Below are 174,849 nucleotides of genomic sequence, written 5' to 3' on the forward strand. Positions count from 1 at the left end.
ATACCAAGCGGACAGGTCGAGCTTGTGTAGAGGTATTGTGGGAAGGATGGTTTAGGTTACAAACCATCCTTGAGGGTTACGAATTGGCCATGTCTCTCAATCACGAAGACTTGTGATCAAGAGACAGCACTAAGGCGCCTTTTAATTACAGTCGTTAGGACAATTACTGCGCTAATTGATTTTCGAGTTTACGCAGCGCAATTTTTACTTTGCGGGTATTTTCTGGCCCCATGCGGATCAGCAGTTTTTGCGCGCTGGGCAGAGCCTCTAAATTAGGGTCAACAAATTGATAGTTAACGCTAATAGAGTTAAGTTCTATGGGCTCTTCAATAATGGGGGCCGCGAGTAACATTTTAATCGCCTGCAGCATTCTGTCATTGAATTTAGCGTTACTGTAACCTAGTTCCGCAAAGGCCTCTTCGAATAATGGCGTCAGTTGCTTGTAGGTATTCATTAAGCTCTGCTCATCCATGTTGGCTATCACGGTCGCATAGGCATCATATCTATGGTAACTGTCTGGATTTAAATAGACCTTGTTGGTGATTTCCGACACTGTGAAGAGTTTTTCAGGCCCCTTGATAGGGCTTACCTTACGGGTCAATTCGCCCTGGGCTAAGTTATCCACGAACACCACGAATTGACGGGCGAGATCCTGAGTGATCAAGGATGAGCCGACAACATTGTTGTTGATAATGGCGAGTGCTTTTTGGTGAATAAATTCGTCACTCTCCGCCAGCGCGGGGATAGGCTCAACCACAACGGCGGGTTCGGTCTCGGTGGCCGGACTATCTGTGGTTTCCGTTGCGGTTTGAGGCGTCTCGGGTAGATCGGTTGTGGTTGTTGGCTCGGGTGTGCTTTCGAGCGTCATGGGCTCGGATGAGGGAGCCTCTGGCAGCACAATAGGTGCGTTAGGGATCAATTTAGGCGAGTCTGAATCACCGCTATAGTAATAATATCCTCCGGCGGAAAGTAGCACGACGAGCACTATCGCAAAAAGCGCGAAGCGATTGCTGCTAGAGGAAGTCTCTTGAGGTGTTATTCTATCATCTTGATTAACTTGCATTTTACATCCTTCGCTTGAGCGTCAAGGTAACGTGGTGAATACATGCAGCTAACATTAAAGTGCAAGGACGGACTTGTTTGAAGGCCGTTGGTTCATTTTGCAAGTTTCCATGCGCTTGTCTATAGCGCCTAGCTGAACATATCGCATTTATTTTGTGTTTTTAGGTAGATACTCTCTTAGGTCTGTTACATCTAGCACCTAAGCCTGTACATACTGTTGCCTGTGCCCTAGCCAGCGATGAATGATGGCGTCTACTCGCTCAGGAGCTTGCAACATCACATGGTTCGCCAGTTTTTGAATGTGGGGAATTAGGGCTTGATCCCGCACTAGGTCGGCAATTTTTAGTTCGGCCAGCCCAGTTTGTTTTGTGCCGAGCACTTCACCCGGGCCGCGAATTTCTAAGTCTTTTTGGGCAATCACAAAGCCATCGTTGCTCTGTCTGAGCACATTGAGCCTTTGGCTGGCAGTGTGGCTTAAGGGCGCCTTGTAGAGTAACACACAATGGCTCGCTATGGCGCCGCGACCGACCCGTCCACGCAGCTGATGCAGCTGCGCTAGCCCCAACCGTTCGGGGTTTTCGATGATCATTAGGCTGGCATTGGGTACATCGACGCCGACTTCAATCACGGTTGTTGCCACCAGCAAATGAATCACCCCAGCCTTAAAATCGGCCATGATTTGCTGTTTCTCGGCGCTTTTTAATCTGCCATGCACTAGGCCGATATTGAGCTCGGGCAGGGCGAGGCGCAGCTCTTCGGCTGTATCTTCGGCGGCTTGGCATTCGAGCACTTCGGATTCTTCAATTAGAGTACACACCCAATAGGCCTGACGTTTATCTGTCATGACACTGCTGCGGACGCGGTCTAACACGTCATTTCGCCGTTGATCGGGGATGGCTACTGTGGTCACAGGGGTTCGCCCCGGCGGCAGTTCATCGATAATGGACGTGTCGAGATCCGCATAGGCAGTCATCGCTAAGGTGCGTGGAATGGGTGTTGCCGTCATGATCAACTGATGGGGATGAAAGCCCTGACTCACGCCCTTTTCCCGCAGGCCTAAGCGTTGATGCACGCCGAATCTGTGCTGCTCATCGATGATAATTAACGCGAGTTTATTAAACACTACATGCTGCTGGAATATGGCATGGGTGCCAATTACCATCTGGGCCGCGCCCGATTCAATATCCTCGAGGGATTGGCTTCTCGCCTTGCCCTTGAGTTTCCCCGCAAGCCAGCCGACCTTTAGCCCTAGGGGCTCAAACCAAGCGGCAAAGTTGGCCGCATGTTGCTCGGCCAATAATTCAGTCGGTGCCATCATGGCAACTTGATAACCGTTTTCAATCGCTTGCAGCGCGGCCATCGCCGCGACTAAGGTTTTACCTGAGCCTACATCCCCCTGCACTAAGCGCATCATAGGATGGGGTTTTTCTAAATCTTTACCTATATCGACCACGACCCTTTGCTGTGCCCCCGTGGGCTTAAAGGGCAAAGCGGCGAGGAAGGGATTAAGTAACTGCCCGGTGGCGGGCATAGTGACTGCGGCGTCTAAATTACTGCGCTGCCTTAGGCGCAACATACTCAAATTGTGGGCGAGTAATTCTTCCTGCACGAGGCGCTGCTGGGCGGGGTGTTGGCCTAACTCTAAATCGAACTGAGAGATCCCCGCAGGAGGACGATGCAGCGTCTGCAGCGCTTGTTTAAGGCTGATATTGTTAGGTTGCAACTGGGGTGGCAGTAGCTCAGTTAGGCCGCCTTCTTCCAGTAACACTAAGGCTTGTTCCGTCAGCTTTATCCAGCTCACCTGCTTTAAGCCCTCTGTGGTGGGATAAATTGGCGTTAGGGTATCGCTTAGGTGAATATCCTCGCCGGGATACACGACTTTATATTCTGGATGCACTATTTCGGCTTGATGGCTACCACGGCGGACTTCGCCGTAGGCACGGATCATCAAGCCATTTTGCATGGCATTACGCTGGGCGACGGAAAAGTTAAAGAAGCGCAGGCTTAAACTGCCGGTGTCGTCGCGCACATTGCAGACCAACATGCGTTTACGGCCTTGGATGATTTGTGTCGATTGAATTTCGGCTTCTATCGTGCCGTAACTCCCCGGGCTTAGGGCGGCAATGGGATAGATTTGGGTTCTGTCTTCGTAGCGCAGGGGAAGGTGAAACAGCAGATCTTGTACTGTTGTGATACCAAGCTTGGCCAGTTTCTCTGCGACCCGTTTAGCGACGCCTTTGAGGTCGGTGATCGGAACAAGATCCAATTGCTGCAAGTTGTTAGCACTCAATCACTGTGAATTTATACATATACTAACAGAGTATATGCGTAAGGCAATCTTGGGGTGGGCTTTACGCTTGGCGGCCCGTTTCATAAATATTCTGCCCATAAAGTTCACTTTGTATCATTTTGTGGTTTAATCGAAATATCTGTTGCCATTGGGGGCATTTAGGCAACGATGCGGTAACAGGATTGTGAATCGATAATAATAAAGTGATCTCGAATGAAGGATAACGTTTGGGGGAACACGGTCGAGGAGAACTCGCCTATGCGTTTATGGACATTATGCAGTCTCTTGATATGTGGGCTTTTTTTTAGCATTCCTGCGATGGCTAAACTCGATGTCGTATTCTTTAATCCCGGTGCTGCAGAGGACAGTTTTTGGGGCGATGTCGATAGGTTAATGTCAGTCGCATCGACCAAGCTGGATATGAATCTCGAGATTATTCATTCGGATCGTAATCACTTCAAAATGATCACTCAGTTAGCTGAATTATTAAGTGATTCAGCTTCTCTTCCCCATTACGTGATCTTGGTAAATGAAAAGCAATCGGCACTTAAAATGCTGCAGATGCTTTATCCGTATCCTATTCATGTGCAATTAATTTTAAATGATATCTCCGTTGGTGAGCGTGATATCTTGCTGCAGGATCCCCACTGGCAGGAATACCTATTACCCGCCATTATTCCCGATAATTATGCGATTGGTTCGGCAACCGCTAAATCTTTGATGGCCGATTTAAAGGATAAAGAGGCTAAGGTTTTATTAATTTCGGGCGATAAATCGACGCCAGCATCTGTGCTTCGTACCCAAGGTGCCCATGATTATTTCTTTATCCAAGCGAATGCGACGGTCGTGCAAACGGTCTATGGTCAATGGAGTGAGGATATTGCCTATGGTCAGGCGTTGACATTGCTTGGCCGCTATCCCGATCTCAATATGATTTGGACCGCCAGTGATCGCATGGCGATAGGTGTACTAAAAGCATTGAAAGAAAAAGGACTTAAGTCGGGTCAAGAGGTATTCGTCAGTACGATTAACACTTCGCCTGACATTTTACATCTCCGCCGTGAACAGGCGGTAAGCGTGCTCGGTGGTGGGCATTTTTTAGCGGGAGCCTTAGGCTTAGTACAATTGCAGCACTATCAACGGACGCGAAAATATGTGCCCTATGAAGGGATCGCGTTATTCGATGTGCTCAGGCCAGATTCGGCTTTTTATCAGATGCTAGTTGCTAGGGATTGGCCCGCCATTTTTCAGGCTGAAATTTTGGATAAATTGCCGCCACAATAATACCTAATAGGTCTCAATGAAACATAAGAATCATTCCATTAGTCACCGAATGACACTCACCATTATCGGTGTGAGTTCATTTTTTGCGGTGTTAACTATGCTGGTGCAACTGATATGGAATTATCAGGACAGCATCGACAATGCGACGGCGGATATCCGGGAGTATTCTGAGTCTATTCTCCCTAGCATTGCCAAATCACTCTGGGATGTTGACCGTAGCTTACTCTCCGATTTGCTATCGGGCTTAGGTATGATGCCCATGGTATCGAGCGTGAATTTGGAGAGTATTGACGGAGTTGCGATGCAACTGGGGAGATCTGTCCGTGACAGTGATGGGAGTCAGATGCTGTTTCACTATACGATTGAATATCAAGATCAGCAAATTGGAACCCTCACCGTCGGTTTAGATACGAATGAGCTGTACTACGAACTGTGGCAACAGTTGATCATTATCGTCCTAGGCAATGGACTTAAAACCCTGCTGATGATTTATCTTATCCTCACTCTCGTACGTTTACTGGTTACGAGCCGTTTGTCCGCATTGGAACGTTTTGCCAATCAAATCAATCTTCATTCCCTTAAAAAGCTGTCGGTTCCCGAGGCGATTGTGGCAAACCCCGATGAGATTGGCCATGTTGCCCTGTCGCTGCAGGCCATGTACCAAAGGATCCGCAACGATTTAGCCCTAAATAAGCGGCAGCAGAGGGCGTTACAGCAACAGCAACATCAACTGGAACGTCTGGTCGAGGAGCGCACTCAAGAACTCAATTGGCAGTCGCGGGGGAACCAATTACTGGCTGAAATTTCATTGCAATTTCTCAATATGGATATGCTCAGGCTGGATGAAGGCTTGGCCGAGGTCAGCCAGAAAATCGGTGGATTATTCGATGTCCAGAGGGTGAGTATTATCGAATTTACTCAGGGGCAGGCCCAGTATCGCAGTCTGTGGGCGAGTGAGCCTAATGCCGAGCAAATTAAAGGTATTTCCGTTGAGAATGTCACTCTACTGGAACAAAAATTTGCAGCGGAATCTATCCTAGTGATTGAGGATATTGAATTTTTAAAAGCTCAATCGCCGAAGGAATATGGCGTTATGCATTCGGTGGGCATATGCGCTATTGCGGCGTTTGCGATTAAAAATGCCGGTCACTTGCAGGGATTATTGTCGCTATCGACTGTGAATCGCCCGTTAAATTGGAGCGCGCAGAAGAACGCCATGTTGACGCAATTTGCCGCCGCATTAAACGAATTACTGCTACGTGCAGAAAAAGAGCGGCAAATGTTGGGCTTGCAGCAAGCCTTAGTCTCAGTCAATGCGCAGTTGCAGGTCATGGCCGAAACGGACGAATTGACGGGATTAACCAATAGACGCCCCTTTACCCAGACCCTAGAAGCCGTATTGCAGGGCAAAGTGCCCGCCGGATTGTTAATGCTGGATATCGATTATTTTAAGCGTTACAACGATACCTATGGCCATCTTGAGGGAGATTCAGTGCTAAAGCGGGTGGCCGAGGCGTTAATGCACAGCGGCATATTACCGCAGGGGGCTTTACTCGCAAGAATTGGTGGCGAAGAGTTTGCTATCGTGCTCGAGCGAGTCACGCCGGGTCAATTAGGGGCGATTGCGAACCAATTATGTTACCAAGTTGCGGAGTTAAATATTCCCCATAGCGGCTCGCCTATGGCCAAAGTGACCACTAGCATTGGCGGGGTTTATCTAGCGCTCGATACCCTATCTGGACTGAAAATGGCGGATGTACTTCGCCGGGCCGATATGTGTCTTTACCAGGCGAAGGACAAAGGGCGTAACACTGTGGTGGTCGAGATAAACCCATGGGGCTAAGTCGCTTTTAATGAGCGGGCGTTAGCGGGTTTATTTCTGATTTTTGCCTGCTATAATTGCCGCCCTTTATTTCCAATCTTTAGGTTTGAGCGTGTCAAAACGTGGTAAAAATACGGCAAATGCGGTGTCGATTTTTAATATCGATGATTTGTCTACCTGGCAAAAGTACCGTAAAGGTCTGTGTGACACTTGCCATGCCACTTGTTGCACCTTGCCCGTCGAAGTCACTGTGACTGATTTAGTCCGCATGGCATTAGTGGATGAGTTTGAGGCCGAAGGCGATCTAAAAGCCATTGCTAAGCGCCTACAAAAAGCCCGCTTAATCGATAATTTTAATCATAAAACTGCCATTTTTACCCTAGCACGTATGGCGAATGATGATTGCCTGTATTTGGACAGCAACACCCGCCGTTGTACTATTTACCATCAACGCCCCGAGACTTGCCGCAATCATCCTCAAATTGGCCCTAAGCCAAATTTTTGCCCCTATCGCCCGCGGGCGTGAGCTGTTGAGTGCTCAGGTTTGCCTATTCTCTGTAAGACGCTGATGTAGTAATTCTTTTATAATTATCTATTTGTAGATTCTGATAAAATCATTAACGGGTGAGTTTTCAGCCGCTTCGCCACAAATATGTCACTTAAATGATGGACGCTCGTCGGCATGACAAGCGGGTGGCGAGAGCAGAGTCACGCATAACTGAGTGATTAGCAGATATACTAGACATATATTTTCTATCGTCTTGAATTCAACTGACACGCGAGCCCTAAAACGCGGGTTGGTCCTAGTTAGTCCAGTGTTAAACAAAAGGTGTTACATGAGTCTCTTTGATAACGTGATGATTATATTGTGCTTAATCGGCGCGAGTTGTTTTTTCTCTATGTCAGAAATTTCCCTAGCCGCCTCGCGAAAAATTCGTCTACGTCAGTTGGCCGATGAGGGGGACACTAGAGCAGAAAAAGTGCTGCATTTGCAGGCCCATCCGGGGAGCTTTTTTACTGTGGTTCAAATTGGCTTGAATGCCGTCGCCATTATGGGCGGTATTGTGGGTGAATCGGCTTTTCGTCCCTATTTCTATCAATTCTTAACCCCTTGGATAAGCGATCCTTGGTTGACCCAAGTCAGCTTTTTATTGTCATTTGTGTTAGTGACCAGCGCCTTTATTCTGGTGGCCGATTTGATGCCAAAGCGTATTGCCATGGCCATGCCTGAGCCCGTCGCTCTAGCGGTGGTTGGCCCCATGAGCATCTGCATTACGCTGCTGCGGCCTTTAGTGTGGTTTTTTAATGGTATGGCGAGTGGCATTTTTAAACTGCTGCAAATTCCGACCGCCCGTAATGATGAAATCACCTCCGACGATATTTATGCCGTGATGAACGCCGGAGCCGAAGCCGGGGTGCTGGATAAGGGTGAGCAACAAATGATGGAAAATGTGTTTGAAATGCAAACCGTTTCAGTCACATCCGCCATGACGGCCCGCGAGAGTCTAGTGTACTTTTTACTGCAGGACAGTGAAGAAGATATTAAACGTAAGATCGCTGAAGATCCCCACACTAAATTTTTAGTCTGTGATGGTCAGTTGGATATGATCAAAGGGTTTGTGGATGCGAAAGAACTGCTGATCCGCGTGATCAATGGCGAGAACATCACGCTAAAAGACAGCAGCTTAGTGCATACCTCACTGATCATTCCCGATACCTTAAGCCTGTCAGAGGCGATGGAATACTTCAAAAATAGCCGCGCCGACTTTGCCGTGGTGATGAATGAATACGCCCTAGTAGTGGGGATTGTGACCACCAACGATTTACAGCGCGCTGTGATGGGTGCTTGGTCATTGCATGAGAGTGAAGAGCAGATCATCGCCCGTGATAGCAACTCTTGGTTAGTCGACGGGGTGACGCCTATTACCGACGTGATGCGCGCCTTCGGCATCGAGGAGTTCCCGCACAATCAGAACTATGAAACCATCGCCGGTTTTATGATGTATATGCTGCGTAAAATCCCTAAGCGTACCGATTTCGTCAACTATGCTGGCTACAAGTTTGAGGTGGTCGATATCGATTCGTACAAGGTCGATCAGCTACTGGTTACTCGTATCGATGCTAGCGACAAATTGATGTCACCAGATACCTAAATCACTTCTAAGAAAGCGCTCAGTATTGGGTCATCCAGCCGTTTTACCTTGCAGCAGCAGCCGAGTTCAAAGGGCGGTATCGCAACGGGAGAGGCGAGTAACTGGATACGATCCCGCACTGGGCTGTTATTGATCACTACTTCTGGGCTGATGCTCACGCCGCAGCCTAACGCCACCATAGAGGCAATCGCTTCTTGCCCCGAGACTTGGGCGTAAATATTAGGGCTGATGCCCATTTGTTTGAACCAGTTATCGGCGCGGCGACGTCCGGGGCCGTGGTCGGGAATGATAAAGGGCACGTTCGACCAATCTATGGGCGTTTGGCTAACTTGCTGCTGCACCGCGCAGCGGATAGTCGGCGCGATAATCGACAACGGCACATCATCGATTTTGGCAAAGTGTAAACTGCTGGGGAAGGGATCGGGCAGGGCGGCGATGGCAATATCGGCGCGATTCTGTTGTATCTCGACTAGCGCGTTAGCCGCATCTCCCGTGGTTAAGGCAATCTCGACGAAGGGATGTTCTTGGCGAAATAAATCCAATAAATGGGGCAAATGGCTGTAGGCGGCAGTGACCGAGCAATACAGATTCAACCGACCGCGCAGCACATCTTGCTTAAGGTCGATACTGTGCCTGAGCGTGCTCCAATGGTGCAAAGTCTGCTCGGCAAACAGCTTAAATTCACGCCCGGCATGGGTTAAGGTCACGCTGCGATTATCCCGCTCTAACAGCTTAGCGTTCACTTCATCTTCTAATCTTTGCAGGGCTCGGCTTAGGGTCGATGGGCTCACATGCATCTGCTCCGCGGTCTTGGCGAAGTGCAAACTGTCACATAAGTGCAGGTACAATTTGAGGGTACGAATATCCATGTGCTTATCCTGTTTAGGCTCGGCTACTTAGGTTGTAAAGGGGAGATGCATCCCATTTGCCACCGATAACACGTTGCAATAAATGCAATATTAAGTTTCGAATATATCATTTTAAGCAACGATAAGCATGGGGTATAGTGATTTCAATCACAACCATTCCTTAACATAGCGTTTAGTTTGGTTGAGTCCCCCATTCCTGACTTAAAGGTGGTATCTCAGATGGCTAACTATTTTAACTCTCTGAATTTACGTCAACAATTAGCACAGCTTGGCCAATGTCGTTTTATGGATCGCTCTGAATTTACCGACGGCTGCAATTACATTAAAGATTGGAATATTGTTATTTTAGGTTGTGGCGCCCAGGGTCTTAACCAAGGCTTGAATATGCGTGACTCGGGGCTGAATATTTCCTATGCCCTGCGCCCTGAAGCGATTGAACAGAAACGTGCCTCATGGCAGAAAGCGACCGATAACGGTTTCCGTGTCGGTACCTTTGAAGAATTAATTCCCTCGGCGGATCTGGTGCTTAACCTGACGCCGGATAAACAGCATTCAAACGTGGTTAATGCGGTTATGCCGCTGATGAAGCAAGGTTCTACTTTGTCTTATTCCCACGGCTTCAACATTGTTGAAGAGGGCATGCAAGTTCGTCCCGATATTACCGTTATCATGGTTGCGCCTAAGTGCCCAGGCACTGAAGTACGTGAAGAATACAAACGTGGTTTTGGTGTACCTACCCTTATTGCGGTTCACCCAGAAAACGATCCAAAGGGTGACGGCTTAGAGATTGCTAAAGCCTACGCCAGCGCAACCGGTGGTGACAGAGCGGGCGTGTTACTGTCGTCCTTTATCGCCGAAGTGAAGTCAGATCTGATGGGCGAGCAGACCATTCTGTGCGGTATGTTGCAGACGGGCGCCATCTTAGGTTACGAGAAAATGATCGCCGATGGCGTTGAGCCAGGCTACGCGGCCAAGCTTATCCAGCAAGGTTGGGAAACAGTCACCGAAGCGCTGAAACACGGCGGCATCACTAATATGATGGACCGTTTGTCTAACCCCGCCAAGATTAAAGCCTTTGAAATTGCAGAAGATTTAAAAGAAATCCTCCAGCCATTATTTGAAAAGCACATGGATGACATCATCAGCGGCGAATTCTCTCGCACTATGATGCAAGACTGGGCGAACGATGATGCGAACCTGCTGCGTTGGAGAGCCGAAACTGGTGAAACAGGTTTCGAAAATGCGCCCGTATCGAGCGAGCATATCGACGAACAAACCTATTTCGACAAAGGTATTTTCCTTGTCGCTATGATCAAGGCGGGTGTGGAACTGGCGTTCGATACCATGGTGTCTGCGGGTATTGTGGAAGAGTCGGCTTATTACGAGTCACTGCATGAAACTCCACTTATCGCCAACACTATTGCCCGTAAGCGTTTGTACGAAATGAACGTGGTGATTTCAGATACCGCCGAATACGGTTGCTACCTGTTCAATCACGCCGCCGTACCTATGCTGCGCGACTACGTTAATGCCATGTCACCTGAGTATTTAGGTGCGGGCCTGAAGGACAGTTCTAACAGCGTCGATAACTTGCAATTAATCGCGATTAACGATGCGATTCGCCACACCGCAGTGGAGTATGTTGGTGCCGAGCTTCGTGGTTATATGACTGATATGAAAAGTATTGTTTGAGTTAAGTTGACCAAATAAATGCTGGTATAAAATGCCAAGACACTAAGGATTAGGTGCTTGGCATTGTTGAAAATTTTACCTGCTTAGTGGGCTGTCGAGCGGGCAAAAACGACATGAGTTAGTCGGCAATGGTGCTAACTAACGCTCGTTTGATGGGGTTTTACCTTGTTGTTTTGCATTGTCTCGGCAGGGAAGCTGAATTTTTTTTGACAAAAAATCTTTTTTATTGTGTTTGGCTGTCGCTTTATGGTAAAGCTAATAGCTCGCAACGGGCAGAGCCCAGCGACTTATTATTTAAGCGATACCCATATTTCAGAAAACACCGATTAGGAACCCATATTGATGTTTAACCAAGCTGCCAAGCTCATTCTCGTGATTATTACCGTCGTGATTATTAAATCACAGCGGGGGCGGCGCATGGCGAACTGATAGACCTAAAAGGTTAAAAGTTTCGAAAGAACCCCCCGCTCCGAAAGGACCGGGGGGTTCTTCGTTTCAGGGCCTAAGTTTTAAAACCTAAGTTTTTTAGACCAGTTTCGAAAGAGTAAAAATAGTCGATTTTCGGCAATTCAGGACTAACGTAGCGAGAGAGAATATGGAACCAGGGCAGATGATCAGAGGCGCAGACGCGGTAATCAAAGTGTTAGCAGCACATGGCGTTACCACAGTATTCGGTTACCCAGGTGGTGCTATTATGCCTATCTACGATGCCCTCTATGGTAGTCCTGTTGAACATCTGCTCAGCCGTCACGAACAAGGCGCCGCCTTTGCCGCCGTAGGATACGCCAGAGCCAGCGGTAAAACCGGCGTGTGCTTTGCGACTTCTGGCCCTGGCGCGACGAATCTGATCACCTCCTTAGCCGACGCGCTGCTAGATTCTGTGCCTATGGTGGCCATCACAGGCCAAGTCTCCACCGCCGTTATCGGCACCGATGCCTTCCAAGAAATCGATGTGCTGGGTATGTCGCTAAGCTGTACCAAGCACAGTTTTATGGTGACAAATATCAACGACCTGATCCCAACCCTGTATCAAGCTTTTGAGATCGCCGCATCCGGTCGTCCTGGCCCTGTGCTGGTCGATATCCCGAAGGATATCCAACTCGCTCACCTTGAATACCGTACGCCTTTGCTAGCCGTCACCAATGAACCCCAAGCCGAGATGAGTGATATCGACGCCGCCCGTGTGCTGCTGGGTGAAGCGAGACAACCTATGTTGTATGTCGGCGGCGGTGTAGGCATGGCGGGCGCGGTCGATCAACTGCGTGAGTTTATCAAAGTAACGGGTATACCTTCGGTCGCGACCTTGAAAGGGCTGGGTAGTATCGCCCACGGCACCCCCGGTTACTTAGGTATGTTAGGTATGCATGGTGGCAAGGCGGCTAACTTAGCGGTACAGGATTGCGATTTGTTGATCGTGGTGGGTGCCCGTTTCGACGACAGAGTCACCGGCCGTTTAGCGAGCTTTGCCGACAAGGCCAAAGTGATCCATTTAGATATCGACGCCGCCGAACTGGGCAAGTTACGTATGCCTGAGGTGGCGATCGCCGGTGACTTACGTCAAATCCTGCCCGCCTTAGCTATGCCGATAAACATCACACCTTGGCAGGCCGAGGTGGAGCATTTATCCCGTAAGCATCAATGGGATTATCAACACCCCGGCCGTTTGATTTACGCCCCTGCGCTGCTGCGCCGTTTAGCCAATAAATTACCCGAAGACAATGTTGTTTGTTGTGATGTGGGCCAGCACCAAATGTGGGTCGCCCAGCATATGTGGTTTCGCCGCCCTGAAGATCATCTGTCCAGCGCGGGCTTAGGCACTATGGGCTTTGGTTTGCCCGCCGCCATTGGTGCGCAAGTGGCTCGTCCCGATGCGACTGTGGTGACTGTGTCTGGCGATGGTTCTTTTATGATGAATGTGCAGGAACTGACCACCATCAAGCGCCGCAAGCTGCCAGTGAAGATAGTGCTTATCGACAATCAAAAGCTTGGCATGGTGAAGCAGTGGCAGCAGCTATTTTTTGAAGAGCGCTACAGCGAAACGGATTTATCCGATAACCCAGATTTTGTGCAATTGGCCTCCGCCTTCGATATCCCCGGCCGCACGATTTTTTCTTCCGACGAAGTGGAAGAAGCCTTAACCGAAATGTTAGCGGCTAAGGGCCCGTATTTGTTACACGTTGCAATCGACGATGCTTTTAACGTTTGGCCACTGGTGCCCCCCGGCGCATCAAACAGCGATATGATGGACGAAATGGAGAAATAAACATGATCCACTCTCTGGAATTAACGGTTCAACAACGCCCCGAAGTGCTTGAGCGTGTCCTGCGCGTGACTCGCCACCGTGGTTTTACTATTACCCAAATGCAGATGCGCATGAATGACGATGCGAGCCTGTCGCTGGATATGGAGGTTGATAGCGAACGTGCCATCGAGCTCTTAAGTAATCAGTTGAATAAGCTGATTGATGTGACTCAATGTAAGGTATTGTTACCACTGAGCTTACAACAAACGGCGAATGCGTAAGCCTGCGCCATATGAATTAAGAATACGATTTTCGATTTGAGATAAAGGATACAGTCAATGCCAAAGTTACGTTCAGCTACCAGTACCGAAGGCCGCAATATGGCGGGTGCCCGTGCGTTATGGCGCGCCACAGGGGTGAAAGATAATGATTTTGGTAAGCCAATTATCGCCATTGCTAACTCCTTTACTCAGTTTGTACCGGGCCATGTGCACTTAAAAGACATGGGCTCACTGGTGGCGAGCGCCATCGAAGAAGCGGGCGGTATCGCCAAAGAATTCAATACGATCGCCGTCGATGACGGTATCGCCATGGGCCACGGCGGCATGCTTTATAGTCTGCCATCGCGTGAACTTATCGCCGACAGTGTCGAGTATATGGTTAACGCCCACTGCGCCGATGCATTAGTGTGTATCTCCAACTGCGACAAGATCACCCCCGGCATGTTGATGGCGGCGCTGCGCCTCAATATTCCCGTGGTGTTTGTCTCGGGTGGACCGATGGAAGCGGGTAAAACTAAGCTGTCGGATAAGCTCATCAAACTCGACTTAGTCGATGCTATGGTGGCGGGCGCCGACTCGAACGTGAGCGATGAAGACAGTGCCAAAATCGAGCGTAGCGCGTGCCCAACCTGCGGCTCTTGCTCTGGCATGTTTACCGCCAATTCAATGAATTGTTTAACTGAAGCCTTAGGTTTGTCGCTGCCGGGTAACGGCTCTATGCTGGCAACCCACAGCGACCGCCGCGAGCTGTTTTTAGAAGCGGGTCGCCGCGTGATGGCGCTGGCAAAACGTTATTATTATCAATATGATGAATCGGCATTGCCGCGTAATATCGCTAACTTCAAAGCCTTCGAAAATGCCATGACCTTAGATATCGCCATGGGCGGTTCATCTAATACCGTATTGCACTTATTGGCCGCCGCGCAGGAGGCCGATGTTGATTTTACCATGGCGGATATCGACCGTATGTCGCGCCTAGTGCCGCATCTTTGTAAGGTTGCGCCATCGACGCCTAAATATCATATGGAAGACGTGCACCGTGCGGGCGGCGTGATGGGGATTTTAGGCGAACTCGACAGAGCAGGATTACTGCATACCGATGTGTTCCATGTGGCGGCCGATGAAGGTGGCAATTTAAAGTCTGTGTTGGCGAAATACGATGTGATGCAGACCCAAGATGAAAAAGTAAAACACTTCTTTATGGCGGGGCCTGCGGGCATCCCGACCACCAAAGCCTTTAGCCAAGATTGTCGCTGGCCATCACTGGATAACGACAGACAAGAAGGTTGTATCCGTAGCCGCGAGTTTGCCTTTAGCCAAGAAGGTGGGCTTGCCGTATTGTCGGGTAATGTGGCCGAAAACGGCTGCATCGTTAAAACCGCTGGCGTGGATGAATCGAATCTGACCTTTGTTGGCTCGGCGCGCGTCTATGAAAGCCAAGATGATGCCGTGGCGGGCATTTTAGGCGGTGAAGTGGTGGCGGGTGATGTGGTGGTTATCCGCTACGAAGGCCCGAAAGGTGGCCCGGGTATGCAAGAAATGTTGTACCCAACCAGTTACTTAAAATCACGCGGTTTAGGCAAGGCCTGCGCGCTGATCACCGACGGTCGTTTCTCCGGTGGCACTTCAGGTTTATCGATTGGCCACGTTTCACCCGAAGCGGCGGCGGGCGGCACTATTGCCTTGATTGAAAATGGCGATCGCATCGAGATTGATATCCCCAAGCGCAGTATCAAGCTGGCGATAAGCGATGCTGAACTCAATGCTCGCCGCGAGGCCATGTTAGCGCGTGGCCCAATGGCGTGGAAACCTATAGGTCGCGAGCGTTATGTGTCACTCGCGCTTAAGGCCTACGCCATGCTCGCCACCAGTGCCGACAAGGGCGCGGTGCGCGATCGCAGTAAATTGGAGGACTAATATGTTGCCACTTGCCTCTATGTCTACAGCATCGCAAGCTCGGACCGATTTAGCCCATTTTCAGTTGGCACAAAGCTATCTGCAAAAAATCCTGTTGTCATCCGTGTATGACATAGCGAAAGTGACGCCGCTTTCCAGCATGAACAAGTTATCGGCGCGTTTAGGTTGTCAGGTATTTTTGAAGCGCGAAGATATGCAGCCAGTGCATTCCTTCAAGTTACGTGGTGCTTATAACCGTATCGCCCAGCTGACGAAAGAAGAATGCCAGCGCGGCGTGGTGTGCGCTTCGGCAGGCAATCATGCTCAGGGTGTAGCTATGTCGGCGGCGAGTCGCGGTGTGGATGCTGTGATTGTGATGCCCGAGACAACGCCCGATATTAAAGTCGATGCGGTGCGCCGTTTAGGGGGCAATGTGGTATTGCACGGCCAAGCTTTTGATCAAGCCAATGGCTTTGCGATGGCTATGGCTAAAGATGAGGGCCGAGTCTATATCGCGCCCTTTGATGATGAAGCTGTGATCGCAGGCCAAGGCACTATCGCCCAAGAGATGTTGCAGCAGCAGCGCGATCTTGAAGTGGTATTTGTACCCGTGGGCGGTGGCGGGCTCATTGCAGGTATTGCTGCCTATTACAAGGCGGTGATGCCGCAGGTGAAGATTGTCGGCGTCGAGCCAGAAGATGCCGCCTGTTTAAAGGCGGCGATGGAAGCGGGCGAGCCGGTGACGCTGGCGCAAGTCGGTTTATTTGCCGACGGTGTGGCGGTGAAGCGTATCGGCACTGAACCATTTCGAGTCGCCAAGCTGTATGTCGATGAAGTAGTGACTGTCACCTCGGATGAAATCTGCGCTGCGGTGAAGGATATCTTCGAAGACACCCGTGCGATCGCCGAACCGGCTGGGGCTTTATCCTTGGCTGGGCTTAAAAAATATGTCAGCGCCAATGCCAGTGGCGATAGCGGTAGAGGTGAGAAAGTCGCGGCGATTTTAAGTGGTGCGAATGTGAATTTTCACAGTCTGCGTTATGTGTCGGAGCGCTGCGAACTCGGCGAGCAAAAAGAAGCGGTACTGGCGGTGAAAGTCCCGGAACGTCCAGGAAGTTTCTTGCGCTTCTGTGAGTTACTCGATAAGCGGGTGATGACAGAGTTTAATTATCGTTTCAGCAGTCGCGATATGGCCGTGGTATTTGCTGGCATTCGCTTAAGCCGAGGCCAAGGTGAGCTAGAACAAATCATCGCCACCTTAGAGGCCAATGGCTTTGAGGTGCAGGATTTATCCGGCGATGAAACCGCGAAATTGCATGTGCGTTACATGGTCGGTGGTCATCCACCCGAGCCCTTAGAGGAGCGTTTATTTAGCTTCGAGTTCCCCGAACATCCCGGTGCGCTGCTGAAGTTTTTAACGACCTTGCAGAGTAAATGGAATATCAGTCTGTTCCATTACCGTAACCACGGCGCAGCCTTTGGTCGAGTGCTGGCGGGATTTGAAGTGCCCGCTGCGGATGCCCTGCCGTTCCAACAGTTTTTAACTGAGTTGGGTTTTGTCTATCAAGAGGAAACCCAAAGCCCTGCCTATCAGCTGTTTTTAAATGCGGGTAACGGCAACAAAGTCTTATAGCGTTAGTGATGAAGAACATAGCTTAGATCGGCGCGATGACATTTTAAGCTCAAGTTAGATCAAAGTTAGGCTAAAGGAGGGGCGCACATGCGCCCTTTTTTGTGGTAGTTTTGTAGACTTAATACTCTAGCCGCCGATTAATACGTCACTGTTAAGTTACTGACTTAACCCGCTAACGATTAACAGGCAGTTTCTGAAAACAGCACGGCTAATGAATAACAAATTAATATCCAGACCTCGACCTGCACGCATTAAGGAGACATGATGTTACCAGCACCGCGTTTTACCGCTTTTAATCCTCCTCGCCGTATTTTAATGGGCCCAGGCCCGTCGGATGTCTATCCCGAAGTGCTTGCGGCGCAGTCCAGACCTACGGTTGGCCACTTAGATCCGCTGTTTGTCGGCATGATGGATGAGCTTAAGAGCCTGATCCAATACGCCTTCCAAACTAAAAACGAAATGACCATGGCGGTATCAGCGCCGGGCAGTGCGGGCATGGAAACCTGTTTCGTGAACTTAGTCGAGCCGGGTGAGAAGGTGATTGTCTGTCGTAACGGTGTGTTTGGTGAGCGTATGCGCCAAAACGTCGAGCGCATGGGCGCCATTGCAGTGCTGGTGGACAATGAGTGGGGCACGCCCGTCGACCCAGCCGCGGTTGAAGCGGCGCTTAAGGCCAACCCCGATGCCAAGTTTTTAGCCTTTGTGCACGCTGAAACCTCTACTGGCGCGTTGTCCGATGCTAAAACCTTGTGCGCATTAGCCAAACAACACGGCTGCTTATCGATTGTCGATGCGGTGACTTCCCTTGGCGGCGTCGAGTTAAGAGTCGATGAATGGGGCATAGATGCCATTTATTCCGGCAGTCAAAAGTGCCTCTCCTGTGTACCGGGTTTATCGCCTGTGTCTTTCTCGCCTGCTGCCGTCGAAAAACTCAAGAATCGCAAGACACCAGTGCAAAGCTGGTTCCTCGATCAAAGTCTAGTGATGGCCTATTGGACCAGCGCGGGCGGCAAACGCAGTTACCATCACACAGCGCCAGTGAATGCACTTTATGCTCTGCACGAATCCCTGCGTTTATTAGCCGAAGAAGGCTTAGAGAATGCATGGCAACGCCATCACGACATGCACTTAGTGCTGCGCGCAGGGCTAGAAAAGTTAGGGCTAAATTTTGTGGTTGCCGAAGATTCGCGTCTGCCACAACTTAACGCAGTTTACATCCCCGCAGGTGTGGATGATGCCGCTGTGCGGACTCGTTTGCTCAAAGATTACAATCTCGAAATCGGCGCAGGCCTTGGCGCCCTTGCGGGTAAAGCATGGCGCATCGGCCTAATGGGCTTCGGTGCCCGCCGCGAGAATGTCGCCTTATGCCTCAAGGCATTAGAAGAGGTCTTAAGCTAAGTGACTGTACCATCATCCCCGCACAGCATTTGAGTGGGGATCCAGCTTTGGGTGACTGAAGTTTGATTAAGCATCGTCATCCCCGCAGTGTTTCTGAGCGGGGATCCAGCTTTTGGGTAACTAAAGTTTGATTAAGCACTGTCATTCCAGTGACACGCCATGAACTCATCCCTGAGGGCTCGACGGCGGCATCCATGCCGCCAACGGTCACTTCCATTACAGTGCTTAATCCCGTTAAACCCTTGGTATGTCTGATAGTCTGTTATTTACAGATAGGGCATTTCAAGAGTTTAACAATGGGTGTCTCGTTAAAGTGGCTATAAATTTGCGGCCTTACGGCCGAGGTGAATCAAGGTCGTGGGGCTTCACCCCACACCCGACCAAGGAGGACTGCTCGTCCTATCCTCCTTGGATGCTCCAAGACGCCCTTGGGCATTTAGCGTCCTTATGCTATTGCGTCAGACGCTCGTCCCTGATTCGACTGACGCTATCTCGGCATCCATGCCTCGCTCACGCAAAGAACGTAAATGCCCTGCGGCAACTCCGAGGGGAGGTGTATTCCTTCGGCTCGGGAGTTATTGGTCAATTGTTATGACATAAAATGTGCTTGTCCGATCTTTTCGACAGTCACTTCCTCGGCAGTGCTTAATCCAGTTAAGCCTGTGGTATGCATTATTATTTGCCTAGTTTTAGGATGTTTTTAGCCGTGAATCCCACAATACTTTCGAGCAAGAATTTAGCTTTTGGAACCGAATTTTGACTATTCCTAGAATCTAACAGTGCTTATTAAATTTATATTGTGCTAAAAATATTTTATGGTCTCAGAATAAAGTGAAAAATCACCATTTTAAAATTCACAGATAGACCCATGATAGACAAGGTGATAACATTTCTGTCCATTTAGTTTATAAGGATATTAGTATAATGAACAAAGCCTTATCGCTTATTTTTGTCATGTGTGCTTCCCTAACAACCGCTTGTGCAACTGTCAATAAGAAAGAAGTCGTCACTACTGCACAACCTGCAGCAGCAATAAGCGCGACACAAACGGAGGCGGCCTTAAATACCAAGTTATTAAAACGCAAAGTTGCTATTGGCCGATTCACCAATGAGACCACGTACGGTCAAGGCTTTTTCATTGATGAAGACAATAATCGTATCGGTAAGCAAGCAATGGATATTTTGTCTTCGAAACTATTTCAAACGGGCAAGTTCATTATGCTCGAAAGAGCCGATCTTGGAAAAATTGAAAAAGAGCTTGCGATGGGAGGGAACTCAACACTTAAAAATGCAGCAGATTATCTGATCGTAGGTTCTATTACCGAGTTTGGCCGTAAAGAAGTTAGCGATGTAGGTGTTTTTTCAAGAGTAAAAAAACAAGAAGCAAATGCTAAAGTGAACATCCGCATTGTCGATGTTGCAACGGGTCTGATCATCTACTCTGAAGAAGGTAAAGGTATCGCCTATTCAGAAGCGGGCTCTGTGATGGGCGTGGGTGATAGGGCAGGCTATGATAGCTCGCTGAACGATAAAGTGTTAGATGTTGCCATCACCAATCTTGCCTCAAATATCATTGAAAACATGTTAGATAAACCTTGGCAGTCGTACATTTTATCTTATGAAGAAGGTAGCTTAATTATCTCTGGTGGAAGTTCGCAAAACATCACACCTGGTACCATATTTGAGATCATCAAAGAAGGTAAAAAAGTCAAAAACCCACAAACAGGTATGCTCATTACATTACCAGGCAAAGCAATTGGGACTATTGAAGTGACAGCCTCATTTGGTAATACACCAGAGTCAGAAGTGTCTTTTGGTACGATAGTCAGTGGCAATCTTGATCAATATATAAAATCTCAAGATTACACGGGCTTATTTATTCAAGAAATGAAATAAGGAACCGTGATGAATTTAATTAAATTGCTTATCGTCAGTACAGCCTTATTTGTTGTATCTGGATGCGGGTATAACAGCGGCGTAAAATCAGAAGCTGCTGCGTCATATTTATATTTTACTGGCACGGCTGAGGGTGTTGATGTCTCTATTGATAATGTGCATGCATTCACGGTTACTAAAACGGGCATTGCAAACCAATACCGTATTTTACCAGGTAAACATCTTATTGTGATCACACGAGATAGTCAGGTCATCGTTAAACGTGAGCTTTTACTTGGCGACGGTCATGAAAAAGAAATTTATGTTCCTTAACAATACGGAAATAGCTTTGATGGAAATGAAATTAGTCAGTTTACTTGGATTTGTGATTTTATTAAGTGGTTGCTCAGCAACCCAAAAACCAATGTACGAATATGGTAATTATTCGGAAAATTTTTATGCATTAAAACGTGATGCGGGTGATGAAAACGCTTTGAAATGGAAATCATCATTAGAAAATATTATTACTAAATCAGGTGAGAAATCACTACGTGTACCACCAGGAGTATATGCCAACTTAGGCTTTATTCACCTAAAAGCAAACGATAATAATAAAGCAGTTGAGTACTTTGAGCTTGAGAAAAAGCTCTACCCAGAAGCTGAAGTATTTATGAATAACCTGATAAAAAAAGCTAACGCTCAAGGATAAGTGCAATGTCTCTGTTTAATCTATTTAAACCAGTTTTAGTGATCGTTTTTGCTTCTACATTGCTGACGGCCTGCGTTTCACCAACTTATGTGACAAAAGGCACTGAGTTTCCTGGAATGTACACTGAAAAACCAAAATCATTATTGATCATGCCACCAATCAATTTGAGCACAGCTGCTGACGCAAAGGATTACTACTCAACCACAGTTGAAATGCCAGTTGCTTTTCATGGTTACTATACATTTCCATATGAGCTGACCGCCGCTGTATTAAAAGAGCAAGGGGTTTATGACAGTGAATTAGTTTATGATATCCCATTGAATAAATTTCAAGAGTACTTTGGTGCTGATGCTGTGCTCTTTACAAAGATTGTTAAATGGGACACATCTTATACCGTAGTTGCCTCTAATTTGACGGTATCAATTGAAGCTGAAATCAAGTCAACGAAGACTTCAGAAGTCTTATGGAACTACACAGGTACGGTTGTGGTCGACTTGTCTGGTAATTCAGGTAGCGGCGGGTTAGTTGGTCTATTGGCTAATGCAATTGTAACTGCCATTAATACTGCATCGGCTGATTATACGACTTATGCTAAGCAAGCAAATGCTCGTTTTATTTATAGTGTGCCAGTTGGGCCTTACCACCCACAATATTTAAAAGATCAAGATATTAAAATTATTCAGCAAAAAACTAAGTAATATATGTAATAGGCCTTAACCCTCGTTAAGGCCTGTTTTCAATATGAAACAAGCCATCTTAAGATGTAACTCTTAAACACATTTACTCATTAACTCAAAAAGACTGGACAATCAGCCCCCGCTTTTTCATGGTTGACATATAATGTCATCCCGCTATGATGCCAGTACCTCTGGTTATACAAAGATCCTATAAATGAAAAAGTTATTTATTATGCTGGCGATGATTTTTGCGGTTAGCTTAGTTACTAGCCCAGTCGTTGAAGCGAAAAAGTTTGGCGGTAGTAAATCTATTGGCAAGAGTCAGCAAACTGCGCAGGCGCAACCTGCGGCAACCAATACTGCGACCACTGCACCTACTACTGCGGGAGCTGCGGGTAAAAAAGGCATGATGGGCGGTATGTTAGGTGGCTTGTTAGCAGGCGGCCTCTTGGCGGCGCTATTTATGGGCGAAGGCTTTGAAAATATTCAAATTATGGATATTTTGATTATGGCGTTAGTCGCATTTGTACTGTTTAAGATTATTCGTACGGTGATGGCCTCAAAAGCGGGCGCGCAGCCAAGACCTGCCTACGCGGGAGCTGACCAGTCAAATCCTAATTTCCAGCGCCAACAAGCTGAACAAACAGGTTTTGCAACCAATGGTAACAGTGGCGGCAATGGTTTTGCTCAGGCGGCAAGCGATGTACCCTTTAATTTACCTACGGGTTTTGATTTACCCGGCTTTTTGGAAGGTGCTCGTAGTCATTACAAAACCCTGCAACTGGCGTGGAATGAAAACGATCTGAACAAAATCCAAGAGTATGTTTCCATTGAACTATTCAATGAACTCAGCAACCAGCGCCGCGAATTAGTGGGCGATCAACACACAGAAGTGATGTTCTTAGATGCTGAACTGGTCCGCGCCACGCACAATGCTAATCTTGCGGAAGTGAGTGTTAAATTTAGTGGCCGCTACCGTGATACGGTTGAAGGCGTAGAAGAAGACATTAAGGAAGTCTGGCATTTAGAGCGTAATTTAACGCAAGCCAACTCTCCGTGGTTAATCGTCGGTATTCAGCAGTAATCCGTTCGTTTTATCAAAGTAGTCCGTTTTCAAAGCAGCCTTAGCCATTTAAGGCTGCTCTCTTCAAACTTCTATTTTTATTCCCTTAGTCCCACCGCCACATTTAGTTTTATTACTAAATAACAAAGACATATCAGCTTTTTTGCTTGGGCAACCACCCTGACTATATCCGCTGTTGAACGGTTTTGACTGGTGGTGGCAGGAGGGTATTAGCAGAATCAACCGCTCTGGAACTCCTGCTATTTACCGCTATAGTTATGATACTCATCGAAGTGGGATAGTGTATGCGCTTGAGATTGCTGTTAATCAGTTTGCTCATCCTACCGAGCTATGCGGTATCGGTATCTTTAACTATTGGTAGCGCCTTAAATCGTCCACCCTATATTCTCGAAGATACTCGTTCTGGGCTCGAAATTGATATCATCAAGGCCGCATTTAGGGAAATGGGGATGTCAGTGAACTTTAAGTTCTATTCCCGTAAGCGCCAGCTTTTATATTTCAATCAAGAACGTGTCGATGCTGTGATGACCATGAGCCAGCTTAATGGTGTCAGAGGCTATTGGTCGGAGAGTTATATTGAATACGATAATGTGGCTATCAGTTTAGCGAGCCGGCAGTTAAAGATTAACTCAATTGCACAGCTGCAAAACTACAGCATAATCGCCTTTGAAAATGCCCGTCTATTGCTTGGCCCCGAGTTTGCGGCAGTGGCAGCAAAGGCCCGTTACAGTGAAGTGGACAATCAACTAAGCCAAAATAACACGTTGTATTTAGGGCGTATTGATACTGTAGTAGCCGATCGTTATGTGTTCACAGCGCTTAATCAGTTGGTTGAGCAGAATGTCGCTCCCCAGCAACCCGTGAGTTACCACTTGGTTTTTCCGCCAACTCCCTATCGAATGGTCTTTCATAACTCAGTGGCGAGGGACATTTTTAATCAGGGGTTGGCTAAAATTAAGGCCAATGGCGTTTACGAGGCGTTAGTGGCGCAATATTTAGGTCGTGCTGTAGCAAAACCTAAACCTTTACCATCTATTTAACGGATACTCAACGGACAATTGGGCCAAGCTGATGCTAAGGAGTATTAGCGCCGTGGCTCCTGTTCTGCCCTTAGTGTTAATGGATAAAACTTACCGACCAAGAGTATGCTAGAGCCGCTGATAATGGCCGCCAAAAAAGTAGAAAAAAGCACATCCTGTGGCCAATGCATCCCCAACAACATCCGGCTCAGTCCCATCAATATCCCCCAACCTAATAGCACTGTGGTGAATAGGGGGAGGCCCGCCAACAGCAAGTAGTAGCTTGCGGTAAGCACCAGCGTCACCGCAAAAATGGTGTGACCAGAGGGGAAGGAGTAGCCAATCTCATCTTCCCAGTGCTGATGGATAAGCGAGTCCAATTTTATCTGAGGGGCGGATATCTTCAATTTGTCCAATGCGTTGGATATTGCCTGTGAACGGGCCTGTTTATCGAGCTGATAAAATGTATCGAGGGAGAAGTTATCTTCCCTCGCCTTAGGCATCTGTTGCTCGGCTAAAAAAACCAGATTAGGTCTGGGTTCCTTAAAATAGGCCTTAAGCGAATGATTCAGGCTCAAACTCATGACTTGGCTGAGACTTACCGCCATAAATAAACTGATAAAAAACGTTTTAGGTAGAGATCGATAGGCAATAGCCAACACACACAAAACGGTAGCAACCCCATAGGGCGCAGTGCCGGTGAAAGTGATCCAATAGAGGGCTTTGGCTAAGGACGATTGCAGATCGATCAAGGGAAATAGTTGATTTTGTGTCACTAATAGTAGGGTTGGAATGGATGCAAGTAACAACCAAACTAGGGACAAACGTCTAAAAAGCAGAGTATTAAGAGTCAAAATTGGGCCTCTTTATAAAACACCATAGGCTACAACGGGAGATTGGCTTTGCCAATAAAAAAATCCCGACAGCCAAAGTGGTCGCTGTCGGGGGTCTTCAAGGGTGGAACCGTTGGGCGTTATTGCGCCGTGTTCTTAGGTTGATGCCTTGTGACAAACATCAAAATCAGCAGGACCACTAACAGTAATCCTGTGCCCATCAGCAGGGCGTAATCTTCCAGTTGCAGTATCGAGTACAGCACGGCATATAAACTCACCAGCATAATGCCCACTATCGCACCGCGCTTCATGCTTGCTGTGGCGCTGCCGACATAGGCGGAAACCGACAGCACAGGAATACAGGCGGCAATTAAATAGGCATGTAGGAAGGCGAGATGCTCTGAAAGCGACAGCAGTAGCAAATAAAACAGGGCCATGGCGCTGCCAACCAACATATATTGGATAGTGCTGAGGCTGGTTTTTTGGCCGAGTTCAAAAATGAACAACATGATAAAAGTCAGCACTATAAATAGCAGACCGTATTTTACCGAACGCTCAATCTTGCCGTAGTGGGTCACGGGCTCAAATAGAATCGCATTGGCCGAGACTTCGGTCAGGGTCGATTGATTACTCTTAATAAACTCTTGCGGATAGTTACGGGTTAAGTGACTGATATTCCAGCTGGCAGTAAATCCATTGGCGGTGATTTCTCGCTCTGCTGGGAGCAAGCCTTTAAAACTCGGGTGAGGCCAGTCCGCATGAATATTGAGCAGAGTCTGTTCGCCCAGCGGCAAGGCACTAATCGACTGTGAGCCGCGCAGCGTCATGGCAAAATCCACACTAAAGTCACTCGCTTCGCCGACCTGTACGCCTTGGTTGAAGCCCTTCTCTAGGCCGCCAGTAGTGCCTAAACCTGTGCCCGACATCAGCGAGCCTGAGAGTTTGACTGTATCGCCGGTTATTTCAAGTTTATCTACTTTATCAATAGCTTGATTCGACGATACCCCAAACACTAAGCGTGCATTTGTATTATCAAAGGCAATCAGGTTGGGGATCTCATAATTATTTAAACTGAAATCGGCCTTACCTTGCAGCGCGGCGTTATAGACTAAGGATTGATAAATGCCACGGGTGCGAAAATCATGTTTAAGGTCTAGGTCGAGCTTAAGTTTTTTAGGTAGGATCACCAACTCATCCTGATAGGTACGCTTCACTTGGTGGCGGGTTTTACCGTCGTTGCTGACTTCCTCCTGCATCACAAAATAGCTATAGGGAATGACTAGCACAGGCCCTGAGAGGGTTTGCTGTTCGCCCCATGAGTGGCCAATTTCATCGACTACGCTGTGGTAAAGCGCCTCACGATCTGAGGTCATATCCATAATGATCCCTAATGGGATCAAAGCGATAATTGATAATATGCCTATGGTTAAGGCTTTTAATAATGTGGTGTTTTTCGGGGTTACTTTATTGGGGGATGACTGTGCCTGTGGCGATTCCATGTCTATTCCTGCTTCTCGATTGAATTTTTTAAGGAGTGCGCGCCCGACTAAATAGGCGGCAGCACCGAATAATGCCAAAGTGAATAGGGCGACAACGCCCAGGATAATATCGAACATATGATTTCATTCCCTATGAAATACGTTATTAGTGCTTAGAATGCGATTGAATACCTTAGCAAGTGCGGGTATTAAAACAGATTTACTCACGGAAGTTGCGGGCAAGTTGCTGATCAATAGTGGCAAAATTATGGCAACGGCCGTGAAGCCTGCCCTAACGACCTAATGGCATTAGGCCGAACCTGTTTGCTTGCCAAACTTGGGGTGTTTTGCCTCATAGTCATCTTCCTTGTGAATATGTTTGAGCAGTGCTTCGAAGCTCTGCTTAAGCGCTTCAAGCTCATCGGAATAGACTATGGCATGGTGGGAAAACCAGTGGTGTTTTTCACGCTCACGGTTACTGTAATCGGGCCAAATACGCAGCTCATACTCATCACCTATGACGACAATGACATAGGCGATGGCGCCATTGCTAAAGATAATGCATTGGGGCAGGTACACTCGCTCTTCGCCTTTAAATAACTCATACCAGATCGCTTCACTGCGCCAGCTCACAATGGGGAGCGGCGCCTCAATAGAACAACCGATAGATTGATGGCGGTTATAGAGTACTGTCTTAATATCCGCCATAGAGAAGGGCTGGAGATCGCCATTTTTAGCGGCAAGTGAATACAAAATATTCATTAAAAATGCCAGCTTAGTGCCATTGCCTGTTTTACATCCACATAGTTGTGCTTGGCGGTAGTAGATATTCATCATCGATCCTTAATGAGGGGCTGTGCTTCAATTGGCTCAATGTCGAGGCAATAAACCCCATGGAGAGCAAACCAATAGCCCGTAGGGGGCAAATGCCTTATGTTATCTAAATCTGGCGTTGACTGAGTAGGTTAACGCATACTTTTTAGTAAGTGCAAGTCTGATAAATTGTAAATAGTGCTGATTTTCAATACATTAGTCAGGAGTGACGTTTTGTATCAGGTTAGTTGGAGCATCAATGTCTAGTCCCTTTTCCCCCCGCGAATGGTTACAGTTAAATATGCAGCAGCAAGGATTGCTGCATATTGAGGCATCTGTTCCTGCGCTGATCTCACGCCTAAGTTATGTGCAAATTGACTCTATCAATGTGGTCGAGCGGGCGCATCACCATGTGCTGCATAGCCGAATGCCACAATACCAGAGCAGTATGCTAGATACCGCCTTGGCCCGGGGGGAGATCTTCGAGTATTGGTCCCATGCTGCGGCTTACCTGCCGATGGCCGATTATCGTTTCAGTTTGCAACGTAAACAGCAACTGCAAAATGGCGGTAAGCATTGGTTTGAACCCGATGATAAAGTGATGCAGGAAGTACGGGCGAGAATCCTCACAGAAGGGCCGCTCAAGGCCAGTGATTTTGAGCATACCGAAGGGAAAAATGGTGCATGGTGGGATTGGAAACCCGCGAAAAAAGCGCTGGAACAACTCTTTATGCGCGGCGAGTTGATGGTGGTGCGGCGGGAAAAATTCCAAAAACTGTATGATCTTACGGAGCGAGTGCTACCAAAGGGCATCAATATTGAGGTGCCTACGGAGATTGAATTTGCCCGCCATTTGATTGCTCGTTACCTCGATGCCCACGCCTTTGGCTCCGCGGCACAAATCGCTTATCTACGTAAAGGGATTAAAGCCAATGTGAACGCGCAATTAGCCGCGATGCAGTCCGAAGGTGAGTTGGCGAGCTTTAAGGCCGAGGGGCAGTGGTATTTTTATCGCCCAGAGTTACAGTTAACCTCTGCTATACCTAATCAGGTCTGGTTACTGAATCCCTTCGATAATTTATTGATCCAACGGCAAAGATTAAAGCAATGGTTTGATTTTGATTACCAAATCGAAGTTTATGTGCCCGCCGAAAAACGCCAATATGGTTATTATTCCCTCGCCATTTTGTGGCGAGATCGCTTTGTTGGCCGAGTTGATGTTAAAGCCGAACGCCAAACGGGCCTATTGCTATTACAGCAATTGACCTTAGAAGAGGGCGTGATGGTGAATGGCTTAGATGAGGATTTCTGTGCGGCATTTGATATCGCAGTCAGTGAATATGCTCGTTTCAATGGCTGTGACCGCTGGAAGTTGGTTAAAGCTAATCATAAAGGTCTTAAGCAAAAGTATGCTCGCCAACAAAAGCTTTAACTATTTGTCTCTTTAGCTGGAGCATCTATAAAGCGAAAGCAGACATAGAGTAAGACGAGATACAGCAGCGGCAATGCGGCGATAACGAGGGAAGAAGTGTTCATGTTAGCGCGGGCGATGCGATAACAGGGAATATACACGGCAGGATAAGCTAGGCTTCCCCATAGAAAGCACTGATTCATCAATCGATAGATAAAAGCGGGTTTGATGCTCGATTGGCTGCCTAGCCCCATCAAGCTGGCGAGAAGCACACCGGGATAAGTGAGTAGCGGCAGGCCGCCAAGGAGCAATAGCCCCCAAAGAAGATAGTCCTGATAGTCTGTACTGATTGCGATATCCATTGCCGCTTTATTCCCTAAACTGGTCGACGCTAAAGCATTAAGTTTGTTTATGCTCTGGTTGCTGCGGCGGCGTGACTGCCTGCCCTTGTTGCATCTTAAGCCAAAAGCTTTGCTGACATAGATTGCTAAAGGATTTTTGCTGCGGCGAAATCGCAATATGAGCTGTTACAACCCGATAGCTGAGCCAATAATCTTCACAAACCATGTCTGACTCATAAGCTTGTTTATCTTGCTCGCTTAGCTTGCTAATCACAACCTCGTTATCGAAGTGGTAAAGCGTTATGGACTCACAAATTTCCACATTATCATCGTGATAGGTTTGCTGCTCGTTTGATTGGCTTACCACGGAGACAGGGCTGGGATAGCCTTCAATGGCAAGGATATAGCTAGCGAGTGACTGCATCGAAAACTCGGCATATTAGATTTAAGATGTGATTGAGGCTAAGCGAATGATGTTATTTAAAACAAAAAGCACAGCCATCGCTTGCTGTGCTTTAAGAAAAAACACTCCACCATTTTGGTTAACGTGCAATTAATCTGCGGCGTTAAGCTTTTTCTCTAACTCATTGACTTGAGCTTGCAGCGCTTCTAATTTTTCACGGGTTTTCAGTAACACATGCTGCTGCACATCAAACTCTTCACGGGAAACCATATCTAACTTGAGCAATTGATTTTGCAATACTTGCTTGCTGCGCTCTTCAAATTCACCGGCAAATTGTTTCAGTCCGCTTGGCAAACTGTCGCTGAGTTGTTTTGCCATTTCTTCGATTTTCTTTGGATTGATCATGATCTTGTCCGCCTCTTTACTGAATGGGTCGATTGTAACCCAGTGGGCTTAGTTTCAAAAGTAAAGCTGTGCCCTTAACCGCGACGCCCAGAGGACGTAGGGGTTAAGGGCGATAGGATTAATGACCGACAGCTGCGGTTGCATTATCTTCATCAAACACAAGTAAAGGCTCATGTTTTTCTGCAAGATAGGTATATATCACCGGTAGAACAAACAGGGTGAAAACCGTTCCTATGGATAGGCCTGCGACAATGACTATACCAATATTAAAGCGGGCAACGGCGCCAGCGCCCGAGGCAAATAGCAGGGGGAGTAGGCCTGCAATCATCGCGGCTGTGGTCATTAAAATCGGGCGTAAACGTATAGTTGCCGCCAGTTTAATAGCTTCAAGCTTGCTTAAACCTCGGTGCAATTGCTCCTCCTTCGCCACTTCACACATCAAAATCCCGTGTTTAGTGATAAGGCCGACTAAGGTGATAAGTCCCACTTGGGTGTAGATATTGATTTTGGCTAAACCAAACACATGGGTCCAGCCGAGCACGATAAGTGCACCGCTGATCGCCAGTGGCACAGACACTAAGATCACTAGGGGATCTTTAAGACTCTCAAACTGGCTGGCCAATACGAGGAAAATAATGGCGATGGCCAGTAAGAACGTCGCATAAAGCGCCGAGCCTTCGGTCACAAATTGGCGAGCTTCACCGAGGAAGTCGTAGCGATAACCCTTAGGTAGCTCGTTGTCACCAATGTTCTGCAAGAAACTGATCGCATCACCAATAGCAACCCCTGGCGAGGCGACGGCGCCAACCGTAAGTGCATTCATTTGGTTAAAGTGCGGCAATGAGCGTGGCTCAGATACCATTTCAATTTCGACTAAGCTCGACAGTGGGATCGAGCGGCCATCGGCAGCTTTAACATAGTAATTTGCCAAGGATTCAGGATTGGCGCGTAAATGCCGTTCAACTTGCGGGATAACCTCGTAGGAACGGCCATCCAAGTTAATGCGATTCACATAGCCATCGCTCATCATAGTCGAGAGGGTTATTCCTATATCTTGCATAGTGACGCCATAGGTGCCCGCTAGGTCGCGCTTTATGTGCAGTTTCATGGTGCCAGAATCGAACTTTAAGTTGATTTCCGAGTACACAAACAGCGGACTCTTTTGGACCTTGTCCAACACACTCGTACCTATCTGGAACAGACTGGCGAAGGAGTTAGAGGTCGTGATCACAAACTGGATTGGCAAGCCGCTAGAGGCGCCCGGCAGTTCAGGCATTTGGAACGTCGTGACGGCCATCCCAGGGATATGTTTGACTTCCTTAGCAAAAAACTCCTGCATCTGTTTTTGACTTTTATCCCGCTCGCTCCAAGGTACTAAGGGCGCAATCCCGAAGGCTTGGCTAGAACTCGGTACGCCGACGAAGGCAAGCGATGCGGCAGATTCAGGCTGGGCCTTAATGATATCCGTCACTAGACTCATATTGGCCTGAATGTAATCTAAGTTAGCCGTTGAGGGAGCCGTGCCCATCATCATGACGACGCCTTTATCTTCGTTGGGGGCAAGTTCTGACGGGATAAACTTAAACAGCACAGGCAGTGAAGCGAACACGATAATCGCAAAGGCGACTATTACTGGGCGATGCGCCATAACGGCATCGAGCATACTCGCGTAGCGGCGGGTTAAATTGTCGAGGAAGGTTTCCACCCCGAGTTCGAAGCGATTGGGTGCAGTATGGGGTTTAAGGATTTTTGCGCACATCATAGGGGAGAGGGTTAGTGCGACAATCCCCGAGATAAATACTGCTCCGGCGAGGGTTAAGGCGAATTCCTTAAAGAGTGAGCCTGTGATCCCCCCCATAAGGGCAATCGGTGCATAAACGGCTGCTAAGGTAATGGTCATTGAGATGACTGGGACGGCGATTTCACGGGTACCAATAATGGCGGCCCTAAAGGGGGATTCGCCGAGTTTGATATGTCTGTCGACGTTTTCGACCACCACAATCGCATCGTCAACCACCAGACCGATGGCGAGCACCATGGCGAGCAAAGTCATCAGGTTTAAGGTAAAGCCAAACAGTTGCATAATGATGGCTACCCCAATTAGCGACAATGGAATAGTCACTATGGGGATGATCACCGCCCGCAGCGAGCCAAGGAATAAAGTGATTACTACAATCACAATAATCGCCGCTTCACCTATGGTTTTTACTACTTCTTTGATGGATTCATCAATGGCTAATGAAGAGTCATACAGGATGCGCGACTCTATGGATGGAGGTAAATTGCGTTCGATTTCAGGCAATAGGGCGCGAGTGTCCGCTGCCACTGTGAGTGGGTTGGCTGTTGGAGTCACATCGAGCCCTATCACTACCGCTTCTTTACCATTGGCTAAGGCGCGGTAGATATCATGGCTTTTTTCAAGGCTGACATCGGCAATATCCCCTAGGCGAACCACTAATCCATCTTTGCTGCTAATGACTAAGCGTTTTAACTCTTCAATCGTTGCCACTTGAGTATCGGCGGTGCCATTAAACAGGGTATAGACGCTATTGGTTTGGCCAACGGCGGATTGATAGTTGTTTGCCTGTAGTACCTGCATTACATCTGTGGATGATAGATTAAACGCCCCCATGCGTGCTGGGTCGAGCCAGATGCGCATAGCATATTTTATCCCGCCATAGAGGTTTACCTTGGCGACACCATCTATGGTAAATAGCTGGGGTTTTACCACCCGCTCTAGGTAGTCTGTGAGTTGGCTAGAGTTGATTTGATCGCTAAAAAACGAGATATAGAGCACTGAGGTTTGTGAACCCGTTGACATCTCGACGCTGGGATCTTCCGCCTCCTTAGGCAATTGGGACCGCACCGAATTGACCTTAGCGAGAATATCCGCCAAGGCGCCGTTAGGATCGGTATTGAGCTTCATGTAGACGGAGATCTTTGAACTACCAAGGAAACTATCCGAGGTCATAAAGTCGACGTTATCCGCCTGTGCCAGTGCTTGCTCCAGCGGTTGGGTGATAAAACCTTGAATAAGGTTGGCATCCGCACCGTAGTAGCTGGTGGTAACAGTGATGACCGTATTGGTCATTTTAGGGTATTCACGCACCTGCATGCTGTTAAGGGCGTTAAAACCTAATAACAGCAATAGGAAGCTGATGGAGGCGGCAAGGACTGGCCGCCTAATAAAAATGTCAGTAAAACGCATTGTTTAGCTCCTATTACAATTTAGGCATAGTGGCTGAGGGCGAGAGGGCTTTATCCTCAACGACTGTAACCTTGCTGTTGTTGCTTAGGCGAATTTGACCTGAAGTCACAATACGATCGCCAGCCTTGATATCGCCGCTGACCAAGGCATTGTTGCCGTTACGTTCTAGTACTGTCAGGTTAAGCTGTTTCACTCGCTCAACTTTTTTACCTTCTTCCTCTAAGGGTTCAATAACATAAATAGAGTTGCCATAGAGGGTAAAATTGATTGCCGTTTGTGGCAGTACGAATTGGTTTTCGAGTTCAGGTAATAAAATCGACACACGGGCAAACATACCGCTGCGCAGTTTGGCGTTGTCGTTAGGAATGCGTGCTTGTACTTGAATGAGGCCGCTCTGGTAAAAAACCGCTGGCTCAATGGCGGCAATTTCACCTTCAAAGGGTTGTTCGGGATATGAATCAACGTAAACGTGAATTTTCTGCCCTACGGCAATGCGCGGTAGCTGAGTTTGGGGGATGGTAAAACGGATCTTCATAGTGCTGATATCTTCGAGGCGTACTATGTCGGTGCCGGGTTGCAGATATTCACCTAGGTTGATATTACGGATCCCCACTAAACCGCTGAAGGGCGCGGTGATTTCTCGGCGCTCGATGGTGGCTTTTAGGCTTTCGATATCGGCCTGCAGTGCGAGGTATTTTGATTCGCTATTGTCTAAATCCTGTTTAGAAACCGATTTTTGCCCATAGAGTTTTGAGAGACGTTTAAAATCGGCTTCTGCGGCGGGGAGTTGCACCATCTTACTCTTAAGATTGGCTCTTTCTACTTTCGCATCTAGTTCGGCCAGCATTTGTCCCTTTTCGACGCGGCTACCGTTTTCGAAACTGATGCTGGTGACTCGCCCTGCTAATTCGTTGGCGATCGTTACCCCTTGATGGGGCTCAACAAATCCAATGGCATCTATGGTGGGTTGCCACTTCTGAGCGTTTAGGGTCATAGCCGTCACCGGAAACTCCGCTTCGGGCATATTGGCGATGGCCTCGGCAATCTTACCTTTCACCATCAAGTTAAAACCGATCACTGAGCCAAACGCGAGCACAGCAATGACGAGCATACTTAGGATCCATTTTTTCATGGCACTAAAAATTCCCAGAGTTAGTTTGAGGGGACGTTGAAATCGCCCTAAGGCAAAGCTCACAGGCTTTTTGTATTTCAAGTTCGTTAAAATCTATATGACCACGCCGTAGACGTTTACCTATGGCTACGGCGGGTTCAAAGGCGATAGAAAACAAGATCCCATCGCTCAATGGTTGAATAATCCCTTGGCTTTTTGCAGTTTCAAATAGTTGATGAAGTTGCTTAAAGGTTTCATTTTCAAATGCTTGATGCTCAGGCGCATCCACACCTGGCAGGTGGGAATACTGTGCAAAACTAAGGTTGGCATGTGAATGCTCACGGCCAAGTTTAATAATGTTGTACCAGAGGCGCTTAAAACGTTCCTCAAAGGAGCCTTGCTCAATATCAACTAGGAGTTCATTGGCTATGAGCTGTAATACGTTTTTGCGTAACTCGATGATCAAATCATCTTTATCTTTGAAATAACGATAAATGGTGCCCGCAGCAACGCCGGCATCGAGTGCCAGTTTTTGCATAGACAGGTTATGTAACCCCTCAGTGGCGATGATTTTTTCCGCCGCACGGAGTATTAAGTCGCGTTTATTATCCATTCGATTTACCATTTTTACAGTGAATGAATGTTCATTCATTTTTGGGGATTCTAATAGCTAAGCAGCCACTTGGCAATCCCAGTGAATAAAAAATAGCCCATTTTAGCCCACAGTGATTTTTATCTAAGGTGAATTGCTGATTGGCCTGCAAAATACTTAAGTGCGGCTGACTATGGCAGAACATTTAGCAGAGTAAGCCGAGTAAGCGGAGTGAGGAGAGCCGTTAGCTATACTGAATATGCAGTATTCCAGTAGCTTGGGTATAGTTGCCCCTATGCTCAATCAAGGGGATTTGTTAGCCTTAAAAGCGTCGATTCTGCTATGATCTCCGGCCCCTCTGCTACTTGTTTGGATATAACGCAAAGATGAAACTCAATCCCGCCCAAAACGATGCTGTTCATTACGTTTCTGGCCCTTGCCTAGTGTTGGCTGGGGCGGGCAGTGGTAAAACCCGCGTTATTATCAATAAAATCGCTTACTTAGTTGAAAAGTGTGGCTATAAGGCACGCAATATCGCGGCAGTAACTTTTACCAACAAAGCCGCCCGTGAAATGAAGGAGCGGGTGGCGCAATCCATGGGACGTAAGGAAGCTAGGGGGCTGTGGATTTCGACCTTTCACACTTTAGGGCTCGAGATCATTAAACGCGAACATAAGGTCTTAGGCTTAAAGCCGGGGTTTTCGCTGTTTGATGATCAGGATACCTTGGCATTGCTCAAAGAGTTAACCCAAGACGAGCTAGACGAAGATAAAGATTTGCTCAAGGCTTTAGCGGGGGCGATTTCGAATTGGAAGGGGGGCTTAATCATCCCCGAACAGGCTCGCCAAATCGCTAAGGATGAACAACAGCACTTATTTGCGAGCTTGTATCAGCGTTATGCCCAACATATGAAGGCCTATAACGCATTGGATTTTGATGATTTGATCCTTTTGCCTACGCTGCTACTCAGACACCACGAAGAGGTGAGGACTCGTTGGCAAACCAAAATCCAATATTTGCTGGTGGACGAATATCAAGATACCAATACCAGCCAATATGAAATGGTGAAATTGCTGGTGGGTGAGCGGGCTCGTTTTACCGTGGTGGGGGATGATGATCAATCCATCTATTCGTGGCGTGGTGCTAAACCGCAAAACTTAGTCTTATTAGGGAAAGATTTCCCTAAGCTTAAGTTGATCAAGCTGGAGCAAAATTACCGTTCTAGCCAACGGATCCTGCGTGCTGCCAACATTCTTATCGCTAATAATCCCCATGTTTACGATAAAGCGTTATTTAGTGAACTTGCCTATGGTGAGCCGCTGCGGGTGCTATTTGCCGCCAATGAGGAACAGGAAGCCGAGCGCGTGGTTGCCGAGATAGTGCGGCATAAGTTTGTTGGGCGAACTCAATTTGGTGATTATGCGATCCTGTATCGAGGCAATCATCAGTCACGTTTACTCGAGCGCGCATTGATGACAAACCGTATTCCCTACAAGCTCAGTGGCGGCACGTCATTTTTTGCCCGAGCAGAGATTAAGGACATCATGGGGTATTTGCGGTTAGTGGTGAATCCCGATGACGATAATGCGTTCTTGCGCATCGTTAACTTACCTAAGCGTGGCATTGGTCCATCGACACTTGAGCGTTTAGGTAATTTTGCCAATGAAAAACATATCTCTATGTTTGCCGCTATCTTTGAGCCTGAACTGAATCATCATTTGCCGCCAGCGGCTATGTCATCCTTGTATCAATTTGGCCGCTTTATAGTGGAAACCGGCGATCATGCGCAGCGTGGCGAAGGCGTTGAAGCGGTCAAGCAGCTTATCCGCAAAATCAATTACGAAGACTATCTATACGAAACCAGTACCAGTGCTAAGGCCGCCGAAATGCGGATGAAAAATATCTCAGAACTGTATCGCTGGGTGACTGAGATGCTTGCCGGTGATGAGCTGGATGAGCCTATGACCTTACCCGAAGTCGTCAATCGGCTTACGCTGCGGGATATGATGGAACGTAATAGTGAGGATGAAGGCGGCGATCAGGTGCAGTTAATGACCTTGCACGCCTCAAAGGGGCTGGAGTTCCCCTATGTGTTTATGGTCGGTGTTGAGGAGCGAATTTTACCCCATCAAACTAGCATAGATGAGGATAACGTCGATGAAGAGCGCCGTTTAGCCTATGTGGGGATTACCCGCGCCCAACGGGAACTCTGGTTTACCCTATGCCGCGAAAGGCGTCAGTTTGGTGAAACCATGCGCTGTGAGCCAAGCCGTTTCCTGTTGGAGTTACCGCAGGATGATGTCGTCTGGGAAAACCGTAAACCCCAGCAAACGGAACAGGAACGTATCCAAACCGGGCGAAGTCATATTTCTAACTTGAGGGATATGTTTAAGAAATAAAGGCTTAGCTAAATTTTTATTATCCAATAATAGAATTAAGCGCAGACCTGCTGCGGACTTTCCAGTAGCGTAAAAGTGTCGGTTAAGGCACCGCCTTGGCCAAATTGGTAACCAAGTGAGCTAAATATTTGTATGTGCTCTTGGTTTGCGAGTCCGCCGGCAAAAATGAGCAGATCTAAGGTAGAAGCGGTCTTTTGATAAGCAGATATCAGTTTAATATGCTGCTCATCCTGCAGTTGTTTGGCGATATTTGTGTCGAGCTTTAGGGCCTTTATTGGTAAAAATAACAAACTATTCAATGAACTATGGCCACTGCCATAGTGACTTATCCCTAGGTTAACGCCAAGCTTTTGTAGCACAGCAAAGCCATTAATATGATTTTCAGTCTCTTGAACTAAGGACTTTTCATTAAAGAATAACCATAAGCGGTTCAGGTTGAGTCGAGTTTGTTTTAGGGTGTTTTTGAGACTACGCAAAACATGCTTATGTTTAAGATGTTGACTCGATAGCATTAAATGCAGATCGAGCTGGTCGCCATGGCACCTTAATAACTCAATATAGGTGCTGTCTAAAGCGGTAATAGTGTATTTATCTAATTCAACCATAAGGTTGGCCTGCTCTGCCAACACACTGAGTTGCTCCTGCTGTATGGTTCCCCGTTGGGGATGTTCCCAAAACAAGCGACATTCTAGTGCGTAGGTTTGCTGGGTCTGTAGATCCACTATAGGGGAATAACTCAGTTGTAATTCATGGGCTTGTAGTGCCAGTCTAAAGTCATTTTCAAATGCGGCATCTTGTATGGCTTGCTCTGACGAACTGTCGTCAAAAATCACATAGCAGCCCTTACCATTCGCTTTAGCCTGATACATGGCGGTATCGGCATTACGTAGCATTGACTCGCTCGTATCAAGCCTATGATTGCCGCTCATGGTTATGCCGATACTGGCGCCAGAATTAAATTCGAGCGAGCCTGAGTGGTAGGGTTGGGAGATTTTTTGGATCACTCGCTCGGAGACATCTTTTGCATCATCAATGCTGTTGACGCAATCGAGTAGAATGACGAACTCATCACCACCGAGTCTGGCTAAGGTATCATTACTTCGAATACAGGATCTGAGGCGGCTTGCGGTTTCAATTAAAAATCTGTCACCTTCGATATGGCCTAAGGTATCGTTAATTTGCTTAAAACGGTCGAGATCGATAAAGAGTAAGGCAAATTGTTCTAGGCTGTGGCGGCGGACATGTTTGATTGCTTGATTTAAACGCTCCATAAACATGGCGCGATTGGGAAGGCCTGTCAGTGCGTCGTGCTTGGCATCATGGACTAATTTTGCTTCCATATTGCGACGTTGGCGGATTTCTTTTTCAAGATCTTTATTTAATTCGGCTAAGGCCCTTGTGCGGGCAATCACTTTCTCTTCGAGTTCTTCGTAGCTGCGTTGTAGTGACTCGGCTGAGAGTTTTTTCTCAATTGCGGTACCAATATGCTGTGACACAAAGGTCAATAGCTCTAAGTCTTTGATCTGATAATTTTGTGTCATGCTAAAGCTATAAATAGTCAAGGCACCACGCACTTGGTCATGGATAAAGAGGGGAATGCCTATCCATTGGTGCATTGTCTGGGTGTGGTTTAACGAGGGCGCTTTAGCATAAATTTCACCAGAGGCGATAAGGGCATTGATATCGTTTTGATCCAGTAGCAGTGGACGTTTGTGCTTAAGCACATATTCGGTGAGTCCATCCTGCAGTGGACGAGTGCCTGGATGCCCATTACCCAGTTGGGATACGTAAAAAGGAAAGGTTAAGTGGGTTTCTTCCTCATTAAGCAAGGCGATATAACAGTTATTCGCCGGAATTAAATGGCGGATAACATTGTGCAGCTGAGCGTAAAAATCGGGATTATCTGCGCTTGAGTTGGCAAGTTCTGCTATCTCAAACAGTGACTTTTGCAGCCGTTCAGCCCTACGTCTTTCATAGACTTCTTGTTTCAGTTTATCGTAGGCTTGGCTGAGCTCTTTGGTGCGTTGCTGTATGGCTTGTTCTAACTGTTCCTGGTGTTTAAGCCTTTCCATAACCCCTGAGATATGGTGACAAATAAAAGTCATTAGCTCGACTTCAATATCGCCATAATGGACATTGGTATCGTAGGTTTGCACCACAAGTACACCCGTAACATTATCTTCATGTCTAATGGGGACACCTAACCACAAATGACAAGGGGAACCTAAATTCACAATTTGTCCCGCGGCGACGAGTTCATTAACCTTAGTATTGTCGCACAGGAGTGCTTTGCCTGTTCTAAATACGTAACCCGTTAGCCCTTGTTGTAGTAAAGTGGACAGTGATTGTTCGGGGTAGAGTTGGGCTGGATGGGCATCTTTTTCATCGGCAAAGAAGGGGACTGTTAACCCACCAGTTGCGACATCGAGCGTAGCAATAAAGAAGTTATCGGCAGAGAGCAGCTGTTTGAGATGTTGATGTACACCCAGATAGAATTCTTCTAATGAGGAGACTTGTGTCGCAATATTTGATAATTCGAGTAAGGCGTTTTGGATGATTTCGGCACGCTTATACTTATGCGCCAGATATTTTAAGCGAATAAGCCGTTTTTCTAAGCGTTCAATCTCTTTAGTGCGAGGTTGCGCGGTTTCATCTTCATCCCTAAACATGATACTCACAGGTCAGATCTATCTATGTTGTTGCCAAACATTATAATTAACATGAAATACTGTAACTTCCAAGTCATATTTAACGGGGATTTACGCTGGAAAAGCATGCTAATGTATCAAAACTTGAGCAGTCAGTAAAAAAAGTGCAAAACAGCTATAGACTCAAGGGCTATTTGTCCATACTATATGCGGCGCTAACCAAGGCGAGCGCCCATAGCTCAGCTGGATAGAGCGCACCCCTCCGGAGGGTGAGGCCGAAGGTTCGAATCCTTTTGGGCGCACCACTTCCGTAGAACGTTGTGAGCTTTATGGTTGGTGAAGTAAGTGAAAATCAGTGGTGATTGTAGCTCAGTTGGTAGAGTCCCGGATTGTGATTCCGGTTGTCGTGGGTTCGAGCCCCATCAGTCACCCCATTTCATTTATTCTAATAGAAAGATTTATATTTTCGGTGATTAGCGCAGTCCGATAGCGCATCCGGTTTTTGGATAAGAGCGGACCAGAGGGTTTGACCCTTAGAAAACAGTTTAATATTCGGTGATTAGCGCAGTCCGGTAGCGCATCTGGTTTGGGACCAGAGGGTCAGAGGTTCGAATCCTCTATCACCGACCAAATTCTTCGCATGACTAGCGTGCTTGATTTTACGAGCAAATAGTTAACAGTTTAATATTCGGTGATTAGCGCAGTCCGGTAGCGCATCTGGTTTGGGACCAGAGGGTCAGAGGTTCGAATCCTCTATCACCGACCAAATAGTAAAAAAGCCTCAGCATTCAGTGTTGGGGCTTTTTTGCATCTGGCCTTTTATGCTTTACCAATTAGCACTAGTTGTTGAACGTGTGCGCTGGGTGAAAACCAAAGTATAGCGCTAATAGAAAAGCTCCCGAAGGAGCTCTACTATTGGTTCGATTGACGGTTTTAATCTAGATTTTCAGGTGGAGCAATAAAGCCTTGATAAGCATCGGTTCTTAATTCATTAAAGCGTTCAAGCTGTGCTTTCTCCTGAATGCCTGTCACTATGACCTGAATATCTAACCCCTTGGCAACATTGATGATTGCTCGGCATAATTCGCCATTGTGCTGTGCTTCATCGTAATAGGAGAAAGACTGATCTAGCTTCACATAGCTTGGTCTCAGCTCTTGAAGATAGGACATAGAGCCGAATTGACGGCCAAAGTGGTCGATACCAAATTTAGCCCCATTATCGCGAATAATTTTGCACAACAATAAACAGGAATCTAGATCGCTGTAGACGCCCGCTTCTGGAATTTCGAAACAAATGCGTTCAATATTTGGGGCTGTGCGTAGGAAATGATTCAGCCATTCATGGAATTGAAGATCACTAATACTCTGATGCGTTAAGTTGATTGCCACGGGCTCGTAACTACGTTCGAGTAGTTTTTGCTCGTAGACGGTTTCAATAAGGCATTTGTCGAGCAGTGCACCGAGTGACAATAGTTCTATATAGGGCATAAACTGCCCAGCGTGGGCTAGCTTATCTCCAAGTTCTAATTGGCAATATAACTCGCGTTGCGCTATGCCATTGCCATCGCAAAATTGAATGGGTTGCCATCTAAACTTAAACTTCTTATTGCTGATAGCATGGCTTAGGTTGTCTCGCCATTGCTCGCGAGTAAACAGCTGTTGTTCAGTCGTTTCAAACCAATGGAAAGTTTTGTTCTCCTTGAGGGCCTTTTGCAGTGCATTATCTGCCTGCGCCAGAATGTCGGAGACGTTCATTTGTCCAATTCGTTCGGCTACACCGATGGCAAAGCTTTCATTTGGCTTGCAGCCTGCCTTTGATATTTCTTGATTGATGGTGCGGATTAAGGTTTGAAGATATTTACTTATCTGCTCATGCTCTACCTCTGTCACAAGGAAAGCAAATTCAAAGGCTGCAATACGTGCGATGACCGAAGGCGTGATTTCATTTAGTTGCTGTTGGAATTTTTCGGCCAGAATACGAATGGTTTCATCCCTTACTTGATAACCATATTTGCTATGGACTTCCTCAAGCCAATCGAGCTTAGCAAGAAAGAGTGCCCCGCTACTAGGTTCGCTTAACCAGCCGTTGAGTCTACTCACCACATATTGGCGGTTTGGTAAGCCAGACGCGGGGTCTACCAAGTTTTTCTTCCGTAGCGCGCCTACTTCTTCATCCAAGGATTGGAAGACCTGCTTGAGTTGGGCTGACATGCTATTAAAGGCAGTGACAAGGTCCTTTAACTCTGTGGTTTTGGGGAGGGGCATATCAGGGCCAAATTGGCGATTAGCTATATTTTTAGCGTGGTCCGATAAGTCGTGTAAAGGTTTTAGGATCCAAGTTAACCCGAGTCTGGCGGTAAAAATGGCGACTAAGAACAATAGTGAGAAGGCGATAATGGTATTAGACATAATCCGCCATAACTCATGGTAGCCAAATCCCGGGTGCGCCGTAATTTCAAGCTGTGCCAGTTGCAGCCAGCCAGAGGTAATAGTGCTTTGTTTTTTGATTGTTTTAAAGAGGTTTAGATTGAGAAACCATTGGGGAACATCTTCAATTTTAAGGGGATTATTCCACTCTTGCTGTTTACCGTCGACCATCCATGTCAATTTGACATTTTGGTAATAACCGCCTTCAAAAATCACGTTCACTAAGGTTTCTGCTGCCACCGTATCCCCTGCCTCAAGGGCTGGGGTGAGCATAAGACCAAGCGAAGTGCTGACGTTGTTTAGATCTGACTCCATTTGCTTGGTTAAAAAGCTTTGAGTTTCAGTGAATTGCACATAGCCAAGGCTTGCAACCACGAGCAAGAAAAGGCTAAAAAGCAGCGAATAAATCTGTCTAAACAGTGTCATCTTTGATGCTACTCCAGTTTCAATTTGGGTTGCCTGAGTCGGTCAACCCCTAACCTATGATTAAGGTCATTCCATTTTTCGAGTCGTGTTGACGAGCCGGCTAAAACGCCTCGTCCTTGTTCTTTGTTAAGCCATAACTGTTTACCGTTGAAGCTGTACACAGGTAATAAATCTCTGCGCTGAGTCGCTGGTTTTATCGCATGATCGAGATTATCGAGGACGAGGGGAATTGATGAGGGGGTCTCATAATAGGCTAATACCATATGATACTGATTCACACTGGTTGCTTTAACCATAGTAATGCGCATCTTATCTTCAGACACCCCTAATTGAAGCAGCGTAAAGTATTTCGCTATCGAAAAATCTTCGCAGTCCCCACCATTCACACCAATAAACTCCATCGGTGTGGCCCAGTAATTCGACTCGCCCCATAATTTAATGTCATCAACAAAACGGAACAAATTAAAGAAATTATTTACTTTCAATAATTTGTCCTGCTCACTCATTGTGACAGATTCCGATAATACCTTGAACCAAGCCCTTGCACGCATACCCGCGCGTTCACCGTAACGCTTTTCCAGTGTGGAGGTGATTCTGGCTTCATCAAGGGTTTGAGTTGGTGCGGCATAGAGGCAGCAGATGCCTAATGCCGACGCTATTAGACTTAAGCGGCAGACTCGCAAAAATGATGCTTTATAACCAAGTCTGCCGTTCATAGCCTATTCTGCTAACCCTTATTTTGTAGGTTCATCTTTTGTTGGTTCATCGACGGAATAAATCGTCCATTTCATATCGGCCATAGTGTCATCACCCGTGACTTCTGCTACAACGCGGCGGTTGCGGGTCTCGGCTTCGGGCGTGTGCTCTAAAACAAGAGGACGGCTAGGACCATAACCAATAGCGGTTAGTCTACTTCTATCAATGCCAAAACGTTCCGCAAGTACTGCGGTAACCGCATCGGCGCGTTCCTGTGATAACACCGCATTACGCTCATCTGTTCCAGTGCGACTAGTGTGACCTTCGATGGTCACTTTAGTCGTTGGATACTGACGCAAGAAGACCGCGATTTCCTCAATCTGAGGATAATACTCGGGTGCAATAAAGGCTGAGTCATTAGGGAATAAAATATTTATTTCCTTGCGCTCATTAATCGCCTTAATGTTGCCGCAGCCATAGTTATCTATGCCTGCGCCTTTTGCCGTGTCGTTACAGCGCTCACGTGCTTCGATGACACCATCTCCATCTTTATCCGATAGATCATTGACTTGAGTTGTTGTCATTTCCTCAATATTAACTGTATCTCGTACCGAACAGCCAGCTAAAAGAGCGATACTGATGAATAGGATTGTGGTTTTCATTGGTTGGCGCCTCCTTCATAGTTACGCTCTCCACGCCACGCTTCAGGACGAGTGACTTTAAGAGAGTCGAGTAAACGTCCAGTGGAGTTGAGTACGCGGTATTTTGCGGTAATCTCATCGTATTCAGCCTGTAGGTAGTCTTTACGGGCTTCGAAGAGTTCATTTTCAGTATCAAGCAAGTCGAGTAAGCTGCGTTGGCCTAGGTTGAACTGTTGTGCATAAGCCGATTGGGTGTCTTTTGCTGCGATGACATGGTCACGAATATATTGCTTTTGTGGAGCAAGCATTTCAAACGCGTTCCAAGCAAGGTTTACGCCTTCAACCACTTCACGTTGTGCACGTTGGTTTATTTCTTTGGCTTCACCGAGTTTGTAGGCCGTTTCTTTTTCGCGGGCAAGGTCTTTACCGCCTGCGAATAAGTTGTATCTCACTCGTACCATGGCCACGATATCGTTGCTATAACCACCTACATCTTGGCTAGGTATAACACTGACACCATCTTCGCCGCCGATATCGTTATTCCAATTACCATTCAGTTCTAATGAAACTTGAGGATAGTAGTTAGCTTGCACCGATGAACGCTCATTTTCTGCTGCACGAATATCATTGGCCGCAGACTTAAGGATCGGGTGATTTTCCTGGGCGACAACTAAACCAGAACTGAGATCCTTAGGTAGCATATCGGCATCGGGAACGGGTTGAATTAAATCAACGGGCTCTACTTCAACCACGCGGATGAATTGGGCTTTCGCGTCGAGGAAATTATTGCGAGCCGAAATCACATTGGCATTTGCACGAGCAAGACGACCGGAAATTTGAGACAAATCTGCGGTCGAACCTAGGCCTGAATCAGTACGTTGTTTGATTTGCTCATAAATTTCTTTATGGCTGTTTAGGTTCTTCTCCGCCAGTTTTAGCACTTCTTCGGTGCGTAGGTAGTTAAGGTAAACCTTACTGACATCGAGGGCCATATCCTCAGCCGCGGCAAGCAAAGCCCACTGGTCTGCGCTGGCTTCAAAGCTATAACGATCAACTTCACTGCTGGTGTAAAAACCATCGAATAGCATTTGCTTTAAGCTAACGCCAAATTCTCCGCGGTTTAGCTCTGCCACACCGTTACTATCGACATCGCCTACATTTTTACGTCTACGTGTTGATACGCTGTCAGTTTGTTCATAACCATAACCGCCAGTTATATCGACAGTAGGCATGTAGCCTGCAATCGCTTGATTAACTTGTTCTTCTCTGGCCTTGAAGCGGTTAAACGCAACACGTAGATCCGGATTGGTATCGAGTGTATGCGCGACCGCTTGTTCTAGCGTCTGGCTCTGAGCTGATAACGGTAATAGGATTAATGACAGCACTATGGCAATCTTTGAACATTGAAATTGTCGTCTTACTGAAGTATTCATTGCAAACCTCCCGGTTTATAACAGGCTTAACGCTCTCTGAGCGCAGTATCCTTAGCCCTTAAAATTGGATTTAAAATGTACTCAAGAATGGATCTTTGCCCCGTGATGACATCAACCGTGGTTAACATCCCTGGGATAATTGGCATCTGCGTGCCATCGTCTTTGATTAAACTCGATTCTTCTGTTCTAACCCTAATAAGATAGAAGCTATTGCCTTCTTCATCCTGCGAAGTATCAGCGCTGATATGTTCTACCGTCCCCTTAAGACCACCGTAGCGGGTAAAATCGTAGGCGGTGACTTTAACTACCGCCGGTAAACCTGGGTGTAAAAATGCGATGTCCTTCGGCAGGATCTTAGTTTCTATAAGCAACTGATCCTCGGAAGGAACGATTTCAATAATATCGACTCCAGGTTGTACAACACCACCTAATGTATTGATATGTGTCGTTTTAATAGTGCCATTTACAGGAGACGTGATAATGGCTTTGCTCACTTTGTCCTGTGCGCCAACTTGGGCCTCATTCATACGCGATAGCCGCGTTTGAGTTTCGTTTAGTTGCGCTCTCAGGTCTGCCGCATACACAAATACGGCCTCACGACGTTTTAAGATGGCTTCATCTAATGCTGCTTTCAATTTTGGCCTGAGTAATCGTAACGAATTAAGCTCACCTTGGGCGTCGTTAACCGCCCGTTCTAATTTTAGCAGCTCAACTTCGGGAACAATGCCTTTTTTTGCTAAGGGGCGTGTGAGTTCCAACTCGCGGGAAATCAACTGCATACTCGTTGTTAGTGTCGTTGTCTTAGAGGCAAGATCATCGATTTCTTGTTGGCGTTGCTGAATTTGCCGTACGAGAATTTCGAGTTGGTTACTGAGATTGTCTAAGCGACCGTTATATTCTTCTTGCTGCCGTTTAACGAGCGCAGGCTCGGCGGCGACTATGTTCTCCGGGAAAATCAACGCTTCTTTGGTAATTTTGACCTGTTCTCGCCAATCCGAAGTCATATCTGAAATCAGTATGCTATCGAGTTCTGCCCGCATACGAATGGCATTGGTTTTCAAACCAAACACTTCTTGTTCTTGTTGGGCATAATCGGAGCGGAAGCGAGTGTCATCAATGCGTACTAAGGGCTGCCCTTTAGTGACGATTTCACCTTCTTGCACATACAGCTCTTGCATGATGCCGCCATCTAAACTTTGGATGACTTGCACCTGTGAGGAAGGGATCACTTTGCCTGAACCTGTAGTGACCTTATCTAATTGGGCTAAACCAGCCCAAAACAAGAAACAAACCACCATGGCAGCCAGAGCCCAAATGATTAATCTATGGCCACTGGGCGCATCGGTCATCATGGCGCCATAGACATCATCGACCATATCAAGATCGGTTGTCGTTAGGTGTTTACTCATTTTTTAACGCCTCCATTAACGAGGCCAAAATTGAGTTTTTCTAATACTTCAGACTTGGGACCATCGGCCACAACATGACCGCGTTCGAGCACGATAATACGGTCAACCAGTTGTAATAGATGCATTTTGTGTGTGATGAGTATTAAGGTTCTATCTTTACTCACATTTTGCATAGAACGAATAAACTGTTGTTCTGCACGAGCATCTAAGCTTGCTGTGGGTTCATCCATTAACAGCACTGGTGGGTCATTGAGTGTTGCTCTGGCGAGCGCCACAGTTTGCCTTTGTCCCCGGCTAAGTGACATCCCGCCTTCACCAACTTGTTGATCTAGGCCTTCAGCCTCAAGATGGGTGAATTGACTAACCCCTGAGAGTTGCACTGCACGTATTAATTGATGCTCTGTGACTTGGCGAGTGCCGAAGAGGATATTATCCCTAATAGTGCCATGGAATAGGGTGACATCTTGGGGTAAATAACCAAAGTTACGGCGTAAATCACTGGGGTGGATCTGAGCTGAATCAACCCCATCATAACGTAGGCTTCCGGTAGTCGGTTGGAACAGTCCGACTAAAAGTTTGGCGAGGGTGCTCTTGCCTGAACCATTGCGGCCGATAATGGCGATGCGTTCACCGGGATTGATCGTCAGCGACATTGGATGTAATACCGGTTTTTCTGAACCAGGATAACTAAAGCCAACATTATCGGCGTTAATCTTACCTAATAGCCTTAATTTGCTAACTAAATGGCCTTTATTTTCAAATTCATCCTCTTGCATCATTAACTCATTAAGTTGACGCAATGCACTGGCGGTATGATTGGCTCTGGTCATAAGGCCCGCTAATTGCGCCATAGGGGCAATAGCACGACTCGACAGCATTACCGCAGCGATGATCCCGCCCATTGATATCACATTATCGGCAACGCGATAAACACCCAAAATCACCACGCAGACGACAGTAAATTGGACGATAAAGTTGGCTAGGTTTGATACTGAATTAGAGAGTTTTTTCGATCTTAATTGCCAGTTTGCACTGTGCCCTATCATCTGTTGCCAGCTTCTTTGAACTATCCCTTCAGCGCCATTTGCCTTAATGGACTCGAGTGCAGAGAGGCTTTCAATTAAATGTCCGTGCTTAAGGCTTGAAAATTTATTGCCTTCTTCAATTGCGGCTTTCAATTTAGGCTGAGTGTAGAGTGTAAAACCGATAATGATTAGGCCGCCAATTACAGGAATTGCAGCCAGATCGCCCGCAACGATATAAATAATAATAATGAAGAAAAGTGCAAAGGGCAGATCGACTAAAGTGGTTATTGTTGCCGAGGTTAAGATCTCTCGAATATTGTCAAATTCACCAAGCTGCTTTGCCATACCGCCAATACTGGGGGAGCGCTTTTCCAATGGAATGCCTATGGCTTTCGCAAAGAGTTGAGATGAAACGATGATATCTACTTTTTTTCCAGCAACATCAATGAGGTAACTCCTTAATTGCCGCATTACAAGATCAAATAAATAGGCAATAGATGCCCCAATAGCCAAAACCCAGAGGGATTCAAAGGCGAGGTTGGGAACCACTTTGTCATACACATTCATGATAAAAAGCGGTGAAACTAAGGCGAATATATTGACTAATATGGATGCAATTAAAGCATCACGATAAATAGGTGCAGAATCTCTTAGTGTTTGGAGGAGCCAGTGAGTTTTGTTATCGTGTAAGTAAACATCAAAACCCATATCGCCACGGTATTCTTGTTTAACTAAGAATAAATATCCGACATATAAGGCTTCAAGGGACTCAATATTCAGAATTTCTTCACCGCCAGTTTCGGGCAGTTGAATTACAGCGCGATCAGATTCAAGGCTAAATTCACGTAATATACAGGCTTTTTTATCTTTTAATAATAAAATGCATGGAAGCAGTATCGGTGATATTTCATTCAATCCCTTACGAGATAATTTTGCGGCTAAACCCGCACGCGACGCAGCTTGTGGAACCAGATCTGGGGTTAATACCGCGCCAGACAAAGGCAAGCCTGCCGCAAGCGAATCGCTTGAGCACGGGTTACCAAAATGCTCAGTGAGGAGCACTAAACAATCTAGCAATGGATCGACTATCACTCGCTGAGAAGCGGAAATAGTCCACTGCTCAATTTTTTCTGACGCAGTAGCTGGCACCGAGTTATCTATCCTTTGAATTCCATTTGATTATCAGAAGTATGGTCCAAGATGGCCTATATTTCTATAGGCCATTTGAACTGATTTATTAAGGAATCATGGTGCCATTGTTATTATTGGGATCTAGAGGTTGAGTCAGTCCCTGCGGTGCATCTGGCGTCACAGGTGCAGCATCTATAATCAGAGGACCGTTACCATTAGAGCCTAATAAACCATTGATTATGCCTGCATTATCGATAGCACCATATTGACTGTAGAGATCAACCCCATCGAGAACGATATGTTGATCAAAGACTCCATCTTTATTAGCGTCGATATCAATCACGGTTGAACCATTGTCTAAGCTAAAGTTGAGATAGTTTTCCAAAGTATTAGCAGTTTCGCCTTGGAGTAAATCACTCAGATCTAACTTATCTTGGTTGGCATTAAAGTCCACTATATGGTCGGTGCCGTTATCTGCATCTGCATATCTCCAGACGAACTTATCTGCACCGGTATCACCTCGCAATACATCATCACCGAGACCGCCGATCAGAGTGTCATTGCCTGCGCCGCCACGAAGGGCATCGTTGTGGCTGCCTCCATCAATATAATCATCTCCAGTGTGTCCATAGAGGATATCGGAGCCGGATTGACCATAAATGCGGTCATTACCACTACCGCCGTTGACGACATCTGCTTTTTCTGAGGCAACATCGTTGGCTAACAATAAACCGTCGTTATCAACAATCTTATTTGAGCCTGTTAAGGTACCCGTCATAATATGATGATTTAAAAGGTCATTAACCGACAACTCCAAGTCATCATCGGAACCATAATTGCTTGTGCCAGTTTTGCCTGCATAGATCACATCGTTACCTCTACCGGTTTCAATATGATCGTTACCGTCACCGCCACTGACAACTTGTGCGTCACTAGCGCTATAACTCTGCTTATTTGCTCCTGACGTGATAACTTCGTCACCGTTATTATTGCTGATGATGCCATTCTGACCACCACCAAAAGTCACATTCAATTTATTATGGTTAGATGCTCGTTCACCCCCGCTAATCACCATAGTGTCATTTAAGCTAGATCCTTGAGTTGTAAGTGCATTGGCGTCAGCAATATTGATACCGTCAGCATTTACCGGATTGACATTGATCTTTAAGGTTGCGCTTGAAGTATCTCCATCGCCATCCTGGATGGTGTAAGTAAAGGTCTCTACCGCCCCTGATGCAGGAAGCAGGTTAGCACTTGCCGTCAATTGATAGTGATAGGTTCCATCAGCATTAAGCACTAGCGTGCCATAGACACCACTGATGGTTGAGCCTACGTGACCTAACACGCCAGTACCAGTGTGATCACCACTAGCTACGCCGACAATTTCAAGTTCATTATCGGCACCAACTGTGTCATTAGTCAGTACATTACCATCGGAATGAGGCAGAGTGTAACCATCGCCTGCAACCATGCGAACGACGAGTTGATAGCTGGTTGCTGCATCCTCATTCGTATAAATCGAACTAACAATGTTGCCATTATTGTCTTTAAATCCAACAACTTGCATTGTGTAGGCTTGACCTTCGTAGTTGAAAGTCACATTCGTGTGACCAACTGTCACTATATCCCTTGGGTCGGAGCCGTCATTGGATGTTTCATTATGGCTAAAATTCAATGTTAAGGTTACAGGGGTGACTACACCGTAAGCATCTGTAACATTGAATGTTATTTCCATTGTTGCGGCTGTGATAGAGGAGCCTGAATCAATAGGGTAGTTATAGTGTGTGAAAGTTCCTAATACTATATCTTGGTTTAACGCTAATGTGCCATTCAGCCCTGCATCGTTGTCCATAAATCCATAGCCAGATTGACGTCCAGAGTAACTTGCGGGATCTCCCCAACGAACTTGATCGTGAGCTGAATCGTTATCTTCGCCTCCTGAATTAGTATTACCATCGAAGGTATTAACATCTTCACCACCAGTGGTGCTGATCCAAGTCGCTAGAATTCCTGAGAAGCTAAACGAATCGACCATTACATCCAACTGTGCGGTATCATTTTGGGCAATGTCCACGTCATCGGCGACTGTGACTGTGACTGTGGAATGTGCTGTATGACCAGCACCATCAACTGCCACTACTTGAATCCCATTAACGGTTAAGCTGTTGGCATTTACACTATGGGGGAGATTGGTTAGCAATTCGGCTGTAACTGTAACATCACCTTCTTCTCCCGCATTGATACGATCCCAATCTAAGGTTAAGCGAAGTGCTTCTCTACCATAGACAGTACCGATTAATTGGCCGACATTATTGAGTGCCCAATGGATTTGAGCGTTAATACCTACGACTGAAATATTGGTTAAGTTACCAAATTGGAAGCTTTCAATTGAGTTGCTACCAGATTTAAAGCTCAGAGTTTGTACTGTCGTATCATTGCCATCAGTTGGTAATACGTCTTCGTACAAAAACACTTGGGCGTTAGGTGTATTGGCAATAGGTTGTGCAGCTGGGTCAATGGTGACAGTAAAGTGACCATTTCCAGTTGAATCACCAAATTGCACAGGATCACCATCCTTGTCGGTGGCGTCATAAGAAAACTCAATATCGATAGGCTCTTCAGTCACTATAGTGTTGGCTGAAACGTCTATAACTTGGAAATCACTACCACTTTGATAACTAATAGTGATTGAAGTGATGTTGGAGCCATTCTGAGCAAAGGCTTCGAATTCTAAAGTTCCATTGATTTGGATCAACTGACCACCATTGGTTGAACCATCGGCGTATGTAATTAATACATAAGCTGTAGATACACTATTATGGGAACCATTTGAGCCTGTACCTAGATTTATCGTTGCAGCACTTGTGCCTGTAGAACCATAAGCAAAATTAATTGATTCACCAGTAGATATTGATGGATCGCCCACACCAATACCAAAACTGTTCGAGTTTACTTTATGGTTGCCACTACCACTGCCAGTTATGGTGATGAGCGTATCTTCGGCGCTAGCATTACCATGGGTATCAAGCGTTCCATCAGTTAACACGTAATAGGAGTCGCTTGCGCCCGCTTGTATTCCAACAAAGGATGCCGTGGTAGACTTATCTAGTTGTATTTCCTTCAACAATTCAAGTTGATAATCATAGTTACCATTAATATCCGTAACAGCTGTTAAGGTAAACACCTCCTCGCCAGGATTGAAAATACCGTCGTTATTAATGTCTGCCCATGCAGTTAACGTATTACCTGACATTGATGTGTGCAGTGGCATGCCATCAAATAATAGGCCCGTAGTGACAATATTAAATTCGATTTCACCTAGTCCGTCTGCACCAGGAGCAAATAAATCGCCACTAACTATTCCGCTGCCGTTAAGCATGTGTTGGATGAGATCTTCATCGACTTGATCAACTGGAGAATCATCTTCAATTTTTATCTCAAAGCTACCATTGGTTATTTGGTTTCCATCATCAACAGAAATGCCAATTTCAATGGGTAGCTCATTTTCCCCTGTAGCATTGGGGTGATCAATAGGCCCTAGTAGTGTTACTTCATATCCCCAAGCACCAGATGAATTACCGATAGGTGGAGTTAGGGTTATTGTGATGACAGGAACGTTTGTACCTACAACGTAGCCAGTAAGTGTATTACCAATCCAAGACCAAGCAATATCTTCACCGCCCGAAGTCAGGCCTGCTGGGCCAGAAAGCGAAACAGTTAGAGAGTCATTATCAACGTCAGTGATATTGATTTCGCCAGTCATTGAACTCAAATTGGTGGTGTCACTATTTCCAACAGTATCTTGGATACCACCAGTTAGACCTTCTTCAGATACAGCAGTATTATCAGCCGAAATAATCAAAGGCGCATCGTTCACTGGGGTGACGGTGATGGTCAGGGTGGAAGTATCGGTCGCGCCAGAGCCGTCGGTGAGCACATAGGTGACCACAGGGACGAGACCAAAGTAGTTGGCCACAGGAGTAAAGGTGTACACGCCATCGCTGTTGAGGCTGAAGGTACCAATACCGGCGATGTTAATGTCAGTGCCATCGGCAGGATAGACGGTCGCATCCCCGGCAATGGTGAAGCTGACCACACTTAAGGGGCCGTCAACACTGCTGCCATCAATCACGTTACCGGTCACTTCGGGGCTGTCTTCAACAATGCTGCGCTCTTCGTTGTTGTCAGTGAAGTTATCGTTCACTGGGGTGACATCGAGGGTCAGGGTCGAAGTGTCATTGCTGCCAGAGCCATCGGTCAAGAGGTAGGTAATGACGGGCACAGGGCCAAAGTAGTTGGCCACAGGGGTAAAGGTGTACACGCCATCGCTGTTGAGGCTGAAGGTACCAATACCGGCGATGTTAATGTCAGTGCCATCGGCAGGATAGACGGTCGCATCCCCGGCAATGGTGAAGCTGACCACACTTAAGGGGCCGTCAACACTGCTGCCATCAATCACGTTACCGGTCACTTCGGGGCTGTCTTCAACAATGCTGCGCTCTTCGTTGTTGTCAGTGAAGTTATCACCCACGGGGGTGACTTCAATCGTTAACGTTGCGGTTGATCCTGTGTTGGTCGTGTAGGTGATGACTGGGACTTGGCCATTCCAGTTTTCATTAGGGGTGAAGGTGTAAGAACCATCTGCATTAAGAATTAAGCTGCCGCCTTCGAGTTCAACTGTGGTGCCAGCGGTAAAGGTATTGCCGTTCACGGTGAAGCTGACAACAGAAAGATCGCTGTCGATATCGCTGTCATTGTCGAGCACATTGCCGGTGGCAACGGTATCTTCTGCCACGGTATTGGTGTCGTTCACCAATACAGACGGATCATCAACAGGGGTGATGTTAATGGTTAACGTTGCGGTTGAACCTGTGTTTGTCGTGTAGGTGATGACCGGGACTTGGCCATTCCAGTTTTCATTAGGGGTGAAGGTGTAAGAACCATCGGCATTGAGGACAAGAATACCGCCGTCTAAGGTTACTTGAGTGCCCGCGGCAAAGGAAGTGCCATCGATCTCAAAGCTTACCACCGTCAGAAGAGAATCGATATCGCTGTCGTTAGTAAGCACATTACCTGTGGCAACGGAGTCTTCCGCGACAGTGTTTGTATCATTAACTAATAGAGAAGGCGAGTCAGTTGCTATTGTTTGTTCTGGCGTCGGTGTAGCGGCATCCGCCAATGGTTGACCTGCGGTTGAATAACCCGCAGTGGCGAGTGCTTCTGAACCATCACGGGCCAGTGACACGTAACCGGAGTTACCATCACTGCCTGGGGCATTACCGGCTGCGGTCTCGGGCAAGTTCTGGGTTGGATCTTCACCAGATGCTATAAGATCTTGTAATGCTTGGATTTCATCTAAGGCTGCTTCACTGGCCGTGTTGGGGGCGGCTGCGGCTGTTGCGTTCGGGGCTACCTCATTAGATAGCTTAGTGCCATCATCGAAGGTGATCTCGTATGTCGCGTTTTCCCCAATATGGAGAACTGCACCTTTCGGGAGTAGTTCGCCATCCTTAGCGGGTTGATTTGTACCATTAACTTCGACGCTGATTTGCCCTTTAACAAGCTTGAGCATACCGTTTTTTGATGTAATGACCGATCCCATAATAAGCTCCCAACAGCTCAACTGTGTTAATCCGAAGACGCACAAAAACAACAAAAATGTTGAATTGTGATACAAGTGGTGAAATTTTAGCTGGTGAAGCGTGGTAAGTCAATTTTTTGACGCAGCTGTATGGCTTGCTATGACTGGATTTTATGGGGTGCAGTACGTAAAACTGACATTTTTGTGAGGGCTAACTAGATGTAGTGCCTTAATAAATAAAACTAACTCTATTTAGTGTATATCAACTCTATATGGAAACATGTTTATAACAAAATAATCTTGGAGCCTAGATAAAAACTTTAGTGAAAGGTAAAAAATTGTGGGTGAGGAGCCCTCCACACAGGATGAGTCAATCGTTTACGAGTGATGTTATGGCGAAACGCCGTAATCTGCTTATGCAAACCACGGCGTCTATATTGGCTGATTGTATAATTGGGCTGATTGTATAGAGCTACACATTAACCGCTTGGCGATAACTTTGATTAGCGTGACCTTGTTCGCCTAGTTGCTCTTGAATACGAGCTAGTGCTAACCAAGAGGCTTTTGTGGGCTCGAGCCGACACACATTTTGCCAGCAGGTTTTGGCTTCTTTCATATCTCGCGTTTGCTGATATAGCTTGGCGAGACACATCTGGTAGTCAGCATTATTCTCGTGGGTCACTTCATGTTTCAGTAACTGTTTGCGAATTTCAATATCTTGGGCAGTTACTATCTCGGGGATGACTTGTAAAAGTGCTGACTCGGGGGACGTTCGTAACTTCTTAGAGAGCAGTTTCAGCGCTTGATCTTTGCGATTAAAACGGCACAACCCTATGGCATAAATCGCCAGATACTCAGACTGATTGCGTTCGCTACGCGATAACCATTGCCAGCACTGTTCTAAGGCTTCTTCACCTTTGATAGCAGCGGCTTTGAGTAAGGCACTGTTTGTTGCTAATTCGAGTTCATTTAACTGGTTATCATTGAGGATTTGGCGCTTCTTTAAAATAGGCAACAATAGCTTAAGTGCATCCCAATCCTCTTGGGCTCGATATAACTCTAAGGCGAGTTTGAGCACCGGAGCCTTGCTCTTACTTGTCGGGGCTAATTTATCCAACTCGGTACGTGCTAGGGCTAATTCCCCTTGTTTTAAGAGGTATCGAGTGCGGGTCGTTGCGACAGCATTTGCGGCAAGGGGTTGCGTAGCTGCCCGGTCAAGATATTGATCACGCTCGGCTATTTTATTTTGATACTGGGCAGCGCGGGCCGCCGCCAGTAAGTTAACGGCGGGGAGTTCGCCGTTATCTGCGCCCTTTATCATAGCGCGTTCTGCTGCCGGCCAATCTTCTTCAGCCAGAGCGAGCGCACCCATTAAGGTATGCTTTTTGGCTGAGCGGCGGCGCCAATGGTAAGGGATAAAACGGCTGCGCAGCATCAGATTAATGGCAGTAATCACGAGCCATTCGATCACTTGAAACACGGCATAAAATACAATTAAGGCTATGATCCCAAAGACTAAACTGGTCTCTATCTGATAATCTCCCGCCGCAATATACACATAACCTGTATTGCCAACCAGCCAAGGGCTGATACAGAGCCCTATTAGCACAATCCCTAAGAAAATTAATATCTTGATCATAGTGGCGCATCCTCTGATGAGGTCAGCTCACCATAACTTGTCAGCTGTAATAGCAGAGGTTTTGCGGCAAAGGATTTCAGGGTAATGGGGTCGAGCACAACTGTGGCTAGTTTATCGATTTCGGCGATGGCTTCGACCGTTTTATGGTCCTGGGTATCGAAGTAGGTTTGGATCCATTTGCGTGCCATCATCAATGATTGGTGATAGGCCGCTCTGTCATAGCGATATAACGCAAGTTGGGATTGCAGCAGTTTATGACGAATATTTTCCACCAAATACCATTGCTGTTCCGGTGCGAGCAATGCGGGCGCATCGGCGGTTCTGTGGCGTATGGTGATAAAATCTTGGGTTAACGCTTTCCACGTCTTGCCTAAGTTGCTCTGCCAGTCATTCAAATCGCCTGTAATGTTTGTTTCTTCAGGGGCATCGGCTTCAGCATCGGCACGATTAAGCGGCAATTTATCGAGTTGTTCAATCAGAGCGTCGAGGGCCAATACACTGCCATCAATATCCGTGGTTTTAATGCTGGCCGTGGCAGCAATATCTTTCGCTAACGCCTTACGAATAGGCAACAAAGCGGGATTGTTCATCGCGGCGATGGTTTCATCCGCGGACTTTAATAGATCGGTGGCGGTACGGGGATCTTTTTCTAACCAAAGTTTACGGCCCGCCATATTCACCAGATATTCGGCTTCTGAGGCCATCCAATGGGTTGGGCTGCGCTGGGCGAGTTTATTGAGCCTATCTTGTAGCTGATGTTGGTCTTCGGCCAGTTTTGCTAATTCTTGATATGTTTTGGCATCGTTCAGTTGTTGCTGTTCAAGCTGGCCAATACGTTGATTTGGCTGCAATAGTGCTTGTTGTAATTGATCCTGCAGGGCAATATTTTTCGCATCCTGAACGAGCAGTTGCTGTTGTAGCTGTTGGTACAGTACAAAACCGCCGCCAAGGGTGCAAACGGTTAAACCGAGCGCTAATAACACCCCAAAGCGAATCGCCCACGAGCTTCTATTGGCGGCTGACGTTGGGCTCGATGCGGTTGATTGTGTGGCTTTAGCTGTTTTGGGTTCGGTAGATGACGCTGGAGTTGTGGGCGTGTCATCGGTCGTTTCCGGTGACACAATAATAGCGGTAGCCTCTGATTCTGGGCTCTTTGCGTCGTGCTTGTTGTTATCCATTTAACAGTCCTTGAAAACATGCTACTGCCGAAATTCGAGTAAAATCGGGCTAAATAGCGCTTAGAGTTTAAGGGCGTTTAGCACGGCTTTGCTGTTGGCGGCATTGGCATTGGTGACTTGGGTTATACCAAAGGCGTGAGCTTGAGCTTCTACTCGGTTACTTGGGACTATGATATGACATGAGCGCAGCCATGCAAATAACTCTTTTGGCACTAGATTAATCAGGTTATCCAGCACTTCACCACTGGTCACCACAATAGTGTCTATCCCAAAGGCTTGCCATTGTTGTACTAAGTGTTGTCCATCGAGCGGTGGGCAGGCCCGTTGATACACTTCCCAATAGCGTACATCTGCACCGCGCTCTGTCAGTTGTTCGGCAAGCGCTTCGCGGCCACCGACGCCACGTATGATGGTAATCTGCTTAGCGTTAATATCTTGCAGTGGCGCGAGTGTGAGTAGCCCTTCGGTCTGCTGGCAATCATCTGGGGCTTCGAGGGCCGAAATGCCGAGCTGAGTTAATGCTTCCCAAGTTGCATGCCCAACGGCGAAGTATTGAATTTGTGGCCAGCCTTTGATGGGAGAATTCGCGGCTGTTAAGGCGTTATCAGCAAAAGTCACCGCATTGGCGCTGATGCAGATAATCATATCGGCCTGCGCCAAGGGATGCGGAGTATTTGGTGCGATAGGGGGCGTAGCTTCGACACACAACAGAGGTGTGACCCAATGGCTAATGCCTCGCTCATTCAAGGCATCGACCATGGACTGATTGCGCCCCTCGGGGCGCGTCAGTAAGACTTTCATTGACTTAGGCTTTAGCGTAAACAGCGTCGAGAATGCCTTTTGCACCTTTGCTCAGTAACTCTTCGGCAAGGGCAACACCTAATTGCGTGGCTTCGATCTTAGGACCTGTGATCACGCCTTCGATGATTTCACTGCCATCGGGGTTACCGACTAGGCCGCGTAACGTCATCTCATCACCATGGATTTCAGCAAAGGCGCCAATGGGTACTTGGCAGCCGCCTTCGAGGCGCGTGTTCATTGCACGCTCGGCAATAACACGGTAGCGCGTTTCTAAATGTTCTAATGGTGCCAGTAGCGCTTTAACGCGTTCATCGTTAGTGCGACATTCGATACCGACAGCGCCTTGGCCGTTGGCGGGTAAGGATTCTTCGGCCGAAATAAAGCTGGCGATACGCTCAGATAATTTCAGGCGGATTAAGCCGGCAGCGGCAAGAATAATGGCATCGTATTCGCCGTTATCAAGCTTAGCTAAACGTGTGCCTACGTTGCCGCGTAGATCTTTAATAATGAGGTCGGGGCGTGATGCGCGCAGCTGACATTGACGGCGTAGGCTCGAGGTGCCCACGGTTGCGCCTAATGGTAATTCGCTGATCGATTTATATAAATTCGACACAAAGGCATCACGGGGATCTTCACGTTCGCAGATCACCTCAAGACCTAAGCCTTCGGGGAAATCCACTGGCACGTCTTTCATGGAGTGCACTGCGATATCGGCTTGGTCTTCTAGCATGGCGACTTCAAGCTCTTTGACGAATAAACCTTTACCGCCTACTTTTGCTAGCGGCGTATCTAAAATCACGTCGCCCTTAGTGCTCATTGGCAGCAACTCCACCACAATACCGGGGTGAATGCGTTCTAATTCGGCTTTAACAAATTCAGCTTGCCACATGGCCAGCGGACTCTTGCGGGTTGCGATACGTATGCGGTTCTCAGACATGCCTAGTTTCCATCAAAGATCTTAGTTGCGCCAATGCTAACATTGGCTATTCGTGAATGTAAGGAAGTGATATCGATTCTTTGAAGTTGGCTGTGTTATAAATAGCCATAAAGTGTGACGCGGTTCACGTTTGGTTGCTTGAGTTTGCAAAAGTGTTAACATGAGCACACTTCTCATAAGTATTTAAGCGTTGTGTTCTAGGATGGATCAGCAAGGCCTATTTCCTGATATTGCAGAAAGACTTAATAAGGTTCGCATCGCGCGAGCTTTGGCTTTGCTGTCGCCGTTACAAAAGCATTTATTCCATTTAATTCCCTTTCTGATCCACCAGAACAGCGTTCAGTATCCTGGGTATCATTCTCCCAATACTCCCTGTGGTATTAAGGAATATTCAGCGGGTGTGCTTGAGTCGCAGGCCTGTGATGTTGTTAAGCTGCCATTTCTGTCTAGAGAGCCTGATGTGTGTGCCTTCGAAGGCGTTTATGCCATGGGAAGTACCGCCAGCTTTGGCCAGAATACTAAGAGCGATGTTGATGTGTGGCTGGTATATAGTGCCGATTTGTGCGATAGGGATTTAGCCTTAATTCGTACTAAAGCCAATAGATTAACCGCATGGTTTGCCGAATATCAGTTTGAGGTTAACTTCTATTTAGTGCATTCGCAGCAGTTTAGTGGCGGCCAGGGGCGTAATGGATGCCAATCTTCCATGGCCCACGAGCACAGTGGTAGTGCGCAGCATTGGCTGTTGCTGGAGGAGTTTTACCGTAGTCAAATTCGCTTGGCGGGTAAAGCTGTTGCTTGGTGGCCAGATGCTAAATTAAATCCTGATCTCTTGTATCTGGGGAATGTGCATGAATTACCCGCAAGTGAGTATTTTGGCGCCTCGTTATGGCTGCTCTACAAAGGCCTTGATAAGCCACACAAGGCCTTGATTAAAGTATTGTTACTCGAGGCCTATGCCAGTGAATACCCCCATTCGCAATTGCTCTGCGATCGCCTATGGCAAAAAACGCTCGCCGGGGACTTTTCAACCGCAAATGATGCCTATTACTCCATCTATGAAGTCATTGAGGCCTACCTGTTAAAGCAAAATGATACTCGTCGGCTCGAGATTGCGCGTCGCTGCTTTTATTTAAAATGCGGGGTATTTTTAAGTCGGCCAGATCAGGGCAAAGATTGGCGCTATGCCAAATTACAAAAGCTAGTGCAGGATTGGCAATGGCCCGAGAGTTTGATCCGCACCTTAGACGACTGTGAACATTGGCATAGCGGCCAACTCAATTGGTTTAACGATCAATTGAATGAGTTGTTATTGGCGAGCTACCAAACGCTATTGCGATTTGCATCGACCCACGAGCTAAATGAGGGATTGCGTGTCGAAGAGTTGGGGATGCTCACCCGCAAACTGCACACCTATTTTACCCAAGATGAAGATCAAATCTCTAAGCTGAATTTACTCTGGAGTCGTTCCGTTGCCGAATCGGAACTGACTATGGTCTCAAGCAGCCGTGAGAATCAATATTACCTGTACAGACAAGCGCCAAAGCCACAAAACCTATTGGGCGAATCTGCCATATGCAAAGGTAAAACACCTTCGGCATTAATGATTTGGGCTTGCTTAAATGGTGTTTCCACCCCGGATACTAAATGGTATGAGTTAGGACGGGGCAAGGTGCAGTCGAAACGCCTTACCGAGGCCTCTAAGCGACTATTGAATTTTATCGACCATGATTGGCGAGTGTCCAAGCGAGACCTATGCCAACCTTGGCATTTCAGAAAGCTGATCTTTGTGCTAAACCTAGACAATGATCCCACCACCCAATGGCAAGGGCAGGAAATGACGGTCGATATGATGAACGCGAACGTATTTTCCCTTGGGCGTAAGAAGGAGAATATGCTCGGCGCCATAGATGCGATATGCCTAAATAGTTGGGGTGAGTGGCAATGTCATCGCTTTGAAGGTGAAACCGCGGTATTACAAGCCTTAGCCTTTGTTACGCCAGGATTAAGGCGTGCGACTTTGCCCGTCGATATGGATGTGATCAGCTGCTCACAAAAATTACGTCCTCAACTTAAATTAGCGGTAAAAAATCTGCTTATGCAAACGATGCGTTTATGTCAGCAGGCGCAGCAATCGAGCACTTTAGTACAGCCGCTGCAGATAAGTCACACCCGTTATGGCATTTTCTTCAATCCATTGGGGATGGCGTATCAAGATTTAAGCGATGCAAAATCTTTCTATCAACAGTTATCCCGTAGCCATTTAGTACAACTGCCACGGCCAGAGCTGGGGGATGATCCTTTTTCGAGTATGCCTAAAGTGGTGCAGAATTATGCGGCTAAGGGGTCTATCCAATATTTTCTACGTCAAAGGGTGGATAACTTAGATGTGTTTATTCTCGATGAGGAAAATCACCTGAGCCACTATGTACAGGCGGGATCGAACATGGCCGAGCTAGTGAATAAAGTCAGCCATCACTATGTGTTTGGGGAACATTATGCTTCTAATGCGCGATTTAATATTCCGCAGTTTTTCCATCTGGTACGGGTGGCGGGCGAGTTAACTGTGACGCCCTTCGGTATCGATGTTGCCGATCAAGATCTTGAGTTTTAATAATATTTATTGTGAATAACGGTTCTTGAACGCTCTTATAACGCTTGATAACAACGGATGATAACAAGGAATGTTGATATAAATAGGGAAGCTAAGGCTTCCCTATTTATTTTGCGTTGCAAGGACTAGAAGCTAAGTAGAATACCGCCCTGACGCTGGATAGACTCTTGCACGAATGGCATAAACTCTCCGCCGTTGCGTCCATCTAACCATTTCCCATCGACAAAACCAAAGTGATATCCACCAAAACGGGTGGCAACCCAGATCTCATGCAAAGGTTCTTGCTTGTTGATCACTATCTTAGAGCCATCCACAAATTCTAATTGCAGTACGTTGCCGCTAGCATCGATGTCGACGTCGGCATCTTGCTCATCAATCGCGGTTTCAATGGCATTCTCTATGGCTTGGAACATGTCATCGGCGAGCTGGTGAAATTCTTTATCTGTCATGGCCATGCATTTCTGTCCTTTGCTTTCGTCAAGATGGGTGCGATTATAAGGCCATTAGTCACCAGATGCACAGATGTTGAGAAAAATGAGACTGTTTTTATTGTTAATGCTTGGTAGCCTATTCATTACGGCATGCGGCCAAAAAGGGCCACTGTATAAATCACCTTCCGTTGAGGCGAGTCAAGCGACCAAAGCTGAAGTGTCTAAGACAGTGCCTGAGGCTGAAAAGATCAACTCTGAAATTAAAGCCATCGAAGCGGAAAAAACACAATAATCACCGCTCATTAGAATAATCAACACGACAATAAAGCGCAGTAAGGAACCGGACATTGGATCACTTTCTCTACCACAATAATACCCTGCATGCTGAAGGCTGTAGAGTGAACGATTTGGCCCAGACCTATGGCACGCCACTGTATGTCTATTCCCGTGCGACGCTTGAGCGCCATTGGCATGCCTTCGACAATGCCGTTGCAGATCACCCCCATTTGATTTGTTATGCGGTTAAAGCCAATTCGAATTTGGCCGTACTTAATGTGCTAGCCCGCTTAGGCAGTGGGTTTGATATCGTTTCCGGTGGTGAGTTAGCGCGAGTGATTGAAGCGGGTGGCTCCTCCGATAAAGTGGTGTTCTCGGGCGTGGGAAAAACCGTTGCCGAGATGGAACAGGCGCTTAATCTGGGTATTTACTGTTTTAACGTCGAATCGAGTGCTGAGCTTGAGCAGTTAAATTTGGTTGCCGGCCGTTTAGGTAAAGTGGCGCCAGTGTCACTGCGAGTTAATCCCGATGTAGATGCGGGAACCCACCCCTATATTTCGACCGGTCTTAAAGAAAACAAATTCGGTATTGCTATGGATGAGGCTGAAACCGTCTTCGCCCGAGCCCATGCGCTACCGCATTTACAGGTGAAGGGGGTCGATTGCCATATCGGCTCGCAACTGACTGAAATTCAACCTTTCCTCGATGCCATGGATAGGATGTTAGCCCTGATCGACCGCTTAGCCGAGCAGGGCATAGTGATTGAGCATTTCGATGTTGGTGGTGGTTTAGGTGTGACCTATGATGCTGAAACGCCGCCGCACCCCGATGTGTATGCCGCCGCTCTGCTTGCGCGTTTAGGTGATCGTAAGCTCAAGCTCATCTTCGAACCTGGCCGTGCGATTGCCGCCAACGCGGGGATTTTTGTCACAGAGGTGCTCTATCTTAAAGAGAACAGCGACAAGCGTTTTGCGATTGTCGATGGCGCGATGAACGACTTAATCCGCCCTGCACTCTACAGCGCATGGCAAAATATTATTCCCGTTAATCCAAGGGATGAGCAAACCTATGCCTTTGATATTGTTGGGCCAGTGTGTGAGACTGGTGACTTCCTCGGCAAAGACCGCCAGTTAGCGGTAGCGGCGGGGGATTTACTGGCGGTACGCTCGAGTGGTGCCTACGGTTTTGCGATGGCGTCGAACTACAATACCCGTCCTCGGGCCGCCGAAGTGATGGTCGATGGCGACAAGGCTTATCTAGTGCGTGAGCGAGAAAAACTGTCTCAGCTCTGGCAAGGTGAGCAACTCCTGCCGTAAACTAGAAAAATTATATTGATTCAGGCGCTTGGTTTCATATGTTATGGGCGGCGCCTCGGCTTAAAGGATAAGTATCTTGATCCAATTCACTAAGATGCACGGACTGGGCAACGATTTTATGGTGGTCGATGGGATCACGCAGAACGTGTTCTTTTCGCCTGAGCAGATCCGCCGTTTAGCCGATCGTAACTTTGGTATCGGTTTTGACCAGTTGCTCTTGGTCGAACCGCCCTATGATCCCGATTTAGATTTTCACTATCGCATCTTCAATGCTGATGGCGGGGAAGTGGAAAATTGCGGTAATGGTGCCCGTTGTTTCGCCCGTTTTGTACGTAATAAGGGGCTGACAAACAAGAATAAAATTCGGGTTAGTACCTCATCGGGTAAAATGACGCTGCGTTTGGAACGTGATGGCACTGTAACCGTCAATATGGGCGTGCCCATTCTCGAACCCAGCCAAATCCCCTTTAAAGCTAAAAAAGCGGAAAAGACCTATTTGCTGCAAACCCCCCAACAAACTTTTTTATGTGGCGCGGCTTCCATGGGCAACCCTCACTGTGTGCTCGATGTGGAAGATGTTGCCAATGCTAACGTTGCCGAAATTGGCGCTCTGCTGACCAAACATGAGCGTTTTCCGCGCGGAGTGAATGTCGGGTTTATGCAAGTGGTGAACTCTGGCCATATCAAGCTGAGGGTGTATGAGCGCGGTGCGGCCGAAACCTTAGCCTGTGGTACGGGCGCCTGTGCCGCCGTGGTTGTCGGGCAAGTTCAAGGGAAACTGGATCAACAAGTGCAAGTGGATTTACCCGGTGGTACCTTAACCATCAATTGGGAGGGCGAGGGTAAACCCCTGTGGATGACGGGGCCCGCGCAGCATGTTTACGACGGACAAATTCAGTTATGACAGAGCCCCTTATGCCACGGACAGATGCGCCCTTCGATGAACTCATCATTCGCGAGTATCTGCTCGATAATCCTGACTTTTTTAATCGTTATCCCGAGCTGTTGTTAGCGATGCGTTTGCCCCATCTGGAACGTGGCGCTATTTCTCTGGTTGAGAGGCGACAGGAGTTGTTGCGCCAGCGAGTGGGTCAGCTCGAGGAAGAAATCACTCATCTGTTGGCAATGGCGGCGCGTAACGAAAAAATTTATCTGTTTAACTCTGAGCTTTCTTTTAAGTTGCTCAATTGTGCCGATCTGGTGTCGCTTAAAGAGGTTTTAGCCGACAGTTTGAAGGATCAGTTCCATTTTACCCATGTGCGCCTTATTAGTGTGCTCGATGTCGACCTTGATATGAAAGCGATTTGGGAGCAACGCTTGCGTAAAGGTCACTATTTTGGCCGCGTGACACAACAGGAAGCTAAACGCTTATTTGGCGCAGAAGTGGGCTCAGTTGCCTTAGTCAAGTTAGCCGAAGAGATCCCCGTCATCTTTGCCATCGCCAGCCAAGATGCGACCCATTTTCACCCCGATATGGATAACATGCTACTGGAACAGTTACGGCGTTTGCTGGCGCATATGTTAGCTAAGCTTTGATTATTATCGAGTTAATACTCAATTCCCACCGATTAAGGAGCCCGATATGAGTGCACCAGCGAGCGATATATCGGATCCTAAGGTGGCGGATCCCTGTGCCAACTACCTGCAATCCTTTGAGCGTTATTTACATTCAGAGCGGCAGTTATCCGATCATACAGTGCGCAATTATCTCTACGAGTTACATCGCGCCAATGTATTGCTGCCGGATGGCATTGATCTGCTCAATGTGACGCGGGAACACTGGCAACAAGTGCTCGCCAAGTTGCACCGCAAGGGGTTAAGCCCGCGCTCTCTCTCATTGTGTTTATCCGCGATTAAGCAATGGGGCGAATTTCTGCTGCGCGAAGGTGTGATAGCCCTTAATCCCGCCAAAGGCTTAAGTGCGCCTAAACAGGCTAAACCGCTGCCGAAGAATATCGATATTGATTCCCTAAGCCATTTGCTGGAAATTGAAGGCACAGATCCCTTGAGTCTGCGTGATAAAGCCATCATGGAGCTGTTTTATTCCAGTGGCCTGCGTTTGGCTGAGCTTGCGGCACTCGATTTAACCAGTGTGCATTATGAGTTAAGGGAAGTGCGGGTATTAGGTAAAGGCAATAAAGAGCGAATTGTGCCAGTCGGCAGTTATGCCATTAAGGCGTTGGAAGCTTGGCTCACCTGTCGAAGGCAAATCCCCTGTGAAGATAACGCCCTGTTTGTGACCGAAAAGGGTCGGCGTTTATCCCATCGTAGTATTCAGGCGCGGATGACAAAATGGGGCCAAGAACAGGCATTGTCGGTGCGAGTGCATCCCCATAAACTACGCCACTCCTTTGCCACTCACATGTTAGAAGCGAGCGCCGATTTGCGGGCGGTACAGGAATTATTGGGTCATGCAAACCTTGCGACCACGCAAATTTATACCAGTTTAGATTTCCAACACTTAGCTAAGGTGTATGATAGCGCCCATCCTAGAGCGAAAAAAACACAGGATAAATAATGCGTTGTTACCTTAGACCCCAAAATATCCACGCGATCAGTTTCGATCTCGACGATACCTTGTACAACAACCAACCCTATATTTTGAATGCAGAAGCCGAGTTAACTCAGTTTTTGCATCGTTCCTTTCCCCTCACCGCGGCATGGCAATCCCAGGATTGGCGGCGGTTAAAACTGCTGCTTTTACAGCAAATGCCCGAATTAGCCCATGATACAACGGCGGCAAGGATAGCGACGTTACGCCAAGGATTACTGCAACTGGGTTATAGTGCGGCTGAGGCCGAGCGCGGCGCGGCAGAAGGGTTAGCGTGTTTTTACTTTCATCGTAGCCATTTTCAGGTATCAAGCGAAGTGCTCTCGTTACTTAGGCACTTGTCGCAGCGTTTTAGACTGGTCGGCATTACCAATGGCAATGTGGACGCCGAGCGTATTGGCCTCGGTGATGCGTTCGAGTTTGTTCTGCACCCAGGAAACGGTGTGCGCATGAAGCCTGCTAAGGATATGTTTGACCTCGCCTGTGTTCGCTTAGGCATTCGGCCGGAACAACTGTTGCACGTTGGCGATAGTCTGAATGCCGATGTGCGGGGGGCGCGTTTAGCTGGCTGTCAGTCGGTGTGGCTGAATCCCAGTTTTGGTCAACTTGAGTCATTACCAATAGCGGCACTTTTGCCCCATATGGAGATCGCCGCCCTAGGCTCGCTTAGCGATATTTTATGATCTTAAGCGATGGCGTTGTTGGCGAGGGTTTTACTTAGCATCACACTTTTGCCTATCTAAGGGTGATAAAGATCAACGTTTAGCATCATGATATGCAGTAGAGTCTTAGATGGTATTCCTATGACTCTCAATTGCTTATCAAGGATCTCACAATGGTGCGCTTAAGCTTATTTGCTCTACTCTCCCTCCTGTTTATCGCGCCGGCTTCGGCCCATGAGATCCATTCTGGCGGTGGTTTTATGTCTGGCTTTAACCATCCAGTGTTAGGGTTTGACCATCTGCTCGCCATGCTAAGTGTGGGGATGCTCAGTACCCAACTCGGTGGCCGTGCTATCTGGACAGTTCCCTTAGCATTTGTCGCCTTTATGTTGGTGGGTGGTATCTTAGGGTTGTACGCTATTCCCGTGCCCTTTGTCGAAATTGGCATCGCTTTATCTGTGTTGTTACTCGGGCTTGCCATCGCCTTTGACCGCCAGCTTCCCCTATTATTTGCTATGGCATTTGTTGGGGTGTTTGCCATATTCCACGGCCATGCCCACGGTGCCGAAATGCCCGAATTAGCGAGCCCTGTATTGTATGCGCTGGGATTTTTATGCGGGACAGCGGTTATCCATTTAGGCGGGGTCATGATTGGCCTTGGGATGCAGCGCTTAACCGGTCAGCGGAAGTTAATGCGCATTTCTGGTGCGGCAATCGCCACAGTGGGCGGTTATTTGTTAGCGGGATTTTAACAGTAAAAGGTTAGCGCGCCTTGAGCTGTTTATTGCAGTAACGGGCGCGGCGCAGTAATTGACTCACTTGTCGACGGCTTGCATGCATGTCGGCATCCCCTAATCGAAAGTAAGTCCCAGTGTAGACATCATTACCAATAAAGATGGGTTTTAGGTGCTCGGGTGCGAGTGGAACATGGATCCTGATCAGCTTTTTATTCATTATTTGAATCAGTTGCACATCTGAAATCGCCAGAATATTGTGGCTAATCCGGCTTGGGTCGTCGAGTATTTCCCAAAACTCTTGCAGTACGGGTAGGGGATTGGGAATGCCTTCGATGGTGAAATGCCCGCGTATTTCCCGTACACCGAGAATGATTTCGCCGCCTAAGGTATTGGCAAATGAGCTGTAGGTAGCCCAAATATCCTCGGGTAATTGACCTTGACCATCACGACCACCCGCTAGCTTAAATTCCACCTGAGCCGATTCATGTAGATCGGCAATATCATCGAGTGCAAAGGATTGAAATGTCATGGCTGCATATCCGTCAGTGACACATGACTTTTTGTAGCATGCAAAAGCAGCAAAGGCCAGACTTGGCCTTTGCTTTATACTAAAGCAACCTCAAGCGATGAGTTTGTGCATCTTGAGGTTGATATCTATGACAAGATAAGCACTTAGCCCTAGGCGAGATGGAGCGCTTTAGGGAAGAGGATGTTGTTCTCTAGATGAATATGTCTATGCAGATCTGCTTCAAATTCCGCTAGGGTGGCATAACAGACGCGCCATGTGGTGCAAGCATATTCTGGCGGGGTAAAATCATTGGTTAATTCATGCAGTTTTTGCAGGATCTGTCCCGCTTCCTCATGCTCATGCTGCATAGCATTTATCGGATTACCTATATGGCCAAAACAACCTTCAATCTGTTCACCTTGGGAGAGTGCGCGGATCGCCGGGAATAGGATTTTTTCTTCCTTCATTAGGTGCGGCATTAGCTCTTCGATTAAGGCTCTAACCCAACCAGCGAAGGGAATAATTTCGGCATAGTGCTCACCGTGTGCACGTACCATTTTTTCTGAGTATTCAATCAGTAATGGTGCTTTTGCCCGTACGTATTGGTGATGGGTAGTTTCGATATAATCAATCAGTTGCCCCAAAGGTAATTGATTTAACTCATCTTCTCTACTGCCAACGAGTCCGGCCTCTTCTAGTGCAGCGACGACCTTATCGGGATCGACTTCGGCGCGCTCGCAGGCAACGGATAGCGGTTTGCCGCCACCACAACAAAAATCAATTCCAAATTGGCTAAATATATGGGCACGGCGAAAATCTTCGGCGACGAGTTCTCCCACTTTCCTATCTAACCATTGTGGTAATACCGATGACTCTTCCTGCAAGCTTAGCTCTGATGACAAATTGGCAGACGACATAGCAACACTCCAAAGCAGACAACAAATTTACATTCATATTATTTGCATCTTTAAAATGGATCAACTAATCCCGACTAAAATAGTCGGGTTTTGTAGCCAAAGTCACAATTCATTGGATGAAATATCCCTAAGGGAGTAGAACGCATGGGAATTATCAAAGGATGTAAAAAACTAGCAATGCTGGTATTAGGACGCTGTCATTGTGGCGCGCGATTAAGCACGCCACCATGAAAATAGGATGAGGGCTTAGTGTATTCTTTTTTGGATATTGTGCTGCAACACAGCCAACATACATGCACCTGATAAGCCAATCATTAGCGCGCCATTGACGGCTTCTAACGGGCCAAGCATCTTCCATTGCGCACTCATGACCACATCGCCATAGCCTAATGTGGCGAAGTTAACCCCCGAGTGATAAATGGCATCCCTTAGTGTTTCAAACTCACCGAGCAGTAAGAATAAGGCACCCCAAACAACGATTTGTGCGAAATTGCCCAGCATAACTATCATGATAATGCCAAATAGACTCAGTGCGCCCGCGGTTAGGGTATCGCTATTAGAAAAGTGTTTGCTGTAAAAGCGAATGCACCAGATGGAGGCTAGGGATTGCAGTAACATGTTTATCAAAATGACGGGCAAACCGACCAACATAATTGTCAGCATTTTATTCTCCTATATTAGATTCTGGTGCCGGCCGACCAGCGGGCCACCAATGTTCAAGCATGATGACGCATAGCCAGCCGTAGCCTGCGACCATTAAATAGAGGCCAGTGCGTATCGCGCCGGCTAACCAAACATCTTTACCTGTAGCGCTTTCGGCAATTGCTGGGCCAAACAGAATCAGGGCAGTGATCCAAGCATTGCTCCAAAAGGAGGGCGGGAAACGTCCTGGAACGAGTTGGACTAAGCGCCTCGTCAACCAAAGTGTCATTAGGCAGAGCATCAATACCAACATCAATAATGACGGCCAGATACTCAGCCCCATCCAGAGCGCAAAGGCGAGTAAGGCGCCCATTAAGGTTGATAGCACCAGCTCCTTACCCACATGCTTAGCGTCGAGTGAGGTACTTTGTTGTGCCAGCATCACGGTTTTCATCACAGCCGGAATATAAAATGTCGGATTACCCAGTGCGAGTAGCCATATGGGGAGCACTATGATTACCGCTCGCAGCGCCAGTCTTTTGGGGTGCTCGGGTGGCAAAGTGGCTTGCTGAGTTTTGACTGCCACAGTGTTTGGGGGAAATAGAGCGTGGGCTATCCCATTGACTAAGGTTCCAATGATGATCCCTACGGCCATCATCTGGGCAATTGAAATGGCCAATGCCTGCTCAATAAGGCCCGCGACCGGTATAACAGTGATCGCCATAATGAGCAGCATGGCTATCGCCCCCACGCCAGCGATCGATTTTTGCATCAAGAGGTACAGAAGTAGCATGACCAAGAGCACGCCTGCCAGAGCATAATGTTCCAGCAGGGGCACTAACAGGACTCCGCCAACCATCATACCCAGCAGGAGCGTAGCGCCGACCAAGCCTTGCTTCAAACTCAATGCAGCGCCCGGGCGACATAGGACTATCCAAGCCATAATGCAGCCAAGGTGGGGCATAGGCAGAGCTAATCCGTAGCAAATCAGCACGCTAATCGCGACACCTGCACTAATTCTAATTACCGCACTGTCGGCGTTATGCATATGGCATCTCAATAGAGGAATGAGAAGAGGCTCATCAGACGGATATACAAGGCACCGATCAAATTCATCAAGCCATCCTCATTGGTATAAACCAGCACATCGGCTTGGCCACCGACACGCAGCCCCGCTGCGGGAGGAGGATCATCGGCACTAAAGGCTATTTTAACGGGGAAACGCTGGGCCTGGCGCAACCAATCTCGGTTGTTATCTACCGTTGGCAATGAACCTGCCTGCTGGTTTTTGCCATCATCTATACCATAACCAATGCTGCGAACTTCCCCTTGGAATAGCTGACCCGGTAAGCTATCGAGTAAGATACTGACCTTGTCGCCAATTTTGATATTTCCGAGGTTATTTTCAGTCATGTCCGCCGAGATCCAAACATCATGGATGGCGACCAGTGTCATGGCCGGTGCGCCAGCACTCATAAACTGACCAGCATCTGTGTTGAGATCGGTAATGAGGCCGCGACTTGGTGCTAGAACTCGGGTATTGAGTCTATCCAACTCAGCCTTGTTCACGGCCGAGCGGGCGCTGAGAAGTTGGGAGTTATTCTCGCCTGTGAGCCCCGCAGACTCTATGGCTCGGCGCACGTCGGCTTCGGCCGCGGTGACTTGGCTTTTAGCTGTTTCCCGTGTCGCTTGGGCGATTTCAAGGCGGCGTACTGATATTGCCCCCGGATCTTCACGGTAGAGGCGTTCCTGGCGTTCGGCGTCTTTGGCTGCATTATCATAGGCGGCTCGCATCGCTTGTAGCGCGGCCTCGGCAGCCCTCACTCCTTCGCTGCTCGCTTTGACACCACTGAGTACAGTTTCATAATCAGAGCGCGCCTTAGCCAGTGCTATGTCATAGGGCTCAGGATCGATTTCGAATAGCGGCTCACCAATGTCAACATCTTGATTATCATTGACATACACTTTTAGGATCTGCCCCGACACTTCGGAGGCGATAGGCACGACGAAGGCTTGCACCCGCGCTTGGGAGCTATAAGGCGTTAGCCTATCCGCAATCAGATACCAAGTAAGTAGAAGAACGATGAGCCCCAGTAATCCAAATGTCGCGCGGCGGCTGGTTTGACCGGGAGAAGACGTGCTATCAGTCATTAAGGATCACCTTTTGAGTATTGGGTTGGGGCTGACTATCTGGTTGGGGCTGAGTCGCATCGAGTAGTGGCGCCCATTCAGAACGGGCTCGAAGTTGAGTTTCGACTTCAGGGGTAACTAAGGCGCGCTGGCGGCCTTGTTCCCAACCGCCACCTAACGCTTTGTAAAGCAAGATAAGATTACGGATTTGGGCCCCACGACTGTTTACCAAACGTTCCTGTTGGTTAAATAGCGCACGTTGGGAGTCGAGTACCCGCTGAAAATCGGCCATCCCTTCACGGTATTGGGTATTGGCTATTTCGAGGGAGCGGCGTGCCGCTTCGCCCGTTTGGGTCAATAACAGGATCTCACTCTGGTCGTTGGCATAGGCGATGGCGGCATCGTCAACCTCCCGAGCCGCTTTAAATACAGTGTCACGGTAACGTTCGTGTAATTGCTGGAAGCGGGCGTCCTGGATCAGGATTTGGTTGGTCAAGGTGCCTCTATCCAGTAAGTTCCAGCTGATAGAGGGGCCTGCAGCCCAGGAAAATGTCTCGTTACCCACTCCTGTGGCATTGATGCCTAGGGTGCCTAACAGTGTTATTGATGGATAAAGCTCACTTTCGGCAATACCAATAAGCCCCGATTGGGCGGCCAGTTGCCGTTCGGCGACTCGAACATCCGGGCGACGGCGTAATAGGTCAGCGGGCATTTCGGCGACCAGTGCGAGCTTACCCTGTGGAATATGGCCGGTATTTGACTCCATTTCTGCTAGCGGCCCCGGCGCCCTTGCCAGTAAAGTGCTCAGGGCGTTCTGGCTTTGGCGTAGGTTGGTTTCGAGCTGTGGAATACCTGAGAGGGTGCCCAGATATTGAGTCTTGGCCTGCTGTACGTCTAGCTCTGCACTGTTGCCACTTTGGAATAGCCGCTCAGTAATTTCCAAACTGCGCTTTTGAATTCGCGCATTCTCTTGGGCTATCTGGAGTCTGGCCTCTACGGTGCGAATGTTCACATAATATTGGGCAACTTGCGCGATCATCAATACCTGAACATCATCGTATTGAGCGAGGCTGGCAAAGTAGTTAGCGTCAGCGGATTCAATACCGCGTTGGAATTTGCCCCAAAAATCTAGCTCCCACCCCAGATTAAAGGCGGCACCATAGCTGCTACCCGATGCACTATGGCCATTTTGTGTTTGTCCTGCCCTTAGCCACTCACCAGTTGCCTGCGTGACCTGTGGGCCAAGCAAGCTTTCGGCGATGCCAAGTTGTGCTTGCGCCTCGAGGATACGCAGACCAGCAATGCGCACATCTGGATTTTTGACTAAGGACTCTTCGACTAAAGCACTTAATACCGGATCGTCTAAGCGAGCCCACCATCGGTGATAATCAGCGGCATGGGCCTCATTTTTAAAGAGACTCTGGCTCACATTCTGCCAACTCTGTATTTCTTTGACCTCAGGCCTTTGATAGTCGGGGCCGAGCACGCTGCAACTGCTGAGCAGCACACAGGCCCCACCGAGCAGAGTCCGAGTAAAAGGGTTATTGATGATCATTAGGCTCGCTCGTCTCCGCCAGACCGTCGTCAACCCAGGCCATGAAAATGCGGTAGCCGATAGAAAGCAGGGTTGCCCCAATAAACATACCAAGAATACCGCTAGCCGCCATGCCCCCTAAAGCACCGATCAATACTACTGGCATTGGTGCATCGACACCGCGACCAAGGAGTAATGGCTTAAGGACGTTATCAGCCATACCCGCCACAATCAGCAAAACAGTGAAGACGATATTAAGGGCAGTGCCGTGATCGCCCGTCATCCACATATAGGCGATAGCGGGGATAGTGACGAGAATCACGGGGATTTGCGCTATGCCTAAAATCAGCGCGATGATAAAGAAAATGCCGACCGCAGGAATACCCGCGAAGGTCATTATAATGCCGACTAACAGGGCTTGAATAAAGGCAACACCGATAACACCTAAGGCCACGGCGCGGATGGTCGCTGTGCACAGTGCGGTGAGTTTTAAACCACGCTCTGAGCCAATAATTCGGGTAGCAATGCGGTCGGCACTATTTGCACCTGCGCGGCCATAGGCCATGATGATCCCCGCTACGATAAAGGAAAAAATGCTCATCAGTAAGCTACCGCTCATACTGGCCAGTGTACCTATGACTTTTTTAGTTGCATCCCCTAGCTGTGGTTGCAGGCTTTTGATTAAAGATGGTAAATCGGTGGAGGCTTTTAACCATACTGCGTTGAGCTTCTCACCTACCAGAGGAATAGTGGCTATATTGGCCGACGGTGGGGGGATCTCTAGGGTATTGTTATTGACGCGCTCAATCAGATTGCTAATGCTGTCCCCCATGGAGCTAACCATGGCTATGGTCGGCACGACCAATAAGAGTAAACCGAGCAACACTAGTAAGGTCGCGGTTTTGCCCTGTTTATCATTAAGGCGTTTGGCGAAACGTTGGTGTAAAGGATAGAGAGTAACGGCTAAAATTAACGCCCAGAGCATTAGGTTCATAAAGGGCGAAAACACGGTAAAGCAGAATGAGGCAAGCCCCAAGATCAGACTAAACTTAATAAACATATCCAAAAATTTGGCGACGATTCGTTTTTCAACTGCGATTAATTCATTGTTTTCCATTTCGGTGTTGCCTCAATGAGTGATGAACACATTACTAACAAAAATCCCTTGTATGACTAAATCAGCAGACAGCGAGTCGAGCAGTAACTAAATCAAAAATAGATAAGATGTTTAACCGCATCACCTTGTTATTTAGTTAATTGGCCGGAATTTTTAACTTGTTGATTTAAATGTATAAATTATCTATATTTTATTGCTTGCTTATTTATATAGTGTGACTGTGACATCTCTATTTATTTGCCGATGTAGTATAGATAGTAGTCAAAGGCCATTCAAATCATCCATATTTATTTTTAATTTCATATTACTAGGTGAAATTTGAATAAACTCAGCGCATCGAGCAAGTTTTGAAGATGTCTAACTAGCCTGTAAGGCAGCCATTTTCAATGTCAGAAATAGCGATTTTATTGGTAGAAACTCGACTAGGAATTATCTCGGGGTACATATGGGGGGACATATAATGCAAAAAGGACTTTCCATTGCTGGAAAGTCCTTTTTTAATACAACAGCTTAATCCTTGCGGATTAGTTCATGCCGTATTTTTTCAATTTTTTACGCAGGGTACCACGGTTGATACCTAGCATGTTTGCTGCGCGGGTTTGGTTGCCGCGAGTGTGTTGCATGATGATATCAAGCAGAGGCGCTTCAACTTCGCTTAGCACCATTTCATAAACTTCTTGTGCTTCCTGACCGTCCAACTGTGCGAAGAAGTTAGTTACGGCACGCTTTACTGCGTCACGTAATAACTGGGGCTTGATAGTGCCGTTTGCTGTTTCGATTTTGCCAACGGTAAGCTGGTGAACTTCTGTGTTAGTTGTCTGATCAAACATTCTATTCTGCTCTTTATTAATTCTGTACTAATTCATCAAAATAACATTCCACGAGGGAATACTGTTCTGCAGCGGTTTCCAGCAGATTAAAGTCAGCCCTAAATTGGCGCTGAGCTTCTTGGTCTAGGTACCATCCCATATGTTTTCTGGCGAAGCGGATACCCTTATATTCACCATATAAATCATACAATTTGGTGAGATGTTCCAGCATGACTTCACGCTGCTGGGCAACCTCAATGGGCGCTAGCTTATTACCTGTGTCCAAGTAGTGCTGGATTTCTCTGAAAATCCAAGGTCGTCCTTGAGCACCCCGTCCTATCATCAGAGCATCGGCACCGGTATAGTCCAGCACGAAGCGGGCCTTTTCCGGACTGTCGATATCCCCATTCGCGACAACAGGAATCGAGACATTCTGTTTGATTGCTTTAATTGTGTCGTACTCGGCAAAACCCCGGTACATGCATTGTCTCGTACGGCCGTGAACGGCGAGCGAGGCGATGCCACAATCCTCGGCAATCTGGGCGATTTGAACACCATTCCTGTGTTCTGGCTCCCAGCCAGTGCGAATCTTTAACGTGACGGGCACATTCACTGCGGCGACCACGGCTTGTAAAATGGCTTTTACTAGCGGTGGATTTTGCATCAGTGCCGAGCCAGCCAGCTTTTTATTCACTTTTTTTGCCGGGCATCCCATATTGATGTCAATGATATGGGCACCCTGTTCGACGTTGAACTGGGCGGCCTGTGCCATTAACTCTGGATCTGCCCCTGCTATTTGCACTGAGCGTATTCCTTCCTCGCCAGAATGCGTCATACGCTGGCGGCTCTTATCCGTATCCCAAACCTCGGGATTGGATGAAAGCATCTCGGAAACCGCTAGGGCCGCGCCATAACGAAGACAGAGATTACGGAAGGCTTGATCGGTGACACCTGCCATTGGTGCCACGATCAGCTGATTTTTCAGTTGATAGGGTCCAATCCGCATTTACTGTTTCACCTTAGCTCTTCAAAGGGGCGCTATAGTAGCCCTTTTTGTTGGCCGTGAAAAGGTCAATAAATGACCTAGGCGCAATTTTTTTTCTTGACTTTTTAACCTTGAGAAGCCAACGATAAAAATTGGCCTAAGCCAGCAGTGGCGCACGTTACGCAGCCCTTTAGCGCTATTTACGCTTGCCTGTCAAGCGGCTCCAATCTTCTTTGTGAGCCGCTTCGTCCATATCGAACCATTGGCTGTAGAAGTCGGATATCTCTTGAGCTTGCTCTTTGAGCAGACCAGAAAGGGCTAATTTGCCGCCAGTTTTCACCCGTTCGGCAATGAGTGGAGCCAGTTCGCGCAGTGGACCCGCGAGAATATTGGCGACCAGTACGTCGGCCTTAAGATCGGCGGGTTGATTTTCGGGTAGATATAAGTCGAGTTTATCGGCGACACCATTGCGTTCGGCATTAGCGCGTGAGGCGTCGATGGCCTGATAGTCGATATCGATACCTGTGACTTTTTTCGCGCCTAATTTCAGTGCTGCAACGGCTAAGATGCCCGAGCCACAGCCAAAGTCGATCACTCCTTCATCGCTTAAATCTAAGCTATCTAGCCACTCTAGACACAACGCTGTGGTTGGGTGAGTACCAGTACCGAAGGCAAGACCCGGATCTAAGATCACATTGACTGCGGTGGGATCGGGGATTTCGCGCCAGCTTGGGCAGATCCACAGACGCTCGCCAAATTGGATGGGGTGGAAGTTATCCATCCATTCACGTACCCAGTCTTTATCTTCGATTTGTTCTATCTTGTGGCTGAAGTTTTCACCGAGGAAAGGCAAGGTTTTCAGCATGGCTATGGTGGGAGTCAGGTCGGTTTCGGCATCGAATAATGCGACGACTACGGTATCGCGCCACAGTGGAGTTTCGCCCAGTTTAGGTTCAAAAATAGGGGTGTCTTTACCATCTTCAAAGGTGATAGAGACTGAACCTTCTTCCATAAGCAGGTCGCTGATGGTTTCAGCATCGTCGCTATTGGTGTTTATACGGAGTTGGATCCAAGGCATGGGAGTATCCTGCGGCTAAGGGTTAACAATAATCGCGGTATTGTATACCCAAACCACCTGAAAATGCAGGACCGTGCGGGAATTTAACCCGCCTTATGCTGGCTCCCGTATTGATATCTTTATGCTATTGCTACCGTATTTGTGGCGAGCTATTTCAGTCCTGTCAAAGTGTTAGCAGGTTTAACGCATTATGGTTAAAAAGCGAATTGTCAGTTTTATTTTTAAGCTTAACACTATGAAATATATTGGTTAATTGGTTTTACCTTTGTTTGGCTTTGCTGATTTTTTGTGATCATCTTCTAAGAGTTCCACTCTGCTCAGTGAGTTGGCTCACGCTTTAAATCTGTGACACTGAACGGTGATTTTGGTTGCTGTTATGGTGTAGTTTGCCCAGAGGTGCCAACGATAAACCACAAAGGTAGATGCAAGATGACAAGCGTAACGCGCGTTCACACGAGAGTGAGCACACCCTCACTAGGCCACCCTTGGTCGGCCAAGGCGGATAGATTACAGAGTGCAACGGGTATCTTACTCGGTTGCTTCCTGTTGCTGCATATGCATTTTGAGTCGAGTATTTTGCTGGGTAAAGAGGCATTTTACCATGTAGTTCAATTGCTTGAAGGCGGTATGTTTAGCAGCACGGGCCATGGTTTCCCGATAGTTACTAAAGTGTTTTCAGTGTTTATGCTAATGGTGGTGATAGTACATGCTGCGGTGGCGCTCAGGCGCTTTCCGGCACAGCTTGGGCAGTGGCGGGCACTGCGCTCACACCTTGGGGGCATTAAGCATAAAGATACCCATGCGTGGTTTTGGCAACTGATCACTGGCTTTATTTTATTTTTCTTAGTGCCAGTGCATCTCTTTACCATGATTTTGAATCCCGAAATTGGCCCGCATTTATCGGCCGAGCGGGTTTATCATGATAACGCTTGGTTGCTATACGCGTTATTGCTGCCTGCTGTGGTGGTACACGCCATGATTGGTTTGTACCGCGTGGGAGTAAAGTGGGGCTTGACCTTAAACCGCTCTGGTCTGCGTAAGCTCGCTAAGGTATTGATCATTTACTTACTCTGCCTTGGTGCTGCTAGCCTTGTTTCTTATATGTTTATTGGTAGCGAGCTGAGTCTCCCGGTGCAACCCTTTGTGCCTCACTAATTAGAAACCCAATCCTGCTGCATCAGGAGTGAGTTGTTGCAACTCACGGCTGCAGGATTTTGTTTCGCTGCTAATATTTAAGCATTCGATTAATTATTCGTCTCCTACTTGATCTAACTCAGGTTTTTGGGTGAATTTGTGAGCGATATTAATTTTGAGTAATGGGACTTATGGGATTGGCTTGATAGAGCTAACGGCGCGAGGCAAGAGCGATGGCGATTAAACTAAATATAAAAAAATGGAGTGCGTGGCTGGATCTAAGCCAGAGTTTATCGGGAGTCATTCTCGCGGTGTTTTTATGGACTCATCTAGTGCTTGTGTCATCGATCTTATTGGGGAGCGATGCCATGAGTTGGGTGGCGCGCACTATGGAGCTGAGTTTTCTCTCCGCCGATGGCCATGGCTACCCTTGGGTGGTGACTTGTATTGCTATCGGCATTGCGGCTTTAGCCTTAGTACATGTGCTGGTGGCACTACAAAAATTGCCGATGAGTTTGCGTCAGCAAAGGGCGCTGCAACAACAAATGCAAGTGATCAACCATGGTGATACACGCCTATGGCGCTGGCAGGCCATTACTGGAGTGGTGATTTTACTGCTATTGCCTGTGCATTTGTGGCTAATCGGTTCCGCGCCCGAGACCATAGGTCCACAGGGTAGCGCCGATCGTATTTGGAACCAAGGCGTGTGGATGCTGTATCTGCCGTTATTACTCACAGTGGAGTTACATGCGGCCATTGGTATCTACCGTGTGGCGTTAAAGTGGGGGGCTGCGCGGGATCTTAATAGCCGCAGCCGACTGAGAAAAATTAAGACCATAGTCAGCATACTATTTATCACAGTGGGGATCGCTTCCCTGCTGGCATTTTTACCCTATGCCAGTTAAAAGACAATAAAATCAATCAATAATGACGAGTTGCAACAAAGATAATATGCGAATAAACCCGACAATAACAGCAGATCCCATTAAGGAGCAGGCGTGAAACTGATTTATACCGATTCATTAGTGGTTGGTGCGGGGCTGGCAGGCTTAAGGGTGGCCATTGCCTCCAAAGAGCGTGGGCTCGATACCTTAGTTTTATCGCTTATTCCGGCCAAACGTTCACATTCGGCAGCCGCTCAAGGGGGAATGCAGGCGAGCTTAGGTAATGCCGTTAAGGGAATGGGTGACGATGAAGACGTGCATTTTCAAGACACAGTGAAAGGTTCTGACTGGGGATGTGACCAAGAAGTCGCGCGGATGTTTGCCCACTGCGCACCTAAGGCGGTGCGTGAGCTAGCTAACTGGGGCGTGCCTTGGTCAAGGGTGACGGCCGGCCCAAGGGAAGTGATAGTCAACGCGCAAAAGGTGACTCTCCATGAGGCGCAGGAAGCGCACGGACTAATCAATGCCCGCGATTTTGGTGGCACTAAGAAATGGCGCACCTGCTACACCGCCGATGGTACGGGTCACTCACTGCTATATGCCATGGATAACAAAGCGATTTCTATGGATATTCCCGTCCATGAGCGCGTCGAAGCCCTAGCACTTATTCACGATGGTAAACGTTGCCACGGGGTCATCGCCCGCTGCCTTATCAGCGGCGAGTTACGTGCCTATGTGGCTAAGTCTACAACGATTGCGACTGGCGGCTATGGCCGTATTTACGAGGTTTCGACCAATGCGATTATCTGTGAAGGCATAGGTCAAGCCTTAGCACTAGAAACGGGCGTCGCCACCCTAGGCAATATGGAAGCGGTACAATTTCACCCCACGGCGATTGTGCCCGTGGGCATTTTAACCACTGAAGGTTGTCGTGGTGACGGTGGTTTGCTGCGAGATAAAGATGGCTACCGCTTTATGCCGGACTATGAACCGGATAAAAAAGAGTTGGCATCCCGAGATGTGGTATCACGCCGTATGACGGAACATATACGTAAGGGTAAGGGTGTCGATAGCCCCTATGGGCCGCATTTGTGGCTAGATATTACCCTGCTGGGGCGAAAACATATCGAAACGAACCTGCGTGAAGTCCAAGAGATTTGTGAAAATTTCCTTGGTATCGATCCCGCGAAAGACTGGATCCCAGTGCGACCAACCCAGCATTATTCTATGGGCGGTATTCGCACTAATGCCACGGGTGAAAGCCCACAGCTTAAAGGTTTATTCAGCGTGGGTGAGGCGGCCTGTTGGGATATGCACGGCTTTAACCGTCTAGGTGGTAATTCGCTGGCCGAAACTGTGGTAGGTGGCATGATTATCGGTAAGTATGTTGCCGATTTCTGTGAAAATAATAGCCTTGAAATCGACACTAAACTTGCCGAACAGTTTATGCAGCAAGTGCAAGCTGAAATTGACACTTTGGTCGAGGGCGATGGCCACGAAAGCGCCTTTGCACTCAAACGTGAAATGCAACGCATTATGATGGATTATGTGGGGATTTTCCGTAATGGTCCTGAGCTAGATAAGGCCGTGGCCGAGCTTAAAGTGTTGCTGGAGCGTTCGCGCAAGCTTGGGCTTAAATGTAAAAAACGCCATGCTAATCCAGAGTTGGTCGAAGCCCTGCGGGTCAAGCGTATGCTCAAAGTCGCGCTAACTGTTGCCTGCGGCGCAGCGGCACGCACCGAGAGCCGTGGCGCCCATGCCCGAGAGGATTATCCGCAGCGCAATGACCGCGATTGGTTAAATCGCACCCTAGCGAGTTGGCCCGATGCCGACGCCCTTGAACCTGTGCTGGATTACGAAGCGCTCGATGTAATGAAAATGGAACTACCGCCGGGTTATCGTGGCTATGGTATCAACAATGCCATAGTGCATCCGGATACCGAAAAGCGCGAACAGCAAATTGCCGACATTCTGGCAGAGCTAGGAGAGGATGCGGACCGTTATCAGCGGCAACAGGCCCTTATGCCATTTGAGTTGCCACCGAGCCTGCAACCTAAGAACGAACGATTAAGTGATACTTTAAAAAGCCCATCTGCCAATGCGTTAGGAGAAAAATCATAATGAGCCAAGGTCGCACGCTCACCTTTAATATCTTTCGTTATGATCCGCAGGAGCCAAACGATAAGCCGAAAATGGTGCGTTATCAGTTAACTGAAACCCCTGGGATGACAGTATTTATCGCCCTGAATAAACTTAGGGAAGAGCAAGACACTTCCCTGCAGTTTGATTTTGTCTGCCGCGCCGGTATTTGCGGTAGCTGCGCTATGGTGATCAACGGCTTTCCAACGCTGGCTTGTCGCACCTTAACCGCCAAATACCCTAAGGGTGAAATTACCCTAATGCCGCTGCCAGGTTTTGAGTTGATTGGCGATTTATCGGTTAACACGGGTAAATTTATGCGTGAGTTAGCCGAACGCTTAAAGCTGTGGCTGCATCCCAAATCTAACGACATCAATGTGCATCGCTTAGAAGACCCTATGGATCCTGAGGAAGCTGCACGTTTATATGAATTAGAGCGCTGCGTCGAATGTGGGGTGTGCGTTTCAGCCTGTGCGACTAAGCAAATGCGTGAAACCTTTGTTGGCGCCGTGGGCATGATGAAAATCGCCCGTTTTGAAATGGACAGCCGCGATGCTCGCACAGCGGAGGATTTTTATCATGTGATCGGTAATCAAGATGGGGTATTTGGTTGTATGACCTTACTCGGCTGCCAAGATAACTGCCCTAAGGATTTACCGCATATGCAACAAATAGCCTATCTGCGTCGCAAAATGGCAATGACGTTGGTTTAACTCTTTTGACTGATTTGATTTTAAAATAGAAAGCGCCAAATTCGGCGCTTTTTTGTTAATGCGTTAGCAAGCATAACTCTTAGTGGAACTCGACTTTTCTATTCACACTTCATATATCCAGATTATCTAAAGAGCATATCACACTGACCTGAATGCGCTTGGATTTGCGCATTGATCGTACCCTAATGCACACTAAAGGTGCTTTGTACTTTGTCGGTATGTCGGTATCGATAAGTTCGGCGATGCGATTGAGTAGATGATGCTGGGCAATCATATCCTTGGTTTGAGTCTGGTTAATTGCATGGGTGATATCGGTAATATAGAGTTAACTGCTTATTTTATAAACTAGATAATTGAACCCATGACCAATGGCAATTTGAGCGTAATGGCCAGCAATATAGAGTCTGCGCTACGGGGAATCCTAGTGCCAAATATTCTCCAAAAATATCCTTCCGCAATGACATTGTGGTGGTATATGTAAATAATCGCACTGCATGTTGTTATTTATTTTTAAATAAATTTGTTTAAATTGTTTTTCTGAATGAGTCTTATTGTTTTATTTTGTGCTTTTTATGTTTATTTTTACTAAGTTTATCTGATCTAACTCATGTTTATTTTAATTTAATATGAGTTAGCTCTTGCTTGAGTTGAAATGATTTTTTGTTCGTGCGTATGATGCAATTAATGTATCGTTTTGTATCTTTGTTGTGGTGTTGCAGTGGATATTATTTATCGCATGACGTATTGGCGAACAATATTAACTAAATTGGCCACAAAAACTTATCCCAAAATACCCAAGCGCTTTATTTTCGCTGTGAGTGTGTGGTTGATATTCGGAATGTTATGGGTGAGCTTACCTGTGAAAATTACCCCGGCGCCTGATTATTTTGCTGTTGAAAGTATTGATTTATTGATTGCTTTGGTGGTGGTTTTTCAGATTAAGTATTTGATTAATAAGCATGTAATCATGGTCGGCGAATGTAACGCCCCCCTTTGAACTGGCTTTAGTCAAACGGATTTTGAAAGCATATTTCTTGGAATGTCTTTTTTTGTTTTTCTAAGTTTTATTTATTTCGTCTTAACCATATTTATATGTGGTTATATTACTAATATATAAGGTTGTTACTCGATTTTACTTAATTGGATAAAGTCCATTAAAGCAAGTACATCCTAGTGTTAAAAAAGAGCGCGTACTCTATATCGTTATTTTTCATTGAAACTATAAATCAAGGTTTATTATGCAACCAACGAATAATCAATATTATTCGTCGATATCTCGTCGGCGAAATAAATGGTCTGTGTTTATCTGCTTGCAGGTGATGTTGGCCAGTTTCTCATTTGTCGGCCAAGCATTAGCCGTCAATGAATTTGAGCTAGCAACGGATGCACAAGCAGCAAAATGGTCTGGCTACATTAATGCGGGTTTTACGCGAAACATTTATGACTCGGATAGTTATTACGCCTATCAAGCCTATAACATCGATAGCCGGATAGATTACAAGGCAAATTGGGGCAATGTGCTGCTTACCTTTGGGGGGGAAAAGCAAACATTGCATGGCAAAGAGTCCAGTTTCTATGACCCTTTGCTGGAGTACCGCACACCACTGTATGCCTTGAGTGATACAGTCTCACTGAAAGGCAGTTTAGGTGTGTATCTGCCCGCAGAGCGCGAATCAAAACTGGATCGGTTGCAATATGCGCCGCGTATTGCCGCGTACTTATTTTGGAGCCCGCTAGATAACCTGAGTTTTTATTTTTCACCGCGCTATCGCTACAACGCTTACCAATATAAAACCGCAGGTGAGCGCGTGTTAGTTGAACAGCAACTCGATGGATTACTCGATGCTTATTGGCAAATAACGGCCAATTGGTATTTGGATATGAATGGTCGTTATCGGATCTCCAAAAACTATTACGGTCGTCGACTCGATGATCAATTTACCTTTGCCCAAGAACTCGGTTGGTCATTTACGACTGACTGGGTGTTGGCCGTTGGTCACAACAATAGTGGTCGCTTCTATAACCCAGAAGTGGGGACATCTCAGGGATTTGAGATTTATGACAAAAAGAGTTCAACCTTTTATTTGTCAATTACTAAGTATCTATAAAAAAAGTAGTTAAGAGGAATCTATGAAGAAGTCCATGGTATGTCTGGCGATCACCAGCGCACTGACCCTTGTGGGATGTGGTGCAGGCGATGAGCCTTATAAAGAACTCCCGAAAGATGAAAAACAAGTCACCACTGCCGATATTGATAAAGCAACTGAGCGGCAATATCTGTACATTCGCAGCGTGGGTAAGGCTCCGCGCTATGCCGCCGAGGTGCGAGGTTTTACCCAAGGTGATCCTAAGTTGGTAACCTTGCATAAAACAGAGAATGGTATCCAAGTACGTCAAATTGACCGAGATAATATCGGATTAGGCCATGACAGCCGTTATCCTAATGAGTATAACCAAGCGCCAGTGTTAACCATTCCTGGCGAATATATCGACTTTAAATGTACTGAAGATAAGTGGCGTGAGTGTATTAACGTAGAGCAAGTTAACACCGATGCTAATTTAACATGGCAGGATAAGCGCTACTTTGTCCCCGATTTTGCCAAAGCTAAAATTGCCGAGTTGGGCATTAATGACATTTTCACCTTTGGTGAATGTGTGACTGAAACAGAAGCCCCACGACTAGTAAATACTCAAGGCCAAAAAGGCTATGAGATGGATTTAGCCAAGGGCGTGGTTAACTTTGAAATTGAGCATACCTATCAAGCTTCACCAAGTTGCTTTAACCAATTTTACGGTGGCAACCTCGACAACCTATCCTTTACGACCACTGAGTTTATTTCGATTGTGGCGGTGGATCAGTTAGCCAGTAAAGACTATCAAGCGATTCCCTATGCCGAAAACGAAAAGGGCACATTTGGTTTCTTTACCTCCTCTCATACCTATCGTGATTCGACTGATTCAGAGGGCGTTGATGGGTATGTGCGTACTTACTTGAATCGCTTCAATCCGGCCAAATCGGAACTGACTTATTACCTGAGTAATAATTTCTACGATGCGAAAAATAAACCCTTTTTGGATGCTGCCATTGAGTCTGTTACGGCAATTAACATTCAAAACAAGTTGTATAAAACCGGTTTCCCGCAGATAAAACTTGAGCAAGCCCACAATAAACGCCATGGCGACCTACGTTATAGCAACATTACCTTATTCGATGAGCCATTGGATAATGGCTTGGCGGGTTATGGCCCATCGGCGGCAAACCCGCTTACAGGGGAAATTGTGAGTGCGCGAGTCAATCAATACAGCTCGAATCTAAAACAAGGAGCAGTTCGTTATTATCGCCAAGTGCGTTTAGATTATAACAGAGGCAAACTGGACGCGAATTCAGTGACGTCGTTAACTGGCGAGCCATATGTTGCTCGTTTGGACCAGCCTGATGTCAGCTTGGATACCGCACCAGTTGAGGCGGCCGCATTTGAGCAACCGACTCAGCAACTTATCGCTGCACCCAAATCGATGTTATTAACACCCAAGGATAATAGTTTCGATGCCTTGGCGGAATTTGATGAAAAAACACAAGCGTTTTGGTCAGAAAATTCAATGATGCATGTGGATACCGTGTTTGCTACGGGCGGTAGCGATCGTGAATTACCTCGCGGTATTAAAGGCCATGAAATTGACTGGAAACAAGCTGAAATGTGGGTTGATGGTCAAGTGGGCGGTAAGCTAGCGGCATTTGAAGATCTGCCCATAAGTTTACAAGACTCCTTAACGACAGCACTAGCCGCACAAGCATTTGCCGGCACCTTGACCCATGAATTAGGGCACACTTTTGGCTTAAGACATAACTTTGCTGGTAGTCGCGACCACGACAATACTTTTAACCAAGCACAACTGACTGAGTTAAAAGCCGCCTTTAGCGATGCGGGTTACCCAGATATTACCGTTAATGCCGAGTTTTCAAGCCAAATGGATTACAACGTGAATCGGTTTGCGACCACGTTCGAGCCCTATGACTTAGCCGCGTTACGTTTTGGCTATGCCCGTGAAGTGGAAACTAAGACCAACGAATTTGTATCGCTCAAAGTGGAAGATGCTAAGCGTCGCGACGAACTCGCCAAAGGTGTGGTTAAAGGTGATACCCGATTTGGTGCGCTTTATAACATTGAGCAAAACAATAGCCTACGTCAGTATTCTTACTGCACTGATGAGCATGTGTCCCTTAACAGCAACTGTAATCGTGGCGATGCGGGTAAAAACTTAGATGATATTAATCAGTTCTATATCGAGAAGTATTTTGATAGCTACGAGACCATGAACCTACGCCATAATCGTCAATCTTTGTTTGAAGATCACAGCCTAAGTTACACCATCAATCGTAAAGCTCAGTTTGATGAAATACGTCAATTTATTGAAGATGTAAGCTTTTTAGAGCAATTATTTGGTTTAACTGAAAACTTTTTTGCCGGTGAATGTGAACGATTGGCGGCGACAGGAAGCGATGCTTGGTACTGTGCGAATCAGCGGGCGATGAATCAGTCGGCAGATTTTTTCCTTAAGCTGGTGGGCGAAAATGACGCGACCCTTGATGTGACATACAAGCAAGCCGATGGCAACGTAGCGTTAAGACAGCAGTACAATTTTGCCAAAGTGCTTGAGCAATATCGTTTTAAAAGTGGCGATATGAAGGCGAAGTTTGAGCCAGGTGAGGTGATAAGCCAGTTCTCTGATTCCCCAGAAGCCTTGAAAGAGTTGATCATTAAATCGCAAATCAATCCTAAATTTCAGGACTTATTAACGGCTGATGTCAGCTTTTCGGGTCGCTTACTCAACGGTATTAAAACGCCTGCATCTTCACCTAATCACCCCTATGTGAATGAGCGCGACGTGTTAGGGGTGTGGCCTGATAAATTGTTAGCCGTGAGAGCCTTAGTATCACGTACCACCCCTCGTAGTACATCAAGCCGCGGCTATAAAGCATTGGTTGATTTACCTAATGTGGGGCCAGTGTTCAAAGATATGCTGTGTAAGATGACCATGGGTGAGGGGCCTGGGCTGACTCGTGGTAGCACGCCGCTCTTTGCTGAAAGCTGTGGCACGAGTGGTAAACTCGATAGCTATCTGCCTTATTACACTGATTTTGCGCAAAAAAGTATTGAGCCATTGCCTAATTACGACCGTTCGGTATCACGTTACTTCCAATTCGATACTGTTAATGGGCAGCCAAAAGGTAAGAGTAATTTACTGCAGATGATATTACGCCAAGTGGTGCTTGCATCCGTTGACAGTGATTATCAAGGCGAGCAAAAAGCTAGGGTATGGCGTGAATACGTTGGTATTCGTTTAGCTGGTCCTGGATTGGCCACACAAGCGGAAGTGACGGTAAATGGTCGAGTGTATGCTGCGACCGCAGAAAACACTTTAGCGTTGGCACTGATTAACCGCATTAAAGAGATGGAAACCTTTAAGGCACAGACCGATGACGCCACGCTTGCCATCAAGTTAAACAACGGCACAGTAGGTGAGATAATTGATGGGCAGCTGAGCCGAGATCAGTTAGTACTCAGTTATTTACCCGTGCTTGATTAAGTCACTTGAATCGAGTGAGCCGCACCCGCGGCTTTTCAATGCATAAACATCTTCAATACATAAACAAAAGGCCGCTCAGTGAGCGGCCTTATTATGCATGCAATCTTGTATGGATTAAGACTTAGTGCGTTTCATCGCAGTGAAGAATTCTTCGTTGGTTTTAGTCATAGCCAGTTTATCGATCAGGAATTCCATTGCGCTGACTTCATCCATAGGATTTAAGATCTTACGCAGGATCCACATTTTTTGTAGCTCATCTTGATTGGTGAGCTTTTCTTCACGACGCGTACCGCTGCGGTTGAAGTCAATGGCTGGGAACACGCGCTTTTCTGCCGCTTTACGTGACAGATGCAGCTCTTGGTTACCTGTACCTTTGAATTCTTCGTAGATCACTTCGTCCATCTTAGAACCAGTATCGACCAATGCGGTGGCGATAATGGTTAAGCTGCCGCCGTGTTCGATGTTACGTGCCGCACCGAAGAAGCGTTTTGGACGGTGCAGGGCGTTAGCATCCACACCACCAGTTAACACTTTGCCCGATGAAGGAATCACAGTGTTATAGGCGCGGGCTAGACGAGTGATAGAGTCGAGCAGGATCACCACATCTTTCTTGTGTTCTACGAGGCGTTTAGCCTTTTCAATCACCATTTCAGCCACTTGTACGTGACGGCTGGCTGGTTCATCGAAGGTAGAAGCGATAACTTCACCCTTAACTAGGCGTTGCATCTCGGTCACTTCTTCTGGGCGTTCATCGATCAGCAATACCATCAACACCACTTCAGGGTTGTTATAGGTAATGGATTGAGCGATGTTTTGCAGTAATAAGGTCTTACCGGCTTTAGGTGGCGCAACAATCAAACCACGTTGACCTTTACCGATTGGCGAGCATAAATCCAGAATACGGGCAGTGATATCTTCAGTTGAGCCATTGCCGCGCTCCATACGCATACGTTCTTCTGCGTGGAGTGGGGTTAAGTTTTCAAAGAGGATTTTATTACGGGAGTTTTCTGGTTTATCGAAGTTAACTTCATTGACTTTCAACAGGGCAAAATAACGCTCACCTTCTTTGGGTGGACGGATTTTACCAAAAATGGTGTCACCCGTTCGCATGTTGAAGCGGCGAATTTGGCTTGGTGAGACATAAATATCGTCTGGTCCGGCTAAATAAGAACCGTCTGAGCTGCGTAAGAAGCCGAAACCGTCTTGGAGTATTTCTAATACACCACCACCGAAAATGTCTTCTCCACTTTTGGCGTGGGCTTTAAGGATTGAGAAAATAATGTCCTGCTTACGAGCGCGGGCCATATTTTCGAGTTTCATATTTTCGGCTAGCGAGACTAGGTCGGATATCGGCGTGTCTTTTAATTCAGTTAAGTTCATTTTGGGGGTCTTGTGTTACGCGACAAAGCTTACCGCGATCAATCAGTAAAGTTTGTGATTCAGGATAGTGATTGACGAGCGAGAAGTGGTTTAGTTAGAAAGAATCTGGTTATTAAAGTAGCACTAACAAAGCAGGGCGTCCAGAAATTTAGGGGGATTCCGGCACAATTAATTTATAGCCTGTGCCGGAGGTCACTCAATACGACAACAAATTAGATTTGTGCGTCGATAAACTCTTTTAATTGCGTTTTAGAAAGTGCGCCAACTTTAGTAGCCGCCAATTCACCGTTCTTGAATAACAGTAAAGTTGGGATACCACGAACGCCGTATTTCGCAGGAGAAACATTGTTTTGATCAACGTTTAATTTAGCGATAGTGACACGACCTGCGTACTCTTCAGCTACGTCATCAAGGATTGGCGCAATCATTTTACAAGGACCACACCACTCAGCCCAGAAGTCTACCAATACTGGTAAATCAGACTTTAATACGTCGTTTTCGAAGCTGTCGTCACTCAGGTATATAATTTTATCGCTCATGATGTTCTCCAGTTTGGTTGCCATTGCTGGTTTGTTAATGGCTTACCATGTATATTGGGGTTGAAAAATAGCTTTTCAAGTTACCTTTTTACAATGTGGCTATTTCAAACGATCGAGTATCTTATTGCAACCCCAAATGGTATGCTTGCGCTATGAGCGAAACACATTTATCTACCCAAAAATTTGCCGACCTTCCTCTACATCCAGAGGTAAAACAGGCTCTTGCAGAAAACGGCTTTGAATTTTGTACGCCAATCCAGGCGTTATCATTACCCGTATTACTTCAATCAAAAGATATCGCTGGTCAGGCCCAAACGGGTACTGGCAAGACAATGGCGTTTTTGGTTGCTACATTTAACCATTTATTATCGACCCCGATCCCTGAAGGTCGTCAGCTAAATCAACCCCGTGCCATTATCATGGCGCCGACCCGTGAACTGGCTATCCAGATCGCTAAAGACGCGATTCTGTTGGCTAAACATACCCATTTGAAGGTGGGTATTGTGTACGGTGGCGAGAGTTATGACGTGCAGCGTAAGGTGCTCGATCAAGGCGTGGATATCCTGATTGGTACCACTGGTCGTATTATTGACTACGTTCGCCAAGGGATTATCGGTCTCAATTCGATTCAGGCTGTGGTATTAGATGAAGCGGATCGGATGTTCGATTTAGGCTTTATCAAAGATATACGTTTTCTCTTTAGACGTATGCCTGAGGCAAATAAGCGCCTGAATATGCTGTTCTCGGCGACCTTATCTATGAAGGTGCAGGAACTGGCCTACGATCATATGAATGATCCGGTTAAGGTTGAGATTGCCCCCGAAGAAAAAACCTCCAAGAACATCAAAGAAGAAATCTTCTATCCTTCCCAAGAAGAGAAGATGCGTTTGCTATTGACCTTGATTGAAGAGGATTGGCCCGAAAAAGCCATCGTTTTTTCAAACACTAAGCACAGCTGTGAAAATTTATGGTCTTGGCTTGAGGGTGATGGTCACCGCGTAGGATTATTAACCGGTGATGTGCCACAGAAGAAACGTATCCGTATTCTTGAGCAATTTACCAGTGGCCAGTTAGATATCTTAGTGGCGACCGATGTTGCAGCCCGTGGTTTGCATATTTCTGATGTATCCCATGTCTATAACTATGATTTACCTGATGATTGTGAGGATTATGTACACCGTATCGGTCGTACTGGCCGCGCAGGTAACAAAGGGGTATCTATCAGTTTTGCCTGTGAAGAATATGCGCTGAACTTGCCGGCGATTGAAAGCTATATTAATCACTCCATTCCTGTGAGTAATTACGATAGTGCGGCGCTGCTCGATGATATTCCACAACCCGTTAAGATCCATCGTAAGCACCCCAGTGGCACGCGTAATTTACGTGAGCGTTCTGGAGCGGGTCGTCCCCAAGGTGCCCATCGTAGTGGTGGACGTCCACCTCGCCATGACAGGACGCGTAGACATTCGTAAATGCCAACACCCGCTTATGCCGCCATTACACTAGGCTCCAATAGCTTTAATATGCTGATCGCCAAAACAAAAGGTGGTCAGCCTCATATTATTGCTAAGTATAAGCGTAAGGTGAGACTAGCCGAAGGTATTGACGAGGACGGCACGCTAAATCAAGAGGTTATGCAACGTGGCCTCGATTGTCTTAGCATGTTTGCGCAGATGTTAGCCCAACATAAAATTCATCAAGATCACGTCGCTGTGATTGCCACTGCGACCCTTCGCTGCATCAATAATGCCGATGAGTTTAATCGGCGAGCATTACCTCTGCTGGGTCATCCTATTGATATTATTTCGGGTATGCGTGAAGCCGAGCTTATCTATCAAGGTATGGTTGCCACTACTTGTGGGCAAGGGCGCCGCCTAGTTATCGATATTGGAGGAGCGAGCACTGAGTTTATTATTGGTGATGGCCATCAAGTCTTGTTCAAAACCAGTTTGCCGATGGGAAGTGTTACCTATAATCGGCAGTTTTTCAGCAATATGCCCCTGCAGCAATTGGACTTTGATGATGCGAAACAGCAGGTGTTAGCAACACTGGCTGAACATAGAAAGACATTGCGTGACCTTGGCTGGCATTGTGTTGTAGGAGCCTCTGGTGCGGTGCAATCTGTGGTCGAGGTGCTAATGCATCGTAAACTGTCCGAAACCATTACGCTCAATGTGCTAAATCAGCTTAAGGCTGAAATTCTCGTTCAAGAGGACATGTTGCTCTCGGGTATCCCAGGTTTAAGCAGTGAACGCGCCCCAACCTTTGCGGCGGGCGTTGCTATCCTATTAGCTCTGTTTGAATTATTAAGCATAGAACAGTTGAACCTATCGGGCGGCGCACTGCGTGAGGGTGTATTGGTGATGCTCGCCCAACGGATAATTGAGAGCTAATACTTCTAGGATCTAGGGCGTTACTGCGCAACTGCTAGGACGTTCGCAAGCTCGCTCTAGAATCTAGAAGGATTATATCCCGTCCTGTTTTATTTCAATATATCCGCTAAATCTTGTTCGAGCGATACCGTTGGGCGCTCAACAATGCGGCCAATTTCTTTACCTTGTTGTTGCACGATAAAGGTGGGAATTCGTTTAAACTCGTATTTTGCCGCGAGACCTTCGGGGTCTTGTTTCGCGCGATCAACGCCAATATAAGTCACTTTGATATTGGGGTTGGCTACTTGTTCCATTATGCGGATAAAGCGCGGGGTTTCACGGTGACAGTCTGGGCACCAAGTGCCGATGATCACTATAATTTCCGTGGGTTCGGTAATGTTTTTTAGGGGGGTAATAGCCGCAGTATCCACCTGATAGCTTTTATAACCGTCAGCAAATTCATTGAGTTCTGTGACTAAATGCTGCGCTTCTACTATGCCTGTTAAAATCACTTCTTGTTTCTCCTCACTGCAGGTGGCAATCAAGCCCTGTTGTTGTTCTTCAAATCCACAGCCACCGTTGGCAAATACCTGACAGCTAAAAAATAAGGCTGTAGTGGCGAGTAATGCTTTAACATTATTGTGCATGATATGCCCTCTAAATCGAAGAAAAGAATGGTGAACCTGCATTCAAGCATCAATCCCGATTTTCTAAAAGGCCATTGTTAATTTGCTGTAAGCGGGATCACGTAAAGATAGGCCGCTTCGCTGCTAGGACGCTGCGCTTTGCTAAGGGTTATATACTCTTTCTCGTCATTCCCGCGAAAGCGGGAATCCACTGTAACATCAACATCTTTAGCCTACTTAGTTTTCAAAGACCTTAGATACTTAAAGCTGGATCCCCGCGTGCGCGAGGAAGACGACTTACAAGATAGGGCGAAGCCCGTCCTGTTTTTAATTTAAGCCAGTTCGGCTTTTTCTAAAATTTTGTCTAATATGGGTTTATTTGCATCGGGGAAATCGTAGCTAATAAGATCAGCTTGGTTTACCCACGCAATTTGTTGCCCCTCCAATCCCCGCGCTTCCCCCGAGAAATCGCTGACAGTGTGGATATCGAGCAATACTTGCTTATCGGGATAGTCATAGCTTAAGGCCATAAAAGGCTCACTTGAGGCGACATCGAGTGCCACTTCTTCTTTTAATTCGCGAATTAGGGCCTCTGTGACAGTTTCGCCCGATTCGACTTTACCTCCGGGAAACTCCCACTTCCCCCCTTGATGCAGGTGGTCCGGTCGTTTGGCCAGTAAAATCTGCTGGGCTGAATTGAGAATAATGCCAACGGCAACATGGATACGCTTAGTCATAATAAACTTCTACTGTTAGAGAGGGTTAACCGTGGTTATTCTTTAAAAAAGGTATCGTCATCGAAGCCAAATTCGTCCAAGGCCTCGGGATCGAATTCCGTCTTAACGGGGATAGCATGTTTTTCAGATGCCCAATCTCCGAGATCGATAAGTTTACAGCGTTCACTACAGAAAGGCTTAAATTTGGACTCTGGCTTCCATTCGACTGGCGTTTTGCAAATAGGGCAATTTACAGTTAAAGGCATAATGTGGATCCCGTGATTTACTGCTGGATAACGGATCAATGCGGTTAGTGTAAAGGCTTCAGGCGCAGGTCGCTAGTAAGAAATCGATGGATCTATCGGAGTGGCGTTGCTGATCGAATTGGACAAAGTGGATCGCATAGCGATTTTTATGTCCGCTAATGGTGGGATAACAACCTTGGGCGGCGTCAATTTTAACCCGAACTAAGGATAAAGCCTGGGCACTATCGCCTTGATAAAAACCGGCATGGGCGACAGCGTTATCATATTGTGCGGTGCTGCGGGTCAGTTGTAGCAGTAAGGTGATGGGCGTGAGCAAGGGCTCAAAGTGGGCAATCCAAGTGAGATAATCTTGCTGTCTTTCTTCCCACGGCTTAGACAGCCAAAAATGCAGTTGGGGAAGATCGAAGTTACAACAGGCGCCGGGCATGCCAAAACGTTGCCTCAGTGCGGATAAAAATCTGTCTTGTTTGAGTTGGCTACCACAGCGTTCAGGTTTTTGCAGGGGATCGCGAGCTTGCATGAGGGCGTCAATATAAAAGGCTATTTGCTCATTATCGACATGGTCGAGCTCTTGCCATTTGTAGAGTTGCAGTAGATTTCGTTCAATATCTTTTAAGACTTCATTGCGGTAATCGCAACGTTCCGATAATTCGCACAGGGAAAACAGAGGGTAAAAACATCTATGCTGGTGGTCGTGACTTAGATTGTTACGCAGCTGCTTATCGAGGTATTCGAGCCGTAAATAGCTGCGAATTTTCTCGTTTAATGGCTGTTCGTAAACTAAGTCAGTCATGGGCGTTATTTGTACCGGATAAGTGTAAATAGCGTTGGTGCAATGCTAGCACCTCTCGTTTTAAGGTTGATATCTCTCCCTGATTATCAATAATGTCGTCGGCTCTTGCGAGTTTTTCGCTGCGACTACATTGGCTATTAATGATGTTATTTACTTGAGATGCATCGACATTGTCCCGTTTTACGGTACGACTAATCTGCAAATCCGGTGAAATATCCACCACTAAAGTCCGATTGACTAACCTATCTAACCCATTCTCAAATAGCAAGGGCACAACCATAATTACGTATGGTGAAGTCGCATTTTCTACCTGTTTTTGCATTTCTTGGCGGATCATAGGGTGTAAGAGTTGATTCAACCATTCCCGCTCTGCATCATGGCTAAATATCCTTTGCCTAAGCTTGGCACGATCAAGACTACCCTCAGGGGTTAAAATATCCGCGCCAAAATGCGCCACAATAGCCTTAAGCCCATCCGAACCTGGGGCAACGACGTCCCTGGCAACGATATCTGCGTCGACCAGAGTAATACCTTCGGCGGCAAATAAGTTGGCTACTGTGGTTTTACCACTACCAATGCCACCTGTTAGACCAACAACAAATTTAGACATAACTCTCTCTTAAAAGTTAAGAAGGACGCTGCGCTGCTAGGGCGTCGCTACGCTCCTTCTAGAATCTAGAATCTAGAATCTAGAATCTAGAGCCTAGAATCTAGAGCCTAGAACCTAGAACCTATAAGGACAAAGTCCGCTCTATAGCGTACTTAAATACCAATCCACTATCGGTTGCCCCCATATCACTGCTATCCAACCAGCGGCGGCGATATAGGGGCCAAAGGGAATGGGATTACCAAGTTGATTGCGTTTAGTGACAATCATAGTGATCCCCACAACGGCGCCAACTAAGGATGAAAGCAGGATCACAAGGGGGAGCATTTGCCAGCCGAGCCATGCACCAAATACCGCTAGCAGTTTAAAGTCCCCATAACCCATGCCTTCCTTGCCTGTGAGTAACTTAAATAGCCAGAAAATAGACCATAAACTTAAATAGCCCGCTACAGCACCAATAATCGCATCGGTTGGGCTGGCAAAGGTGTGATTTAAATTGAGCAGCAATCCAAACCAGAGTAATGGCAGGGTTAATTGATCGGGCAGTAGCATTTCATCCAAATCGATACCCGTGAGGGCGATAAGCACAAAAGTTAGGATGCTGGCATAGATAAATTGCCAACTCGGGCCAAAATGCCAGGCCAAGGTCGCCACTAAAAGGCCTGTGATTAATTCAACAATAGGATAACGGCTTGAGATTGGGGCGTGGCAAGCGGCGCATTTGCCCTTAAGCATTAACCAACCTAATACGGGCAGATTATGCCAAGGCTTTATGGCGGTTTTGCACTTAGGGCAGGCAGAGCCCGGCACAACAAGGTTATATTTTTCGGGGTAGCTATCTATGGGTTTATTGAGCTTCTCGATACCGATTTGTGTAACTATATCGGCATGATATTCCTGTAAATATTGATTACATTCCTGTTGCCATTCGCGCTTCATCATCACCGGCAGTCGATGGATAACCACATTTAAAAAGCTGCCAATAGTCGCCGAAAAAATAAAGCTTAAGGTGATGAAAAGCCAAGGGCTCTGTTCAAAAGATTGGCCTAATAAAGTGATAAATTCAGTCATACTCTTACTTATAAGAAGTTATTTATGAGAAGTTGCTTATGTGAAGTTACAAAAAATACGAAAAAAGTAAAATGCTATGCGTACGGAACACTGAGTTCACGGATAACGGAACGCTGCGCTTACCGTAAGGGCAAAGCCCGTTCCGTCAACGGTGAGCCACGCAGTGGCATTCTAAAATCGCAAAGCTCTAGCCTACTACTTTACCTAATTGGAAGATAGGCAGATACATGCCCACAATTAGGCCACCTACGAGTGTGCCAATCACCACCATCATAATGGGCTCAATCAGACTCGATAGGCCATCGACCGCATCATCCACCTGCATCTCATAAATATTGGCGACCTTATTGAGCATATTATCGAGGGAGCCCGATTCTTCGCCTATCATCACCATTTGGATCAGCATATCGGGGAAAAGCCCCGTAGTGCGCATGGCGACGTTCATCTGCATCCCTGCCATTACTTCTTGGCGCACTTTCAGTAGTGCCTTACGGTAGACTGCATTGCCGGATGCACCCGCGGCGGATTCCATGCCATCGATAAGCGGCACCCCAGCCGCAAAGGTAGTAGCTAAGGTACGGGAAAATCGCGCCATAGCGGCTTTATGCAATATCTCGCCGATAACGGGGATTTTAAGCACCAGCTCATCGACCCTGTCCCTAACGGCCTGTGAGTTACGGTGGGCGCGCACAAATAACCAGATGCTGATGGCTATTGCGGCGAAGAAGATATACCAAGAGCTCTGTAAGAAGCGTGAGATACCAATAATCATCTGAGTAAAGGCGGGCAGTTCGGCGCCAAAACCGTTAAAAATCTCCTCAAATTGCGGCACCACAAAGAGTAATAAAAGCGTGGTCACTGCAATAGCTACAATCACAACTGCCGCGGGATAGAACATGGCTTTTTTAATTTTAGATTTTAACTGCTCGGCCTTTTCCCTATAGGTGGCAATACGATCGAATACCGCATCGAGTGAGCCCGAGTGCTCACCCGCCGCGACTAAGTCCACATAGAGATCATCGAAGTAGCGTCTATGGGGACGCAATGCATCCGATAGGGGAATACCCGATTGGATTTCCGAAAGGATAGTGCCTAGGAGTTCGCGCATTTTTAGTTTTTCATGGCCGCGGCCGAGCATTTCTATGGTGGTCACTAGGGGAACACCCGCCGCCAACATAGTGGCAATTTGGCGGGTGACCATAGCAATATCCATAGGTTTAATATCGGGATTATGGGTAAAGAATGGCGCGGATTTTTTACGTACCACCTTAGGGTTAACGCCCTGGGATTTAAGTTGGCTCTTAATTTCGGCAACTGTGGCGCCCTTTAGCTCACCGCCAGTTTTGGCGCCATCGCGGTTTACCCCTTTCCATTCAAAGGTATAAATTTTCGGTTGGCCTTTTTGCTCCGTCTTTTTGGCGCGGGGCTTTTTTACTGTTGTTGCCGTAGCCATAAATAATCCTGTTAGGTTGAAAAGCTAAGAAGGGCGCTGCGCTTACAGAACGGGCAGCGCCCTTACTGTGTTCGGAACGCTGCACTTACAGTATTATAGTATAAAGCTTATTTTAACGTTTTTCGGTGAGCGTAGCGTTCCGTATTCTGTTAGTCAGGCAGTGACGTTCTGTGATCGAGCCTTATTAAAAACTCGTCACTCGATTGACTTCGGCAATACTGGTTACGCCCTGTATCACTTTTAATAAGCCAGATTGGCGCAGATCGCGCATGCCCTGGGCCTTAGCTTGGGTGGCTATTTGCAGCGAGTTGCCGCCTTCCATAATAGTGCGGGCAATTTCATCGGACATTTTCATCACCTCATAAATCCCCACTCGGCCCTTATATCCACCGGAGCAATGCTCGCAGCCAACGGGTTTAAAGCTGGTAAAGCCTTGGGTAATTTGGGGCTCGCTAAAGCCTAAGCGCAGCAATTCATGTTCGGGAATATCCTCGGGCTGTTTACACTCGGGGCAGAGTCTACGGGCGAGGCGCTGGGCGATAATCAGATTGACTGAACTGGCGATATTATAGCCAGGCACACCCATATTGATTAAACGGGTTAAGGTTTCCGCGGCGGAGTTAGTATGTAGGGTCGATAATACTAAGTGTCCCGTTTGCGCCGCTTTAATGGCAATCTCGGCGGTTTCAAGGTCGCGAATCTCCCCCACCATAACCACATCTGGGTCTTGGCGTAAAAAGGAGCGCAGCGCCGAGGCAAAGGTGAGCCCCGCCTTTAAATTAATATGTACTTGGTTAACGCCTTCGAGGTTAATTTCCACCGGATCTTCGGCAGTGGAAATATTGCGCTCTTCGGTGTTGAGGATATTTAACCCAGTATAGAGGGAGACGGTTTTACCCGAACCCGTGGGGCCAGTGACTAAGATCATCCCCTGGGGTTTAGCCAGCATTTCTAGATAGAGTTTCTCTTGATCCGGCTCATAACCAAGCTTCTCAATCCCCAATTGTGCGGAGGAGGAGTCCAAGATCCGCATTACAATTTTTTCACCCCAGAGGGTGGGCAGGGTGCTAACCCGAAAGTCGATGGACTTAGTGCGGGAGAGCTTCATCTTAATCCGGCCATCCTGAGGCACGCGGCGCTCGGCAATATCGAGTTTTGACATCACCTTTAACCGCGCCGATAACCTGCCCGCTAGGCTAATTGGGGGCTCTGACACTTCATGTAAAATGCCATCGATACGAAAACGAATACGATAGCGCTTCTCATAGGGCTCAAAATGTAAGTCCGATGCGCCCTTGCGAATCGCATCGGTTAAGATTTTATTGATATAAATAACAATTGGGGCATCATCACTGCTATCCCCCGTGGGTTCCTCGTTGCGCCTATCGGTATCGGTGATTTCTATCCCCGCCAGCGCCGCCTCATCCATACCGCCTAAATCGAGGCCGGTAATATCCTCTTCGAGGATTTTTTCCAGCGCCTTGGCGAGTTTATCTTCCTCCACCAAAATGGCTTCGGCATGCAGGCCTGCGCTAAATTGAAAATCCTCCAGCGCGGCAATATTGGTGGGGTCTGAGGTGGCGATATATAACCGATTGCCGCGCTTAAACAGCGGCAGGCAGCGGTGCTTTTCAATCAGCTTTTTATTAATAAACTCTTCGGGGATGGCGCTAATATCGAATTCGGCTAAATCCAGCAACGGGGTGCCATATTCCTCATAGCACAGCTCGGCAATGGCGCGGGCCGAGACCAGCTTGCCCAGCACTAAGGTGCTGACTAGGGCTTGTTTCGTTTGACGGGATTTGGTAATGGCATTCGCCATCTGCTCTTCATTCAGCAGTCCTTTACGAATAAAAAGGGTCGACAGTCCCAAGTGAAGGCCCGCAGATGGCATGAAACGCTCCTATCCTTATAAGTTTATTCATAATAACGCTAAAGAACCTATTTGTCATATACAATAAAGTGCCGCGTAATGATAAAAAGTGAGTATCATCAGTGAGGTACATTTTGTGTATAAACAGAGCTTGTTACCGTCGTTCGCTTCTGTTGCTGACTTTTATCATTTGTCTATAAATGAATGTCTTGCAACAAAATGCTATTTAAATTTAATATAATTCAAAATAAAACATATAGTTATACCCTTCAAGCTTGTGTTGTCGCTCGCTCTGATAATTATAGTCACCGATACTATCAATGAGGATATTTAAATTGATATCTGCCCATAGCACTTCTCGAATAGTTTTGATGCTTTTTTTTGTTATATTTTTCATCGGTTCTATTCTTTCTGATTATGTCATTGGCATCTTTGGTGTGAGTAATTCTTACGATCTGAAACGTATACTGGTGATTGCATTTGTTATGGCTACTACGGTGTTTCTTTCGTGTGGAAGATCTGTTCAAGTTGTTATACCTTCCCGTTTTACCTGCGTGACACTGGGTACCATATTGATTTTCGGCATGATATCGGCTTTATATGGTCAGCATCCATTTTGGTCTATGCTCGAGTTAGCTAATTTTTTACTGCTTATCTGTTTGTTTTTTATATTGAGCTCCTGCATTGCCGTAATGGGAAGAGCCGAAGTTTTGCGATACTTTTTTGGTTTTGCGCTCTTTTTTACCTTATGTATTTGTGCAAAGTTTTTGCTATTTCTCCTTTTTCATTTTATTGACGCGAATCGACCCAATATACATTCCCTGCTGTATGGATTTATGAATGTCAGATTTTTCAATCAATTGCAGGTCGTATTGATGCCGTTGCTATGTTTGTCGTTTTATATGGAGGAACTAAAAAAATTCAGATATTGGGCTATGCTAGCATTTAGTTTTTTATGGTTGATATTGCTTCAATCTGAAGCCAGAGGGGCTGTGCTGGCGATTATGGTCTCTGTATCTTTAGTGTATTATTTTTTGCCTATTTCGGCGCGAAAAAATTTTATACGTCCACTATTAACCGCAATTGCTCTGGGAACCGGATTATGGTTAGTGCTGATTGTGATATTACCGCTGTTTATTTTTGACAATGATATTTGGCAGTTAAGGGTAGATAGTTCGGGTCGAATTGCGATGTGGCTGTATATATTGCAGGAAATACCACAGCGCATTTTTATGGGTTACGGCCCTATGGGTTTTGCATGGGCAGAAGGAAAACCACTCTTAAATGCTCACCCACATAATGCTCTATTGCAGTTTCTGTATGAATATGGAATAGGAGTATTTGTGGTTGTAACAGTTTGGTCTGTGCTTAAGTTAACAACCTTGTTTGGAAGGCTTAAACAAACACAAGGGGTTAATCCTAATACAGTGATTGTGTTTGCACTGTGCTCAGCATGGATTTATTCGTTGTTTGATGGAATGATTGTGATGCCATTATCGCAGGCGCTATTGGCGGTATTATTGGCTATCAATTGTCAGAATTATAAGGTTATTACAGTGCATACTCAGTGGCGGATTTTAGCAACGCTCGTAGTTTTATTGCTTGGTACTGTGTTAATTAGCAGCTTTGATCATCCAGAGCTTACTCAATCTATGTATCCCCGATTTTGGCTTACGGGTTTAGTAAAAAATTGATGGTCATTACTCTATTTAGTTGAGATTCAGTTAATAAAAAAGCCCCAATTAAGGGGCTTAGGTAAAGCATAATTTAACTGCCCGTACCTGCGCCTGCCGCGCATTGTGCATCATCAGCACCAGCTCCACTTGAAACCGCAACATAACTTACTGGTCCGTCTTGAGGTATCGTTGCCGTAACTATACATGTACCGTCATCAAACGCTAATGTACTATTGGTGTCCTGGGTTACAGTTCCAGTTAATTCTGTTACTGCGGCGATATCAGCGGTCAAAGAATCACAGCCAATACCTGTTTGAACACAAGCAACCCCTTTTTGGGCAAAACCAGCAACACCTTTCATTGCTGCACCACCGTGAGATGTTGCAATATAATCCCTATATGCAGGTAGTGCGATTGCGGCCAGAATACCGATAATGGCAACAACAATCATTAATTCGATTAAGGTAAAACCTTGAGCTTGCTTATTTAGCCCTTTATTTAAATGAAGACCTTTCATTTTATCTCTCCAGCTTACGTAGTAAGTTACTAATTTGTTTGATATATAACATCGCACTACTAGTGTTTTATCATCTATCTGTCTTGTAGCTATCGTATATCGCCACGTTTTTATGGTTTAACCTAAGCCTCTTTTACAAGCTAACTCTATACGACTGCTATCTATGTAAGTCTAAGCGCTTAGGGCTAATTAGCATGGTTAAAAGATACACCTTTCGGCAACCGTACCTTAAGTTGATCTATCGTTAGGGAAAGCTTACCGCTTTAGCTTCACCTACGATGAACCTTTACCTCCCCCTAAAGCCATTGCTGGACACTTTATCAGTCAATACCCTTAGGGTGACGCATCAAGCATATTTGAGGTCTCATTGTTGTGCCAACTTTCGATTGACATATTTTTGACACTCTCTTTACGCCATCCTTTGCTTCACCTTTGTATCATCCCCTGTATCAGCAGGCTTATACACTTATACATATACAAACGTGCAGATGGCATATGCTTGCCTTTGGTGAGGTTGGCCTATGGCCATCTCGCCTTTGTAAAAGTTAGTACAAAGTTAACTAAAATGAAACAACAATTTTATCGAAAACATGAATAAAATGATTATTTTGTCTAAAGAACTGGCAGCATACAGAATTCTGTTCTAACAAAAATTTGACATAGTCAATATAAGTGCTGCAAGTATGACTATTGCCAATATTTAGTCATTAATTTGTATGAGGAGAAGGATGTTAACGATAACGGATAACGGAACGTTCGCAGGCTCACTCACGGAACGCTGCGCTTACGGAATAAGGTTTACGGATGACGGAACGCTGTACTTACCGTAAGGGCGAAGCCCGTTCCGTTATCTGTGAGTCGCATAGCGACGTTCTGTTATCCTTGTTACATCCGTAAGTCACGTAGTGACATTCCGTAGCCGCAAAGCGGCGTTCCGAGTGCCGTAATCGCAGCGTCCTTTTTAGCCCTTTAACCGCATTGATAGATCGAGTGCGCGAACGTGCTTAGTGAGTGCGCCTACTGAGATATAATCGACGCCGGTTTTGGCAAACTCGGCCAAGGTGTCTAAGGTGACATTGCCCGAGACTTCGAGCTTGGCCCCCGCACCTTTGGCACGATACTGATTGTTAAGCGCAACGGCATCGACCATCATAGTGATATCAAAGTTATCTAACATGATGATATCTGTGCCAGAATCCAATGCTAATGCCAGCTCGCTTAAGGATTCAACCTCAACCTCGACGGGTTTATTGGGATATAGACTGCGGGCGGCATCCACCGCTTGACGGATCCCGCCAGAGGCCATGATGTGGTTTTCCTTAATTAAAAACGCATCATAGAGGCCTATCCGGTGATTTTTGCCGCCGCCACAGGTGACGGCATATTTTTGCGCTGTGCGTAGGCCGGGAATGGTTTTGCGGGTGTCGAGTAGGCGGGTATGGGTGCCTGCTAGTTTATCGACATAGTGCTTAGTTAATGTGGCCACGCCCGATAGGGTTTGAATAAAGTTCATGGCGGTACGTTCGCCAGTGAGAATCGTGCGGGCGGGGCCAGATAATTCACAGAGGACTTGATTGGGTAATACAAGATCACCATCATCGACATGCCAATGTAATGCGACTTCGGCACCTAATTGATTAAAGACTTGTTCCGCCCAAGCTTTGCCGCAGAAAACGCCTTCTTCGCGGGTAATAAGAGTCGCTTCGGCATATTTATCGGCGGGGATCAGCAGGGCGGTGATATCGCCGTAGGCAATGGCTTTGGTATGCTCGTTAATCTCGGTGCCGCCTAGGTCTTCGGCGAGGGCGGTTTTTACGGCGTGGCGAATATCGTTTTCTAACATGATTGGGATCCTTGCACTTGTACGTCGGGCGAGTGGGCATGACTTAAATTGCCTGCTTGCGTATGAAGTAAGGTTATCAAAAAGCTAAGAAGGGCGCTACGTTGCAAGGGCGATGACAGAACGGCGCTTCGCGACTCACAGATAACGGAACGGGCTTCGCCCTTACGGTAGCGAAGCGTGCTGTGAGTGAGCTTGCGAACGTTCTGTTATCTGTAAACCTTTTCTGCTTCAAGGAGTAAACATGAGTTTTGAGTTTGGCTGGTACAGCGGTGCCAGGCGTAGTGAGTCGCCACACTTTAATCAGCGTCCTTTGGGGGAAGTGAGTTTGTTGGTGATCCACAATATCAGCTTACCGGCGGGATGTTTTGGTTTACCTTATATTGATCAATTGTTTAAAGGGTGTTTAGATACCCAAGCCGATGACAGTTTTGCCGATTTAGCTGGGTTGCAGGTTTCGGCGCACTTTTTAATCCGCCGCGATGGTGAATGTGTGCAATATGTGAGCTGTAGTGATAGGGCTTGGCATGCTGGAGTTTCCCGCTATGGTGAACGGGAAAATTGCAACGATTTCTCTATTGGTATTGAGCTTGAGGGGACAGATACTGAGCCTTACGCTGATGCCCAATATGCACGCTTAGTTGAGTTAACGCAGGCATTATTGATTGAATATCCATCATTAAGTGCGGAGCGGATTGTAGGTCATTGTGATATTGCACCTATGCGTAAAACAGATCCCGGCCAAAGCTTTGATTGGAAAAGGTATTTAGAAACGCTGCGCGGCTTACGGATTTCACAGGGATAACAGAACGTCGCTACGCGACTTACGGATAACGGAACGGGCTTCGCCCTTACGGTAAGCGCAGTGTTCTGTGAGTGAGCTTGCGAACGTTCCGTCATCCGTAAACGTTAATCGGTAAGCGCAGCGTTCCGTGATCCGTAACCATTTTTACAAGGAGTACGACCGATGGCATTGTTTTCATTGTTAATTGCTATTTTAGTGGAGCGACTTAAGCTGCTGCCGGCATCGTGGCAATGTGATCGATTATTGCAGTCCTATCAGTCGACATTTTTTGGTGATAAAGCCTCTTTAACAGCGCCTATGGTGGTTCTTGCGTTAATTTTGCCCGCCTTGGTGGTGTACGTTTTATGCTGGTTAGCCTCGGGGATGTTTTGGGGATTGCTGAGTTTAGCTTTGTGGGTGTTAGTCGCTATTATTTGTTTTAACCATCAAAAGCAGCGGGATATCTTTAAAAAATACATGCAGGCGGCGTGTCGCTCCGATGTGCAAGCCTGCTATCACTTTGCGGCGGAGCTTGATTGCAGTGAGTGTTTAGATGCGGTATCTGAGCGGGATTTAGGCGCTAAGGTGGGCCAGAGTGTGGCTTGGATTAACTACCGCTACTACGGCGCTGTGGCGCTGTTTTTGATTTTCTTAGGCCCTGTGGGAGCCATGCTCTATTGCACTGCGCGTTTTTATGCCGAAGAGAATGCGCGCAAGTCTTTGAATTTACCGCTGGTGAGTGATGTGGTTGCCGTTTTAGATTGGTTACCTAGCCGAATATTCGCCTTTGGTTATGCCCTAAGTGGACAGTTTAGTGAAGGGCTGGCGGCGTGGCGCAGTAGTGCGTTAAGTTTCAATACCAGCGCCAGAACTATTGTGGTTGAAACGGCATTGGCGGCGCAGCCTTTACCCGAGGAGTCAACTGCACCTATTTGTGTACAATCAACTTTGGCATTATTAGTATTGAGTAAACGTAACTTTACATTGATAGTGGCGATACTTTCATTGCTGACTATCTTTGGATTGGTGAGTTAACTCCTGATGGATGACAGAACGTCGCTACGCGACTTACGGATAACGGAATGTGCTCCGCCCTTACGGTAAGCTCAGCGTTCCGTGAGTGAGCTTGCGAACGCTCCGTTATCCGTAAACCTTATTCTGTCCTGCTGTTAAATGGTCTGACCCCATTGTGGCGTTTTTCGGCTATGCTCTCACAGCGTGGGTGTGGCTGAAAAAGATCACTGCTTTTGAACAAGATCTCCTTTTTAGGTTGATTTTCAATCTGGACATCAAAAGTCTGATTTGATAAAGTGCGCTCACTCATAAAAATTGGTAAGACCAATTTACAACGGAGCTGAGCGCCTAATGGCCTATAGTAAAATTAATCAGCCAAAAATTTCTGACGTGATCATGGCGCAATTAGAGCGGATGATCCTAGAGGGCAGTTTACAGCCCGGGCAGAAGTTGCCGCCTGAACGCGAGCTGGCTATCCAGTTTGAAGTGTCTCGACCTTCTTTGCGCGAAGCGATTCAAAAGCTTGAGGCGAAAGGGTTATTAATGCGCCGCCAAGGTGGTGGCACTTATGTCAAAGAGCAACTCTGGCAGACTCTTGCCGATCCTATCGTTGAGTTAATGAATGCCGATCCGGAGAGTCAATATGACTTGCTGGAGTTCCGTCATGCTACCGAAGGTATGATGGCCTACTTTGCCGCGCTACGTGGCACAGACGCCGATATGCAAAATATCAAGCGAATGATCCTCGAGGTGGAAGCCGCCACCAGTATCGAACAAAAAGCCGCCGCCATTGTGCGCTTTTACCGTGCCGTTGCCGAAGCGTCACACAACGTGGCTATGTTACACCTCGTACTCAGTTTAACCCCTGTGCTGCATCAAAATGTGGCGCAAAATCTGGAGCTTTTAAGCCGCCGCGAAGAAGCTTCTACTATGGCGAATGATCACAGACGGGCCTTGCTCGCTGCTATCGTTCGCCGTGATCCCGACGCCGCCAGAGAAGCCTCGAATGAACATTTAAGTTACATCGAAGAGGTGATGTTATCTGTGCGGGAAGAAGATAGCCGGTTGCAGCGAAGCTTGCGCCGCTTAAAGAGTGGCGCTTAAGTTTCCGTGATTTAGCCTTAGCTAAGTCGGAATTTGCCGCAAACACCATTCATTATCATGTATATAGAGAAGGACAGTGTCATGTCTGAAGATATGCTACAAGACGTAGATCCGTTAGAGACTCAGGAATGGGTTGATGCCCTGCAAGCCGTGTTGGAACAGGAAGGCCCAGAACGCGCCCATTTTTTATTAGAGAAGCTGATCGATAAAGCGCGTCGTAATGGCACACACTTGCCTTACACTGCGACGACCGCTTATTTAAACACTATCCCAGCGGGCCAAGAGCCACACATGCCTGGCAACCAAGAGATGGAACGTCGCATTCGCGCCATCATCCGTTGGAACGCCTTAGCTATGGTGTTGCGCGGTTCTAAGAAAGATTTAGAACTTGGCGGCCATATTTCCAGTTTCGCCTCAAGCGCGACTATCTATGACGTATGTTTTAACCACTTCTTCCGCGCACCGAATGAAAAAGACGGTGGCGATTTAGTGTATTTCCAAGGCCATATCGCCCCTGGCATTTATGCGCGCTCATTCTTGGAAGGCCGTTTAAGCGAAGAGCAACTGGCTAACTTCCGTCAAGAAGTGGATGGCAAAGGTTTATCTTCATACCCACATCCAAAACTGATGCCGGATTACTGGCAATTCCCAACGGTTTCTATGGGCTTAGGTCCAATCCAAGCGATTTATCAGGCCCGCTTCCTGAAATATCTGACTGACCGTGGTCTGAAGGATTGTTCGGCGCAAACTGTTTACTGTTTCCTGGGTGACGGCGAGTGTGACGAGCCTGAAGCCTTAGGTGCGATTGGTTTAGCGGCCCGTGAAGAATTAGATAACTTAGTGTTCATCGTTAACTGTAACTTACAGCGTCTCGATGGCCCTGTACGTGGTAACGGTAAGATCATCCAAGAACTGGAAGGCGAATTCCGCGGCGCAGGCTGGGAAGTTGTTAAAGTGATTTGGGGTCGTTACTGGGATCCATTATTGGCCCGTGACACTAGCGGCAAGTTATTGCAGTTAATGGAAGAAACCGTAGACGGCGAATACCAAAACTGTAAAGCCAAAGGTGGCGCTTATACTCGCGAACACTTCTTCGGTAAGTATCCAGAAACCGCCGAAATGGTGGCGAATATGTCAGATGATGACATTTGGCGCTTAAACCGTGGCGGTCATGATCCGGTTAAAGTGTACGCAGCTTTAGATCACGCACAAAAAACCAAAGGTCGCCCAACGGTGATTTTAGCTAAAACCGTAAAAGGTTACGGCTTAGGTGATGCGGGTGAAGGTAAAAACATCGCCCACAACGTGAAGAAAATGGGTATCGAGTCTATCCGTTACTTCCGCGACCGCTTCAATATCCCAATTCCTGATGACCAATTAGAAGATTTACCTTTCTATCACCCAGGTCCAGATTCGGAAGAAGTGAAGTACATGATGAGCCGTCGTGAAGCGCTGCATGGTAGCGTGCCACAACGTCGTCAAAAGTTCAGCGAAGAGCTGGAAATTCCGTCACTGAAGATTTTCGATTCGATTTTAGCGGGCTCTAACGGCCGTGAAATTTCATCGACCATGGCGTTTGTTCGCGTACTGACAGCACTGCTAAAAGACAAAAAAATTGGCAAAAACATTGTGCCAATCATTCCTGACGAAGCCCGTACCTTCGGTATGGAAGGTCTGTTCCGCCAAGTGGGTATTTATGCTCACGAAGGCCAAAAATACGTACCGCAAGACTCTGACCAAGTGGCTTACTACCGTGAGGACAAGTCAGGCCAAGTACTGCAGGAAGGGATTAACGAACTGGGTGCTATGTCATCTTGGGTATCGGCTGCGACCAGCTACTCAGTGAACGATGTGCCTATGATCCCATTCTACATCTACTACTCAATGTTCGGTTTCCAACGTATTGGCGACATGGCGTGGGCAGCGGGTGATATGCGTGCGCGCGGCTTCTTAGTCGGTGGTACATCTGGCCGTACAACCCTGAACGGTGAAGGTCTACAGCATCAAGATGGTCATAGCCACGTATTGGCGAATACTATCCCTAACTGCATTACTTATGACCCAACCTACGGCTACGAAATCGCCGTTGTGGTGCAAGATGGTATCCGTCGTATGTACGGCGAAAACCAAGAAGATATCTTCTACTACTTGACCACAATGAACGAAAACTACGTTCAGCCAGAAATGCCAGAAGGTGCGGAAGTGGGTATCGTTAAAGGTATCTACAAGCTGGAAACCGTCTCTGGTTCGGGTAAAGGCAAGGTTCAGTTAATGAGCTGTGGCACTATCCTGGAACAAGCCCGTAAAGCGGCGCAGGCACTGGCAAAAGATTTTGGTATCACTGCCGACGTATTTAGCGTAACCAGCTTCAACGAACTGACTCGCGATGGTCAAGCCGCTGAACGTTGGAACATGCTGCACCCAACCGAAACGCCAAAACAAGCCTATATCAGCCAGGTTATCTCAAGTGATGCACCTGCGATTGCGGCCACTGACTATATGAAGGTTTATGGCGAACAGTTACGTGCTTACATGCCAACCGATTACAAAGTGTTAGGTACTGACGGTTTCGGTCGCTCAGACAGCCGCGACAATCTACGTCACCACTTCGAAGTGGACGCTAAGTTTATCGTGATTGCGGCACTGAAATCTCTGGTTGATCGTAAAGAGCTGCCTGTCGATGTGTTAGCAAAAGCCATTAAAGAATATGGTATCGACGCTGACAAGATCAATCCACAGTACGCGTAAGAGGCAATAAAAATGGCTGAATTAAAAGAAGTTTTTGTTCCTGATATCGGCGGCGATGAAGTGCAAGTGATCGAAATCTGTGCCGCTGTGGGTGATACCCTCGCGGCCGATGACTCGATTATTACCGTCGAAAGCGACAAGGCGACTATGGATATTCCAGCGCCTTTCGCTGGTGTGTTAGCCGAGTTGAAAGTGGCTGTGGGCGATAAAGTCTCTGAAGGTACTTTGATTGCTATGATGCAGGCAGCGGGCGCGGCAGCTGCCGCTCCTGCTCCAGTTGCTGCACCCGCTCAGGCGGCACCAGCATCTGCACCGGTTCAAGCGGCTCCAGCCCCTGTGGCTGCTGCTCCTGCTACGGGTGCAACCAAAGTGGTTGAAGTCACTGTGCCAGATATCGGTGGTGATACCGATGTATCGGTTATCGAAGTCCTAGTTGCCGTTGGCGATAAGATTGAGGTTGACGCTGGCCTTATCACGCTAGAAACCGATAAAGCGACTATGGACGTACCTTCACCTTTCGCGGGTGTGGTAAAAGAAGTCAAAGTAGCTGTGGGTGACAAGGTTTCCCAAGGCTCTTTAGTGGTTATGCTCGAAGTGGGCGGCGCAGCTCCTGCTGCAGCTCCACAAGCAAGCGCTCCAGCAGCGTCAGCTCCTGTAGCTCAAGCGGCTCCTGCGGTGGCTGTTGCTCCAGTAGCCGCTGCAGCACCAGTGGTTGCCGTTAAAGAAATCCAAGTGCCAGATATTGGCGATGCTAGCAATGTCGATGTGATCGAAGTGCTAGTGTCAGTCGGCGATATGATCACCGCCGACCAAGGTTTGATCACCCTTGAAACGGATAAAGCGACTATGGAAGTGCCAGCGCCATTCGCCGGTAAACTGCTGTCGTTAACCGTTAAAGTGGGTGATAAGGTTTCTCAAGGTAGCGTGATTGCCACAGTTGAAACTATTGCTGCTGGAGCCGCAGCGCCTGCGCCAGTTGCTCAAGCGCCAGCAGTGCAAGAAGTGGCACCCGTTGCAGCTCAAGCACCAGCAAGCCGTCCTCCAGTACCCCATCACCCAAGCGCAGGTGCGCCTGTGTCTACCGGTGCGGTACATGCATCCCCTGCGGTACGCCGTTTAGCCCGTGAATTTGGTGTGGATCTCACCCAAGTTACTGGTTCTGGCCGTAAAGGTCGTATCATGAAAGAAGACGTGCAGGCGTATGTGAAATACGAACTATCGCGTCCGAAAGCGACGGCGGCAACGTCAGTCGGCGCTGGCAATGGCGGTGGTCTGCAAGTGATTGCAGCGCCGAAAGTGGACTTTAGCAAGTTTGGTGAAGTGGAAGAGATTCCATTAAGCCGTATCCAGAAGATTTCTGGCCCTAACCTGCACCGCAACTGGGTAACTATCCCCCACGTGACTCAGTTCGATGAAGCTGATATCACTGAAATGGAAGAGTTCCGTAAGCAGCAAAACGATGCGGCGGCGAAGAAAAAAGCCGATTATAAGATCACTCCGCTGGTCTTTATGATGAAAGCCGTGGCGAAAACGCTGCAACAGTTCCCAGTGTTCAACTCGAGCTTAAGCTCGGATGGCGAATCACTGATCCAGAAGAAGTATTTCCATATCGGTGTGGCGGTTGATACGCCAAACGGTTTGGTTGTGCCAGTGGTGCGTGATGTGGATAAAAAAGGCATTATTGAGTTATCCCGTGAACTCGCCGATATCTCTATCCGTGCTCGCGATGGCAAGCTGAAATCCGCCGATATGCAGGGTAGCTGTTTCACCATTTCAAGTTTAGGTGGCATCGGCGGTACGGCGTTTACGCCAATCGTTAACTACCCAGACGTGGCGATTTTAGGTGTGTCTAAATCTGAAATTAAGCCTAAGTGGAATGGTAAAGAGTTCGAGCCTAAATTGATGTTGCCACTGTCGCTATCTTACGATCACCGGGTGATCGATGGTGCAATGGCTGCACGCTTTAGTGTGACGCTGTCAGGAATTCTGTCCGATATTCGTACTTTGATTCTGTAAGCATATAAGGCTGCTCATCTTGAGCAGCCTTTTGTTTATTGTGATCAGTATCAAACACAGGTTAAAATGCGCCCACCTTACGCGCTAGCGCATTTTCGGTTGGCAGGATTGGTCTCCTCCAACGGATTGAATGAGAATTAGAGGAAAACATGAGTAACGAAATCAAAACTCAGGTAGTGGTATTAGGAGCAGGCCCAGCAGGTTATTCTGCGGCTTTCCGTGCGGCGGACTTAGGTCTTCAAACCGTTATCGTTGAACGTTTTAGCACTTTAGGTGGTGTGTGTCTTAACGTGGGTTGTATCCCATCTAAAGCACTGTTACACGTCGCTAAAGTTATCGAAGAAGCCAAAGCCGTTGCTGCACACGGTGTGGTGTTCGGTGAGCCAACTATCGATTTAGATAAGTTACGTGGCTTTAAAGAAAAAGTGATCAGCCAATTGACTGGCGGCTTGGGCGGTATGTCCAAGATGCGTAAAGTGAACGTGGTTAACGGTTTCGGTAAATTCACTGGCCCTAACACACTGGAAGTCACTGCTGAAGACGGCACTGTGACTGTCGTTCAGTTCGAGCAAGCGATCATCGCTGCCGGTTCTCGCCCAATCAAACTGCCATTTATTCCCCATGAAGATCCACGTATTTGGGATTCGACCGACGCATTAGAACTGAAAGAAGTTCCTGGTAAGTTGTTAGTGATGGGCGGCGGTATTATCGGTTTAGAAATGGGTACTGTGTATTCATCTTTAGGCAGTGAAATCGACGTGGTTGAAATGTTCGACCAAGTGATCCCTGCTGCTGATAAAGATGTGGTTCGCGTATTCACTAAGCAAATCAAGAAGAAATTCAACCTGATCCTCGAAACTAAAGTCACAGCGGTTGAAGCCCGTGAAGACGGTATCTATGTTTCTATGGAAGGTAAGAGCGCGCCAGCTGAACCAGTACGTTACGATGCGGTATTAGTCGCCATCGGCCGTACGCCAAATGGTAAGCTGATCGACGCCGACAAAGCCGGCGTTAAGATTGATGAGCGTGGTTTCATCAACGTAGACAAGCAATTACGTACTAACGTACCGCACATCTACGCTATCGGTGACATCGTTGGTCAACCAATGTTGGCTCACAAAGGCGTGCACGAAGGCCACGTAGCGGCCGAAGTTATCGCTGGCATGAAGCACTACTTCGATCCAAAAGTCATCCCATCAATCGCTTACACAGACCCTGAAGTGGCCTGGGTTGGTTTAACTGAGAAAGAAGCGAAAGAGCAAGGTATTGCTTATGAAACCGCGACTTTCCCATGGGCAGCAAGTGGCCGTGCTATCGCTTCAGATTGTAGCGAAGGTATGACTAAACTGATTTTCGATAAAGACACTCACCGCGTAATCGGTGGTGCAATTGTTGGTGTGAACGGTGGCGAACTGTTAGGCGAAATTGGCCTAGCGATTGAAATGGGTTGTGATGCTGAAGATTTAGCATTAACTATCCACGCTCACCCAACGCTGCACGAGTCAGTAGGCCTAGCGGCTGAAATGTACGAAGGTTCTATTACCGATTTGCCAAACCCAAAGGCAAAGAAAAAGTAATTTAGCAGTCGATTGAAAAAGCGCTCATTTGAGCGCTTTTTTATTGCTTCGCGGAAAATGTAACTTTAATGTAAACAAGCGAGTGAATTGATAAGACTGAACTGCTAGAGTAAGAATACGGTACGAAGTAAGTCGTCAAATGAAAATAATAATAACTAGAACACTTCTGACATGTTTCATCCTTTTGTTTACTAGCCTAAATATAGTTTGGGCCAGTGGCTTAGTGCAGCGTGTCTTTACCGATAGGGATGGGCTCGAAGCGACCAGTATTCGGGCATTAACCCAAGATGATTACGGCTATGTCTGGGCGGCGACCGAGCAGGGCCTGTATCGGGTCAGTAATGCTAAGGTGCGGCGTATCGATAAAATTGGTACTGAGTCGCGCCTTACGGATGATTTTCTGACCGCAGTCGTCAATGTTGATCAGGACAGATTGCTGGTGAGTACAGGTGCGGCGACTTTCCTCTACGATATAGCCAAAAATCAATTTACCCCCTTAGGCTCGGCAGATTTGTTTCCCCATTTTCCCGGTGGAGCACTTATCTCTGCGGCCAGAATGGATCAGCAAACATGGCGATTATTGATTGATAATGGCCAGATTTATGAGTTTTCCCCTTCTAAGTCCACTCTACAACTTATCACTCAATTACCCGTTAATCGCGACCTTCCTTGGCGTAAGTTATTACTTATGCCTAATGGGCAAATGCTGGTGGCGGGGCAGTTGCAACTCGTGCTCCTAGATAACAAGGGCGAGCGGCTGTTCGAATACCCTTGGACCGAATCTATGGGCAATATTCTTGATATGTTAAAGGATTCGCAGCAGCGTATTTGGGTTGCGACGGCTCTTGGGGTCTACCAGCTTGAGCCAAGATCCCGCCAAGTTATCCCTATTGCCGAATTACCCGGTGGGAGCACGGCAATCGCTGAAGATCCTAATGGGGATCTCTGGTTTACCAGTCGGGTGGGCTTACTGAAATGGTCGCCAGAGACGCGGCAGATTGAAAATTATCAGCAGGAGTTAAAGGCCGGGGCCAATATGGAAACCCTCAAGGCCATGTTGTTCGATAATTCGGGGTTAATGTGGGTGGGTGGCTCTGGCGATGGCTTAGCACTCTTAGCCTCAAAGCCAGATTTTATTCTCGATACTTTTACAGCGGATAAACCCTATGCATTGAGTGATGCTATGACTTGGTCTGTGTATGCGACCGATGAAGGTCTTTGGCTCGGCTCTTCAAGTTTAACATTTATTGCTAAGGGAAGTGATAAAGCGCTTGAGGTCCCGATTGAAGGCTTAAACTCCCATGAGAGCATTTACGATCTAAATGAATTTGAAGATCGCTATCTGCTGGTTTCGAGCACCAGTGGCCTCTTTGTGGTCGATAAGCGCACGTTGCAAGGCAGCAGTTTTGCTCAGTGGGTTGGTGGCAAAGATGAGTTCAAAAATAAAGTCATTTACGGTACCTATATTGACCCCCACCTTAAGGGGCGAGTTTGGATTGCCACCTCGACCGGGCTCTATTTTTGGGCATCTGGCTTGAAGGAGCCACAACCTTTTGACATAGATAGATCCATTAGTGATGGCCCCAAACGGCCCGCTATACGCAAGCTCTACCGCGCATCCGATGGTAAGTTATGGGTCGGCGGAAAAAAAGTCTTTGGCTATATCGATGGTCAAAATGAGTTCCATAATCAAATGGGCTTATTTAGTGCCTTAGCTTCAACGCCGACTGTGAGTCATTTGGAAGAAATGTCACCTGGGGTGATGTGGTTTGGTACCTATGAAAAAGGCTTATTCGAATACCGCGAGCAGACGGGGCAGTTAACCTCTTTAACCACCCAGTGGCAGGTCAATTGCAGCTCAGTATTTTTTATTCAAAAGACTGAGAATGCTCATTTAATCGCCTGTGCCGATTCTCTTATTCGCCAAGATAAACAGACCGGGAGTATTGCGGTATTTAATCAGCTAGACGGTTTTATTTCCGATGAGATGAATGAGGGAGCTTATTTTTATTCTCCCAGTTCAGGACTTTATTTAGGCACACCCGACGGGGTGATGCACTTGGATGTGGATAAGCTGGCTAACCGTATTACCGATGACCATGTAATGCTCGAGTCCGTTTCCGTTTATTACGATAGCGCTACTGAAGTGTCGCTTCTGCCAAAGCCGATGACAACCATTAAGCCCGACGCCAATATGGTGAGTTTGCAGATCACCAATTTGGATTATCTTGATGATTCTCCAATTCAATTTAAGTACCGGTTACGTTATCAAGGCGAAGAAGGCCATTATGTCTTGCTGCAAGGCGAGTCACAGATCAACCTCTCAGGCCTAGCTGCGGGGCAGTATGTTTTAGAGATCCTGAGCCAAGTTAATGGTGTATGGTCCGATAAACCCTTTTCCTATCCCTTTTCGGTCGAGCAACATTGGTGGCTAACGCAAGGATTTAAAGGTGTGTTGCTGCTGATTTTTTCTATTGTGGCCTTGAGTTTGGCTTGGTATAGGCAACGGCAAGTCAGAACTTTTATGAATATGAACCAAGCGCTTACCGAGAGCGATGAGCGCCTTAGGCAGGCGCTGCGCGGCAGTGACTCTGATCTGTGGCAGTGGCGTAAAGATACCCAGTGTTTTTATCTCGATAATCGTGGTGCAGTGCTGGGCACCCATGCCAATGAAATCGTGGTCTCACTCGAGGATCTCCCCGTGCATCCACAGGATAAAAAGCAGGCGGTAGAGAAGTGGAACAGTATGCTGACAGGTGAGCAGGACCGTTTCGAGGCTGAATATCGTTACCAGCGTAAAGATGGAAATTGGGGCTGGTTAAGGGTGCGTGGGCGTCCAGTGGCCCGTCATAGGCAAACCCATGAAATAGAGCGCGTTGCCGGTATTTACAGTGATATCACAGTCCAGCGTAAGCTTGAAGATGAAGTGAACTTGCTTGCACAAGCCTTTGAAAATACGTCGGAAGGAGTATTGGTTTTAGATGCCGATGAAAATATTCGCGTGGCCAACCATGCTGCGCAGCATATTATCGGCACCGAACAAACGGATTTAATTGGGCAATCATTTTCCCAATTTGTGCAAATGAAGGATGGCCTCTCTACTGAAGTGGCTCAGTTACTTGGGCAAGATACCTCTTGGACGGGGGAGCGGGAATTAATGGGGCAGAATGGATTGCTGTACCCCGTATGGCTCAACGTATCGGTGATGCGTTCGGCAAATGAAGATGTAATTCATTATGTCATTGTATTTTCGGATATTACCGAGCGAAAACGCACCGAAGCCGATTTGCGGCGATTGGCAAATTATGATGTGCTGACGGGATTATCCAATCGATCTTTGTTTTCGAGCCGTTTGTTACAGTCGATACAGGTGGCACAGGAAACGGGTGATAAGCTCGCATTATTATTCCTCGACCTCGATAGATTTAAACATGTTAATGATTCCTATGGACATAGCATGGGGGATGCCTTGCTGGTGGAGGCCTCTAATCGTCTTCAATCATGCATAGGGAGTGAGCATTTACTCTGTCGATTTGGCGGCGATGAGTTTGTTATCCTATTGAAAAACGCGAATAGTTTAGATGAGATCAATCATTTGGCAGAGCGGCTGTTAGACCAAATAAAGGCTCCCTTTAAACTGTTTGGCCGTGAGTTTTATATTTCGACTAGCATAGGGATCAGTATTTGGCCCGACGATGCGGTGCAGCCCGAGGCCTTTATCAAGAACGCCGACCTCGCTATGTACCACGCCAAGGAGGAAGGACGGGGTAATTTTAAATACTATTCATCGGAGCGTAATACCCAGGCGCTATACCATTTACGCCTAGAGGCCGATCTACGTAAAGCCATAGAACGGGAAGAGTTTGAACTCTACTATCAACCACAAATTGATATTCTACGTGGTGATCGGTTTATTGGAATGGAAGCCTTGATCCGTTGGCGTCATCCGAAGGAAGGATTTATTCGCCCCGATATTTTCATTAAGGTGGCCGAAGCCTGTGGTTTGATTGTGGAGATCGATCGCTGGGTGTTACGTCAAGCCTGTGTGCAGGGCGCTAAATGGGCGAAGACTTACGCTGAACCATTCAAGTTATCGGTCAATATTTCGGCAATTCATTTCCGTCAACTCGATTTTATCGAGGGCGTAAAACAAATACTTGCAGAAACTCAGATGCCAACCTCATACCTAGGGCTTGAAATTACCGAAGGGGTATTGATGAAAGAGTTGCAGGTGGCAAAGAGTCATTTAACGCAATTAAAATCCCTCGGTATCGAAGTTGCCATCGATGACTTTGGTACTGGTTATTCTTCTCTGGCCTATTTGCGCCATTTTGACGTGAATACCTTAAAAATTGATCGTTCATTTTTAATTGATATAGCGACTAACTCCGCCGATCAGGCCATTGTCAGCAGTATTATTGAATTAGCACGTAACCTAAAACTGAATGTGGTTGCCGAAGGGATTGAGACAGTGGAACAGTTGGAGCAGGTCTTTAGTCGAGGTTGTTATATTATCCAAGGTTACTATTTTGCTAAACCTATGTCGGCCACTGACTTTGAACAATATTTAGTAACAGATGATCAAATTGAGTCGATTTAGATAAAATATGACTGACGGTTAAATACCTAAGTTTGTTAATATAACTCGAATTTTTATCCTATAAAAAGTAGCCCATTATGATGCGTAAAATACTCGCTTCTTTCTTTTTATGTTTGTTCCTCACTCCTCTAATTGCGGCCGAACGGCCTAAAATTGGACTAGTACTCAGCGGTGGTGGTGCTAAGGGGGCTGCCCACGTAGGGGTGCTCAAAATATTAGAAGAACACCATATTCCGGTCGATTACATTGCAGGTACCAGTATCGGCGCCTATGTCGCTGGTATGTACTCACTGGGTTACAGCGCGAGTGAAGTCGAAGCCATTATGATGGGTGTCAATTGGGACAGTGGCTACTCGGATACCATCCCACGTAATGTGTTGAGCTACAGGGATAAACAACTAAGAGATCGCTACAATATTCCGCTGAACATTGGCTACAACCAAGGCGAAGTGAGGGCGCCTAGTGGTTTATTGCGTGGCCAGACCATGTCGCAGCTATTGCGACAATCAACGGATTTAGTGAGTCAGTTTGGTGATTTTGATGATTTAGCTATTCCCTACCGAGCGGTGGCGACTGACTTAGAAACCAGCTTACCAGTAGTTATTAACCACGGCAGTATAGTTAAGGCGATGCAGGCCTCTGCCACTGTACCAGGTGCGCTGCAACCTACGCAAATTGATGGAAAATTACTCGTCGATGGTGGGATTGCCAACAATATGCCCATAGATGTGGTTAAAGCTATGGGCGCCGATATCATTATTGCCGTCGATATTGGCTCTCCTCTGGTAAAAAAAGACAAATTAGACAGTACCATAGCGGTACTAGATCAACTGTCCAACTTTCTGACCAATGCCAGTACAGCCAAGCAAAAGGAGCTGCTGACAGAGAATGATGTGCTGATCCGCCCGGCGATCGATGCCTTAAGTACCACAGATTTTACTATCATGCCGCAGGCATTAATCTTAGGTAAAGAAGCCGCCAACAACCAGCTCGATAAGCTGAGCAGCATGAGCGTGAGTCCTGAGGAATATGCTGCCTACGTTGCAGCCAAACAAGCTAAGGGCAAAGTGCTTATCGCCGATGTGAGCCATCCTATTCAGGAGATTGTGTTCGATAACCAATCTAAGGTGAGCCTCAATCTATTGAAGGAAACCTTAGAGCTTAAAGAAGGGCAATCGGTCACTAAAGATGAGTTGAACGAAGCATTAAAACGCATTTACTCCCTTAACAAATTTGAGCGTGTCGATGCCGAATTTGTTGATGGTGGAGACGGTCGCATACTCACTGTGACCACTAAAGCAAAATCCTGGGGACCTAATTATTTCCAACTGGGCTTTAATTGGGAGGATGACTTTAGTGACAATTCGGATATCACCTTCGATATGGCCTACACTATGACGGATCTCACCCGCAACGGCGGCGAATGGCGTAATGAAGTTAAGCTCGGGTTTGAAAAATTATTTGGTACTGAGTTTTACCAACCTTTAGATAGGGATCAAGAGTTTTATACCCGTGCGCGTTATCAGTATGATACAGAAGGCTGGGATCTATATGACAATAATAATCGTGTCTTCGATTTCGATAAGAGAACCCATACCGTCGAGCTAGGTATAGGGTATAACTTTATCCTACAGGGCATTATTGAACTTGGTCTGGTGGGTGAGAAAGGCTCAATCGTTAACGATGCTTGGCTCACTGAGGATTTAGATTTTGACTCCTACGGCGCCTATTTCAAATTTGGCTATGACAGTTTAGATAGCATCAGTTTCCCCACCTCGGGTAATCGCATCACCTTAAACGTCTATGTGCGTAACGAGGATTTCGCCGATATTATCGATAACAATGAAAATGAATATAGCGTGCAGGTCGAGGCCGACTGGAAAGGGGCGCTTAGTGTGGGCAACCATGCTTTTGTGGGTAAAACCTCACTTGCCACCAACAGTAATGATGGCGTTAATACGCTGCACCTCTCCGAGTTAGGTGGTTTCTTAAACCTTTCGGGTTACCACAAAGACTCACTGAATGGCTCACACAAAATCTTTGGCGCCTTTATCTATCAGTATGACTTGGGGCGTGATGCCTTAGGGATGACGGATTATCCTTTGTACCTAGGTTGGAGTTTAGAGGCGGGAAATGTTTGGTATGAAAGGTCCGAAGTTAGCCTATCCGATCTTATCTACGCCTCGAGTTTGTACATAGGTACAGATACATCCATGGGGCCAGCAGCACTGGGCTTTGGGATCACAGATATGGGGGATAAATCCTTCTATTTATTTGTAGGTAAGGCCTTTTAGACAACAATTTAGCCACAGCTAATCCATAAGGGCATGACTGGTATCATGCCTTTTTTTAGCCTGAGTGCTGACGATAGCGGTACTAAAATGTCATATCCTTTTACAAAATCTTGCTACTGCGGGGCAGGGCAAGATGCTAAGGTTTTGCGGGAAAATAAATAACACTCTCAACGGAAGCTGGGGAAAACAATGAAGAAAATTAGCACACTGGCTCTGGGGATCGCCTTGAGTTTAGGTTTAGCGGCTTGCAGCAGCGAGCCTAAAACGGAAGCTACCGCGGTTTCTGGTATTGAATTACAAAACTTTGATACCTCAGTTCGCCATCAAGATGATTTTTACTACAGTGTTAACGGTAAATGGTTAGCCAACACGCCCATTCCTGCCGATAAATCCAACTACGGTGCATTTTCTGTGCTGTACGATCAAAGCCAAGATGCACTGAAAAAGATCATCGATGAAGTGTCCGCGAAAAAGAATCCCGCGGCGGGCTCTAATGAGCAGAAGATCGGTGATTTTAATGCCAGCTTTATGAATACCGATTTGCTGGAAACCTTAGGTGTTACACCACTTAATCCGTTATTAAATGATATCGCCAGCGCGAAAACCCACGCCGATTTACCCGCAATCATGGGGAAATTACTGACGAGCGGTGCCAGCATTCCCTTTGGTTTTTTTGTTAACAATGACGCGAAAAATTCGACCCAATATGCGGTGTATTTAAGCCAGTCGGGCCTCACGCTGCCGGATCGTGATTACTACCTTAAGGATGATCCTAAGTTTGCCGCGAATCGCCAAGCGATGGCTAAGTATGTCACCGACATACTGACAGAGGCGGGTTATAAGGATGCTAAGCGGGCGGCCAAAAACGTGGCGGATATCGAATTGATGCTGGCGCAAAGCCAGTGGAGCCGCGTTGAATCCCGTGATGCGAATAAGGCTTACAACAAGCGCGATCGCGCTGAACTGCAACAGTTAACGGGCAAGTTCGATTTTAATGCCTTCGCTGCCAGTGCGGGTTTTGGCGATAAAGTGACTGAAGTCGTTGTGCGTCAGCCTTCTTATTTTGAAAAGCTCGGGGCAAATTTTGATGCCTTCCCCGTTTCTGCTTGGCAGGATTATTTAACCTTCCACTTAGTGGACAGTTATGCAGAATTGTTGAGTAAAGATTTTGTCGATTTGAACTTCGCCTTTAAGAGCAAAACCTTAATGGGTATTGAAGAGCAGCAGCCTCGCTGGAAAAAAGCGGTCGATGGTGCCGACCAAGTGATAGGCGAGCTAGTGGGTGAAGAGTACGTTAAGCAATACTTCAAGCCAGAAGCCAAAGCGCGTATGGAAACCATGATCAAAAACTTGATCAAAGGTTTTGAAGTCAGCATCAATGAACTCGAGTGGATGACGCCTGAAACTAAGGTGGCCGCCCAGGAAAAACTGGCTAAATTCACCTATAAAATCGGCTATCCAGATAAGTGGAGAGATTACTCTGCGCTAGAGATCAAATCCGATGAGCTGGTGGGTAACTATATGCGTTACGCCCAGTTTGAATATCAAGATATGTTAAACAAGTTAGGCAAGCCTATCGATCGCACTGAGTGGCATATGACGCCACAAACGGTGAACGCCTATTACAGTCCTGTCAGTAACGAAATCGTGTTCCCTGCCGCTATTTTGCAGCCGCCATTCTTCAACATGGAGGCCGATGATGCAGTGAACTACGGTGGTATCGGCGCGGTGATCGGCCACGAAATCAGTCATGGTTTCGACGACCAAGGCGCTAAATACGATGGCGACGGTAATCTGCGTGATTGGTGGTCGGATAAAGACCGTGAAGAATTCCAAAAACGTGGCAAACAGCTTTCGGCCCAGTATTCTGGTTACGAAGCATTGCCGGGCAAATTTGTTAATGGTGATTTAACCTTAGGGGAAAACATCGGTGACTTAGGTGGTTTAACCGTCGCAGCTCGTTCCTATCTAATGAGCTTAAACGGCAAGCCTGCTCCTGTTATCGACGGCTTAACGGGCGAGCAGCGTTTCTTTGTCGGTTGGTCGCAAGTGTGGCGCCGTAACTACCGCGATGAAGAGCTGGGACGTCGTTTGCTGACCGATCCCCATTCACCTAGTCATTACCGTGCAATGGGTACGCCGCGCAATATCGAAGCTTTCTATAAAGCCTTTGAGTTGAAAGAGAGCGATAAGATGTACTTAAAACCAGAAGAACGCGTGAAAATCTGGTAATCCATTAGGTTATAAAGAAAAAGCCAGACAATTGTCTGGCTTTTTACTATATGGATTCAGGCCACTTTACTCTAATAACGGAATAACCATTTTCGCGCCTAGAACCTAAATCTAGAACCTAGAATCTAAAGTAGGCTTACGCCGTTAATACCTTAGGTAATGCGAGCAAAGTGTCTGCTTGATGATGTGCAATTATCCATTTAGCCTCGCCGCGTTGTTCTGGTGCTGGGATAGCAACCGTCTGCATATTGGCGGCTCGGGCTGCGATCAGCCCATTGAAAGAGTCTTCTATGGCAAGGCAATAACGTGGGTCGACTCCTAGAGCGGCAGCACAATTAAGGTAAACCTCGGGATGCGGTTTGCCGTAGGTGAGCGCCTCTGCGGATTCTACCGCCAGAAATTGGTCCTTAAGCTTAAGTCTTGTTAGCACTGCATCAATCAAAGCTGTTGGTGATGAGGTCGCTAAGCCTATTTTTAATCCTTTGGCTTGGCAGTATTCCATGGCTTGCTGAACACCAGGCATAGGCTCACCGGTTTGCCGAATTTCTTCAGCAACTTTGTCAACAATGGATTTACTGACCTTAGCGTTGTCGTAGTCTGCCCAAGGCGCTTTGTGATACCAATAATCGACACATTGGTCGATACGCAGCCCCGTGGTTTGTTGAATCGTTTCTATGGTGACTGGCACACCGAGGGCGGATAACACTTCATATTCGACCCGCTGCCATAGGGGTTCTGAATCAATTAAAACGCCATCCATATCAAAAATAACGGCTTGAATATTAAGGGTTGTCATTGGTACTCCGATGGACTGGGGCGATCACTTAGCGATGCGATAAATAGCGCTTGAGTGTAAGTTTTTGTACTGCATCTTAAAAGCCAAAAACCACAAAGTTGAGAAAAATTTACGCATATTTAAGCCATAGCGCTGAAAAAACCTTGTTTAATTTCAAATTTGTGAAGAATAGGTAACTATTTGTCACGTATGATTTTTTATCAGTTTTCAAACTATTGTCTAATTTCCCTTGTTTTATTCTTCCCGTAAGTTGGACATCGCCGCCGGATTTAGCCCTTATTTCGTCTTTCGTCGAGTGTGACCTGATTCATACTTTTGCAAAGCTGTAGTATACTGCTGGCCGGAAATACGGGTCGATCATGTCGGACTGTCAGCTTCAATAAAGAAGACGTGCAGTTTCGTTGTTAGAGCGCCAAACAAAGAGGAATGTTGCCGTGCTAGAAGCATATCGTAAACACGTCGCAGAACGTGCTGCAGAGGGCGTAGTCCCTAAGCCATTAGATGCACATCAAGTGGCTGAACTGGTTAAATTGGTTCAAAATCCACCCGCAGGTGAAGAGGCTTTCGTTCTCGACCTGCTCGAAAATCGAATTCCCCCCGGTGTTGATGAAGCCGCTTATGTTAAAGCTGCTTTTTTAGATGCAGTGGCTAAAGGCTCTGTCGCTTCACCTATCCTATCTGCTGAGCGTGCTACTGAGTTATTAGGTACTATGCAAGGCGGCTATAACATCGAACCTCTGCTTGCGCAGCTCGACAATCCCGCGCTCGCACCATTGGCCGTTAAAGCTCTCGCTCATACCCTACTGATGTTTGATTCTTTCCACGATGTGGTTGAGAAGATGGAAGCGGGTAATGAGTTTGCTAAGCAAGTGGTTGAAGCTTGGGCGAATGCTGATTGGTATTTAAGTCGTCCCAAACTGGCTGACAAAGTGTCACTCACTGTGTTTAAAGTTTCTGGTGAAACCAACACCGACGACCTGTCACCTGCACCGGATGCTTGGTCACGCCCCGATATCCCATTGCACGCATTAGCTATGCTGAAAAATGCCCGTGATGGTATCGAACCTGACGTTGCTGGCGCCGTTGGCCCAGTGAAAAAAATCGAAGCGTTAAAAGCTCAAGGTTTCCCACTCGTGTATGTGGGCGACGTTGTTGGCACAGGTTCATCACGTAAATCAGCCACTAACTCAGTGCTGTGGTTTATGGGTGATGACATTCCGTTCGTACCTAACAAACGTGCTGGCGGTTTCTGCCTTGGCGGTAAAATTGCACCGATTTTCTTCAACACTATGGAAGATGCGGGCGCACTGCCTATCGAGCTTGATGTGAGCAAGATGGAAATGGGCGATGTTATCGACATTTACCCCTACACCGGTGTTGTTAAGCGTCATGGCTCAGATGAAGTGATTTCTGAGTTCAGCCTGAAAACCGACGTACTGTTAGACGAAGTGCGTGCGGGTGGCCGTATTCCTTTAATCATTGGCCGTGGTCTAACCGACAAAGCCCGTGATGTATTAGGTTTACCTGCATCTGATGTATTCGTGCGTCCACAGGATGTTGTTGACTCTGGTAAAGGTTATACCTTGGCACAGAAGATGGTCGGTAAAGCATGCGGCGTAGCTGGCGTGCGTCCTGGCCAATACTGCGAACCTAAGATGACCTCTGTAGGTTCACAGGATACTACCGGTCCTATGACCCGTGATGAGCTGAAAGACTTAGCCTGTTTAGGTTTCAGTGCCGATTTGACTATGCAGTCATTCTGCCACACTGCGGCCTATCCAAAGCCAGTTGACGTAAATACTCACCACACGCTGCCAGACTTCATTATGAACCGCGGCGGTGTGTCTCTGCGCCCTGGTGACGGTGTTATCCACTCATGGTTAAACCGTATGTTATTACCAGATACCGTTGGTACTGGTGGTGACTCACATACGCGTTTCCCAATTGGTATTTCATTCCCAGCGGGTTCTGGCCTTGTAGCGTTTGCTGCGGCGACAGGTGTTATGCCACTCGATATGCCTGAATCAGTATTAGTGCGTTTCAAAGGCAAGATGCAACCCGGTATCACCTTACGTGATCTAGTGCATGCTATCCCATTAAAAGCGATTGAAATGGGCCTGTTAACCGTTGAGAAGAAAGGTAAAGTGAACATCTTCTCTGGTCGCGTACTGGAAATCGAAGGCTTAGAAACTCTGAAAGTTGAGCAGGCATTCGAACTGTCTGATGCCTCTGCCGAGCGTTCTGCCGCAGGTTGTACCATCAAGTTAGACAAAGAACCTATCATCGAATACCTAAACTCGAACATCACTATGCTGAAGTGGATGATCGCCGAAGGTTACGGTGACCGTCGCACCATCGAGCGTCGTATCAAAGGTATGGAAGAGTGGTTAGCGAATCCTGAACTGATGAGCGCCGACAAAGATGCCGAGTACGCTGCAGTTATTGAAATCGACTTAAACGACATCAAAGAGCCAATCCTGTGTGCGCCTAACGATCCTGATGATGCAGTATTACTGTCATCTGTTGCGCAAACTAAGATTGACGAAGTGTTCGTTGGTTCTTGTATGACTAACATTGGTCACTTCCGTGCGACTGGTAAGATGTTAGACAAGTTTGCTAAGACTCTGCCAACCCGTTTGTGGATAGCACCACCGACTAAGATGGACAGAGATCAGCTGACTGAAGAAGGCTACTATGCGATTTTCGGTCGCGTAGGCGCCCGTATCGAGATCCCAGGTTGTTCACTGTGTATGGGTAACCAAGCACGTGTGGCCGAAGGTTCGACAGTGGTATCGACTTCTACCCGTAACTTCCCGAACCGTTTAGGTACAGGCGCTAATGTTTACTTAGCTTCTGCGGAATTAGCGGCGGTTGCAGCACTTTTGGGTCGTCTGCCATCGGTGGAAGAATATCAAACATACGCTAAAGAGTTAGACGCGACTGCGGCTGACACTTACCGTTACTTGAACTTCGACCAAATCGATTCTTACACTAAAAAAGCAGCGGAAGTGATCTTCCAGACTGCCGTGTAATCGATTGCCGTTAAGGTAACTTGTTGTAAAAAAGCCAGCGTAAGCCTGTCTCTCATACACAAATCCCTGAACAATGCTCAGGGATTTTTTTTGAACTCATTCCCCGCATTGTGATCAGATCGTCTAGGGCTAAATATTCGAGGCGATTATGATGAAGATGATGGATCCAGAGCAGTGGGCGCAATGTCAATTTGGGCACGCAAACCTCAACGACCCAAGACGTACACAAAGACTTGTTTCACTGGCTACCTCAATTACCCAACAACCCGGAGTTGCAGTGTCCAAACTTCCCTTATCCCCCGCTGAGATGGAAGGGGCCTACCGATTTATCCGCAATGAGAATATTCAAGCCAGTGATATTGCTGAAGCGGGTTTTCAAGCCACCGCGCAGCAAGCTCGAGAGCATGACATCTTGTTAGCACTAGAGGATACCACCTCGCTGACTTACAAGCATGACAGTGTCAGGGAGGAGTTAGGTCATACCAATCAAGGGGATAAAAACCGTGCCATTCTGGCGCATTCAATCTTGCTGTTTTCACCGCAAAGCCAGCAAGTCGTTGGGCTGATTGAACAACAGCGTTGGACGCGGGATATCACTAAGCGCGGGCAACGCCGCCAACATGCTACTCGCCCTTACGAGGAAAAAGAGAGCTACAAATGGGAACAAGCCTCCGCCAATATGTCTGCCCGTTTAGGCGAGCATATCAACAAGGTGATTTCCGTCTGTGACCGTGAGGCTGATTTGTTTGAATATCTGACCTATAAAACCCAGCACCAACAGCGCTTTGTCGTCCGCTCGATGCAGAGCCGATGCATTCAAGAGCATGCACACAAACTCTATGACTACTCGAACACATTACCGCTTGCAGCGACGAAATCTCTCCTCATTCCTCAGAAAGGCGGAAGGAAAGCCCGGGCGGTGACGCTGGAAATGAGATATGCCCGAGTGACCCTCAAAGCCCCAGCCAACAAACGCACTCAGGCAGATATCCCTCTGTATTACGTCAGTGTCGTAGAGCAAAGTCATCGTGAAGAAAAACTGGCATGGCACTTACTCACCTCCGAACCTATCACATGCTCGAAGGAGGCACTGGAGGTTGTCGGCTATTACGAGCGCCGTTGGTTGATTGAAGATTACCACAAGGTATGGAAAAGCAGTGGCACCGCGGTGGAAGAGCTGAGAATGCAGTGCCGTGAGAACCTGGAGCGTATGAGTGTGATACTGGCTTTTATCGCCACACGCTTACTCCAGCTTCGCTTTATGAAGGTATCCAAAGCGGAAGTGGCAGCACAATGTTGTGAAACGCTATTGGGTCAGAAAGCGTGGAAATTACTTTGGCTGAAAATGGAGGGACGTCCGTTACCTCAACAGGCACCCGATATGCAGTGGGCGTACGAGCGTCTGGCCAGATTAGGGGGTTGGAAAGATACCAAGCGGACAGGTCGAGCTTGTGTAGAGGTATTGTGGGAAGGATGGTTTAGGTTACAAACCATCCTTGAGGGTTACGAATTGGCCATGTCTCTCAATCACGAAGACTTGTGATCAAGAGACAGGCGTAAGCTGGCTTTTTTGTTAATGTCTGGCAATGAATAAATATCGAGTGGTTGGAGCTAAATACGGGCGAAAAATGCTGTTATGCAGCGCACTCACACCGAGTTGTGCGCCTTAGCATTGAGGGGTTTATGTTTGAGGCGTTACATCTGTTTGAGGAGTTACGCCTGTTGGGCTGGCTCTGAATAGTTGTGATGCAGTACTTCGAGGAGTTCATCCTCTAGCTCAAAACGGGTTTCCATCGCCTGGGCCAACTCAGACAGATCTTTATCGAGTTGATATAGCACTTGATCGTCCTGCGCTTCGGCGTATTTATCGTTGAAATCCAGGGCTATATTGGTCGTTGGGGTAATTTGAGGTAGCACTTGCTGGGCTAAGGTCTTGCTCGATTCACCAAATTTTTCGCAGGCGGTAACGACTCTATCGTACACTTCAAAATGCCCTTCGGAGACATAATCGACTAACAGATCGCAGAAGGATTTTACATTTTCGAAGGAGGGAAGGGACTTCTCTGATTTAGTGTAGGGAGGTAATCCAGCAATTTGACAGTAATGCACTAACAGCTTGCGACGATTTTCTAGCCATTGATCTATAAGCTTATTTGAACCGCCCCACTTCTGTTCTGCTTTTTCGAGTTCTCTCAGCATGATGCATTCCACTTAAGTGCCCGGACATGCTTCTAATGTAGGGGAGAAACCGCTATTTGATCAACACTTTTTATCGGCTTTTGCGTGAATAAGCCTATGGACAAACCAGTTGTTTTGTATAAAAAATACAGAAATAAAAAGCCCAACGATAGAAACCTATCGTTGGGCGAGTATGTATATAGTAGGCTCGATGCGACGAGCTTCTTGATTGTTCTTGCTAGCGCAGACTTTTTATACCAAAGGCGGACAGCAGGCGCAACTTTTTTCTGCCTGAGTGTGACTTCGGGTTTGATTGCTAAACAGGGTGTTATCTGGTTAACATTTTAGTGCTAAGTGATTAATTGGACGCCAATGATGGGGATTAGCTCACATAAATTAGCTCATAAAGGTTACATTATTCGCGTAAATGCTAAACTACCGACCCAGCGGATCTCAATAAGTCTAGGAATCAAGCCAAATGGCAGAACTAAAGAATGATCGTTATTTACGCGCCCTACTGAAACAACCTGTCGATATGACCCCCGTTTGGATGATGCGTCAAGCTGGCCGTTATCTCCCTGAATATAAAGCGACTCGCGCACAAGCGGGCGATTTCATGTCTTTATGTAAAAACCATGAGCTGGCCTGTGAAGTGACCCTGCAACCCCTGCGTCGTTATGAGTTGGATGCGGCTATTCTGTTTTCCGATATTTTAACTGTGCCCGATGCTATGGGCTTAGGTCTGTATTTTGAGGCGGGTGAAGGCCCACGTTTTGAGCGCCCAACAGACACTATCGATGCTATTAAAAAACTATCAATCCCAGATCCAGAAGATGATCTGGGTTATGTGATGAAGGCCGTGAGCACCATTCGCCGTGAACTGAACGGCGCTGTGCCGTTAATCGGTTTCTCTGGTTCGCCTTGGACGCTGGCGACTTACATGGTGGAAGGTGGTTCGAGCAAAACCTTCGAAAAAATCAAGAAGATGGCCTATGCCGAGCCTGCTGCGCTGCATATGTTGCTCGATAAGTTAGCAGATTCTGTGACTCTGTATCTGAATGCTCAGGTGGCTAACGGCGCGCAATCTTTAATGATCTTTGACTCTTGGGGCGGCGCGCTATCGCACACGGCTTACCGTGAGTTTTCATTACGTTATATGCAGAAGATTGTCGATGGTCTGACTCGCTTTGCCGATGGTCGCCAAGTGCCAGTGACCCTATTCACTAAGGGCGGCGGTTTATGGTTAGAAGCCATGGCCGAAACCGGTTGTGACGCCTTAGGTTTAGACTGGACTGTGGACATTGCCGATGCCCGTCGCCGTGTCGGCCATAAAGTGGCACTGCAAGGCAATATGGATCCATCTATGTTGTATGCGCCAATTCCCCGTATTGAAGAGGAAGTTGGGCAAATTCTCGCGGGATACGGTGAAGGTACTGGCCATGTATTTAACTTAGGCCATGGCATTCACCAGCATGTTGACCCAGAGCATGCGGGCGCCTTTATCAAGGCGGTTCACGCTCAATCTAAGCAATATCATAAATGAGATAACGCTCGTTGACACATTAACGGACCTTAGGGTCCGTTTTTTTATGCTATTTGCAGAATTACTGCGTTAAATCAAAGGGGTGAAAGGCAATTAAATGCATGCTATCGCTTACTTTAGCGACGGATAAAGCTAAGTGATGTTTAATACTATTCGTAAATGAGCTATGTTGCATGGCGCAGCGAAGGATTATGCGCAGCTATCAGTCAATTTAGTCATAAAAAGCCGTGGTAAGAGATGCACATTGGCAAGAAAATATTGGTATTTATTGCGGGCTTTTGTCTTCCTGCGGTGGTAATTGTTTCCTATTGCCTTGGTTATTGGTATGACCATCGGGTGGAGCTATTACGCCAGGATAGTGCTAACCGTGAGCTGACGAATATCCAGCAGCAATTCCAAATTGATGTCGATCGTTTAGCCTTTCTAACAAATATCTACGCCTTGCCGCTATCCCAGCTCTATGGGTCGCAACTTAGCACTTTAGAATCGACCTTAGAATCTTCATGGCACTCCAGCTCAATGTCGGCCAATCTGAGTTGGTATATTCTCGCTGGCGGTGAGTTACGCGCTTTTCTCCCTAATAAACAGCCTCTTGCAAGCGATAAGCTGCAGGAAATTGCGAACGCCGTGACAGCCATAGGCAAACCGAGTGTTGCAGGGGCTTATTTGATTGGTAATCAAGCCTTTGTGGTGACGGCTGTCACCTCCGGTCCCAAGGAATATGTGCTGCTAATACGCCAGCTGACACCCAATGATCTCTTGGAATATGCGCAGGCCTCCTTAGTGACTAAGGTGACAATGAGCCACTCGGCTGTAGCCGCATCAAATACAGAGGGCACTCATAGCGATATCATTGAAATTCCAGGTCTTTTAAAGAACGAGCCTATTTATCTACAGGTCTTTTTCTCCGATGGTCTTTTCCAAGCGGTAAAATTTAGGCTCGACTGGGTATCCCTAAGCTTTATTTTACTGGGCGTGTTTATTGTTGCCCTCGGTTATATTTGGCTTCGCAGGGGCCTGCTTAAACCCTTTAAGCATCTCATGCAGCAATTGGCCTTGGTCGATCCTATGTCCAGTGTCTATCGACCCGTAATGGCGGAGGGAAACCAAGAGTTAGAAGTGCTCGCGAGCCATGTTAATAGCCTGCTGGCAAGAATTTTTCAGCAAAAAGAACGGGCTAAAATTACCTTAGAATCCATTGCCGAAGCCGTTATTTTGACCGATGTCGATGCTAAAGTGCTTTATATGAATGCAAAGGCTGAGTCTCTGCTCGGAGTGGTGAGTGCTGACGCCCTTACTCTGAGTCTTGGGAGTCTCCTAAAAGCCAGTGAATCACTCAATCAAGCGGTATTCAATTGTATTCGCCTCGGCGATTCAACTCCCCAGACTGAAAAAATTAAGTTATTAACCGCCTCTCCGCGGATCATGGAGCGCAGTATCAGCAATGTGCGCGGCCACAACAGAGATATAGTCGGTACTGTGGTGGTACTGCGTGATATTACCCAAGAAGAGTTGCTTAAGCGTCAACTGCAGAGAAGGGCAAATATCGATAGCGTAACTCAGTTGCTCAATCGGCAAGCCTTTGAGGAGCGCCTCCCTCATTTCGCCCACAACGCTAAGACTATCGCCGTCTGTTACCTCGATTTAGAGCAATTTAAGTTGATCAACGACAGTTGCGGCCATGCAGCGGGGGACCGGATGTTGGCTATGGTGGCAAAGGCGATGCAAGCTTGTCTTGGGCCAGGGGAGCTGTTGGCGCGCCTTGGGGGGGATGAGTTTGGGCTGGTGATGTGTAACCGTACGGCCTTATCTGTAGCGCAGTTGCTAAAGCAGGTGAGCGCTCGGGTATCTCTGCAAGTGTTAAATGACAAAAATTGCCACTATAAAGTGGGCTTAAGCATAGGGGTCGCCTTTGGGCGAGCGCCTTTTATTGATGCCCAAGAACTCTTGAAGGATGCCGATATAGCCTGTATTGCCGCTAAGGCCAAGGGATCTAATCAAATCCATTTTTACGATGATAAAGATAAAGAACTGACTTATCAGCGCAATGCTCCTAAATGGGCGGTGAGGATTGCACAGGCGATTGAGGACAATGAACTGATCCTCTACTACCAGCCAATCCGCGGTCTAGGTGCTGGGCCTAAGCGTCAACGGATGGAAATTTTACTGCGTATCCAGGAGCCCTGTGGCCGCATTCTCGCTCCCGCACAATTTATTGCCGCCGCAGAGCGCTTTAAGCTGATGCCTGAAATCGATAAAGAAGTGATCCGCAAAGCTTTTTTATGGTTGTCCCTGCATCCGGATCTTTGGCCTGATCATTGTATTTCTATCAACCTTTCGGGCAATAGTTTAGGCGCCGAAGGTATGGTGGAATACATTGCCCAGCAGCAAGGTATCTTTGATATTCCAAGCCAATGTATTTGCTTTGAAATTACCGAAACTACCGCGATTCAAAACCGCCACCGCGGCATGGAAATGCTCAAACAGTTACGCAAATTAGGTTTTTCATTCGCATTGGATGATTTTGGCAGTGGCTTTGCGTCCTATGGTTATCTGCGAGAATTACCCGTGGACTATGTGAAAATTGACGGTTGCTTCGTTAAAAACCTCGCCGTGAACGCCAAAGACTATGCCATAGTCAAATCGATTCAGGATGTTTGCCGTGTAATGGGCATCGAAACCGTCGCTGAGTTTGTGGAAAATCAAGATATTATTGATTGCTTGCAAAGTATCGGTATCAACTATGCGCAGGGTTACGCCATCGGCAGGCCGCAGCCTCTCGCTAACTATCGTGAACAATACGGGATAGACATAGCGCAACGTGCATAGGGGATTGCACATAGGGGATTGCGCTTTGGGTATGATTATGCCAGTTTACGCTAAAGCATAATTAACATATTGATAACAAGGGAATGGTTATGGATGGACTCACTGGCAAAGTGGTGATTATCACGGGTGCCTCAGAAGGTATTGGCCGAGCACTCGCGACGGCAATGGCACGTATTGGGTGCCAACTTGTGCTCAGTGCGCGCAATGAAACTCGCCTCGCTTCACTCGCCCTCGAAATTGCCAATTATGGCCCCACGCCCTTGGTATTTGCCGCCGATGTGACGAGTCCTGAGCAGTGCGAGGCACTGATCCAAGCGACTATTGCCCACTATGGCCGTCTCGATATCTTAGTCAATAACGCTGGCATGACCATGTGGTCGCGCTTCGATGAGTTAACCCAGCTGTCGGTGCTCGACGAGATCATGCGCGTCAATTATCTTGGCCCCGCCTATTTGACCCATGCCGCGTTACCCCATTTAAAGGCAAGCCAAGGCCAAGTCGTGGTCGTGGCGTCGGTCGCTGGATTAACGGGAGTGCCGACCCGCAGTGGTTATGCCGCTTCTAAACATGCTGTGATCGGTTTTTTTGATTCTTTGCGGATTGAATTGGCAGATGACAATGTGGCCGTGACGGTTATTTGCCCTGACTTTGTCGTATCGCAAATTCACAAACGCGCCCTCGATGGTAACGGTAAACCCCTAGGCAAGTCCCCCATGCAGGAGTCGAAAATCCTCACTGCAGAGGAATGCGCCAATATGATGTTACCTGTGATAGCGACCCGTGGGCGGCAGTTGATTACTTCTCTGCGCGGTCGCCTTGGGCGCTGGCTTAAACTGATCGCCCCAGGCTTAATCGATAAAATTGCCCGCAGGGCGATAGCTTCAGGCCATTAGCGGTTATTGAGGTGTTTAACTATGGTTTGCTCGGCTTCGTTTTGGGTCGCTTTAGCTCCCTTTGCGAGAATATTCATCGTCGCTTTGTGGCCGGTGAGATCCTCAGCAATATGTAGCCAGTCGGGATGCCAGTAAAAATCCAGTCCCGAGAGTGTTTGCCAGTTATGCACGCCGGACTTTTCGCCTTGATAAATAATGTCTTTGATTGAATAACCCATAGAAAACCCCTGATTTATTATTGGATATCATTATTGAGGTTAAATAGTGCGCGCTCCATATCGCGACTGATGTGCGTTAGGTCACGCTTTTAGGCAAAAATAAACCTCGCATCGGCGAGGTTTATTGTTTATTACACTTAAGCTTCAGTGCCTTAAAGTCTAGTGTCTTAAAGTCTAGAGTATTAAGGTTTAGCGCATTGGCTGGGTGAGCTTGTACCTTTCCAAAGCGTACTGCCATCGCTCAGTGATATTGTAGCTTGCGGCTTAGGTTTTTAATATGGATGATTTCATTTAAAATCATTAACTTATAATTAATTAACGTGAATGTTCAGGCATAAAAAAACCGGCATATTGCCGGTTTTTGTAAAAAAGCTTAAATATTAATCTTGTTGCTCACGGGCGATGGCGCGATAGCCAATATCGGTACGGAAATACACATCATCCCAGTGGATTTCATCAACCAATTTATAGGCTGCTTTTTGCGCTTCGGTGACAGTGTTACCCAGTGCGGTGGCGCAGAGTACGCGACCGCCATTGGTGACCACGTGGCCGTCTTTCATCTCAGTGCCCGCATGGAATACTTTGCCGTCGTTATCGCCAAGGCTTAAACCGTCGATCACATCGCCTTTACGATACTCATCTGGGTAACCGCCAGCGGCTAATACCACGCCAACAGCTGCGCGCTCGTCGTATTCGGCGGTGACTTTATCGAGTTCGCCACGGGTGGCGGCTAAACAAAGTTCCACTAAGTCTGACTTTAAGCGCATCATAATTGGCTGAGTTTCTGGATCGCCGAAGCGGCAGTTGTACTCGAGCACTTTGGCGCTGCCATCGGGCGCTATCATCAAGCCTGCATACAAAAAGCCTGTGTAGACATTGCCTTCTGCCGCCATGCCATCGACCGTTGGGCGAATCACATTGGCCACAGTCCAATCGTGTACCGCTTGGGTGACCACAGGTGCGGGCGAGTAGGCGCCCATACCGCCGGTATTTGGACCATGGTCGGCATTATCACGGGCCTTATGATCTTGGCTAGTTGCCATTGGCAGAATGTTTTTGCCATCGACCATGACGATAAAGCTGGCTTCTTCGCCTTTGAGGAATTCTTCAATGACGACGCGAGAACCCGCATCACCAAACTTATTACCGGCGAGCATATCTTCGATTGCTGCATCGGCTTCGGTTTGGTCTTGGGCGATGATCACGCCTTTACCCGCGGCTAAACCGTCGGCTTTGATGACGACAGGGTAGCCTGTGGTGGCGGTTAATTCACGTACGAAGGCTTTAGCGTCGTTGATTTCAGTGCAGTTTTTATAACCCGCCGTTGGGATATTGTGGCGTGCTAAGAAGTCCTTAGTGAACGCCTTAGAGCCTTCTAACTGCGCAGCAGCTTTGGTTGGGCCAAAAATCGCTAAACCTGCGGCGTTAAAGGCATCAACGACACCGATAACGAGCGGTGCTTCTGGGCCGACTATGGTCAGTTCAATCTGATTGGTTTTCGCAAAATCCAGCAGAGCAGGAATATCGGTGGCGCTGATCGCCAGATTCTCAACATTAGGTTCTAGGGCTGTGCCCGCATTGCCGGGTGCTACATAAACGGTATCAACTTGAGCCGATTGAGCGGCTTTCCAAGCTAGGGCATGTTCGCGGCCGCCGCCACCAATGATTAACACTTTCATGGTTAAAACTCCCACACATCGCAAAGGAAAAGGCCCTAATCGCTAGGGCCAAGTTTGATTTAAGTTGTTATCAATGACGGAAGTGGCGCATGCCTGTCATCACCATGGCCATGCCGTGCTCGTCCGCAGCGGCGATGATTTCAGCATCGCGCATTGAGCCGCCTGGCTGTATGATGCAGCTGATGCCCGCAGCCGCTGCGGCATCGATACCGTCACGGAAGGGGAAGAAAGCATCGGAGGCCATTACAGAATTGACTACTTCTAAGCCTTCATCGGCGGCCTTGATGCCAGCAATTTTAGCGCTGTAAACGCGGCTCATTTGGCCTGCGCCGACACCGATGGTCATGCCGTCTTTAGCGTAAACAATCGCGTTAGATTTAACGAATTTCGCCACTTTCCAGCAGAACATTAAGTCTTTGAGTTCGCTCTCAGTGGGTTGACGTTTAGAGACCACTTTAATGTCTTCTAAACCGACCATACCTTGGTCGCGATCTTGCACTAACAAGCCGCCGTTAACGCGCTTGTAGTCTAAGGTTTGGGTCTTAGTATTCCACTGACCACATTCCAATAAACGCACGTTGGTCTTTTTCGCCACCACATCGCGCGCCGCTTGACTCACGCTTGGCGCAATAATCACTTCAACGAATTGACGCTCAACGATAGCGCTTGCGGTGGCTGCATCTAATTCGCCGTTGAAGGCGATAATGCCACCGAAGGCTGAGGTTGGGTCAGTTTGATAGGCGCGGTTATAGGCATCGAGCAAGTCTTTACCTAAGGCCACACCACAGGGGTTAGCGTGCTTAACGATAACACAGGCTGGCTCGTTGAATTCTTTTACGCACTCAAGAGCTGCGTCTGTATCGGCGATATTGTTGTAAGACAGCGCCTTACCTTGCAGTTGTACTGCAGTCGCCACAGAAGCTTCATCAATTTTCGTGTCGACATAGAAAGCCGCCGCCTGATGGCTGTTTTCGCCATAGCGTAAGTCTTGCTTCTTGACTAATTGGGTGTTGAAGGTGCGTGGGAATTTTGAGCCTTCAACGGATAGGGAGTCTTCGAAGCATTCGTCCGTGCTGTGCGCAGGAACCCTATGCATTGGAACCATAGTGCCGAAGTAGTTGGCGATCATGCCATCGTAACCCGCAGTGTGCTCAAAGGCGGCAATCGCTAAATCGAAACGGGTCGCATAGGTGGTGCTGCCATTGTTGGCGGCCATTTCGGTTAATACGCGGTTATAGTCGGCCGCATTTACCACGATAGTCACATCTTTATGGTTTTTCGCTGCAGCGCGCACCATAGTTGGGCCGCCAATATCGATATTTTCGATAGCGTCTTCTAAGGTACAACCGGCTTTAGCCACAGTTTCAGCGAAGGGATAAAGGTTAACCGCAACCAGATCGATGGCATTGATATTGTTGTCGGCCATGACGCTTTCATCGAGACCGCGGCGCGCCAAAATGCCGCCGTGCACTTTAGGGTGCAGCGTCTTAACACGACCGTCCATGATCTCAGGGTGTCCTGTGTAATCAGATACTTCGATAACAGGCACGTCGTTATCCGCTAACAGGCGAGCTGTGCCGCCAGTCGATAACAGTTCCACACCTTGGGCGTGAAGTGCTTTGGCGAACTCGAGAATTCCGGTTTTATCTGAAACGCTTAACAGCGCGCGACGAATGGGTCTGGCATTATTTGCAGCAGTCATTTGGGTACAGGGTCCAGTTATTTTAGTTTCAAGGATCTTTCGGAAAACAGAACAGCCTTAGTGCTGCACCGCTTTCCAAAAGTCCCTTGGTCCTATTTTGCGTTATTCGCTAACTTTTTATCCCTTCATCACGGCGCGCGTATTCTACCGTAAAACTGCATTTACGGGTGTTTTTTCTGCGTGATTTCACAATATTCATATCAGAACAACGTGGAGTGGTTTCTGAGTGCGGTATAAATTAAAAATACCCCTTGACCTTGGAGTAGGCTCCAAGGTTTATACTCGCTTCATTGAGTTGTATGCTGGAAACTCTCCTTGAGTTGGGGGCTTTCGCAAAGGATAAAGACATGTATCGTATTGGTGAACTGGCGGATGTGTGTGAGGTGAAAGCCGACACCTTAAGATTTTACGAGAAGCACGGTTTACTCGCGCCTTCGAGCCGTACCGAGTCTGGCTATCGCGTGTATACCGAGGCCGATGCTGCGCGGTTACGTTTTATTTTGCGGGCCAAGGCCGTGGGTTTTACCCTCAATGAAATCAGTGAATTACTTTCAATCGAGCTCGATAAGTCTAATCGTGTCTGCGCCGATGTGAAGGGCATGGTCGATATTAAATTGGCCCAAGTACAGGCCAAAATTGCCGAGTTGCTGCATTTTCAAACCAGTTTGCAGAGTCTGTCCGATGCCTGTTGTGGTGGGCCGCGTAGCGCCGAACATTGCTCTATTTTAGAGGCGTTGGAATCCAGTACTGAGGGGGTTCGTGTGGAGCATCACTCCCATGAAGCCCTTAAGTACGATGACAATCAGCAGCAAGTACATCGGCACCAAGCACCGAAGAATGAGACGTACCAGCATACTCACGGCAAAACAATCCATGATGAGTCAGGGAATTAATTATGTTACTGAAGAATTTTATCGATCTTTTTTTAGACTCGGCGCCTTGGTTGTTATTGGGCTTGATTTTGGCCGGATTATTAAAAGTATTCGTGCCTATGGCGTGGATGCAAAAACAGCTCGGCGGTCACGGTTTTAAAACTGTGGTGAAGGCGGCGCTGCTTGGCGCACCTTTACCTTTATGCTCCTGCGGCGTGATCCCTGCTGCTGTGGGGCTGCGCCGCTCCGGTGCCTCTAAGGCGGCAACCACCTCCTTTTTAGTCTCAACCCCTGAAACGGGCGTCGATTCAGTGACGGTTTCCTATGTCTTACTCGGCCCTTTTATGGCAATAGTGCGGCCTATTGCGGCGATCACTAGCGCCATTGTGGCGGGCTTATTGGTGGGTCGTGATGATGACGATGGCAAACCTGTCGTTAAGGCCGAAGCTCAATCAGACAAAGCATTAGCTAGCGGTGCTCCTGTCGCTTCATGCTGTGCTTCTAAATCCTCGTCGCCAGAAACTGTGGTAAAAGCAGAAACGGTGAAAAGCTGCTGCGCATCGACTAAGGCACCTGCAATCACGCCTGTTAAGTCTTCCTGTTGTGGCAGTGATGGTGAGCAAACTCCATCAACCGAGCCGAAAATCAAAATGACACCTATGTCAGCACCAAGTTTAATGGCGGGTTCTTCCAGTGTGATGGCTGCGGGCCAAACCTTTGGGTCTGTGGCCAAGGTTAACGCTGTTAAAGTGGAAAGCGCGGGCTCGTGTTGTGGAAGCCAAACCACAGAGCCTGAAAAAATCGTGGTGGTGAAAAAAGGCGCCTGCTGCGGCAGCGCTAAAGATACAGAGCAGGTTAGTGCTAACTCTGCAGGCGAAAGCTGCTGCGCTTCGACCCAAGATATGGCGACTGAGTTTAAGTCTGAGTCTGTGATTGCGCGGGTCGGCATTGGGCTTAAATATGCAGCGACGGATCTGGTGCGCGATACCACGCTGTGGCTGCTGGTGGGTTTATTCTTCGCTGCATTAGTACAAACCTATGTTCCCGCTGACTTTTTAGCTAAGTGGGGCGATGGATTACTGGCCATGCTGGTGATGGTGCTAGTATCTGTGCCTATGTATATCTGCGCCACGGCATCGACGCCGATTGCAGCGGGTTTGCTACTTGCGGGTGTATCACCGGGTGCCGTGCTGGTGTTTATGATGGCAGGACCTGCGACCAATATCGCCACTTTAGGCGTGGTTGGCAAAGAGCTCGGTAAACGTGCGCTGTGGGGATACCTTGGCGGAGTGCTCGGTGTGGCTTTAGTGGCGGGTATGTTAGTCAATTATCTGGTGGATACCTTTGGCTTTGAGGTGATGCCACAGATTGGCCATGAACACCAAATGCTACCAAGTTGGTTAGTGGCCACCTCGGGCATAGTGCTGGCGTTGCTGATGGCGAAAGTGGTGTTTGAGAAGATCCCAAGAAGCTGGTTACGTCGCAGCGATTGCTGTTCTTAATCGGCTGATATTCAGCTAAGTATTATCGAGCCAATAAAAATCCCAGTGTTAGGGTTAACACTGGGATTTTTTATTGTCGGTTTACTTTTTTTGCTCGGTTCAACTAAGGGTTAGTTCGCTTTTTTCGCATCGATAAAGGGCAGTGTGCCCGTTGGTAAGACTGTGGTGGGCAGTTTGCCATCCCATTTTTCGGCCTTAGTCAGTTCAACTAAGTTTTGATTTTGTGCCAGGGCTTCGGCGCGACTCTTAATCGCAGAGGCTTCAGCGTCGCCTTTAATGCGGATACTTTCTGCTTCGGCCTTGGCGCGGGCCAGTTGTGAGTCCGCCTCTGCCTGCGCTTGAGTGACGGCAATTTGCGCGCTAACTCGCTCTTTCTCTAAGTTTTGCAGTTGGGTTTGTACTTCCACTTCGGCGCGCATTCTGTCTTCGACGGATTTTTCATAGGCGTTGGAGAAGTCGATATTTTCAATCTGTACTGAGGTGATTTCTACCGGCCCTTTAACGGCTTGGGTTATAGCGTTAGTGACATCGATACCGAATTTTATCCGCTCCTGCACCACTGAAATCGCCGTATATTTACCAAAAATATTTTCCACTTGAGTGGGGACTTGCCTGTCGAGCAGGCGGGCGACCATAGCATCGATACTTTTGAAGTTAGCATATACTTCTTCCACTCTGTCTGGTGGTACGTTAAAGGTGACCGAAGCTTTGAGTGTCGCGGGTTGTTGATCACGGCTATAGGCCTGTAGCGAGGTATAGCTAGTGGTATGGGTTTGGGTGGAGATTTTAATCACAGTATCAAAGACGGGAATTTTAAATCCAAGCCCAGGCTCGGCGGTGCCAATAATCTTACCATTACGCAGAATGACTCCCCGCTCGCCTTGGTCAACCGTATACCAACTGCCAAAGAGAGAAATAAACAGGATCAACAAAATAACGATGGGGATAATTTTGGCTAGGCCGATTGATCTAGGTAAATTGAGTTCATTTTTAATCATTTAGCTTCCTTTGCTGACGAGGTTATACACTTGCTGTTGGTATTGTGCTTGGCCAAATCATCACGATTTAGGCTCACAATATTGGGCCGGGGTTCAACCGCCTTGGGTTTATCCCTTAGGGTGGAATGTAACTTAATGGTTAATTTGTCGCAATAATTCGATAACGGGATCTTGCCGTTGTGATATGGGCTGCATTAGTTAGCCTTACAGTGTAAATCTTATTGCGAACTATTCTCACAAAAGATAATGTCGCGGCAGCATACTCTATTTATCTATGGCTTTCATAATGTTACATCAGTGCTTTGTTGGCGTTTTGCCTCGCCTTAAGGGGGGCTTCTCACTGATGTTTGATGTTGAAGGCAAACGCTTGCGTTGAAGGAGTTAAATCTGTGTTACAGCTCTTGTTGGTATTGGGCTCAGTTTTAGCCTGCTTATGTTTGTATCTCAGTAATAAACAGCAAAATGTACTCGCTCAAGCCCTCCCTAAGCGCTACTGGCGCAGCCTTGGCTACGGTTTAGCCCTCGGCTGTTTAGTCGGATGCCTGTACCTTTTTACCCTAAGTGCAGCCATTTTCACTTGGTTAGCTTTGTTGATGTTATTGACTGGGTTGGTGCCATTTTTATCTTTGATTATCAGTAGGAAATAGCGAAATGGCGCGTTTAAATAATGCTGAAAAAATTCAGCCAGATTGGTGGCTTAAGACATTAGCGGGTTTGATCTTAGGCTTCACCCTTGCCCTAGGTTTGGTGGGGTTGTTTGCCTGGTTTGGCCCAGGTGGTATCGATGCCGATACCAAAGTGCAGTTCAATATGTGGATGATTCCACCCATCTGGCTGTTGATTTTAAGTTTTAGTTTCCTATTTAAAAATGGGCTAAGGGCAATTGGCTATCTAAGCTTGTTTAACATTTTGATTTATATGTTTTTATATACCTTTAGGTGATAAGGGATGAAAGTTCGCAGTGATGTGTTACGGATTTATCAGTCTATCCATATTTGGACTGGGATCATCGCCGGAATCGTATTGTTTATCGGTTTCTATGCTGGCTCGCTTACGATGTTTAAGGGGGCGATTGACGCTTGGTCAATGCCGCCAGCCCTGACCTTACCCCAAGTAAACACCGATAAACTCGATGACTTAGTCACGCAGGTGTTAGCGAAGGATGATAAAGCGAAAATCGGCTTTAGTTTGCACTTGAATGATGAACATCAATCGCCCATGACCTGGTATCAGCAGGGCTCGGAGCGGGAACTCAGCATGAGTCACCAGCTTTGGCATGCCAGCCTTGATGAAAATGGGCAGCTACTGACACAGTTAAGTACGCCCAGTGAGTTAGCTGAGCTGATTGATCAGTTGCATCGCACCGCGGGTATTGCGGGTGAAGTTGGCCACGATCAAGCTGGTGTCTATGTGTTAGGGATAGCCGCCTTTTTATATTTCTTGGCATTGGTTTCTGGGGTGATTTTTTTACTACCGACCCTAACCAAAAGCTTTTTCGCCCTGCGTAAAGATAAGGGCGAGAGTCGTTTTTGGCTCGATGCCCATAATTTAGTGGGTATTACTAGCCTGCCATTTCATCTGGTGATCAGCCTAACTGTGATTGTGTTTGCCTTCCATGATCAGTTTTACGATGGGCTTAAGCATATGGTTTATGGTGAAAAACCATTATTTGCTCAACCCGCCCCAGACAGAACGCCCTATACACTCGCCGATTTACCCAAGGTCACCACTGTATTAGCTAAGGTGCAAGAAATCGCCCCCGATTATCAAGTGAATGAAATGACCTTTATGAACTTGGATAATCCCCGTGCGACCCTGCGTTTGGGTTTATATAGCCCTAATGGTTTTATGCGCGGGCCAGTTACGGATTATTTATATCTGCATCCTTATAGTCTTAAGGTGACCAATAGCACTATTGACCAGAGTGATAAGGGCATTTGGGCCAGAACCGTCGCGGTATTCTTTGGATTGCACTTTGGTAGTTATGGTGGGGATCTTGGTCGCTGGGTGTATTTCTTTTTAGGCTTGAGTGGTGCCTTTTTGTTTTACAGCGGTAACTTGCTGTGGCTGGAAAAACGTCGTAAAAAGCAGGCGAGTGAACAAACCCGTGCCTGCCGTTTAATGGCCAGCGCCACAGTCGGGATTTGCCTTGGATCCGTTGCCGCCCTAGCGGTAAGTATGTTTTTGGGTAAATGGTTATATGCCCACGTGAGCAATATCAATCACCTCTATCTGTGGCTGTATTATCTGGTGTTTGGCTTGCTGGTGACTTACGCCTTTTGGCGCGGTGCAGCTAAGGCGGCGCTACTGATTTTACCCCTGTGCGCCTTGGCCACATTGGCGATGCCAATCACGTCTTTAGTTGCGGTATTCGCGCCAAGTTTAGGCTTGTGGGCACCTTATTCTTCGGCGACTCTCGGTGTCGATCTGGTGGCATTAGCCTTTAGCGGAGTGTTCTTTTATGGTTATAAGCTCACTCGCCATCGGGTGTTTTATGGACCGCAGGACAGTGTCTGGGCCATTCCCGTCAAAGAGCCTGTGGCAGAATTAACGCAGCAAACATCATAATCACAATGGGCGCTTTATCGGCGCCCATTTTTATTCACTCTTTTTCAGTACACTCGACACTTAGCGCTGTGGGTAAACGCAGTTTGTTTCGTGCCAGTAAGCGTACGCTTAGGTAGCAAGCCGTCATTAAAAAACTGGCTGCTAAGTAGAGCAATAAGCCATGTTCTATATGGTTAAATCGGCTGGCGGTAATAGGGCCAATAACCGACCCCACTGAATAGCTTAATAACATAATCTGAGTGGCGGCGACGATTTGACGGGAAGGTAAATGATCGCAGGCCAAGCTAATGGCGATGGGGTAGAGGGCAAAGGCGCAGGCGCCCAGTAATACAAAACCTAACCACAATCCCACGAGGGATGCTTGCATCAGTAATAACAGCGCTGCGGCGCCCACTAAGCAAAAGGCAGTCATTAACACACTCTTTTCAATACGTGGGGATAAATAGCTCACTAAGGGCTGGACTAGCATGCCACCTAAGATAATTAGCGCCATAAATTGCCCGGTTTGCTGGGCAAAACCCATATCCTGCGATACATAGACAGGCAATAAACCGTAGATGGGACCAAGTAATAATCCCGACACTAAACAGCCTGCAATGGCGGGTTTATTCAGTGTTTTTAGGGCGGAAAGGGCGATTGAGTGTTGTTCACTTGACTGCGGTTGGCCGCGTTTAACTAAAAGCGCGGGTAAACTGGCTGCAGCCAGCAAACCTATTACTACCAAATAGGGTAAATTACCCGTAGTGCCTAAATAATCCACGGCGAGTTGTCCGATGGCTGTGCCACCGTAGAGTGCTGTCATATATAAGCCTAAGCGTTTTGCCCGTTGTTTTTGGGTATCGGCCATAAGTAACCAAGACTCGACCACCACAAAAATCCCCGCAACGGCCAAGCCTGCGATCAACCGTGATGCCAACCAGATGCTCGTCTGCGGCAGTAGCACCATCAGCACAACGCTGCACAGTAAGATATTTAAGAACAAAATAAAGGCCTTACTGTGGCCTATGCGGCTGACAATCGGCGCAATACAAGGTGCGCCTAGTAATAAGCCGAGGTAGAAAATACTCGCCAGCCAAGGCGCAAGCTCAAGGCTTAGCTCAAAGTAACTGAGTGAGAGTGGGATCAAACTCATCAAGTAGCCTGACGCTAAGGCAAAGAGGCTGAGCCCTGCTACAGGAACAAAAAGCCCAGGCTTTTTAATGGGTTGAGCTAACAGTGTATTGTCCACAAGCGGTACCTAAACAGGTAAAAAAATAAACAGGGGCGAGATTACGGGCGCGACTTTAGGCCGGATTGTTCGCGGGGTAAAGTGAGTTAGATTGACTGAGGTGGTGAATAATATTTGTGTTTATTATTCATATGGATAATGGAAGTTAAATGTTATTTATTTGCAATGGATTGGTTCTTTTTGTTTGGGATATTCTCTGGTTTCTTTATAGTTTATTAGCGTTTTATATTAAAGGGCGTTATTAAGCTTAAGTTAAGCCTTTATCACTCGATTTAAAATTCTAATTTGATCTATCTCACAGTTTTAAACATTTATTCAATTACAGCTTTATCAAGGTTTTGTGCTATTTTTATTCGTTTGAAAGTTTTGTTCATTACCTTAGATCAAAAACAGGTGATTTTTATCGCTAAAATGGCGTTTTTGCGCTTTTGGTCCTGGTTTTTTGTTGTGGTGTTGTCGCAAAAGTACAAAATAAACTGCTTTGCCTGATGTGATCTATGCCCTAAATTTGCCTAAAAAAATAATGGTATTAAGGTAGTCACCATGTCTTTAGTGCAATCAACGTCGGTTCCACCCAATCATTCACCCGTAAATAACGGGCTCGAAAAGAAAAAAATGCTGATCTTAATCGCAGATATTTTGCTGCTATTCGCCTTGTATTACGGATTACCCTTCGATCAAGGCGTCAATACGGGTCTTGCTATCTTAGTATTTGCAGCCATTCTGTGGTTAACCGAAGCGATTCATATCAGTATTACCGCGATTTTAGTGCCTATTTTGGCCGTGTTCTTTGGGGTATTTGAAACCAAGGAGGCCATGAGTAACTTTGCTAATCCAATTATCTATCTGTTTTTCGGTGGTTTTGTGCTTGCAGCTGCATTGCATCATCAAAAGATTGATACCTTGATCGCCCAAAAGTTGCTGCTGGCCTCGAAAGGTAAATTGAGCATTGCCTGTTTAATGTTGTTTGGGGTTACGGCGCTGCTGTCCATGTGGATCAGTAATACTGCAACCACGGCGATGATGCTGCCACTGGCGCTGGGGATTTTGCAGCAGTTGGACCGTAAAACCTATCACAGCACCTATGTTTTTCTACTGTTAGGTATTGCCTATTCTGCCAATATTGGCGGTATTGGTACCTTAGTCGGCAGCCCGCCTAACGCGATTGCTGCGGCGCAGGTGGGATTAAGTTTTAGCGATTGGCTGAAGTTTGGTATTCCAACCGTTGTCTTAATGCTGCCTATGATGCTTATCGCACTATATTGGTATTTTAAGCCTGACTTGTCGGCTAAATGTGAGCTTGCACTTGAAGATCAAAAGCTGACTTTCCAAGGAAAACTGACTCTGGTTATCTTCCTTGCGACCGTCTGTTGCTGGATTTTCAGTGTGCCGCTGGCAAAAGCCCTCGGTGGAATTACCCAGTTTGATACTATCGTTGCCCTCGGTGCAGTCGTGTTGCTGGCAGGTTTAGGGCTAGTGGGTTGGAAGAAGATTGAATCGACTACAGACTGGGGCGTGTTGATCCTATTTGGTGGCGGTTTGACCTTAAGTGCAGTGCTTAAAAGTACGGGCACAAGCGTGTTTCTCGCCCATTGGATGACCGACATTTTTGGCAGTACCCATATGTCGCTGTTCGTCTTTGCGGTGATCGCTTTTGTGGTGATGCTGACGGAATTTGCCAGTAATACGGCGAGTGCAGCCCTGTTAGTGCCAGTATTTGCAGCGATTGCCGAGGCATTAGGGGTATCACCTGTGATGTTATCTGTGCTGATTGGTATTGCCGCATCCTGCGCCTTTATGTTGCCAGTAGCCACGCCGCCCAACGCGATCGTTTACGGTTCTGGCCATATTAAACAATCGGAAATGGTGCGTGTCGGTATGATCATCAACTTTATCAGCATGATAGTGCTGGGAATTATTGCTCATACTTTCTGGGATATTTAAGCGCGAGTAATACAGCCAAATAAAAATACCCAGTTAAGCTGGGTATTTTTATGGGCGAAGCACAAATTAGCTATAGCGCTTTAGCCATTGATCGAACGCCGATTTAGGTAAGGCTCCGGCTTGCTGCGCGAGGAGTTGCCCTTGCTTGAAAATCATTAGAGTCGGAATGGAGCGGATATTAAATTGGGCCGCCAGCGCTTGTTGTTCCTCGGTATTAATCTTGCCGAAGCGGAATTGGGGCTCCCATACTTTTGCCGCCTCGGTAAAAACAGGTGCAAAACTTTTGCAGGGGCCGCACCAGCTAGCCCAAAAATCGACCACTAAGGGCAACTCTGACTTATGGGCGTGATTACTAAAATTGGCGCTTGTAAGCTCGATGGGCGCAGCGGCAAACACACTGCGTTTGCATTTACCGCAGGTCGGCTGCTCAGTTAACCGCTCCTTGGGCACGCGGTTTAAGGTGTCACAGTGGGGGCAAGCGATAATCATAATCTAGCTCCTAAGCTCGAGAGATAATCTCAATATGGGGATGAATAGGTGGAATTTAAAGGAGGATAGGCGCAAGTGAGCTAGTCCTAGACCACAAAATCCCCTACACACGCCGACAAGTTGACCTACCGATGCTAGAATAGACGCTTTGATGAGTCACTTGTATTAAGTGAAGGGTAAGAGATTAATTAAATGACTGAATTAGAAGTAATAGATCTGGTTGTCGGTGAAGGGAAAGCTGCCGTAAAGGGCGCTTTGATCACCACCCAATACCGCGGCTTTTTGCAGGATGGCACCCAATTTGATTCCTCCTATGACCGTGGTCAGGCATTTCAATGTGTGATTGGCACTGGCCGAGTGATTAAAGGTTGGGATCAAGGCATTATGGGCATGAACGTCGGCGGTAAGCGTAAGTTGTTAGTACCTGCACATTTAGCCTATGGTGAGCGTCAAGTGGGCGCGCATATTAAACCCAATTCGGATTTGACCTTCGAAATTGAGCTATTAGAAGTGCTGACCCGAGACTAATTAAGGAAAAATATTTTTCGTGACTTCGGATACCGCAGCAGAACAGATTAAGCAACTTCAAGCTGAAATCGCTCAGCTAAAACGGGAAAACGCGAATTTAACGGCGTTGAATCGTCGTGCCGAAGAAAAACTGTTTGCTGCCCTCGATGGTAATGGCCTGTGTCTGTGGGAACAGCATATCCCAAGCGGGAATTTGACCATATTTAATATGCGCTGGGGTGAGTTATTAGGTTTCAGCCGTGAAGAACTGGCAGCGCATATCGACAGTTGGAAAAGTAAATTACACCCAGAAGATAAAGAATGGGTGATCAAAGCCTTTGAAGACCATGTCAGTGGTAAGGCCGATTATTATCAAGTGGTACACCGAATGCTACACAAAGATGGCAGCATCACTTGGGTGTCGGATCGTGGCCGTATCGTCGAGCGTCTACCCGATGGCACGCCGCTACGGATGATGGGCAGTCATATCGATATCACCCAAGAAAAACGCTACGAACTTGATTTGTCACTCCTAGCTCACAGCGATCCCCTCACCAATTTGATGAATCGCCAAGCCATAGCCAAGGCATTCGATGAATCTTTGCAACTGGGCATCCATGGGGCATTACTCTTTATCGATCTGGATGGTTTTAAATCCTTAAATGATCATTACGGCCATAAGTTTGGCGACAGTTTGCTGATGCATGTGGCGCATACTTTAGTGTCTCACTCGGGTGAGCAAGCGAAGATCGCTCGGCTAGGTGGTGATGAATTTGTGATTTTACTGCCATCATCCGAGACAGAATCTTTAGCTATGCTCGCCCAATCCTTACTCGATGTGTATAGACAAAAATTTCTACTAGAAGGCTGTGAAGTGGAAATTGGTTTGAGCATTGGGATCGATATTTATGGAGATGGCGATAGTTTTGCCGAAAGTTGCGATCGCGCCGATGCCGCCATGTACCGGGTGAAACACCAAGGAAAGCATGGGTATTGCTTCTATCAACCATCCAAATAAAAAACCACCTCGCGGTGGTTTTTCGTTCTAAATAGCTATTCCAGATTATAGGAGCAGCTATTTAGAGTCTTACCTGTGATACGCCGACTTATGGTGTCACTAGTTCAAATCGTGGATGACAGCTTACACATAAATTTTCAGATTTCTGGTGTACATGATGACATTTAGCACAATCTGTCTCAGTCGCGAAGTGACGGTTGTTATGGGGGTTAACTGGTTTCACGTCTGCTGTTTTTGCCGCTAGCTTTTCTGTGTTGTGGCATTGCACACATTTAAGCATGGGCACAGCTTGACGATCTTCTTTGCCATGGCAACTGGCACATTTTACCCCTTTTGCTGCGTGGGTTTGATCGAGTAGAACAGTGTCTTTTGCTAACGCGCTGCCAGCGAAAATACTCAAGACAAGAGAAAGCATAATTGTTAAGTTTTTCATTGTGTTATTCCATTGTTCATTTAACTGGATGCCCAAAGATCAAGCCTCCATTTTTGATGACTTTGCGCGCTATAGTTTGGCGACGTATTTGCCGGCTAAGTAACCGAAGGTATAACAACGGCCTAGGGACAAGCCGAATACGGTCAATGGATAGTCAACGCCACCATAGAAACCGGCTCCAAGGTTGCCGACAATGAATAAACCAGGAATTTCCTTGCCATCGGCATCAAGCACTTGGTGGTTTTCGTTAACGAGGATGCCGGAGCATATAGTTGAAACTCGCATACGACGGTGGATACCGTAGAATGGGGGTTTGAGTACTGGCACCATCTTGCTCGCCGGTTTTCCGAAGTCCTCATCTTTGCCTTTTTTGCATAACTCGTTGTAACGGTTAACGTTAGCTACAAAGGTTTTTGGATCGCATTCCAGTTTTACCGCCAACTCTTCTAATGTGTTAGCAGAATAGGTATTGATCAAAGAAGGGTAGACGCCCTTTTTCTCGCCTGGCTCTTCAGGCATGTAGACTTTTAGTTCTTCAGGAGAATAGAGGTGGCCAGGCCAATCTTTGGCTTGTGTCATATAGTCTGAATCAAATACTTGGGAGTAATGACCAGCGTTCTGCTCATCTTTCAAGTAGTTATTCATCAAAGACATCTCGACTTTTTCATTCACAAAGCGCTCACCTTTACGGTTTACGGCTAGGAATGGCATGTCGCACATTGAGGCTGGACCCGCATCGAAGTCATGGAGCATTTTTGTGTGGCCAACGGGCTCGATCACGCCACCCGCCCAATATGCCATAGCAAAACCATCACCGGTGCGGTCCATCTGCTTACGTTCAAAGTTTTTCAGTTCAGGGATGAAGAAATCACACATGGCTTTGTTATTTTGGTAGTCACCGGAAGACAGGATGACCCCTTTCTTAGCCATATATTTGTGGTACTTACCATCACGAGTCTGGGCAATAACCCCAATCACTTTTCCTGACTCATCTTGGATTAACTGTTGTGCTGGCGTGTTAAAGAAGAATTTCACCCCGGCTTTTTCGGCTGTTTTAGCTAATGCACGAATGGCATCGCCAGTAGTGTAGGGTTTAGGACCGCAGAATGAGGTCACAAAATTTAGACGATCACCTTCATCCGCAATACCGCGAATACCATGTTGCGGTTTAGTGCCTTGGTCAACAATCTGACCGCCACCTTGCTTAACGCGGTCAATAACCCAATTCACGGCTTCGCCAGAATTGTAGGCCCATTGTCTTAGTAAACCTGGGTGTGAGCGGTGGGCGTTGTCCGCCATCAAACGGCTCACTAAGGATTCGATTGCCGATTTGTCGCTATTTTTTAGATCGATACCTGAGCCTGTGTTGCCTTGGGATACGGGAATGGCTTGCTTTTGCAAACAGGCAACGCTTGCGCCGCTTTCTCTGGCGGAGAGAGCCGCAGGCACGCCCGAAGCACCCGCACCGACAACAACGACATCAAAGGTTTGGGTAGTCGCAATATCTTTATCAGCAATAGGTTTTGGCTTAGGCAGAAAACCTAAGGTTGCGCCACCAATCTCACCATATTCAGTGCCAACTTGAATAGGTGCTGCGCTAGCAGAACCCATACCAAGACTTGCGAAGGCTAAGCCACTGCTGCCTACCGCGGCTCGCGTCAGGAAAGTTCTTCGAGATATACCATTTTGCAGGACGCTAGCAGTGTATTGATCAATTTCTTTCGATTCTTTACTCATTTAATACTCCTTTGGCCCTCATTGCTAAAGAGGTTCCCCTATAGCAACGACACTGGATCTATGTATAACCACATATGTTTGCTTGCTTTAAAAACGTAAAATGCAGTTGTGCGAAAGTGATTAAATTTCACCTCATTAACAACATACCTTTAAATGTATGACATATGACAATAAACCAAAAGAGGTATTAATTACATCTTTGCAGTGCTTCACAAAATGCTGGCGTTTTGAGCGATGAATGTGATTATTCTTTTTAAAAACAATCTAATATAGGACTTTATTGAATGAATAAGTTTGGCGGCGCGGGAAATATGAGCGTCTGATTTTATGCATGTTTAAGTAGTTAACAAATAGGGACTATTTATAAATAAACATGATTTGAGGTAGGCCACCTCAACAATATTGAGGTGGCCTTTGGGCTTTAATGCCCTAGGGATTATTTAGGTGATACACAGGTAAAATTGGCGGCATCTTCAACATTGCCTATACCATTGTATTTTGCGAATTGTGGGTATGGGCAGAGGACCCGAGTTCTGCTTTTTGACCAATCACTGGGTAATTCGGCATTTTCAGGGCGCACTGAAGCCGTGATATTTTGGGGTTCTACTCCTTTTTCAACCCAGTCAACCAATGCGCGGATCATGTTAAATTTATCTGTGGTAGGGCCGCTGCCGCAATGATTCATCCCAGGGATAAGGAATAAGCGGGCGAAGGTTTCTGCATGCCCAGCATTGGCCTCGGCTAATTCGTTATACCAGTTCACTGTATCATTGGCTGAAAATACGGGGTCAGATGTTCCATGGAACAACATCATCTTAGCGCCGCGATTTTTTATGGCCGAAAGATCCGTTGGCTGGGGTGGTGTCATAAAATCGATGCCCGATTCGGAGTAAATCGAATCCGTGGCATAGAGCCGTTGGACATCCTCATCCATGCTAAATGATTGCACAAATTCCAAACTGGATTGTTCAGTTGCACCATTAAAGGGGGTTGGTGGCGAACTAAAAATAAAACCAACGGCACCGGGGTCTCTATTGAGCGCCATATTATATTCCCAAGAAGCCCAACCAGATGCGCCGATACCCGCATCGTATGGGAAGTCAGTGTAAATGGCTTCACCTGTCTTGCTATTATGGGGGCCAGCCATGATATTGCCGAGTACCTGCTTTTGCTCTGCGGTTAAGCAGGTATTATCTCTGCCACTTGAACAGGTTGGGACATCACGTTCAAGGTCAAAGGTCTTTTGGCAGGAATAAGTATCTGCAATCATGCCATCGCTCACGCCGTCAAGGGCATCACACTGCTCGAGGACTTTTTGGGAAACGAGAGTGAATTCTTCAGGGGTAATGGCGGTTTGTAGTGTGGCTAAAATATCAGGACCATCAAATTCAACCAGCTTTGAATACTCTTGAACACCATACATTTGCGCTACTGCAGCTTTCGGTAAGTTAAATCCTGGATTGCCTACCAGAAAGCCATCGTACATATCGGCAAAACGACTGGCCGCGACCATAGTGTGCCTACCACCGTTAGAGCAACCGGCAAAATATGATCTATCAGGTTGTTTACCATATACTTTTTCTATTAAACCTTTCGCCATTGGCGTTAACTCGGCTACAGCATTGTAACCATAGTCAAGCCTTGCTTGAGGATCTAAACCAAAGAAAGGGATTGGTGCTGGATGCCCCATATCAGAACTTATCACAGCGAACCCTTCATTGAGGGCGGCAGAATCTGGGCCTGCGGAAAACACTAAGCGGCCAACCGCCTTAGCGATCGAACCGTCGAGGCCGCCATTGGCTTGATAATAGAATCGACCATTCCAGTTAGTGGGTAAACGCATTTCAAAGCCGATCGCATAGCGGGTTTCTCCCGCAATGCCAGTTCCCATCCTTTCATTCATATAACCCGTCACTAAACAATGTTCTGGTGCTCGGTAACGTTCAGTAGCGCTATATTCAACATTGCCAGCCGCAATAATTTGTGAGTTCGTTATCACAGTATTTTTGAAATTATATTGTGAAGCAATTTCACTACATAGATTCAGTGTGGCGGGTGTGGCCGAGGCTAACTGTGGTAATGGGGTTTCGGCGTTATCGTTATTTCCACATCCGCTAAATAAAAAACATGACATAGCAACGGCTGGAATAAGTAAGAAATTCTTTGTTTCCATTTTATCTCAATCCTTAAGTCAAAGTGTTTACCGCAACTTTTACTTGGGTATCGGTGATTTTGCGGTACAAAAATTGGGTGTATCGAACAAGGCTGATACACCCGTATAAGGTTTGGTGCAGGGGAGTTAAAACTGATGAACTATTTACCTAAAGCAAATTTATAAGTGACATATAAACGCAGATCGTCAAGATCTTCACTTTGATCAAAATCGACCATGGCATAACGCGCTTTAAGACCTAGGCCCGATAACATGCCTGAAAATTTATAGGCTATTGAAAAGTTAGTTTCGTTAAAGTCTGAGGCAGTTCCCTCTGGCACATCGTACTGTCCATAGAAGGCATAGGCTTCTAATCCACTCGCACCTAACTTTTCAAAGTCATAGGCCAGCTTTAACGCGTTGACTTCTTCATTCGCCCGTGCAGATTGATATACCTGTTGAATCACTACTTTTTCATCGCCCCATGGGGTGAGCACAGTATCATCGCCAGTTTTGGCGTACATATAAGTGAGATCCGCCCCCGCCAATTTGGCACCTAGATGGAAGCCGTATTGATAGGTATCGAGCGGGCCGCCGGTTTCTTCACCGATTGCCTGTTGAGTTAAATAGGAAGGCGTTAAGTAGAAATTCGTTGCACCAACATCAGCGGCTAATTTCAGTTTGGCATAGGTTTGATTGAAAACATCTTCCATGCTGTAGTGCCAAAGATGGGCTTCAGTTTGGACTGTCTTAAAGGGCAATTGATATTTAGCACCTAGGGCATAAACTGGGTTATCGGCAACATCAGCCACAATCCCCGCTCTTGCTAGCTCGCTTTGTACCGCGTCTTTAACGGAGACGAAATCGTTATCCGACCAGCCCATTGAATCAGTAATGTACAGGGCTGAAAGTGTGAGGTTATCGACACTCTTGTTTTCTGCCGAGAAACCGCGGAAAGTCCGTGGGATCGCCCGAATATCATGGGGATTCATCATAGGGGTGCGCAGTTCCTGTGCGCCGAGCTTGAATTTAGTATTCCACCAATCACCTTGGACAAAATATTCTTGTAAACGGTTAACGTCGTCATGGTCACCCTTGGCATCACGGGCGACTAAACCATAAACATCATCAGAGTCGTTGATCCAAATCGGGTTTGCCGACGCGAAGCTAGTGCCAAAACTGATCCCATTTACCTTTGCTGTGTTGTAGTAAAACAGCCCGCCGAATGAGGTGTCATGTTTGGTGTTGGTCGTATCATAGTCACGGGTAAAGTCGAATAGGCGTAGTTCACCCTTTAATGTCCCTTGGCTAAACATTTGATCAATGCTGGTATCTGCAATGGCTGGAATGCTTAATACCGATAGCACAAGTAACGATAAATAAGATTTGTTCATCATCATTTCCTTATTTTTGTGTGCCCGCTTGGAGTGGTCCGAGCGAGTTAAAAGGCTAGTGTTAACCTCTTTAGGTGAAATGTATGACGTATAACCTTTATCCACAACGGAGTAAGAATGAATATGAGAAACTAGTTACGAAATTCGTACAGATGTTACATAGATCAACAAAAATGAAGATTTTTTAATCACTAATATAGGAAATACCGGAGTACTTTTTCTGAATTGGCTGGGTTTTATGGTAGGATGACGCCACTGAGTTTATCCGAGATAATAAATTGCATATCTTCAAGCCTATTAAGCAGATAAAAGCTTCGAGTGAAGTCGGTCTGCAACTGAAAAATGCTATTTTAGGTGGCGATTATAAGGCGGGCGATAAGTTGCCCTCCGAGCGTGAATTAATCGAGCTATTTCAGGTCAGCCGCACTGTGGTTCGGGAAGCGATTAAGAGTCTCGAAGCGGGTGGATTGGTTGAAATTCGTCAAGGAGCAACGGGTGGTGCATTTGTTAAGCATTTGACCTTTGAGCGTTTGAGTGATGCCTGCCACGACTTATTTATGATGGGGAAACTCTCTCTACCTGAGCTATGCCAGGCACGAATGTTGATTGAGCCCCAAGTTGCTAGAATGGCTGCTAAAAATTGCACTCCAGAGCAAGCGAAAGCCTTACAAGAGGCTAATAGCCATGAAAATGATAGCTATGATTATCCTGATACCGTCATTTTACGATCCCAAGTGCATTATGTGCTGGCGGAAATGTCGGGCAATCGCTTTCTAGAAGCTATCGTAAAATCCTTGTTGGTTTTATTAAGTAATCAAACGACTAAATTTCAGCCGCCGACCGATGAAATTCATCCATTAGGTTTACATGATGTTATTGTCGCAGCGGTTATCGCCAAAGATGAGGCGAAAGCTGAAGCCGAAATGTTGGCACATCTGCAGGATTTTAATATACGCCTAGCAGAAATTGAGCGTAAGTATATGCTTAAACAGGCTTAAGTGAGTGCTGACAAAGCCCTTAATGCTTTAGCAAGCACCAGCGTAAATGATTAAATACCCGGCTAAATAGACGGGTATTTTTGTATCCTGGAGATTAAGGAAAAGTAGCGCAGCCCCACAGTTCGACCGCCGCATCTTGCTTGTTCGGTGGGCCAATCCAATAGTCCATGGTTTGGCATTCAACCTTTCCAGTGGGAGCTGTGAAACATAAATCATAGTCTCCCGCTTCGGGTGTGCGGCCTAAGCGCAGCACAGGTAAACTGGGTAGTTTGGGGTGATAATGCCAGCTACCATTCTTAAGATAAGCATCATCTGGGATTTCCATTCCCGCCCCAGTCCCTTTAACCCTTGCCTCGACTAACACTAAGCCTTGGGGAGTGATGTTATAATCTTCCTCCCAGCGGATTTTTTCTATGCTGTGATTCCATGCAAGGGTGAAATTATCTGTGGGCACTTGTGCCCACAGTGTGCCTGCTAGGCCTAAACATAGACCTAGCATTAGCTCACCCTTAACCACAGATTAATAGCAGGTAATTCCAAGGCTTATCCTTGTTCTGCAAGGCGTTTAAGTTTGCGCGCCCGCCAGCTGTGCTGCACTATAAACAGCAAGGCAAGCCCAAAACCTATTTCATCACTGAGTGGTGTCGCCAGGATCAAACTCGCTCCCGCAAGGAAGCCAATAACCCTCTCCCATAGATACAGCTTTTGCAGCAGGTAGCCAGTAAAGACCACTCCCCAAATCCCGATGGCGACAGTGACTTTTATTAGCACATAAATAGTGGCTAACCAACTATCGCTTTGTAGCATTAATGCGGGATCGTAAACCGCCATAAAGGGGATCACAAAGCCAGCAATAGCGATACGAATCGCCCAAAGACTGATCTTAAATCCCGACTCCTTTGCAATCGGGGCGGCGGCAAAGCAGGCCAAAGCGACAGGCGGGGTGAGATCGGCCATGATGCCAAAATAGAACACAAACATATGGGACACTATCAAGGGCACGCCTAAATCCAGCAGAGCAGGGGCGGCAATTGAACTGGTGATAATGTAGTTTGGGATAGTCGGGATCCCCATACCCAATACCAGACAAGTGAGCATAGTTAACACTAAGGATAAGAACAGATTATCTTGCCCTACCGCCAGAATGTAACTGGCAAAGGTTGAGGCGATACCCGTCAGTGACACTATGCCGATAATCACTCCCACTAAGGCACAAGCTATCCCCACGGGGACGGCGTGACGTGCACCTTCCACCAAAGCATGCAAGCAGATTGTCAGGGTATCTTTGCCGCCCTTAATAAACCAACATACCGCCACCAATAGGGCAATTACCGCAAATACCACTGCAATCCCTAGTTGGAAGAAACCTGCGCACAGCACCCCAAGGGCAATCCAAAATGCAAAACGCATCGCATTCGATGGCAGCCTTAAGACGATAGCCGAGCCTAAGATAACAATCGAGGTCAGTGCTAAACCGACCATACCTGAAAAGAGGGGCGTTCTGCCGGAAAAAAGCAGATAGATCAAAATAAACAAGGGGATAAGTAAATACCAGCGTTCCTTAATCGCGGCCCAGGGATCGGGACATTGATCCTTAGGTAGGCCGCACAGATTAGCGCGTTTGGCCTCTAAATGTACCATCCAGAATACCGAGCAGAAATACAATAAGGCGGGGATTAACGCCGCTTTAGCGATTTCGATAAAAGGCACGTTAATGGTTTCGGCCATGATAAAAGCCACAGCCCCCATAATGGGGGGCATAATTTGGCTGCCCATACTCGAGGTTGCTTCCACCCCGCCAGCAAAGGCGGGACGATAACCGAAGCGTTTCATCAGTGGAATGGTAAATTGCCCAGTGGTGACTACGTTAGCGACACCAGAACCTGTAATAGTCCCCATCATAGCGGAAGAGACCACGGCAACTTTTGCGGGGCCGCCAAGCTTGTGGCCGAATAACCCCATCGCAAAATCGGTGAAGAGACGGATCATCCCCGCCTGTTCTAAAAAGGCGCCAAAGAGGATAAATAGGAAGATGTACGTTGCCGACACATAGGTCGGCGTACCATAGAGGCCTTCAGTACCAAAGGATAACTGATTGATAATCTGATCAACGCCGTAGCCTCGGTGCATTAAGTCACCGGGAAGATATTGGCCGAATAAACCATAGGCCAAGAAAATACAGCAAATGATCGGCAATGCCCAACCCATGACTCGGCGTGCGGCTTCAAAGACTAATACAATCAAAATAATGCCAATCACCATATCGGCATCGGTCAATTCACCGGAACGCTGGATCAGATCGGCTTCAAAAATCCATTGGTAGGCCGCTGTTGCCATACCAGCAAGGCCAAGCAACCAAGCTAAGGGCTGCCAAGGGCGAGATTTGCCCACAGCGGGATAACTTAAAAATACCACTAAGAGTAGAAAGCCCACATGGGTCGCACGCAATACTTGGGTCGATACTGGATGAAAAGCGGCGGTAATAATTTGAAAAATAGAGAAAATTAAGGCGGTATAAAATAGTGCCTTGGGCCAGTCGCCGGGCTTGGCACCAAGGCCTTGTTCGGAATCGCTCATATTATGCCTCACAGCATTAGACTACAGAGGGCGACATAGCACTTGAGCCTAATTGTTAGCTCAAGTGCTTAAGTGGAGAATCGGTCGCACAGGTTAAAATGAAGGCTTAAAGTGCGCCAACTTCTTTGAAATAACGCTCAGCACCAGGGTGAAGCGGTGCAGGTAGTTTTTTAGTCGCGTTATCTAAGCTAATCGTCTTGGCGGCCGAGTGGGCATTGCCTAGACGCTCTAGGTTTTCAAACATGATTTTTGCCATTTGATAGGCTAAATCATCTGAGACACCACTTTGAGTGACGAATAGGTTTTGAATGGCAACCGTGGACACATCGGCAGTTTGGCCTTCGTAGGTGGTAGCAGGAATAACCCCGTACTGATAGGCTGGATTATTGATTTTTAGCACTACATCTTCAGGGATCTCGACAAAGTTAATGGGCATAGACGCCGCAAGATCGCGAATTGCCGCCATACCTAAGCCCGATGACTGTAACGTCGCGTCTAATTGGCGATTTTTGATTAATTCAACGGATTCGGCATAGGGTAAAAACTCTACTTTGCCCATATCCTCGTAACTTAATCCCGCCGCTTTGAAGATGGCGCGAGCATTGAGTTCGGTGCCCGATTTAGGCGCGCCAACAGAGATACGTTTGCCTTTTAAATCGGCCAAGGTTTTGATACCAGACTCTTTATTGGCCACAATTTGAATATAGTTAGGGTAAGCTGCGGCAATAACACGGATTTTATCTAATGGCTTTTTAAAGCCAGCATCGACATCCCCCTGGTAGGCGGCGGCAACGGAATCACCTAGTGCTAAGGCTAGCTCCCCACGACCCGCCTGCAGCAAGTTGAGGTTTTCAACCGAGGCCTTAGTCGCTTGAACTGAGGTTTTGGCCCCTTCAATGCCCGTACCATAGAGTTGGGATAGGGCAACACCTATGGGGTAATAAACACCGCTGGTACCACCGGTGAGAATATTAATAAATGCGGGTGCGGCGGCCATAGTGGCAGCGCTGAGTGAGAGTGTCAGTGCAGTACCGACGGCGATAAAACGTTTGTTGATTTTCATATTGAAATATCCTTATTTTTTATTGTGTTATATAGGGCTATTAAAATCGACTCTGTTAACTGCTGACTTTAGTATTACTACTTATATACCCAAAACTGCTCAAAATACAGACTTTGAATGCTGTTTTGTCACTCAGAGTTTCGGTTTTTGAACGATTTAACTGACTAGTTAACAAGTAATTAACTCAGTATCGGCCCTAAAATGTTGCACTCTGTTTAGCCTTCAATGCTAGATGAAGCAAGTTCACCTTGTATCCCGCTAAGTCTGTTTTTGCGCTTTAATGGTGGTTTTATACCTTAGCAAAAGATCTGCGGAATGTAGATTTTGCTTTAGTCTAGGTGACATTTTTAAATACAGGGATTTTTAGGGATTAACTGTTATAAAACAATCGCTTCAATTTGTTACTGCGCAGATGATAAATGGACGTTTTTGCAGGGCTTAAGCTTAATTAGAGACTAATAGAAGAGAATATAAAAAGGGCTAACCTAAGTTAACCCTCTATTGAGTACGCAATTGATATCAAATGCGCTGGCACAACACTATTTAGTGTTTTCTAAGAAACCCTTAGAAGCATTTTTAGCGTGTTTTGCTGCTCTTTTTTCCTTTGCAGACATTAACGGCTTCTTTTTCGTTTCTTTGCGGTTTTTTTGCTCTTTACTCATAGCTAACTCCATGTACTTTGTGGTTGTTCATCAGGCTAATCATGTAAGCCATACGCGTAAAACCTGTACCATGATGTCCTGACTGAAGCGAAACGTTAAATCTCGAATTACAACATTTTTAAATCGCAATTATTTAAAATCATTGATAATTTATTTGAATTTGTTTGCCTCTCTGAGCTGGACTCGCAAAATAATCTTATCACCGAAATCCGTGGCAAGATCTATCCCTTACTTAGAATAATTCATGCTATTGGTAGTGCTAAACTGTCTATAAAATATGCGACCTAGAGCACGGTGACTACCGTCAAGCCTGCATAGGCAGATAACCATGCCTATCTGCGGGTTGATTTACCCAATATTCCCCCTAGAAGCCCCCGCAGAATTTGTTTTCCTAATTGATTGCCCACAGTGCGCGCCGTTTGTTTGGCAAGGGTTTCGGCTAAACCTTGGCGGCGTTTATTGCCGAAGATAAGCTCGCTAAACCAACCCTGTTCTTCTGTTTTTGGATTCGCTTGATCTGTATTTTCAGAGGATCTTGATTCAGAGGCTGTTGATGGCGCGGGCTCACTATCAGAGCGCCGGTTGTGAAGTAATTCATAGGCCGATTCGCGGTTGATTAAGCGGTCATATTTGCCACCAATAGGGCTTTGTGCGCGAATTTGTTGCAGCTCATCGGGCAATGCCGGCCCCATACGGCAGCGGGGTGGGGCGATGAGCGCACGTTCTACCATAGTGGGCACGCCTTTATCGGCCAACATGGATACTAAGGCTTCACCCACCGCCAGTTGGGATATCACATCCGTGACGACGAGCTTAGGGTTGGGTACAAAGGTTTCGGCCGCAGTTTTAACGGCTTTTTGATCCCTCGGCGTGTACGCCCTGAGGGCGTGCTGAATACGATTGCCGAGTTGGCCGAGGATTTCATTGGGAACATCGTCCGGAAATTGTGAACAAAAATAAACGCCAACGCCCTTGGAGCGGATAAGCCGCATAATTTGTTCAACCCGTTTTAATAGGCTCGGCGGGCACCCCTCAAATAGTAGATGCGCCTCATCGATAAAAAAGATCAGTTTAGGTTTGTCGAGATCGCCAACCTCAGGCAGATTTTCAAATAGCTCTGATAACAGCCAGAGTAGAAAACTTGAATATAACCTTGGTGTTAAAATAAGTTTATTGGCGGCGAGCAAATTGATGATGCCACGCCCCTGTAAGTTAGTGCGCATCAAATCTTCGAGTTGTAATGCGGGTTCGCCAAAAAAGTCTTTACCGCCATCGCGCTCTAAACCGAGCACGGCTCGCTGAATTGCGGCGAGGGATTGGGCGCTGATAAGGCCATATTTGGCTGAAATTTCTTTGCGCTCATCGGCGACTAAGGTCAGCATGGCTCGCAGATCATCTAAATCGAGCAGCAACAATCCTTGATCGTCCGCCAGTTGAAAGACGATATCTAAAATGCCGCTTTGGGTGTCATTAAGCTCGAGGATGCGGCCAAGCAAGGTCGGGCCCATTTCACTCACCGTAGTGCGTAACGGATGCCCTTGCTCTCCCGCTAAATCCCAGAACACGACGGGATTGGCCTCGGTTTGATAGTCCTCGATCCCGATTTGAGCCGCCCGTTGTAACAGTTTGTCGTTTGGCGTGCCCGCCATGGCAAGCCCTGAAATATCCCCTTTGATATCAGTGATAAATACCGGCACACCTTGGCGTGAAAACCCCTCGGCTAGGCTCATCAACGAAACGGTTTTCCCCGTACCCGTTGCGCCTGCGATAAGCCCATGACGATTGGCATATTTAAGATTTAAGTGAACCTGTTGCTCACCTTTCCCTAGGAGTAGAGTATTCAAGCGCAGTCCTTATCTTAATTTAACGATTCAATAATCGGTTTTAGGTGGATAAAAAATCAGCACCCAGTGTTTTCCTTTAAAAAATCCCTGTCAACATCTGTTACGTGCAGCATTGATACAGGTCAGGTAAAGCTTGCCCATGCTAGCTTGACTAAGTGTAGCCATTTGGTTGAATTTATTGAGGCACCGAAGATGAAAATTCCATTGATTATGTTAGTCTTATCCGCATCATTACTCACATCGGCATGCGCCGATTTGGCCTGCTCCGCAAGGACAGATGTCGATCCCTATGGGCCAATGCTAGATCAACAGCGCTGTGTGATTGAGGCGAATAAACAGCTTGCCGAGCATGAAAAAGTCAAAAAGGCAGAGCAAGAACAACAGCTTAAAGCGGCCATGGATCGAGCGACTAAACATAGTTAATAGCAAATGATTTGTATAAAGCGGCTAAACTGAAATCTATATTCCATCCCCCTTTGCCTAGGAAATCCAATGCGTTGGCGTAACAGTGACCGCAGCTCAAATATCGAAGACAGACGGGGCCAACAAATGGCGTCGGCGGGTGTGCCCAGTGCGTTGCTGCTCCGGTTGTTGCATTTCCTGCTGAGAACCAAAATCGGCCGAGTGGTACTGCTCCTCGGCGGACTGTATTTCGCGTTTCAATACTTTACCGGCGGCTTATCCCTTGAGCCCAGCAATCAGGCGGGGTTTAGTCAGTCACAATCGGCGAGCAACACTGCGGCTCAAGATGAAAATGCCCAGTTTGTAGCGGCGATTCTTGGCACGACCGAGACCGTTTGGAATCAATTGCTACAAGGGCGATATATCGAACCTAAGCTAGTGCTCTATCGCAATATGACCTCCACTGGCTGTGGCATGGGACAGGCGCAGTCAGGGCCTTTTTATTGCCCCGCCGATAGCAAGGTTTATATCGATCTTAGCTTTCTCGATGAGCTTAAAACCTTAGGCGCGCCCGGTGATTTCGCCTTTGCCTATGTGATTGCCCACGAGGTCGGTCACCATGTACAAAACCTGCTCGGCACTAGCACTAAAGTGCGTCAGGCCCAGCCCGCCGCTGGCAAGGCGCAGGCTAATCAACTGAGTGTTGCCATTGAATTGCAAGCCGACTGTTATGCCGGTGTGTGGGGGCATTATGTTGATAGACAACTTAATCTGCTCGAAGCCGGCGATGTGGAAGAGGGCATTGCGGCGGCGAGTGCCGTGGGTGATGATCGTCTGCAAGAAATGGCGGGTCGCGCCGTGCAACCTGAGGCCTTTACCCACGGCAGATCTGCGGACAGAGTGAAATGGTTTAATACCGGTTTTACCTCGGGCAAGCTTGCTAGCTGTAACACCTTTAATGGCAAATAGTTAGATAGTAAAAAGAGTGGACTATGGGGTTGGTATATGGCATTTGAAGATAGGTTTCGGCTGAGTAGCCATGGGGTAATTACCAATGACTCGGGTCAAGTGCTGCTGCTCAAAGCGAACTATGGCAATTTTGCTTGGGGATTGCCCGGCGGCGCCTTAGAACCCGGTGAGACCATTCACGAGGCGCTGCTGCGTGAATGCAAAGAGGAATTGGGGCTTGAGGTCAATATCCACTACCTGAGCGGCGTTTATTACCACAGTGCCTATCAATCCCAAGCCTTTATCTTTCGCTGCGAGCTAGTACAACCCTCGCCTGATACGGCAATTTGTTTAAGCCACGAACATTCAGAGTTCGCCTTCCATGATATCGACACGCTTAGCGCGGTTCAGCAGCAAAGAATCAAAGATTGCCTTAATTTCAACGGTGTTGTCGTGAGTGCAAAGTTTTAAGGCTTTGCCAGTAAGCAAAGTCGTGGGGCTTCACCCCCTGTTTTTTAATCAAGAGCCGACCAAGGAGGACTGCTCGTCCTATCCTCCTTGCCTATTGTTTTAACATCAGCCAAGACGCCCCTAACGGAGTTGAAAGCCCCTTGGGCAATTAGCGCCCTTATGCTATCGCGTCAGACGCTCGTCCCTGATTCGACTGACGCTATCTCGGCATCTGATAGGCAGGATGCCTGAATGTCGTGAAGTGCATGGATGCACGAGAACGACCATGCCGAGACTCACGCAATTTGTCTATTCGCCCTGCGGCAACTCCGAGGGGATGGCGTATTCCTTTGATTATGAAGTTTGCTGTTGGTCACTTAAAGCATTGAAGATTTCTGGATACCCTGTTTTACCCTATTAGGTCTTTACGTAGCAAAATTTAACAGTGGATGTCTCGTTAAACATTTTTTCCCACCATCATTGAGTTAAGAACGATTTAAAGAACTCATATTACAAAAGAGATTATAATATTAAATCGTCTTTTATAATGTTGAATAAGGGTAGGCTATTCTAACAATGTAGTTAGGGTTCTTTGATGTTATGACTCCTTATCGTTTTTAGTGCTTGTTCTAGGTTGAGCATCCGATTTCATATCGTTTCTGGAGCTTGTTACAGATTGCACGTTTGATTCCGGGTCGTATTTGGAGATTGTTGCAGATTGAACTTTTGACGAAGATCCACTTCTGGATTGCATTTCATGTTGAATGAGAGATTCAGGGTTTTTATTAGACGGTATTTCAGATTTTGATACCGAACTTTCTTTGGTGGTTATTTCAATTTGAGGTTTTTTTTCAATATTTTCATTGGATTGTGAAGGTTTTAAAAAAATATAAACAGCTATTAAGCCACTTATTATTGTGATGAATAAAGCTAATTTTTCATACCATGGCTTTGCTGGGAAATCATTTATGACTAAATTTTCATTTGTATTTTTAGTGTTATAATCTCCAATTGTATTATCAATACCACTGTGGTCTCCATGAGTAGTTATATTATTATCTATTCTTGAATTTTCACCGATAATAATTCCGTTATTGATATTGTATGTACTGGTTTTCTCTGAGTTGTTTTCATCAATACCATACTCACCTAATAGGTCGCTAATTTTAATATCACTTCCACTATCGCATTGAATTGTTCTTTTTCTATTGCTTTGTAGTTTCTGTATTTTACTATATAGGTGAAAGCTACCGCTACTATCTTTTTTGCAATCGTCGCAAATGCATGGAATCATTTCATCATGCTTTGGATTATTTAATGATTGGTGTATTGATTGTATATCTTTCCTGATAATTGCGAGTAGTTCTTTTTTATTCTCTCCATTAATGTTTATACTTATTGTCTTTGAGAATGGATCTGATACAACTAGAGCTTTTGCATTATCCCATTCTATGCAAACACCATTTCTCCAGTAAATGCTGTTATATATTATCTCATGCTGGCGAACGGTGAATCTGGTTATAATTCCTGCGGGCATGAATGAGTATTTATATACAAAGCATAGATTGTTGAAATAGTCCCATTCAAAGTTTAATCTTGTCGGATGTAAAAGCTCAGGGATAATAAAGTCTTTATTGTTTTTTAATTCAAAACAAATTTCGAATTTTTTCATTAATTCGATTAAGAATATATGAGTTGATGGTTCATAGTCACACCAAATAGTTTCTAGTTGGCGGAAGTTAAGAACTCCATTTTCTTTTTGAATTTTACTATTATCTACTACAGTATAAACTGCATCAGTTGCCCACTCTGGATTTAATATTACGATTTTATCTAGAATTGTATTTTCATTAAAATGTAATATAACACCAAGATCATGGTAATAACGCGCTAAATTATCAGCTTGATCTTTAGTTAATGAGTGATTCTTACATATATTCACATAGTCTACATATGAAATATAATTCGATTCATGCATTGACTCTAATTTTTTTCTAATATCTACCCATTTCTTTATTAATTTTTTTCCTATCATAGGTAGAGCTTCCATTTGGGCATATATACGCTCTCTGAGCTCTGCTACACCAGCTCCTGTCTTTGCGCTGATATCATGAAATCCTATTACATTTGGGAACTCTTTTTGAATGGCTGCTTGGTCAATAGATTTGAAGCGGACGTCGCTCTTATTCATCACCACTAATACAGGTGAACCATTGCTTAGGAGTTTTATTATATTTAGCCAGTAATCGAAGTTCACTATGTCTTGGTCGCTTCTCGCTTCCCATATAAATAAATATAAAGATCTACTTGTTAGAAAAAATTGGTGGGTAGCATGACATATCGCTTGGCCAGCAAAATCCCATAAATTAACTCTGAAATTTTTAATATTTTTTGTGTTGATAACCCATTCGTGAATGTCAATACCTCTAGTTGTTTCGCCGGATGGTATTTTTTCATGAATTAGCCGATTTGTCAGATAGGTTTTTCCAACATCCCCTTCACCAACAATAAGAAGCTTACCTTCGTATAGTCTAACAATCTCTTCAGGTCTTTGGTTGGTAAAGGATTCGAAATAATTGACTACAGCAGCATGTCCTTCAGACATTATTTCAATAGGAGGCGTTTCGATTGGATTACCATAAAGGTTAATACCATCATTGCTACCAGGGTCAGATCTATTACTTTTCCAAATCAAAGGTTTTTTTAGTTTTGTGATCCATGATGGAACTTCAGTAATTAAATTTTCATTCAAAAAAAGGTGCTCTAACGCCTTTAATTCTCTAATGAAGCTTGGGATTGTTTTTATATTGTTATTACTTAATGAAAGTGAAACAAGATTATGTAATTCACCAATGTGACTATTGATCTCTGATATGTCATTGGCATCAAGGAATATTACTTTTAACTCTTGTAGGAGGACAACGCTGTCAGGTATTTCGCTTATATAGTTCCCTGCTAAATGGATAGATTTTAATTCTCTTAGCTCGCCAATATTTTCAGGTATTAATCTTATTCTATTATCATTAGCTCTTAAGTCTTTAAGGCTGATTAGCTTTGTTATGCTGTCTGGTAGAATTTTTATATTATTACCAGACACATTTAAATGTGAAATTGAAGATAGATTTTCTAAATCTCTTGGTAAATAATCTATATCATTGTTATTAAATATTAGGTTTTCTAAGGTTTGAATGTTGGTGATGCTGTCAGGTATTTCTTGTAAGTTGTTATTACTTGCATTTATAAATTTTAACTTTGATAACCTTCCTATTTTTAATGGGAGTGAAAATATCAAGTTGTTACTTAAGTCTAATTTTCTTAGGTTGGATAAATCTGTTAATTCATCAGGGATCTCAGTTAATATGTTATCAGCTAGCCATAGCTTATGTAGTTCTTTTAAGTTGGAAATTTCTTTTGGTAATGTTTCAATTTTGTTTTTGCCTGCACCGAGAAGAGTTAATGACGTTAAAGAAAATATTTCTTTAGGTAATGATTTTAATTTGTTATCACTGACCAATAGCTCCTTTAGTAAGCTTAGGTTTTCGATGCCTTTAGGCAAGTTATCAAGATAGTTTCCATTAATTCTTAATACCTTCAAAGCTGTTAGCTCACTTATTTCTTCAGGCAAATAATTAATGTTGGTATAACTTAAATCAAGATATTCTAAAAAGGATAGCTTGAAAATTAAATTCAAGTCTTTTATACGTTTTCTTAAAAGGCTAAGTTTAGTTATTTTTCCATCTGTGACACAATAGCCAACGTTATTTTCTATGGTTTGCTTCTGTGTTAATTTAAATCCACATGCTTTTTCAATGTTTTTTAGATGCACTAATTCATTTGGTTCAATTGTATCAAGCATTAGTTAAATCTCATTTATGAAAATATCTAGAATTTAGCATTTTTTACCATTTTATGTGAATGAATATATCTTATTCCCAATAAATTTATCAAGTTGCAAAAAAAGATCTTATTTCACCCTTATAAAAATTGTTTTAGGAGGCGGTACTGGGAGCTTAAAGCTGTAGAGATTTGATCCTCCCCCCTTCAATTGAGCGATGCTGCATGGCAGGAACCCTCGTCCTATTCGGGATTGCTCAAAGTTGAGTGTTCAGAGTATCTGAATGTTATCAATTAACTAGCCACCCATTGTTAAATTTACAGAGCGCATGCTTGTAAGAAGGGGGTCAGATTACTCAATATTAAGTACTGTCATGGAAGTGACCGTCCGTGACATGGATGTCACGGTCGAGCACACAGGGATGTGCTTGCTGCGTGTCACTGGAATGACAGTGCTTAATTGCTGATACAGAATTATGAACACCCTCTCTATGAATCATTAATACAGCTTTGCCCTTGTTTAATTCCTCCTCTAGACAAAGATCTGTTACCGAAGAGCTGGATTCCCGCCCACAAGCATTGCGGGAATGACGGCTATAAGAAGACAGAAAAATTAACGAATTAACGAGCCACCCATTGTTAAATTTACAGAGTTTATGCTTGTAAGAAGGGGGTCAGACTACAGTAGGGTGTGGCAAGATTAAGCACTGACATGGAGGTGACCGTTGACGGCATGGATGCCGTCGTCGAGCCCTCAGGGATGAGTTAATGGCGTGTCACTGGAATGACAGTGCTTAATCGTTGAAACAGAATGATGAACACCCTCTCTATGAATCATTAATACAGCTTTGCCCTTGTTTAATTCCTACCCAAAACAAATAAAAGCTGGATTCCCGCTCATAAGCATTGCGGGAATGACAGTGTTTAAGAATGGACTGTTCCATACCACTTTCCTTCTGCCTCTTGTCTTATGGATCAGGCGCGCAGGTGGGATTTCTTCTGTTATACTGCCTCCTCGATTTTTTGGAGGCGAGAATGGACGTATCTTCTTTACTTGACGGCCTAAATGATAAACAGCGTGAGGCTGTCGCGGCACCGCAATCTAGCATGTTAGTACTGGCGGGCGCGGGCAGTGGTAAAACGCGGGTGTTAACCCACCGTATTGCGTGGTTAATGCAGGTTGAACAGCAGAGTCCTTACTCGATTTTAGCCGTGACTTTTACCAATAAAGCCGCGGCTGAGATGCGCGAGCGAGTTGAAAAAGTCGCTGGTACCAATATGGGCCGCATGTGGATTGGCACCTTCCACGGGCTGGCGCATCGCTTGCTGCGCACTCACTTCCAAGATGCGGGATTACCGCAAAGCTTCCAAATTCTCGACTCTGACGATCAAGTGCGTTTGATTAAACGCATCCTTAAAAGCCTCAATTTAGATGAAAAACAATATCCTCCCCGTCAGGCGCAGGGCTATATCAATGGCAAAAAAGACCAAGGATTAAGACCAAAACATATCGATGCGGGTGGCTTCCCGATTGAACAGAATCTGCTGAAAATTTATCAGGTCTATCAAGAATCTTGCGATCGCGCAGGTCTTGTCGACTTTGCCGAAATCCTGCTGCGTGCCCACGAACTTTGGCTCAATAAGCCACATCTACTGGCCCATTATCAAGAACGCTTTAAGCATATTCTGGTGGACGAGTTCCAAGATACCAACGCCATTCAATATGCGTGGATTAGAGTGCTTGCCGGCCAAACCGCCAATGTGATGATAGTGGGTGACGACGACCAATCGATCTACGGTTGGCGTGGCGCCCAGGTTGAAAACCTGCATCGCTTCCTTCAAGATTTTCCTACCGCCACCACCATTCGCCTCGAGCAAAATTATCGTTCTAAGGGCAATATTTTGAAGGCGTCTAACGCCCTTATCGCCAATAACCCCGAGCGTTTAGGCAAAGAGCTGTGGACCGACGAAGCCGATGGCGATCCTATTTCCCTCTACTGCGCTTTTAACGAAATGGACGAGGCGCGCTTTATCGTCGGCCGGATTAATGATTGGCACGAAAAGGGTGGCAATTTAAGTGACTGCGCGATTTTATATCGCTCGAATGCCCAGTCGCGGGTATTGGAAGAAGCCTTATTACACAAAGGCTTAGCCTATCGGATTTACGGTGGCCTTCGCTTCTTCGAACGCCAAGAAATTAAAGACGCTATGGGCTATATGCGGCTTATCAGCAACAAAAATGACGATGCCGCCTTCGAGCGGGTGGTCAACACGCCGCCCCGCGGGATTGGTGATCGCACCTTAGATATTTTACGCACTACGGCACGTCAACAAGAGCTTACCCTCTGGCAGGCAAGTTTACGGCTGCTGGATGAAAAAGTGCTCGCAGGTCGTGCAGCCAGTGCGGTGCGTGGCTTTATGGATCTAATTGTCACCCTACAGGATGACACTCGGGATATGGCCTTGTATCGCATGGCCGACACAGTGATCCAAGCCTCCGGCCTTAAGGCTATGTACGAGATGGAAAAGGGTGAAAAGGCCCACGCCCGTATCGAAAACTTAGAGGAACTCGTCACCGCCGCACGCACCTTTGAAATGCCAGAGGAGCTTGAGGATATGGGCGAACTGAATGCCTTTTTATCCCACGCGGCATTAGAGGCGGGCGAAGGTCAGGCCGATGCCTTTACCGATGCGGTGCAGTTGATGACACTACACTCGGCCAAGGGGCTGGAGTTCACTATGGTATTTATGGCGGGTGTCGAGGAGGGGATCTTCCCGAGTAAGATGGCGCTCGAAGAGGGCGACAGACTCGATGAGGAACGCCGCCTCTGTTACGTGGGCATGACCCGTGCGATGGAAAAACTCTATATCACCTACGCCGAATCCCGCCGTATTTATGGCCGTGAAGATTACGCCCGTCCATCGCGTTTTATTAAGGAAATTCCGCCGCAATATGTGGATGAAATTCGCTTAAAGGCGCAGGTGTCGACACCGATGGCGAATAATCGTTTTAGTACCCAAAAATCCGCAGCAGCTAATGATACGGGTTTTAATGTCGGCCAAAGAGTCAATCACCCTAAGTTTGGCGAAGGCAAAGTGACTAACTTTGAAGGCAGTGGTGCACAGGCCAGGGTGCAGGTTAATTTTAACGATTTTGGCAGCAAATGGCTGGTCGTAGCTTACGCCCGATTAGAGGCACTCTGATTGACGCCAATGTCATGATTTTGTGACAGCATTTATCGGCATAAACTCGCTTCAGGGGGAGCTTGGGTATATGATGCTCACCCTGAAAGTTGAGATAAAAATGTGAGCTCAAATTAGGAGTGGGAGTACCTAGTTAATGAATTTAAAGCAGAAGTGGGATGTGTATTCCCGCCTGACTCGACTCGACCGCCCTATCGGCACTTTGTTATTACTCTGGCCCTGTTTAATGGCGCTGGTGTTAGCGGCGGGAGGCATGCCCGATCTTAAGGTCTTGATTATCTTTGTAGTTGGCGTAGTGATCATGCGCGCCTGCGGCTGCATTATTAACGACTATGCCGACCGCGACCTCGACTCCCATGTTGAACGCACTAAATCCCGCCCCCTCGCTAGTGGCGAAATCAGCACCAAAGAAGCGCTATTACTGTTTGTGGTTTTAGGCTTAGCAGCCTTTGGGTTAGTCTTACTGCTCAATGGCTTAGTGGTTAAGTTATCCGTCGTTGGCATCATACTCACCATTATCTACCCCTTTACTAAGCGGGTGACTAATATGCCGCAGATGTTTTTGGGCATAGTGTGGAGCTGGTCTATTCCTATGGCCTATGCGGCCCAAACGGGTGAAGTACCGATCGAGGCCTGGTGGTTATTTGCGGCCAATTTGTTCTGGACTGTCGCCTACGATACCATGTATGCCATGGTCGATAGGGACGATGATTTAAAAGTCGGCATTAAATCCACTGCGATTTTGTTTGGTAAATATGACCGCCAAATCATAGGTTTATTTCAATTAGCCGCGCTGATGTGTTTTATCGCCGCCGGTTGGAGTGCCGACCGAGGCTTAATATATGGCCTAGGATTACTCACCTTTGTAGGCTTTAGCACTTACCAGCAGATGCTGATTTTTGGTCGTGAAAGAGCACCTTGCTTTAAGGCCTTCCTCAATAATAACTGGGCCGGTCTGGCATTATTTGTTGGCTTGGGCGCCGACTATCTGATTTAGGCGACTCTTATCAGTTCAGAGTATGATTTTAACATTGAGGTTTACATCTAAACGCCCGTGCTTCAGCCCCCTGCGACTGGTTTTTACACTATGGCATAGTTTATAGTGAGGCTCTGCTTTATCTTAGGTAGCGTCACAGGGAGTTCCTATGTTTATACCGCCAGGATTTGCACTCATCAACCCGTATATGATTGTCGACAATGCGCAACTGTTAGTCGAATTTTTAAATCAAGCCTTTGGCGCAAAAGTTATCCACCTTTCCCATAGACCCGATGGCAAGATAGCCAATGCACAGATACAGATTGGTGACTGCCAATTTATGTTGAGCGAGGCGACAGCGGCATTTCCAGCCATGCCAGCCTCTTATTATGTGTATGTGGAAGATGCAGATAAGTCAGTGCAACAGGCCGTAGCAGCGGGAGCTGAACTCATTATGGCCGTTACAGATAAACCCTATGGCGATCGCCAAGGCGGAGTACGGGATCCCGTTGGCAATTTATGGTGGATCTCCCAGCGTTTAGCCGCTGGCCCCTATCAGGATTGAGCACCAAGGAGGTGGGATATGCCGTGTCAGTTAACCCGATTATTTGGAATCGAATTTCCTATTATTCAAGCACCTATGGCGGGAGTGCAGGGCAGTGCACTTACCATCGCCGTTTCCCAGGCGGGTGGGCTTGGTTCCTTACCCTGTGCCATGTTGTCCCTTGAGGCGCTCGAGGCCGAGCTGACAGAAATCCGCTCAAAGACCACTAAACCTTTCAATGTGAACTTTTTTTGCCATAGCGAGCCCTTACCACAGGCTGCCAAGCAAGCGGCTTGGCTCGAACAACTTAGTCCTTATTTTGCAGAGTTTAATCTCGACCCGAATGCGCAGCATACTGGCGTGCAGCGCGCGCCCTATAGCGAGGCGCAGGCAGAAGTCCTCGCTAAATTTAAACCCGAAGTGGTGAGCTTTCATTTCGGTCTGCCCGATGAAGAATTGCTGCTGGAAATCAAATCCTGGGGATCAAAAGTCATCTCCACGGCGACCACAATCGAGGAGGCGCTGTGGTTAGAGGCCCGTGGCGTCGATGCGATTATTGCCCAAGGTTTAGAGGCGGGTGGCCATAGGGGACATTTCTTATCTGGGGATTTAACCGAACAGTTGGGGACTTTTAGCCTACTGCCGCAAATTATTGCGGCGGTAGATATTCCTGTGATTGCCGCTGGTGGCATAGTGGATGCGAAAACTGTGCGCGCCGCCATGGCAATGGGGGCATCTGCGGTGCAGGTGGGAACGGCTTATTTACTCTGCCCTGAATGCACTACCAGTGATATCCACCGCGCCGCACTGCAAAGTGAGGCGGCGCAACATACGGCGCTGACTAACTTATTTTCCGGCCGCCCCGCCCGCGGTATTGTGAATCGTTTTATGGTCGAACTTGGGCCTATCAATGATGCAGTGCCGGATTTTCCCCTCGCCTCAAGTGCCGTCGCGGGGCTGAGAGCCGCCGCAGAAGGTCAAGGTTTAGGCGATTTTAGCCCTCTTTGGTGCGGCCAAAATGCCACTGGCTGCCAGGCTATTCCCGCCGCTGAACTAACAAGGCAGTTGGCTTTAGGTGTGATGGTTTAATCATCTGGCTGATTATTTTTAACTCAACCTTGTGTTAGTTGTGACAACTCCCCATATCACAGCTAAGCCAGCTGATTGCTTGGTTTTCACTCTCATGGGGATGGTTATTACCTTTTAACAACCCTATGTCGAATAAACTCGTTAACAGGGATGTTAAATATTCAAAAACCGACTTAGACGCCAAGTTAAATATCGCATTGCCTTTCTCATACTGATGATTTCGGTATATATCCTAGGCTTTCATTTACTGCCTGCGCAGCTCACAAACACACGTGAAGAGTTATCCTTAGCCGTGGTGACGACACTCTATTTTGTATTGCTGCCTCTGCTCTATTGGTATTGGATTATCAAAATTGGTGCGCAAAAAGCTTGGAAATTATTGCTCATCCTCAGTTTGAGTAGCCTAATGGCTCGCCTTAGTTATCCTGATGAAATTGCAGAGTATTTCGAGTTTATCGCTTGGCTGCGTTTCCCTATTATTGCGGTGTTGCTACTCATAGAACTGTACTTGATGGTGAGTATTATTAAGGGATTGTGGCAGGCGAGAAAGGCGGCTGGTGATCCAAGATTAGCGATAATTGCTCAATATGCCGCAACTGTGGAGCAAGAGAAGGACCTAGGAGCGAACGCACCTCAATCGCTTAACATTGAGGGCACATCAAATTCTGAATCCTCAAAGGATAAAATTACTGACGATAAGAAGCTGACCTTAGGTTTAATACTCGCCACTGAACCTGCGAGTTGGTATTACGCCATTCCCTATTTTTCCCGTCGTCATCCATCGGCTATCACCCAGCTTAAGTTGCTTAGTGCTCAGCCTTGGCATGTTGTAATTACCACTGTTTGTTTAATGGCCTCATCCATGTTGAGTTACTGGCTACTCGATAATGTTAGCCATATTGCGGCTATATTGGTTTCTGGTTTGCTCTTGTATTCAATGGTATTAATCGCTGCCAACTATCGTATTAGCCGTTATTACTCCCTATATCAAAGGGAAGGTAAGCTGATTATCAATAACGGCATCTGGGGTTTTATGTCGATTGATTTAACCCAGATAAGCGATCTGAAATTGGGGGCGTTTTCGGCTCTGGCGCCGTCCCAGAAAGTGGATGATAAATCGTTAGGCATGGTATCTACAGCATCATCACCAGAAATATTGACTATAGGTCGTGGCGATACCGCCAATGTGCAGCTGCTATTTAAACAGCCCCAAGTTTATTATGGCGGGATGGGACAATTGTCAGAGTCGTTAACTATGGTTAACCTCGTTGTGGATGATCCTCAGGAGTTAGTCGATGCACTGTTAGCCCATACTCCCAAAATGCAACAAGCCTCTTAGGATCAATTTATAATGCCCTAATTAGATGATTTATTGGTTTATCTAAGTTAGTCTGCTGTGCGTTTGTTGGATATCTTTATATAGTTAGGGCATTTGCCATTACTTACTAGCGTTAAGTCGAGGAGCAGTTTGACTATGGCACCTATTTTCAGTAATGCCGCGGTTGGCCGTACCCTATTGGTTCTGTTGCTGTGTGCCGGCGTATTCTTTTTTATCGACTTTTTAGTCCCCGCCTTAGCCGCCTTGATTGTGTGTTTTTCGAGTTGGCCGCTTTATCAAAAACTGCTGGCAAAATGCGGTGGTCGCACGGCATTGGCGGCGAGTATTGCCATGGTGTTTATTGTATTTGGCTTGGTCACTCCGCTGGTATTTGTATTTTCCTATGCTTTACAAGAAATTAGAACTTGGGTCGAATGGTTAGTTCATGCTAACCAACATGGCGCGGCCGTGCCTATATGGATTAAAGATTTTCCTGGGATAGGGGAATGGTTAACGCTCAAGTGGCAACAGTTTATCGGTGAGCCCCATGAGCTGGGTAAAATTGTCAGTGCCATCAGTGGCCAGAATCTGAGTGGTATTTCCCGTTGGGTGTTGCAATTGGGCTGGAATACCTTGGGATTATTATTGACCTTACTCTTTATGCTGATCACTTTGTTTTTCTTGTATAAAGACGGCGAACAAATCGCAAGGCAGTTGGATATTGTCGGCGAGCGAGTGCTACCAATCCGCTGGCACAGTTTTTCCCGCGTGGTGCCTGCAACGGTTAGCTCAACGGTAATCGGTATGACACTAATCGCCATAGGTGAGGGCATTGTACTTGGCACGGCCTATTGGATTGCAGGCGTTCCTTCCGCCGTGGCCTTTGGGGTATTAACGGCATTTATGGCGTTAATACCCGGCGGTGCGCCCACTATGTTTACGCTGATCTCCCTCTACTTAGTGGGGACGGGCGATCTTACTGCGGGTGTCGGGCTATTTCTGTGGGGGAGTATAGAGCTCTTTATCGTCGATAAAACCCTGAGGCCTAATCTTGTCGGTGGGCCGATTAAATTGCCCTTCTTACCGACTTTCTTCGGTCTGATCGGCGGCGTAAAAACCATGGGTTTTGTCGGTTTGTTTGTTGGTCCAGTATTGATGGCCCTGCTGGTGGCCATTTGGCGTGAGTGGTTAAGGGAAGAGCCCGAAACGATACCAGCTCAAGGGACTATTGCCCCTCAGTCCGATGATGCCAGCCAATAGATGAACTAACACTTGGTGTAAACATCATTTTATTGTCATCCCAAAACCACCGCCTCTGGCGGTGGTGATTGTTCCTTGAGGCTATAGCCTGAATTACGCCCATGCTAAAAGAGACTTCTTATTCACCACAAGTAAGAGGAAACGAAAAGCAT

The 174,849-nt window shown here is 46.8% G+C and carries 135 protein-coding genes, 4 tRNA genes and 1 pseudogene; 74 read left to right on the forward strand and 66 right to left on the reverse strand.

Annotation, left to right across the window (positions count from 1 at the left end; genetic code table 11):
• Positions 1-163 precede the first annotated feature (163 nt).
• The gene (locus MJO46_RS14660; RefSeq protein WP_253989943.1) at positions 164-1,063 is read right to left on the reverse strand and encodes a DUF3014 domain-containing protein; all 900 of its coding nucleotides are present in this window, start codon (positions 1,061-1,063) and stop codon (positions 164-166) included.
• Positions 1,064-1,261: 198 nt separating this feature from the next.
• Positions 1,262-3,337 carry an ATP-dependent DNA helicase RecG gene (recG, locus tag MJO46_RS14665; RefSeq protein ID WP_253989944.1) on the reverse strand — a complete coding sequence of 692 codons (2,076 nt, stop codon included), beginning with the start codon at positions 3,335-3,337 and terminating at the stop codon, positions 1,262-1,264.
• A gap of 273 nt (positions 3,338-3,610) precedes the next feature.
• Here recG and MJO46_RS14670 point away from each other — a divergent pair, with 273 nt between their 5' ends.
• From MJO46_RS14670 to MJO46_RS14685, 4 genes are all read left to right on the forward strand, one after another.
• On the forward strand, positions 3,611-4,636 hold the full coding sequence (locus MJO46_RS14670) for an ABC transporter substrate-binding protein (protein ID WP_367880933.1): 1,026 nt from the start codon (positions 3,611-3,613) through the stop codon (positions 4,634-4,636).
• A gap of 16 nt (positions 4,637-4,652) precedes the next feature.
• Positions 4,653-6,479: a GGDEF domain-containing protein gene (locus tag MJO46_RS14675; RefSeq protein WP_253989946.1), complete on the forward strand. Its 1,827-nt coding sequence runs from the start codon at positions 4,653-4,655 to the stop codon at positions 6,477-6,479.
• 91 nt (positions 6,480-6,570) lie between these two features.
• On the forward strand, positions 6,571-6,984 hold the full coding sequence (locus MJO46_RS14680; protein WP_253989947.1) for a YkgJ family cysteine cluster protein: 414 nt from the start codon (positions 6,571-6,573) through the stop codon (positions 6,982-6,984).
• A 310-nt stretch (positions 6,985-7,294) separates the two neighbouring features.
• Positions 7,295-8,611 carry a hemolysin family protein gene (locus tag MJO46_RS14685; RefSeq protein ID WP_253989948.1) on the forward strand — a complete coding sequence of 439 codons (1,317 nt, stop codon included), beginning with the start codon at positions 7,295-7,297 and terminating at the stop codon, positions 8,609-8,611.
• Here the strand turns inward: MJO46_RS14685 and ilvY are convergent.
• Positions 8,608-9,480 carry an HTH-type transcriptional activator IlvY gene (gene ilvY / locus MJO46_RS14690; RefSeq protein ID WP_253989949.1) on the reverse strand — a complete coding sequence of 291 codons (873 nt, stop codon included), beginning with the start codon at positions 9,478-9,480 and terminating at the stop codon, positions 8,608-8,610. The two genes, MJO46_RS14685 and ilvY, sit on opposite strands and share 4 nt — an antisense overlap.
• A gap of 219 nt (positions 9,481-9,699) precedes the next feature.
• Between ilvY and ilvC the strand changes: the two genes are divergently transcribed.
• From ilvC to MJO46_RS14720, 6 genes are all read left to right on the forward strand, one after another.
• Positions 9,700-11,172, forward strand: a complete 1,473-nt coding sequence (gene ilvC, locus MJO46_RS14695) for a ketol-acid reductoisomerase (protein WP_253989950.1) — start codon at positions 9,700-9,702, stop codon at positions 11,170-11,172.
• Between the two features lie 595 nt (positions 11,173-11,767).
• The gene (ilvG, locus tag MJO46_RS14700) at positions 11,768-13,435 is read left to right on the forward strand and encodes an acetolactate synthase 2 catalytic subunit (RefSeq protein ID WP_253989951.1); all 1,668 of its coding nucleotides are present in this window, start codon (positions 11,768-11,770) and stop codon (positions 13,433-13,435) included.
• Positions 13,436-13,437: 2 nt separating this feature from the next.
• Entirely contained in the window at positions 13,438-13,695 is a 258-nt protein-coding gene (gene ilvM / locus MJO46_RS14705) for an acetolactate synthase 2 small subunit (protein WP_006083459.1), read from the forward strand.
• A gap of 57 nt (positions 13,696-13,752) precedes the next feature.
• Positions 13,753-15,612, forward strand: coding sequence for a dihydroxy-acid dehydratase (gene ilvD, locus MJO46_RS14710; RefSeq protein ID WP_253989952.1), 1,860 nt, complete (start codon positions 13,753-13,755; stop codon positions 15,610-15,612).
• A gap of 1 nt (position 15,613) precedes the next feature.
• The gene (ilvA, locus tag MJO46_RS14715) at positions 15,614-17,224 is read left to right on the forward strand and encodes a threonine ammonia-lyase, biosynthetic (RefSeq protein WP_253989953.1); all 1,611 of its coding nucleotides are present in this window, start codon (positions 15,614-15,616) and stop codon (positions 17,222-17,224) included.
• Between the two features lie 264 nt (positions 17,225-17,488).
• Entirely contained in the window at positions 17,489-18,622 is a 1,134-nt protein-coding gene (locus tag MJO46_RS14720) for an alanine--glyoxylate aminotransferase family protein (RefSeq protein WP_253990063.1), read from the forward strand.
• Between the two features lie 76 nt (positions 18,623-18,698).
• Here the strand turns inward: MJO46_RS14720 and MJO46_RS14725 are convergent, their stop codons facing one another.
• Entirely contained in the window at positions 18,699-18,839 is a 141-nt protein-coding gene (locus MJO46_RS14725) for a hypothetical protein (protein WP_253989954.1), read from the reverse strand.
• 707 nt (positions 18,840-19,546) lie between these two features.
• Here MJO46_RS14725 and MJO46_RS14730 point away from each other — a divergent pair.
• The 6 genes from MJO46_RS14730 to MJO46_RS14755 all read left to right on the forward strand — a co-directional run bounded on the left by MJO46_RS14730 (position 19,547) and on the right by MJO46_RS14755 (position 24,007).
• Positions 19,547-20,518: a CsgG/HfaB family protein gene (locus MJO46_RS14730; RefSeq protein WP_253989955.1), complete on the forward strand. Its 972-nt coding sequence runs from the start codon at positions 19,547-19,549 to the stop codon at positions 20,516-20,518.
• A gap of 9 nt (positions 20,519-20,527) precedes the next feature.
• Entirely contained in the window at positions 20,528-20,830 is a 303-nt protein-coding gene (locus MJO46_RS14735; protein ID WP_253989956.1) for a hypothetical protein, read from the forward strand.
• Entirely contained in the window at positions 20,805-21,206 is a 402-nt protein-coding gene (locus tag MJO46_RS14740) for a DUF4810 domain-containing protein (protein WP_253989957.1), read from the forward strand. Before MJO46_RS14735 ends, MJO46_RS14740 begins: the two co-directional genes overlap by 26 nt.
• A 5-nt stretch (positions 21,207-21,211) precedes the next feature.
• Complete coding sequence (locus MJO46_RS14745; RefSeq protein ID WP_253989958.1) at positions 21,212-21,904, forward strand: GNA1162 family protein; 693 nt, start codon at positions 21,212-21,214, stop codon at positions 21,902-21,904.
• A 193-nt stretch (positions 21,905-22,097) separates the two neighbouring features.
• Positions 22,098-22,967, forward strand: a complete 870-nt coding sequence (locus MJO46_RS14750) for a Tim44 domain-containing protein (RefSeq protein WP_253989959.1) — start codon at positions 22,098-22,100, stop codon at positions 22,965-22,967.
• A gap of 284 nt (positions 22,968-23,251) precedes the next feature.
• Positions 23,252-24,007, forward strand: a complete 756-nt coding sequence (locus MJO46_RS14755) for an ABC transporter substrate-binding protein (RefSeq protein WP_253989960.1) — start codon at positions 23,252-23,254, stop codon at positions 24,005-24,007.
• 44 nt (positions 24,008-24,051) lie between these two features.
• On the opposite strand, the gene MJO46_RS14760 is transcribed toward MJO46_RS14755, so the two are convergent.
• Both MJO46_RS14760 and creD read right to left on the reverse strand, forming a co-directional pair.
• The gene (locus MJO46_RS14760) at positions 24,052-24,840 is read right to left on the reverse strand and encodes a phosphatase PAP2 family protein (RefSeq protein WP_253989961.1); all 789 of its coding nucleotides are present in this window, start codon (positions 24,838-24,840) and stop codon (positions 24,052-24,054) included.
• Between the two features lie 119 nt (positions 24,841-24,959).
• A complete protein-coding gene (creD, locus tag MJO46_RS14765) occupies positions 24,960-26,435 on the reverse strand; it encodes a cell envelope integrity protein CreD (RefSeq protein WP_253989962.1) in 1,476 nt (491 codons plus the stop codon).
• Between the two features lie 40 nt (positions 26,436-26,475).
• Here creD and MJO46_RS19925 point away from each other — a divergent pair, with 40 nt between their 5' ends.
• A complete protein-coding gene (locus MJO46_RS19925) occupies positions 26,476-26,601 on the forward strand; it encodes a hypothetical protein (RefSeq protein WP_301542001.1) in 126 nt (41 codons plus the stop codon).
• Positions 26,602-26,606: 5 nt separating this feature from the next.
• Here the strand turns inward: MJO46_RS19925 and MJO46_RS14770 are convergent, their stop codons facing one another.
• The gene (locus MJO46_RS14770) at positions 26,607-27,131 is read right to left on the reverse strand and encodes a hypothetical protein (protein ID WP_253989963.1); all 525 of its coding nucleotides are present in this window, start codon (positions 27,129-27,131) and stop codon (positions 26,607-26,609) included.
• Positions 27,132-27,369: 238 nt separating this feature from the next.
• Between MJO46_RS14770 and MJO46_RS14775 the strand changes: the two genes are divergently transcribed.
• A complete protein-coding gene (locus MJO46_RS14775) occupies positions 27,370-28,542 on the forward strand; it encodes a winged helix-turn-helix domain-containing protein (RefSeq protein WP_253989964.1) in 1,173 nt (390 codons plus the stop codon).
• Here MJO46_RS14775 and MJO46_RS14780 read toward each other — a convergent pair.
• The 6 genes from MJO46_RS14780 to MJO46_RS14805 all read right to left on the reverse strand — a co-directional run bounded on the left by MJO46_RS14780 (position 28,539) and on the right by MJO46_RS14805 (position 34,602).
• Entirely contained in the window at positions 28,539-28,883 is a 345-nt protein-coding gene (locus MJO46_RS14780) for a hypothetical protein (protein WP_253989965.1), read from the reverse strand. The genes MJO46_RS14775 and MJO46_RS14780 overlap by 4 nt on opposite strands.
• Positions 28,884-28,920: 37 nt before the next feature.
• On the reverse strand, positions 28,921-29,286 hold the full coding sequence (locus MJO46_RS14785; protein WP_253989966.1) for a hypothetical protein: 366 nt from the start codon (positions 29,284-29,286) through the stop codon (positions 28,921-28,923).
• A gap of 129 nt (positions 29,287-29,415) precedes the next feature.
• Positions 29,416-29,670, reverse strand: a complete 255-nt coding sequence (locus tag MJO46_RS14790; RefSeq protein WP_007651586.1) for an accessory factor UbiK family protein — start codon at positions 29,668-29,670, stop codon at positions 29,416-29,418.
• Between the two features lie 118 nt (positions 29,671-29,788).
• Positions 29,789-32,878, reverse strand: a complete 3,090-nt coding sequence (locus MJO46_RS14795) for a multidrug efflux RND transporter permease subunit (RefSeq protein WP_253989967.1) — start codon at positions 32,876-32,878, stop codon at positions 29,789-29,791.
• Positions 32,879-32,891: 13 nt separating this feature from the next.
• Positions 32,892-34,010 carry an efflux RND transporter periplasmic adaptor subunit gene (locus MJO46_RS14800; protein ID WP_253989968.1) on the reverse strand — a complete coding sequence of 373 codons (1,119 nt, stop codon included), beginning with the start codon at positions 34,008-34,010 and terminating at the stop codon, positions 32,892-32,894.
• A 4-nt stretch (positions 34,011-34,014) separates the two neighbouring features.
• Positions 34,015-34,602, reverse strand: coding sequence for a TetR/AcrR family transcriptional regulator (locus MJO46_RS14805; RefSeq protein WP_253989969.1), 588 nt, complete (start codon positions 34,600-34,602; stop codon positions 34,015-34,017).
• 365 nt (positions 34,603-34,967) lie between these two features.
• On the opposite strand from MJO46_RS14805, the gene rep reads away from it, so the two are divergent.
• Positions 34,968-36,980: a DNA helicase Rep gene (rep, locus tag MJO46_RS14810; protein ID WP_253989970.1), complete on the forward strand. Its 2,013-nt coding sequence runs from the start codon at positions 34,968-34,970 to the stop codon at positions 36,978-36,980.
• Positions 36,981-37,015: 35 nt separating this feature from the next.
• Here the strand turns inward: rep and MJO46_RS14815 are convergent, their stop codons facing one another.
• The gene (locus tag MJO46_RS14815; protein ID WP_253990064.1) at positions 37,016-39,649 is read right to left on the reverse strand and encodes a diguanylate cyclase; all 2,634 of its coding nucleotides are present in this window, start codon (positions 39,647-39,649) and stop codon (positions 37,016-37,018) included.
• Positions 39,650-39,856: 207 nt separating this feature from the next.
• On the opposite strand from MJO46_RS14815, the gene MJO46_RS14820 reads away from it, so the two are divergent.
• The 4 genes from MJO46_RS14820 (at position 39,857) to MJO46_RS14835 (ending at position 40,394) form a co-directional block, all read left to right on the forward strand.
• Positions 39,857-39,933 (forward strand) — tRNA-Arg (locus MJO46_RS14820).
• Positions 39,934-39,986: 53 nt separating this feature from the next.
• A tRNA-His gene (locus MJO46_RS14825) sits at positions 39,987-40,062 on the forward strand.
• Between the two features lie 119 nt (positions 40,063-40,181).
• A tRNA-Pro gene (locus MJO46_RS14830) sits at positions 40,182-40,258 on the forward strand.
• A 59-nt stretch (positions 40,259-40,317) separates the two neighbouring features.
• Positions 40,318-40,394 (forward strand) — tRNA-Pro (locus tag MJO46_RS14835).
• A gap of 167 nt (positions 40,395-40,561) precedes the next feature.
• Here MJO46_RS14835 and MJO46_RS14840 read toward each other — a convergent pair.
• From MJO46_RS14840 to hemC, 11 genes are all read right to left on the reverse strand, one after another.
• On the reverse strand, positions 40,562-42,481 hold the full coding sequence (locus MJO46_RS14840) for an EAL domain-containing protein (protein WP_253989971.1): 1,920 nt from the start codon (positions 42,479-42,481) through the stop codon (positions 40,562-40,564).
• Between the two features lie 8 nt (positions 42,482-42,489).
• A complete protein-coding gene (locus tag MJO46_RS14845; RefSeq protein ID WP_253989972.1) occupies positions 42,490-43,197 on the reverse strand; it encodes a transglutaminase-like cysteine peptidase in 708 nt (235 codons plus the stop codon).
• Between the two features lie 18 nt (positions 43,198-43,215).
• Complete coding sequence (locus MJO46_RS14850) at positions 43,216-43,839, reverse strand: OmpA family protein (RefSeq protein WP_253989973.1); 624 nt, start codon at positions 43,837-43,839, stop codon at positions 43,216-43,218.
• Positions 43,836-45,251 carry a TolC family outer membrane protein gene (locus tag MJO46_RS14855; protein ID WP_253989974.1) on the reverse strand — a complete coding sequence of 472 codons (1,416 nt, stop codon included), beginning with the start codon at positions 45,249-45,251 and terminating at the stop codon, positions 43,836-43,838. Before MJO46_RS14855 ends, MJO46_RS14850 begins: the two co-directional genes overlap by 4 nt.
• A gap of 26 nt (positions 45,252-45,277) precedes the next feature.
• Complete coding sequence (locus MJO46_RS14860; RefSeq protein WP_198781297.1) at positions 45,278-46,660, reverse strand: HlyD family type I secretion periplasmic adaptor subunit; 1,383 nt, start codon at positions 46,658-46,660, stop codon at positions 45,278-45,280.
• Positions 46,657-48,834, reverse strand: coding sequence for a type I secretion system permease/ATPase (locus MJO46_RS14865; protein WP_253989975.1), 2,178 nt, complete (start codon positions 48,832-48,834; stop codon positions 46,657-46,659). Before MJO46_RS14865 ends, MJO46_RS14860 begins: the two co-directional genes overlap by 4 nt.
• An 88-nt stretch (positions 48,835-48,922) precedes the next feature.
• Entirely contained in the window at positions 48,923-54,418 is a 5,496-nt protein-coding gene (locus MJO46_RS14870) for a retention module-containing protein (protein ID WP_253989976.1), read from the reverse strand.
• Between the two features lie 451 nt (positions 54,419-54,869).
• Positions 54,870-56,036 carry a heme biosynthesis HemY N-terminal domain-containing protein gene (locus tag MJO46_RS14875; RefSeq protein ID WP_253989977.1) on the reverse strand — a complete coding sequence of 389 codons (1,167 nt, stop codon included), beginning with the start codon at positions 56,034-56,036 and terminating at the stop codon, positions 54,870-54,872.
• The gene (locus MJO46_RS14880) at positions 56,033-57,214 is read right to left on the reverse strand and encodes a uroporphyrinogen-III C-methyltransferase (RefSeq protein ID WP_253989978.1); all 1,182 of its coding nucleotides are present in this window, start codon (positions 57,212-57,214) and stop codon (positions 56,033-56,035) included. The genes MJO46_RS14875 and MJO46_RS14880 overlap by 4 nt, the downstream gene beginning before the upstream one ends.
• A 60-nt stretch (positions 57,215-57,274) precedes the next feature.
• Positions 57,275-58,015, reverse strand: coding sequence for a uroporphyrinogen-III synthase (locus MJO46_RS14885; RefSeq protein ID WP_253989979.1), 741 nt, complete (start codon positions 58,013-58,015; stop codon positions 57,275-57,277).
• Between the two features lie 4 nt (positions 58,016-58,019).
• On the reverse strand, positions 58,020-58,952 hold the full coding sequence (gene hemC / locus MJO46_RS14890; RefSeq protein WP_253989980.1) for a hydroxymethylbilane synthase: 933 nt from the start codon (positions 58,950-58,952) through the stop codon (positions 58,020-58,022).
• Between the two features lie 202 nt (positions 58,953-59,154).
• Between hemC and MJO46_RS14895 the strand changes: the two genes are divergently transcribed.
• Positions 59,155-61,566, forward strand: a complete 2,412-nt coding sequence (locus MJO46_RS14895; RefSeq protein ID WP_253989981.1) for a class I adenylate cyclase — start codon at positions 59,155-59,157, stop codon at positions 61,564-61,566.
• Positions 61,567-61,691: 125 nt separating this feature from the next.
• On the opposite strand, the gene cyaY is transcribed toward MJO46_RS14895, so the two are convergent.
• Positions 61,692-62,021 carry an iron donor protein CyaY gene (cyaY, locus tag MJO46_RS14900; protein ID WP_253989982.1) on the reverse strand — a complete coding sequence of 110 codons (330 nt, stop codon included), beginning with the start codon at positions 62,019-62,021 and terminating at the stop codon, positions 61,692-61,694.
• 67 nt (positions 62,022-62,088) lie between these two features.
• Here cyaY and MJO46_RS14905 point away from each other — a divergent pair, with 67 nt between their 5' ends.
• From MJO46_RS14905 to MJO46_RS14935, 7 genes are all read left to right on the forward strand, one after another.
• Positions 62,089-62,289, forward strand: coding sequence for a lipoprotein (locus MJO46_RS14905; protein ID WP_253989983.1), 201 nt, complete (start codon positions 62,089-62,091; stop codon positions 62,287-62,289).
• Between the two features lie 55 nt (positions 62,290-62,344).
• Positions 62,345-63,589 carry a diaminopimelate decarboxylase gene (lysA, locus tag MJO46_RS14910; RefSeq protein WP_253989984.1) on the forward strand — a complete coding sequence of 415 codons (1,245 nt, stop codon included), beginning with the start codon at positions 62,345-62,347 and terminating at the stop codon, positions 63,587-63,589.
• Between the two features lie 76 nt (positions 63,590-63,665).
• Positions 63,666-64,493 (forward strand): diaminopimelate epimerase, encoded by an 828-nt coding sequence (gene dapF, locus MJO46_RS14915; protein ID WP_253989985.1) that lies wholly within the window; start codon positions 63,666-63,668, stop codon positions 64,491-64,493.
• Positions 64,490-65,125: a DUF484 family protein gene (locus tag MJO46_RS14920; protein ID WP_253989986.1), complete on the forward strand. Its 636-nt coding sequence runs from the start codon at positions 64,490-64,492 to the stop codon at positions 65,123-65,125. The genes dapF and MJO46_RS14920 overlap by 4 nt, the downstream gene beginning before the upstream one ends.
• 46 nt (positions 65,126-65,171) lie before the next feature.
• Positions 65,172-66,107: a tyrosine recombinase XerC gene (xerC, locus tag MJO46_RS14925; protein WP_253989987.1), complete on the forward strand. Its 936-nt coding sequence runs from the start codon at positions 65,172-65,174 to the stop codon at positions 66,105-66,107.
• On the forward strand, positions 66,107-66,823 hold the full coding sequence (locus MJO46_RS14930; protein ID WP_253989988.1) for an HAD-IA family hydrolase: 717 nt from the start codon (positions 66,107-66,109) through the stop codon (positions 66,821-66,823). The genes xerC and MJO46_RS14930 overlap by 1 nt, the downstream gene beginning before the upstream one ends.
• A gap of 152 nt (positions 66,824-66,975) precedes the next feature.
• A complete protein-coding gene (locus MJO46_RS14935; RefSeq protein WP_253989989.1) occupies positions 66,976-67,554 on the forward strand; it encodes a HupE/UreJ family protein in 579 nt (192 codons plus the stop codon).
• A gap of 10 nt (positions 67,555-67,564) precedes the next feature.
• On the opposite strand, the gene MJO46_RS14940 is transcribed toward MJO46_RS14935, so the two are convergent.
• From MJO46_RS14940 to prmA, 10 genes are all read right to left on the reverse strand, one after another.
• Positions 67,565-68,068 carry a helix-turn-helix domain-containing protein gene (locus MJO46_RS14940; protein ID WP_253989990.1) on the reverse strand — a complete coding sequence of 168 codons (504 nt, stop codon included), beginning with the start codon at positions 68,066-68,068 and terminating at the stop codon, positions 67,565-67,567.
• 149 nt (positions 68,069-68,217) lie between these two features.
• Complete coding sequence (ric, locus tag MJO46_RS14945) at positions 68,218-68,964, reverse strand: iron-sulfur cluster repair di-iron protein (RefSeq protein WP_253989991.1); 747 nt, start codon at positions 68,962-68,964, stop codon at positions 68,218-68,220.
• A 246-nt stretch (positions 68,965-69,210) separates the two neighbouring features.
• Entirely contained in the window at positions 69,211-69,627 is a 417-nt protein-coding gene (locus MJO46_RS14950) for an ion channel (RefSeq protein WP_253989992.1), read from the reverse strand.
• 1 nt (position 69,628) lies between these two features.
• Complete coding sequence (locus tag MJO46_RS14955) at positions 69,629-70,654, reverse strand: hypothetical protein (protein WP_253989993.1); 1,026 nt, start codon at positions 70,652-70,654, stop codon at positions 69,629-69,631.
• A gap of 8 nt (positions 70,655-70,662) precedes the next feature.
• Positions 70,663-71,757, reverse strand: a complete 1,095-nt coding sequence (locus tag MJO46_RS14960; protein WP_253989994.1) for an HlyD family secretion protein — start codon at positions 71,755-71,757, stop codon at positions 70,663-70,665.
• Positions 71,750-73,291 carry an efflux transporter outer membrane subunit gene (locus MJO46_RS14965; RefSeq protein WP_253989995.1) on the reverse strand — a complete coding sequence of 514 codons (1,542 nt, stop codon included), beginning with the start codon at positions 73,289-73,291 and terminating at the stop codon, positions 71,750-71,752. Before MJO46_RS14965 ends, MJO46_RS14960 begins: the two co-directional genes overlap by 8 nt.
• On the reverse strand, positions 73,278-74,387 hold the full coding sequence (locus tag MJO46_RS14970) for an AI-2E family transporter (protein ID WP_253989996.1): 1,110 nt from the start codon (positions 74,385-74,387) through the stop codon (positions 73,278-73,280). The genes MJO46_RS14965 and MJO46_RS14970 overlap by 14 nt, the downstream gene beginning before the upstream one ends.
• Positions 74,388-74,911: 524 nt before the next feature.
• On the reverse strand, positions 74,912-75,217 hold the full coding sequence (gene fis, locus MJO46_RS14975; protein WP_006083371.1) for a DNA-binding transcriptional regulator Fis: 306 nt from the start codon (positions 75,215-75,217) through the stop codon (positions 74,912-74,914).
• Between the two features lie 16 nt (positions 75,218-75,233).
• Positions 75,234-76,202 (reverse strand): tRNA dihydrouridine synthase DusB, encoded by a 969-nt coding sequence (dusB, locus tag MJO46_RS14980; protein WP_253989997.1) that lies wholly within the window; start codon positions 76,200-76,202, stop codon positions 75,234-75,236.
• 175 nt (positions 76,203-76,377) lie between these two features.
• The gene (prmA, locus tag MJO46_RS14985; protein ID WP_253989998.1) at positions 76,378-77,259 is read right to left on the reverse strand and encodes a 50S ribosomal protein L11 methyltransferase; all 882 of its coding nucleotides are present in this window, start codon (positions 77,257-77,259) and stop codon (positions 76,378-76,380) included.
• 429 nt (positions 77,260-77,688) lie between these two features.
• Here prmA and MJO46_RS14990 point away from each other — a divergent pair, with 429 nt between their 5' ends.
• From MJO46_RS14990 to MJO46_RS15020, 8 genes and pseudogenes are all read left to right on the forward strand, one after another.
• Entirely contained in the window at positions 77,689-78,414 is a 726-nt protein-coding gene (locus MJO46_RS14990; protein WP_253989999.1) for a fumarate reductase cytochrome b subunit, read from the forward strand.
• Between the two features lie 212 nt (positions 78,415-78,626).
• Positions 78,627-79,298 carry a fumarate reductase cytochrome b subunit gene (locus MJO46_RS14995; protein WP_253990000.1) on the forward strand — a complete coding sequence of 224 codons (672 nt, stop codon included), beginning with the start codon at positions 78,627-78,629 and terminating at the stop codon, positions 79,296-79,298.
• A gap of 93 nt (positions 79,299-79,391) precedes the next feature.
• Complete coding sequence (locus MJO46_RS15000; RefSeq protein ID WP_253990001.1) at positions 79,392-81,398, forward strand: fumarate reductase flavoprotein subunit; 2,007 nt, start codon at positions 79,392-79,394, stop codon at positions 81,396-81,398.
• Positions 81,398-82,129 carry a fumarate reductase iron-sulfur subunit gene (locus tag MJO46_RS15005; RefSeq protein WP_253990002.1) on the forward strand — a complete coding sequence of 244 codons (732 nt, stop codon included), beginning with the start codon at positions 81,398-81,400 and terminating at the stop codon, positions 82,127-82,129. Before MJO46_RS15000 ends, MJO46_RS15005 begins: the two co-directional genes overlap by 1 nt.
• Positions 82,130-82,456: 327 nt before the next feature.
• Positions 82,457-82,558 (forward strand): annotated as a pseudogene (locus MJO46_RS19930) (LysR family transcriptional regulator); the annotation flags it as partial.
• A 289-nt stretch (positions 82,559-82,847) separates the two neighbouring features.
• Positions 82,848-83,126 (forward strand): hypothetical protein, encoded by a 279-nt coding sequence (locus tag MJO46_RS15010; RefSeq protein ID WP_253990003.1) that lies wholly within the window; start codon positions 82,848-82,850, stop codon positions 83,124-83,126.
• Positions 83,127-83,367: 241 nt separating this feature from the next.
• Positions 83,368-84,237: a hypothetical protein gene (locus MJO46_RS15015; protein WP_253990004.1), complete on the forward strand. Its 870-nt coding sequence runs from the start codon at positions 83,368-83,370 to the stop codon at positions 84,235-84,237.
• A gap of 22 nt (positions 84,238-84,259) precedes the next feature.
• A complete protein-coding gene (locus MJO46_RS15020; RefSeq protein WP_253990005.1) occupies positions 84,260-87,718 on the forward strand; it encodes a zinc-dependent metalloprotease in 3,459 nt (1,152 codons plus the stop codon).
• 114 nt (positions 87,719-87,832) lie between these two features.
• Here MJO46_RS15020 and rho read toward each other — a convergent pair whose 3' ends face one another.
• Positions 87,833-89,098 carry a transcription termination factor Rho gene (rho, locus tag MJO46_RS15025; RefSeq protein ID WP_253990006.1) on the reverse strand — a complete coding sequence of 422 codons (1,266 nt, stop codon included), beginning with the start codon at positions 89,096-89,098 and terminating at the stop codon, positions 87,833-87,835.
• 212 nt (positions 89,099-89,310) lie between these two features.
• Positions 89,311-89,637, reverse strand: a complete 327-nt coding sequence (gene trxA, locus MJO46_RS15030) for a thioredoxin TrxA (protein WP_037459347.1) — start codon at positions 89,635-89,637, stop codon at positions 89,311-89,313.
• A gap of 152 nt (positions 89,638-89,789) precedes the next feature.
• Here trxA and rhlB point away from each other — a divergent pair, with 152 nt between their 5' ends.
• Together rhlB and MJO46_RS15040 are read left to right on the forward strand one after the other, a co-directional pair.
• Positions 89,790-91,109 carry an ATP-dependent RNA helicase RhlB gene (rhlB, locus tag MJO46_RS15035; protein ID WP_198781264.1) on the forward strand — a complete coding sequence of 440 codons (1,320 nt, stop codon included), beginning with the start codon at positions 89,790-89,792 and terminating at the stop codon, positions 91,107-91,109.
• Entirely contained in the window at positions 91,110-92,030 is a 921-nt protein-coding gene (locus MJO46_RS15040) for an exopolyphosphatase (RefSeq protein WP_253990007.1), read from the forward strand.
• A gap of 89 nt (positions 92,031-92,119) precedes the next feature.
• On the opposite strand, the gene MJO46_RS15045 is transcribed toward MJO46_RS15040, so the two are convergent.
• From MJO46_RS15045 to pilB, 8 genes are all read right to left on the reverse strand, one after another.
• A complete protein-coding gene (locus MJO46_RS15045) occupies positions 92,120-92,656 on the reverse strand; it encodes a thioredoxin family protein (RefSeq protein WP_253990008.1) in 537 nt (178 codons plus the stop codon).
• A gap of 311 nt (positions 92,657-92,967) precedes the next feature.
• The gene (gene mutT / locus MJO46_RS15050) at positions 92,968-93,372 is read right to left on the reverse strand and encodes an 8-oxo-dGTP diphosphatase MutT (protein WP_253990009.1); all 405 of its coding nucleotides are present in this window, start codon (positions 93,370-93,372) and stop codon (positions 92,968-92,970) included.
• Positions 93,373-93,407: 35 nt separating this feature from the next.
• Complete coding sequence (yacG, locus tag MJO46_RS15055; protein ID WP_253990010.1) at positions 93,408-93,617, reverse strand: DNA gyrase inhibitor YacG; 210 nt, start codon at positions 93,615-93,617, stop codon at positions 93,408-93,410.
• A gap of 58 nt (positions 93,618-93,675) precedes the next feature.
• Positions 93,676-94,410 carry a cell division protein ZapD gene (gene zapD / locus MJO46_RS15060; protein WP_253990011.1) on the reverse strand — a complete coding sequence of 245 codons (735 nt, stop codon included), beginning with the start codon at positions 94,408-94,410 and terminating at the stop codon, positions 93,676-93,678.
• Positions 94,403-95,020, reverse strand: coding sequence for a dephospho-CoA kinase (gene coaE, locus MJO46_RS15065; RefSeq protein ID WP_253990012.1), 618 nt, complete (start codon positions 95,018-95,020; stop codon positions 94,403-94,405). Before coaE ends, zapD begins: the two co-directional genes overlap by 8 nt.
• A gap of 141 nt (positions 95,021-95,161) precedes the next feature.
• The gene (locus MJO46_RS15070) at positions 95,162-96,088 is read right to left on the reverse strand and encodes an A24 family peptidase (RefSeq protein ID WP_253990013.1); all 927 of its coding nucleotides are present in this window, start codon (positions 96,086-96,088) and stop codon (positions 95,162-95,164) included.
• 187 nt (positions 96,089-96,275) lie between these two features.
• Positions 96,276-97,541 (reverse strand): type II secretion system F family protein, encoded by a 1,266-nt coding sequence (locus MJO46_RS15075; protein ID WP_253990014.1) that lies wholly within the window; start codon positions 97,539-97,541, stop codon positions 96,276-96,278.
• Positions 97,542-97,725: 184 nt separating this feature from the next.
• Positions 97,726-99,435: a type IV-A pilus assembly ATPase PilB gene (gene pilB / locus MJO46_RS15080; protein WP_253990015.1), complete on the reverse strand. Its 1,710-nt coding sequence runs from the start codon at positions 99,433-99,435 to the stop codon at positions 97,726-97,728.
• A gap of 314 nt (positions 99,436-99,749) precedes the next feature.
• Between pilB and MJO46_RS15085 the strand changes: the two genes are divergently transcribed.
• Positions 99,750-101,108: an O-antigen ligase gene (locus MJO46_RS15085; RefSeq protein WP_253990016.1), complete on the forward strand. Its 1,359-nt coding sequence runs from the start codon at positions 99,750-99,752 to the stop codon at positions 101,106-101,108.
• A 73-nt stretch (positions 101,109-101,181) separates the two neighbouring features.
• Here the strand turns inward: MJO46_RS15085 and MJO46_RS15090 are convergent, their stop codons facing one another.
• Together MJO46_RS15090 and nadC are read right to left on the reverse strand one after the other, a co-directional pair.
• Positions 101,182-101,607, reverse strand: a complete 426-nt coding sequence (locus tag MJO46_RS15090; protein ID WP_253990017.1) for a prepilin-type N-terminal cleavage/methylation domain-containing protein — start codon at positions 101,605-101,607, stop codon at positions 101,182-101,184.
• 961 nt (positions 101,608-102,568) lie between these two features.
• A complete protein-coding gene (gene nadC / locus MJO46_RS15095; protein ID WP_253990018.1) occupies positions 102,569-103,450 on the reverse strand; it encodes a carboxylating nicotinate-nucleotide diphosphorylase in 882 nt (293 codons plus the stop codon).
• 241 nt (positions 103,451-103,691) lie between these two features.
• On the opposite strand from nadC, the gene ampD reads away from it, so the two are divergent.
• The 9 genes from ampD (at position 103,692) to MJO46_RS15140 (ending at position 121,816) form a co-directional block, all read left to right on the forward strand.
• Entirely contained in the window at positions 103,692-104,252 is a 561-nt protein-coding gene (gene ampD, locus MJO46_RS15100; protein ID WP_253990019.1) for a 1,6-anhydro-N-acetylmuramyl-L-alanine amidase AmpD, read from the forward strand.
• A gap of 162 nt (positions 104,253-104,414) precedes the next feature.
• Positions 104,415-105,266: a beta-lactamase regulator AmpE gene (ampE, locus tag MJO46_RS15105; RefSeq protein ID WP_253990020.1), complete on the forward strand. Its 852-nt coding sequence runs from the start codon at positions 104,415-104,417 to the stop codon at positions 105,264-105,266.
• A gap of 330 nt (positions 105,267-105,596) precedes the next feature.
• Complete coding sequence (gene pdhR, locus MJO46_RS15110) at positions 105,597-106,349, forward strand: pyruvate dehydrogenase complex transcriptional repressor PdhR (RefSeq protein WP_253990021.1); 753 nt, start codon at positions 105,597-105,599, stop codon at positions 106,347-106,349.
• An 81-nt stretch (positions 106,350-106,430) separates the two neighbouring features.
• Entirely contained in the window at positions 106,431-109,097 is a 2,667-nt protein-coding gene (aceE, locus tag MJO46_RS15115) for a pyruvate dehydrogenase (acetyl-transferring), homodimeric type (RefSeq protein ID WP_253990022.1), read from the forward strand.
• Between the two features lie 12 nt (positions 109,098-109,109).
• Positions 109,110-111,113: a dihydrolipoyllysine-residue acetyltransferase gene (aceF, locus tag MJO46_RS15120; RefSeq protein WP_253990023.1), complete on the forward strand. Its 2,004-nt coding sequence runs from the start codon at positions 109,110-109,112 to the stop codon at positions 111,111-111,113.
• Positions 111,114-111,262: 149 nt separating this feature from the next.
• On the forward strand, positions 111,263-112,690 hold the full coding sequence (gene lpdA, locus MJO46_RS15125) for a dihydrolipoyl dehydrogenase (RefSeq protein WP_198781247.1): 1,428 nt from the start codon (positions 111,263-111,265) through the stop codon (positions 112,688-112,690).
• A gap of 139 nt (positions 112,691-112,829) precedes the next feature.
• Complete coding sequence (locus tag MJO46_RS15130; RefSeq protein WP_253990024.1) at positions 112,830-117,290, forward strand: EAL domain-containing protein; 4,461 nt, start codon at positions 112,830-112,832, stop codon at positions 117,288-117,290.
• Positions 117,291-117,367: 77 nt separating this feature from the next.
• Positions 117,368-119,584: a patatin-like phospholipase family protein gene (locus MJO46_RS15135; RefSeq protein WP_253990025.1), complete on the forward strand. Its 2,217-nt coding sequence runs from the start codon at positions 117,368-117,370 to the stop codon at positions 119,582-119,584.
• Positions 119,585-119,773: 189 nt separating this feature from the next.
• On the forward strand, positions 119,774-121,816 hold the full coding sequence (locus MJO46_RS15140) for a M13 family metallopeptidase (RefSeq protein ID WP_253990026.1): 2,043 nt from the start codon (positions 119,774-119,776) through the stop codon (positions 121,814-121,816).
• Positions 121,817-121,952: 136 nt separating this feature from the next.
• On the opposite strand, the gene hxpB is transcribed toward MJO46_RS15140, so the two are convergent.
• Entirely contained in the window at positions 121,953-122,612 is a 660-nt protein-coding gene (gene hxpB, locus MJO46_RS15145) for a hexitol phosphatase HxpB (RefSeq protein ID WP_253990027.1), read from the reverse strand.
• A 434-nt stretch (positions 122,613-123,046) separates the two neighbouring features.
• Here hxpB and acnB point away from each other — a divergent pair, with 434 nt between their 5' ends.
• Both acnB and MJO46_RS15155 read left to right on the forward strand, forming a co-directional pair.
• A complete protein-coding gene (gene acnB / locus MJO46_RS15150) occupies positions 123,047-125,644 on the forward strand; it encodes a bifunctional aconitate hydratase 2/2-methylisocitrate dehydratase (protein ID WP_253990028.1) in 2,598 nt (865 codons plus the stop codon).
• Between the two features lie 160 nt (positions 125,645-125,804).
• Positions 125,805-127,187 (forward strand): IS4-like element ISUnCu8 family transposase, encoded by a 1,383-nt coding sequence (locus MJO46_RS15155; RefSeq protein WP_076612412.1) that lies wholly within the window; start codon positions 125,805-125,807, stop codon positions 127,185-127,187.
• A 170-nt stretch (positions 127,188-127,357) separates the two neighbouring features.
• Here MJO46_RS15155 and rsd read toward each other — a convergent pair whose 3' ends face one another.
• The gene (gene rsd, locus MJO46_RS15160) at positions 127,358-127,843 is read right to left on the reverse strand and encodes a sigma D regulator (protein ID WP_253990029.1); all 486 of its coding nucleotides are present in this window, start codon (positions 127,841-127,843) and stop codon (positions 127,358-127,360) included.
• Between the two features lie 457 nt (positions 127,844-128,300).
• Between rsd and hemE the strand changes: the two genes are divergently transcribed.
• From hemE to MJO46_RS15175, 3 genes are all read left to right on the forward strand, one after another.
• Complete coding sequence (hemE, locus tag MJO46_RS15165) at positions 128,301-129,365, forward strand: uroporphyrinogen decarboxylase (RefSeq protein WP_198781240.1); 1,065 nt, start codon at positions 128,301-128,303, stop codon at positions 129,363-129,365.
• Positions 129,366-129,602: 237 nt separating this feature from the next.
• Complete coding sequence (locus tag MJO46_RS15170) at positions 129,603-132,194, forward strand: bifunctional diguanylate cyclase/phosphodiesterase (protein WP_253990030.1); 2,592 nt, start codon at positions 129,603-129,605, stop codon at positions 132,192-132,194.
• An 89-nt stretch (positions 132,195-132,283) separates the two neighbouring features.
• Entirely contained in the window at positions 132,284-133,087 is an 804-nt protein-coding gene (locus MJO46_RS15175; RefSeq protein ID WP_253990031.1) for an SDR family oxidoreductase, read from the forward strand.
• On the opposite strand, the gene MJO46_RS15180 is transcribed toward MJO46_RS15175, so the two are convergent.
• From MJO46_RS15180 to purH, 3 genes are all read right to left on the reverse strand, one after another.
• Complete coding sequence (locus MJO46_RS15180; RefSeq protein WP_198781237.1) at positions 133,084-133,305, reverse strand: hypothetical protein; 222 nt, start codon at positions 133,303-133,305, stop codon at positions 133,084-133,086. The two genes, MJO46_RS15175 and MJO46_RS15180, sit on opposite strands and share 4 nt — an antisense overlap.
• Before the next feature lie 380 nt (positions 133,306-133,685).
• Complete coding sequence (gene purD / locus MJO46_RS15185) at positions 133,686-134,984, reverse strand: phosphoribosylamine--glycine ligase (RefSeq protein WP_253990032.1); 1,299 nt, start codon at positions 134,982-134,984, stop codon at positions 133,686-133,688.
• Positions 134,985-135,054: 70 nt separating this feature from the next.
• Positions 135,055-136,686 (reverse strand): bifunctional phosphoribosylaminoimidazolecarboxamide formyltransferase/IMP cyclohydrolase, encoded by a 1,632-nt coding sequence (gene purH / locus MJO46_RS15190; protein WP_253990033.1) that lies wholly within the window; start codon positions 136,684-136,686, stop codon positions 135,055-135,057.
• Between the two features lie 347 nt (positions 136,687-137,033).
• Between purH and zntR the strand changes: the two genes are divergently transcribed.
• Entirely contained in the window at positions 137,034-137,579 is a 546-nt protein-coding gene (zntR, locus tag MJO46_RS15195) for a Zn(2+)-responsive transcriptional regulator (RefSeq protein ID WP_253990065.1), read from the forward strand.
• A 2-nt stretch (positions 137,580-137,581) separates the two neighbouring features.
• A complete protein-coding gene (locus MJO46_RS15200) occupies positions 137,582-139,060 on the forward strand; it encodes a permease (protein WP_253990034.1) in 1,479 nt (492 codons plus the stop codon).
• Positions 139,061-139,170: 110 nt separating this feature from the next.
• On the opposite strand, the gene MJO46_RS15205 is transcribed toward MJO46_RS15200, so the two are convergent.
• Entirely contained in the window at positions 139,171-140,058 is an 888-nt protein-coding gene (locus tag MJO46_RS15205) for a prohibitin family protein (protein WP_253990035.1), read from the reverse strand.
• Between the two features lie 389 nt (positions 140,059-140,447).
• Here MJO46_RS15205 and MJO46_RS15210 point away from each other — a divergent pair, with 389 nt between their 5' ends.
• From MJO46_RS15210 to MJO46_RS15220, 3 genes are read left to right on the forward strand one after another with little or no spacing between them, the layout of a single operon-like run.
• Positions 140,448-140,705: a hypothetical protein gene (locus tag MJO46_RS15210; RefSeq protein WP_253990036.1), complete on the forward strand. Its 258-nt coding sequence runs from the start codon at positions 140,448-140,450 to the stop codon at positions 140,703-140,705.
• A gap of 4 nt (positions 140,706-140,709) precedes the next feature.
• Positions 140,710-141,000: a hypothetical protein gene (locus MJO46_RS15215; RefSeq protein WP_253990037.1), complete on the forward strand. Its 291-nt coding sequence runs from the start codon at positions 140,710-140,712 to the stop codon at positions 140,998-141,000.
• A 6-nt stretch (positions 141,001-141,006) separates the two neighbouring features.
• Positions 141,007-142,626 (forward strand): PepSY domain-containing protein, encoded by a 1,620-nt coding sequence (locus MJO46_RS15220; RefSeq protein WP_253990038.1) that lies wholly within the window; start codon positions 141,007-141,009, stop codon positions 142,624-142,626.
• Between the two features lie 34 nt (positions 142,627-142,660).
• Here MJO46_RS15220 and MJO46_RS15225 read toward each other — a convergent pair whose 3' ends face one another.
• A complete protein-coding gene (locus MJO46_RS15225; protein ID WP_253990039.1) occupies positions 142,661-143,854 on the reverse strand; it encodes an MFS transporter in 1,194 nt (397 codons plus the stop codon).
• A 543-nt stretch (positions 143,855-144,397) separates the two neighbouring features.
• Here MJO46_RS15225 and MJO46_RS15230 point away from each other — a divergent pair.
• Entirely contained in the window at positions 144,398-145,798 is a 1,401-nt protein-coding gene (locus tag MJO46_RS15230; protein WP_253990040.1) for a DASS family sodium-coupled anion symporter, read from the forward strand.
• 66 nt (positions 145,799-145,864) lie between these two features.
• Here the strand turns inward: MJO46_RS15230 and trxC are convergent, their stop codons facing one another.
• Positions 145,865-146,287: a thioredoxin TrxC gene (trxC, locus tag MJO46_RS15235; RefSeq protein WP_253990041.1), complete on the reverse strand. Its 423-nt coding sequence runs from the start codon at positions 146,285-146,287 to the stop codon at positions 145,865-145,867.
• 192 nt (positions 146,288-146,479) lie between these two features.
• On the opposite strand from trxC, the gene MJO46_RS15240 reads away from it, so the two are divergent.
• Together MJO46_RS15240 and MJO46_RS15245 are read left to right on the forward strand one after the other, a co-directional pair.
• Positions 146,480-146,815 carry an FKBP-type peptidyl-prolyl cis-trans isomerase gene (locus tag MJO46_RS15240; RefSeq protein WP_253990042.1) on the forward strand — a complete coding sequence of 112 codons (336 nt, stop codon included), beginning with the start codon at positions 146,480-146,482 and terminating at the stop codon, positions 146,813-146,815.
• Positions 146,816-146,834: 19 nt separating this feature from the next.
• A complete protein-coding gene (locus MJO46_RS15245) occupies positions 146,835-147,812 on the forward strand; it encodes a sensor domain-containing diguanylate cyclase (RefSeq protein ID WP_253990043.1) in 978 nt (325 codons plus the stop codon).
• Positions 147,813-147,900: 88 nt separating this feature from the next.
• Here the strand turns inward: MJO46_RS15245 and MJO46_RS15250 are convergent, their stop codons facing one another.
• From MJO46_RS15250 to MJO46_RS15265, 4 genes are all read right to left on the reverse strand, one after another.
• Positions 147,901-148,245, reverse strand: a complete 345-nt coding sequence (locus MJO46_RS15250) for a cytochrome c3 family protein (protein ID WP_253990044.1) — start codon at positions 148,243-148,245, stop codon at positions 147,901-147,903.
• A 69-nt stretch (positions 148,246-148,314) separates the two neighbouring features.
• On the reverse strand, positions 148,315-149,982 hold the full coding sequence (locus tag MJO46_RS15255; protein WP_253990045.1) for an FAD-binding protein: 1,668 nt from the start codon (positions 149,980-149,982) through the stop codon (positions 148,315-148,317).
• A gap of 436 nt (positions 149,983-150,418) precedes the next feature.
• Complete coding sequence (locus MJO46_RS15260) at positions 150,419-152,155, reverse strand: tannase/feruloyl esterase family alpha/beta hydrolase (RefSeq protein ID WP_253990046.1); 1,737 nt, start codon at positions 152,153-152,155, stop codon at positions 150,419-150,421.
• Positions 152,156-152,295: 140 nt separating this feature from the next.
• The gene (locus tag MJO46_RS15265; protein WP_253990047.1) at positions 152,296-153,531 is read right to left on the reverse strand and encodes an OprD family outer membrane porin; all 1,236 of its coding nucleotides are present in this window, start codon (positions 153,529-153,531) and stop codon (positions 152,296-152,298) included.
• 275 nt (positions 153,532-153,806) lie between these two features.
• On the opposite strand from MJO46_RS15265, the gene MJO46_RS15270 reads away from it, so the two are divergent.
• Complete coding sequence (locus tag MJO46_RS15270; RefSeq protein WP_253990048.1) at positions 153,807-154,526, forward strand: FadR/GntR family transcriptional regulator; 720 nt, start codon at positions 153,807-153,809, stop codon at positions 154,524-154,526.
• Positions 154,527-154,620: 94 nt separating this feature from the next.
• Here the strand turns inward: MJO46_RS15270 and MJO46_RS15275 are convergent, their stop codons facing one another.
• The 5 genes from MJO46_RS15275 to MJO46_RS15290 all read right to left on the reverse strand — a co-directional run bounded on the left by MJO46_RS15275 (position 154,621) and on the right by MJO46_RS15290 (position 160,672).
• Positions 154,621-155,025, reverse strand: coding sequence for a DUF1850 domain-containing protein (locus MJO46_RS15275; RefSeq protein WP_253990049.1), 405 nt, complete (start codon positions 155,023-155,025; stop codon positions 154,621-154,623).
• A gap of 44 nt (positions 155,026-155,069) precedes the next feature.
• Complete coding sequence (locus MJO46_RS15280) at positions 155,070-157,103, reverse strand: TRAP transporter permease (protein WP_253990050.1); 2,034 nt, start codon at positions 157,101-157,103, stop codon at positions 155,070-155,072.
• A gap of 106 nt (positions 157,104-157,209) precedes the next feature.
• Positions 157,210-158,166, reverse strand: coding sequence for a TAXI family TRAP transporter solute-binding subunit (locus tag MJO46_RS15285; RefSeq protein ID WP_253990051.1), 957 nt, complete (start codon positions 158,164-158,166; stop codon positions 157,210-157,212).
• 539 nt (positions 158,167-158,705) lie between these two features.
• Positions 158,706-158,828 (reverse strand): hypothetical protein, encoded by a 123-nt coding sequence (locus MJO46_RS19935; RefSeq protein ID WP_269819992.1) that lies wholly within the window; start codon positions 158,826-158,828, stop codon positions 158,706-158,708.
• A 332-nt stretch (positions 158,829-159,160) separates the two neighbouring features.
• Positions 159,161-160,672, reverse strand: a complete 1,512-nt coding sequence (locus MJO46_RS15290; RefSeq protein WP_253990052.1) for a helicase HerA-like domain-containing protein — start codon at positions 160,670-160,672, stop codon at positions 159,161-159,163.
• A 192-nt stretch (positions 160,673-160,864) separates the two neighbouring features.
• On the opposite strand from MJO46_RS15290, the gene MJO46_RS15295 reads away from it, so the two are divergent.
• The 3 genes from MJO46_RS15295 to MJO46_RS15305 all read left to right on the forward strand — a co-directional run bounded on the left by MJO46_RS15295 (position 160,865) and on the right by MJO46_RS15305 (position 162,493).
• Positions 160,865-161,095 carry a hypothetical protein gene (locus tag MJO46_RS15295; RefSeq protein ID WP_253990053.1) on the forward strand — a complete coding sequence of 77 codons (231 nt, stop codon included), beginning with the start codon at positions 160,865-160,867 and terminating at the stop codon, positions 161,093-161,095.
• A 69-nt stretch (positions 161,096-161,164) separates the two neighbouring features.
• Positions 161,165-162,043, forward strand: a complete 879-nt coding sequence (locus MJO46_RS15300) for a neutral zinc metallopeptidase (protein WP_253990054.1) — start codon at positions 161,165-161,167, stop codon at positions 162,041-162,043.
• A gap of 36 nt (positions 162,044-162,079) precedes the next feature.
• Positions 162,080-162,493 (forward strand): NUDIX hydrolase, encoded by a 414-nt coding sequence (locus MJO46_RS15305; protein ID WP_253990055.1) that lies wholly within the window; start codon positions 162,080-162,082, stop codon positions 162,491-162,493.
• A gap of 577 nt (positions 162,494-163,070) precedes the next feature.
• Here MJO46_RS15305 and MJO46_RS15310 read toward each other — a convergent pair.
• Positions 163,071-166,328, reverse strand: a complete 3,258-nt coding sequence (locus tag MJO46_RS15310) for a COR domain-containing protein (RefSeq protein ID WP_253990056.1) — start codon at positions 166,326-166,328, stop codon at positions 163,071-163,073.
• Between the two features lie 1,013 nt (positions 166,329-167,341).
• Between MJO46_RS15310 and uvrD the strand changes: the two genes are divergently transcribed.
• From uvrD to MJO46_RS15340, 6 genes are all read left to right on the forward strand, one after another.
• A complete protein-coding gene (gene uvrD, locus MJO46_RS15315) occupies positions 167,342-169,510 on the forward strand; it encodes a DNA helicase II (RefSeq protein WP_253990057.1) in 2,169 nt (722 codons plus the stop codon).
• 136 nt (positions 169,511-169,646) lie between these two features.
• Positions 169,647-170,507 carry a 4-hydroxybenzoate octaprenyltransferase gene (ubiA, locus tag MJO46_RS15320; protein ID WP_253990058.1) on the forward strand — a complete coding sequence of 287 codons (861 nt, stop codon included), beginning with the start codon at positions 169,647-169,649 and terminating at the stop codon, positions 170,505-170,507.
• 148 nt (positions 170,508-170,655) lie between these two features.
• Positions 170,656-171,051: a glyoxalase/bleomycin resistance/extradiol dioxygenase family protein gene (locus MJO46_RS15325; RefSeq protein WP_253990059.1), complete on the forward strand. Its 396-nt coding sequence runs from the start codon at positions 170,656-170,658 to the stop codon at positions 171,049-171,051.
• A gap of 18 nt (positions 171,052-171,069) precedes the next feature.
• The gene (locus MJO46_RS15330) at positions 171,070-172,119 is read left to right on the forward strand and encodes a nitronate monooxygenase (RefSeq protein WP_253990060.1); all 1,050 of its coding nucleotides are present in this window, start codon (positions 171,070-171,072) and stop codon (positions 172,117-172,119) included.
• A 214-nt stretch (positions 172,120-172,333) separates the two neighbouring features.
• Positions 172,334-173,458 (forward strand): hypothetical protein, encoded by a 1,125-nt coding sequence (locus tag MJO46_RS15335; protein ID WP_253990061.1) that lies wholly within the window; start codon positions 172,334-172,336, stop codon positions 173,456-173,458.
• 135 nt (positions 173,459-173,593) lie between these two features.
• Entirely contained in the window at positions 173,594-174,697 is a 1,104-nt protein-coding gene (locus tag MJO46_RS15340) for an AI-2E family transporter (protein WP_253990062.1), read from the forward strand.
• The last annotated feature ends 152 nt before the right edge of the window (positions 174,698-174,849 follow it).

The organism is Shewanella sp. KJ2020, from assembly GCF_024197625.1.
Classification (GTDB): domain Bacteria; phylum Pseudomonadota; class Gammaproteobacteria; order Enterobacterales; family Shewanellaceae; genus Shewanella.

Excerpts from the sequence above, each read along its gene's own strand:
- MJO46_RS14660 (WP_253989943.1), bottom strand. The coding sequence starts at position 1,063 with ATGCAAGTTAATCAAGATGATAGAATAACACCTCAAGAGACTTCCTCT.
- MJO46_RS14670 (WP_367880933.1), top strand. The coding sequence starts at position 3,611 with ATGCGTTTATGGACATTATGCAGTCTCTTGATATGTGGGCTTTTTTTT.
- MJO46_RS14675 (WP_253989946.1), top strand. The coding sequence starts at position 4,653 with ATGAAACATAAGAATCATTCCATTAGTCACCGAATGACACTCACCATT.
- MJO46_RS14685 (WP_253989948.1), top strand. The coding sequence starts at position 7,295 with ATGAGTCTCTTTGATAACGTGATGATTATATTGTGCTTAATCGGCGCG.
- ilvY (WP_253989949.1), bottom strand. The coding sequence starts at position 9,480 with ATGGATATTCGTACCCTCAAATTGTACCTGCACTTATGTGACAGTTTG.
- ilvC (WP_253989950.1), top strand. The coding sequence starts at position 9,700 with ATGGCTAACTATTTTAACTCTCTGAATTTACGTCAACAATTAGCACAG.
- ilvG (WP_253989951.1), top strand. The coding sequence starts at position 11,768 with ATGGAACCAGGGCAGATGATCAGAGGCGCAGACGCGGTAATCAAAGTG.
- ilvM (WP_006083459.1), top strand. The coding sequence starts at position 13,438 with ATGATCCACTCTCTGGAATTAACGGTTCAACAACGCCCCGAAGTGCTT.
- ilvD (WP_253989952.1), top strand. The coding sequence starts at position 13,753 with ATGCCAAAGTTACGTTCAGCTACCAGTACCGAAGGCCGCAATATGGCG.
- ilvA (WP_253989953.1), top strand. The coding sequence starts at position 15,614 with ATGTTGCCACTTGCCTCTATGTCTACAGCATCGCAAGCTCGGACCGAT.
- MJO46_RS14720 (WP_253990063.1), top strand. The coding sequence starts at position 17,489 with ATGTTACCAGCACCGCGTTTTACCGCTTTTAATCCTCCTCGCCGTATT.
- MJO46_RS14725 (WP_253989954.1), bottom strand. The coding sequence starts at position 18,839 with ATGGAAGTGACCGTTGGCGGCATGGATGCCGCCGTCGAGCCCTCAGGG.
- MJO46_RS14730 (WP_253989955.1), top strand. The coding sequence starts at position 19,547 with ATGAACAAAGCCTTATCGCTTATTTTTGTCATGTGTGCTTCCCTAACA.
- MJO46_RS14735 (WP_253989956.1), top strand. The coding sequence starts at position 20,528 with ATGAATTTAATTAAATTGCTTATCGTCAGTACAGCCTTATTTGTTGTA.
- MJO46_RS14740 (WP_253989957.1), top strand. The coding sequence starts at position 20,805 with ATGAAAAAGAAATTTATGTTCCTTAACAATACGGAAATAGCTTTGATG.
- MJO46_RS14745 (WP_253989958.1), top strand. The coding sequence starts at position 21,212 with ATGTCTCTGTTTAATCTATTTAAACCAGTTTTAGTGATCGTTTTTGCT.
- MJO46_RS14750 (WP_253989959.1), top strand. The coding sequence starts at position 22,098 with ATGAAAAAGTTATTTATTATGCTGGCGATGATTTTTGCGGTTAGCTTA.
- MJO46_RS14755 (WP_253989960.1), top strand. The coding sequence starts at position 23,252 with ATGCGCTTGAGATTGCTGTTAATCAGTTTGCTCATCCTACCGAGCTAT.
- creD (WP_253989962.1), bottom strand. The coding sequence starts at position 26,435 with ATGTTCGATATTATCCTGGGCGTTGTCGCCCTATTCACTTTGGCATTA.
- MJO46_RS19925 (WP_301542001.1), top strand. The coding sequence starts at position 26,476 with ATGCGATTGAATACCTTAGCAAGTGCGGGTATTAAAACAGATTTACTC.
- MJO46_RS14770 (WP_253989963.1), bottom strand. The coding sequence starts at position 27,131 with ATGAATATCTACTACCGCCAAGCACAACTATGTGGATGTAAAACAGGC.
- MJO46_RS14775 (WP_253989964.1), top strand. The coding sequence starts at position 27,370 with ATGTCTAGTCCCTTTTCCCCCCGCGAATGGTTACAGTTAAATATGCAG.
- MJO46_RS14780 (WP_253989965.1), bottom strand. The coding sequence starts at position 28,883 with ATGGATATCGCAATCAGTACAGACTATCAGGACTATCTTCTTTGGGGG.
- MJO46_RS14785 (WP_253989966.1), bottom strand. The coding sequence starts at position 29,286 with ATGCAGTCACTCGCTAGCTATATCCTTGCCATTGAAGGCTATCCCAGC.
- MJO46_RS14790 (WP_007651586.1), bottom strand. The coding sequence starts at position 29,670 with ATGATCAATCCAAAGAAAATCGAAGAAATGGCAAAACAACTCAGCGAC.
- MJO46_RS14795 (WP_253989967.1), bottom strand. The coding sequence starts at position 32,878 with ATGCGTTTTACTGACATTTTTATTAGGCGGCCAGTCCTTGCCGCCTCC.
- MJO46_RS14800 (WP_253989968.1), bottom strand. The coding sequence starts at position 34,010 with ATGAAAAAATGGATCCTAAGTATGCTCGTCATTGCTGTGCTCGCGTTT.
- MJO46_RS14805 (WP_253989969.1), bottom strand. The coding sequence starts at position 34,602 with ATGGATAATAAACGCGACTTAATACTCCGTGCGGCGGAAAAAATCATC.
- rep (WP_253989970.1), top strand. The coding sequence starts at position 34,968 with ATGAAACTCAATCCCGCCCAAAACGATGCTGTTCATTACGTTTCTGGC.
- MJO46_RS14815 (WP_253990064.1), bottom strand. The coding sequence starts at position 39,649 with ATGTTTAGGGATGAAGATGAAACCGCGCAACCTCGCACTAAAGAGATT.
- MJO46_RS14840 (WP_253989971.1), bottom strand. The coding sequence starts at position 42,481 with ATGACACTGTTTAGACAGATTTATTCGCTGCTTTTTAGCCTTTTCTTG.
- MJO46_RS14845 (WP_253989972.1), bottom strand. The coding sequence starts at position 43,197 with ATGAACGGCAGACTTGGTTATAAAGCATCATTTTTGCGAGTCTGCCGC.
- MJO46_RS14850 (WP_253989973.1), bottom strand. The coding sequence starts at position 43,839 with ATGAAAACCACAATCCTATTCATCAGTATCGCTCTTTTAGCTGGCTGT.
- MJO46_RS14855 (WP_253989974.1), bottom strand. The coding sequence starts at position 45,251 with ATGAATACTTCAGTAAGACGACAATTTCAATGTTCAAAGATTGCCATA.
- MJO46_RS14860 (WP_198781297.1), bottom strand. The coding sequence starts at position 46,660 with ATGAGTAAACACCTAACGACAACCGATCTTGATATGGTCGATGATGTC.
- MJO46_RS14870 (WP_253989976.1), bottom strand. The coding sequence starts at position 54,418 with ATGGGATCGGTCATTACATCAAAAAACGGTATGCTCAAGCTTGTTAAA.
- MJO46_RS14875 (WP_253989977.1), bottom strand. The coding sequence starts at position 56,036 with ATGATCAAGATATTAATTTTCTTAGGGATTGTGCTAATAGGGCTCTGT.
- MJO46_RS14880 (WP_253989978.1), bottom strand. The coding sequence starts at position 57,214 with ATGGATAACAACAAGCACGACGCAAAGAGCCCAGAATCAGAGGCTACC.
- MJO46_RS14885 (WP_253989979.1), bottom strand. The coding sequence starts at position 58,015 with ATGAAAGTCTTACTGACGCGCCCCGAGGGGCGCAATCAGTCCATGGTC.
- hemC (WP_253989980.1), bottom strand. The coding sequence starts at position 58,952 with ATGTCTGAGAACCGCATACGTATCGCAACCCGCAAGAGTCCGCTGGCC.
- MJO46_RS14895 (WP_253989981.1), top strand. The coding sequence starts at position 59,155 with ATGGATCAGCAAGGCCTATTTCCTGATATTGCAGAAAGACTTAATAAG.
- cyaY (WP_253989982.1), bottom strand. The coding sequence starts at position 62,021 with ATGGCCATGACAGATAAAGAATTTCACCAGCTCGCCGATGACATGTTC.
- MJO46_RS14905 (WP_253989983.1), top strand. The coding sequence starts at position 62,089 with ATGTTGAGAAAAATGAGACTGTTTTTATTGTTAATGCTTGGTAGCCTA.
- MJO46_RS14920 (WP_253989986.1), top strand. The coding sequence starts at position 64,490 with ATGACAGAGCCCCTTATGCCACGGACAGATGCGCCCTTCGATGAACTC.
- xerC (WP_253989987.1), top strand. The coding sequence starts at position 65,172 with ATGAGTGCACCAGCGAGCGATATATCGGATCCTAAGGTGGCGGATCCC.
- MJO46_RS14930 (WP_253989988.1), top strand. The coding sequence starts at position 66,107 with ATGCGTTGTTACCTTAGACCCCAAAATATCCACGCGATCAGTTTCGAT.
- MJO46_RS14935 (WP_253989989.1), top strand. The coding sequence starts at position 66,976 with ATGGTGCGCTTAAGCTTATTTGCTCTACTCTCCCTCCTGTTTATCGCG.
- MJO46_RS14940 (WP_253989990.1), bottom strand. The coding sequence starts at position 68,068 with ATGACATTTCAATCCTTTGCACTCGATGATATTGCCGATCTACATGAA.
- ric (WP_253989991.1), bottom strand. The coding sequence starts at position 68,964 with ATGTCGTCTGCCAATTTGTCATCAGAGCTAAGCTTGCAGGAAGAGTCA.
- MJO46_RS14950 (WP_253989992.1), bottom strand. The coding sequence starts at position 69,627 with ATGCTGACAATTATGTTGGTCGGTTTGCCCGTCATTTTGATAAACATG.
- MJO46_RS14955 (WP_253989993.1), bottom strand. The coding sequence starts at position 70,654 with ATGCATAACGCCGACAGTGCGGTAATTAGAATTAGTGCAGGTGTCGCG.
- MJO46_RS14960 (WP_253989994.1), bottom strand. The coding sequence starts at position 71,757 with ATGACTGATAGCACGTCTTCTCCCGGTCAAACCAGCCGCCGCGCGACA.
- MJO46_RS14965 (WP_253989995.1), bottom strand. The coding sequence starts at position 73,291 with ATGATCATCAATAACCCTTTTACTCGGACTCTGCTCGGTGGGGCCTGT.
- MJO46_RS14970 (WP_253989996.1), bottom strand. The coding sequence starts at position 74,387 with ATGGAAAACAATGAATTAATCGCAGTTGAAAAACGAATCGTCGCCAAA.
- fis (WP_006083371.1), bottom strand. The coding sequence starts at position 75,217 with ATGTTTGATCAGACAACTAACACAGAAGTTCACCAGCTTACCGTTGGC.
- dusB (WP_253989997.1), bottom strand. The coding sequence starts at position 76,202 with ATGCGGATTGGACCCTATCAACTGAAAAATCAGCTGATCGTGGCACCA.
- prmA (WP_253989998.1), bottom strand. The coding sequence starts at position 77,259 with ATGCCTTGGATCCAACTCCGTATAAACACCAATAGCGACGATGCTGAA.
- MJO46_RS14990 (WP_253989999.1), top strand. The coding sequence starts at position 77,689 with ATGACAAGCGTAACGCGCGTTCACACGAGAGTGAGCACACCCTCACTA.
- MJO46_RS14995 (WP_253990000.1), top strand. The coding sequence starts at position 78,627 with ATGGCGATTAAACTAAATATAAAAAAATGGAGTGCGTGGCTGGATCTA.
- MJO46_RS15005 (WP_253990002.1), top strand. The coding sequence starts at position 81,398 with ATGAGCCAAGGTCGCACGCTCACCTTTAATATCTTTCGTTATGATCCG.
- MJO46_RS15015 (WP_253990004.1), top strand. The coding sequence starts at position 83,368 with ATGCAACCAACGAATAATCAATATTATTCGTCGATATCTCGTCGGCGA.
- MJO46_RS15020 (WP_253990005.1), top strand. The coding sequence starts at position 84,260 with ATGAAGAAGTCCATGGTATGTCTGGCGATCACCAGCGCACTGACCCTT.
- rho (WP_253990006.1), bottom strand. The coding sequence starts at position 89,098 with ATGAACTTAACTGAATTAAAAGACACGCCGATATCCGACCTAGTCTCG.
- trxA (WP_037459347.1), bottom strand. The coding sequence starts at position 89,637 with ATGAGCGATAAAATTATATACCTGAGTGACGACAGCTTCGAAAACGAC.
- rhlB (WP_198781264.1), top strand. The coding sequence starts at position 89,790 with ATGAGCGAAACACATTTATCTACCCAAAAATTTGCCGACCTTCCTCTA.
- MJO46_RS15040 (WP_253990007.1), top strand. The coding sequence starts at position 91,110 with ATGCCAACACCCGCTTATGCCGCCATTACACTAGGCTCCAATAGCTTT.
- MJO46_RS15045 (WP_253990008.1), bottom strand. The coding sequence starts at position 92,656 with ATGCACAATAATGTTAAAGCATTACTCGCCACTACAGCCTTATTTTTT.
- mutT (WP_253990009.1), bottom strand. The coding sequence starts at position 93,372 with ATGACTAAGCGTATCCATGTTGCCGTTGGCATTATTCTCAATTCAGCC.
- yacG (WP_253990010.1), bottom strand. The coding sequence starts at position 93,617 with ATGCCTTTAACTGTAAATTGCCCTATTTGCAAAACGCCAGTCGAATGG.
- zapD (WP_253990011.1), bottom strand. The coding sequence starts at position 94,410 with ATGACTGACTTAGTTTACGAACAGCCATTAAACGAGAAAATTCGCAGC.
- coaE (WP_253990012.1), bottom strand. The coding sequence starts at position 95,020 with ATGTCTAAATTTGTTGTTGGTCTAACAGGTGGCATTGGTAGTGGTAAA.
- MJO46_RS15070 (WP_253990013.1), bottom strand. The coding sequence starts at position 96,088 with ATGACTGAATTTATCACTTTATTAGGCCAATCTTTTGAACAGAGCCCT.
- MJO46_RS15075 (WP_253990014.1), bottom strand. The coding sequence starts at position 97,541 with ATGGCTACGGCAACAACAGTAAAAAAGCCCCGCGCCAAAAAGACGGAG.
- pilB (WP_253990015.1), bottom strand. The coding sequence starts at position 99,435 with ATGCCATCTGCGGGCCTTCACTTGGGACTGTCGACCCTTTTTATTCGT.
- MJO46_RS15090 (WP_253990017.1), bottom strand. The coding sequence starts at position 101,607 with ATGAAAGGTCTTCATTTAAATAAAGGGCTAAATAAGCAAGCTCAAGGT.
- nadC (WP_253990018.1), bottom strand. The coding sequence starts at position 103,450 with ATGTTAGAAAACGATATTCGCCACGCCGTAAAAACCGCCCTCGCCGAA.
- ampD (WP_253990019.1), top strand. The coding sequence starts at position 103,692 with ATGAGTTTTGAGTTTGGCTGGTACAGCGGTGCCAGGCGTAGTGAGTCG.
- ampE (WP_253990020.1), top strand. The coding sequence starts at position 104,415 with ATGGCATTGTTTTCATTGTTAATTGCTATTTTAGTGGAGCGACTTAAG.
- pdhR (WP_253990021.1), top strand. The coding sequence starts at position 105,597 with ATGGCCTATAGTAAAATTAATCAGCCAAAAATTTCTGACGTGATCATG.
- aceE (WP_253990022.1), top strand. The coding sequence starts at position 106,431 with ATGTCTGAAGATATGCTACAAGACGTAGATCCGTTAGAGACTCAGGAA.
- aceF (WP_253990023.1), top strand. The coding sequence starts at position 109,110 with ATGGCTGAATTAAAAGAAGTTTTTGTTCCTGATATCGGCGGCGATGAA.
- lpdA (WP_198781247.1), top strand. The coding sequence starts at position 111,263 with ATGAGTAACGAAATCAAAACTCAGGTAGTGGTATTAGGAGCAGGCCCA.
- MJO46_RS15130 (WP_253990024.1), top strand. The coding sequence starts at position 112,830 with ATGAAAATAATAATAACTAGAACACTTCTGACATGTTTCATCCTTTTG.
- MJO46_RS15135 (WP_253990025.1), top strand. The coding sequence starts at position 117,368 with ATGATGCGTAAAATACTCGCTTCTTTCTTTTTATGTTTGTTCCTCACT.
- MJO46_RS15140 (WP_253990026.1), top strand. The coding sequence starts at position 119,774 with ATGAAGAAAATTAGCACACTGGCTCTGGGGATCGCCTTGAGTTTAGGT.
- hxpB (WP_253990027.1), bottom strand. The coding sequence starts at position 122,612 with ATGACAACCCTTAATATTCAAGCCGTTATTTTTGATATGGATGGCGTT.
- MJO46_RS15155 (WP_076612412.1), top strand. The coding sequence starts at position 125,805 with ATGGATCCAGAGCAGTGGGCGCAATGTCAATTTGGGCACGCAAACCTC.
- rsd (WP_253990029.1), bottom strand. The coding sequence starts at position 127,843 with ATGCTGAGAGAACTCGAAAAAGCAGAACAGAAGTGGGGCGGTTCAAAT.
- hemE (WP_198781240.1), top strand. The coding sequence starts at position 128,301 with ATGGCAGAACTAAAGAATGATCGTTATTTACGCGCCCTACTGAAACAA.
- MJO46_RS15170 (WP_253990030.1), top strand. The coding sequence starts at position 129,603 with ATGCACATTGGCAAGAAAATATTGGTATTTATTGCGGGCTTTTGTCTT.
- MJO46_RS15175 (WP_253990031.1), top strand. The coding sequence starts at position 132,284 with ATGGATGGACTCACTGGCAAAGTGGTGATTATCACGGGTGCCTCAGAA.
- MJO46_RS15180 (WP_198781237.1), bottom strand. The coding sequence starts at position 133,305 with ATGGGTTATTCAATCAAAGACATTATTTATCAAGGCGAAAAGTCCGGC.
- purD (WP_253990032.1), bottom strand. The coding sequence starts at position 134,984 with ATGAAAGTGTTAATCATTGGTGGCGGCGGCCGCGAACATGCCCTAGCT.
- purH (WP_253990033.1), bottom strand. The coding sequence starts at position 136,686 with ATGACTGCTGCAAATAATGCCAGACCCATTCGTCGCGCGCTGTTAAGC.
- zntR (WP_253990065.1), top strand. The coding sequence starts at position 137,034 with ATGTATCGTATTGGTGAACTGGCGGATGTGTGTGAGGTGAAAGCCGAC.
- MJO46_RS15200 (WP_253990034.1), top strand. The coding sequence starts at position 137,582 with ATGTTACTGAAGAATTTTATCGATCTTTTTTTAGACTCGGCGCCTTGG.
- MJO46_RS15205 (WP_253990035.1), bottom strand. The coding sequence starts at position 140,058 with ATGATTAAAAATGAACTCAATTTACCTAGATCAATCGGCCTAGCCAAA.
- MJO46_RS15215 (WP_253990037.1), top strand. The coding sequence starts at position 140,710 with ATGGCGCGTTTAAATAATGCTGAAAAAATTCAGCCAGATTGGTGGCTT.
- MJO46_RS15220 (WP_253990038.1), top strand. The coding sequence starts at position 141,007 with ATGAAAGTTCGCAGTGATGTGTTACGGATTTATCAGTCTATCCATATT.
- MJO46_RS15230 (WP_253990040.1), top strand. The coding sequence starts at position 144,398 with ATGTCTTTAGTGCAATCAACGTCGGTTCCACCCAATCATTCACCCGTA.
- trxC (WP_253990041.1), bottom strand. The coding sequence starts at position 146,287 with ATGATTATCGCTTGCCCCCACTGTGACACCTTAAACCGCGTGCCCAAG.
- MJO46_RS15240 (WP_253990042.1), top strand. The coding sequence starts at position 146,480 with ATGACTGAATTAGAAGTAATAGATCTGGTTGTCGGTGAAGGGAAAGCT.
- MJO46_RS15250 (WP_253990044.1), bottom strand. The coding sequence starts at position 148,245 with ATGAAAAACTTAACAATTATGCTTTCTCTTGTCTTGAGTATTTTCGCT.
- MJO46_RS15255 (WP_253990045.1), bottom strand. The coding sequence starts at position 149,982 with ATGAGTAAAGAATCGAAAGAAATTGATCAATACACTGCTAGCGTCCTG.
- MJO46_RS15260 (WP_253990046.1), bottom strand. The coding sequence starts at position 152,155 with ATGGAAACAAAGAATTTCTTACTTATTCCAGCCGTTGCTATGTCATGT.
- MJO46_RS15265 (WP_253990047.1), bottom strand. The coding sequence starts at position 153,531 with ATGATGAACAAATCTTATTTATCGTTACTTGTGCTATCGGTATTAAGC.
- MJO46_RS15275 (WP_253990049.1), bottom strand. The coding sequence starts at position 155,025 with ATGCTAGGTCTATGTTTAGGCCTAGCAGGCACACTGTGGGCACAAGTG.
- MJO46_RS15280 (WP_253990050.1), bottom strand. The coding sequence starts at position 157,103 with ATGAGCGATTCCGAACAAGGCCTTGGTGCCAAGCCCGGCGACTGGCCC.
- MJO46_RS15285 (WP_253990051.1), bottom strand. The coding sequence starts at position 158,166 with ATGAAAATCAACAAACGTTTTATCGCCGTCGGTACTGCACTGACACTC.
- MJO46_RS19935 (WP_269819992.1), bottom strand. The coding sequence starts at position 158,828 with ATGAGTAAAGAGCAAAAAAACCGCAAAGAAACGAAAAAGAAGCCGTTA.
- MJO46_RS15295 (WP_253990053.1), top strand. The coding sequence starts at position 160,865 with ATGAAAATTCCATTGATTATGTTAGTCTTATCCGCATCATTACTCACA.
- MJO46_RS15300 (WP_253990054.1), top strand. The coding sequence starts at position 161,165 with ATGCGTTGGCGTAACAGTGACCGCAGCTCAAATATCGAAGACAGACGG.
- MJO46_RS15305 (WP_253990055.1), top strand. The coding sequence starts at position 162,080 with ATGGCATTTGAAGATAGGTTTCGGCTGAGTAGCCATGGGGTAATTACC.
- MJO46_RS15310 (WP_253990056.1), bottom strand. The coding sequence starts at position 166,328 with ATGCTTGATACAATTGAACCAAATGAATTAGTGCATCTAAAAAACATT.
- uvrD (WP_253990057.1), top strand. The coding sequence starts at position 167,342 with ATGGACGTATCTTCTTTACTTGACGGCCTAAATGATAAACAGCGTGAG.
- ubiA (WP_253990058.1), top strand. The coding sequence starts at position 169,647 with ATGAATTTAAAGCAGAAGTGGGATGTGTATTCCCGCCTGACTCGACTC.
- MJO46_RS15325 (WP_253990059.1), top strand. The coding sequence starts at position 170,656 with ATGTTTATACCGCCAGGATTTGCACTCATCAACCCGTATATGATTGTC.
- MJO46_RS15330 (WP_253990060.1), top strand. The coding sequence starts at position 171,070 with ATGCCGTGTCAGTTAACCCGATTATTTGGAATCGAATTTCCTATTATT.
- MJO46_RS15335 (WP_253990061.1), top strand. The coding sequence starts at position 172,334 with ATGATTTCGGTATATATCCTAGGCTTTCATTTACTGCCTGCGCAGCTC.
- MJO46_RS15340 (WP_253990062.1), top strand. The coding sequence starts at position 173,594 with ATGGCACCTATTTTCAGTAATGCCGCGGTTGGCCGTACCCTATTGGTT.